Below are 230686 nucleotides of genomic sequence, written 5' to 3'. Positions count from 1 at the left end.
TCGGCCTGCCGGCGGGTCTCAGCCGGCCATTGCCGCCGCAAAAAAGCCTGCCGCGGCCGCTCAGCCCCTCCGGCGTCGGCACCGTCGTCGATGAGGAAGCCGACGATCTCTTGGTGACTTCGGCGCTTTTCGGCGGGAAAACCAAATCCGACCGCGCCCTGCAGAAAGGCCGCTTCATTCACCGCATGCTGCAGACCTTGCCCGAAATCGCGCCCGAGGAGCGCGCCGATGCCGCCCGACGCTACGCTGAACGGGCCGCGCGCTTCTGGCCGCAGGCCGAACGGGAGGCGCTGGTCGGCTCGGTCATGGCGCTGCTCTCCCATCCTGATCTGCAAGGCACCTACAGCACGCATGCTCAGGCGGAAGTCTCGATCATGGGCACGCTGAAGCTCGGCAGCCAGTCCTATGCCGTCTCCGGCCGCATCGACCGGCTGGCTGACCTGGACGATCGCGTTATCATTCTCGACTATAAGACGAATCGCGTGCCGCCTGGCGAGGAAAGCAGCATCCCCTTCGCACATAAGGCGCAGCTTGCCATCTATCGCGAGATCCTTTCGCCGCTCTATCCGGGAAAGCGCATCGACTGCATGCTGGTCTATACCGAAAATGCCTCGATCTATACCTTGTCGGACGGGGTGCTTGCATTGGCGCTTGCGGAGCTCGAGACAAAGTGAAATACCAGATATTGAAATATGGGCACCGCACCATCACATATTTAGCAACCCGCAAATCCTGGTAAGGAGCAGCCTATGGCTACCGTTAAAGTCGATACCTCCAACTTCGCCACCGAAGTGCTGCAGTCTGCAGAGCCTGTCGTCGTTGATTTCTGGGCCGAATGGTGCGGTCCGTGCAAGATGATCGCCCCGGCTCTGGAAGAACTCGCCGTGCAGTTCGAAGGCAAGGTCAAGGTCGCTAAGCTCAACATCGACGAAAACCCGGAACTGGCCGCCCAGTTCGGCGTTCGCTCGATCCCGACGCTCGCCATGTTCAAGGCCGGCGAAGTCGCTGACATCAAGGTCGGCGCCGCTCCCAAGACGGCCCTGCAGAGCTGGATTTCCAGCGCAGCTTGATCGGTATCCATCGTATGAACAAGAGCCCCGCTTCGGCGGGGTTTTTTGTTGGTCGGAGTGGGGCCATCCTCGCCCTTCGAGGCTTCGCACCTCAGCAACCGTGTTGTGTTTGTGTGATCCACGGTGTTTTTCGTCGAATGATAGTGTTGATCATGGTGATGAACTTTCGCATGGCGGCGACGATTGCGACCTTTGGCGGCTTGCCGGCGTTGCGCAGGCGGGCGTGGAAGGCCTTGATTGGCGGGCAGCAGCGGATGGCGGAGATTGTAGCCATGTAGAGTGCGCAGCGCACGGTCGCGCGGCCACCGCCGATATGACGCTGGCCTCGCATCATGCCGCTGTCATGGGCTATTGGAGCGACGCCGACGAGGGCTGCGAGCTTTTTGTCATCGATGCTGCCGAGTTCAGGCAGTTCGGCGATAAGGACGGCGGCACACACCCCGCCGATGCCGGGCACGGACAGCAGCAGGTCGCGGCGTTCGGCCGTGTCGGGATCGTCGGTGATGGCAAGGGCGATTGCGGCATCGATGCGGGCAAGCTGCGCCTTGAGAGCAAGAAGCATCTCGTTGATCAGTGGAGCGATGGCAGCCGTGGCATGTTCAAGTCGGTTCTTCTCGGCGATGGCCATGTCGATGAGTTGCCGGCGCCGCGCCACCAGCGCGGCCAGGGCGACGCGGCCGTCGTCGATATGGGGGATCTGTGCCGGCCTCATCGCCTTGGCGAAGTGTAAGATGACGCGGGCATCAACCCGATCGGTCTTGGCCAATCGGCCGCTGGCTCTGGCAAAATCGCGCACCTGGCGAGGATTGACGACGGCCACGGCGATGCCGGCCGCCATTAATGTGCGTACAAGGCGCGTCTCGTAGCCGCCGGTTGCTTCGACGACGACCAACTCGGCTCCCGCCACAGCGGCGGCGAGCTCAGCGCAACCCGGCGCATCATTGTTCCATCGCGGCGCCACCGCTAGGCCGTCGACCGCTACGTCGAGATAAGCCTTGGAGACGTCAATACCGACCATCAAGTCCTGCGAGGCATCCATGGGTGCTCCTCCTTGCAACGCGGGCTCGAAGCCCAGCCAACCGTTCGAGCGAAAGGATGCGACAGAGGCGCTCGCTGAGGCACGGGTTCAAAACCCAAGGGTGACACGCGCCTCCGTCACGCTGCACAATCTACACCATCGGCGACGTACAAGGGTGAGGATGGAGCAGGCTTGTTGCCGTGGCAACGCACAGGCAACAAAGAAATGAGCCCCGAGCGGGTGGGCGCGAAGGTCAGCCCTCATGCTGAGGAGGCCCCAGGCCGTCTCGAAGCACAAGGACAGGTGGCTAACCACCCGACCAAAATCACCGCGGCGGAGTGCCGTTGTCCGCAAGGACATCGCCGACCAGATAGAGGGAGCCGCCGATCAGGATGCGCGGGGCAGGCGAATTTGGCACAGCCAGAGCCTTGATGGCATCCAGTGCCTCGACGACGCTGGACATGGGCTCGGCTATGAGGCCGGCATCGTAGGCGGCATTCGCCAGGATGACGGGATCGACCATGGCTTCGCTGCCGCGAATCGGCACGCAATAGACTTTCTCGGCCAAGCCGGCAAAGGCCTTGAAATAGCCGATCGGATCCTTGGTGTTAATCATTCCGATGATCAGGAACAGCGGTCTGGGCTGACGCTCTTCGAAATTGGCCATGGCTTCGGCGATGACTTCGCCGGCGCCAGGATTGTGGCCGCCATCGACCCAGATCTCGGCTCGTTCCGGCGCATGCGCAACCAGTTCGCCTTCCGTCAGCCGCTGCAGGCGGCCCGGCCATTCGACCGATGTCATCGCCTTTTCCATCATCGCCTCGGTGATGACGAAACCGGCGGCCTTGGCGGCGCGGATGGCGGCAGCGGCATTGCCATATTGGTGACGGCCCGGCAGGCGCGGCAGCGGCAGATCGGCCAAGCCGAACTCGTCCTGATAGACCAGCTTGCCATATTCCTCATGGGCGGAAAAATCCTGGCCGAAGACGGCGGTCGGGCAACGAAGCCGCTCGGCCGTCGAGATCAGCACGTCGAGCGCGGCATCATAGTCCTGATGGCCGATGACGACGGGATGGCCCGGCTTCATGATGCCTGCCTTTTCCGCTGCGATCAGTTCGACGCGGTCGCCGAGATAGGGCTGGTGATCGAGCGAGATCGGCATGATGACGGAAACGGCCGGATCGGAGAGGACATTGGTGGCATCGAAACGGCCACCAAGTCCGACCTCGATGATCGCGACATCGGCCGGATGCTCGGCAAAGAGGAGAAAGGTCGCGGCCGTCAGGATTTCGAAAACGGTGATCTTCTGTCCGTCATTCGCCTTGGCGATGCGCCTGAGCACATCGGCGAATACGGTATCGTCGACGAGCCTGCCGCGGCCACCCTTGACGCCGATACGGTAGCGCTCATGCCAGTTGACGAGATGCGGCGAGGTATGGACATGGACGCTATAGCCACCCGCTTCGAGCAGCGCACGGCAAAAGGCCGTCACCGAGCCCTTGCCATTGGTGCCGGCGACATGGATCACCGGCGGCAATTTCTGATGAGGATTGCCGAGGACGTCGAGCAGCCGGGTTATTCTCTCCAGAGAAAGATCAAAGCCCTTGGGATGCAATCCCATGAGCTTCTCTATCTCGCGTGCTGCCTCGCTCATTGCGGACTGATCCATAGACGTCATCCCGCACCTCCGCCCGTCGGCAATCGATGATGTCAGGCGCTCGCTGCTATCGCCAGTGCCGCGCCATTCTTGTTCTTGACCGATACGTCGTTTGCCGGCGCCTTGGTCAGGATCTTCAGAAGCGTCGCCAAAGTGTCCGGAATGTCATGACGCTTGACGACCATGTCTACCATGCCGTGCTCCAGCAGGTATTCCGAGGTCTGGAAGCCCTCAGGAAGCTTTTCGCGCAGCGTCTGCTCGATCACGCGCTTACCGGCAAAGCCGATTTCGGCGCCGGGTTCGGCGAGATGAATGTCACCCAGCATGGCGTAGGAGGCCGTGACGCCGCCGGTCGTCGGATTGGTCAGAACCACGACGTAGGGTTGGCCAGCTTCCTTCAGCATGTCGACGGCAACCGTCGTGCGCGGCAGCTGCATAAGCGACAAGATGCCTTCCTGCATGCGGGCGCCGCCCGAAGCCGGGAACATGACCAGCGGGCACTTTTCGGCGATAGCGCGCTCGAAAGCCTTCACGATGGCTTCGCCGGCAGCCATGCCGAGCGAACCGCCGATGAAGTTGAATTCATGCACGACAGCCACGAGCTTCAGACCACGGACCTTGCCGAGGCCGGCAAGGATCGTATCCTCCTGCTCGGTCTTGAGGCGGCTGTCCTTCAGGCGGTCGGTATATTTCTTCGAATCGCGGAACTTCAACGGGTCCTGCGCGACCTTCGGCTGCGGCAGGGCTTCGTATTCACCGTTGTCGAAGAGATCGGCGAGACGGGCCTTGGCCGGCATCTTCATATGGAAGCCGGATGCGGGGATGACCCACTTGTTCTCTTCCAGGTCCTTATGGAAGACCATTTCGCCCGTTTCCGGGCACTTGATCCAGAGATTTTCCGGAACCTCGCGACGGCCCAGCATGGAATTGATCCGCGGGCGGACGTAGTTCGTGATCCAGTTCAATTCGAAACTCCTAATCGACCGAATTAATCGATATCCTAGTCGTCACCAAATGCCCATAGGGCTTTTCCCTCAATCCGCAGGGGATTGATGAGAGGCCTATATGGGAAAACTATTCGGCGGCAACAAGGCGGGCGGAACGCGTTCCCGTCGACAGGCCGCGCACCAGGGTGGCGACAGCCTGGATGGTATCGGCCGTTGCCTTGCCATCCTTCGTGAGGCTGGTGGCAATCTGATTGACGATCGCGGTACCGACGACGACGCCATCGGCGGCAGCACCGATCAGCTTGGCATGCTCGGCGGTCTTGACGCCGAAGCCGACGCAGACCGGCAACTCGGTGTGCTGCTTGATGCGCTTGACGGCGCCCGACACCAGCGACGGATCCGGCAGCGCAGAACCGGTGATGCCGTTCATAGAGACGTAATAGACGAAGCCGGTCGTATTCTTCAGAACCGTCGGCAGGCGCTTGTCGTCGGTGGTCGGCGTTGCCAGGCGGATGAAGTTGATGCCCTTGCGGATCGCCGGAATGCAAAGCTCGTCATCCATTTCCGGCGGCAGGTCGACGACGATCAGGCCGTCGATGCCGGCAGCCAGCGCATCATCGAGGAATTTTTCGACACCGTAGATGTAGATCGGATTGTAATAGCCCATCATCACGATCGGCGTATCGGCATCGACTTTACGGAAATCGGCGGCGAGCTGCAGAGTCTTCTTCAGCGTCTGGCCGGCCTTCAGGGCGCGCTGGCCGGCAAGCTGGATCGCGGGACCGTCGGCCATGGGATCGGAAAAGGGCATGCCGAGTTCGATGACGTCGGCGCCGGCTTCGGGCAGCGCCTTCATGATGCCGAGCGAGGTCTCGTAATCGGGATCGCCACCCATGAAATAGGTGACGAGTGCCGGGCGGCCTTCAGCCTTCAAAGCGGCGAAGCGTTTGTCCATACGTGCGGTCATGGCGTCTAACTCACATTCCCAGAATCTTGCCGACGGTGAAGATGTCCTTGTCACCACGGCCGGAGAGGTTCATCAGGATGATCTCATCCTTACCCATCTTGGGGGCGCGCTTGATCACTTCGGCGAGCGCGTGGCTCGGCTCGAGCGCCGGGATGATGCCCTCGAGGCGCGTCAGCGTCTGGAAGGCTTCGAGTGCCTCATGGTCCATGATCGGCACATATTCGGCGCGGCCGATATCATTCAGCCAGGAATGTTCCGGGCCGATGCCGGGATAATCAAGGCCGGCCGAAATCGAATGACCTTCCTTGATCTGGCCGTCGCCGTCCTGCAGCAGGTAGGTGCGGTTGCCATGCAGCACGCCGGGCGAACCGGCGGTGATCGAGGCGCAATGCTCATCACCCTGCAGGCCCTTGCCGCCCGCTTCGACGCCGACGATCTTGACGCCCTCGTCATCGAGGAACGGATGGAAGATGCCGATGGCATTCGAGCCGCCGCCGACAGCCGCGATGACCAGATCCGGCAGGCGGCCTTCGGCCTCCAGGATCTGCGCACGGGCCTCGGTGCCGATCACAGCCTGGAAATCGCGGACCATTTCCGGATAGGGATGCGGGCCGGCGGCCGTACCGATCAGATAATAGGTGTCGTCGACATTGGTGACCCAGTCGCGAAGGGCTTCGTTCATGGCGTCCTTCAGCGTGCCGCTGCCGGCCGTTACCGGAACGACCTCGGCGCCCAAGAGCTTCATGCGGAAGACGTTCGGCGCCTGGCGCTCGACATCGGTCGCGCCCATATAGACGACGCAGGGCAGGCCGAAGCGGGCAGCAACCGTCGCCGAGGCCACGCCATGCTGGCCGGCACCGGTTTCGGCGATGATGCGGGTCTTGCCCATGCGCTTGGCGAGCAGGATCTGGCCGATGCAATTGTTGATCTTGTGCGAGCCGGTGTGGTTCAGCTCTTCACGCTTGAAATAGATCTTGGCGCCGCCAAGCTCTGCCGTCAGGCGCTCGGCGAAATAAAGCGGGCTGGGACGGCCGATGTAATGCGTGCCGAGAGCCTTCAGCTCCGCCTGGAAAGCCGGATCGTCCTTCGCCTTCGCCCATTCCTCCTGCAGATCCAGGATCAGCGGCATGAGCGTTTCGGCTACGAAACGTCCGCCGTAAATGCCGAAACGGCCGTCCTCATCAGGGCCGGAGCGGAAGGAATTGGGTTTAAGCGTCTGGTTCACTTTCTACTCCCTGCTGCCGGTTCCGGCAGACATGCTTCTGCAAAAGCGTCGAAAAACTGGTCGATCTTGCCGAGATCCTTCACACCAGGCGCACTTTCCAGCGCGGAGGAAAGATCAATGCCGCTGGCCTTGGTGGAGGCCAGTGCCTCGGCGACATTATCCTTGTTGACACCGCCGGACAGCATATAGTCCACCCGATCGTCGACCCAGCTCATCAGGCTCCAATCGAAGGATATGCCATTTCCGCCCGGCAGCTCCGAACCAACGGGCGGCTTGGCGTCGAACAGGAAGCGGTCGGCAATGCCGATATAGGATTCCACCCGCTTCAGATCGTCGGCGTCTCGCACCGACATGGCCTTCATCACGGGGACATTATAGACCGCTTTGATGGTCAAGACACGCTCGGGGCTCTCATTGCCGTGAAGCTGCAGCATATCCGGCTTCACCAGCGACATGATCTCATCGAGATCGTCATTGGTCGGATTGACCGTGACGGCGACGACCTTCGCCTTGCCGCGCGCGCGCTCGGCAAGCTCGCCGGCGAGATCCGGTTCTATATAGCGCGGACTTTTTTCAAAGAAGATAAAGCCAATATGGGTAGCACCGCGCTCAAGAGCACGATCCACCGCCTCCGGCGTCTTCAGACCACAAATTTTGATATCGGGGTTCATGGCAGCGGAGTGACACGAAAATTCGCAAGAGTCGAGCCTAAAGGCGACGTTGGCGGGATTTTTGCGAGGCTTCAGGGTCATCGTATATGAAATAGAAAGTGCCCCTCATCCAAGCCCTCTCCCCGTTTTGACGGGAAGAGGGCAATCTGGCCAAACTCCTTCGCCCCGCGTGCGGGGAGAAGGTGGACTCGAACAGTTGAGCGAAGCGAACTGTGAGAGGACGGATGAGGGGCCAACCTGCCTATATGCGATTGCCTTGCGCACCTCTATGCAGCTCAATCAAAATCAATCGCGTGCAGCTGGCTGCCGTGGCGCTTCAGCCAGGCTTTGGCCTCGTCCATATCGGGGCAGAGTTTGCGGCAGAGGGCCCAGAAGCGCGGGCCGTGGTTCATCTCGCGCAAATGCGCGACTTCGTGGGCGGCGAGGTAATCGATGACCAAGGGCGGCGCCATGACGATGCGCCAGGAGAAGCTCAGGTTCCCTTGCGAAGAGCAGGAGCCCCAGCGGCTGCGGGTATCCTTCATGGTGATGGACGTGACGCTGGCGCGGATGGCTTTGGCGTGGACAGCCACAAGCTTTTCCAGATCGGCGCGGGCCTCCTTCTTCAGGAAAGTGGCGATGCGGCGGCCGGCATGTTCCGGCATGCCGCTGACGCGCAGCACCGGAACGCCCTCGACGACGATGGCTTCGGTAAGACCGCGCAGGGTTCCGGTGTGCTCGATCCGGTGGCGCACGCCGCGCAGGAGGATTTCGCCGCCGCCGCGCAGGCTGTTGTCGACGGAGAATTTCGCGAGCTTGGTCAGCAACCAACCCTGATGCCTATCGAGGAAGGCATTGACTTCGCGGGCCGCGAGGCCACACGGGATGGTCATCTTCAGCGATCGCCCGCCGGGCTCGATCCGGAGCGTGATGCGGGTGGCGCGCTCGTGCTGGCGGATCGTCAGGGGCATCAACCGGCCGGCGACATCGAGCGTGCGCGTTTCCGGCGCGGGCGGCTTGGCCGGCGGTTTGCGGGATCTGGAGAGCAGCGGAAACATGAGGCAGTTTTATATGATTCGCGGGGATTTCTGGCAAAGAAAAACCGGCATCGAGCGATGCCGGTTTTGACTTCGTGACGGAACTCCCGTCACGGCGTCTGGAATTCGGTCGGCGAGCCACCATTGTCATTGCGCTTGACGTTATTGCGTTCGCGCATGAAGCGGTCGAATTCCTCCTGATCCTTGGCACGGCGCAGTTCGCGAGCGTAAGCATCGAATTCGGCGCGCATTTCGTCCAACTTACGGCGCTCCTGTTCGAGGCGCTCCAGCTCTGCCCGGCGCCAGTCGTCGAAGGCGACGTTGCCGGTGGAGGAATAGGAATGGCGATGACGATTGCGATAGCGTCCGCAGCCAGCAAACATGCCGTCGGTCCTTTCGTTCACATCCCGTTTGAATTCCCGCAAACGTTCCCCGAAGAGAATATAGGCGAGCATGGCGAAGCCAAGCGGCCAGAAGACCACAAAGCCGAGCACCATCAGGGCAATAGTAGCCGGAGTCCAATCCGGGCGAAGCAATGCAGATTGGTTCATTGTCAGGTATCCTCGCACGGCGCATTAGCCCCCGACCGACAGCGATCGATGGAAAGGCTTTAGCGCGGTTTTTAAAGCTCTACCCGCATCTCAGCGCGTTCCAAGGACGCGCGGCGCGGTAAACGGCCCGATCATCTCTGCGGTACCGCTGGAATCGAGATGGTAACCTGTTCGTGAGGCTTCAATGGGATCGCCTGAGGGAATCGGACAAGTGCTTGAATCGGCGCGGGTAATTCAACAAAAGCTAATAGTTTGCACAGCAGGGCAGTTCGGCTCATCAACACGTTCCGAGCTGCCCTATCTATTTGATCTTACTTCTTTCAGGCAGATTTTCCGCCCTTGATGACGCGCTTGACCACTGACCGGCCGGCGCGGGCATGTTCGCGGGTGAAGGCCAGGATGCGCGGCGCGATTTCGCGGCGGAAGCGCGAGCCGTTGAAGACGCCGTAGTGGCCGACATCCGGCTGCAGGTAGTGCATGCGCATATGGTCGGGGACGTTGGTGCAGATGGTCTGCGCCGCATGGGTCTGCCCGACGCCGGAGATATCGTCGTTTTCGCCTTCGACGGTTAGAAGCGCGACATTGCGGATGGCGGAGGGATCGACACGCTCGCCGCGATGCATCAGTTCGCCCTTTGGCAGCGCATGCTTGATGAAAACCTGATCGACCGTCTGCAGATAGAATTCCGCCGTCAGATCCATGACGGCCAGATATTCGTCGTAGAAATCGCGGTGCTTCTCGGCCGGCTCGCCGTCATTCTTGACGAGGTGCACGAAGAAGTCCTTGTGGGCGATCATGTGTCGGTCGAGGTTCATCGACATGAAGCCGGAAAGCTGAAGGAAGCCGGGATAGACAGGCCGCATGAAGCCCGGCTGCGGCCAGGGCACGTTCATGACCACATTATCGGCAAACCATTCCAGCGGCTTTTCCTTGGCAAGCTGGTTGACCGCCGTCGGATTGATGCGGGTATCGATCGGGCCACCCATCAGCGTCATGGATGAGGGTGCCAGGCGATCACCCGCCGCTTCCATCACAGCAGCGGCGGCCAGGACAGGCACTGACGGCTGACAGACGGCGACGACATGCGTATCCGGCCCAAGGTGGTGCAGCATCTCGATGACGTAATCAATATAGTCGTCGAGATCAAAGGTGCCTTCGGTCATCGGCACCATGCGGGCATCGATCCAATCGGTGATGTAGACGTCGGCGCTCGGCAGCAGTGCTTCCACGGTGCCGCGCAGCAGCGTCGCATAATGGCCGGACATCGGCGCGACGATGAGGATGCGGGGATCGGCGCCGTGGCCGGCGGGCAGGCTGCGCTCGAAATGGATGAGATTGCAGAAGGGCTTCTTCCAGACGATCTTTTCGTGCACCGAGACCGGTTTGCCGTCGATCGTCGTCTCCGGGAGGCCGAATTCCGGCTTGCCGTAGCGCCGGGTGGTGCGCTCGAAAACTTCGAGACTGGCCGTCAAAGTGCGGCCGAATACCGTATGCGAAAGGGGATTAAGGGGATTGGCATAGGCCAGGCGCATCATGTCCGCCGCGGCGCGAAAAGGTGCGAGAGCGGCGTGATTGAGTTCATAAAACTGATAAAACATGGGGCTTTACCTTTCGTGATGCGGGGCATTCAACCGCGCAAATCACCTAAATCATTGAAGCGCACGCGCCCTGCGTGTCGCTGCCTTCACTGCGGCGCTCCTCCGGTCGCGCTGTGCAGCAGGATAATGACGGCTCCTCGGGCGCGATCCTCATCCTTCCTATAATCCAACCTAGCAGTTTCTGCTGCAGAGCAACATAACTACAATTGGTTCTTATCGATAAAAAACGCCGGAGAATCGCTTCCCCGGCATCAAGAATGATCTCAAAAGGTTAAAGTTCCTGAGCTTCGCACGCCTTACGCGTCGGCCAGGAAGGTCTGGCGCTGCGTGCCCAAGCCTTCTATGCCCAGCTCAACGACATCGCCCGGCTTCAGGAACTGCGGCGGCTTCATGCCCATGCCGACGCCCGGAGGCGTGCCGGTGGAAATAATATCGCCGGGATGTAGCGACATGAACTGGCTGAGATAGGAGACGAGGTGGGCAACGCCGTAGACCATGGTCCTGGTCGAGCCGTTCTGCATCATCTTGCCGTTGACCTTCAGCCACATGCCGAGGTTCTGCGGATCGGCGATCTCGTCCTTGGTGACGAGCCACGGGCCGATCGGCCCGAAGGTGTCGCAGGACTTGCCCTTGGTCCACTGTCCGGAGCGCTCGGTCTGGAAGGCACGCTCGGAGACGTCGTGGGAAACGCAGTAACCGGCGACATAATCAAGGGCGTCGGCTTCGCTGACATATTTCGCAGTCTTGCCGATAACGACGCCAAGCTCGACTTCCCAGTCGGTCTTTTCGGAGCCGCGCGGGATCAGCACATTGTCGTTCGGGCCGACGATGGCCGAGCTTGCCTTCATGAAAATGATCGGCTCCGGCGGCACGGTGGCGCCGGTTTCAGCGGCATGGTCGGAGAAATTCAGGCCTATGCAGATGAACTTGCCGGTGCCGGCAACGCAGGCACCGAGACGGCCTTCCAGCAATTCAGGCAGGCTTTTCGGATCGAGGGCTGCGATCTTCGCAAGACCTGCCGGCGAAATGGCCTCGCCGCCGATGTCGGCGACATGGGCGGAGAGATCGCGGATCTTGCCGTCGCTATCCAGAAGCGCCGGCTTTTCCTTGCCGACTTCGCCAACACGCAACAGTTTCATGGATTTTCCTTCCCTGCATCTTCAAAGACGAAATTAATAACATCATATATGAACGAGTTATTCACCAGTGTCACCAGTCCATTTTGGAGAGCCTAACACGGCTCGGCTCTTCGCGCCGGAAAAACAGCTTTTCTAGTTCGGGAATAATGACCTGGCGATTTCGATGATGACGTCGAAAGCCGTGTCGATATCATCGGCCGTCGACTCGAACTGGCCAGCCTGGAAGCGAATCACCAGCTGGCCGCCGACACGTGTCTGCGTCAGGTAAATACGGCCATCATTGTTGATGGCATTGAGCAGCCTTTGGGTGTGGCTTTCCTGATCGATACCCTCGGGCGCCTTGTGTTCGAAGGAAAACAGCGACAAGAACGGCTCGGTGACGATTTCGAAATCGGGCTCGGCCGCGAGACGTTTAGCCAGATTCTGCGACCAGCACACATGGTTGCGGATCATCGTCCGCAATCCTTCCAGGCCGTGATAGCGCAACAGGAACCAAAGTTTGAGCGCGCGGAAGCGACGCCCAAGCGGCACGGACCATTCCGAGTAATTGATGATACCGTCATGGCCATGCGTGCGCAGATATTCAGGCTGGATCGCCAGCGTGCGGACCAGCGTCTCCGGCTCGCGCACGAACTGAACGGAGCAATCGAACTGCGCGCCGAGCCATTTATGCGGGTTGAAGACGACGGAATCGGCATGCTCGACGCCGTGCCAGAGCGTGCGGAACTCCGGGCAGATCATTGCCGAACCCGCCCAGGCTGCATCGACATGGACGTAGAGCCCATGCGCATGGGCCACCTTAACGACAGCGGCGATATCGTCGCAGGCACCGACGCTGGTGCCACCGACACAGGCGATGACGCCGGCCGGCAGCAAGCCGGCAGCGCGATCACGCTCGATCGCATCGGCGAGTGCTTTCGGATCCATGGCTTTGTTTGGTCCGCCTGTGGGAATCCGCACCAGATTTTCCTGCCCGACCCCGGCAATCCAGATGGCGCGGTCGATGGACGTGTGCACCTGGTCGGTCGAATAGATGCGAACTGCCTTGTTGGCCGCAAGGCCGCTTTTGTTGCCCTGCCAGTCCAGCGCTCTCTCACGCATCACGAGGACGGCGGCAAGCGTGGCCGTCGAGGCGGAATCCTGAATGACGCCGGTGAAGGCTTCCGGCAGACCGAGGGCCTGCCGCAGCCAATCGACGACCTTCGTTTCAAGCTCGGTGGCGGAAGGTGACGTCTGCCAGAGCATGCATTGAGCGGCGATGGCGCTGACCAGATATTCGGCAACCACCGAGACGGGAGCGGCGTTGGCTGGGAAATAGGCAAAGAAGCGCGGGTGCTGCCAGTGCGTCATGCCGGGCACCAGGATATCCTCGAAATCTTTGAAGATATCCTCCATGGCTTCGCCTGATTCCGGTGGAGAATCAGCTATATGCGCCGATATTTCGCCCGGCGCCATCTTCGCCCGGACCGGTCTGTCGCGCAGCGACGCACGGTAATCCGCGCCCCAATGTGCCGCTTTCTCCGACCACTGCCGGAACTCTTCCCAGTTCATGACGATCCTCCTGTTCTACCGAACGAGGCGGACCTTAGACCGGTTTTGATATGCGGTCGAGTATCAGAACAGCTCGTCCAGCGCCGGTCCAAGCGGCACGATGCCGGTGGGATTGAGCGTCGAAATCGAGTAGTAGCCACGCTTGATATGGTCGAAATTCACCGTTTCGGCAACACCCGGCCAATCGAGCATGCGGCGACAGAAGGACTGGAGATTGGCATAGTCCGACAGCCGGCGGAGATTGCATTTGAACAGGCCGTGATAGGCGACGTCGAAACGGACAAGGGTGACGAACAACCGGATGTCGCTTTCCGTCGGATATTCGGCAAAGAGGAAGTCCCTGCCCTCCAGCTCCGTCTCGACCTGGTCGAGGCAATCGAAGACCTCATTGAAGGCCTCTTCATAAGCAGTCTGCGTCGTTGCGAAGCCAGCGCGGTAGACGCCGTTGTTGAGCGCGGGATAGATCCGGGCATTGAAGCTGTCGATTTCGTCCCGCTTGTCGGCCGGATAGAGATCGATGTCATTGCGGGCAAGATCGCCGAAACCGTCATTCAGCATGCGCAGGATATCGGAGGACTCGTTGTTGACGATCGTGTCTTTCTGCTTGTCCCATAGGACCGGCACCGTGGCGCGGCCGGTGAAGTGAGGATCGGCCTTCGTGTAGATCTCATGCATATAGGTAGCGCCGTTTATGAGGTCGTTCGTCGCGCCGGGATAATCGCCGAACCGCCAGCCCTGCTTGGAGAGCGCCGGCTCGACCACGGAAACCGAAATAGCCTCTTCCAGCCCCTTCAGCTTGCGGCCGATCAGGGTGCGCGACGCCCAGGGGCAGATCAGCGCGACGTAGAGGTGATAGCGGCCAGCTTCCGCCTTGAAACCGCCCTCGCCCGTCGGCCCCGGCCGGCCATCCGGCGTCACCCAGTTGCGGAAGCTCGAAATCTGGCGAACGAAACCGCCCTTCTCATCCTTGGCCTGGACGGGCTGCCAATCCTCAGTCCATTTTCCATTTACCAGCAAGGCTCTGTCTCCGCTCGCACACGTTCCTATCGACGCTCAGCATAGCGAAACAGAATTTCACTGGAATAACGCAAACTTGAAACAGACTGTCTACCTGGCGAATGCAGATGCCTCTATGTATCAAACGACGCGTTTGCGAACAGGTTTATCGGAGAAATCCCATGGCTACATCCGTTTCCCACGTCAGGACCGATCATGCCAGCCGCTATCTCCAGCAGCTCTGCAAGCATTGGAGCCATCGCTTCAGCGTCGAATTCGATGCGGCTGCAGGCAGGGTGCCGTTCAGCGCGGAAAACTTCCTCGATCTGGCAGCCGAGCCCGGCAACCTCGTCATGATGCTGACGGTCGAGAAGCCCGAAGACCTCGAGCGCATGCAGAACGTCGTCGCAGAGCACCTCAAGCGCTTCGCCTTTCGCGAGGAGCTTGACGTGAGCTGGGCTGCCCAAGTTTAAGTTCACATCTCTATTCATAACCAGCCAACGGCCGATCATATCCAAGGAAAGAAGCCCTTATGACATCAAGCAACAGCCGCGAATCCCAATATCCGATAGACAAGCTCTTTCTCGACCGCTGGTCGCCCCGCGCCTATTCCAACGAGGCGATGTCGGAAGCAGACCTGCTGACCATTCTGGAAGCAGCGCATTGGGCACCTTCCGCCTCGAACCTGCAGCCCTGGCGCTTCCTCTATGCCCTGCGCGGCTCGGAACATTGGGACCGGTTTTTGAGCGTTCTGATCGACTTCAATCAAAGCTGGGTGAAATCCGCCGGTGCGCTGCTTTTCGTCATTTCCCGCACTCACAGCGGCGAGCTTGGCTCGGCCGAACAGAAGCCGAGCTACAGCCATTCCTTCGATGCGGGCGCGGCCTGGGGCTTCCTGGCAATCCAGGCGCATTTAGCCGGCTATGAAGCTCATGGCATGACGGGCTTTCACGTCGAAAAGGCGTATGAGGTTCTCGGCATTCCCGATGGCTTCCGGGTCGAGGCTGCCGTGGCGATCGGCAAGATCGGCGACAAGAACCAGCTTCCGGAAAAGCTGCGCGAGCGCGAAGTGCCGAGCCAGCGCAAGCCACTTTCGGAACTCGCCTTCAACGGCACCTTCATCGCCAAGTAACCGATGAAAAGAAAAGGGCCCGCCGAAACATTCGGCGGGCCCTTTTGCATACGATGGCGAACGATCAGATATCGAGATTGGCAACGCTCAGCGCGTTATCCTGAATGAACTCGCGCCGCGGTTCGACCTCATCGCCCATGAGCCGGGCAAACAGGCCATCGGCATCGGTCGCATCCGTGACCTTTACCTGCAGCAGAGAGCGGACGTTTGGATCAAGCGTCGTTTCCCAGAGCTGCTCGGCATTCATCTCGCCAAGACCTTTATAGCGCTGCAGCGTCAGCCCCTTGCGGCCGCCGGCAAAGATCGTGTCCAGCAGCTGGCGGGGACCGGAAATCTCCGTCTCGCCATCGCGGCGAACAAGCTTCGGCGGTGTGACATAGACTTCCTTCAGCCGCGAGCCGAGCTGGTCGATCAGGCGGGCATCCTGTGAACCGATGAGCGCCATGTCGAGGAACACGACTTCCTTGACGCCACGCACGGTGCGCTCGAAGCGCAGGCCGCCCTCGCCCGTTACGGCACCGCTCCAGCCGCGCTCGGTTTCCTCGGCGATGACGTCGAGCCGCTTGGCGACATCATTGGCGAGCTCCTCCGCCCGCGTCGGATTGCTGACCATTTCGGCGTTGAGAGCACCTGCGATTGCCGCCTGTTCGACCACGGCGCGATTGTAGCGGGAATGCAGATTATCGATCAGGGTGCGCAGGCGCAGCGCATCATAGATCGCTTCGCGCAGATCCTGGCCGATGCGGACCTCACCGTTGCCGAGGCGCAGGCTGGCATCTTCGGTGCCCTGGCCGATGAGATACTCTTCCAGCGCCTTCTCATCCTTGACATATTGCACCGACTTGCCGCGCGTCACCTTATAAAGGGGCGGCTGAGCGATGTAGAGATGGCCGCGCTCGATGAGATCGGGCATCTGCCGGAAGAAGAAGGTTAGAAGCAGGGTGCGGATATGCGCGCCGTCGACGTCTGCGTCCGTCATGATGATGATCTTGTGATAGCGCAGCTTTTCGGCGTTGAATTCGTCCTTGCCGATGCCGGTGCCGAGCGCCGTGATCAGCGTGCCGATTTCCTGGCTCGACAGCATCTTGTCGAAGCGAGCGCGTTCGACGTTCAGGATCTTGCCGCGCAGCGGCAGGATGGCCTGATTTTCGCGCGAACGGCCCTGCTTGGCCGAACCGCCGGCCGAATCACCCTCGACGAGGAAGACCTCGGATTTGGCGGGATCGCGCTCGGAGCAGTCGGCAAGCTTGCCGGGCAAAGAGGCGATATCCAGTGCACCCTTGCGGCGCGTCAGTTCGCGCGCCTTGCGGGCGGCTTCGCGAGCCGCAGCAGCTTCGACGACTTTGCCGACCAGAACCTTGGCTTCGGACGGATGTTCTTCGAGCCATGTACTGAGGGCTTCGTTGACCAGGCTTTCGACGACCGGACGAACTTCAGAGGAAACCAGCTTGTCCTTGGTCTGCGACGAGAATTTCGGATCGGGAACCTTGACCGACAGCACGGCGGTCAGGCCTTCGCGGCAGTCGTCGCCCGTCAGCGTCACCTTTTCCTTCTTGGTGATGCCAGACGAATCGGCATAGGAGGTGATCTGGCGCGTCAGAGCCGCGCGGAAGCCGGCCATATGGGTGCCGCCGTCGCGCTGCGGGATGTTGTTGGTGAAGCAGAGCACGTTTTCGTGGTAGCTGTCGTTCCACCACATCGCCACTTCGACGGTGATGCCGTCCTTCTCACTGCGGATCGACACCGGCTTCTGGACGAGCGGCTTCTTGGCGCGGTCGAGATAGGAGACGAAGGCTTCCAGACCGCCGTCATAGAGCATTTCTTCCTGCTTGACGTCGGAATGCCGCTTGTCGGTCAAGAGAATGCGGACGCCGGAATTCAGGAAAGCGAGTTCGCGCAGGCGATGCTCCAGCGTTCCGTAATCGAATTCCGTCATGGTGAAGGTTTCGGCACTCGGCATGAAGCTGACTTCGGTGCCGGTGGCTTCGCCGGCATCGCCTGTTACCTTCAGCGGCGCGTCGGCAACACCGTGGGTAAAGCTCATCTCATGGATCTTGCCCTGGCGGCGGATCTTCAGGCGCAGCCAGACGGAAAGCGCGTTGACGACCGAAACACCGACGCCGTGCAGGCCGCCGGAGACCTTGTAGGAATTCTGGTCGAACTTACCGCCGGCATGAAGCTGGGTCATGATAACCTCAGCCGCCGAAACACCTTCGCCGCTGTGAATATCCGTCGGGATGCCGCGGCCGTTGTCCGTCACGGTGACGGATCCGTCGGGATTGAGCGTCACCGTCACGATATCGGCATGGCCGGCCAGGGCTTCGTCAATTGCGTTGTCGACGACCTCATAGACCATATGATGCAGGCCCGAGCCGTCATCCGTGTCACCGATATACATGCCCGGACGCTTGCGCACGGCATCAAGGCCTTTCAAAACCTTGATGCTATCTGCGCCATATTCGGCATTGCCGCCATTATCGGTAATATCGGTCATTTTATTGAAGTCTTTCCAGCGTTTAGAGAATATCGCCGATCTCTTGCGAATCAGCGGTTTTTCCTAGCCTGAATATAGGATGTTTCACCCTGAAGTTCCAAACGGAAGGCCCCGAAATCAGGTATAAAACAGGGGATTAAGGCGGTTTTCAGCCGGTTTTTCCGGCATTTTCCAGAACCTTGGAAAGTTCGCGGATCGTTGCCGCGTCAAGGCTTCGGATCTTGCCGGCTAAGTGATTGACAAAGGCCGTATATTCCGGCGAAAGCCCGGAGGTATCGACGACCACGCGCGGGTCGGAAAACCGCGCCAGCAGGAACAGTTCCTCGGCCTCGTCCCAGATGATGTTGAAGTATCCGGCGATGCGCTGCAGGAGATCGAAGGTCGGCAGACCGCGCTTTCCGTGTTCTAAGGCGGATAAATAAGCCGGAGTTACGTTCAGCGCGGCCGCCATCTGCTTCTGCGAGACGCCCTTTCGCAATCTCAGTTTTCGCACCGCTTCGCCGAATGGGGTCAAGGCTTCTCCCCTTTCAGGCGCGACAGGCGAATATAGAGCGCACCTTCGCCGCCATGATGCTGTGCTGCCGTTTCGTAAGAAGAAATCAGGAACCGGAATTCGGGCTTGGAGAACCAGAGCGGCACGGCGCGCTTCAGGGCGCCCTCGCTGCCCATGGAGCTGCCCTTGCCTGTTATGACGAGCACATGGCGCAGGCCGCGGCTATGGGCGCGCATCAGAAAATCCAGAAGCATGCCATGGGCCTCGCTCTGGAAGAGGCCGTGAAGGTCGATCCTGGCCTCCAGCGCCAGATGACCCCTCGCGATCTTGCGCTTGACCGGACGTTCGAGCGGATGATGACGACCGGCGGGCTGCTTGGCCGGCGCCGGGGCTTCATGCGTTTCGGCCGAGGGAGGCACTGGCTTCGCCTTTGCGGCGCGGGCGCTTTCTTCGCGTTCGGCTTCCGCCTGCAGTGCGGCTTCGAAAGCCTCGATATCGGCCATGCGGCCAGGCATGGGGCGCGTGCTCTTAGCCACTTTGCCCCAGAGGATGCGGTCCTCCGCGCTGAGCTTTCGTTCCTTGTCCTTCCGTTCCGGGGCCATCAGCCGAACCTCTGCGCCGCCGCCTTCGGAATGAGTATATAAAAATCGGCATCGTTGCGCACGGTGCCGGCCAGCTCGCCTGCATCGTAGCCGGAACCGGTAAAGATATCCCCGCGCGCCGGCCCGACGATGGCGGAACCCGTATCGAGCGCCAGCATCAGCCGGGCGAAGGGCTTGCCGGCATCGAGATGGGTTAGGCTTTCAGACCGGATGAAGAAGGGAAAACCGAAAGTGTGGATCAGCCGGTCGACCGCAAGAGAACGGCCAGCCAGCAGCGGCACCTTCGCCGCTGCGATCGGCCCGAGAGCGGGATCGCTGACTTCGGCCTCACGGAAGAAGATATAGGACCGATTGTGCCAGAGGACTTCATCGACCTGCTCCGGATGTGCGTAGAGCCAGTCGCGGATCGTCTGCATGGAGATCGTCGTGCGATCCAGCAGCCCACGGTCGATCAGCAAACGCCCGACGGCCGAGAAGGGATGGCCGGCCTTGGCAGCATAGGTGATGCGGCCGAGGCGCCCATCCGGATAGCGCAGACGCGCCGCGCCCTGCACATGCACGAAGAAGACATCGACCTTGGATTTGGCCCAGGCGATTTCCAGCCCCTTGCCTTCGAGATAGCCGCGATCGATCTCGCCGCGGTCTGGATAGGTGGAAATTGCGCCACCCTGAAGCCTGCCGAACATATAGGACGGATCAATTTCGGCGGGCCGATTGCCGTCATCCAGATCGATCAGATCGGCCGGCCGGCGATAGAAGGGGTAGCGATAGGCTCCGTCCGGCACAGCCGAAACGTCTATTTCCGGCTCGAAGAAGGCGGTTACGAAACCACTGGCACCACCATCACGGCGAATGAAGAAAGGCTGGCAGTGTTCCTCGAAAAAAGCACGGGCTTCTGCCGCGTTGCGCGGTTCCTTCCCTTCCGCGGCATCGAGAAGTATCAGGAGATCATCGGCCGTCAGTCCGGCAGCGCCGGTGCGGTAGGGCTTCACATCGCGGATGTGAGTGCGACAGTCCTTCATCGCGCGAAAAAGGCTGGAAGGATCGTCCTCCTCCCAGCCCTTCAGATCGGCGAAGGTTACCGGCTCCAGCCTGAATTCCTGCGATGGGCTCGTCATTGTTCCGATTCGGTCGCCACGAGTTTCCAGTTCGGATCGCGCGAACGCGTGTCGCGGGCGAAGGTCCATAGATCGCTGATTTCGGCAACAGCTTCAGCATCGCCATCAATCAAGGTGCCGGCCTTGTCGTAGGTAGCCGAGATCATCTGGCTGACGATGCGCATGGTGATGAGGGCATCCGTTCCCCTCACCTCGGCGATGACGATATCTGCCTTATCGATGCCGACGAAGGTCGATTTGACCTTTTCACCCTTCGCCTCACGATCGGCGATGGCAGCATCGAATCCTTCATAGACCTCACGCGACAGCAGCCCCTTCAGAGACTTGCGGTCGCCTTCTGCAAAGGCCATGACGATCATCTCATAGGCCATGCGGGCACCGTTGACGAATTCCTTCGGATTAAAGGAAGGATCGGCTTTGCTCACTTCGCGCAGCGAATCATTAAGCGGCGTGCCGGCCGGGGTGAAGGCATCGATGGCGGCGAAACGGTCTTCTTCTTCGGTGCCATCGCGCCGCGGCAAGGTCACCACCTTGCCGGCATCCGGCGGCGTCGGACCATTGACCGGATCTGCGGAACCATAGAGATCGCGCGGCGGCTTCTCATTTCCTGTGCGGCGGCCGAGAACGCTGCGCAACTGAAAGAAAATCAGCACCGCCGCCACCAGGAAAAAGATCGTCACAAAGTCGTTTGCACCCATCTCGTATCGGAACCACCGTTAAAATTAAAAGATCAGTCCCCATATAGTCCGCATCGATCTATCATTCAAATAGCGGACCGGTTTCTTTATTATATGCGAGAAACCAACGCTTACGCGAAGAAACCCGCTCTCAGGACCACCGTAACATGCGCCTATCACTTCTTCCTATCTTCGTTTTTCTGATGCCTCTGGCTGAAATCGCCGGATTCATCGTCGTCGGGAAGATGATCGGCGTCTGGGCGACACTAGGGCTCGTCATCCTCAGCGTGCTGCTCGGTGCCGCTCTCTTGAGGATCCAAGGCATCGGTATTCTTCAGCGCATCTCGGCCGAAAGCCGCAACGGCGGCGATCCCGGCCGCGAGATGGTGCATGGCGCCATGATCGTCGTTGCCGCCTTCTTCCTGATGCTGCCCGGCTTCATCTCCGATATCATCGGCTTGCTGCTTTTCATCCCGGCCGTACGCGATCTCGCCTGGCAGGTTTTGCGCAAGCGTATCGTCGTCGTCGGCAATTCCCGGGCCTTCCGCCGCGGGCAAGGCCCGGGCGCCGGACCGCAAGGCCGGCCGAACAAACCCGGAAACGTCGTCGATCTCGACGAAGGCGATTTCCACCGGGAGCCGAACCGCAACTCGCCCTGGTCGGATCAAAAGCGGCTGGAAGACTAGGGAACGGCCTCCGGAGCGCCGGAGCCATAAGGGTTGTAAGCCCCTTTTCTAAATGCTAGATGGCGACACCCATCGAGACGTGAGAGGACACCCCCATGGCCAACGAGACCAACGGCAACGGTGCAGCCAGCCCGAGCCTCAGCATCCTTGCTCAGTACACCAAGGATCTTTCCTTCGAAAATCCGGGTGCTCCGCGCTCGCTCCAGGCCCGGGAAAATGCTCCCGACATCAATATCAATGTGAACGTCAACGCCAACCCGCTGTCGGATTCCGATTTCGACGTCGTGCTGACGCTGAGTGCCGAAGCCAAGGATGGCGAGCGCGTTCTCTTCCACACCGAGCTGGTCTATGGCGGCGTCTTCCGCGTCACCGGCTTCCCGCAGGAACACATGCTGCCGCTGCTCTTCATCGAATGCCCGCGCCTGCTGTTCCCTTTCGCACGCCAGATCATCGCCGACGTCACGCGCAATGGCGGCTTCCCGCCGCTGATGATCGACCCGATCGATTTTGCGCAGATGTTCACGCAGCGCATGGCCGAAGAACAGGCCCGCGCTCAGGTTTCGGCCGTTCCGAACTAAGATTTCCATCTCTTGGAAACAGAAATGCCCGGACACCAATCCGGGCATTTTCTTTTCGTACGCGAGAAAAGCAATTTATTCGGACGTGCGATATTTGGACCAGATGCCCTTCGCGCCGAGCTTGCTGACCAGCGCAGCATGAGCCGAAAGCTCTTCCTCACTCAGCCGAATGGGTAGTGGATTGGGTCGAGTAAAGATATCGACGACCACCTCCCCAGCATCCTCACTCTGGCGCGAGCGCGCCGATGAACCGACAGCACTGCCGAGCCCGAGCGCCGTCTGCCGGCCGCCGATCATCTCGATATAGACTTCGGCCAGCAGTTCGGAGTCGAGCAACGCTCCGTGTTTCGTGCGGTGCGAATTGTCGATGCCGTATCGACGGCAAAGCGCGTCCAGCGAATTCGGCCCCATCGGATGCTTGCGGCGCGCCATGGCGAGTGTATCGATCACCATATCGGGCAAGATCGGAGGGCGGCCAAGCCTTGCGAACTCCGCATTGACGAAGCCCATGTCGAAGGTGGCGTTGTGCGCAATCCATTTGGCGTCGCCGAAAAATTCAAGAATTTCGTCCGCGACGGTTTCGAAGAGCGGTTTGCCCGTCAGGAACTCATCGGTAATGCCGTGCACGGCCAGAGCATCGGGATGCACTTTGCGGTCACCCGGATTGATATAGATGTGCAGCGTCTTGCCGGTCGGAAAATGGTTGAAGAGCTCGATGCCGCCGATTTCGATGATGCGGTCGGCCCTGTTGTCGAGGCCGGTGGTTTCCGTATCGAAAATGATTTCGCGCATATCGAAACTCCGCTTTCCTATTTCTTGCTCTGCTGTTTGCGCCGCAGATCCGCGATGATCTCTTTGACCTGTTCGCCGGCCGCCTCGATGCTTCCACCGGTATCGATGACGTAATCGGCGCGTGCCCGCTTTTCCGCATCCGGCGTCTGGCGGGAGAGAATCATATTGAATTTTTCCTCCGTCATGCCCGGTCGAGCAAGCACCCTCTGCCGCTGAATCTGTGGATCACAGCTGACGACGACGATCTTATCCACTCGCTTGTCGGCGCCGGTTTCGAACAGCAGCGGGATATCCAGCACCACCATATCGGCGCGGGCCTTGCGCTGACGTTCCACAAACTGACGCTCGCGATCGCGCACCAGCGGATGGACGATGGCTTCGAGACGCTTGAAGCCAGAGGGATCGCCAGCAAGCTTTCGGCTAAGTTTCTGCCGATCGACCCTGCCGTCAGCCGTTGTCCCGGGGAAAGCAGCTTCGACCAAGGGAACGGCTTCGCCATTATAGAGATCATGCACGACCGCATCGGAATCGTTCACCGGGATTCCGGCTTCAGCGAAGAGTTTCGCCGAGGTCGACTTTCCCATACCGATCGATCCCGTCAGTCCGATCCTGATCATGCTAGTGCTTTTCCATGTCGGCGATGATCAATGCCCTCAAGGTTTCATCGACCGCAGGACGCTTTCCGAACCACTTTTCAAAGCCTGGCACGGCCTGATGCAGCAGCATGCCAAGACCATTGACGATGGCGAAGCCCTGTTCCTCGGCCTGAGCGAGAAGCGGCGTCTTCAGCGGTACATAGACAATGTCGGTGACGACGGCGCCTTCCACAAGAGGAGAGAAATCGATCCGGGGTGCCACTTCGCCATCCATGCCGAGCGAGGTCGTATTGATAAAGAGGCCGGCACCCTGCATGACCTCGCCGAGTGCGGCCATCGGATGGGCATGGACCCTCGCGCCAAACCGATCCGCCAATTCCTGCGCTCGCGGAACCGTGCGGTTGACAACATGGATTTCCTTGAAGCCGCGGTCGCGCACCGCCTGGATGACAGCGCGGCTGGCACCCCCTGCCCCGAGGATGACCGCACGATCACTGCGATCCCAACCGGGATGACGCTCGTCGAGATTCGCTGTGAAGCCGCGGCCATCGGTATTCGTTGCATGCAGCTTGCCATTTTCAAGCCACAGGGTGTTGGACGCGCCCAATTCTTCCGAAAGTTCGTCGGGCCTATCGGCGAGCTTGAAGGCTGCTTCCTTATAAGGGATGGTGACGTTGCCACCGACGAAGCCGCTGGAACCATCCTTCAAGGATGAGACGAACGCTTCGAAAGCCTCTACGGGAACTTCGTGTGCCCGGTAGCTACCGGCAAGCCCGAGCTGCCTCAGCCAATAACCGTGGATCAACGGCGAGCGCGAATGCCGGACCGGATAACCCGTTACGAAAGCGTTTACACTTTGTGTTTCACGTGAATCATCCATCGATCGTCCCCAACTCTCGCAGTTTTTCCAGAAGCGGCAGCATCGGCAAACCGACGATGGTGAAATAATCGCCGTCGACTTTCGAGAAAAGCTGGATGCCCTCACCCTCGAGCTGATAGGCGCCGACGCTTGACAATGCCTTCTCGCCAACGCGGCTCAGATGTCGATGGATGAAATCGGCCGGCAATTCCCGCATGGTGAGGTCGGCGTGAGACACGTGTTCCCATATGATGTCGCCGTTGCGCGCCAAAGCGATGGCGCTGTTCAGCCGATGGGTTCTACCCGATAGCGTCCGCAGATGATTTTCCGCCTCCGCCATCGACTTCGGCTTGTGAAAGACCTGGGCACCCAGCGACATAGTCTGATCCGAACCGATCACGAGCGATTCTGGGAAGCGATCGCTCACCTCTTTTGCCTTCGCCTTTGCCAGCACGAGCGCGACAGCATCCGGGCTGGCACCATCCACTTCCAGCGGTGCTTCGATCGCGCGCTCGTCGATATCGGCAGCAATAGCCTGAAAATGCAGCCCAGCATTTTCCATCAGCATCCGGCGGAACGGACTGGACGATGCGAGGATAAGGGGCGAGGTCATGACGGCTGCCTCCGAGATAATCATGTGCAGCGCTTAGCGCAGCTTGGGTCGCAGGGCAACAATAGCGGCGGCGGTCTCTTCGATCGAACGGCGGGTCACATCGATGATCGGCCAGTTATGTCTGGCGCAGAGCGAGCGGGCATATTTCAGCTCTTCGGAGATGGCGGCCCGATCGGTGTAGTCGCCGCGGTCGAAGCCAGGAGTCGTACCGAGGATGCGATTCTCACGGACCTGCGAGATCCGGTCTGTCGTCGCCACCAATCCGACGATCAACGGCTTTGTCGCCTTGATCAGGCTTTCCGGCAACGGCACGCCATGAACGATCGGAATATTGGCCGTCTTGATGCCGCGGTTCGCCAGATAGATGCTCGTCGGCGTTTTCGAGGTGCGGCTGATACCGATGATAACGACGTCCGCATCATCATAATCATCGGGCATCTGGCCGTCGTCATGATCCATGGTGAAGTTCAGCGCTTCGATGCGGGCGAAATAATCCGCATTCATCACATGCTGCGCGCCGACGCGACGACGCGACGCCGTGCCGAGATAGGTCTGGAAAACGTTCATGACCGGTTCGAGAACATTGACGGATGGTACGCCCATCTCCCTGCAGCGCTCGGCGATGAAATCGGCAAGCTCGCGATCGACGATCGTGTAGAGGACAATGCCCGGGCTGTGATCGATCGCTTCCAATACAGACAGAAGCTGCTTGCGATTTCTGATCAGCGGATAGACGTGCTCGATCGGCTGGCTGGCATGGAATTGCACGGAAGCAGCACGGCCGGCGGAAATGAGAGTCTCGCCCGTTGAGTCAGAAATCAGATGCAGATGAAAGAAGCTCGTTCGGTTTTCCACGCTACTTTCCATCGCCTGTTGATATCTCGGGAGAAAAGAGAGGTACGAGAAGGGGGCCATCTTGGGCAAGTGGAAAACGGCCGAGTTTTCCACATTTGGAATTTTCGAGAGATGGCTTTCGCGGTGGCTGTGAGCAATGTGGATAAGATCGACAACATCTCGCTTGTCCCCGACTTGTCCCCAGACGGCGAAAAGCCGACTTTCTCCTCAACCTCCTAAAAAGATTGAAAAATCACCTTTCTTATCCACATATTCGCTTGCGATCTCGAAATCTCTCCAAATCTATGCGCGAGGCGCGACAAATTGGACAGGCAAGGGATGAACTTTAATCCTTGCTACTCACCGACTCTAAGAAATAGAAACCTTTCAATATATGTTTGGTTTTATATAGGACGATGTCTGTGACTGATGAACGCCGGAAGATCATGCGGGTCTTGAGCGGAGAAACGCTCACCCCTCCCCCGCTCTGGCTGATGAGACAGGCAGGCCGTTATCTACCCGAATATCGCGAAACGCGTGCGAAGGCGGGAAGCTTCCTCGATCTCTGTTATTCGCCGGATCACGCCGTCGAAGTGACGCTGCAGCCGATCCGCCGTTATGGCTTTGATGCGGCCATTCTCTTCTCCGATATTCTCGTCATCCCCGATGCGCTGAAGCGGAATGTTCGTTTCACCGAAGGACATGGGCCGGAAATGGACCCGATCGACGAGACGGGCATCATGGCTTTGAAACCTGAGGGCATCACGGCGTATCTGGAGCCTGTCATGGAGACGGTGCGCCGGCTGCGGCAGGACTTGCCTCAGGAAACCACGCTGCTCGGCTTCTGCGGCGCTCCCTGGACCGTTGCGACCTATATGATCGCCGGACACGGCACGCCGGATCAGGCCCCTGCGCGGCTATTTGCCTATCGCTATCCCAAGGCCTTCGAACATCTGCTGATGCTGCTTGCCGACATATCAGCCGATTATCTCGTGGCGCAAATCGATGCCGGTGCGGATGCCGTCCAGATCTTCGATTCCTGGGCCGGTGTGCTTGGTGAGAAGGAATTCGAGGCTTTTGCCGTTAAGCCGGTTGCGAAGATGATCGCATCGATCAAGGCGCGGCGGCCACAGGCTCGGGTGATCGCCTTCGCCAAGGGTGCGGGCTATCTCTTGAAAACCTATCGGCAGAAGACGGGTGCCGATGCGATCGGCCTCGACTGGTCGGTGCCTTTGGCCTTTGCTCGGGAACTGCAGAAGGACGGGCCGGTGCAGGGCAATCTCGATCCGATGCGCGTGGTTGCCGGCGGCAAGGCTTTGGACGACGGTATCGACGATATCCTGCAGCAACTCGGAAATGGCCCGCTGATTTTCAATCTCGGGCATGGGATCACGCCGCAGGCCGATCCGGCCAATGTGGCGGCGCTGGTCGAACGCGTGCGGGGATGGAGGAGCTGATGACGGTAGAAAAGCAGACGGATTCCGCGCCGGGCCAGAAGGCCGGACGGCGGGCCTATTTCATGATCCTGATCTTTGCGGTGCTGGCGATCGGTCTGTTCGCCTGGCATCCGGTCGATCTCTATCTCTGGATCAAGGCTTTGCATATCATCGCCGTCATCTCATGGATGGCCGGCATGTTCTATCTGCCTCGACTGTTTGTCTATCACACCGATGCCGCGCCGGGATCGCAGCAATCCGAGACCTTCAAGGTGATGGAGCAGCGTCTGCTGCGCTATATCATCAACCCGGCAATGATCCTGACCTGGATATTCGGGCTTTATCTTGCCTGGTCTGTCTATGATTTCCAGGGCGGCTGGCTGCACGCCAAGATCGGACTTGTTGTGCTGCTATCGGCCGTTCACGGCCATTTCAGCGCTGCAGTGCGCGCCTTCGCCAGGGATGAAAACAAGCGCTCGGCGCGTTATTGGCGAATGATGAACGAGGCGCCGACGCTGTTGATGATCGCAATCGTCATTCTTGTGGTCGTCAAGCCGTTTGCGTGAGGCGCAACTGTATTATGGGCGACGTAAAATTTTTTTCATTTTGCGTGCCCCCCTTGCGGTTCAGAAAGTGAGTCGCTATTTTCCCGCCATCTTCTCTTCGTGGCATGTATCCATTCTGTCGCCCGCGAGCGCCCCTATCGCGGTTCTGAATACGAGCAACATTGCCTTTCCCTCCTAAAAAAACGAGTAATTCCCTTCATGGCTGAAATGAAGCTTCAGGAACTGAAAAATAAATCCCCGACCGATCTTCTGGCCTTTGCCGAATCGCTCGAGGTGGAAAACGCCAGCACGATGCGCAAACAGGAATTGATGTTTGCGATCCTGAAGGTGCTGGCGAGCCAGGACGTGGAAATCATCGGCGAGGGCGTCGTCGAGGTTCTGCAGGATGGCTTCGGTTTCTTGCGTTCCGCGAATGCAAACTATCTTCCCGGTCCGGACGACATCTATATTTCCCCCTCCCAGATCCGCCGCTTCTCCTTGAAGACGGGCGATACGGTCGAGGGACCGATCCGCGGACCGAAGGAAGGCGAGCGCTATTTCGCGCTGCTGAAAGTCAACACCATCAATTTCGACGATCCCGAAAAGATCCGTCACAAGGTTCACTTCGACAATCTGACACCGCTCTATCCGAACGAGCGGTTCCGTATGGAACTCGACGTTCCCACGTCGAAGGATCTTTCGCCCCGTGTGATCGACCTGGTGGCGCCGCTCGGCAAGGGCCAGCGCGGTCTGATCGTCGCACCGCCGCGTACGGGTAAGACTGTTCTCCTTCAGAATATCGCCCATTCCATTACCGCCAATCATCCGGACTGCTATCTGATCGTTCTGCTGATTGACGAGCGTCCGGAAGAAGTGACTGACATGCAGCGCTCCGTGCGCGGCGAAGTCATCTCGTCGACCTTCGACGAGCCGGCCGTGCGCCACGTCCAGGTTGCCGAAATGGTCATCGAGAAGGCCAAGCGTCTGGTCGAGCACGGCCGTGACGTCGTCATCCTGCTCGACTCGATCACCCGCCTTGGCCGCGCCTATAACACTGTTGTCCCCTCTTCCGGTAAGGTTCTGACCGGTGGTGTGGACGCCAACGCCCTGCAGCGTCCGAAGCGCTTCTTCGGCGCTGCGCGTAATATCGAAGAAGGCGGTTCGCTGACGATTATCGCGACGGCGCTGATCGATACCGGCAGCCGTATGGACGAAGTGATCTTCGAAGAATTCAAGGGTACCGGTAACTCGGAAATCGTGCTTGACCGCAAGGTTGCCGATAAGCGCATCTTCCCGGCGATGGATATCCTCAAGTCCGGTACGCGTAAGGAAGACCTGCTGGTGCCGCGCCAGGATCTGCAGAAGATCTTCGTTCTTCGCCGTATCCTCGCACCGATGGGCACGACCGACGCGATCGAGTTCCTGATCGACAAGCTCAAGCAGACAAAGAACAACCCGGATTTCTTCGATTCGATGAATACGTAATCCTTAGCCGGATTCGTCATATTGCCGCTTTAGCGGTGCTTCCATGGTGTTATGATCGGGCTGCGACTTGCAGCCCGATTTTGTTTTGTGGGATCGGAAGCCGGGATCAAGGGTCGCTCGGCAATCGATTCGGATGCGGATCAATCTTATGTTGGCGATGAACGAGACGATCTATGCTTTGTCCAGCGGCGGTTTACCGGCCGGCGTTGCTGTGATCCGTATCAGCGGAGATCAGGCGCTGCGTGTTGCCGAATCTCTTGCCGGTACGCTGCCGCAGCCGAGGCAGGCCGCGCTGAGAACGATTCGGACTCGTAACGGCGGTCTGGTGATAGACCGCGGCTTTGTCCTGGTTTTTCCCGGTCCAGCCTCTTTTACGGGCGAAGATTGCGTCGAGATTCATGTCCACGGCGGTAAAGCTGTGGTGAACGCGCTTCTGGAAGAGCTCTCGACCTTCGAGCATTGCCGAATGGCGGAACATGGTGAGTTTTCGCGACGCGCACTCGAGAATGGAAAAATGGATCTGGTGGAGGTGGAAGGTCTTGCCGATCTCATTGGCGCGGAAACGGAGATGCAGCGTCGGCTTGCGTTGGAGCATGCGGCCGGTGGGCTCTCGGATCTCTATAACGGTTGGGCGGACAGGCTGACGCGGGCGCGCGCCTTGATCGAGGCAGAACTCGATTTCGCCGATGAAGACGATGTGCCTGGTTCAGTCTCCGATATGGTATGGACCGATATGAAGCGGCTGCGTCTTGAAATTTCCGACCATCTCGCAGGCGCCGATCTCGGCGAGATCATCCGGGATGGCTTGAAGGTGGTCATTGCAGGCGCGCCAAATGCTGGCAAGTCCAGTCTCATGAATGCGTTGGCAAAGCGCGAGGTGGCGATCGTCACCGATATCGCCGGCACGACCCGTGACGTATTACACGTCGATCTGAATATAGAAGGGTATGCCGTCAAGCTTTATGATACGGCTGGGTTGCGGGATACGGATGAGGTGGTGGAGCGTGAGGGCATTCGTCGGGCACTGCGGACGGTTGCGGATGCGGACCTTGTTCTGTCTCTGGCCGAGATTGGCGGTGAGGCACAGCGGAGTTTTCCGGGTTTTGCCGGCAAGGTCCTGACTGTCGGTACGAAAGCCGATATTCACGCCGAGAAAACCAATCAATATGATTTGCTGATCTCCTCGACCACCGGCTCAGGCCTGGCGGAATTGCACGAGCTTCTGCGGCAGGATCTGCAGGCCCGTTCCGGGGCGCTATCGCTCGCTTTGCCGAGTCGGCTGCGTCATCGCACCCTGCTTGCAGCCAGTCTTGATGCGGTCGAGGCTGCACTAGGTTCGGAAGATCGCGGCCTGGATATCAGGGCCGAATACCTAAGACAGGCGGCAACAAGCCTCGGACGCATAACCGGCCGCGTCGATGTGGAAGATTTGCTGGACGTGATCTTCTCAGAATTCTGCATAGGAAAATGATTCACGTGAAACAGAGAGTCATATACTCTTACTCTCACCAGACGTTTCACGTGAAACCTTCTTGACTCCTGAAATTGGTGTGCCAAACAAGCGGCACGACCGAAGGACCTGATGATGTTCGATAAAGCGTATGATGTGATCGTTGTGGGTGGCGGCCATGCGGGCAGCGAGGCTGCAGCTGCGGCCGCACGCCTCGGTGCGCGCACGGCATTGATAACACATAAGCCCGACACGATCGGTGTGATGTCCTGCAATCCCGCCATTGGCGGTCTCGGCAAAGGCCACCTGGTCCGGGAAATTGACGCTCTCGACGGCTTAATGGGCCGTACTGCGGATGCTGCCGGCATCCAGTTCCGTATGCTCAACCGTAAGAAGGGTCCCGCCGTACGCGGTCCGCGCACTCAGGCGGACCGCAAGCTCTATCGACTAGCCATGCAGGCGGAAATCGGCGCAATTGATAATCTAGATGTTATCGAGGGCGATGCTTTCGATCTTACCTTCGAGCACGGCAGGGTGTCGGCGGTGATCCTGAAGGACGGGCGCGCCATTCGCTGCGGCGCTGTTGTTCTGACCACAGGCACTTTTCTCCGCGGTCTCATTCATATCGGCGACAAGAAGATCCCGGCCGGCCGTGTTGGCGAAGAGCCGTCGCTTGGGCTTTCTGCCACATTGCTGCGACACGGCCTTGCTCTAGGGCGATTGAAAACTGGAACGCCTGCTCGCCTTGAAGGAACGACCATCGATTGGAATTCCGTCGGACGTCAGGGGGCGGACGAAGATCCAACACCCTTCTCATTTATGACCCATTCCATCGTGAATCCGCAGATTGAATGTGGGGTAACCAGAACCACGCCCGAAACCCACAGGATCATTGCCCAAAACCTGAAGCGCTCCGCAATGTATTCTGGTCAGATTGAAGGTGTCGGACCGCGCTATTGCCCGTCGATCGAAGACAAGATCGTCAAATTCGGTGAACGCGACGGTCATCAAATCTTCCTTGAGCCGGAGGGATTGGATGACAGCACGGTCTATCCAAACGGCATATCGACCTCCCTGCCCGAGGATGTTCAAGATGAATTCATTAGGACCATTCCGGGTCTGGAACGAGTTCGCATTCTCCAGCACGCCTATGCCATTGAGTATGACCACGTCGATCCGCGCGAGTTGAAGCTGTCCCTCGAAGTGGAAAAGATTCCGGGACTTTTTCTGGCGGGCCAGATCAACGGCACGACGGGCTATGAGGAAGCTGGGGCTCAGGGTCTCGTCGCCGGGCTGAATGCTGCGCGTCTCGCTAGTGGTGGCAAAGCCATCGAATTTAGCCGAACGGAATCCTATATCGGTGTGATGATCGACGATTTGACCTCTCGGGGTGTGTCCGAGCCATATCGTATGTTCACGTCCCGTGCGGAATATCGCTTGTCGCTCCGCGCTGACAATGCTGACGTTCGCCTTACGCCCGTCGGGCTGGCCTTGGGCTGCGTCGGTTTCAGCCGTGCAGCGCGTTTCAGCCAATATGTAAAGAGGCTTGAACAGACGCGTGACCAGCTGAGAAGCCTGACGGTAACACCGAACGAAGCCGAAAAGGCAGGTATGCATCTTAACAAGGACGGTCAGCGGCGTTCAGCCTATGAGCTTCTTTCTCATCCTGGTCAGTCGGTGGAGAACCTGTCGCGGCTATGGCCGGAATTGCGGTGCATCGAGCGTAACGTAGCCGAGGCCATCGAGATCGAGGCGGCTTATGCCGTCTATATGGATCGCCAGACAGCCGATATCGTGCAGGCCCGCAAGGAAGAAGAGCGCGTCATTCCGCCGGAATTTGATTTTTCGGTTCTTTCAGGATTGTCCAATGAGCTGAAACAGAAGCTGGAAGTAGCGCGGCCGAAGAATATCGCCCAGGCCTCGCGCATCGACGGGATGACGCCGGCGGCTATCTCTTTGCTATTGGCTTATTTGAGGAAAATGAGCGTGCCGGAAGACCAGAAGCTCGTTTCCTGACAATACTACAAGGTTAGAGAGTCCATAGCATGGAATTGAACGGTGTGCGTGTTTCACGTGAAACACAGGAACGGCTAAAGCATTTTGCGCAACTTTTCCAGAAATGGGCGAAGACCATCAATCTTGTTGCGCCATCCACGATTGACGATCTCTGGCGCCGTCACATCGCGGATAGCGCGCAGATTTTCCAGCTGCATCCGGCAACGGATCATTGGGTGGATTTGGGGAGTGGTGGTGGATTTCCGGGTGTAATAACTGCAATCCTGTTGGCGGAAAAAGGTGCGGGACACGTCGACCTGGTTGAAAGCAATCAGAAAAAAGCTGCTTTTCTGCGTGTCTGTCTGCGGGAATGCTCGGCACGAGGCGCTGTTCATGCCATTCGCATCGAAGAGGCACCGGCAGCGATCCAGAGCTGCGACGCTATCTCAGCGCGGGCTCTTGCGGAGCTTGAAATGTTGCTGGATTACACAGCCCCCTGGCTCGAGCGCAACGAAAATCTGCGCCTCTTCCTGCACAAAGGCCGGGATTACGAACGCGAGCTGCAGAAAGCCCGTGGTCGTTGGCAATTCGATCTGGTAAAACATCAGAGTGTCGTTGAGCGAGATTCCGTCATTCTGGAGCTCAGTCGCCTTCGACGCCTGATTTAACCATAATTGGATGTGCGGCAGATGATCGGCGAGCGAAACCGGATTATTACCATCGCAAATCAAAAGGGCGGCGTTGGCAAGACCACGACCGCGATCAATCTGGCGACGGCTCTTGCCGCCATTGGTGAGCGCGTCCTGATTGTCGATCTCGATCCCCAAGGCAATGCCAGCACGGGGTTGGGTATTGAGCGGCGTGACCGCAAGCTGTCTTCCTACGATCTGTTGGTGGGTAGCCACGGGGTCATGGATACGGTCCAGGAAACGGCTGTTCCGAATCTCTTCATCGTGCCATCGACCATGGATCTGCTTGGTGTTGAGATGGAGATCGCGCAGCAACCGGACCGCGTTTTCAAGCTGCGGCGCGCGCTGAATGCTTCGGATGCCCTCGCCTTTTCCTATATTCTGGTGGACTGCCCGCCTTCCTTTAACCTTCTGACGATGAATGCAATGGCCGCGGCTCATTCTGTTTTGGTGCCGTTACAGTGCGAATTTTTCGCCCTGGAAGGCCTCAGCCAGCTGCTGGAGACGGTCGATCAGGTAAGGCGCACGGTCAACCCGTCCCTCGACATCCAGGGAATCGTCTTGACCATGTTCGATTCCCGCAACAATCTGGCGCAGCAGGTTGTCACCGATGTACGGACTCATCTTGGCGAGAAGGTCTACCATACGTTGATTCCACGCAACGTTCGCGTGTCGGAGGCGCCGTCCTACGGCAAGCCCGCCATTCTTTACGACCTGAAGTGCGCGGGCAGCCAGGCCTATCTGCAGCTCGCTTCGGAAGTAATCCAAAGAGAGCGGCAGCGAAAAGCTGCCGCCTGATATGACGTAGTATTTGTTCCAGAGTGAGTATCGGCGATGAATGATGATCTTTCGAAGCGGCGTCTCGGGCGCGGACTGGCGGCTCTCATCGGGGAGATGGATCAGCCGACGCCCGTGGATGCCGGCAGACCGGCCGTCAATCCCGATCGCCTGGTGCCGATCGAATTCATCAGCCGCAATCCACGTAATCCTCGCCGCTATTTCGACGAGACCGAGCTGCATGATCTCGCCAGTTCCATTCGCCAGCACGGGATCGTGCAGCCGGTCGTGGTCCGCACCATTTCTTCCGATCGCTATGAGATCATCGCCGGTGAACGGCGCTGGCGAGCGGCACAGCTTGCGGGTCTGATCGAAATTCCAGTGATCGTTCGCGATGTCGATGACAAGACCGCGCTGGAGATCGCCATTGTCGAGAATGTGCAACGCGCGGACCTCAATCCATTGGAAGAGGCGCTGGGTTACGAGCAACTGATCGCTGAGCACGGCTATACACAAAACGATCTTGGCGAAATCATCGGCAAGAGCCGGAGCCATGTCGCCAACTCTCTGCGTCTGTTGAAGCTTCCCGACCCGGTGCGTGATATGCTTGCCGCAGGCTCGCTTTCCGCCGGCCATGCCCGCGCTCTCGTTTCGACCTCCGATCCGACCGCGCTGGCGCGAACTGTTGTTTCCAAGGGCATGTCGGTTCGCGATGCCGAACGTCTCGCGCAGAATGACATCAAGGCTCAGAACGACCCCCGCCCCGTCGGCGCGCGCAGGGATGAGAAGGATTCCGATACGCTGGCTCTTGAGCGTACGCTGTCTGACACGCTAGGGCTCGATGTTTCCATCAATCATCGCGGCAATGGCGGCCAGGTGAAGATCAGCTATAAGACGCTGGAACAACTCGAGGAAATCTGCCGGCTTCTGGAGCGCCGCTAAGACGGTTCTGCTCTGCATGGAACGTCAAATCGTTCCAGCCGTTTGCTTCTCGCGATTGCGCGGAAAGGTTACTATAGTCCTGTAGAAACAATGGGATAGGCTTTGCGGCATCCGCATGGTGGATACCTGTCCAAGTCTGTTTCCCGTGAAACATCAACCCCTGCGCGCCGACTGCAATGTGGTCGCAAGCAGGGTTTGTGTTGCGATCGTGTCTTCGAGGCTCGCACGCTGGCGTGTCTGGAGAATGGCGGATTGAAGCCTGTTCATCTCGCGTGCGATAGCAGGGCCCGACCAGGTCTTGAGGGCCTGTTCAATGATCGGCTTACGCCTGAAATGCAGATGGCGCCCATGTGTTTGCATGACCTGTGCCGGGGCGACGCGCTTTTCATCCATTTCGGCTCGCATCGTATCGAGCATCTGAAATTGCCGCAGGCAGCTCTGCAGCACGAGAAACATCGGAGTTTTGGAGGAGGCGATCTTCTGCATGGCATGCAGAAAGGCCTCGGAATCCCCTTTCAGGATGGCATCGACGGCATCGTCAGTGGAAATCGCGCTGGCATCGCCGATGATCTCCATGACATGGTTCTCGTCGATCGTGCCCTGCCCGCGGCAGTAAAGCGCCAGTTTGCGCACCTCGTTTCGGGAGGCGATCCGGTCGCCGCCTAGAAGCTCGAGTAATGCCTGACGGGCTGCCGGGGCGATGCGCAACCCTTCATTTGCCAGTTCTGTATCGATCAGACTATTCAGCGCTCTGGCATCGTCGGCATAGCAGGGAATGGTTGCGACCGAGCGCGTCGGTTCCGCCACCTTGCGCAGACCTGCGCCCTTCTTCAGATCGCCGGCTTCAATGATGACGAAGCTTGCCTCCGGCGGGCTTTCGGCAATGATCTGCAGCGAATCGACCAACGCTTTTTCATTGGCGGCGCCGCGAATCCAGACGAGCTTTTCGCCGCCGAACAAACCGATAGCGTTGACTTCGTCGAGCAGGCGACCGGCATCGTTCTGCAGGTCACCGACATCGAGTTTGATGAGGGAAAAGGCATCATTGAGATCGACGCCGGTCCTGGCGGCGATCTGTGCGGCACGTTCGGAAACGAGGCCGCGATCCGGGCCGTAGATTACGAAGACCCGATAATTTCGCGCGGCATTTTGCAGGAATCCATCAAATTCGTGAGACTTGATTTCTACCATGCCGCGCTCTTTATCAGCGGCTGAGCGCAGCGCCGATGTCGGCTGCGACCATCTCGGAGACTTCGCGGGCGGCACGGTCTTCCGAATCGCGGATTGCGCGCTGCTTGGCGAATTCCTGCGTGGGGAAATCGACCAGCGACGTCACCGAACGGCTACCGGACTTGATGACCTTACCCGTGCCGATCTCCCTCAATGTGAACGAGACGGTCACAGTCGTCCGGCCCGCGGCCGACGTGCTCGAAGACGGAAGATAAAGCACGCCGCCCGTACCGGAGCTGACGCTCAGATCGACATTGTATTTCGGCGTCTTGGTCTCGCCCGCGCCGCGCCCAGCGATGAAGATCAGCTGGTTGCGCACCTGGAGACCGACGCGCGAGCCTACGTCGGAGAAGGAAACTTCCGACAGCTTCTGGGTGACGCCAGTGCTGACGGCGTAGAGCGGCCGAACCTGGCAGGCCGACAGGAGGCCGGCAACGGCCACAAGAGACGCAACGCCGGCGATGCGGGCGAATTTGAAAAGACTATCAGACGACAATGTTTACGATCCTCTGTGGAACGACGATGATCTTCTTTGGCGCCTGACCATTCAATGCGCTCGTAACGGCATCCAGGGCGAGCACGGCTTGCTGCACGGCATTCTGATCTGCATCGCGCGCGATTGTCAATTCGGCGCGCTTCTTGCCGTTGATCTGAACGGGATAGATGATCTCGTTCTCGATGACGAGGGCTTCGTCATAGACCGGCCATGGGCTGGTCGCGACCATATGCGTGTTGCCGAGGACGGCCGAACATTCCTCGGCCAGGTGTGGCGTGATCGGTGCAACCAAAGCAATCAGGATCTCGACGGCTTCGCGGACGGCAGAACGATAGGCGCCATCCGCTTGACCGGTGGCCACTTTCGTCAGCGGTGCCGCGAGCGCATTGACGAATTCATAGATGCGCGCCACGGCCTTGTTGAAGGCGAGCTTGTCGTAATCACCCTGAACGGCCTTCAGCGTGCGATGGGCTATCTGCGAAATCGCCAGTGCCTCGCCTTCCTTAGCCGGAGTCGATTCGGCCGCCTTCAGGACATCGGCAGCTTCGGAAACCAGGCGCCACATGCGTTGCGTGAAACGATGCGCGCCCTCGACACCGGCTTCCGACCAGATGACGTCGCGGTCGGGCGGCGAATCGGACAGCACGAAGAAACGTGCCGTATCGGCACCATAGGAAGCGATGATGTCATCTGGGTCGACGACGTTCTTCTTTGACTTCGACATCTTCTCGATCGAACCGATGGCGATATCCTCGCCGGTCGTCAGCAGCGTGGCGCGGCGCTGGCCGTCCACTTCCTCGATGCGGATATCGGCCGGCGACACCCATTCGCGCGTCAGGCCACTGCCACGGCTATAGGTCTCGTGCACCACCATCCCCTGCGTGAACAGACCCTTGAAGGGTTCCTTCACGTCAAGATGGCCGGTTTCGCGCATGGCGCGGGTAAAGAAGCGCGAATAGAGCAGGTGCAGAATCGCGTGCTCAATGCCGCCGATATACTGGTCGACAGGCAGCCAGTGATTGGCGGCCTTGGGATCCGTCGGCTGGCTTTCCCAGGGGGCAGTGAAGCGCGCGAAATACCAGCTCGAATCGACGAAGGTGTCCATCGTGTCGGTTTCACGGCGGGCATCCTTGCCGCATTGCGGGCAGGCGACATGGCGCCAGCTGGCGTGCCGGTCGAGCGGATTACCCGGCTGGTCGAAAGTCACGTCGTCGGGCAGCTTGACCGGCAGATCCTTCTTCGGCACCGGCAGCACGCCGCAATCATCGCAATGGATGACCGGGATCGGGCAGCCCCAATAGCGCTGACGGGAAATGCCCCAGTCACGGAGGCGGAAATTCACCTTGCGCTCGGCCTGCGGTATGTTGCCGAGGTACGTTTCGGAGAGCTTCGTCGCCACCGTCTGAAAGGCTTCCTCTGTGCTCATGCCGTCGAGGAAGCGCGAGTTGATCATGACGCCGTCGCCGTCATAGGCGGTGTCGCCGACGGTGAAGCTCGCGGCATCGCCATCAGCGGGCATGACGACTGGAACGACCGGCAGGCCGTATTTGCGGGCGAAATCCAGGTCGCGCTGGTCGCCGGACGGGCAGCCGAAAATGGCTCCCGTGCCATAGTCCATCAGCACGAAATTGGCGACGTAGACAGGCAGCTCCCAGGATGGGTCGAAGGGGTGGCGGACGCGAATGCCGGTGTCCATACCCTTCTTCTCGGCCGTCTCCAGGGCTGCCAGCGAGGTGCCGGCGCGTCGGCATTCCTCGCAGAAGGCCTCGATGGCCGGATCCTTGGCAGCCGCTTCCTTGGCGAGCGGATGGTCAGCCGAGATCGCCAGGAAGGAGGCGCCGAACAGCGTATCCGGACGGGTCGTGTAAACAGTGATCTCGCGATCGCTATTGGGGGCGGTTTCGGCCACGATTTCCCAGCGAACGGTCAAGCCCTCGGAGCGGCCGATCCAATTCTTCTGCATCAGCCGCACTTTTTCCGGCCAATGATCCAACGTATCCAGGGCATCCAGCAGTTCCTGGCTGAACTCGGTGATCTTGAAGAACCACTGCGTCAGCTCGCGCTGCTCGACGAGCGCGCCGGAACGCCAGCCGCGGCCGTCGATGACCTGCTCGTTGGCGAGAACGGTGTTATCGACCGGGTCCCAGTTGACCTTGGACTTCTTGCGATAGACCAGGCCCTTTTCCATCATGTCGATAAAGAGCATCTGCTGGCGATGGTAGTAGTCGACATCGCAGGTCGCGAACTCGCGGCTCCAGTCCAGCGACAGGCCCATGGCCTTCAGCTGGGTGCGCATCGAGGCGATGTTCTGGTAGGTCCATTCCTTCGGATGCACCTTGTTGTCGCGCGCTGCGTTTTCCGCCGGCATGCCGAAGGCGTCCCAGCCCATCGGATGCAATACATTATAGCCGCGGGCACGCTTGTAGCGGGCAACGACATCGCCCATGGCGTAGTTGCGCACATGACCCATGTGGATGCGGCCCGACGGATAGGGAAACATCTCTAGAACGTAGTACTTCTCACGCGGATCGGCATTGTCTGTCACGAAGACCTTTTCTTCGTTCCATTTTTCCTGCCAGCGGGGCTCGGCGTCGCGCGGATTATAACGTTCGCTAGTCATCTGTTCTTGCATTCCGGAAAATCATGGGGATTAAGGCGTGACCTTCACCACGAAACCACCCAAGCGTCAAGTTTAGCAGGTGCAGCAAGTGCCTTATCTTGCAAAGCAAAGCCGGATTCGGGCGCAATCGCCCTTGGCAAGGCCCGCAAGCCGCATTACTGCAAAGTTTGAGAAGCAAGCCAAATATCGAGGCGAAAAGATGGAACTTCAAGAGCGCCTGAACGAAGTCCGTTCCCATATCGCAGCCGCCGAGCGTCATGCCGGCCGAGCTACCGGCTCCGTGCAGCTCGTTGCCGTTTCCAAGACCTTCGATGCCGATCAGATCCGCCCAGCCATTTCGGCCGGCCAGCGCGTGTTCGGCGAAAACCGCGTGCAGGAAAGTCAGGGCAAGTGGCCGGAGCTGAAAGCTGAAACGCCTGGGATCGAGCTGCATCTGATCGGGCCACTGCAATCGAACAAAGCCGCAGATGCGGTGGCGCTGTTCGACGTTATTGAGACGATCGACCGAGAAAAGATCGCGCGGGCCGTCGCCGATGAAATGAAGCGGCAGGGCAAGAGTTTGCGGCTCTATGTGCAGGTCAATACCGGACTGGAACCGCAAAAGGCCGGGATTGCGCCCGACGATACCGTCGCTTTCGTCGAGCTGTGCCGCAAGGAGCTTGGGCTTTCGATCGAGGGCCTGATGTGCATTCCGCCGGCGGAGGAAAATCCGGGACCGCATTTTGCCCTGCTGGCCAAGCTCGCCAAGCAGGCCGGCGTGGAAAAGCTCTCCATGGGCATGTCCAGCGACTACGAAATTGCGGTTGCCTTCGGCGCGACGAGCGTCCGGGTCGGTTCGGCGATTTTTGGGGCGCGGTAGTTCTGCGGAAGTAAAACGTGTGGAAGGCCTTGGTGCGTGGAACACACGAGTGGCGCGGATTGGAGATTTGAGGGGCTCTTTAGCCCCTCACCCCAGCCCTCTCCCCGCAGGCGGGGAGAGGGAGCCTACTGTGCCCGCACAACGAAAAGCCCCGGTCGCATTGCGCCTGGGGCTTCGTAAATCTTCGATAATGCCAGAGCTTAGAACTGGTCGTCGTCCTCGTCGTCGCGGCTGGTCGATTTCAGCGACTTCAGCTTGGCGAAAACGGCGTCGGCGTCGATTTCCTTTTCCTTCTCTTCTTCACGCTCATAGCTGAAGCCGAGCTTTTCGGTTTCCTGAGCCGGCTGCAGGGTTGCGCCGAGTTCGGCGGCGGTCGGCAGCGGACGGCCCTTCGATGCCTTTTCAACTTCCATGTCGAGGTCGATCTGGCTGCAGAGGCCGAGCGTGACCGGATCCATCGGCGTCAGGTTGGCCGAGTTCCAGTGCGTGCGGTCGCGAATCTGCTCGATGGTCGACTTGGTGGTGCCGACGAGGCGCGAAATCTGCGCATCCTTCAGTTCAGGATGATTGCGCACCAGCCAGAGGATAGCGTTCGGGCGGTCCTGACGCTTGGAGACCGGCGTGTAACGCGGGCCGCGGCGCTTGGATTCCGGCACGCGAACCTTCGGCTCGGAAAGCTTCAGCTTATGGTTCGGGTTGGCTTCGGCACGGGCGATTTCATCGCGGGTCAGCTGGCCGGTCGAGATCGGGTCGAGGCCCTTGATGCCCTGCGCTGCTTCGCCATCGGCAATGGCCTTCACTTCGAGCGGATGCAGCTTGCAGAACTGCGCGATCTGGTCGAATGACAAGGCCGTATTGTCGACAAGCCAGATGGCGGTTGCCTTCGGCATGAGCAATTGTTGAGCCATGGATATAGTCCTTCTGTCAGTCCGCGCCGGTGTCGCGGTCCGGGGTGTAACACCACATTGTCCGGGAAATACGGCCCTATATAACGATAGTGTCGCGGAATTGCAATTCTTTGCGCATGAAATGCACTTTGTCCAATTGCTGTCGTAGTTTGACCTGCTATTTATTGCGCGGAAAGAGCACTCGCGGTTACAAATTGGCGTGCGAGGATTTGAGGAGGAAACAATGTCGGAGAAGATCCATCCCGTGACGAAACCGGTCAAGGCGCGCGCCCTGATCGACAAGGCGAAGTACCAGAAATGGTATGAGCAGAGCGTCGAGGATCCCGACAAGTTCTGGGGCAAGCACGGCAAGCGCATCGACTGGTTCAAGCCCTATACCAAGGTCAAGAATACGTCCTTTACCGGCAAGGTCTCGATCAAGTGGTTCGAGGATGGCGTCACCAACGTTTCCTATAATTGCATCGACCGGCATCTGAAGAAGCATGGCGATCGCGTCGCCTTCATCTGGGAAGGCGACAACCCCTATATCGACAAGAAGATCACTTATAACGAGCTCTACGAGCAGGTTTGCCGGCTGGCGAATGTGCTGAAGAAGCACGGCGTCAAGAAGGGTGACCGCGTCACTATCTACATGCCGATGATCCCGGAAGCGGCCTATGCGATGCTCGCTTGCGCCCGCATCGGCGCAGTGCATTCCGTCGTCTTCGGCGGCTTCTCGCCGGAAGCGCTTGCCGGCCGTATCGTCGATTGCGCCTCGACCGTTGTCATCACCTGCGATGAAGGTGTCCGCGGCGGCAAGTCGATCCCGCTGAAAGAAAACACCGATAAGGCCATTCAGATCGCCGCCAAGCAGCACGTTGCGGTCAAGACCGTGATCGCCGTGCGCCGCACCGGCGGCAAGGTTGCCTGGGAGCCCGGCCGCGATGTCTGGTATCACGAGGAAACCGCCAAAGTGAAGGCGGATTGCCCGCCGGCGAAGATGAAGGCGGAAGATCCGCTCTTCATTCTCTACACCTCCGGTTCCACGGGCAAGCCGAAGGGCGTGCTGCACACGACGGCCGGCTATCTCGTCTATGCGGCGATGACGCACGAATATACGTTCGACTATCACCCCGGCGATATCTATTGGTGTACGGCCGATGTCGGTTGGGTCACCGGGCATTCCTATATCGTCTACGGACCGCTCGCCAATGCGGCGACCTCGCTGATGTTCGAAGGCGTGCCGAACTACCCGGATCAGGGCCGTTTCTGGGACGTCATCGACAAGCACAAGGTCAATATCTTCTATACCGCGCCGACGGCGATCCGCTCGCTGATGGGCGCCGGCGACCATTTCGTCAAGCGCGCCTCGCGCTCCAGCCTGCGCATCCTCGGCACCGTCGGCGAACCTATCAATCCCGAAGCCTGGGAATGGTATTACAAGGTGGTCGGCGACAGCCGCTGCCCGATCGTCGATACCTGGTGGCAGACGGAAACGGGCGGCCACATGATCACGCCGCTGCCGGGCGCGACCGATCTGAAGGCCGGTTCGGCGACGCTGCCCTTCTTCGGCGTGCAGCCGCAGTTGGTCGACAATGAGGGCAACGTGCTGGAAGGGGCGGCCGACGGCAATCTCGTCATCGCCGATAGCTGGCCCGGCCAGATGCGCACCGTCTATGGCGACCATGAGCGCTTCATCCAGACCTATTTCTCCACCTACAAGGGCAAGTACTTCACCGGCGACGGCTGCCGTCGCGACGAGGACGGCTATTACTGGATCACCGGCCGCGTCGACGACGTGCTCAACGTCTCCGGCCACCGTCTCGGCACGGCAGAGGTGGAATCGGCGCTGGTGTCGCACAAGCATGTCTCGGAGGCGGCCGTCGTCGGCTATCCGCACTCCATCAAGGGCCAGGGCATCTACTGCTATGTGACGCTGATGGTCGGGATGGAAGGCTCGGATGCGCTGCGGCAGGAGCTGGTGAAGCACGTCCGCGCCGAAATCGGCCCCATCGCCTCGCCGGACAAGATCCAGTTTACCCCCGGCCTGCCGAAGACCCGCTCCGGCAAGATCATGCGCCGCATCCTGCGCAAGATCGCCGAGGACGATTTCGGCGCGCTTGGCGATACCTCGACGCTTGCCGATCCAGCCGTCGTCGACGATCTGATTGCCAACAGGCAGAACAAGGCGGATGCGGCGTAGCTCGAGCAAAGGGCGCCGAGTCATTTGACATTAGGCGAGAGCTTGGCTCTCGCCTAAATTTCTCATCTTGCAGTGCTGAAAAAAGCAATTGCCATTTGAGCAACATGGTTGTGCACGTTTTCTCGCACCAAGCCAGCAACATCGGTAAAGACAGCTGGTGCGGCCTTCAGGCCTTGTGGCGTGGGTTCAGGCAAAAACGTATAATGGCCCACCCCGCCGCCCATGATTTCAAGGGAGCTCGAGCGCACATTCTCGTGGAGCCATGTGCAGCATTCGTGGGCCGGCGCTATGACATCCGCATCGCCGCCAAGGACCCGAACTGGTGCTGTTATTTCTTCGAGACTTTCCTTGGAAAAGCCGAGGACCGATCGACCTGGCGCGATCGCCAAAGCGGCTTTTAATCGATCATCCCTAAAACTATTCCGTCGTCGATTCCATGATTCCAGGAATGTTTCATCTTGGAGAAGCGAGGAAATGTGATCCGCCAAATCAGGGAATTCTCTCGGTCCTCGTATGGGGCTCTTATGAGGGTTATCCGGTTCGAACTGAGAGTAGGCAACGCGCGCGCCGACGAGCAGCATCGCGGTATAGGCGCCGGCGGAGAAACCTGCGATGTAGGCATGGTTTTCGATAGCCCCGCCCAAAACCTCTCTCCAGTCATTGGCATTGAGCAAGGCGGTCAGATCGGCCGCCCGCTCCCAGAGACAGAGAAATCCCTCGGCTCTATAAGGTTCTGAACCTGTGTGGCCGTGATGATCAATGCCCAGGGCCACAAAGCCGGCCTGCGCCAGGCGATGTCCGAGCCATTCCAGGCCAATGGCGAGGCCGCCCGATCCGTGAGACAGCAACACCAGGGAGCGCGGATCGGCGGATTTCTTCATCGGCGCGTTGGGCGCGACCGGCTTTTGCTTGAACCAGGACGGCGAGGGTGCGATTTCGACTGCATCATCATTGGCCGGATACCACGCGCACCAAGCCAAAGGGCGGTGGCCCGTCCGGCTCCAGTTTGCGCGTTTCCTATCAAAGGACAGACCTTGAGAGAAACCTACAGGCATTATTCTCTCGTCGAATTACGGCTAACCTAAACTCATTTCAAAAATCAATTGCGCGGCCGTTGATTTCCCAGTCGCCGAAGCGTGCGGGGTCGGCGCCGCCGCGGCCGCCGATTTCGGGCGGAAGTTCGGCCTGTGCTTGAGCTTCCTGCGCCTTGCGGCGCTCTTCTGCTTCGGCCAGCGCGCGCTTGGCCGCGGGTGAGAGCGGCTTGCGGGTGATTTCACCGGCTTCGGTGTCGAGTCTATTGTCGTTATCTGCGGTTTGCATGGTCTCGCGCGACCTCCGAAATATTGAAATGGAGGGAGGAATAGCCAAATCATAGTGCGTCCGGCCGCAAAGAAAAAGGTTCGGACTGCCGATCGTGTTGGAGACCCCCTCGATGAATCTCATGCGTACTGCCATGCTGCTTGCCTTCATGACCGCGCTCTTCATGGGCGTCGGCTATCTGATCGGCGGCCAATCGGGCATGCTGATCGCATTGGTCGCCGCCGCCGGCATGAATTTCTTTTCCTACTGGAATTCCGACCGCATGGTGCTGTCCACCTATGGTGCGCAGGAGGTCGATGAGCGAAGCGCGCCGGAATTCTACCGCATTGTTCGCGATCTCGCCCGCAATGCCGGCCTGCCTATGCCGAAGGTTTATCTCTATGACAGCCCGCAGCCGAATGCTTTCGCGACGGGCCGTAATCCGGAAAATGCCGCTGTGGCTGCCTCCACCGGCCTGCTGCACGCGCTGACGCCGGAGGAGGTGGCCGGCGTGATGGCGCACGAGCTTGCCCACGTGCAGAACCGCGACACGCTGACGATGACGATCACGGCGACGCTTGCCGGTGCCATTTCCATGCTCGGCAATTTCGCATTCTTCTTCGGCGGCCGCCGCGACAACAACAATCCGCTCGGCATGGTCGGTGTCCTTGTCGCGATGATCGTTGCCCCCCTGGCCGCTATGCTGGTGCAGATGGCGATCAGCCGTACGCGCGAATATTCTGCCGACCGCCGCGGCGCGGAAATCTGCGGCAATCCGCTTTGGCTTGCCTCCGCGCTCGGCAAGATCGCCCGCGGCGCGGCACATATCCCGAACGAAGAGGCTGAAGGCCATCCGGCGACGGCGCATATGTTCATCATCAATCCGCTCTCCGGCGAGCGCATGGACAATCTGTTTTCCACCCATCCGAATACGGAAAACCGCATCGCCGCGCTGCATGACATGGCCCGTTACGGTGGCGGCGGTGGCTCGCCGATGACGCCGTCTTCCGGCCCATCTTCGGACTTTGGCTCGACTGGACCGTCCTTCACTGCTAATCCGGGGCGCAAATCGCGCTCCGTGCCGAATACGGGTCGCGGTGGTTCGCAACCGCCGAAAGGTCCCTGGTCTTGAGTTCTGACACGAAAAACAAAGCTTCCCATAGAGACGGAAAACGATCGGGCAAGCGGCCTCAGCAATCGCGGCCACTTGATTCGTCTCCACTCAAGCCCGGCCTTGCGGCCCGCGCGGCGGCGTCCAAGATCCTGGGGGCCGTGCTGGACCGCAAGACGCCGCTCGACGGTATGCTCGATGCCGAAGGCGGCAGCGCCTCCTATACGACCCTCGGCGATAGCGACCGTGCGCTGGTGCGCGCTATCTTGAACAGCGCGCTGCGCCACCTGCCGCGCATCGAGGCGGCGATCTCGTCGCTGCTCGATTCGCCGCTGCCGGAGGGCGCCCGTGCCCTGCATCATGTCCTCGTCATTGGTGCGACCCAGATCCTCTATCTCGACGTGCCAGATCATTCCGCCGTCGATCTTGCTGTCGAACAGGCCAACCGCGATCCGCGCAACCGCCGCTTCGCCAAGCTGGTAAACGCCATTCTCCGCCGCATCGGCCGCGAGAAGCAGGAAATCCTTGAGCGGGTTGCGAACGTGCCGGCCATGCCGGCCTGGTTCCTTTCTCGCCTGGAAGCGGCCTACGGCGCTCCCACTGCGCTAAAGATTTCCGACACGCAACTCGAGCCGGCGGCGATCGACCTCACCGTGAAATCCGATGCCGAGGGCTGGGCGAAGCGGTTGAACGGCGTGGTGCTGCCGACCGGAGGCGTGCGGCTTGCCGCCTTCGAAGGTTCCATTCCCTCTCTCGAAGGTTTCGACGAAGGGGAGTGGTGGGTTCAGGATGCTGCCGCAAGCATTCCCGCAAAACTTTTCGGCTCGCTGGCCGGCAAGCGGGTGGTGGATCTCTGCGCAGCACCTGGCGGCAAGACGGCACAGCTCATTCTCGCCGGCGGCAAGGTCACGGCCCTCGATCAATCCGCCAATCGGCTGAAGAGGCTGTCCGGTAATCTGGCGCGTCTAGGCTTCGAAGCAGAAACCGTCGTTGCCGATATGAGCAAATATCAACCCGGCGAACTTTTCGATGCGGCTCTTCTCGATGCCCCCTGCTCCTCCACGGGAACGACGCGCCGCCATCCGGACGTGCTGTGGACCAAGGGGCCGGAGGATATCGCCAAACTGGCCGCCCTGCAGGAACGCCTGCTTCGCCATGCCCTGACCATGGTCAAGCCGGGCGGAGTGGTGGTCTTCTCCAATTGCTCGCTCGATCCCGAAGAGGGCGAAGATCTGGTTGCACGCCTGCTTGCCGACACCGGCAATGTTGAGCGTGTACCGATCCCATCAGGCGATTGGCCGGGTCTGGAAACGGCGATTTCGCCGCTTGGAGCCTTCCGCACCACGCCGGACATGCTGTCGCTTACCGATGGCTTCGCCTCCGGCCTCGACGGCTTCTTTGCCGTCGTGCTTCGCCGCACGCATTAGTTCCACCTCGAATCGTTTTTACCGGCCGGTTAAAAAACCGGCAAACATGTCTCTAATTGGTATATCTGTAACCTCTTTTTAACCACGGGTAATGAGAGTAAGCAGAAGCAAATATGCAGATCTGCGGCAGGGTTTAGTGAGTTCATACATGCGGGAAGCATGGCGGCGGATGTCGCGCCGCGCGGCGTTGACGCGATTGCGTCTTACCCGCCACACGATGCGTGTGCCGGAGCGCCTGATCGTGGCACCGACCGATCTGCGCAGCGTCGATCCCTTTTTCGTCGAAGAGCTTTTGAACGGCCGTATTCTGCTCGCCGGGCGCGTTCTGGAAACACAAGGTGCATCGCCCTTCTCATTGGAGCTGCCGTCGCTGGCCTTTGCCGCCAGGCTGCATAATTTTCGCTGGCTGCGGCATTTGCGGGCGGAAAAGAGCGATCAAGCCTCGGCCATGGCGCGATCGATCCTCACCGACTGGATTGCCGTTCACGGCCGCCGGCTGCATGGCCTTGCCTGGTCGCCCGATATAGCGGCGCAACGGCTGATCGCGCTTCTGTCGCATTCGCCCGTACTTTTGCTGGGTACCGATAGCGGTTTCTACCGCCGCTTCATGCGCATGCTCGTCTTCCATGTGCGCTTTCTGCGGCGGATCGTAGCCTCGTCGCCTGACGGCATCACCCGGTTTCGGGTGCGCATCGCGCTAGCCATGGCCTCGGTCGCCATGCCGAGCAGTTCGCTGACGCTGAAACGGGCGGGGCAGGCACTCGACCGCGAGATCGACCGGCAAATCCTGCCGGATGGCGGCCATATCTCCCGCAATCCGCGGGCGTCGCTGGAACTGCTGCTCGATCTGCTGCCGCTGCGCCAGACCTATGTCAATCTCGGCCATGATGTGCCGATCCGGCTCATTCCTGGCATCGACCGCATGTATCCGGCACTGCGTTTCTTCCGCCATCAGGATGGCGATCTGGCGCTGTTCAACGGTGCGACCTCGACGCTCGCCAACGAGCTGATGTCGGTGCTGCGCTATGACGAGACGGCCGGTCAGGCCTTCAAGGCACTGCCGCACACGAAATATCATCGTTTGGCCGCCGGTTCGGCCGTCGTCATCGTTGATGCCGGCTCTGCTGGCTCGGTCGATCTCAGCCGTACGGCGCATGCCGGCTGTCTTTCCTTCGAGATGTCGTCGGGCAAGTCGCGCTTCATCATCAATTCCGGGGCGCCTGAATTTGCGGGTGACCGCTTCATGCAGGCGGCGCGGGCGACTGCGGCGCATTCGACCGTCACGCTCAACGACACCTCGTCCTGTCAGTTCTCCAAATCGAAATCGCTTGGGCCGATCATGGTCAGCGGCGTCAAGAAGGTCATCGTCGAGCGCGCCGAGACGGAAGACGGGCGAGACTATGTCCGCGCCGCGCATGACGGCTATCTCTCCGCCTTCGGCTATGTTCATGAGCGCGAGATCAGTCTGAATGCCAGCGGCACGATCGTCGCCGGCCGCGACCGGTTCTTCGCGCCGGAGGGCAAGAAGCATCAGCCGAAGGGTGAGGGCATCGCTTCGGCCCGCTTTCACATTCACCCCTCCATCAGCCTGCTGCAGACCGAGACGGATGCCGCGCTGTTGATCGCGCCGGATGGAGAGACCTGGGTCTTCTCCTCGCCCGGCAATGAAGTGCTTGTCGCGGAGGATATCTTCTTTGCCGATCCCTCGGGTGTGCGCTCCTCCGATCAGCTCGAGATCGTCTTCCGGATCACGGAAAAGCCCGAAATCCGCTGGTTTTTATCGCATCGGCCATAGGCTAAGCGCGTGACCTATGCTAACGGGGCGGCATTATCCGTCCCGCGCCTTCCCGCAGGACGCGTCATCTCCCTATGCTAGACCGGAGAAAGCCAATGGCCGTCGTTTCCAAGAAAATTCCCGCTCCCGACAAGGTGAAGGTGAAAACCGCGCTTCTGTCCGTCTTCGACAAGACCGGGATCGTCGAGCTGGCGCGTGCGCTGAGCGAACAGGGCGTACGCCTGCTGTCGACCGGTGGCACGCACAAGGCGATTGCAGCAGCAGGGCTTGCGGTGACCGACGTTTCGGAAGTGACGAATTTTCCGGAGATCATGGACGGCCGCGTCAAGACGCTGCATCCGAAGGTGCATGGCGGCCTGCTCGCCATCCGTGATGATGCCGAGCATCAGGCAGCCATGAAGGAGCACGGCATCGAAGGCATCGATCTTGCCGTTATCAACCTCTATCCCTTCGAGGACGTGCGCAAGGCCGGCGGCGACTATCCGACGACGGTGGAGAATATCGACATCGGCGGCCCGGCGATGATCCGCGCTTCGGCCAAGAACCATGCCTATGTAACGACGCTGACCGATCCTGCCGATTACGCCGAACTGCTGGCGCAGCTTTCCGCCGACGCCGGCCAGACGACCTATGATTTCCGCAAGCGCATGGCCGCCAAGGCTTTTGCCCGCACCGCTGCTTACGACGCGATGATCTCCAACTGGTTTGCCGAAGCGCTCGATATCGCCACGCCGCGCCACCGTGTCATCGGCGGCGTTCTTCGCGAGGAGATGCGTTATGGCGAGAACCCGCACCAGAAGGCGGCTTTCTACCTGACCGGCGAAAACCGGCCCGGCGTCTCGACGGCGACGCTCATCCAGGGCAAGCAGCTGTCCTACAACAACATCAACGACACCGACGCGGCCTATGAGCTCGTTGCCGAATTCCTGCCGGAAAAGGGGCCAGCCTGCGCGATCATCAAGCACGCCAATCCCTGCGGCGTTGCTACCGGCCCAAGCCTGGTGGAAGCCTATAAGCGGGCGCTTGCCTGCGATTCCACCTCCGCCTTCGGCGGCATCATCGCGCTGAACAGCCTGCTTGACGCAGAAACGGCCGAAGAGATCGTCAAGCTCTTCACCGAGGTCATCATCGCGCCTGAAGTGAGCGAGGAAGCCAAGGCGATCATTGCCCGCAAGCCTAATCTCCGCCTGCTCGCGGTCGGCGCCCTGCCCGATCCGCGTGCAGCTGGCCTGACCGCAAAGACCGTCTCCGGCGGGCTGCTGGTTCAGAACCGCGACAATGCTTTGGTCGAGGATATGGAGCTCAAGGTCGTAACCAAGCGCGCGCCGACGGCGCAGGAGCTGGAAGACATGAAGTTCGCCTTCCGCGTCGCGAAGCATGTGAAGTCGAATGCCGTCGTTTACGCCAAGGATGGCCAGACGGCCGGCATCGGCGCCGGACAGATGAGCCGCGTCGATTCTGCCCGGATCGCCGCTATCAAGGCCGAGGAAGCCGCCAAGGCCATGGGGCTCGCCGAGCCGCTGACGCGCGGTTCCGCTGTTGCTTCCGAAGCCTTCCTGCCGTTCGCCGATGGGTTGCTCTCGGCGATTGCCGCAGGCGCCACGGCCGTCATCCAACCCGGCGGTTCGATGCGCGACCAGGAAGTGATCGACGCGGCCAATGAGCATAACGTCGCAATGGTCTTTACCGGCGTTCGCCATTTCCGCCATTGATCGGCGGATATACCGGATTTGTAAAGCGTATATCCCGGTTGGTTTGCCAGCCGGGATTTTTCTTTGCCTACTTCGCTCTATCGGCCGGATAAGGCGTCGACAACAGAAGCAGCAGGCCACCGGCGAGGAAGATGACAAGCGTCGCCATGCCGAGGCGGGCCGAGCCGCTCCAATAGGTCACCAGCGAGAAGAACAAAGTCGCCATGAAACTAGTGGCGCGGCCTGACAGGGCGTAGATGCCGAAATAGCGGCCGGCTTCCGAGAGGCTGACGCTGCGGGCGAGATAGGACCGCGAGGAGGCCTGCACAGGCCCGAAGGCGATGCCGATCAAAAGGCCGTAGCCGATATAGGCCTTCTCCGCCGCCGTACCGAACAGACCACCGGCGCTGACGGTGGAGAGCGGCACGAGGCCGAAGAGCGTGAAACCCGGTCCGGTCGATATGATGCCGAACGTCGCGACGAGCAGCAAAGTCAGGCTAATGACGACTGTCGTCTTCGAGCCCAGCCAGCGATCGACATAGCCGGCGGCAAAGCAGCCAAAAATGGCGATGATGTTGAGGATGATGCCGTAGATGCCAATCTCGATCGTCGCCCAGCCGAACATGCCGGCCGCGAAGGTGCCGCCGAGGATCAGGAGGCCATTGACGCCGTCCTGATAGATCATCCGGGCGACAAGAAAGAGGCTGATGCCGCGCCGGCGCCTCAGCTCGCCCAAGGTCGCCGATAGCTCGCGCAGGCCCGAGCGAACGGCGGCGCCCAAGGGCAAGCCGCGTGCGGCATCCGGCGTGAAGAGAAACATCGGCAGAATGAAGATGAAATACCAAACGGCCGAAATCGGCCCGGTGATACGAGCATCCTCGCCTCGCGTGGCGTCGAGGCCGAAGAGCGAGGTGAGGCCGAGAATGGTCTTGCCGGTCTGTGGATTGCCGGCGAGCAAGGCCACGACGGTGATCAGCACGATCATGCCGCCGAGATAGCCGAGCCCCCAGGCGGCGTTCGACAGCCTGCCGACATCATCCTTACCAACCAGCCGCGGCATCATGGAATCATTGAAGACGATCGAGAATTCGGCCGAGATCGAGGCGAGGATCATGAAGATCACCGGATAGATGACCGGCGAGCCGGGTGCCGCGCCCCAGAGGCAAAAAAGGCTGACGATCTTGATGACGGCGAAGAAGGCGATCCATGGCTTGCGGGCGCCGGATTGATCGGCGATCGAGCCGAGGACCGGTGAAAGGATGGCGATGATCACCGAGGAGATCGTCGCCATATTGCTCCATGTCGTCTGCGCGGAGACGGGATCGGCCGTCAGCCGCGCGACGAAATAGGGGCCGAAGATGAAGGTGGTAACGACCGTGAAGAACGGCTGAGCCGCCCAGTCGAAGAACATCCAGCCCCAGATACCGCATGCCGGCACTTTGGCCGGCACGTTATCGTCAACAATTTCGGTCGCCACCAGATCCAGCCCTCATTCCCTCATCCCGTGACGGGGACGAGGCGGACTGTCTCATCTTGCCCGGCCGTTCGCAAGATCGCTGAGCAGGCCGGCAGCGACGGTGATGCGGGCGAGGTTCGGATCGCCGCTTTCGCTGAGGCCGCCGAGCTCTTCGGCGATTCGATTGATGCGGATACGGTCTTCCGCATGCCATGCCTGAACCGGCTGCTTGTCCTTCGGATGGTTGGACAAAGCGGAGATGACAATGTCACGACGGGCGCCAGCGATCTGGTCGAGGCTACGCGCCAGCGCCAAGCTCTCGTAATGATCGCCGGTAACGATCCGGCTGCCGGCCAGCAGCAGGCGGCCGACGCGGAAGGTCTGCGATACGGTGAAGTAGCTTTCGGCCGCGCGGTTCAGCGTATCGCCGGTGCGTTCGGCGATCTGCATGATCTCAGGCACGAGGACAAGCGCATAGATCGTGGCGATCTCCGACGCGAGCTTCTCCGGCAGGCCGGCTGCCAGATATTCCGCTTCGCGGGCTGCGATCTCGGCCGCGAAATCCGCCGGAATATGCGTCAGGAAGACGGGCCGCAGCTTCTTCAAGGCCGCACGAAGCCGGCTAACGATTTCCTCGATTTCGCCCTTGGCGGCCCCAGTCTTCAATAGCAGGCGCGTCAGCACGGTATAGACTTCGGTGATCTCGCCATAGACGCGGTTCTGCATCTGGCCGCCGACCTTACCGTCAAGTGCATCGGTCTCGTTCCAAAGCCGGTCGAGATCGAAGCCGTCGCGGGCTATGACGGCGGCCTTGACCACTTCGGCCGCCGACGCAGCCGTTGCATCCATCATGCTGACGGCAAAGCCCGGACCGCCACGATTGATCGCTTCGTTGGCGAGCGCCGTGCCGATGATTTCGCGGCGCAGGCGATGGCTTTCGATATCCGTGGCGTTCGAACGCTGCATCTTAGCCGGGAAATAGCGGTGGAGCGTGGCCGCAAAATAGGGATCGTCGGGCAGGTCGCTGGCGACAAGCGCATCGAAGAGAACAATCTTGGCATAGGAGAGCAGCACGCCGATTTCGGCGCGCGTCAGCGGCCGCCCATTGGCGTAACGTTCGGCAAACGTTTGATCGTCGGGCAGGGTCTCGACCTTGCGGTTGAGCTGCTTTGCCGCTTCCAGCACGCTCATGAAGCGGCTGAGTTCCAGGCCATTGCCGGTCCCCTTGCGCTCGGTCAGCGAGATCGCCAGCGATTGCAGATAGTTGTTGCGCAGGACGAGCGCTGCCACTTCGTCGGTCATGGAGGCGAGCAGCGTATCGCGCTTGGGGCGTGTCAGGCGGCCGTCATGCATGGCGTTGGCAAGCGCTATCTTGATGTTGACCTCGACGTCGGAGGTGTTGACCCCGGCCGAATTGTCGATGGCGTCTGAGTTGCACCGGCCGCCCTTGAGGCCATAGGCGATGCGGCCTTTCTGGGTGACGCCGAGATTGGCGCCCTCGCCGATCACCTTGGCGCGGACTTCTTCAGCCGTGATGCGGATCGGATCGTTGGCGCGATCGCCGACTTCCGAATCGGTTTCGGACGGCGCCTTGACATAGGTGCCGATTCCGCCGAACCACAGCAGATCCACCGGCGCCTTGAGGATCGCCGTCATGATCTCGAAGGGCGTTGCGACCGATTTGTCGATGTCGATGGCGGCGACCGCTTCCGGCGTCAGCGTGACCGATTTTGCCGATCGGGAAATAATCATCGCGCCCTTCGACAAGACAGACTTGTCGAAATCCTGCCAGCTCGAACGCGGCAGGTTGAAGAGCCGCTGCCGTTCGGCGAGCGTCTTTGCCATGTCCGGATCGGGATCAATGAAGATGTCGCGGTGATCGAAGGCGGCGAGCAGGCGGATTTTCGGAGACAGGAGCATGCCGTTGCCGAAGACGTCGCCGGACATGTCGCCGACGCCGACGACGCTGAAGGGCGTCGTCTGAATGTCGATGTCCATCTCGCGAAAATGCCGCTTCACGGTTTCCCAGGCACCGCGGGCGGTGATGCCCATCTTCTTGTGGTCGTAGCCGGCCGAGCCGCCTGACGCAAAGGCATCGTCGAGCCAGAAGCCGGCTTCCTGCGCCAATGCATTGGCAGTGTCGGAGAAGGTCGCCGTGCCCTTGTCGGCGGCAACGACGAAATAGGGGTCGTCACCGTCAAGCCGCACGGTGTCGGCAGGCGGGATGATATCGGCGCCGGAAATGTTGTCGGTGATCGACAGCAGCGTGCGGATATAGGTCTTGTAGGCCTCACGACCGGCATTGAAGACCTCGTCGCGGCTGCCGCCGACCGGAAGCTTCTTCGGATAGAAGCCGCCTTTGGCGCCGACGGGGACGATAACGGCGTTCTTCACCTGCTGTGCCTTCACAAGGCCTAGAACTTCGGTGCGATAGTCTTCAGCGCGATCCGACCAGCGCAGGCCGCCGCGCGCCACCTTGCCGAAGCGCAAGTGTACGCCTTCCACTTCAACGCCGTAGACGAAGATTTCGCGGAAGGGGCGCGGTTCGGGCAGGCCATCGAGCAGCTTGGGATCGAGCTTGAAGGCGAGCATGGCCTTCGGCGTGCCGTCCGTATTCTTCTGGAAATAGTTGGTGCGCAGCGTCGAGTCGATGGCGTTGACGTAGCGGCGCAGGATGCGGTCGTCGTCGAGGCTCGGTACGTCGGCAAGTTCGGCTTCGATGCTCGCGTGCAGCTCGGAGAGCTTCTTCGTGCGGTTCTTGTCGCTGAGCTTCGGGTCGAGCGTATCGTGGAACAATCGGAAGAGCGATGCGGCAATCCTAGGATATTTATCCAGCGTCGCAGAGATATAATCCTGCGAATAGGCGATGCCGGCCTGTCTGAGATAGCGGGAATAGGCGCGCAGCACATTGGTTTCGCGAGCGGAGAGATCGGCAGAGACGATCAGCCGGTTGAAAGCGTCGTTGTCGATCGTGCCGCCGAAGGCAGCAAGGAAGGCTTCTTCCAGGGCGGCGCCGTGGCGGGCGAGATCGATCGTCAGGCCGCTGCGGGTTTCGAGTTCCATGTCGTGGAGCACGACATGGCCGGTCGAGCCGCCTTTCGCCGTGACATAGACATCGAAGGTGCGCTCGCTGATAACGTTGAAACCGAGATTTTCGAGCAGCGGCACGCGGCGCGATAGCGCCAGGTTGCCGTCGCCGTGGAAGATCTTCAGCGAGAGAATGTCGCCTGCCTCGTCTTTGCGGATATAGAAGCCGATGCGGATCGGCTCGGCACCGGCAGTTGCGATGATATCGGGCAGATCGGCAAAGGCGTCTTCCGGCGAGAAGGCTTCCTGGAAAGCCTGGCTGACGGAGATGCTCGGCGCCTTCGGGCCGGCCAGCATGGCGAAGCGTTCGTCCCAGCGGGCTGTGATGGCGCGGATCGCTTCTTCCAGCTTCGCCTGCGGAACATGTGGCGTCTTGCCGGCGCTGCGGCCGATGATGAAGTGCACGCGCGCAACCCCGCCTTCCGGGAAGGCGGGATAATAGGCTGAGACGCGGCCGTCATAGACTGACTTCAGGTAATTGCCGATCTTCTCGCGGACAACGGAATCATATTCCTCGCGCGGGACATAGACGATGACGGAGACGAAGCGGTCGAAATGATCGATACGCGGCAATACGCGCACGCGCGGCCGATCGGTCAGATCATTGATCTGCTCGGCGAAATTTGCCAGCAGCGAGGTATCGATCTGGAAGAGATCGTCGCGCGGATAGGATTCCAGCGTGTTTTCGAGCGTGCGACCCGAGTGGCTCGTGGGATCAAAGCCGAAGTGATCCTTGACCTTCTGCACCTTCGAGCGCAGCAGCGGCACGTCAGTGGCAGCGCTGGTATAAGCCGTCGATGTGAAGAGGCCGACGATGCGCAGCTCGCCAGTAACATTGCCATCCGTGTCGAAGCGCTTGACGCCGACATAATCCATATAGGCGCGGCGGTGGACGATCGATTTGACGTTGGCCTTGGTGACGATCAGGAAATCCGGCCCGTCGAGGAAAGCGAGGATTTCCGGGGTCGTCGTGACGGCGTCCTTGCCCTGCCGGAGAACGCGGACGTCCGGATTGGACAGGATGCCGAGGCCGGTGCCGCGGTCCCGCTCGACCTTGGCGTTGGCGCCCTTGCCGGAATAGACATATTCACGCATGCCGAGGAAGGTGAAATTGCCGTCCCGTAGCCAGGCAAGGAAGGCGAGTGCCTCGTCGCGATCGTTCTTGCGGCGGCCGGCCGCCTCATAGGTTGAAAGCTCCGATATGACGGTCTCGAGGCGTGCCAGCATCGGTTTCCAGTCGGAAACGGTGAGATGCGTCTGGTCGAGCACGGTCTGTACCCGCTTGGTCAGATCGGTTGCCTGCGCTGTCGTCAGCGGCGAGAGATGAAGCTGGATATGGCTGACGCGATGGGCCGGATCGCTCGGTTGATCGGCTGAATAAAGGCTCGGCTGCTTGCCCTTCTCGATGACCAGGATCGGATGCACCGCCATGTAGAGATCGCGATAGCTGCTCGTCACTTCACCCATGATCGATTCATAGAGGAAGGGCATGTTATGGTCGGTGATCGAAAGAATTGAAACGGCAATGCCATCGGGCTCGATACCGGCGACCTGCTCTATGTTGACGCGGGGAGACGTGCCGCTCCAGGCTGCCAGCTCCTTCGCGGCATGTGCCGCGGCAAGGGCCAGCATTTCCGGGCTGTAAAGCTCCATGTCGTCATTGCTTGCCCGGCCGAACAGGATTTCGGGATCGAGATGCGCTTTGCCTGTTGCCGCCGCAATTTTGCGTGCCGCTTCGATCTGTTTTTCCCGTTTCGGATTGGTCTTAGGCGCCATGAAATTCCTCCCGATTTTCGAATTTTGACGACAGTAGCAGAAGGTTTAGCGAAAAAACTGGCAAAAAGAATGCGAATTTGGTTGCTTTCGGACTGATTTTAGTCGGTTTCTTTAAAAATCTTGCTGAAACGCGCGGTCTCGGTGCAAAGCGGATATCATCGGTGTGATATTGGCGGAATCAACTCGTCAACAGAGGTTTTCATGACTCTGTGAAGTGCGGTTGACAGAGTGCCGCCAAAGGGATCATCAACGGCGCCATGGCAGTTTGAAGCCCGAACTTGAAAGCTAGCATCATGTCGCAAGTGTCCGCCGGCGCGGTTATCGTCATCTCCAGCCACGTCGTTCGAGGGTCGGTCGGCAATCGCGCCGCCGTTTTCGCGCTGGAGACACTTGGCCATCCGGTGTGGGCGCTGCCGACGATCGTTCTGCCGTGGCATCCTGGTCATGGACGTTCGACGCGGCTGACCTTCAACGAGGCGGATTTCGACCATGCGATTGACGATCTCATCGCCGCACCCTGGCTTTCCGAGGTCAAAGCGGTGCTATCGGGATATTTCGGCAATGCTGCGCAGGCGCGTTCCGTTGCAAGGCTCGTAACGGCTATGCGGGAGAAGAACCCCGATCTCCTCTATGCCTGCGATCCCGTTATCGGCGATGCCGGCGGGCTTTATGTGCCTGAGGCAACGGCGGAAGCGATCCGCGACCATCTGATCCCGCTGGCGTCGCTTGCAACGCCGAACCGCTATGAGCTTGCCTGGCTTGCGGGAGCGCCCCTCGAGGATAACAACGCCATCATGGAGGCGGCTCTCGCGCTTGGCCCGTCGCGCATGCTGGTGACGTCTGCCGTGCCGATGATGGCCGGCGGCATCGGCAATCTCTATCTGAGCGGCCGAAACGCCCTGCTTGCCGAGCATCGCAGCGTCGAAGGCGTGCCGAATGGACTGGGCGATCTCCTGTCTGCCGTCTTCCTGTCGCGTCTGCTTTCGGGGATGGATGAGGAGCGGGCATTACAGCTGACGACGGCCAGCGTCTTCGAAGTGCTGGCGCGGGCCGTCAAGCGCGGCAGCAACGAGCTGACGCTTGCCGTCGATTCCGCGAGCCTGTCGACGCCGATGGCGATGGTGCAGCTGAGGCATCTCGTCCACCCAGCGCAGCGGAAGAAAAAGTAACGACTGGAAGCGGCGGGAGCTTTTTGCAGCGCAACAGTTGCCATCGGCCGAAGTGCATTGTAATCCAATATCATGCAAAGCTTCCCCAACACCCTTCTGAACGGTTATCGCAACTTCATGAGCGGGCGTTATGCCGATGAGCGCGAACGCTACCGCACTCTCGCCGAGCTTGGCCAAAGCCCATCGACCCTCGTGATAGCCTGTAGTGACTCCCGTTCGGCGCCGGAGATCATCTTCGACGCCGGACCGGGCGAACTCTTCGTCATCCGTAACGTCGCCAACATGGTGCCGCCCTACGAGCCGGACAGCAATTTCCATGCGACTTCGGCCGCGCTGGAATTCGCCGTTCTGTCGCTCAAGGTTTCCGATATCGTCGTCATGGGCCATGGCCGCTGCGGCGGCATTCGCGCCGCACTTGATCCGAACGCGGAGCCGCTGTCGCCGGGCGATTTCATCGGCCGTTGGATGGCGCTGCTGAAGCCTGCGGCCGAACAGATCCAGAGCAATGACATCATGACGCAGACCGAGCGCCAGACCGCGCTGGAGCGCATTTCGATCCGCAATTCGCTCGACAATCTCCGCAGTTTTCCGGAGATCAGAGCGCGCGAGGAAGAAGGCAAGCTTAGCCTTCACGGCGCCTGGTTTGATATCTCGACCGGCGAACTCTGGGTCATGGACCCGGCGACGCGCGACTTCATCCGCCCTGAGGTTTAGAGGCCCAAGGTAAAGGGCCTAACGCTGGCAAGACGGAGCGTAGACCATTTAAAGGCGCTGCGGACCACTCGGTCGCAGCGCCTTTTTGATGTGATGAGATCACGCCTTACTTGCCGTCGATCTGCTGGCCGATATAGGCGATTGCCTGCTGATAGACCTTTGCGTCGTTCCAGCCGGCGATAGCTGAGAAATTTGGCTCGCCAGGCTGGTAGCCGGCGCCGGGCTGCCAACCATGGCCGCGCAGGAAGTTCGCCGTCGAGGCCAGCGCATCCGCGCGCGATCCCACAAGATCGACCCTGCCATCACCGTCCTCATCGACGCCGTAGAGGACCACGTTCTTCGGCATGAACTGCGTCTGGCCGATTTCGCCATGAGCTGCACCACGCGCCGCCGGGTTGAGATAACCTTCGCCGACGAGCTTCAGGGCCGCGTAGAGTTGCTCGGTAAAGAACGCGGAACGACGGCAATCATAAGCAAGCGTCGAGACGGCCGAAAGCGTATGCTGGTCACCCATGTAGCTGCCGAAGCCGGTTTCCATGCCCCAGATGGCGATGATCGGGCCTGGGGGAACGCCGAAGCGCTTCTGGATCTTGGCGAAGAGGGCCGCGTTGGCTTGCTTCATGCTCTTGCCGCGATTGATGATCGTTTGGCCGCCGCGCTTCTTCATGAATTCCTCGAAGGAAAGCTTGAAGCTCTTCTGGCCGCGGTCGGCGCGGATGGTGGGTTGGTTGTAATGGACGTTGGCGAAGGCCCTGTCGAGGGTGGAGGGGCTGACGCCCTGTCCCTGCGCTTCCCGTTTGAATTCCTGCACCCAGTTCTCGAATCCGGCGGAAGTGTTGCCGCAAGATGCGGCGTTTGCCGCAAGCGGCATTCCCAGCAGCAATCCGCCCGCCACGAGAGCTGCCATTCCAGATTTTGTGAAGCGCATTCAGTGTCCCCGAATTCTTACCGCGGTGCGATCGCGGTAACCGTTTTCAATGGCGCGCAAACCCTTGAAAGCCAGGGGATCACGCGCGTTTAGTCGCCACCGGACCATGCCAGCATCCGACCACCATGTCATCATGTTTTAGCGAGTGATGTTTTCGTTTCATGTGAAACATCGCCGCCAAAATCATTCAGAAAAGCCTCGCCTTTCATCCGAAATGGCGAGGCTTTCCTTTTATTCTGCTTAGCCAAGGAGGGTTGATAAACCGTAAATTGGTTTACAGATCCTTACGCAGCCTGCTTGCGCGGCTTGATGAGGCCGCGGTTGACGAGCAATTCGGCGATCTGAATGGCATTGAGCGCGGCACCCTTGCGCAGGTTGTCGGAGACTACCCAGAGGTTGAGGCCGTTCTCGACGGTCGCATCTTCACGGATGCGCGAAATATAGGTCGCATCTTCGCCGGCGGACTCGTAAGGCGTGATGTAACCGCCGTTTTCACGCTTGTCGATGACGAGGCAGCCAGGCGCTTCGCGCAGGATATCGCGAGCCTGATCGGCGGTGATCTCGTTTTCGAACTCGATGTTGACCGATTCGGAATGGCCGATGAAGACGGGGACGCGGACAGCCGTGCAGGTGACCTTGATCTTCGGGTCGAGCATCTTCTTGGTTTCGGCCAGCACCTTCCACTCTTCCTTGGTGTAGCCATCTTCCATGAAGACATCGATATGCGGGATGACGTTGAAGGCGATGCGCTTGGTGAACTTCTTTGCCTCAATCGGATCGGCGACGAAGACGGCGCGAGTCTGGTTGAACAGCTCGTCCATGCCGTCCTTGCCGGCGCCGGAGACCGACTGGTAGGTCGAAACCACGACGCGCTTGATCTTGGCGAAGTCATGAAGCGGCTTCAGGGCGACGACGAGCTGCGCGGTCGAGCAATTCGGGTTGGCGATGATGTTGCGCTTGGTGAACTGCGTGACGGCATCCGGGTTCACTTCCGGCACGATCAGCGGCACGTCGGCGTCATAACGCCAAGCGGAAGAGTTGTCGATAACGACGCAGCCCTGGGCGCCGATCTTCGGCGAGAACTTCTTCGAAACGTCGCCGCCGGCCGACATCAGGCAGATGTCGGTGTCGGAGAAATCGTAGTTCTCCAGGTTGGAAACCTTCAGCGTCCGGTCGCCAAAGGAAACTTCGGTTCCCTGCGAGCGGGCCGATGCGAGCGCCACGACCTCATCGGCCGGGAAGCCGCGTTCGGCCAGGATATTGAGCATTTCGCGGCCGACATTCCCGGTCGCGCCCGCTACTGCAACTTTGAAACCCATTTCTCAAGCTCTCTTTCTCTTCTCTCCTCTTTGGCGAGGGGGGAACCGCGGCCATAACGACCGGTTCCTGTCCCCGGCCGGGCCGGGGAGAGAGCGGCAGGCCAGAGACGTCAGACGGTTTTCGTCGTCGTTTTGGCCTTGGTTTTGGAAGAAACCGGAAAATAGACATCCCGCCCGGCGCATTGCGCCAGGTGACTGAAGCTATCGAGCTGTTCGAAGCGAACCATGGAAGTCTTCCTTTTCCGTCGCCGGTTCTAAGATGTTTTCCACAGGAGTCAAGGATTTCCTCGCTTGCATCGGTGCGGAAGCGAGGAAATCGGAGGCGTCGAAACCAGCCTTCAACTTATCATGTTGGAAGGCGCGCCGTTTTGGTGTCAGCGGTTGGACTTGCGTGTGGTTTCAAACAGGAACCAAGTGCGGCGCTCGGTCTCGTCGATCCAGTTTTCCAGAAGGCTGGCCGTGGCGACATCGCCATATTCATCGCAAACGTCGTGAACGGCGCGCATTTCGGCGGAGAGCTTGAGGTTATCGTCCGCCAGTTCGGCGAGCATGTCCTGCGGATCGACATATTCGGCGTCATTGTCGGGAATGCGCTGCAGCTTGGCGATTTGACTGATCGACCGCAGGGTCGTTCCGCCGATCTTCCTGGCGCGTTCGGCCATCGGGTCTGTCATCGCGAAAATCTGCTCGCCCTGTTCGTCGAGAAGTAAGTGATAGTCGCGGAAATGCGGCCCGCTCATGTGCCAGTGAAAATTCTTGGTTTTGAGATAGAGGGCAAAGACATCTGCCAGCAAAGCGCTCAAGGCTGCGGAAATATCGCGCGTCGCGTCCTCGCTGAGATTGGTGCGAGTGCCTAATTTCGATTTGGTATTGGCGGTATTCATAAAGGCGTCCTCCGTTGTTGTTCACGACAGCGATCGTCGGCGGATCTTGGGGGAGTTCGATGACATCAGCTGCTGCGTGGGATCGCATTGAAGACAGGATTGTTTTGAAATCACACAGCCAAAATGTTGCCTTGCGACATGGCTGACTGCGATGCTTAGGCGGAAAACCCGAACATATTCATTAAATAGGAAATTGGCGCGGTTTGGCAATTGTTTGCCAATGTATCGGCGCGGCGTGTAGTCATGCCGCGCCGCCGATGCCGCCTTTTTGTCGGAGGGCGGCATCGGCATGGGTGACTACTTCAGACCACCACCGACATAGATGGTTTCGCCGGTCACCCACGCGGCATCCTGCGAAGCGAGAAAGACGGCGACCGGAGCGATATCGGTCGGCTGGCCGAGACGGCCAAGAGGTGTCTGGGAGACGAGATGCTTTTCAAAATCGCTGCCGATGATACCTGCCGCAACAACGCCTTCGGTCTCGACGCCGCCCGGTGCCAAATTGTTGACGCGGATATTGCGTGAACCGAGTTCCTTGGCGAGGATCTTGGTAATGGAATCCACGGCGGCCTTGGTTGCCGTATAGACGGAGGCAGTCGGCAAGTTCATGCTGACGGCGTTGGAGCCGATGTTGATCACGCTGCCGCCCTCAGTGCCGAAATGCTTCACGGCTTCCTGCGTGGCCAGCAATGTGCCCAACACATTGATATTGAACTGGCGATGGAATTCCTGCTCAGCGAATTCCTCGATCGGGGCGAATTGATAGACGCCGGCATTATTGACGAGGATATCGACGCGGCCGAAGGCCTGCTTCGCTTCTGCAAAGAGCCGTTTGACATCCTCTGATTTGGAAACGTCGCCATGGACGGCGAGCGCCTTGCCGCCGTTGGCGGTAATTTCGGCCACTACCCTGTCGGCGCCTTCGCGGCTTGATGCGTAATTGACGACAACGGCCGCGCCCGCTTCGCCCATTGCCTTGGCGATGCCGGCGCCGATGCCCTTGGATGCTCCAGTCACGATCGCGACCTTGCCTGCCAGTTTGCTCATGTCATTTTCCTTCGAAAAACTTAGACAATTTTACAATCATCGAATCATTTGGCGCATGCGACCCGAAAACCGATCGCACCGTCACTTTGATATTTAGATAATCATCTAATTGATACAAGAGCCACGAGGAGAAATGCTGATGGCGTGTAAGGAATTGTCAGATCTTGGAAAGTTCCACCATATAGGCGTTCAGAGTGTCGCGACGTAACACGAGATTGGCGAATTTACCTTCGCGCTGGATCTCGATGAGGCCGGCATTCTCCAGTTCCTTGATATGATGCGACATCGTCGCGGCGCTGACGGCGTGGCACTCGTTCAGGAGGCTGCAGGGCATGGGCTCGCTCCGTGTGCCGATCTCCTTCAAGATCTGCACGCGTCGCGGTTCGGCAAGTGCCCGGGAGATCAATCCCATCTGCCTTTCGCTCAAACGTATCGGCCCGGCATCCATGGTTTTATCACAAGCGGAAACAAAATCGGGTTGACCGCCTTCGGCCACCCTACTCTACCAGATATATGAATGTGCGAGGGCCTTGGCAACCATGGCGCAGCAGCCGTGATCGGCTCAGGAATCGGCCTGTCGCAGCCTGCCGCTTTTGAAGAGCGGCAAGCGCGGCGTTGGCCAACCGGCGGCGTCGATGCGAAAGAGCAGGCCGTAGCGCGAATAGATGATGGCTATCATGAAGGAAAACCAGCCGCCGAGCGCCAGACCGGCCACCACGTCACTCGGATAATGGGCGCCAACCATAACGCGGGTGATCGCAAGCCATAAGGCGCAGGCAGCAAAGATGTAGCGATAGCGCGGAAACAGGAAGGCAAGCGCCACAAATAGAGCGCCGATGGTGGTAGCGTGGCCGGAGGGGAAGCTTTCGAAGCTGGCACGGCCATTGAAGGGCGAAAAGCCGAAGGGTCCCCAATCGGCAAAATGCGAGGGGCGGGCGCGTCCAATGGCGCGCTTCAGCAAATTGGCGAGGATACCGGAAAGCGCGACGGTCGTCAGGAGATAGCCGCCGATCTGGCAGATACGCAGTGCCTGGCAGCGACAGCGCTGCGAATACAGCACCCTGCTGCCAGCCCAGCCTTCGAAAAACAGGAAGGCACTGATCAGAAGGATCCATCCCGAATCGCCGAAATCCGTCAGCATTCCGCCGACGAAGCGAAGTAAGGGCGATAGGCTTTTAAGGGTGGCGCCGACAGGCCAATCGAACAGGAGAGCCGAGAGAAGGACGATATTGGCGGTCAGAAAAAGACAGATTTTCCAGTGTGATGGTGCAAATGCGGCATCGCTTCGCCGCCAACGCCGGTCGAGAGACGTCAAGATCGCCTGCATAATCAGTGCCTATGTCGATTTCCAATCGGTCCGACAGATAGCAGGTTGTTGTTACAGTTTTTTAGAAAATCGATACGTTGTCGTCGCGGCGATCTCGAGCTGAGACGCGTCTATCCCGTTCACAAGAAAAAACCCCGTTCCTCGCGGAACGGGGCTCGTGTTTCACGTGAAATATACCACGCGATCTACCTGGCTTACGCCGAAAGGGCCTTGAATTCGGCGAGGATGGCGTCACCCATTTCTGTCGTGCCGACCTGGCGGCTGCCAGGTGACATGATGTCGCCGGTGCGGATGCCGCTGTCGAGGACGTTGGCGATCGCCTTTTCCAGCGCGTCGGCTTCGGCGACCAGGCCGAAGGAGTAACGCAGGCACATGGCGAAGGAAGCGATCATGGCGATCGGGTTGGCGATGCCCTTGCCGGCGATATCGGGGGCGGAACCGTGCACGGGTTCATAGAGCGCCTTGCGCTTGCCGGTCTTGGCATCGGGGGCGCCGAGCGAAGCCGACGGCAGCATGCCGAGCGAGCCGGTCAGCATGGCGGCGACGTCGGAGAGCATGTCGCCGAACAGGTTGTCCGTCACAATGACGTCGAACTGCTTCGGCTGCCGGACGAGCTGCATGCCGCCGGCGTCCGCGAGCATGTGCTCGAGCTGCACGTCGGCATATTTTTCCTTATGCGTCGCGGTGACGACCTGGTTCCAGAGCACGCCCGACTTCATGACGTTGCGCTTTTCCATCGAGCAGACGCGGTTGTTGCGGGTACGCGCCAGTTCGAAGGCAACGCCGGCAATACGCTCGATCTCATAGGTGTCGTAGACCTGGGTGTCGATGCCGCGCTTCTGACCGTTGCCGAGGTCGATGATCTCCTTCGGCTCGCCGAAATAGACGCCGCCCGTGAGCTCGCGCACGATCAGGATGTCGAGACCCTCGACCAGTTCCGGCTTCAGCGACGAGGCCGACGCCAGCGCCGGGTAGCAGATGGCCGGGCGCAGGTTGGCGAAGAGCTGCAGATCCTTGCGCAGGCGCAGCAGGCCGGCTTCCGGACGCACTTCGTAGGGAACGCTATCCCACTTCGGGCCGCCGACGGCGCCGAAGAGCACGGCGTCGGCGGCAAGCGCTTTCTGCATGTCCTCTTCGGAGATGGCAGCGCCATGCGCATCATAGGCGCTGCCGCCGACAAGACCTTCATCCGTAACGAAGCCGGCATTCTTCGCCTCGTTCATATAGGCAATGATCTTGCGAACTTCGCCCATGGCCTCGGGGCCGATGCCGTCGCCCGGCAGGAGGAAAAGATTGCGAACTGTCATGGGAAAGCCTCCGCGAAAGAAAAAGTTGCGGGGTTTTTAGACCTGCAAATGCGGCTTTTCAAGCGAGGAAGGGGTCGAAACGGTACGGTTTTCGGGCTTTTGAGACCAGTCACCCGCCCTTGGACCACGAGGGCGGGTGGCTTGCGTTGCTTATCCTTACTCAGCCAGCCCGAGCGAGGCGAGGTAGGCGGCCGATGCCGGGATCTTCGACTTGTCCTTGATTTCGATGATCAGGCGCGGATTGCTGTTAAGCTTGGCAATAGCGGCAAAGACGGCGCGCCAGTGGATGTTGCCTTCGCCGAGGCTCCAGTGGCGATCGGCATAGCCATCCGCATCCTGCAGGTGGACATGTTGCAGGCGATTGCCGGCGGCGTGGACGTAGTAGTCGACCGGCGGAGCGCCGGTATAGCCGTGGGCGTAATGGGCATGACCGGTGTCGATGGAAACGGCGACGGCGGGCGAATTGAAGCTGTCGGCGAGGCCGACGCGGATATGGGGATCCTTGTCCTCGATGTTCTCGATGACCATGGTGAGCCCGATGTCTTCGGCGCGCTTGACGGCCTCTTTCAGCGTCAGATGCGTATATTCGATGATCTTCTCGCGCTCGCCCTTGTTGTTGTCGAGGTTGTTGTAGGACCACGACGTATAGGGGCTATGGATGACCATTTGGGTGGCGCCGATATTGGCACAGACGTCGAGTGCCTGCAGCAGGCGCTTTGTGACGACGCCGCGGACGTCCGGGTCCTGCGAGGCGATGACAAAGCCCCAGAACGGGCCGTGGATGCCGAGGCGGCCCTGATGGCCGTCAAGCAGCTTGCGGGCGCGTTCGGCCAGCGGAGCCCAGTCGCCGTTGAGGATTTCGGCTTCAACGAAGCTCTGCAGCTCCAGGTCACGCGGCTTTTCGAGCAACCAGTTACGATGGATTTCGACGTCGTCGAGCGTCATGGCTGCGCCGACAATGGGAAGGGAGGTCATGGAGGCTCCATTGCGTGGAGGAAATTTAAGGGCGGGAGAGAGGCCGCAAGGGTCTCGGCGGCCTGTATGGACCTGCTTCTTGTCGATCATATTACAGCGGGTGGAAAAGATGATGTCCCGTTTCCGGGATTTGCGTTTTGCGCTCTTGGGATGCCGCAACTGCGGATAGTTCCCTCTCCTCGCACACGGGGAGAGGGAACTATCCGCCAATTAGGCCCGCGATACCTAAGAAACTAAGGTTTCTCGTAAGCCACTGCTCCCTTTTGGGAAATTACGATACCGTCAGGTGTACTACACGCGATACCCGGATCTCAAGGACCTCATTTTTCGACATCGTGCGGAGCGCGAAACTTCCCGATCGGGATGATCTTGCGATCTGCCTCGCCCTTGCTTCCCGATCGGGAAGAAAAGTGTGATCTGAGACAAATCTTCCTGTACGGTAAGCCGCGTTAGGAGATGCTCTATGTTCAGGTCTGCACGCGATTTCGGCGCCGCTGTCCGGGAGAAACGCAAGCTCCTCGGTTGGACCCAGACCGAGCTTGCCGCCCGGTCCGGCACGGGCGAGCGCTTTATCGTTGAGCTCGAATCCGGCAAGCCAAGCTGCCAGCTTGAAAAGTCTCTCATCGTCGCGCGCACTGTCGGCATCGAGATCGGTGATCTTAGGACAGCCCAAGCCGCCCCGGCCTCGCCTGACGATGGCCTGGACTTCCTGCCGACCTTCGGTGACAGTCGATGACGACGATCTTCTACGAAGCCCTTCCCCGTTGCCCTAGCTGGCAGAGAGTGAACACAGCCATGGCGGAGACGGGTCCCTTTTCGGCATGAAAAAAGCCGGGCACAAGGCCCGGCTTCGAAACGCGAAATAGTGATGAAATCGATCAGGCGGCCCAGGGGCGCGATGCGGCGTTCGACTTTTCGAAATTGTCGATCGCGGAGGATTTTTCCAGCGTCAGGCCGATATCGTCTAGGCCGTTCAGCAGGCAGTGACGCTTGAACTCGTCAAGTTCGAACTTCAGTGAGCCGCCGTCCGGGCCGGTGATTTCGAGGTTTTCCAGATCGACCGTCAGAATGGCGTTGGAGCCGCGCGATGCGTCGTCCATCAGCTTATCGAGGTCTTCCTGGCTAACCTTGATCGGCAGGATGCCGTTCTTGAAGCAGTTGTTGTAGAAGATGTCGGCGAAGCTCGTCGAGATGACGCAGCGGATGCCGAAATCGAGCAGTGCCCAGGGCGCATGCTCGCGCGAGGAGCCGCAGCCGAAATTGTCGCCGGCAACGAGGATCTTGGCGTTCTGATAGGCCGGCTTGTTCAGCACGAAATCCGGGTTCGGAGAACCGTCTTCATTGTAGCGAGCTTCAGCGAAAAGGCCCTTGCCAAGACCCGTGCGCTTGATGGTCTTCAGATAATCCTTCGGGATGATCATGTCGGTATCGACATTGACGACCGGGAGGGGTGCTGCGACACCGGTCAACTTCACGAACTTGTCCATGGGGTCCTGCCTTCATTTTCGTCTAAGCACGAATTATCCTGCCAATAGAGCAAATCCGGCCCGAAATGAAGGAGAATCTTGGAAATGCTCTCAAACGCGGCCGTTTGCACGCTTTGCCCTTCAGCACGTGGCCTGAATTGGACACATGATCAAGGGATCCGGCAATAGGTCGCCCTGCCCTGTTTCAATCTCAGAGATCGATGATCGTGCCGCGACCGTCGTTCCAGATGCGCATCTCGCGCTGGCCGTTCGTCTTCGCCTTGGCGCGCACCGGTGCCGGCTTCATGCGCAGCGAAATCGCCCGGGCCGCCATCAGCACGGTCAGTATAGCACCGACAGCAAGCGTGACCGAAACGGTCAGCAGCGCCATGGCTGCAAACACGGTGATACCGGCAAGCGCGATGAACAGGGAACGGATATTCTGCATGGTCGAGACCTCTCTACACCAAGCAATGTGGTCTTCATCTCTGTCATCTGCAAGAGGAGCATGGCTTTTTGTTGACTTGCCTGCCGATTAAAAGCGCGGCAAAACGGCACAATGATCCAATCTGCGAGCCAAAACCCCCCTTCCCGTCCCGCCCGTCTGCGCCGCTCGGTCTTGAGCGTTCCCGCCATCAATCGACGCGCGCTGGACAAGCTTTCGAGTCTCGATTGCGACGCCGTCATTTTCGATCTCGAGGATTCCGTTTCGCCGGAGAAAAAGGCCGAGGCGCGGGAGAATCTGCGGGCCTTCTTTGTCGCCTCCCCGCTTCCCGGCAAGGAGCGGATCATCCGCATCAATGCGCTTTCCTCGAACTTCGGTGCCGAGGACATGGCGCTGGTCGTGGAGCTGGAGCCGGATGCGGTGCTGCTGCCGAAGGTGGATGAGCCGCAGGATGTGACTGGTGTCAGTGACCGGCTTGCGGAAGCCGATGCGCCGGAAGACTTGCGCATCTGGGCGATGATCGAGACGCCGCGCGGCATCCTGAATGCGGCCGCGATCGCCGAGGCTGGCCGCACGGCCGGCAGCCGGCTCGATTGTTTCGTCGTCGGCCTCAACGATCTCAGGAAGGAAACGGGCGTCCTGCCGCAGCCCGGCCGTCCCTATCTCGTGCCCTGGCTGATGCAGGTGATATTGGCCGTCAGCGCTTACGGCCTCGAGGCCATCGACAGCGTCTTCAACAATTTCAAGGATACCGAAGAATTCGCGGCAGAATGCGGCCAGGGGGTTGCCATGGGCTTTGCCGGCAAGATGCTGATCCATCCGAGCCAGATCGAAGCCGCCAACCGGCATTTTGGCCCTGACAAGGCCGCTGTTGCCGAGGCGGAATCCATCATCGCCGCCTTCGCCGCACCGGATGCCGCCACTCTCAATGTCGTGACCCTCAACGGACGGATGGTGGAGCGGCTGCATCTTGTCCAAGCGGAAAGACTCGTCCATAAAGCTCACCTAATCGCGCAGCGCTCTTCGGGCGTTGCCGCAGCGCCCCGTAGCGATGTCTGATTGCCAAATACAAGAAAGATGCCTTGATGAAACTCTACCGCTTTCTCACCGGCCCCGATGACGCATCCTTCTGTCACAAGGTGAGCGCGGCGTTGAACAAGGGCTGGGAGTTGTACGGTTCACCGACCTATGGTTTCAATTCTGCGAGCGGTCGGATGGAATGCGGCCAGGCCGTCGTCAAGGACGTAGCCGGCAAGGATTACGATCCGGATATGAAGCTTTCCGAGCAGTAAGCGCCGGCTGAAATTCTCATTCTTCCCGACCGTCTTGCGGCCGGGACCGATATCAGCGATCCGTCGCTTCCTCGGCACTTGCCTCGATGCGCTCCATATCCTCGTCGCTCAGGCCGAAATGGTGGCCGATTTCGTGGATCAGGACATGGGTGATGATGTCGCCGAGGGTTTCTTCGTTCTCAGCCCAGTAATCGATGATCGGCCGGCGATAGAGGCGGATCTTGTTGGGCATGTCTCCCGTCTGGGCGGTGAAGCGCTCCGAGATGCCGCGGCCTTCGAAGAGGCCGAGCAGGTCGAAGGGCGTTTCCAGCGCCATGTCCTCGAATACCTCGTCATCCGGGAAATCTTCGATGAGGATGACGAGATCACCGGTGAGCGAACGGAATTCGTCTGGCAGGTGACTGTAAGCCTCCATTGCCAGGGATTCGAATGTACTGATGGAGGGCGAGTGGCGATCCCGCCAATCTTCGCTCTGGTCGACGCGAGCCATGAATATTCCTTCCTTGGCTGGTCATATAGAGACTTTACGCCGCTTTTACGAGTGTAGATTGCGGCAGAGGAATATTTTCTCATGAAATGGTGTTGACTCTTTCTCCGAGCTCTGGAATCCATAAGAACATAACAGGAACATTATCGATCTGGAGTGAACGTCATGGCCGAGGCTGCCGTGGCGCGGGAAACGCTTTTCGCCCTGCGTGAAACCATTGCCCGACTGGAAGGCAGGCCGATTCCGGCACTGGCGGCTGCGGCGCATGAAACGCTGGCAGACAAGCCGGCGAGGCAGATGGCGGGTATTGCGAAATCCCTGCCTATCCAGCCTACGCGTGAACAATCGTTCCTTCCGATCGGTGTCGACGAGCTCGATGCGGCGCTGCAAGGGGGTTTGCCGCTCGATGCGCTGACGGAAATCCGTTCGCTCGGCCTCCGCGATGCCGGTGTGGCGAGCGGTTTTGCCCTGGCGCTTGCCGCGCGGCTGCATGCGCAAGCTTTGGACACGGTCGCGGCCAAGTCTCCGGTTCTGTGGATCGGCGATACGGTCGCGACGATGGAGGTTGGCCTGCCCTATGCCATCGGCATCAGCGATTTCGGGCTGGAGCCTCAGGCTTTTCTGCAGGCGTCGCCCCGCAAGCTGGAGGATGCGCTCTGGGTCGCGGAGGCGGCGCTTGGCAGTGCTGCCTTTGCCGTCGTCATTTTGGAAGTACGCGGCAATCCCGCCCGTTTCGGCCTGACCGAAAGCCGGCGGCTGGCGTTGAGGGCCAAGGCGGCGGGGCGGCCCTTGTTTCTGTTGCGACAGGGAGGCGAGGAGGAAGCAAGCAGCGCCCTCTTCCGCTTTTCCGTCGAACCCGCGCCGGCGCAGGCGCGGCCCCTGCCGGACGGATCGGTGCTTGGCGGCAGCATCGGTCATCCGGCCTTTCGTCTGACCTTGGAAAAGAGCCGAAACCCGGCGCCTCTTTCCATAACCTTGGAGTGGAATGCCCATGACCGCCGCTTTGCCCCTGTCTCCGATGTTCAGCACCCTGCCTTTCCCGGCGAACACGCAGCGCATTCTGGCGCTGACCTTTCCGCATCTGCCGACCGACCGCATCGCGCGCAAGCGCTGGGGTCTGTCTTGGCGTTCGACAGGCAGGCTTGAAACGCCGCCGCTCGCCTGTGCCGGCAAGCTCAACAATGCCATGCGGCTGACCGCGCTCAACGAACGGGCTGAAATGATCGGCTTGAAACGGGGGCAGGGCGTGGCCGAGGCGAAGGCGATCTGTCCCGATCTCGATGTCGCCGAGGAGGATCCGGCGGCGGATCGCAAGCTTCTGGAAGCGATCGCCGACTGGTGCGACCGTTATACGCCGCTGGTGGCGATCGACGGCAAGGACGGGCTGTTTCTCGACATTACCGGCTGCGCCCATCTCTTTGGCGGTGAAGAGGCGCTGCTCGAGGATATCCTGATCCGGATTTCCCGGCTGGGCTTCGATGTGCGCGGCGCCATTTCCTCGGCGCCAGGCCTCTCCTGGGCCGTTGCCCGCTTTGACGAGAGCCGCATCGTTCCTCCGGAGGCCATGGAAGAGGCATTGGCATCGCTGCCGGTCGCATGTCTTCGGCTTGGCGAGGAGACTATTGCAGCCTTGCAGAAGATGGGCCTGAAGCAGGTGGGCGATCTTCTGGCCGCACCACGCGCGCCGCTTGCCCGCCGGTTCGGCGCACAGCTGCTGCTGCGGCTCGATCAGGCCATCGGCCTCGTCGAGGAGCCGATTTCGCCGCGCCGCCCGGTCGCGCAATTGTCGGCCGAGCGACGGCTGGCCGAGCCGGTGCAGGCGGAAGAGGATATTCTCCAGCTTGCCCGCCAGCTTGCCGAAAGCCTGAAGCCGGGGCTGGAAGCCCGCGGTGTCGGCGGCCGCTCCTTCGAACTCCTGTTGTTCAGGGTGGATGGTGCGGTCTTCCGCATCGCAGCCGGCGCGTCGCAGCCGCTGCGGGAGCCGAGCCGGATCGCCAGCCTATTCGCGGAGCGTTTTGGCGCCATTCATGACGATCTCGATGTGGGCTACGGTTTCGAAATCATCCGTCTCAATGTGCTTCAGCATGCGCCCTTCAATGCCATGCAAGGCGATTTTGTCGGAGGAGATCGTCAGGAAGGCTCGCTTGCGGCCTTTGTGGATCGTGTAGCCGCCCGGCTGGGGCCGGACTGCCTGCAAGGGTTCGAGCTGAGGCAGAGCCATATCCCCGAACGAGCTGTGCGGCCGCTGCCGGCGATGACCATCCTTACCTCGAAGCAGCGCACAGGTCAGGAGGATGCTGGCCATGGCTTCTTCCGCGGCGAGCGGCCGCTGCGGCTGTTTCGCATGCCGGAACTGGTCGAAACCATTGCTGCCGAAGTGCCCGATGGTCCTCCCCGGCAGTTCCGCTGGCGGCGGGTCATGCATCGGGTCAGCCGGGCCGAAGGGCCGGAGCGGCTTTCGGCGGAATGGTGGCTCGAAGAAAGGCAAGAACCTGACCGCGATTACTTCCAGGTCGAAGATGATGAGGGCCATCGTTTCTGGCTGTTCCGCAAGGGGCTCTATGGCCGAGGCGGCACGACGCCGGACTGGTACATGCATGGGGTCTTCGCATGAACGCGCGCCCGAGCTTCCACGAACCCGTGCCCTTCTTTGAGATCGGGGTGAGAACGAATTTCTCCTTTCTCGAAGGCGCCTCGCATCCAGAGGAAATCGTGGCGCAGGCCGCCATCCTGAAACTGTCGGGATTTGGAATTGCCGACCGCAATTCGGTTGCCGGCGTCGTCAAGGCGCACGCGCACACCAAGCTTCTCCGGGAGAAATACAAGGAGGGCATTGAGAAAAATCTGGAGCTGCGCGCCAAGGGGGAGCCGGAGGAACTTCTTTTGGAGCCGGTTCCTTTCCAGCCGGGCGCGCGCCTCGTATTTTCGGACGGCACCCCCGACATTCTTGCCTATCCGGAAAACCGCAAGGGCTGGGCGCATCTCTGCCGGCTGTTGAGCGCCGGTAATCTGCGCGGCGAAAAAGGCGTCTGCATCCTCTATGAAAGTGACCTCGTGGAATGGGGTGACGAAATGATGCTGGCGCTTGTTCCCGATGCCGACAGCGTCGAGACGCCTGAGGGGCAAAACAAGCTGGAGCAATGTCTGAAGCGGCTATGGATGCGTTTCGGCCGGAAGTTCCACTTGGTCCTGTCGCCGGCCTATGACGGGCGGGACCGCATGGTCTTCGCCACGCTTTCCATCGTGGCGCAGCGCAATGGCGTGCGGTTGATCGCCAGCAATCAGCCGCTCTATCATTCGACCGAGCGCAAGCCGCTTGCCGATATCGTCGTTTCGATCCGTGAGCATGTGCCGATCGCGGAAGCCGGCTTCAGGCTGGCGGCGAATGCCGAGCGCTACATGAAGGACGCTACCGAGATGGCGCGCCTCTTCAGGGATTATCCGAAGGCCATCGCCAATACGCAGAAGTTTTTTAGCCGGCTTTCTTTTTCGCTGGACGAGCTGAAACATAATTATCCCGACGAAAGCGTTCCTGGAGAGACCGTTGCGGAAACGCTGAGGAGACTGACCTGGGAGGGGGCCAGATGGCGCTTTCCTGAAGGGATCCCGCCAAAGGTCTCGATGCAGATCGAGCACGAGCTCAAGCTCATACGGGAGCGGAAATATGAGCCATATTTCCTGACGGTGCACCGCATCATGGAGTTTGCCCGCAGTGCGAATATCCTATGCCAGGGACGCGGATCGGCAGCCAATTCGACCGTCTGTTATTGCCTCAGGATTACTGAGGTCAATCCTGAAATAACAAGCTTGCTTTTCGAGCGTTTCATCTCGACAGAACGCGAGGAACCACCCGATATCGATGTCGATTTCGAGCACGAGAAGCGTGAAGAGGTTATCCAGTTCATCTACAGGCATTACAAAAAGGAGCATGCCGGGCTGACGGCGGCGGTAACCAGCTATCGGGCGCGCTCGGCCGGCCGCGAAGTGGCGAAAGCCTTCGGCCTGTCGGAAGATGTGCAGTCCGCTCTTGCAAGCGGTGTCTGGGGCTGGTCGACGGAGGAGCTGTCCGAGCGCGAGGCGAAGATTGCCGACCTCGATCTCAAGGACAAGACGACACGCAACGTCCTTTCCTATGCCTCGACGCTGATGGGATTTCCGCGGCATCTGACCCAGCATGTCGGCGGCTTCGTCATCACTCGGGATCGGCTGGATGAGGTCGTGCCGATCATGCATACGGCGATGGACGATCGCTATATGATCGAGTGGAATAAGGATGATCTCGACAATCTCAATATATTGAAGATCGACGTGCTGGCGCTCGGTATGCTGACCTGTCTTGCCAAGGCCTTTGACCTGTTGCTGCTGCATTACGACGTGAAGAAGCAGCTCTCCGACCTTGGCAGCGGTGAATACCCCGACCGATTCCCGGTCTATGATATGATTTGTCGCGCCGATACGATCGGCGTCTTTCAGATCGAAAGCCGGGCGCAGATGAGCATGCTGCCGCGTCTTCGGCCCCGCAAGTTCTATGATCTGGTCATCGAGGTAGCGATCGTCCGTCCCGGACCCATTCAAGGAGACATGGTGCATCCTTACCTCAAACGGCGGGATGACGATCTTCACAAGCGGCCGATCGAATATCATCGTCCGGAGTTGAAGGCTGTTCTGGAACGAACTTTGGGAGTTCCGCTGTTTCAGGAACAAGCGATGCAGATAGCCATCACCGCAGCCGGATTTTCGCCCGCCAAGGCCGATCGGCTGCGCCGATCCATGGCGACGTTCAAGCGAACGGGGAGGGTCGATGAATTCAAGACGGATCTGGTTTCCGGCATGGTCGCGAAAGGCTATCCTCAGGACTTTGCCGAACGTTGTTTCAGCCAGATCGAAGGTTTCGGCGAGTATGGTTTTCCCGAAAGCCATGCGGCCTCCTTCGCCCTGCTCGTCTATGCCTCTTCCTGGCTCAAGGCCTATTATCCCGATGTCTTCTGTGCGGCGATCCTCAATGCCCAGCCGATGGGTTTCTATGCCCCGGCGCAGCTGGTGCGTGACGCGCGCGAGCATGGCGTCGAGGTGCGGCCGGTGGATATCAATCGTTCCAGCTGGGATTGCCTGCTCGAGCGGGGACGCTTCGATAAGGATGCGGTCGAGCCGCGCCATGCGTCGATGCGCGGGATTATCAAGACGCAATGTGCCGTCCGTCTCGGCTTCCGGCAGGTCAAGGGTCTATCCGAAGGCGAGATGAAGCAGCTCGTCGAGCGTCGTGGCGATGGCTATCGATCGGTGCGCGATCTCTGGCTGCGCTCGGGGCTTGCCAAGGCGCAGATCGAGCGCCTGGCGGATGCGGATGCGTTCGGCTCCATCGGCTTGAGCCGACGGGAAGCGCTATGGGCCGTGCGGGCGCTCGATGCCGGAAGTGCCGCTGAAACGCTTCCTCTCTTCCATCTCGGCAATCATGCCGAGCTGCAGGTCGAGCCGGTGGTTGCGCTGCCGGAAATGCTGCCCGGCGAGCAGGTCATCGAAGATTATCGCTATCTGTCGCTATCGCTGAAAGCACATCCGGTTTCCTTCCTACGCGCCGATTTCGCGCGGCAAGACATCGTGCAAAGCCGGGATCTGCCAAAGGTGGCGAATGGGCGGATGGTGACGATCGCCGGCCTGGTGCTGGTGCGCCAGCGGCCGGGCTCGGCCAAGGGGGTGATCTTCATGACGCTGGAGGATGAGACCGGCGTTGCCAATGCGATCGTCTGGCCGAAGAAGTTTGAGAAATACCGCGCCATCGTCATGGGGGCGCGGCTGGTGAAGATCCGTGGCCGGCTGCAGAGCGAGAGCGGCGTCATCCACGTGGTGGTCGATCATATCGAGGATATGACGGCGGCGCTTGGTATTCTTCAGCGCGAGGCGCGGCGTTTCGGCGTCAGCGACCGGGCGGATGAAGTATTACGGCCGACCATGGATCACAGGGAGAAGCGGAAGTCCGTCTTTCTGGCGCCTTCTTCCGATGCAGGGGCAGCGGCGGAAGGCCGCAGCCATGGTGCCGAAACCGCAAAAGTCATGCCACGGGGCCGCAATTTCCACTGAATTGCGGGCTTCGCACCGGGCGAAAACGTAGGAGCTCAGCCCGGGGATAAGATTCGAATCGTTTCTTTCTTGACAAAGAGCGTCTTCTTTAGCAGATAACAGGACAGCAGATGTCATGTTTGACGGGCTGAGCGAAGAATGCTGGTTTGCAGTTGTAATTACATCACCGACAAGGAAATCCGGGACGTTATCAACGAACTCCTTGATCAGGACTGTTGGCAGCTCATCGTTCCCGCGAAGGTTTATCACGCCATGGAAAAGCGCGGCCGTTGCTGCGGCTGCTTCCCGAACGTCGTTGATATTATTATACAGACAACCCAGGATTATCATGCCCGCCGCCACTCGACGGAAGCGGAAATATTTGATTTCATGTCCCGCCTGAAAAAATTCCATGAAGACAACAGGAGAGCGGACATTGAAAGGCGACAAAAAAGTCATCGAGCGGCTTAACGAGGCACTGTTCCTAGAACTTGGCGCAGTCAACCAATATTGGGTTCACTACAGACTCCTCGAGGACTGGGGCTACACCAAGCTTGCCAAGAAGGAGCGCGCAGAATCCATCGAGGAAATGCAGCACGCCGATCGCCTCGTCGCCCGCATCATCTTCCTCGAAGGTCATCCCAACCTGCAGACGCTGGCGCCGCTGCGCATCGGCCAGAATGTCAAGGAAGTGCTGGAAGCCGATCTCGCCGGCGAATACGATGCCCGCACGGCCTACAAGAAATCCCGCGATATCTGTCACGATGCCGGCGACTATGTTTCGATGAAGCTGTTCGAAGAGCTCTTGGCGGACGAGGAAGGCCATATCGACTTCCTCGAAACCCAGCTCGAACTGCTCGAAAAAATCGGCGAAGCCAAATACGGCCAGCTCAACGCTGATTCCGCCGATTCCGCAGAATAATCGGTGCCAGAGCGGTTCAGCTTTTCACAGAAACTCTGAACCGCTCTATCTTTTTGTTTTCCGGCAATTCCGGACGGAAAACCGCTACGCACTTTTCCTGGAATTGCTCTAGAAAACCGGCCGTTTTGCGGCCGGTTTTTCGTTCAGTCTTCGGCCTTCAGGCCGGCCAGATGGCTGAACTCCGAAACCACCTGCTCGTAGACCGATCGCTTGAAGGCAACGATCAGGCCGGGAAGCTCGGCCATCGGCTTCCACTCCCAAGCATTGAACTCCGGTTCATGGCCGCCCGGCGGCGGATTGATGGCGATCTCGCTCTCGTCGCCGTCGAAGCGGAAGGCGAACCAGCGCTGCGTCTGGCCGCGGTATTTTCCCCTGAGGCCGATGCCGATCAGCTGTGGCGGCAGGTCGTAATTGATCCAATCCTTCGCTTCCGCGAGCAGGGTCACGGTTTTCATGCCCGTTTCCTCATAAAGCTCGCGATAGGCGGCCTTCAGCGGATCTTCGCCCTCATCTATGCCGCCCTGCGGCATCTGCCAAAGCTGCGGTGAGCCGTCATATTCGGAATTGCCGTCTGGAATGCGGCGGCCGGCCCAGACCAAGCCCTCCCTATTCAGGATCATGATGCCGACGCAGGGACGGTAGGGCAGGTCTTCGGCTCTTGCGGGCGCGTGGGGCGTGCTCATTTCTCTCTCCAGGGATCAGCCCGGGGAGCCGGGCCAGGGGGTCAGGGATGTTTCGGGTCGTCGGCAAGCGCCGAGACGGCGACGATTTCAATGCCGCGCATGGCTGCCTCCTCGCTCCATTTGCTGATGGCATCGACGCTTTCGTCGAAGGCTGAGGCCACGCCGATCGCGGAGCCATTGCGGCGGGCAATGCGCTCTAGCTCGTCGAGTTTCTTGAGGATTGCGTCCCGCTGCAGTTCTCCGTCGAGCTGAATATCGGCGAAAGCATGCGGCACTTCCAGTGTCTTGGCGAGCATTCCGGATTTGGATTGCGCCGAAGAGCCATCATCCAGGAATAGCAGGCCGCGCTTTCCAATATCGCGCAGCACCGGTTCCATGGCACCGGGATTGGCGAGGAAGCGGCCGCCAAGATAGTTCATGACACCGGTATAATTGGTGATCTTGCCCATCGCCTTGTGCAGGTTATCGATGTTCCTTGCAGCCGAAAGCGAGGTCAGCAGCGTATCCGGGCCGGGATTGTTGCTGGGATAGTCGAAGGGCTCGAACGGCACCTGGATGAGGATCTCATGGCCGCCGCGCCGCGCCTCCTGCATCCAGCGCTGTAGGCTGTTGCCGCTGACGGCAAAAGCAAGGGTGATTTCTTCCGGCAGCTTCTCGATGGCGCGCTGGGTGCCAGTCTGGCTCAATCCAAGGCCGCTGACGACGATAGCGATCCGGGTACCGCGCGCGCCGGACCAGGGCCGCGCATATTGATCCATCGGTCGCAGGCCGCTCGGCGAGGTGATCGGCAGCCTGCCGAAAGGAGAGTCTTCCAGCAGGCTGTCATTCGGCGTTGCCGCCATGCGCGGGTCCTGGCCCACCTGATTGGCGTTGATCAGGACCGGGCCGCTGCCATCACGGTTGTTCGGGCTGAACATGGTGACGACCGAACCATCGCCGGTAACGATGCGTGTGGTATTGGCGCCGGATTGCGGATCAACCTGGGTTAGCCCGGTCTGTCCGGATTGCCCGGCTGTAGCCGGCTTGGTTTCGGCTGGAGGAGCCGGATCTTCCTTCTTTACCGTCTCGACCGGCTGGGTCTTTTGCAGGTGATCGCGCAAAAGCGCAGAATAGAGCGAAAAGCCGGCGATCGCGATCAGGCAGAAGCCGCCGAGAATGCGTCCAAAGGGGATGGAGCGCCGCTGGCGGCCGGGCCCGCGGTTCTGTCCCAACGGTGCATGCAAATCCGTTCCCAAGTTCCAATCCATCCCAAGCGGAAAACTCTATCGGTCTCGAGCATATCGCTCACGGCGAAGTGGAAAAATGCCCGCGGCACTCAAAGCGCTAAAACATGAACAAAATTGTTTCTGAGAGACGCCGGATTCATACGGAATTGAGGCCGGCGGAGACGACCGGAACGATACACTTTGTCCCGCTCCCTCATCATGAAAGCGCCGGGTCTGTTTCCAGCCCGGCGCCAATCCTTACTTGGAGGAAACCGCCTTTTCGGGGTTCGGCGGGAAGGCCGGATCGGTCTTCGCGCCACGCAGCAGGTCGAGCGCGTAGTTGAGCTGGATATCGTCCTTCGGATCCGGCGGCACGTAGGCCGAAGAGCCGGAGCCCTTGTCGGTCTCGCTCTGGCCCTTGATGTGGCCCGGCAGGCTGGATTCGCCTTCCGTCGTCAGCTTGCCCTTCAAATCGTCGGGCAGCGGCTGGTCGACCTTGACATCGGGCGTGATGCCCGTGCCCTGGATCGAACGGCCCGACGGCGTGTAATAGAGCGCCGTCGTCAGACGTAGGGCGCCATTGCCATCACCGAGCGGAATGATCGTCTGGACGGAGCCCTTGCCGAAGGACTGGGTGCCGAGCACCGTGGCGCGACGCAGATCCTGCAGGGCACCGGCGACGATTTCTGAAGCCGAGGCCGAGCCGCCATTGATGAGCACGATGATCGGCTTGCCGTCGGTCAGATCGCCTGGGGTGGCGTTGAAGCGGCGGGTCTCGTCCGGATTGCGGCCTCGGGTCGAAACGATCTCGCCGCGCTCCAGCACGTCGTCGGCAACGTTGATCGCCTGGTCGAGCAGGCCGCCCGGGTTGAGGCGCAGGTCGAGGACGTAGCCCTTCAGCTTGTCGGCCGGGATATCCTTCTTGATCTTAGCGATCGCGGCTTCGAGATCTGGCGTGGTCTTTTCTGTGAAGGAGATGATGCGGATATAGCCGACATCGCCACCTTCCTCGCGCGACTTGACGGCGGCAACGGCGATGACATCACGGATGACCGTAAGCTCGATCGGCTTGTCGACGCCCTTGCGTATCAGGGTGAGCTTGATTGGTGTCTTGACCGGGCCGCGCATCTTTTCGACGGCGTCTTCCAGCTTCAGCCCGCGGACCGACTGGCCGTCGATGGCGGTGATATAGTCGCCGGCAAGGACACCGGCCTTGGCAGCCGGCGTATCGTCGATCGGGGTAATGACCTTGACGAGATCGTTGTCCATCGTCACTTCGATGCCGAGACCGCCGAACTCACCCTTGGTCTGGGTGCGCATGTCTTCCGCATCCTTGGCGTTCATGTAGCTCGAATGCGGGTCCAGCGACGATAACATGCCGTTGATGGCGGCTTCGACGAGCTTGTCTTCCTGGGGAGGGGTCACATACTGCGCGCGGACGCGCTCAAAGACATCGCCGAAAATCGACAACTCCTTATAGGTGGAAGTGCCAGCGGCTTCCGCCGGCGCTACCGCCGAGTAGATAACGCCCATCGCGGTCGCACCCATCAATGCGCCGACGAGAACAAGAGAAGCCCTACGTATCATTGCGTGCCTTTCCAGTGTCTTTGGAGGTCCACCAGGGCCGAGAATCGACTGGTTTTCCATCTTTTCGGAATTCAATGTAAAGCGTTGGCCGATCCGTTTCCAGCGCCAATGCGGTCGCGCTCGCGACTCTTTTCTGGCCCATCGTGGCAAGCGGTTCGCCAGCGAAGACGAATCTGCCAGGGCGCGTCTTGATCGCGTCCATGCCCGACAGCACCATGTGATAGCCGTCGCCCGTATCCAGGATGATCATCTGTCCGTAGCTGCGAAACGCGCCGGCGTAGACGACCGTACCGTCGGCGGGAGCCGTGACCAGTGCTTCCGGGCCGGTCGCGACGGTCAGTCCCATCGCGGTGTGGCCTGTGCCATCGTCGTCGCCGAACTGGCGGAGAATATCGCCCGCCACGGGCAGCTCCAACTTTTTCTTCAGGTCTGAAAATGGATATGCGGGCGTAATGCGGTTTTTATCGGGCACGCCGTTCTCGGCAAGGGCTTTCGCCTGCTCGCGCTGCTGTTCGGTCATCTGCGCGCGGCGCGCTTCTTCCGCGCGGGCAGCAGCGGCAGCGTCCCGCACTGAGCCGATCTGACTTTCCAGCGAGGCGACGAGCCCTTCCAGGCTGGTTGCCTGACCGGCCAGCTCCTCCGCGCGCTTGCGCTCCGCCTCAAGCTGAGTGGCGTTTTCCTTGCTGTGCTTGTCATTTTCCGCAATCAGCAGATCCATGCGCCGCTCCTCCTCCAGACTGTTGGTCATGGTGGTGGTGAAGCTCGCCTTTTCGGCGGCGGTATCGGCTTGCAACTTGCTGAGATCGGTCAGATCGGCGATGAGCTTGTCCGTCTCCTTGCGCATTCCGGGCACGACGGCGCCAAGAAGAATGGCGCTGCGCACCGAGGCGAGCGCATCGTCCGGCGTGACCAGCAAAGCGGGTGGCGGATTGCGTCCCATGCGCTCCAGGGCGCCGAGAACCTCGGCTAGCAGCGCGCGGCGTTGGTGCAGCGAGGCACGGATCTTGTCTTGCCTGACGGCTAGGTTCGTCAGCGTCTTCTCGCTTTGCTGGATCTTGCGGTCCAAATCCTTGCGGCGGGCGGCACTGTCGATCAGCGCCTGGCGTAGGCTTTCGGTGCTCTTGTCGAGAGAGGCGATGCTGTCTTCCAGTTCCTTCGTCTTGCCGGACGAAAGGCTGATCGTCTTTGAAAGCGCATCGAGCTGCGCGCGGGTCTCATCGCGCTTGCGCGCAAGGTCTGCCGCCGGGTCAGGGGTTTCCTGTCCAGGTGCCGATGCCATCGCGGAAGGGCGATCGTCAGGCGCTTGCGGCGCGATGGCATCCGCTTCCTGCGCGACGGCGACGTCCTCCCGAGAGAAAGGGCCTGCCATATAGGCGCCCACACCGAGCATTGCCGCCAAAGCTGGCAGCACGATACGCGAGAGCATGGGCGGGGCTTTTCTCATCCAGTCGGTTCAGCCTGGTCCCTTCGGATCGCGCGAAAATAAGCTGATTTGCCGCAATCATCCAGGAAGCATCGTCATTTTCAGGGCGGGAATCAAAACACGCCTGTGTGAGCGTTTCGTTAACGCAAAAACGGGGAAAGCCAAACTGTTTTCAAAACGGATGGAGCAATCACACCCGGTGGTAGGGGTGTCCGGAGAGGATGGTCACGGCTCGGTAGAGCTGTTCGGCAATCAGGATGCGCACGAGCTGGTGCGGCCAGGTCAGCTTTCCCAGGCAAATGGTCATGTCGGCCTTGTCGTAGAGGGCGGGGTCGAGGCCATCGGCGCCGCCGATGGCAATCGTCAGGTCGCGCTTGCCCTGATCGCGGTATGTTCCGAGCATGGCGGCGAAGGCTTCACTGTCGAGCGCCTTACCGCGTTCATCGAGAAGAATGAGGACACCGCCTTCAGGGTGCGCCTTTTGCAAGAGGCCCGCTTCTTCACGCTTGCGGGTCTCGCTGTTGGAGGCGCGGCTTTCGGCAACCTCGGTCATGCGCGCCATTTCCAGGCCGATGGCTGGTCCGGCCTTGGCGAAACGGTCGAGATAGCGAGCCGCAAGATCCTTTTCCGGGCCGGCTTTCAGCCGTCCCACCGCAAAAAGACCTATCCGCATTCCCGCTCCCACGCATATCCGCCGTCATGGCGGCACAAAACGAAACTCTTGCCGGAGGTTCATCTCCGGCGATCTAAACCTGCACAGGAGGGGCCGGGAAGGCGCCCTTGGATCCTTCCGCATCCCGGGCGGAAAACCGCTACCCAGTTTTCCCGGAAATGCGGTCGCTCCGCTAGTGCAGCGTGCCTTCATCGAGATCGGGTGCTGCCCACATCTTTTCGATGTTGTAGAACTCGCGGATCTCGGGTCGGAAGACATGAACGATGATGTCGCCGGTGTCGATTAACACCCAGTCGCCGCCATCGAGACCCTCGACGCGGGCATTGCCGAAGCCCTCGTCCTTGAGATCGGTCATGAGATGGTCGGCAATCGCCAGGACATGGCGGTTCGATCGGCCGGAGACGACGACCATGTAGTCTCCAAGCGCAGACTTGCCAGCAATGTCGATGGTGACGATATTTTCGGCCTTGGAATCCTCGAGGCTTGCGAGGACGGCTTGCAGGGCGCGGGCAGCGGCATCGGCGCCACGTTCCGAGCTCTTCGGGATAACGACAGGCGTTCTTCCCTTGGCGTGTACTGTTGTCAGTGCTCTTCCTTCCTTGAGTAACAGAACATGCACGTGAGTGATCTGAGTCGATCACGTTATAAAGATAGGCATCAAAGCATTAAGGTTTCAAGACGCAGGTGGCCATCTTGAGGCGTTCAGGACAAGGATTTGTGTCTGAACAGGGCTCATTTGCACCAGATATGGGTAAATATTCGTGCCGCGGACCAAAAATCAGGCTTCCGGGTTCACTCCGTCGACAAGAAGAAGGTCGCGGCTGAGGGCCTCATCGCGGACTTCAAGAGCATGGGCATATTCCGGTGAGCGATACCAGGCTCTCGCCCGCTCGATGTCGGGAAACTCGACGATCACGATTGCCTGCGGCGACCAGTCGCCTTCCAGCTTTTCGATTGGACCGCCGCGGACAAGATAATGCCCTCCATAGTGGGCGATAGAGGCGGCTGCGCGGGTCCGGTAGATCTGGAAGGTCTCGGCATCACTTACCGTGACATCGGAGATGATATAAGCCGGCATTGTTTTTCCCATCCGTGCGACGATAAAGAACTCGCGCCACTCCTGTTTGGAAGTGCGCCGTTGTATTGGAAATCAGATAGGCCGCTACCGTCTTCCGTCCATTCTCCCGGCATGTACAGGCGCGCGAAAGCTGCCTATAAACCATTGAGACCAAACCGTTACAGGTGCCATGACCGACGCTCCGCAGTCATCGTTGAAGCCCATTCTCCGCATCAGCTTTTCGGGGCAGGATCGGCTTGGGCGCGGCAAGATGGAGCTTCTCGAGCATATTCAGGAGACCGGCTCGATCTCGGCCGCCGGCCGCGCCATGGACATGTCCTATCGCCGGGCCTGGCTGCTTATCAGCGAACTTAATCATATGTTCCGCGAACCGGTCGTCGAATCGCAACGCGGCGGCCAGAAGGGTGGCGGCGCCGCCCTGACGCCGTTTGGCGAGGAGTTGCTGCGGCGGTTCCGCGGCATGGAAACGGCGCTGCGCGCGGCAATAGCCGATGATCTGAACTGGCTCGAAGCCAATCGCAGCTCGGCGGACGCTTCTTCGAAAAAATCCTGACTAATGTTCGAGCGCCACGGTCTTGATGACCGCATGGACTGGCAGCCCGATGCGCAGCCCCAGCCGTTCGGCTGAGAATTGCGTGATGCGGGCAGTGACGATGTCGCCGCCGCAATCGACCTTGATCTCAGCCGTCCCGTCAGCCGCCGTGCCGATTCCCAGCACTTCGCCGCCGAGGATATTGAGGGCGCTGAGACCCTCCGGCCGTGTGGTCGCCAGCATGACGTCACGGGCGGGAATATGGACACGCACGGTCTTGCCGACCGCGGCTACCTGTCCCGGTACAATCAGTCTTGCCGCCTTCAGGGCGACGACGGTGAGGTGATTGCTATCGTCGATCGCTTCCACGCGGCCTTCCAGCAGCACACCGGCTTCGCGTCGGTCTTCCGCCAGCGGGCCGGAGAGCTGGCTGAAGATGTCGATGGCGGCACCGATCGCCTCGACCTTGCCATCGCGCATGACGACGACACGGTTGGCGAGGCGCGCCACTTCGGCGATCGAGTGGCTGACATAGATGATCGGTATATTGGTCTCGTCGCGAAGCCGCTCGAGATAGGGAAGGATTTCCGCCTTGCGGGCCTCGTCGAGTGCTGCCAGCGGTTCGTCCATTAACAGGAGCCGCGGCGAAGAGAGCAGGGCGCGGCCGATCGCGACGCGCTGCTTTTCGCCGCCCGAGAGTTTTGCCGGTCGCCGGTCGAGCAGTGCGCCGATGCCGAGGAGATCGACGACGCCATCGAAGCTTTCGCTGCGCTCGTTCCTCGGAGCGAACCAGCGGCCGTAATTGAGGTTCTGCCGCACCGAAAGATGCGGAAACAGGCGCGCTTCCTGGAAGACATAGCCGAAGCGGCGGCGGTGACGCGGCACGAAGATTTGTCCGTCGGTGTCCGCGAGCACCGTATCGTCCAGGCTGACGCGGCCGTAATCAGGGCGTGTCAGGCCGGCAATGATACGGACGATCGACGTCTTGCCGGAGCCGGAGCGGCCGAAAAGGGCCGTCACGCCGCCATCGGACGTGAATGCGGCTTCAAGGGAAAAGGCGCCGAGGCGATGGCGGATATCGACTGAAAGCGTCATTCGAAATCCATCCTGCGGCCTGCGAGATAGGCGAGGAGTTCCGAGGCGAGCAGCGCCGCCATGGAAATGACGATGGCGACGATGGTCAGCCGCATGGCGCCGGCATCGCCGCCTGGAACCTGCGTGAAGGTGTAGATCGCCGAAGACAGCGTCTGGGTCTCGCCGGGAATGTTGGAGACGAAGGTGATGGTGGCGCCGAATTCACCCATGGCCTTGGCGAAGGAGAGGATCATGCCGGCGATGATCCCGGGCAGGATCAAGGGTAGCGTGACCGTCAGAAAGGTCCAGATGGGGCTGGCGCCCAGCGTGCCGGCGGCTTCCTCCAGCTTGCGGTCGACCGCTTCGAGCGACAGGCGGATGCTTCTGACCATCAACGGAAAGCCCATGACGCCGCAGGCAAGTGCGGCACCCGTCCAGCGGAAGGAGAAGACGAGGCCGAGATATTGATCAAGTAAAGATCCGATCGGCCCCTTTCGGCCGAAGAGGATGAGGAGGATGAAGCCGGTGACGACGGGCGGCAGGATCAGCGGCAGATGGATGACGCCATTGAGGACCGATTTACCCCAGAAGCGCCCGCGCGCAAGCAGATATGCAGCTCCGATGCCGAAGGGCAGGCTGACCAGCATGGCGACGATGGAAACGCGCAGGCTCAGCTCTATTGCAGTCCATTCGTCGCTGCTCAGACCCAACGCTTCCAAATACCCGCCCCTTAAAACATCTCAGGCTCGCCACGAGTCAGCGAGCCTGAGGGCCTGAACTTTTCATACCGGACCTGCGGTGATGACGCTCACTGCTTCAGAACCGTGAAGCCCTCATGCTCGAAGAACGGAACAGCCTTAGCCGATTTCAGAAAGTCGAAATAGGCTTGTACGTCCGGGTTCTTGCTGCTGCTGGTGATGGCGATCGGGTAGACGATCGGCGGGTGGCTGTCTGCCGGGAAGGTGCCGACGACGGCAACGCCAGGATCGGCCGAGACATCGGTCTGATAGACGATGCCGTAAGGCGCTTCGCCCCGCGAAACGAGCGCGAGGGCGGCGCGCACGCTTTCAGCGCCCGCGACCTTTTTTTCAACCGACGACCAGACGCCGAGCTTTTCCAGCGCTGTCTTGCCGTATTTGCCTGCTGGTACCGATTCCGGCTGGCCGATCGCCAGCCGGCCGTCGCCAACCAGGTTAGCAAGATCGAAGCCCTGCTTGATCTCGACCGGCTTCGCCTTGTCCTTGGCGGCGACAAGAACGAGCTTATTACCCAGCAGGTTGACGCGGCTATCGTCCTTGATCAGCTTCTTGCCGGCGACATAATCCATCCAGTTCGTGTCAGCGGAGATGAAAACATCGGCCGGCGCCCCGTTTTCAAGCTGCTTTGCAAGCGGTCCGCTCGCCGCGTAGGAGACAGTGACCTCCTTGCCGGTTTCCTTGGTGAAGGCGGCATCGGCGTTGTCGAGCGCGTTCTTCATGCTGGCGGCGGCAAAGACGACGATCTTGTCGGCGGCGAGGGCCGGTGCCGGAATGACCGAAAGGCCGAGCCATGCTGCTGATACCGCGGCGGTTGCGAGCTTGATCCATTGGCGTCGGCTGGTGGTCATCCTTATTCTCTCCAAAAATGTCGACATATTTTGAGAAATATAACGACGCGCGAGGCTTGACTAGGGATGTATTTGCAAAAATACATCGCGATATGATCGCGTAAACCTACGAATTTTATGGATTTTCCGCGGCGCAGCGCATATGAGCGGTTTTGGGCATTACAAAAATGCATGACTGAATTTGCCCAGCGGATTAGCGAACGCTCACGAAGTACGACGTAACGTTACGGATCGTGGAATCTTGCGCCATTCTTTCGCCGAATTAAGTCCGATACTGAAAGCCAGACGACGAGAAATTCGCAAAAGAAGCGTTTTTTGGGCAGAAAATTTTCATAGCCATGCGTCATATGCATTGCTGCATTGCGCAATCGCCCATTTATCAATCGGTAAAATCTGGTAAAACATAATCATCGAAACGGCGATCTCCTCCTCCCAATGCCGTTCGATATGGATCAGCAACTCTCCTCCTCCCAGTTGCTGATCAGGTTCAAAAGCCCGACGCACCTCCTCCCGCGTCGGGCTTTTTATTTTTCAGGCTTCCCGAAAAATTGGCGGAATTATTGAGCGGCGCGCAAGGCGGTCGAGCTCAGTGCCGAACGCGGTCCATGGATAAAGGTCCAGGCCGGCGCACGCTTCTTCCAGAGCACGCGAGCGTCATCTTCATCCACGCGGGCATAATGGAAGGTCTTTGCCATCTTGGCCGAGAGATAGGAGAGCGTCGATCCCGGCCGGTCGATGACGGCGATCGGGAAGGTTTGCGCGATTTCCTGCCATTTCTGCCAGCGATGGAACGTATTCAGACTGTCGGCGCCCATGATCCAGATGAAATGGACCTGGCGGTTGCGTGCCTTCACGTAGGCCAGAGTATTGGCGGTATAGCTCATGCCCAGCGTCTGCTCGAACGCCGTCACCTTGATACGCGGATTGTGGAGGATCTGCTCGCTCAGCGCGATGCGCTCGGCAAGCGGCGCCAGATGATTGCGGCTCTTTAGCGGATTGCCCGGTGTTACCATCCACCAGAGCTGATCGAGGCCAAGCCGGCGAATGGCGATCTCGGCGACCAGCGCATGACCGCGATGCGGCGGGTTGAACGAGCCGCCAAAAAGACCGACCACCATGCCGCGCTCGGCATGGGGCATGCGCAGATAGCGTTGATCAACCTCTTCTTTCAGCACGTCAGGGCCGTATCTGTCCGGTGCCGCGAACGCGATATTTGAAGGAGGTGAGCTGCTCGACGCCGACCGGCCCGCGCGCATGCATCTTGCCGGTGGCGATGCCGATTTCCGCGCCCATGCCGAATTCGCCGCCATCGGCAAATTGCGTTGAGGCATTGTGCAGCAGGATCGCCGAATCGATCTCGGTGAAGAAGCGCTCGACAACATCAGGGTCTTCGGCAATCACGGCTTCGGTATGGTTCGAAGAATATTTGCCGATATGGCCGATTGCCCCGGAAATGCCGTCGACCAGTGCGACCGAGATGATGGCGGCGAGATATTCGGTCGTCCAATCCTCTTCCGTTGCCGCCTCGAGGCCGGGAACGAGCTGCAGGACATCGGCGGAGCCACGGATTTCGCAGCCCGCCGCGGCAAGTCCGTCAAGCAGCGGCTTCAGATGGGTGGAAGCGACCTTTTTGTCGACCAGCAGCGTTTCGGCGGCGCCGCAGATGCCCGTGCGGCGCATCTTGGCGTTGACGACGATGGATTTCGCCATGTCGAGATCGGCCGAGGCATCGATATAGATGTGGCAGAGGCCTTCGAGGTGGGCAAAGACCGGCACGCGCGCCTCGGTCTGGACGCGGGCGACGAGGCTCTTGCCGCCGCGCGGCACGATAACATCGATATTGCCTTGGAGGCCGCGCAGCATGGCGCCGACGGCGGCACGATCGCTGACGGGCACGAGCTGGATGGCATGTTCCGGCAGGCCGGCGGCCTTCAATCCGTCGACCAAGCACTCATGGATCGCTTGCGAGGAGCGGCGCGAATCGCTGCCGCAGCGCAGGATCACGGCATTGCCGGCCTTCAGGCATAGCGCGCCGGCGTCGGCAGTGACATTCGGACGGCTTTCGAAGATGACGCCGATGACGCCAAGCGGCGTGCGGACGCGCTCGATCTTCAGGCCGTTGGGACGATCCCAGGCGGCGATGACTTCGCCGACGGGATCGGGCAGAGCGGCGATGGCGCGGATGCCTTCGGCCATCTCGGCGACACGCTTGTCGTTCAGCGTCAGGCGATCGACGAAGGAGGCGAGCATATCGGTGCCTTCGACGTCTTTCAGATCCTTGGCGTTTTCAGCGAGGATATGATCCTTACGGGCCAGGATGGTGTCCGCCATGGCATTCAGCGCCTTGTTCTTGCTGTCAGTCGACGCGAAGGCCAGAGGTCGCGACGCAGCCCGGGCCTTGCGGCCGATATCGTTCATCAGCGCGTCGATGTCGGGGCTTTGTGCGACAGTATCAAGCATGAGCTTCATCCTTCTTCGATTTCTCGGCCTTCGTCTTGACGGATGCCGTCATGACGAGATCGTCGCGATGCACCATGGCGGCGCGGCCGGCATAGCCGAGGATCGCCTCGATCTCCGCCGATTTGCGGCCGGTGATCTGGCGGGCCTCTTCGGCATCATAGCCGACAAGGCCGCGGGCGATCTCACGGCCGGAGGGGCCGACGACGGCAACAGTGTCGCCGCGGCCGAAATGGCCGACGACGCGGCGCACGCCGGCGGGCAGCAGGCTCTTGCCGGCGCCAAGCGCGGTGACGGCGCCCTCATCGACATGCAATTCGCCGGCCGGCTGCAGCTGTCCGGCAATCCAGGTCTTGCGGGCGGTGACGGGCGTGCCTGACGGCGCGAACCAGGAGGAGCGCGCGCCGCTCTCGATCGCGTTCAGCGGTCGGTCGGTCTTGCCGGAAGCAATAATCATGGCGCAGCCGGCTCCGGTCGCGATCTTGCCGGCATCGATTTTCGTGCGCATGCCGCCGCGCGACAGCTCCGAGGCGGCACCGCCGGCCATGGCTTCGATCTCAGGCGTGATCTCCGCGATCGTATCGAGGAATTTCGCCCGCGGATCGAGATGCGGCGGGGCGGTATAGAGCCCGTCGATGTCAGACAGCAGCACGAGAAGGTCGGCGCCGGTCATGGTGGCGACGCGGGCGGCGAGGCGATCATTGTCGCCATAGCGGATTTCGCTGGTCGCGACCGTATCGTTTTCGTTGATGATCGGCACGGCGCCGATCTTCAGGAGCTGGTTGATGGTGGCGCGCGCATTGAGGTAGCGCCGGCGCTCTTCCGTGTCGCCGAGCGTCAGCAGGATCTGGCCGGCAACGATATCGTCATGCGACAGGCTTTCCGACCAGGCACGGGCCAGCGAGATCTGGCCGACGGCCGCTGCCGCCTGGCTTTCCTCCAGCTTCAGCGCGCCGGAGGGCAGGTCGAGCACGGAGCGGCCGAGCGCGATCGCGCCCGAGGAGACGACCAGAACATCGATGCCCTTGGCCTTCAGTGCGGCAATATCAGCGCACATGCCGTCGAGCCAGGATTTCTTCAAGCCGGTCTTGCGATCGACGAGAAGGGCTGAGCCGATTTTGATGACGATGCGGCGGTAGCGATCGAGCGGCTTGCGGGCAGTCATCCCTGATCGTCCTCGTCGTCAGCGCCGACATCATCGGCGGACTGCATGTCGCGATGCCGCAGTTTCGGCGTTTTTGCCGGCTTGTCCGCTTCGCCGGCATTGGCTTCGACGATGACGTCGCGCAGCGCGCGCAGCACTTCCGTCATGCCGCGGCCGGTGGCGGCGGAAATCTGGAAGGGCGTCTTGCCGCAGGCCCGCGCCAGCTCGCGCGTCTTCTTCTTCAGCGTTTCCTCGTCCAGCACGTCGATCTGCGAGAGGGCAACGATCTCGGGCTTGTCCGTGATGTCGTTGCCGTAGGCCTCCAGCTCGTGCTTCACGGTCTTGTAGGCCTTGCCGACCTTTTCTTCCTGGGCGGAGACCAGATGCAGCAGCACGCGGGTGCGCTCGACATGGCCGAGGAAGCGGTCGCCGATGCCCACACCTTCGTGGGCGCCCTCGATCAGGCCAGGAATATCGGCCAGAATGAATTCCTGGCCGTCGATGGTGGCAACGCCGAGATTGGGGTGCAGCGTCGTGAAAGGATAATTGGCGATCTTAGGCCGCGCGCGGCTGACGGCTGCGAGAAAGGTCGATTTTCCGGCATTCGGCAGGCCGACAAGACCGGCATCGGCGATCAGCTTCAGCCGCAGCCAAAGAGTCTTTTCTTCGCCTGGGAGGCCCGGATTGGCCCAGTCAGGCGCCTGGTTGACCGAGGATTTGAAATAGGCGTTGCCGAAGCCACCATTGCCACCGGCGGCCAGCCGGAAACGCTGGCCTTCTTCCGTCAGATCGCAGATCAGCGTTTCCTGGTCTTCTTCGAAGATCTGCGTTCCCACGGGCACTTTCAGCGTCACGTCGTCGCCTTTGGCGCCGGCGCGATTCTTGCCCATGCCGTGCATACCGACCTTTGCCTTGAAGTGCTGTTGGTAGCGGAAATCGATCAGCGTATTCAGGCCGTTAACGGCCTCGACCCAGACATCGCCGCCGCGGCCGCCATCGCCGCCATCCGGGCCGCCGAACTCGATGAACTTCTCGCGGCGGAAGGAGACGCTGCCCGCGCCGCCGTCGCCTGAGCGAATATAGACTTTTGCTTCATCGAGAAATTTCATCTTACGTCCGTCACCCGGTGTCGGCGCATATCCCTTCGGATCGAATGGGATTCACAAAAGCCTATGCGCTCTTTTCAATGTCTGCCGCTCCTTTTGCATCCCAAAGACACATCGGGCGGCCGTTTGCCCGTCATGTCGCCTTCGATATAGGCGCTTCGGGCTGAGGTCAAAGAATATCGTGCGGTTCCAGCGTCATAAAGGGGCGGAACTGCATGATTGATATGACGGCCATCGCCGGACGGGCCGGCGATGGCCTATTCTCATGGCTCAGGCCGCCTGCGAGAGCCGCAGCGCGCCCGGCTTCAGCACGGTTTCGATATGCGGAACCATGGTGTTGCGGGCAAAGCTGTAGATCTCCGAGCAGCCGATGATCTCGAAGCCGAGCTTCTGCTGCAGCTTGAGCGACGCCGGATTGTCGGCGAAGACGCCGGAATGAACGGCGACTTCGGGCATGCGGCGGGCAAAACGTTCGAGCGCAGCCTTGACCGCTTCGGTCATGATGCCTTGCCGCCAGTAGAAGCGGTTCAGCCAATAACCGAGGTGCCAGCGGCCGTGGCGAAGCTCGATGCCGACGCAGCCGATATGGGCATCATCCCGCTCGGTGATGGCGAGCGCCCAATCGACACCGAGGCCGGAGGTGTGCTCGACCAGCCAGTCGAGCGCATCCTGCCGGTCATAGGGCGCGGGAACGCGGGCCAGCATGCGGGTGACGGCGAAATCCGAAAGCGATTCCGCAATCATATCGGCGTCGCTGAGCCGGTGCGGGCGCAGCGTCAGTCGGCCGGTCTGGATGACCGGCGTCGGCCCGGGCGTCAGGATCCGGGTATCGCGGCGGGTGAGGGCGAGAGCGTTCATCTCATGCCTCCCCAGCTGCGCAGCGAGATCCAGGTCTTGCGGTCGAGCCGATACCATTCGACCGGCACGGTGCTGCCGAGCGCCAGCGACGCAGCAAGGCCGGATCCTTGGAACTGGAAGCCGCACTTCTGGACGACGCGCCTCGATGCGACGTTCGTTACCCGGCAGCGGGCATCGATTTGCGCCACATTCTCACGCGTGCGGAAGACCATGTCGATGAGGGCATGGGCCGCTTCCGTCGTGTAGCCCTGGTTCCAGTAGGGCTCGCCCAGCCAGTAACCGATCTCGACCGTGTTCGGATCGCCCGTGGGTTCGACCCCGCAGCAACCGAGAAAGGCGCCGTTGTCGGCTTTGGTAATGGCATAGACGCACTTGCCAATCTCGCCAAGCTTCGTGCGTCGCACGAAATCGGCGGCATCGGCGGTCGTATACGGGTGCGGCATACGCGATACCATTGTGGCGACATTGGCGTTGTTGGCGAGATGGGCAAGGGCGTCGATGTCTTCTTCGTGGGGCGCGCGCAGAACGAGCCTTTCCGACAGTAAGACAGGGCAATCGGTCCTTAACCGTTCCGGCCTCAGCCGCTCTTCGGGAGACCTCGATTGGCCTTCCCTTAACAATTCGCCTTGCATGGTTCAGTCCTCCTTGGTTGAGGGTAAAGAAAAAGGGGAGATGGCGCCCCATCTCCCCTGTTTTCTGGACTGAACCTGATGCGGTCAGCCGGGTCGATGAGACGCCGGCTGTTTTAGAGCGCTACCGGCTTATTCCGCTGCTTCCGCTTTCGGCATTACAGACACGTACACGCGGCCATTGGCCTTCGTACGGTAGTTCACGTTGCCCGCCGTAAGCGCAAAAATCGTGTGATCCTTGCCGAGGCCAACGTTGGAACCCGGGTGCCACTGCGTGCCGCGCTGACGCACGATAATGTTGCCTGCGATGACGGCTTCGCCGCCGAACTTCTTCACGCCAAGGCGCTTGGATTCGGAATCGCGACCGTTGCGCGAGGAACCGCCAGCTTTTTTGTGTGCCATTGGAGTTCTCCTTTAAACCTTGATCCCGTTACTTACTTGGCAGCCACGATGTCCGTGATGCGGACAACCGTGTGATGCTGGCGATGGCCGCGCGAACGCTTCGAGTTCTGACGACGGCGCTTCTTGAAGGCGATGACCTTCTTGCCGCGGTTGTGCTCGACCACTTCGGCCTTGACGGAAGCACCCTTGACGAAGGGAGCACCAATCGCAGCGTCGGCGCCTTCGCCGATAACGAGGACTTCGGTGAATTCTACGGTGTCGCCGGCGGTGACTTCGAGCTTCTCGATGGTCAGCACGTCGTTGGCTGCCACACGGTACTGCTTACCGCCGGTCTTGATGACTGCGAACATTTTTTATCCTTTCATGTTCGTTCCGGCTCTCTCGCCTTGAGGACGAGCGGCCGTCTTTTTATCAGTCGAAACTTAGCAGGGATTCCAAAGGCTTGAGCCTTCAAAAAGTTCTGCCGGTGAAACCCTGCTCGAAGCAGGGCGGGCAAGGCACGGAGTTATCCACACCTATTGCGTCGCACGGGATATATAAGCGTCCCTGATCTGTCAAGGCAAAAGGATCGTAAAGCTTTCATATTCGCCCTTGCCATCCCCCTCTTCTGTCGCTATGTAGCCCCCGCGCTGAAAAACGCGCCGACCAGCATAACCGGAGAGGTGGCAGAGTGGTCGAATGCACCGCACTCGAAATGCGGCATACCTGCAAGGGTATCGTGGGTTCAAATCCCACCCTCTCCGCCATTTTGGCTTTCGCTATCGGTCACTTTCAAGCGAACTGAACAAGCAGCCGCAATAGCCCAAAACGCCTCAACTCCCCGGAAACCGATAGGCCACCTCCGCAAACGATCCCGTCGGAAACACATAGAAGAATTTCAAATTGGCTGACGATTCGTTGCGGATGCCGTGTTCGGCGCTCGCGGGGATGAAAACGGTTGTGCCTGATTTGACCGTTGTTTCCTGACCGTCGATCCGGACGATGCCGGTTCCTTCGAAGATGAAGTAGATTTCCGCTGGGTCGTGGCGATGCGGCTTGAGTTCGCCGCCGGGGGCTAGTTCGGCTATGCCGGCGCTCATGCTGTCGGTGGGGGTGATGTCGCTGCTGAGCAGTGTGTGCCAGGAGATGGAGCCGTGGACGGGATCGTTCCATCCGTCGCGCGGGCGTTCGTCGGCTGTGGTGATAACGGCTTGCGATCGCTTTGTCATTTTGCCTCGGTACGGTGGGTCGGCAATCACGCGGAACGGTGTCACAACGATACCGAATGTCAATCGGCCGCTGCCAAGTTCCGATCGGCCGGCTTGTAGTTGGGCGAGATCCGCCATGATGAAAGAGGCTGTGCCGATACGGCATTGCCGGCTGCCGGAGCGGATGGCCCTCCGCTCTTTAGTTTCGGCTTTTGAGATCGTGCCGCCCAACTCCGCCGCAGGAAGTCCGCAATCAGGCTCGAGGTGGTTTCTGGGGCATCTTCGAAGCAATAATGGCCGACGCCTAGGAGGCGCTCGATGGGCGCCGGCGGGAAGAGGGCGGAAAAGAGCGGCAGGAAATGCTCCGCACGCAGCGTCCTGTCCGCCTCGCCTCAAATGGGGAGCGCCAACGTGCTATTGACGATGCGCTCGGCGGTCGGATCGGATATTTCGAATTGATGGGCGCCGATCGCAAAGCCTTTGACCCAGTCGAGCGTGCGAAGGCACTCGGAAGCAACGCTATCGCGACCCGTCAAAATCTCTTTATCCAAATGAGCCTATCAGACGGAGAGACAAGGGGTAACGCCGTATTAATATGCAAGCTATATTTCTGCCTCACGAGCCGTAATGTAAGGGATACGAGCGCGTCATGGCACATGAGCTAAGCCGCAAGTCCTAAACCGCGCCTCGTAGACGCAAAAAATGCATTCGCCGGACGCTCACGAAAAAACTGCGGGTACTGACGGTGGTCGACACCTTCTCGCGTAAGCCTGCGGTCAGGGCCGCGGATCAGGCCGCTTTGTGTGCTGCAGCGGTCGAAGGGCTCCAATTCCATGGGAGCAAGTCTTCGAGCCGCGTGACGGGCATATCCGCAATGCGAGATAGAACATCAGCCAGCCAGGCCTGAGGATCAATGTCGTTGAGTTTTGCCGTCATAATTAGCGTTGCCATGAAGGCAGCACGATCAGCACCGCGATCGGAACCGGCAAAGAGCCACGATTTCCTGCCGAGGGCAAAGCCGCGCAATGCGCGTTCGGCCGCATTGTTGGTCAGGCAGATCCGACCATCGTTGAGGAACGATGTGAAGCCATCCCAGCGCTTCAGCATATAGTCGATCGGCTCGGTGACCGGTGAACTGCGTGACAGTTTTGCCCGCTCGGAGTGCAGCCACGCCTCAAGTTCGTCGGCGAGAGGACGGCTGTCCTGCTGGCGTCGTTCCAAACGTTCGTCGATGGAAAGTCCGTTGATGTCGCGCTCGATATCGAACAGCGCGTCGATCCGCTTCACGGCCTCAAGCGCAACCGGCGAGATCGGCGTAGCGTTCCTGCCGCGTTTGACGTTCGCCGCAAGATCAGCGAGCACGAAGAACTTGCGGCGTGAATGCGCCCAGCAGAGCGCCTGGGTCAGCGGACCGGAAGCGCGATCCACCTTGAACAGCGGATTATAGCCGCCATAGGCGTCGGCCTGCAGGATGCCGGTGAAGCTCTTCAGATGGCGCTCGGGATGTTCCTGCCGCCGGTCGCGCGAGGCGTAATAGAGAGCCGCCGGCGGCGACGTGCCGCCGAACGGCCGGTCATCCCGGACATAGGTCCAGATCCGGCCGGTATCGGTCTTGCCCTTCGCCAGGATCGGCACGGTGGTGTCGTCACCATGCAGCCGCTCCGCGGCCAGCACATGCGCCTCGATCATTCCATGCACTGGCTTCAAGACCGCAGCGCAAGCGCCAACCTGGTCAGCAAGCGTCGACAGGCTGAGGTCGATGCCTTCACGGGCATAACGCTCGCTTTGCCGGTTCAGCGGCTGATGCTGGCCGAACTTCTCGAACAGGATCATCGCCAAAAGGTTCGGCCCGGCAAAGCCGCGCGGCGTCACATGGAACGGTGCCGGAGCTTGCGCGATCTTCTCGCATTCACGGCAGGAGAACTTCTCGCGCACCGTCTGAATGACTTTCCACTGGCGCGGGATCACCTCCAGCGTCTCGGTGATGTCCTCGCCCAGCTTCGCCAGCTTGGCCGAGCCGCAGCACGGGCAGTTGCTGGGCGGGGAAATGACGACACGCTCGCGCGGCAGGTGTTCGGGGAACGGTTTCTTCGATGGACGCTTGCGCTCGAAGGCTTTGACCGTCGAGGACCGTGCTGCCATCTCCGCCGCCAATTCGTCCTGGCTGGCGTCGGCTTCCAGCTCCTCGAGCTGCAATTCCATCTGTTCGAGAAGCCGAGCTTTGCGCTCCGAGCGGCTGCCATGGATGTCGCGCTTCAGCTTCTCGATCTCCAGCCGTAGCCGGGCAATCAGGGCATCGGAATGCGAGTTCACCGCCTGGGCGCGGGCGGCGACGGCCTCGGCTTCACGGCGTGCGGCACGCTCGGCGAGGATCATCGCATGCGCACTGGCAAGGTCGTCGGGAAGCTGATCGGCCGCATCGGTCATGACGGGATGGAATCATATTCGCCCCCGTCTTTCCAGCCATTTCCGCTACCCCGCCGAGCTCGGACGCCAGGTTTTTTGCGGCATCCGCCAGTCTATGCCTTCGAGCAGATAACCGAGCTGCGCCGCTGTAATCACCACCGTCCCGTCGGCGGCCGATGGCCACAAGAACCGGCCGCGCTCCAGCTTCTTCGTGAACAGGCAGGCACCCTGGCCGTCATGCCAGATCACCTTAATCAGCCCGCCTTGGCGACCGCGGAAACAGAATAAATGACCGCTGTGCGGATCTCGCTTCAACGTCTCCTGCACCATCAATGCCAGACCTGGAAAGCCCTTGCGCATATCCGTGTAGCCGCTGGCAAGCCACACCTTCACGCCGCTTGGAACCGGGATCATCGCCGCTCCAGAACATCAAGGATGCGGCCCAAGGCTTCGGTGTCGATATCGCTCTCAACGCGAAGACGTCGACCGCGGCCGAGCTCGATCGTTACTACGCTCGTCTTCTTGCGCGGCCGTGACGGCGGTGTCGTTTCCACCGGATCAGGCCCTGGTAAACCCGCGACGACGTCAACCGGAATGAATTGCGGCGTGGGCGGCGCTGATATTTGGCAGAGCTGTCTGCGCCATCGGAATAATTGCCCGGAATGGATGTCAGCCGATCGCGCGATCTCCGATACGCTGGCCCCAGGCTCTAACGTATCCGTCCGAGCGGGGCCGCCTTTGAATATTGGATAAAACTGTTCAGACCCTGTCCTTATTCCCAGGCACAAGGACAGTTGGACAGATGGAGATTTTTGAAGGGGACAGCGGGTCTCGGGTGAGCCGTCTTGAGGTGATCAACACCGGACGGCGGCGTCGATTTACTGAGGATGAGAAGCTGCGGATTGTCGCAGAAAGCTTTGCTGGGAGAGGCCGTGCGTCGGCCACGGCCCGTCAGTACGGCATCAGCCGCTCCCTGTTGAACCGTTGGCGCAAATCGGTTCGCCAGGGTTTGCACGACCAGAAACAAAGCGATGGTTTTGTGCCGGCGTTCGTCATGCCGGAAGCTTTTGTGCCGGTGAAGCAGGTCACTCCCCCTGCTGCGATGGAGCATCCGGTAGCGCCTCCTTCCGGCCGCATGGAGATTGTCGCGGCGAACGGTCGTCGTGTGGTCGTGGACGGCAGCGTCGACGTTGAGGCGCTGCTGCGGATCGTGCGTGGTCTGGAGACGTTGCGGTGATCACGCTTCCTTCCGGTCAAAATGTGCGGGTGTGGATATCAACGGGCCATACCGACATGCGGTGTGGGTTTCCATCGCTTGCGTTGCGGGTGCAGGAGGTGCTGAAACTGAACCCTCTGGACGGCAATCTTTTTGTATTCCGCGGTCGCAGCGGATCGCTGATAAAAGTGATCTGGAGTGACGGCCAGGGGAGCTGCCTTTTTACAAAAAAGTTGGACCGCGGCCGGTTCGTCTGGCCGTCTGCGGAAGGCGGTGCGATAGCGATATCACCCGCACAGCTCAGTTATCTTCTGTCCGGGATCGACTGGAGGCATCCTCAGGAAACCTGGCGGCCGACGAAGGTCGGCTAGCATTATTCAATTGAAAATACTGAGGAAATCTGATCGAGTGGCTTCATGATCTCAAAGCCTGTCGATCTTCCTGCGGATATTGTCGGCGCTTACTTGGCGCTGCGTGGCGAGCATGAAGCCTTGCAGGCTAAACACGCTATCGCCGTAGCGGAAGCCGCCAATGCGCAGGCGATGCTCTCTGACAACGAGGCGCTGATCGTTGCTCTGGAATTGAAGATCGAGAAGCTCAGGCGCGAGTTGCGAGGTCAGCGCTCTGAGCGCACGGCGCGCCTGCTCGACCAGTTGGAACTGCAGCTCGAGGAACTCGTGACGGCGGCAACGGAAGATGAGGTCGCGGCACAAGCAGCAAGCGCCAGAACCTCGAGCGTACGTTCGTTCACGCGCAAACGGCCGGTGCGCAAACCATGGCCGGACGATATCGAGCGCGAACGTATCGTCATCGAGCCGCCGACGACTTGTACCTGCTGTGGTGGTTCACGCCTGTCGAAGCTGGGCGAGGACGTCACCGAGACGCTGGAAGAGATTCCGCGCCGGTTCAAGGTGATCGAGACGGTGCGGGAAAAGTTCACGTGCCGTGACTGTGAAGGCATCAGCCAGGCACCAGCACCGTTCCATGCCACGCCGCGCGGCTTCATCGGTCCTCATCTGCTGGCGACGATCCTGTTCGACAAATTCGGCATGCACAGCCCGCTCAACCGGCAAAGTGCGCGGTTTAAATGCGAGGGGATCGATCTTTCGACCTCGACGCTGGCCGACCAGGTCGGGTACGCAACAGCCGCTCTCATGCCTGTCTTCGATCTGATCGAGGCGCATGTCTTTGCGGCCGAGCGTCTTCACGGCGATGACACCACCATTCCCATTCAGGCCAGGGACAAATGCATGACCGGACGTATATGGACTTACGTATGCGATGACCGGCCATTCGGGGGAACAGCGCCGCCAGCCGCAATCTATTATGCGTCGAGTGACCGGCGCGGCGAACATCCGCAGAAGCACCTGGCCAGATACGGCGGCATTCTCCAGAGCGATTGCTACAATGGCTTCGAGCCGATCGTTGTTGCCGCAACGAAAGAGGTGCCGATCACCTTCGCCTTTTGCCATGCGCATGCGCGGCGTAAATTCTTTGAGCTGGCCGATATCCAGAAAAGTGCGCGAGATCGCAAACGCAAGGGCAAGCCGATCTCGCCGATCGCGCTTGAGGCTGTCAAACGGTTCGACGCGTTGTTCGAGATTGAGCGGCAGATCAACGGCTTGAGCGCTGAAGAACGACTGGCTGTGCGGCAGGAGAAGAGCAAACCGCTGTTCGATGAGATGCACGGGTGGTTGACGAAGGAACGCGCCACGCTCAGCAGATCGTCCGAGGTCATCGAGCCGATCGATTACATGCTCAAGCGCTGGAAGGGCTTCGCCCTCTTCCTCGAAGACGGAAGGGTCTGTCTTACGAACAATGCAGCGGAAAGAGCGTTGCGCGGTGTGGCGTTAGGAAGGAAAAACTGGACCTTCGCCGGTTCCCAGCGTGGGGCCGATCGTGCCGCTGTCATGCTGACTGCCATCACCACCTGCCGCCTCAACGATGTCGATCCAAAGGCGTGGCTTGCCAATATCCTGGCTCGCATCGCCGACCATCCTGTCACGCGCCTGCACGAACTGCTGCCCTGGGAGTGGAAACGTGCATTGCCGGCAACCGTCATGCTGGCGGCCTGACGATTGTGGCTTCTGTCGTCCGCCTGAAGGTCACCCTCGATCATGTCGAACCGATAGTGATGCGGCGCGTTGTTGTGCCGTTCACCATCAGGCTCAGTCGGCTGCACGAGGTATTGCAGGCGGCGATGGGCTGGACCAACAGCCACCTTTACGAATTCCGCATGCGTGACGTCGGCTTTGGTTTGCCCGACAAGGAATGGGGGGATGGTCCGATCGATGCCCGCAGGGTCTCGCTGCTGTCGGCAGTCCAGGACACCGGTGCGAAATCGTTCAAATACCTTTACGACTTTGGCGACGGTTGGGAACACAGCATCAAGATCGAGCGCACCTTTCCTGCAGTCGGCACGGAAGGACCGATGCTCCTCGAAGCAACGGGACACTGCCCGCCCGAAGACGTTGGTGGTCCATGGGGTTATCAGGAGTTCTGCGAGGCGCTTGTAGACCCGGCGCACGAGCGACATGCCGAAATCCTCGAATGGTGGGGCAGCAGCGATTACAATCCCAACAGCGCCAACTTCTCGCAGCTCAACAAAGCCGTCGATGACCTGGCCGCAAAATGGGCCCGAAAAGCGCGACGCAAAACCTGAACACTGGGCTGTGGGTGAAAGCCGAAACTGGATTTTACCGTGTAAACAACCGGCGGAATAGTTCTTCCGAACGCCGTAGACCTTCGTCCGTCAGGACCAGCGACTTCGACTTGTTCGCCGGATCACAGATCAGTCCCTTCTCATGCAACCGATCCGTCGTCGCCCAGTCAAATCCCTTCCAGGCGCAACGTTCGTTGTGGAGCGTCAGCCATAACAGTGCCAGGACCGCGTCGTCGATTTTGTCCTCGTCGATCTCCATTCTGCCAGCCTACCACGCGCGAGACTTCAAGTCCCGCGGCCCACCTCGGATGGATACGCTCTAACGTCGCCGCGACCAGCCGCTCCTTATCCTCCCGTGACCAGCGCCGTCGCCGCTCGACCGATGTGATAACCTCAACCTGATGCTTCGCCATATGACTATCCCTAGTGCTTGCACTAGGACTTGCAGTCTTCAGCCTACCTCAGCAAGGCGGCCCTCACCGGGGGGATACCTTCTCGCGCTACGCGCCGGTACTTGATCCGCATCACAGTTATCGAGGTGAAGATGTCGTGCAAACAACGGAACCGCCGACCATCCACGCTCAAGCGGCGTGACCCGCGGCCTTCACCGTATGCTTGCTTGGCCGCCCGATAACGCGCTCATTGAGGCGTTCAACGGCCGCTTGCGGGCAGAGTGCCTGAACCAGCATTGGTTCCTGACCCATGCGATACCAGAATACTGGTGCTAGCGAAGCTCATCGATACGATTCTGATGATTTTCAAGCTCACCAGATATCTGAAGGGTAGGGGTACTTCACGCCACGCCCATTGGATAGCTTCAATGCGATACCCTTTGATGATATGGCACCATAGCCATCATATACTAATGATCGAACGCCGAAGCGCTCTACGGCTCTTGAAACCGCATCGTTATTCTCTAGTGACGAAACTTGAACGAAGCCCGCATACGAAAACTTCAATGTTGGGGACCCAGAACTGGTCGCAACCTCGATTTTCACCGGTGGCAACTTAATATCGGAGGAGGGGCGAACCCACTCCGGAACAATCGCGTATCCGAAACGTCTAGCAGCTTCATCCAGTAGATACTCTATCGCATTAGATTTTAGCAATTCCATTTCGCCACTGGACTGAAAGTCAGAAACTTGACGCCGGAATTCCGGATACCGCATGTCAATTATAATTTCATTTTCTGGAACAGTTGAATGCGCACCACTCACTAACCCTGCGGCAAGATTGCTACCGCGCCCCATGTGATACACAAAGGTTCCTGGCGCGAGGCAAACCCGATAGCCCATCTTCAGGCTGCGTAAGCTCCAATCCGTCTCTTCGCAATAACCGCGACCGAATATTGGATCCATCACGCCGACGTCCTTGACAACGCTAACCGGCATCATAATGCAAAAAGATATGCCCGCCGGGATATCCATCACTGTCGAGGAAAACTTCTTCGCCAAACTATCCGATAGAAAATCAACTGTCTCTTGCGACGAAACAAAGAGATCGGGGTCGGAATTCGGAATGCTGTAAATCGAAACGTTGTTCGACCAAGCTGTTACCGAACCAACGTTTTTTTGTTTGCAACATTCGACCAGAGTAGCGATCAGATTCTTTGGAAAGATCACATCTGAGTTGTTAATCGTTACATAGTCATAATTTTTCTCGATTGCCGTCAGAAGGCCGAGTGAGACGTTTCTGGGAATTCCGAGGTTTCTAGGGGTAAGATAATAGTTTGCGCCCAAAGCTTTGCACAACGTCTCAAGCTCTTCGCTCCAACCCGGCTCCGGGCTCGCGTCGTCCAAAACCAATACGTCAATTGTCGCAGTAGATTGGTCCATTTCCACTGCGCTCTTAATGGCGCGCGGGACAAACGCTCGGCCATTGTAAACAGTTATGACATGCAACACACGCGGTTTCATTATGCCGTGCTTCTCTCGTTTTAATAGTCTGAAATCTTTGCGGGCAAGCTAAGTGTTTCGAAGTAGCTGTCCACGGTCTTCTCAGCAGTACGCTTCCACGTAAGCTTACCGAGCGTTTTCATCACATTTTGAACAGATCGGTTACTGGCCATAGGATCTGATAGCAGCAACTCAGCACGACTATAGAGTTCATCGAGGTCATAGCTTGATGGAAGCTCAGAATCGTCAATCAATTCTCGCAGGGGCCCAAACGATACATGGAGAGTCGGCACGCCAAGACAGGCAGCCTCGAAAGGAACGAGGCCAAAGCCCTCAGCTGCGGTGAGGTATAAGACTAAGCTGGCATTTTGAAGTAGCCAATTTCTTTCCTCTGCTCCCACTTCAGGCAATGAAAGCACGTCGCTTTGAAGGTGAGCGGGGCAAGCGATCGCTTCTTCATTCCGGCTCGATCCATATGGCACTGAGGCGCCAACAAGCACCATGGCATGATCGAAGCCCCGTGCGCGCAAGCGAGCCCATACTCGTAGCGCAAGATCTCGGTTCTTGTGAGCGTAGGTCGCTCCGAGCACTACAACAAATGAGCGCGCGCTCCAGACGCGATTTAATATTGCATCTGGAATACGCTTTGGTTGATCGTTAGATCTGGCGTCAGAGCCGTTCTCAACAACAAAAAGGTTCTGCTCATTGACAGGAAGCCTCTCTTCTTTGACGGCCTTTACAACATCTCGGCTGATGCAAAACACAGAGTCTGTATTGGCGATCTGAAGCTTAAAGTTTTTACGATATGCATCCCACTCATCCCAGTTTTTGAAATAGGCTCCATTCCTGTATGCGATGACGTCCTGGATAGTGATAACCGTTCGCTTGCTAAGGCTTCTCCACCGGCCCCAAGGAATCTCGCCCGTAGGCTGAAACGGCCGATGAACAATATCCACTTGCGGCGCCCCCTCAAAATTGAGATTAGAAACGGGCAAAAGCTGGACTTTATTCGTATGCCGAAGCTCTTCGGCATACTTAGGCAGATTTAGGGGGTCTGGCACACCCAGAGCAACCAGTTGAATATCTGGATGTTTCGACAGGGATGTCGCCAGCTGAAGAATCAACTGTTGAGTCCCCATTTCTTTTGGACCCAGCGCAGAGCCGTCGATCAAAACTCGCAAGCCTGTAGCTTTTGCTCGCGCTCCGTCTAACGCCTGCGCTAAAACGGAATTCGCGCTGTTCCGTTCATCATCGTGCCGCCCTGGGAAAGAGGGATGTAATAGATGAAGTGCGTGCCTTGCTTCCGGGTTCTCAAGCACACTTGAGAACATTTCTCCAAATTCCAGCGGTTTGGTTATGAATGTACTGGGGTCTAGGAAACTATTGAAGCCTCTCCGGTTAGCCCGCAAAGAAAATTCCGCCAAGGCAAACGAAAGATTGCCTGTTTCCTTATCATCGATTTCGCCGGCCACTTCCCAAGCACTTCGGCTCACTAAAACTCCGGGCCCATCAGCGATAGGCAACGGTACAAGGCCATGGTGTTTGGATTTACGCTCGCGAAGTAACTTTGTTAGTGTTTCTTCATTGTGGCCGTCGACCCCGAATGGGGTGCCGGTATTGCGGTGCGGAAAGCTAAGATATCCTGCCGAATTCGATAAAAATGAAATCGTCGCGATTCTCGGATCTTGGGCCATCCGGGGGCCGGAGAATTGAAACGTGCTCGTCGGCGCTACCATTGGAGAGCTGACAAAAAAGCACTGATCAGCTTTGTGGGAAAATCCGAGCCTCGCGATCTCTACGAGCGAAAGCTCCGAGAAAAGTTCGATCTGCGGCGCTTTTATTTTGATTTCCCTCAAAAAGCTCTGGTGGGCCGTACCGACATACACGGCGCTTATGCCCTCAACTTTAAGAAGAGAACTGATTGTCTCGTTCCAGGCGGCAGGATTTCGATCAATCCAAACGACTGCAACAATTTTTTGTGCATTGTCCATTGACATAGCAGATTGATTGTTTTGTGAAACTTGCTCAGTCTTACTCATCGCGCCACTTAAATGATTTTCTCAGCCTTGAGCCACTCGCCCACTCGACGAGCACCAAGTGCGAAGTCCGTCGTGCAGCGAACTCCGAGCGCAGCTTGCAGATCATCAGTGTCAGCAATCGCCCAACGAATGTCGCCGTCGCGAAATTTTCCGGTAATGCGAGGTGATGGCGCAGAATATAATTCAGATATAATTTGCGACGCTTGAGCGATGGTTGTCGCAACGCCGGTTCCCACATCCAGACAACGCGTCGCATTGGGCTTTCGCCGCACAGCAGCCAAACAAGCTTCGACAACATCATCAATATATACAAAGTCTCGACCAACCTGCCCGTCTTCGTAAACCTCGATCGTTCCGCCAGCACTCGCGATTCGATGAAATAGGGTGATTATCCCGGTGTAGGGATTGAAGGGTGATTGGCCAGGACCGTAGACATTCTGAAAGCGGAAGATCGTCGCAGGGATACCCATCGCTGAGGCCCAACAGGATATAATTTGCTCCTGTGCTAATTTGGTGGCCCCATAGATACTTGCTGGTTTAGGGAAAATGTCTAGAGCGCGATGCGCAACTGGCTTCGCCGGAACACCGTTGGCGTCACAGATATCCCATTCGCCGGCTTCGAGTACCGCGTGATCGCGTAACCCCGGATAAAACACTTCACCGGAAGCTGACTTCCAGGCGCCCTCACCATATACGGCTCTGCTAGAGGTCAAGATGATATGTTCGGGTATCCGATCGTTACGACCAAACGCATCAAGCATTTGAGTAGTGCCGACGACATTGACCATTGCGTGACGGTTAGATTCTGTCAGCGACTGCCCAGTGCCGGTTTCCGCTGCGAGATGAACCACAGTCGAGAGAGTACGGTCTACAAGAAGGCGATCCCAAACGTCTGCATCCGTAACATCGGCAACTATAAGTTCAACATTATTAGGGAGGTGCTCGGGACGATCCGCGGTTTTGTGGATCTGCGGATGCATGTTGTCGATGACGACAATTTGGTCGCCGCTGTTTGCAAGTCCAGCAGCAACCCGGCTGCCTATAAATCCAGCCCCTCCGGTAAGTATCGTGGTCTTCTTCATAAATTAGCTTTCAATTGATTTCTCCCTAATATGACCGGCCGACGCAGGATGGCTAACGCACTTCAACTTCCCCTACGACGACGCTTTCGGATGGGCTCCCGGATCTTCCGCCCTCAATTTCCAGGACATACAGGCCCGTCTGCAATTCAGATATGGAGAATGATGCTCGAAAACCCGAATTGGCCAAAGTTGGATTACTGAAGTGGGTTGCGACATCGGGTCTTTCGATGAGCTCCACCTTCTTCTTGATGCTGGAACTTTTGCCCGAGATTTTGACTTCGATAAAATCAAATGGCGCCCGCTTGCCCGTCGGTATAGCCCATCCGGAAATCGAGAGGTTTCGATATTGACCCATCGTAATGGTGTTTCTACCGGTCGGACTTGGAGGTGAGCCGGCAATTTCGTCAATGTGCGTGATCATCTTCGGCTTGGAGCTCTTTGTCCTGAACAAGCCTGGCAAGACTAATGGTGCTTTTGCTGCCGACTGATTGCCAGTGGTCACTAGGCGAGGGGCCTCAGTGTGACTCTTATTGGGTTCTGGAGTATTACTGGCAGCTTTCGCTAGTTGCGCATGGAGTTTGGCGAGCTCGGCAGAAGCATCGTTAATCTTCCGAGAGAGCTCCACCACTCGATTGTTCGCAATTGTGAGATCTACTAGCGCTTGTTCGTAGGAAATATCGGTCAAGTCCATCTGCAAATATCCAGAAAAAATTGATGTTCAGCTACTATACAATTTTTAGTCAGGCAGACTTACTATCGCGTCTCTTAGCTGGAATTTGCAAGTTCGCAAGCATTTGGTTTGCATTGCGAATTTCAATCTCTAGTTCCGCTAGGCGTTGTGTTAGCGCCATTGCTCTTTTGTTTGCTACTTCAACTTCAAGCAGCTTTTCTGCAAGTCTTCTTCTATTCATTTTCTCGTATTCCGTTCAATTGCAGCTTTTGCGGGCGTACACCCGGCAATTGAGCTCGCACCGATCAGGCATCACAAATGTCGTGTTTTCAGGGCTAAAGTGCCGCGTTTACCTTATGCTTGAAGCCTACTTTTTATTTCTCGTCAATCTGTCTCGGACGCAGTTTTTACGATTTCTTCTCAATCGCAGGATGTTCAAGCATGACCGAATGATCGAAGAGGAGAGTTCAGTGGTCGGCCGCCGCAAGGCGCAATCGTAGCATCTCAGGGTAGTGCCCACTTAACCGAGAGCAGATGCAGACATTGACTCGCTGAAGATGGCTCACCTATACCTTTGAGGCTAAGCGGCGAACTCCTTTTACGAGCTAGAACTCTAATGTTATCGATTGATGAATACCTTTTCCCGAGAGATTTAGACGTCACTGATGTAGATATTAGAAGGACGCTTTTTATAGGATCGTGCGCCTCTGAAGATTACGTCAAAGATTTACGAAGAAAGTATCCGGAAAAGCGCTTCGACCATTTGCTTTACAATTATGTTTCCGAGTTACCCAATCACGACGTGTCGGACGTGGACGTGCAGGTGATCCAATTACCTCTTAGACACGTTGTCGGCGATAAAGTAATAGATTTTAAGTATTTTACAGAGAATTTCGAGACGATAGCTAGTGATGCCGCTGAGCTACTACGATTGATGCTCGAGGGCGCGATGAAATATAATCGCGAGCATGGGCTACTCACTATCGTCACTAACTTTATCGTACCTCAAGGTGACTTTGTTGCTGGGTTAGATGGTGTCGGGACACACCGAGACCTGCGCGGCTTGGTGCGGTATTTGAACGAACAGCTGGTGATGCTTGTTCGTGAAACAAAAAATGCGTATCTGCTTGATGTCGAAAATATCGCCGCCACAATGGGTAAGCGTTATTTCTTGAATGATTTCATATTCTTTTCGACCCACAACGCATTTTGGTTCCCAGATTGGAACTCAAATGAGATCGGTCGACTAGAAGAAGTCCCGCATATCGAAACGATATCACCCTCACATTTAGATCAATTTTTCGGTGCTATCTGGCGTGGGATAGAAGCGTATTATCGCATTGCGCGCCAAATTGATCAGGTCAAGTTGGTCATTTTTGACCTGGATGACACTATGTGGCGGGGCATCATTGGCGAGCACTATACCTTCGAACAGCAGCCAATGACCGTGGGTTGGCCGTTCGGCATGCACGAGGTCGTTCACCATCTGCGAGCAAGGGGAATCCTGACGGCAATATGCTCTAAAAACAGCCTCGATCTCGTCAAAGAGAGATGGGACTTGGCGGTTCCATTGGGATTCATGAAACTAGAGCATTTTACGTTTGTGGAGATCGGTTGGACGCCAAAAACTGAAGCCATCGGACGAATTATTAGCTCTGCCAGCCTAACGGCAAAGAGCGTTGTCTTTGTGGATGACAATCCCGTCGAGCGCGATGCTGTAAAGAGTATGTACCCGGATATTCGCGTCTTGGCAGCCCAGCCATTCAACACGCGGCGGATTTTGCAGAATTCTCCCCCCACACAGATCGCCAGGCTAACTGCAGAGACGATCAATCGCGATGCAATGATGAGAAGCCAACAGGAGCGTGAAAAATCGCGAAAGGCGCTTACTCGTGAGGAGTTTCTGCAATCGCTAAATTGCGTCGTAGATCTTGCGTCGATTCGATCGACTGATGATCAACGATTTGGCCGTGCGTTTGAATTATTGAACAAGACAAACCAATTCAACACAACAGGGCGCCGCTGGTCTTTCGGGGAAATCTCAGTTCACCTTCAGGAGGGCGGAGAAATCGTGAGCTTTGCGGTATCAGATAAATTTACTAGCTATGGCTTGGTCGGTGTTGCCTTGATCAAGCAAAATGAGATAGTCCAGTTCGCGATGAGTTGCCGCATACTTGGGCTCGACATTGAAGCTTCAGTGCTGCGGATCCTTATGTCTAGGATGAGTGGACCAATTTATGTCGCACTTTTCAATGAAACCAAGGAAAATGTACCGGCTCGCACGCTATTACCGGCGCTCGGCTTTGAAGATCAAGGTAACGGCGTCTGGCAAGTGTCGCGTATAGAAGGCGACATAGCATCGCATTTGAAATTGACTGGCGATCTGCTCAACTCATAGCTAGCTGCGCTTACCGCGACTCATTATTATCAGGAGTTTCTCGTTTCTGCTCTACTCGGTGAATCGTCCCATGTAGCCGTAGAAGATGAACTTGATGGAAGAAAATCACACATCATTATACTAAAAAGAACGATGCTCATCGTTTTCGTGATTTTCCTCCCTTCGCGGATTCCGTAACGCAGAAAATGTGACTCTGGGTTCATTGCTGCGGCGTGAACATCAGGGTTGGCCTCAAGATACTCTTGGCTGCTAAATCCCATTTTGCGAAGTTGCTTGGCGTCGAAGTAGAGGGCAATGCCGCGCATCAGCTTATCAAAGATGCTTAATTTTTGATTTGAATATCGCCCGGCGACGAACCCGAGGGCTGCGCTAAGCCTGGTATTTTCGGTGTTAAGATTTGAAAGGTCCGCACGGAATTGTTCATGCAAATCTTCCATTGACTTAATTGCATCGAGCTTCTCGGCAAGCTCCTCTTTAAGATGTTGCCGTTCTTGAGCCCAAGAATCTGTTTTCTGCTCGAAACTCGCTTGCTCTTCCTTGAGGGCGCGTGTCTCAACTTCTAGGTTTGCGAGCCTGTTTTCTAACAAAGCGTATGAAGATCGCGAGCCGTTGCGAATTTTGTCTGCTTCCGCGATCCAGTTGCAAAGGTATCGCTCTCCTTTTGCTTGACCTGGAAATATTGCATTTAGAAGCTTCGAGCGCAGATCAGCATAATAACCCGCCTCCGGATGGAATTCCCAAGGTCCACCCCATGGCGCGTGTTCAGAAGTGTATAGAAGGTCTGGCGACGGCTTGATTAGAATGATGCCCTTATATTGAGCAACAAATTTCTCAACATCATCCAGGATGCGATTCCGTCTCTCGACGTCACGAATGTGTTTGAGAGGGACGAATTGGCCGTCCTTCAATTCGCTCAAGCACAAGCGCCTAGAAAGAAAGAAAACCTGGATGCCGCGCTCAAGCCGATCCTCTAGGAGCTCTTTAAATAGCTTATGAAAGTAATATTTCCATAAGTCCCAATAGTAATCTGTGTCTGGAGAAATAACCTTCGCGGATGAGAGAATTGAGTTTTCTCCATAGGATATTTTCCCCCAGCCCTCTCCGAATACATCGTCTCTTATATCCGGAAGTATGGTATCCTGAATCTGTAGGAAATTATGGGAGAAATCAGCCGCCGCCTCCATCACAATTATGCTGTCTGCAGCTTCTTTCGCGCGATTGAAGACGACTTTCTTGGACTCACGATCGAGAAACCTCGACATCTTTTCGTCCTCGAATACGTCGTCGATTGCGATGGCAGTTGATGCAATTACCGGTATTGTTGCACGCCAAAAGTGAGTGCTGTCTACAAAATCCCCCAGAGGGCTCAATACTTCCAAAAGATTGCAGCCGCCCATGGTAATTACTGAAGGCTTTGAAGGAGCGGTATGTTTCACCGAACTGTCTTGCTCTCTCAATGAAGATACGAGGGTCATTGCATTCACGAAAAGTTGTCCTTTGAGCAAAAGCAGTTGGGATGGATATTTTAAGTAGTTGAGCTTTCTATTTTATATACTGTAAGCTGCTTGCCAAAGAGTCAACACAGTGCCGCTCATAGGCTGCACCATTGTGATTGGAATGAAGCACTCCGCCCGGGACTTTCAGTATCCAGTCCCGTAGTTCCTTGATCGTTGCATGATCCTCATCCGCTGAAAGCTTATCATGCAGTGCGATATTCGGTGCATAGCGACCGCTCTTGTTGCGTCGGACGACGACTTTGACGACGTGTTCAGATCTCGTCCATCAAAATTCGGCGTGACAATCGTTCGGCCAGTAGGCCGACGAATAGTGAGAGAAGTCCAAAGGCGAGGAGATATCCTTTATCAAGCAACCGATCGCTATAATTTTCAAAATAGGCGGTTCGCATCCATTCGACGCACTGCGCAACTGGGTTGTATGACAAGGGAATAGCTATCTGATCCGGGAGGTTTGGTGTAACGAAAAGGCTCCCTGAGGCTAAGTAGAGTACAATACCCGAGAGAGCATAGGCCGTCGCGAACATTGGAGCGAATGAGGTGACAACGCCAGCGATTGTCCCGACACCTAGGGCTAATAGGATTGTCGCCAAATAAGCGAGAACTGCTTGTGCAGGATCGACGGGATATGGCGTCAGCCCCAGTGAGATAAAAATAATCCACATCAAAAATATGGTAAAAATTCCCGCAATTATCTCAAGGAAAGCTCTTCCGAAAAGAATATCCGTCACCTTTACAATTGGAAAGGACAGCATATTCTTATTGAGGACTACAGAAATACTCATAAATCTCGAAATATATATGAATGTTAATGTCGGAATGATTCCAGCGCCAAAAAAGATGAGTGGGCTTTCGCCATATGGGGCAGAGCGCCCAGAAATAGTGTTAAGAAGAATAATGATCAGCATGTGTACAAGCGGCCATAGCGACTGAACTAGAAAGCCAATGCCGTGGTTGAAGAACCTTGTCCGCATATCGCGGAGGATCACAGCGCCCATGACGTTTTTCTTCTGCTTTAATGCGTCCAGTAACGACAAACGCTTGTTATCTTTTGGATTTTCTCTCATCGAAGTTCTTGAAGCGGAAATTGATATCTGGGTTTACTCAGCAAAATGTAGTTTATTCCGCCCAATGCTATGGTCCTAGCTAGCAATAGACGAGCAAGGATTTCGCGTATGTATCGCTGAAATTCCTTCGTGCTGCGGATGAGCTTTTTCACCAATCGGATCTCGTCTGGATGTTTCATTGCTGCGCTTAGAAACTTGAGTTTGGTCTATCACTCGTTCTATGCGTTGGGAATATCATGCTATTCGTCGGTTTCGGATATTTCGCTCAGTGGATCAAGCGTCTCGGCGTCTGCGTCGTCGGACTGTGTTTTACTTAGGATCTCCCTCAGATCGCGAGTTGCTTGGGCAGCGGACGCGGCCTCAGCGATCGATAGGCATTCGCTGAGGCTTTAATATGTTGGTGATAAGTCGCTCAATCCTGCGTCCGGCACAACTCCCGGAGTACCCAACCGGTTGTCCTTGGAAATGACGCCGTGAGCAGCTTTATTGTCGGTAATGCTAATGGCATGTCATGTTCCGTAGGGACGGATAACTTTTCAACGATGGTGGCAACGAGCAGATTATCGCGATTTACTAAAGTGATGAAAGGTACAATTCGTGCTTGCAAAATGTGAATCCCTCATCAACATGACTGACGGGGCATTCATTTTTTTGTTGGGAAACATGTCGAAAGAACTATTAGGAAAAGCTACGCCTAGGCATCGTCATTTTATTAATGAAACTTTGACAAAGATCGTAGCGGATAACGTTGTAAAATCGGGAGATTCTGTCTTCGATGTTGGGGCGAACGCCGGTTGGCATACACGAAACCTATCTCGCCTCGTTGGCGCGGATGGAATTGTTCATGCTTTTGAGCCGAACCCTTTGCATTGGAGCGCATTGTTGGAAGTAAGCAGTGTGCGGCTTTGGTCCTGCGCCGTCGGCGATAGGATTTCCGCCGAGACGTTCTATTTTGCTATCGGACATGACGAAGCTGCGTCACTCCATGATCCGCGAGACTGGATTGGCTCAAACGTTGATATGCGCTATCTAACCGTTCTCCAAGCAGATATTGATAGCTTGGAAGAGGCGTGTCGCAAACCCGTTTCTTTTATCAAAATGGATGTTGAACGAAATGAATTTAAGGCGTTGCTGGGTGCCAGGAACCTAATTGAACGGGATCATCCCGTGGTTATCCTCGAAGGGGATTCGAGCAAAATAACAGGCTTGATGAACCCGATGGGATATCAACGGTATCCTTTGGGAGGCCAAATGGGCGAAATGCCAAATGCGCTGTACATCCCATTGTCGTTTGATCCCGAGAGCATTTCCCCATCTGAAGAAGCCATAGATACGACGATACGCCAGGCATTTGAGCGCTTTCCACTCTAAGTGGGCTGTAGCATCCAAAGCCGATTTGTGGCGCTCTTCAGGGCGCCTTTTTCATTTGAGTCCGCCATGAAGTATAATGCGCAAGCCGAAAGGCGTTGGCGGGACGGATGGCGGCGGGAAGTCCGCGTTCGGCAAACAGCCGTCGGAAGGCCTCGAAGATGCCCTGTTCACGTGTTGATTCGAAGGCTTCACAGGCAAGCAGGAACGGCGGCGTTCAAGTTTGCTGCAGGAAATCCGCGATCAAGCTTGAGATGGTCTCAGGGGCGTCCTCGAAGCAGTAGTGGCCGACGCCTGGGAGGCGCTCTATGGGCGCCGACGGGAAGAGAGCGGAAAAGAGCGGCAGGAAATGTTCCGCATGCAGCGTCCTGTCCGCCTCGCCCCATATGGCAAGAGCCGGTTTGCCACGGATAATGCGCTCGGCCGCCGAATCCGGTATCTCGAATTGGTGGGCGCCGGTCGCAAAGCCCCTGGCCCAGCCGAGCGCGCCCAGGCACTCGGCCACAGTGGTAAAAGGCATGCCATAGGCATGGAGCCAGGTGTCGTCGATGATGGCGTTGTTTTCGAAGCCGTTGAGCTTGAGTGTGCTGAGAATATTGTAGCCGAGATTGTTGAGCACCGGCTCCAGCGTTCCGTTCGCTTCGGCCTTGAGGATCCATTGAAACCAAGGGGATACGGCGGCGTTCGCTACAGCCCGTTCGATAACATCGGCCTGGCCAAAGGAAGTTGGTCCGTTTGCTGAGATGATGCGGCGAATCCTGTGGGGATGACGGGCGGCAAAGCCCATGCCGACTGGTCCGCCGAAATCATGCATGACGAGGGTGACGTCGGTGAGGCCGAGCACGAGCACGAAGGTCTCGAGATTGGCGATATGGTCCTGCAGCCAATAGCTAAGGCCGGCCGGCGTTTCGCTTTTGCCAAACCCCATGTGGTCGGGGACGACGACACGGTGCGTTCGGCTCAGTGTCGAGATGAGATGGCGAAACAGATAGCCCCAGGTCGGCTCGCCATGCAGGCAGAGGATGATCTCGCCGTTGCGAGGTCCTTCGTCGACGTAATGCATCCGGAAGCCGGGTGCCTCGGTGAAATGCGGTGCGAAGGGGAATGTACCGGCGAATGTTTCATTGGCAGGAATCACAGTCGTTCTCCTAGAGTGGTTTTAATTTGAAACCATAATCCCATTATCTCTTGTGGTTTTAGTTTGCAACCGATATGTTAAGGTGATGATGCAGGCGTTTGATAACGGTCCTGCAAGCGAGGGCGGGACGAATGGCCAAGAGAATCAGCCACAGGGATTCCATGTGCGGGGTGGCGCGGCCGCTGGATGCGATCGGCGACTGGTGGTCGCTGCTGATCGTCCGCGATGCCTTCGATGGGCTGCGGCGGTTCGGCGAATTTCAGAAAAGCCTCGGGCTTGCCAAGAACATCCTCTCGGCCCGGCTGCGCAATCTCGTCGCGTACGGCATCATGGATACCGTGCCGGCCTCCGACGGCAGCCCCTATCAGGAATATGTGCTCACGCAGAAGGGGCAGGGCCTGTTTCCGCTGCTGGTCGCGCTTCGCCAATGGGGCGAGGATTTCTTTTTCGAGCCCAATGAACCGCATGTGACGCTGGTCGACAGAGCGACAAAGCTGCCGGTGCGGCGGCTGGAACTGCGGGCGCAGGATGGGCGGATGCTTATGGCTGAAGATACGGTGATCGTAGCGCCGTCGCTTGAGGAATGAGGCTGGCGCGCCCGTCGCCGGGCGACAGTTCGGTCGCGGCCGAACTATTTCACGCTCCATGGCGGTTACACTGAAACTCTCAAAGGAGAGTTGCAATGTTGACGAACACAGCTGAATTCAACGCAGTCGATAGCGATCGCGAGCATATCGAAATCAAGCCCAGCGTGCTTTATGTCGGCACTCCCGTCGTGCTGATTACGAGTCTCAACCCGGATGGCACGACGAATATCTCGCCGATGTCCTCGGTTTGGGCTCTATATGACCGTGTCGTCCTTGGGCTGACGTCCACCAGCAAGGGGCGGGAAAATCTCCTGCGCGAGCGTCAGCTGGTGCTGAATTTTCCATCGCCGGAGCTGTGGCCGAAGGTCGAAGCGATTGCGCCGACGACGGGCCGCGATCCCGTTCCCCCGCATAAGGAAAAGATCGGCTATCGTTTCGAGGCCGATAAATTCGATGTGGCCGGCCTCACGCCGGAGCCCGCCGAGCTCGTGCGCCCTTTGCGCATCGCCGAATGTCCGATCCAGTTCGAGGCGGAGGTGGCGGCGGCGCATCCTCCCGGCGGGGATTGGCCCTCGGAGCGTGCCGAAGGCTTCTCCATCATCGAGGCGAAGGTTCTTCGTGTCCACGCGCACAAGGATATCGTCGTCGCCGGCACCCATCATATCGATACTAGCAGATGGAGCCCGCTGTTTTACGTGTTTCGGCATTATTTCGGAACCGGGCCGGATCTTGGCCGCACCTTCAAGGCCGAGAGATGATGCGTTTCCCGGCCGGCGCCAGCCTCGCAACTATATCTATTTGCCGGTCTCGGCCCCGCCGATCAGCAGCTCAAGGCCGGCTTCGAACAGGGCTTCATGGTCTTTGGCGCGATAGACCGACAAGGCTTTGGCAAGGTTCGGATGGCTTTTGGCGGCGGCATCAATTGCCGGCCGGTCCTCGGAATCGGCTTCCTCCGCCTGCTCCTCAAGCACGCACCCCACCACATAGCGACTGATCGCGATCTGCAGCCCCAGAGCCTTTTCGGGATCAAAACCGGCGGCATGCAGACATTCGAGCTGCGCTTCGATTGCATCGAGGTGCGGAGCATCGACCTCGGTTCCCGCATGAACGCGAGCGCCGTCGCGCCAAGCCAGCAGGGCCGAGCGAAAGCTGCGGGCATTGGCGCGCAGGAATTCCTGCCAGGTCTCTCCGGCAAGGGGTATGTTTCGGGTGTGATTTCGCTTCAGCATCTCGGCATTCATAGCCGCAAGAAGGGCCTTCTTGCTCTTGAAATGCCAATAGAGCGCCGGCTGCTGCACGCCGAGGCGCTGGGCGATCAGCCGCGTCGAAAGGCCGTCGATGCCGACTTCGTTCAGAATGGTCAGCGCCGCATCGACGATCTGGCTTCGATCGATTTTCATCCTCTCTCCAATTGACAGTCCCTCTCGTATAATTTATCGGCGATAAAGTTCCTTATCAATGATAAATTTTTGTTATGAACAAGATGCTTTTGACTATCTTGGCGGTCGTCGTTCTCGATGCCGCCGGCGCCGGCCTTGTTATGCCAATCCTGCCGGAGCTTCTGCGGAGCGTGGCGCATTCGCCCGAACTCGGTTGGCGTTATGGCGCCTTCCTGTCGCTCTATGCGGCGCTGCAGTTCCTGGCCTCTCCTATTCTCGGGACGTTGAGCGATCGTTACGGCCGCCGGCCCGTGCTGCTCGCTTCGTTGGCGGGTGGCATGATCGACTATGTCTTCATGGCATGGGCGCCAGGCTTCTGGTGGCTGTTCCTTGGCCGTGCTATCGCCGGCCTGACCGCGGCCAATGCCGCAGTTGCGAGTGCCTGCCTTGCCGACATCACGCCGGAGGAGCGCCGGACGCGCGTTTTCGGGCTTCTCAGTGCCTGTTTCGGCATCGGCTTCATCCTCGGACCGGTCATCGGAGGAGTACTCGGCACGATTTCGCTACGTGCGCCTTTCGTCGCGGCCGCGGTTCTGGTGATGGTGAATTTCGTCGTTGCGCTTGTCGTGCTGCCCGAGACAACAACGGTGAAGCCGGAGCGGATCGATCCGGCGGCCTTTCATCCGCTGGCGCCGCTGCGGTGGATCGGTGCGTTTCCGGCGCTGGTGCCGCTGCTCTTCACGTCCATCCTCCTTGCCATTGTCGGGGAGGTCGGCGGCACCGTCTGGGTGCTCTATGGTCAGGACAAGTTCGGCTGGGATACGGCGACCGTCGGCCTGTCTCTCGCTGGCTTCGGCCTGTTCCACGCGCTGGCCCAGGCTTTTGTCGCCGGTTCCTTGAGTGAGCGCTGGGGCGAACGCTGCGCGCTCATGGTCGCGATCGTCTGCGACGGCGCGGCTTATGTCGCCATCGCCTTCGTCACGCGGGGTTTTCTCGTCTTTTTTCTGTTTCCGCTCTTCTGCCTCGGCGGGATAGGCCAGCCGGCGCTGCTGTCCTTGATGACCAAGCGCGTGGGTGCGGACGAACAGGGGCGCTTGCAAGGCGTGCTGACCAGCCTGACGAGCCTCGCCTCGATGATCGCGCCGCTGGCGATCAGCGAGATCTATTTCGCATCAAGGCATGTCTTTCCGGGACTTGTCTGGGTTCTCGGCGCTTCGCTCTATCTCCTGTGCATGCCGGTTCTCTTCGCAAACCGGCAACGGACAGATCGACAGAGGGAAGGAGCGCCGCATCGGCAAGCGGAGCCGCCGTGAGCGGCACCCTAGCGGGCTAAGTGAAGGGGCAAGCGAACGATCCTGTCTATGCGGGCGTGTCTATGCGGGCGCGCCGGTAATGGCAGCCGCTTGCCCATGTCAGTTGGCGGAATCGTCCGGATCGGGGTCCTTGACCTTGGTAAAGAGGCTCTTCAGCGCACTGGTTTTTGCCTTCGCTGCCTTATTGGCTTTGATCGCCCGGGTGGCGGCCTTTGCCTGTTCCAGCATCATCTCGATCTGGATCTGCTGGATTTCGGTCAGGCGCTCCCACTGGCGATTGAGGAGATGGTCGACCTTTTCATGCAGGTGGCGGATTTCCAGTTCGGCCTTCAGATTGACCTTGTAGTCGTTGAGGGCACGCAGGCGGTCCTTTTCTTCCTGGCGACGCTGGCTCATCATGATGATCGGCGCCTGCAGTGCTGCGATGGTCGACAGAACGAGGTTCAGCAGGATGAACGGATAGGCGTCGAAGGCCTGCTTCTCGCCCATGGCAAGATTGATGCCCATCCAGACGGCCAGAAACAGACAGAAGGAGATGATGAAGGTCCAGCTGCCGCCGAAGGACGCGACGCCATCGGCCATGCGGTCGCCGATCGAGCGGTGGTCCTCATAATCCTCTTCGATGTTTTCCGCCAGCGTATCATGCGTTTTCAGGCTTTCCACGACCTCGTCCTCGAGGTTGGAAAGCTCGCCGCGCTCGACCGTCAGCAACTCGGCGATATATTGGGCGCGATAATCGTCCATGACCTTGCGGCTGATATAATCGTCCGCGCGAAGCTCCGGATGCTTCAGCCGCATGAAATCCGCGAGCGAGGGGCGGAGGTCATCGACATGGACGGCATCTTTTTTCTTGAGCACCTGGCCGGTGATGGCGTCGATCAACTTGACGGACTTGGCCTTCGCTTGGGCAAGGCTCTTGGTATAATCGTCCATCTCCACAACGGTTGGGCTCTCGCCCTCGCCCGCGTCGAAATCGACGATGCCTTCCGCCGGCTCAAAGGTCTTCGTTTCTGTCATCTAAGGGGGCCCTCTTTGACGCTTTTTCGCTCATGTAGCCAATAATGCGAACAGGAATATGACTGTTAGAAGACAGGAAATTTAGCGACGGGTACACGCCGCCATTTTTTCATCTGCAACTTTACTCTTCCATTCGTTCCAATCAGATTTCTAGCGCCATTATCCTAAGCAACGGCAAACGCGATGCGCTTCCTTGCGATTCACCGCGCCGAATTTGACTGGGCCTCCAGAGACAACCGTTCCGGGCGATTTCCTAAACGTTTTCAAAAGCCTTACGTGTTTCTGCGAGAATTTCCGCCGCTTCATTCAGGTTTTGGCTTCCCGGCCTCTTGACCATGATCGTCCCACCTCTATTTGCGGCGGTGCAGCAGATATTCGCGATCGCGAATAAATATCGAAGTTTCAAAAGATTACATCAACGGGAGTTGGGCCTGTTGCCATGGATTTTGCACATGTGCGGAAAGGATAGCTATGCACAATTCCCCGGCAAATGACTTGGAGTCCATCGCCCGGCAGGGCGGTCGCTTCAAGCGAATGGCTGTCAGGATACCGACCTACCTGACCGATCTAAAAGAGAATCCAGCCTGGTTGCCAATGTTCCTGCTGGCCAGAACGCTGCCGTTTCGGCGCATCCATTGGCTGGCCACCAAGCAGCCCGTCAGACTTCCGGTTTCCGGCGTCTCGATGTTTGCCGGCACCGATCGCAGCGCCGTTGTCAGCGCTCTGAGGACCGATGGCATTTATCCGAGCCTGATGCTACCGGATCATATTCATCGAGAAATCGCCGAATTCGCTTCCAACACCGCCTGCTTCGGCAATTTCGACAGGAAGCTCGAATTTGTTGCAGGCGAACATAAGGGAGCGGAGGCTCGCTTCGGGCGGCCGATTCTGAGCGGGCACTTCTTCGAGCGCTCGCTTGATTGCGAAGCGGTCATGGCGGTCCAGCGCGATCCGCTGCTGATCGACGTCGCCCGCCAATATCTCGGCGGTCAGGCCAAGGTGATCACCACCCGCATCTGGTGGAGCTTCCCGACCCAGGCTTCCGAAGCCGACCGAAGCCTCGCCTCGCTCGACAAATATCACTTCGATCTCGACGACTGGCGGATGCTGAAATTCTTCTTCAATCTTGTCGATGTGGATGTGGGCACCGGGCCGCACGTCTTCGTCAAGGGAAGCCATAGGCGCCGGCGGGTCCGGCATCAGCTGACATTGCTTGTGGGACACCCGGCAAACGAAGTGCTCGACTATTACGGGCAGGGGAATGCGCTGACGCTGACGGGCAAAGCCGGCTCCGGCTTTGTCGAGGATCCCTTCGGTTTCCATATGGGCACCGTGCCGACACAGAAGCCGCGGTTGATGATGGAGGTGGGTTTCGGGGTCTCGAAGCCGTCGCGTCGCCGTTTCCACGGAGAACCCGTCCTGCGTTAAGCCATCTCGCGGAAGTACGCCGTGGTTTTGCGACAACGACATGCGCAGAAAATGCACATTCAGCCGCATCACGGAGCGCCACTCGCGATTGGCGCTCCCGTCTGACCGATCTCAGGCCGAGCGGCCGAAACGCCTGGCAATCAGGTGGTCGAGCGCGATGCGCCCAGGCCCGCCCGCGATGATCACCAGAAAGCAGGTTGCCCATGTACCATGCGTCGGCCAGGCATCGGGATAGACGAAGATCTCGATGACCAGAGTCATGCCGAGCAGCGCCAGCGCCGAGAGGCGGCTCGCCAATCCGATGACCAGCAGAAAAGGAAAGAAGTGCTCGCTGAAGGCGGCGATATGGGCGGCGATCCAGGGATCGACCAGCGGTAGCTTGTATTCCGTCTGGAAGAGATAGACGGCATTGTCGGTCACATGCCAGCCATCCACCTTAGTCTGGCCGGATTGCCAGAAGACCGCAGCGATCGACAGCCGCGCTATCAGAGCAATCAGGTCATGCGGTATGCGGTCGAGAAGCTTCAGGCCGCTATAGAGCCTTTGGGGCAAGGTTTCGCGTTCAGCCGGAGCGGCCGTCATCATCTGGTTCTGCATCTTCGTTCCTCTTGGCGTTCAGCGAATGGCCATGAAAGCGCCTGCCGTGAACGCACCGGCGAGGTTGGCGGAAAGATCAAAATTGGCGGCTTCAGCGAGAGCCGTCCCATAGGCCTGGCCAAGGGCGGCGCCCGAAAACAACTCTTCCAGAAAAGCTGCGCCACCCGGCGGCAGACGATGCACCTCGACGATCATTTGCGGGCGGATGACGAGAGCATCCTCGCCCGTCCAATCGCTGATATCTGCAAGCTCGATTTCACCGGTGTTCATCGCCCAGATGGTGACGGCCGGATAGGCGGAACGTGTGATCGAGGCGGAAGGATGCGGCACGAATGCCAGTTCCGCCAGACCGGCCGGCTCAATGGTCGCCACGAGTGCCGCATCGAGCGGTACAGCGTCGGCCGCATGATAGGCTCGACCCCGAAGTGCCTCCAGCCGCATGACATCGGCGAGATAGGGGATTTCCTGCGCCGGTTCGAAACTCCCGGCGAAATCGGGGAAGTCATCGCCATAGGCAAGCAACAGCGGCGAGCGCGGCGGATGCAGGCGGATGAACTCATGCGCCATGGCGGCGAAGAATTCCTCGCCGACGATCCTTTCCGCAGCCGGAAAGCGCGAGGCGAGTGCGCCGATCAGGCCGATGGCGACATTATTGCGATAGACACCGAAACGCCGTGCCGGCTGTGGGCCATTCCAGGCCGTCAATCCATCGGGCACCGCGAGAGCTGGATCGACGAGCGCTGCGGCGAATTCGCTTTGCGTGGCGAGAGACATCGATCCCTCCTCAGGCTGCTCTGCGTGCTGCGGCACGCTTCAGGATGACATCGGCCGCTTTGGCCTCAGCCCTCAGAACCGGCCATTCCGGCACGTCGTTATCCCATTCGACCAGGCTGGCTACTGGACCAATCCGGCCGATGAGCTCTTCATAGAGCGCCCATACGGGATCTTTCACCGGCGTATCGTGGCTGTCGATCAAAAGCGGCGCGCCGGCATCGTCGATAGTCTCCGAATGGCCGCTCAGATGGATCTCGCGCACCCATTGCACCGGAAAGCGCTTGAGATAGGCTCGTGCGTCCATCTGGTGATTGGTGGCGGCGACGAAGACATTGTTGACATCGAGTAGCAGGCCGCAGCCCGTGCGTTTGGCGACCTCGGCCAGAAATTCCGTTTCCTCGATCGTGCTCTCTTCGAAGAGCAGGTAGGTAGCCGGATTCTCGAGCAGCATCTGGCGGCCGAGTGTCGTCTGCACCTGATCGATGTGGGTGCAGACCTGGGAGAGCGTCGCCTCGGTATAGGGCAGGGGCAGAAGATCGTTGAGAAAGGTCGTGTCGTGGCTCGACCAGGCGAGGTGTTCTGAAAAACTCTCCGGCTCGTAGCGATAGCAGACGGTCTTCAGGCGGGCAAGATGTTCGCTGTCCAAAGGCTGCATCGAGCCGATGGAGAGGCCGACGCCGTGGATGGACAAGGCATAATCCTGGCGCAGTCTGCCAAGCTGGGCATGCGGCGGACCACCAGCGCCCATATAGTTTTCTGCATGGACTTCGAAGAAGCCGATCGGCTGCGTGGCGCCATTGATTGCGACAAAATGCTCCGGCTTGAAGCCGACGCCGGCGCGACGGGGGAGTTCTGACGGTTTCATTGCGGGCCTCCGGGTTGGGGCAATTCCAGCAAAGTTACGAAGCGGTTTATGTTCGGAAGGCGGGCGACGCCTGTAAAAGGCTGCGTCGCCCACGCGTTTGCGCTGCCCAGTCAGTTCAGGGTCAGACCGGGGCCGGACCCTGCATCAGGGTGCCGTGGCCGTTCGGCGTCTTGATCGTCTCGCAGGTCCCGGCGGGAACCAACTTCCACGAGTTGCGCTGATAATCGACTTTCGACGTGCCGGCGCAGGTCGTGCCGGGGCCGGCGGCGCAATCGTTCTGACCCTTGAGGGCGACGCCGTAGCATTTTTCCTTGGCATCGGCGGCAGATGCTGTCGTTGCGCCGGTAACCAGCGTCACCGCCGTTGCGACCGATGCGGCCAGGGCGAGTGCGGACATCTTGGTCATGACAAACTCCTTACGAGAGATGATTGACGATCAATCTGGTTTCGGATCAGGCCGGCGTCAGCGAACCGTGGCCCTTCGGGGTCTTCATCGAGGTGCAGGTGCCCGTGGGAACAAGCTTGAAGGACATCTTGTCATAGCTCATGGTCGACTTGCCGGCGCAGTCATGCTTGCCGGCGGCGCAATCGTTCTGACCCTTGAGGGCGACACCATAGCATTTTTCCTTGGAATCGGCCGCCGAAGCCGGAACGGCGACGGATGCAAGTGCCGATGCGATCGAGCCGGCAATGGCCAGGGTGAGGATGCTGTTCTTCATGGATCTGTCTCCTAGATGGATGCGAGCCGTCATTGGCTTGCATCGAGGTCTACGGAGCGTCTCGAGCGGATGTTACAGCCGCGTCGGAATTTTTTTCAAGATGGCGTCACTTATAGTGTGCCGGCTATCTGCCGCGGTGGGAAACAGCCGGGCAGATGTGGGGGCAAGGCCGACATGTGCATGGGTGGAAGTGCATCTGGTGGAGAACCCACCACGAAGACGAAAGGGCTTGAAAAATAGTTGCCGTTGCCGGTAACGAAAGCCTGCGGTCCCGCGTAGAGGAGATGTCGGATGAATCATTCGGCGCGCGAAGAGGAATGGGCAGTTTGGATGCGCGCGGCGATCGGCGGCGATGCGCAGGCCTATCACCGTTTCCTCACCGCGGTCGCGCCGCATCTGCGCGCCATGGCGCGCCGGCGCTGCGATCAGCTGAGTGCGCCGGTAAGCGAGGCCGAGGATGTGGTACAGGAAGTGCTGCTCGCCATCCATCTGAAGCGCGGCACATGGGATTCATCCCGCCCGATCGGACCCTGGCTGTCGACGATCGTGCGCAACAAGTTGATCGACAGCCTGAGACGGCGCGGGCGGCATATGAGCGTACCGATCGATGATGTGATCGATTTCCTGGAGGCGGAAGAGCATACCGATGCCTCGGACCGGTTTGATGTCGATCGTATGTTGGAGCGGCTGAAAGATCCGCAGAAGACGATCGTGCGCTCGATTTCTGTCGAGGGAAGCAGCGTCCGGGAAACGGCGGACCGGCTGAAGATGACGGAAGGGGCGGTGCGCGTCGCGCTGCACCGCGCGTTGAAGATGCTTGCGGCTTTGTATCGGAGTGAGACCAGTGAAAACCGATGACCTCATCAATCTTCTGGCGCAGGACGCGCCGGTCCGGATGCGGATTGGTAAGGTTCTGACCCTGGCGGTCGTCGCGGGCATCCTGATCAGCGGTGGCATCTTCTTCGCCATGATCGGTTTTCGGGCCGATATCGATACAGCGATGGAGACCGTTCGTTTTCTGTTCAAGTTCGTCGTGACCATCGCGCTTGCCGCAACAGCCTGCGCCGTCGTCTTCCGCATCGGGCGGCCGGGCGCTTCGCTGCGCCTGTGGGGCTGGACGCTGCTCTTGGCGCCTGTCCTGCTCCTTGCCGCCGCGGCCGTCGAAATGGCCGTCATGCCGGCCGACAGCTGGAGTGCGCGGATGATTGGCCACAATGCCCGCTTCTGCCTGACCCTCATCCCGCTGCTGTCGATCGGCCCGCTTGCCTGCTTCCTGTTCGCCCTGCGCCAAGGGGCGCCGGAAAAGCCGGGCGGGGCCGGCGCCGTCGCCGGCCTTGCCGCCAGCGGCATCGCCGCGACTTTCTATGCTTCCAACTGCACGGATGACAGCCCACTTTTCGTCCTGCTCTGGTACCCGATCGCGATCGCGATGGTGACCGCTGTTGGATATCTTCTCGGCAAGCGCCTGTTGCGCTGGTGACGCGATCGAACGCCTGATTTCGAAACCGGCGAAATCGCTTCTGGGGCATGCGTTTCGGCCAATGATGCAGTATCGCGCGGAAAACCTTGTGGCAGCGGGCGGGTTCCTGACCTATTATGTCTAAGCGAAAGCGACTTTCAAAAAATCGCATTTCCTTGCGTTAAAGTGTTTGCATCCGCGGCAAATTCGATTATAGAGGCCCTGCTTTCCCCGCAGGGGCACTTTTCGGCCCGGCGGCTGTTGGGAAATAGTTCAATGGTAGAACAGCGGACTCTGACTCCGTTAATCTTGGTTCGAATCCAGGTTTCCCAGCCAATCTAAAGTTTCCTGATTTGAATAAGCATTTTTGGTTTGCCTCCGGTGCTCGAGGCGGCTATCCCTCTTCCTGTGATTGAAATCTTTTCGAAGGAGAAACTACTCCTTGTCATCAGATTTGATTTGTCTTGGATTTGTGTCAACAATTTAGCTGTTTGCCTAAAATGGAATAGGCTTTAGATGACGATATTGGTTTCGGGTGGCGCCGGCTTTATTGGCGGAAACTTTGTTCTCGATTGGCTTGAGGGTCACAATGAGACGGTTGTTAACCTCGACAAGCTGACCTATGCCGGCAATCTGGATACGCTTAAGGGATTAAAAGGTGATGATCGGCATGTGTTCGTGCATGGCGACATTGGCGATTGCGAGCTGGTGAGCGATTTGCTGTCGATGCACAAGCCGCGGGCGGTGATCAATTTTGCCGCCGAGAGCCATGTCGATCGCTCCATTCACGGCCCAGGCGATTTCATTCAGACGAATATCGTCGGCACTTTCAACCTGCTGGAAGCGGTACGAGCCTATTGGGATGGCTTGCCGGAAGATGAGAAGCAAGGCTTCCGCTTCCTTCATGTCTCGACGGACGAGGTCTACGGCACGCTAGCGAAGGATGCTGCGCCGTTCAACGAACTCAACCGCTATGAGCCGAACAGCCCCTATTCCGCCAGCAAGGCGGCCTCGGACCATCTGGTGCGTGCTTGGCACCATACCTATGGTCTGCCTGTGTTGACGACGAACTGCAGCAACAATTACGGGCCTTACCATTTTCCGGAAAAACTGATCCCACTGGTGATCCTGAACGCACTTTCGGGAAAGAGCCTGCCGATCTATGGCGATGGCCAGCAAGTCCGCGACTGGCTCTATGTCCGCGATCATTGTAGCGCCGTTCGCCGTGTGCTGGAAGCCGGCACGGTCGGCGAAACCTATAATGTCGGTGGTTGGAACGAAAAGCCCAATCTCGATGTCGTGCAAGCGATCTGCTTCATCCTTGACGAGCTCAGACCAAAGGCCGATGGCGGCCGCTACAGCGATCAGATCACCTTTGTTAGGGATCGGCCCGGTCACGATCGTCGCTATGCGATCGATGCCCGCAAGCTCGAGCGCGAACTCGGCTGGAAGCCTGAAGAGACATTCGAGACCGGCATTCGCAAGACGATCGAATGGTATTTGCAAAACCAGGACTGGGTTCGCAACGTTACCAGCGGCGCCTATCGAGAATGGGTTGGCAAGCAGTACGAGGTTGATCTGTGAGTGCCATTCTAGTCACTGGCGCCAATGGACAAGTCGGTTTCGAACTGCAGCGTTCACTTGGGTCGCTAAGTGGCGTAACGGCACTAAACCGTGCCGAGATGGATCTCGCCGACGAAGCAAGCGTCCTGGCGGCTCTTCGTGAGCACAAGCCACATATCATCGTCAATCCCGGCGCCTATACAGCAGTGGACCGGGCTGAGAGCGATAGAGAGCTGGCGATGGCGGTCAATGCCACTGCTCCGGGGGTATTGGCGCGCTGGGCGGCGGACAATGGCGCCTTGTTGATCCATTATTCGACGGACTATGTCTTCGACGGCACGAAGACTGATCCCTATGTCGAAGGCGATGCCGTCAATCCGCAGTCCGTCTATGGCGAAAGCAAATGGCTGGGCGAGGAGGCGGTGCGCGCCTCCGGCGTACGGCATGCCATTTTGCGCACCAGCTGGGTCTATGGTCACCATGGAAGCAATTTCCTGAAGACCATTCTTCGGCTGGCCGGCGAAAGAAGCGCATTGAACATTGTTGCCGACCAGGTGGGCGCACCGACGTCGGCGTCCCTGATCGCGGATGTCACACGCACGGTGATCGAGCGCATAACGGCTTCGCAGACCGCCAGCGATCTCTCGGGAACCTATCATCTCGCCGCACAAGGCAGTACGTCATGGCATGGCTATGCCGCGCATATCGTCCGTGAAGCGGCGGCGCGCGGCTTCAATCTCACGCTCACGTTGGACGCGCTGACCCCCATTCCAACAACCGACTATCCGGCGCCGGCAAAACGGCCGCAGAACTCCAGATTGAGCTGCGCCAAGCTGACGGATTGCTTCGGTGTCGTGTTACCGCAATGGCAAGAAGGCGTTGATGATGTTTTAGCCCGATTGCGCGTTGCGGAAAGTTGAAGGCCGCCGCTTCGAGGACGGTCCAAACCATTTTCGGCGACCGGTAAGACATAGACAGATGGACTGAAGACGAGACGCTGGATCATGATGAAAGCACGCAAAGGGATCATACTCGCCGGCGGATCGGGCACGCGCCTATATCCATTGACGCTCGCAGTCAGCAAGCAGCTTCTGCCGATCTACGATAAGCCGATGATCTACTATCCGCTGACGACGCTGATGCTGGCGGGTATGCGCGAGATCCTGATCATCTCGACGCCGCAGGATACGCCCCGCTTCGAGCAGCTGCTTGGCGATGGCAGCCAATGGGGCATCAAGCTTAGCTATGCGGTTCAGCCCAGTCCGGACGGTCTGGCCCAGGCCTTCCTGATCGGCAAGACGTTCCTGGATGGCGCGCCCTCTGCCCTGATTCTTGGAGACAATATTTTCTACGGGCATGATTTTACCCGATTGCTGCACGAGGCGAGCACCAAGGACGTGGGTGCGACCGTCTTTGCCTATCACGTGCAGGATCCGCACCGCTATGGCGTGGTCGAGTTTGACGCAAGCGGCCGCGCCATCAGCCTGGAGGAGAAGCCGAAGGCGCCGAAGAGCAATTATGCGGTTACCGGCCTTTATTTCTATGACGAGAGCGTCGTCGAGGTCGCGAAGTCCATCCGTCCGTCGCCACGCGGCGAGTTGGAGATCACTGACGTCAACACGCATTATTTGCAGGCCGGACAACTGGACGTGCAGACGATGGGCCGGGGCTATGCCTGGCTCGACACAGGCACGCACGAGTCCATGCTGGAGGCCAGTCATTACATTGCGACCATTGAAAATCGGCAGGGCCTGAAGGTTGCATGCCCTGAGGAGATCGCTTATCGCAGCGGCTGGATCAGTGCCTCCGAGGTCGAGGCATTGGCGCATCCGCTGAAGAAGAATGCTTATGGGCAATATCTTCTTGGGATCTTGCGCGAGCAGATATTCTAAGTTGCTGCGGAGTGCCCGCAGCCCATCCCTAAAAACGCGTTGAGCAAGAACACCAATGAAAGCCATCGATACCGCTATTCCGGACGTCAAGATCATCGAGCCGACGGTATTTGCCGACGACCGCGGCTTCTTCTTCGAGAGCTTCAGTAAGGTGAAATTCGAAGCGGCGATCGGGCGTAGCGCCGATTTCGTGCAAGACAATCACAGCCGATCGGGGATAGGCGTTCTGCGCGGGCTACACTACCAGTTGCCGCCGCATGCCCAGGCGAAGCTGGTGCGGGTGGTAGTTGGCGAAGTCTATGACGTTGCCGTCGACATCCGGAAATCCTCACCCACATTCGGACAATGGGTCGGCGTTCTTCTGACTGCGGAAAACAAGCGCCAGCTCTGGATCCCGGAAGGCTTTGCTCATGGTTTTCTGACGCTAAGCGATCATGTCGAGTTTCTATACAAGACCACCAACTATTACGCGCCGGGGAGCGATCGCGGCATCCGCTGGGACGATCCGCAGATCGCCATCGACTGGCAGGTGACGGAGGCGCTCACGCTCTCCCCCAAGGATCAGCGGCAACCCTTGTTGGCGGATGCCGAGCTATTCGATTGATGTCGGCTTCGATATCAGACCCGATTGTAGTCGTCACTCAGCCTAATGATATCGTTCTCGTCGAGCAGCTCGCCGTATTGAATTTCGATAAAAACCAAAGGCTTATCTCCGGTGCACGAAACACGGTGTGTCGCCTTGAGCGGAATATCGACTGTATGCCCGAGCTGTAGAGCGTGTTCCGTTCCGTCAATTTCAGCGATACCGTGCCCCGAAACGGCGGTCCAACGCTCGGAACGGTGATTGTGATACTGCAGCGATAGTCGCTCTCCCGGATTCACAACAATGCGTTTGACGACGTGGCTATCACCGATATCGAGCACATGCCATGTGCCCCAAGGGCGTTGATCGTTGTCGCCTACCTTATAAAGACTTCCGGACTTCAATGAATTTTCCTCTTCAACAGCCGGTCGGCAACCACGCGACCGAAAATAATGCGGGCGATTAATTCATTGGTGCCGGCAGAGCAAGGGGTTTCTGCTAATGGTTACAAGGGCGTGGACTGCACCCCTTCGGTGAGACAACAATCAGTAACAGTTCTGCCTGCTTCGAATTGCGTTTGGTGTCTTGTGCCGTCGTTGCCTGAGACTGGTTTCGTATGCCTCCGGCGAGAGATAGTCGACGGCAGAGTGCAGGCGCTGCCTGTTGTAGACTGCCTCGATGAATTCGCCGATCCTTGTCCTTGCATCGTCTATGTCGCGATAGGCTTGGCCATCCACCTCTCCCGCCAATTACCGTTAATTTTATTGCATAATTTCAGATTTAATTCGGTAGTTCCATGCTTGTACCCATGTCATTAATTCAGCCAGTTACAACATCAACTCTTTTTTCGTCCGCTTCTTTTTGGTGACTTTCTTTCTAGGAAGAGCCTTCATCCTGGCTACCTTCTTCTCAGCTTCGCGACGTTTTCTCAGATCGTCGACGGCTCGAATCATTGTCTCGAACGCGTCCTCCATTTCATTTTTGCCGCTCCTTTCCTGAAGACCTTGGCCGACAAGCCTACAAGAAGCGACCTGAAGCGCTCCTCTAATCATCTGACGATGGGCAATCTGGCGAAAGGCCCAATATTCATCGTCATAATCAATGGGGTCTGAGGAAGTATCCAGGGCGCCACTAATCGAGTGGTCAGACGGAAAGCGCCCGGCAACATCATCGAAATCCACAGCAAGGTTCACAATGTCGGCACACTGCTTGATAAATTCATGAGGTTTGCCAGCCCCACGGACGATCCTTATGACATTGGCGGCCATTTCAATGACCGCTCGATCGAAGCGATCCTGTGCATGCTCGGTATCAATCTGCTTCTGCGACCGCTGGGAAACAACGGAGAGTTTAGGCTTGTCCGGATCGTCGGTCATGAAAAATCCTGCCGTTCGAGGAAGCGGCAGGATTCATAAATTTCGGACTGGCGACTAGCGAAATGAAATTATGGCAGCGTATCACTGCGATGCTGCGGCCCTCAGCTTCGACTTCGGCGTTATGTTTCATATAAGATCCGAGAAAAAAGGGCCGCAAACACGGCTCTGGAAGATTGCAGTTGAACTATTGCCGATCGGCACTACGACAGCTACGAAAGACGGAAAGCCGATGTAGCTTTGCTAGAGCAACCAGCCGAGAAGAACGACATGCCACAGAGACTATACGGACTTGATGCTCTTCGCGGTGTGGCGGCGATCATTGTCATATTTTGGCATTGGCAGCATTTTTTCTTTGTTGGCAATGATGCCTCCCACGTTCCGTGGGACGCCCAACCGTTCTATCCGTATGTGTTCTTTCTCTACAAAAATGGCTGGCTCGCGGTAGATTTCTTCTTTGCCATGTCAGGATTTTTGTTCGCTTGGCTCTTTGCTGAAAAGATAGCCAGTCGGCAAATCTCGTTATCAACGTTTGCTCTGGATAGGTTCAGCCGCCTCTACCCGCTGCATATAGTCACATTCGTCATGGTGGCTCTTCTGCAGCTTCTCTACACAAGATCGCATGCGACCTATTTCGTCTTTCAGATCAACGACTTTTACCATGCCGTTTTGAACGTTTTCCTCCTTCCCGCCTGGGGCTTTGAAAAGGGTTGGTCTTTCAACGCGCCGATATGGTCAGTTTCCGTCGAGGTTTTCCTTTACATCGCTTTTGCTTTGGGCTGCCTCTTGCGCAGGTGGCGCTTGGTCGTTTTCGCGGCATTGATTGCCATTGGCTTCGCTCTGCCAGACCAGTTCAGTAAAATCTCGATCGGGTTGCGCCAATTCTTTATTGGTGGGTTCGTTTACCTCAGCATTTCCTACGCGTTGCCTCGCATCGGCGCCGGGATCATCGCCGCAGCTTGGACCGTAGTGGGGATCGTGGCATGGGCGTACGTCGTGAAATATGGAATCACGGATTACTCAAGATATGCCATTTTCCCCATAACGGTCGGTATGTTCGGCGCCATCGGGATCGCAAAACCCAACTTCCTGAAAGCTGGGGCATTCCTTGGAGACATAAGCTACTCCGTCTATCTTTTGCATTTTCCCCTTCAACTCGTCTTTGCGATGGTATGCGACTGGCTTGGGTATGAGAGGACAATATTCCTCTCACCACTTATAATGGTGGCGTTCTTTGCCATCTTGATTCCGTCTGCATATTTTATTCACAGGGGCTTTGAGGCCCCTGTGAAACTCTGGCTTCGATCAAATCTCTCACGTCAGCGGCAAGCCTCACCGTCAGATAAGGCTACCCATGTTAGAGACGCCGCTCAGAATGATTACCGACGTGTTGGTGAAGTTGACGTCCGATAGCGCGGCGGTGCCTGTCGTTATCGAGAAGGAAAGATTAAGGGTGGTCGAGCCACTGGAACCGGAGCCGAAGGCTGGGACGTAGCTGGGCGTATTCGATGCGGTTGCAATATTGATTGCCTGGGCATCGGTAGCGAACGTGAAGGGTAGCCCGTGATGGTGGCGCTCCCCGTCGCGGTTCCTTTCGATGTCAAGATCAATCGGATCTGCACAAAGACAAGCGGGCCGACACGGACATAGGTCCCTGTCTGGGTGTTATAAGTGATGCCTGTGCTTGCGCCGCCGAAGTTGAGAGCAGACGTAAAGGTGCCGCTGGTCGTGACCGTCATCGTAGCAGCGGAAGTCAGACCGAGACTTGTTCTTGCCGCAGACGCAGTTGCGGCCCCCGTACCACCCTGTGCAACAGAAAGAGCCGTGGTGAGCCCAGAGAGCGATGTGATGTCCGAGTTTGCGCCGGATGCGGCCGTACCTATGCTGCAGGACACCAGCGATGTGCATGAATGCCCGCCCAGCCTGTGTCGTCGAGGCAGCAAGCACGGGAAGCACCCCGCGGACGCCCGGCGTCTTGCAGCGCCGACGCTCCGCCGTGCGGAACTGCTTTTGCCACTGATAAAGCCCTTTGCGGAAAATCCCCAACTCGCGTGAAAGCTTGCTGACATTGGTGCCGGCAGCCATTCGCTGAACCCCCGCCAACTTAATTTCGCGACTGAACCGTCGTCCAAGATCGTCCGTCCTCATCAGTCCTCCTAATGGAGAACTGTTGCCGCTTTTCTGTCTCAAAAACGGGGTGCACTACAGGCGCCCGTTTTTGCATATTGCTATCCGAGTTCCTTAAGCACATCAGTTCGGAATTGGTCGGCGGCCGCGCCGCCGACGTGGGTGTAGATGGGATATGCGGGCAATTGCTCTGGAGATTTTGAGGCTTCTGATATTTTCTCCGAAAGAACGATGCTCAAGGTGACGTATCAATCTCTTTTAGATACAGGAGTGGAATGCGCGTTTTACATTTTTTCAAAACATATTGGCCCGACACATTCGGTGGGGTTGAACGGACCATTTACGCGATCGCCAAGGGTACCGCCAAATACGGCGTAGAATCAGATGTCCTCTCGCTCAGCAAAACGCCGTTGGAACACAGCGTCGAATTCGATGGGCATATGGCGCTGAAGGCTAAGCTCGATTTCGAATTCGCATCCACCGGGTTTTCACGTGAGGTATTCGGCCGATTTCGGGAATTGAGTAGGCAGGCGGACATTGTCCACTATCACTTTCCATGGCCACTGATGGATATCATCCATTTTATCGCTCCTCCCAGCAAGCCGACCGTCGTGACCTATCATTCCGACATCGTGAAGCAAAAGTTTCTGCTGCAATTCTATAAGCCTTTGATGTTTCGCTTTCTGAAAGACGTCGACCGGATTGTTGCGACGTCTCCGAATTACGCGATGTCGAGCGATGTCCTGGAAAGGTTCAAATCTAAAACGAGGGTGATCTCGTTAGGTCTGGATGAAGCGGACTATCCAAAGGCAGACGAAGCGTCGCTAGCCCGCTGGCGCGGCAGGCTTCCCGATCGCTTCCTCTTATTCGTCGGTGTCCTGCGATATTACAAGGGAGTTCATATCTTGCTGGAGGCTGCAAAATACAATGGCCTCGATATCGTGATCGTCGGCAGTGGGCCGATGGAGGTTGAACTGAAGCAGGCAGCCGGGCAAAACCTACACAATATCCATTTTCTCGGGTCCTTGTCTGACAACGATAAGATCGCTTTGCTCGAGCTTTGTGCGGGGTTCGTGTTTCCCTCGCATCTTCGCTCTGAGGCCTTTGGACTTTCCCTTGTGGAGGCGGCAATGTTTGGCAAGCCGATGATTTCGTGTGAAATCGGCACGGGGACAAGTTATGTCAACTTGGACAGAGTAACCGGATTCGTAGTGCCGCCCAACGATGTCGACGCTCTGTCGGGCGCTATGAAGGCTATCTGGGACAACGAGCAGCAGACTGCCGTACTGGGCGCCGCGGCGCGTGATCGCTATCTTGCATGTTTTACGGCAGAGAAGATGTGTTCACAATATTATCGCCTCTATCGCGAGTTGGCAGGCTGAGGTCGGTATACATGTCCGATATTGGTTAGCAGCCGGATGTACGGTCGTGCCAAAATCGATCGACTTTTACACGTCGCGTAAGGCTGCGAGGGATCGAGCCCATCGACACGTGCGATTGTCGACACATTGGCCTCAGGCAACAACGTTTCGGCGATCAATCACTCCTTCTACTCGTCCGGCCACTGCGCGGCTTGCGTCGCGTCCGCACCGGCGCCTTCGTCAAAAACCTCGAATTTTCGTGGCTGAATTGTAAGCGCGTAGGCCACCCCACGTATCTTTCGGACTGCTGATCGGCGATTTTCTGCATGAGTCATGCGGAGAATTCCATGAGCGACAGTGTGAATCACCCTCGAACCTTTGAGGTTTTGACGGCAGAGCCCGTCCGAAGACGACGCAAGCCGCGTGACTGGTCGGATGATGAGAAGGCGCGGATCGTGGCCGCGACGTTGCAGCCTGGAGCCAATGTCTCGGCGATTGCCCGGTCTGAAGGCTTGGATCCCTCGCAGCTTTATGGGTGGCGTCGCAAGGCACTGGCATCGGGAGTTGTTGCGCCCCTGACGGAGGGAATGGGCAAGGAGATCAAGTTCGCGCGCGTTGATACGATGAGAAGCGGCTCGGTAGATATTGTCATTGCGGATATGGTGGTGCGCGTTGGCGGCGAGTTCGACCCTGATCATCTGGTGAGGGTTTTACGGGCGGCTCGCAAGGCATGATCGCCTCCGGTGTGGTGGTTTATGTGTCGTGCCAGCCGGTCGACTTCCGCAAGGGGGCCGTCTCTTTGATGGCGCTGGTGCGGGATGGCGGCCTCGATCCCTTCAATGGCGCGCTTTACGTCTTCCGGTCGAAACGGGCCGATCGTATTCGTATTGTCTGGTGGGATGGCAGTGGTGTCTGCCTCTATTCGAAAACCCTGGAAGATCAAGGCTTCTGCTGGCCGGGCATATCGGCGGCACGGATACGTCTGGACCATTCTCAGCTGATGGCGTTGCTAGCCGGAATGGATTGGAAAAAGATCCGCCCGGCCAAGGTCCGGCGGCCCTTGTTGACGGGCTGACAGGGCCTGCGGCAAGATGAATCATGCCGCTGTAATGGTTGGGAAAACGGCGGTTTTTGTGCTCTACTCATTCCCATGGATTTGCCCCCTCACGACTTGCCGGACGACATTGACGCGCTGAAAGCGATGGTCCTCGCGATGGCGCGCGAGCAGGCTGCGAAAGAAGCCCGACTGAAGGCCGCTGAAGCTGAGATCGCCCGGCTGGAGGCGATGGAGAAGAGCGCCAACGAGCGGATTGCCAACCTCACATCGATCTTGAAGGTTCTGCAGCGCACCCAACATGGCACCCGTTCCGAGCGGCTGCGCCTTGGCATCAACGACGAGCAGGTCTCCTTTGCTTTCGAGGAAGTTGAGACCGGCCTTTCGGCGATCCAGAGCGAGCTCGATCGCGCGGCCAAGGAAAAGCCGAAACGAGCACCACGTCCGCGCAAGAGTTTTGCCGCTCATCTCGAACGCATAGAGGAAGTGATCGAGCCGGAGATCCCTGCCGGCTGCGAGGGGCTGGAAAAGGTCCTGATCGGTGAGGATCGCTCCGAACGACTGGATGTCGTGCCACCGAAGTTCAGGGTCATCGTGACGCGTCGCCCCAAATATGCCTTCCGGGGCAACGATGGCGTGCTCCAGGCGTTGGCACCGGCACACATCATCGAAAGCGGCCTGCCGACGGAGCGGCTGCTCGCCTATATCGCCGTCTCCAAATACGCCGACGGCCTTCCGCTTTACCGGCAGGAGGCAATCTATCTACGCGACGGTGTCGAGATCAGCCGATCGTTGATGGCCCAGTGGATGGGGCATCTGGGCTTCGAGCTGCAGATATGCGCCGATTACATCCTCGAGCGCGTCAAGGAGGGCGAAAGGATCTTCGCCGACGAAACCACCTTACCCACTCTTGCGCCCGGTTCGGGGAAAACGACGAAGGCCTGGCTTTGGGCTTATGCTCGCGATGATCGCCCCTATGGCGGAACCAGTCCGCCAATGGTGGCCTATCGTTTTGAGGACAGCAGGGGCGCTGATTGCGTGGCACGTCATCTCGCCGGATACAGCGGTATTCTGCAGGTCGACGGCTACTCGGCCTATACCAATCTCGCCAAGACGCGTGCCAAAGCCGGCAGCAATGAAACGATCCAACTCGCAGGGTGCTGGGCGCACCTACGCCGCAAGTTTTACGACCTTCACATCAGCGGAGTCTCGAAGGCTGCAACGCACACGATCATCGCGATGACCGAGCTGTGGCGCATCGAGGATGATGTCCGCGGTCGAGATGCCGACAGCCGTTCCGTGCTGCGTCGGGAAAAATCTGCAACCATCGTCTCCGGCCTCTTTGATCTTTGGGAGAAGGAACTGGGCAAGGTCTCTGGCAAGTCCAAGACCGCCGAAGCAATCCGCTACGCGCTCACCCGGCGCGAAGCACTGGAGCGCTTCCTGACGGACGGCCGGATCGAAATCGACTCCAATGTCGTCGAGCGCGCGATCAGGCCCCAAACAATTACGAGAAAGAACAGTCTATTCGCCGGCAGCGAGGGTGGTGGACGCACCTGGGCGACGGTCGCCACCCTCTTGCAGACAGCCAAAATAAATGGCGTCGATCCGCTCGACTGGCTCTCCCAGACATTGACCCGCATCGCTCAAGGCTGGCCAGTATCCGAGCTCGAGGCGCTTATGCCATGGAACTTCAGGCCTGACGCCATCAGCTAACCGCTTACGCTGAATTACACTTTCGCTCATAGGATTCCTTGCATGATTATGCACAAGATTCCCGATCAGCTCGCGAAATGGTACTTGGGGTTGCCTACGTGCTTACCACCAAACTCGCAATCTGAGACGTCCACGTCTCGTGGCGATATGATTCCGATTCAGAAGGATCCATCGCTTTTCACCTTTTAAATTGCGCTTGATGCGACATTCTTCACAGAGGTGAGGCCGGAAAAGTGGCCGCATTGCGGTATTTTCTTATTCCATTCAGTAATTCGCTAAGCTACAGCAACATTCAGAAACACTATGTTGGGGCATGTGTCTGAATGCAGTATCTTCGCTTTCTGGATGGCCTGCGTGCGTATTCCGATGAAGCCGGCCATCGATTCCGATTTGAAGCCGGCCAGTCATTCCGATTTCATTCCGGCCGGGGTTCCGATTTGAAGGCGGCCATTTGTCGGACTGATCCTGGGTCTGTTGGATGTTTGGATCGGGTTTTGTTTCAGGTCAAGCGTGCGGTTTTTCAGGCGCTATCGACGAGCGCTGTTTTCGCATGCTTTCACCGGTGAGATCGATGCGATAGGCATTGTGAACGAGGCGATCCAGGATGGCATCGGCGAGCGTGGGGTTTGCTATTATTTCCCACCAGCGATCCAGGGGCACCTGACTGGTGACGATCGTCGATCGGCGCTCGTAGCGGTCTTCGATGATCTCGAGGAGATCGCGCCGCTGATCATCGTTGAGCTTTTCCGGTCCCCAATCATCAAGGATAAGCAGATCGGTCTTGGCCAGCGATTTGAGGATCCGGCCATATCGCCCATCGCCTCGTGCAAGGGCAAGTGTTGCGAATAGCCGAGGAACCCGGTGGTAGGCGACGGAGAAATCTTCGCGGCATGCTTTATGGCCGAGTGCACAGGCAAGCCAGCTCTTGCCGACGCCGGCCGGCCCTGTGACGAGAAGGCTGTGGTGCCTGCGGATCCAATCGCAGCCAGCAAGCGTCATGAACAGATTGCGGTCGAGACCGCGTGCGGCACGAAAGTCGGCATTCTCGATCTGCGCATCGTGGCGAAGTTTGGCAGCCCTGGCGCGGGCTTCGAAGCGCTTCTGGCGGCGCATGGTGGCCTCTCGTTCGAGTAGGATGGCAAGCCATTCTCCATGCTCGAGGCCGCGCGCTTCGGATTGTGCGTCGAGCTCCTGGAAGGCTGTGGCCATGCCATTGAGGCCGAGTTCACGCAGCATGTTGATGGTGGGATTGGTCAGCATTGGTATGTCTCCTCAATGAAAGTAATCAGGGCCACGCAGATTGGCATGGTCGACAATGGCGGTTGGTTCGGTGGAATGGCGCGCCGCCTTGTGGTTGGCCAGCAGCGAGGCGATGCTCTTGCAGTTCAGGCCACCGATCTCGACGGCGCGTGCTGATACGGCTTCGGCCCGATTGCGTTCGATGTCGCGAAACAGGCGAAGCACACCCAGGCATGTTCGAAAGCCCTGTTCGGGGTGCGGACGGCTAGCAAGAATTGCGATCACCAGGCCCTCTGTCTGTGGCCCGATGGATGCGGCCCAGCGCCGAAAGCGATCTGGTGTCCACTCAGCGTATCGCCGGTGGGAACTGGGCATGTGATCTGGGTCGGTTCCATGGCGAGGACCACCATACCGACGCTGATGCACGGCGATGCGCTTGCCGCGGTGGAAGATCTCGATGGTGCGTGCCGTTGCCCTCAGGTCGACCTGCTGGCGAATGAGGGCATGGGGGACGGAATAAAAGAAGCTTTTGAACTCGACGTGATAATCGGTCGAGACACGGACCAGACGCCATTCGGCGAATTCGTAGTCTTCACCCGGAAGACTGGCGAGCGCAGCACGTTCGACACTTTCAAATACTTGCCGCCGGGTAACACCCAATCGACGCATGAGGTGATCGTTGATGCGATCGAGTGCCTGGCCAATAGCGGCATTGGCCTCAGCCAGCGAGAAGAAAGTCAGCTTGCGCAACCGCCCCAGGATGCAGGTCTGAGCAAAACGGACTCCGTTCTCAACTTTCGATTTGTCCCGCGGTTTCTTCGGCCGTGCCGGGAGAACTCCGACGCCATAGTGGGAGGCCATCATGCCGTAACTGCGGTTGATCTCGGGATCGTAGAAGCTGGCGTGGTTGACGCCCGACTTCAGATTGTCGGGAACGATCAGCCGGGGAACGCCTCCAAAAAAATGAAACATCCGGACATGCGAGCCGATCCAGTCAGGGAGCGTTTGCGTCCAGGTCGCCTCAGCATAGGTGAAGCTCGATGCACCGAGCACCGCCACAAAGATCTCTGCCTCGCGGATCTCTCCGGTCTTGCGATCAACGATCGGGATCTTCTTGCCGGAATAGTCGACGAACACCTTGTCGCCAGCAGCATGCTCCTGGCGCATCGTCGGTGAAAGCCGCTGTTGAAACCCACGCAGGAGTTCACAAAAGCGGCTATAGCCGTAACCGTCGGGGTGCGACCCACGATACTCCTCCCACAGGATGAGCATGGTAACGCCCGGCTTCTTGAGCTCGATGGCAAGATCGGCCCAATTGGGCTCGACCCGTCGTCTCGTGCCGTGTTTGATGCCATTACGAGTGAACAGTTTGCTCTCGAGCGCATCGTCGGTGAGATCCAAAGGCAAGGGCCAGTTTAACCCAACCGCTGCCGCGCGCTGCAGATTATCCTGCACCGTGCTACGCGCAATTCCCAATACGACGGCAATCTCACGCGAGCTGGTTCCGCTTGCCGCAAGCCGCAGCATTTGTCGCAAATGTCTCATGGTCAGCCTTCTCTTTGCCGGCATCAAAATCCCCTCGTTCATCACGAGGTATCGATGCCAAAAGTTGCTGACCCAGGAGGTAATCTTCAGTGCCGAAAACTGGCCGGTCTTTGATTGGAACGGTGGCCGGCTTCAAATCGGAATGGTGGCCGGTCTTTGATCGGAATGCCGGCCGGCTTCACGTCGGAATCCGCAGCCTGCGGGCTATTGCGGTTTTGTCTGTCGTTTTTTATCATTTGCGACAAACTATCGTTCCGAACGGATTTCTCGGAGTCGATATCTTTTTTGTCATATCTGGATTTATCGTCAGCTACTCGGTCGCGCAGCGAAGAACGTCAAGCTTTTTAGTTTTCGTTTTTGATTTCTATGCGCGACGATTTTTGCGAATTGTCCCAGCATTGATGGTATGTCTTATCATCACCGGATATGTTTCTTTTCTTTTAATTCCAGAGGCTTGGCTAAGTAGCTCCATAGACACTACTGGCCTTTACGCTTTCCTCGGAGCAAGCAATATATTTCTCGCAAAGGGGACGGATTATTTTTCGCCCGTTACAGAATTTAATCCATTTACACATACTTGGTCGCTCGGTGTGGAGGAGCAATTTTATGTCCTCTTTCCGGTTCTATTTTTTCCTTGGCTGGCAGGGGGCAAATATCGCATCGGCTCCATTGCGGCATATCTTTTCCTTGCGTCTGCTTCCCTAGCAGGATGGATTTATCTTTATCATGCTCACCCGCTGCAGGCATTCTATATGATATATTCGCGCTTTTGGGCGCTCGGTGTCGGTGTTGGCACGTTTCAGCTAACGCATTTCATGAAAACGCACCACTCTTTCGCAAAAGGGAAAGCTGCCCATATCGTAAACGTCACAGGCTCGATCGCGCTTTTTATATTGACCGGGGCATTATTCTATCGCTTTTCACCTGATTTGCAGTGGCTCAGCAATGTGTTGGTGGTTTTTGCGACCGCCGTCTTAATCGGTACCCTACAGTTTGCAAATCTTTCCAGGGTGCCCCATTTGGCAATTCTGGAGGCACGCCCAATCAGATCTATAGGTTGGATTTCCTATTCATTGTATCTATGGCATTGGCCAGTTTTTGTGATTGCGCGGTGGACCGTCGGCCTCGAAACGAGCGGGCAAATGATAGCTGCGACGGCGCTAGCATTTGCCCTTGCGGTGGTCTCATATTTGTTTGTCGAGAAGCCGATCAGACAGGCAAAGGTAGTGCACGTCATTCCTCGTTTTGTCGTGGTCTGCCTTGGTATGATGGTCATTGCGGGCAGTTGGAGCGCATATCGATGGATGCAGGCTGACAAGCAGATTATCTCGCAAAGCGTCGTTGCCAAAAATCGCCGGGACTGGATTCCGGATCCCGATGTCGACCGATACCCAGATATCTCCGGCTGTACAATTGACGCGTCTGCTACCGGCTCTGGCATTAGTTACAAACGTACTTCGTGTCCAACGCCGACGGTGGAGGAACGGGTATTTGCGCTCGGAGACAGCCACACAGGGGCTTATATTCCATTGTTGAAGCGTTTCACCCTGACAACTGGTGTGGAATCCGTGATCCTAAGCACGGCTGGTTGCCCATTCATTTCGCTGCAATGGAATCGCGATGACGATCCCGGATGCCAAAGCGCACTTCAATCCAGCCTAGATACTTTGATGGCCAGCGCGAAGGCGGGAGACGTCGTATTCCTAGCCTCCCTCAGATTGCCGCGTCTCGCCGAACAATTTGCAAAGTTTACCGATGCAGCGGCATTGACCTATGTCGAAGGTGAGGGAAGCGAAAAAAAGCGCGAACATGCCATCGAGGCGGCCATTCAAAAGCTCAAGCCATTAGCAGACAAAGGGGTCAAGATAGTTTTTGAAGCCCCAAAGCCATTGTTCAGAACGCCCCCATTCCGATGCGGAGATTGGTTCAATCGCGCTAATCCTTCCTGTGTGGATGGCTTCGAAATTGAACGAAGCTTGTTAGAGCGGCTAAGAAAACCTACCTTAGATGGCTTTCGGAAAATTTTATCAACAATTCCAGGCGTTTCCGTATGGGATCCATTTCCGATTCTTTGCCCAGACGAAAAATGTTCCGCGTTTAGAGATGGAAAACCTCTATTTTTCGATGCTGATCACATCAGCGAATATGGAGATGTTCTCCTCACGCCAGCATTTGTTGAGAAAATGGAGTTTGAGTTAAATCTACCAGGATCTGAACGAACGAAGATTACGGCCGGTCATCCGCCCCTTCCCTCCAAGGGCTGATTTTGAACAGCTTTGCTGGTTCAAAGTTGTTAAGTTTTCGAACACCGATCTGAATGTCTTTGGCGCCCGCTTGAGCAGCGTCCAGACGCATTGGCCCGTACCTTCGCCCGCTGGCGAAAGGTCTTTGCGCTCTCATGATACGCGCGATCGGGCACCTCCCTGTGGAGCCGCGTCGCGTTGTGGCAGCCTTCAAGCCACCGCTTACGGAGGTAACCTGCATGGGCATCGGCCGGATTCTCCGTGAAGACCGTGCGCTCCCATGTCCCTGGCTGATTGTCTTTCAGCCATTTCCTTATGGTTTTAAGATCGATACCAGCTCACGCTTGATCGCCAACTGGCTCCAGCTCATGCCGTTCGGTCGGATAACCTCATCAAAAAGAGCACGCCGATCTTCATGCCGTTTTGCTGTTGCCGTGCTGCGGGTTAATGGAGCGGCTCTCCTTCATTCACTCGCCGGGTATTCGAGCATTTGTATCAATCTGCGCCATAAGCGACTTCCCGACATCATGGACAAGGCGGTATCGCCGCTCCACGACATTCTGCAAGGCATCGGAACAGTTGCGCAGGAGATGTCAACGATCGGCAACTTGCTGTGCTTTCGGCGCTCCCTCCCAGGCTCCACGCGCATAAGCGCCAGCCCTTGTCAGTACCGGAGCAATACTCCCCAATAGTGGGCTCTCCCGCTATTTCGATGCAACTCAGGTCCCAATGATGCGCGAGCGCAGGAGATCCATCCCGGCCCTTCCATACATGGATCGTTTAATGAGTTTCAGTTTGTTGATCTTGCCTTCAACTGGTCCGGTACTCCATGGTAACGTCAATGCAGCCTGAACCGCCTCGACATCGCGACGGATCCCGTGCGCGAACGACGACATCGGTCCGGTAGTTGCGTCATGTAGCCACGGCTTCAGCGCACCGATTTCCCGATTGCAGATCATGGACTGGAAGCGCCGTGCCAAGTCTGCGGCGGTGGCGACGTCAGGTGAGGCCGAGGAAATGGCATTCACAAAGGCTCGCTCGTTCGGCGGAAGTGTATCGACTTCGGCCGTCAGGAGGCGAACCGTTTGCCGAGAGGAAGGCGCCCGCCATGAAGATTTGCGCGAGGCACGAGACAATGTTGGTGCGGGGATGCCGTCGCGCAGCCTTACCTTCACCCAGTGGCGAAAGGTCTTTACGCTCTCGCTGTAACCTCGATCGCACACCTCCCTGTAGAGACGGGTCGCGTTGCGGCAACCCTCAAGCCATCGCCTACGGACGTAATCAGCATGGGCATCGGCTGGATTTTCCGTGAAGACCATGCGTTCCCATGTTCCAGGTCGATTGTCTTTCAGCCATTTCCGTATGGTTTTGAGGTCGACACCGAGCTCACGCTTGATAGCCAACTGGCTCCAGCCCATGCCGTTCAGTCGGATGACCTCATCAAAAAGAGCATGCCGATCTTGATGCCGGTTTTGCTGTTGCCGTGCCATGGGTTTACGGAGCGGATCTTCTTTCATCCGCTCGCCGCGTATTCGATCATCCGTATCGATCTGCGCCATAAGCGACTTCCCGACATCGCGGATAAGGCGGTATCGCCGCTCCACGACATTCTGCAAGGCATCGGAACAATTACGCAGAAGATGCCAACGATCGGCGACCTGCTGTGCTTTCGGCGCTCCCTCACGGGCTCCACGCGCATACGCGCCAGCTCTATCCCGGGCGATGACTTCAACACCCGGATGGTCCACAAGCCATCCAGAGAGCGTGTCCTTCTCACGATCGGGCAGCAGATCGACAACGTTGTTCGTTTCCAGATCGACCAGGATCGTTCCGTAACGTTGTCCGCGCCGCCAGGCCCAATCGTCGACGCCGAGAATTCGCGGCCCCTCGCAATTGCCAGTGGGATATGCTCGCCGCGCAATCCGCAAAATAGTGTCGGCGCTCACCGGCATGCCGAGGCGGGCGACAAGCCTCGTGCCTGCTTCTCCCCCCAATGCCATGCCGATGCTGCGATGGACATCCTCCAGGCGCCTGGTGCGCCGACAATACCGCCAGGTCACGTCGCCTACGTTCTCGGCAAATATACGCCTTCGGCATCTCTCGTTGCTGCAACGCAAGCGCCGGACATTCAGGGTTATCGTGACCGTCCGCCCTTGCCATGGTAGGTCGGCAAGCCGCCGGTCGTAACGACTGTGAATCCGGCGTGAGGCCCTGCGGCACTCAGGACATTTAGCCCCTGTCGATCGGAAGCGACAATCGATCGATATTGCCTCTTTCGATTGTTGAACGTGATCGACGACCAAAGACGGCGGGATCAACGGTAGGATGCGCTTCGCCATTCCATGCTCCTGCTGATTCGTATGTCGAATCAACAGGATTCAGAAAGTTGCACCGAAATTGCGGAAGAGCCCAATAGTGCCGTTTCAATCTTCCCCAGATGCTGCGTCCGCCGGTCTTCCGGGGCGCGCCCCGGAAGCCCGGCGGCGCGTCATCACCGATACTCCTTCCAAGATTGAGAGATGGTGCTGCCAGAAAACTCGTAATGTGACGCTACCTTCGCTTGTTATTTAGTGCTATTCCCACATAGGGAGTGAGATTGTTTTTAACCGGGGAATTTTGATGTCGACCGACGAATTTTTTACCGATCAACAGATCCACGACTTTCTTACAAAAGGCCTATCCTGGGGAGTTCGCGTTCTACGCGGCGTTGCCTATTTCGGGGTGGCTCTAATGCTCTTAAGAAGCAACTCCTACGGCTTGCTCAATCAGACCTCCGTGGCAATAGCCATAGGCATTCTTGGGGCCGGATCTGCCAGCGCGCGCTTGGCGCAGACAGCTATCGCCGTTTTACTGTTTATGGCGATCCTACCTATCGGCGTTTTTGGAAGCCTGAGAGCCTTATTTGGCTGAAGAGCGAGGCTGGCCAATCGACACCCATGATCAATAACTTGAAAACCTTAGCTAGGGCTGGACGCAGCTTGTGCAGCGTTCCGGTCCGCAACTGAGATGATCCAAAGTGGATTGGGGATCTAGACCGTGCGACGTTCGGCAGGCGCATGGTATTCTTTTGTCCGGCAACAATGGCGATATGATCGACCATTTCATGCTCGGTGAGTTCGTAGTGGCGAGGTATCATCGAATTCCTTGTTCGGAAACCCTGAGACCCGACAGCCGATAATCGCCAAGCAAATTTGTGCGTTACGCCGTAGGCGATCTCTATAGTGGATCTCTCCGTGGCCAAGGGTTCAAGACTGCAGTAACAGGCTGGACACATGATTGCACGTCCAACGCCGTCTTACAAGCCGCAGTCGCAAATATGAGTCTGAGCCAACTCTCTGCGGAAATCAGGTGTCGGTGGAACAAGCGGCGCTGAGTCTTAAAGGCTTGAAAGCCCGCCCTCCTGCGTTTAAAGGCGGCTCAATCGCAGCGGCGGCAATTCTCACCCGGATTGACCGTGGACATGAATTTCATTGCAGAGGTAACGCGATATGGAATATCAACGTCAGCCGTGCGATGGCGACCAAGGCTGGATTCAATTCAATATAACTGAGGCATGATGGCTGATATGTTAGGACTTGCGAATGGGATTTGGAGCTACCGGTATTTTATTGCGAATTCGATTTGGAACGACTTCTACACTCGTTTTGTGCGCAGTAAACTTGGCGGGGCATGGATCGTCCTGCAACCGCTGTCCCAGGTTATGATTTATGCGTTGATCCTTTCCAATCTTTTATCATCCAAAATCCCTGACATTAATAATACCTACGGTTACGCAATCTATCTTATGTCCGGTACGCTTGCTTGGAATTTGTTTTCCGAGATCATCGATCGTTGTCTGAAAGTATTCGTCGGCAACGCTAATATCATTAAAAAGATGAATTTCCCGAAGGTCACCTTGCCAGCGATTGCTGTTGGGTCGGCTATCGTCAATAACCTCATCCTTCTCGTAGTAATGGTGGTCATCTTTCTGTTTCTTGGTCATGTACCCAGCTGGAATCTGATGTTTATCTTCCTGCTGATGCCAGTGATCGTGGTTTTTGCTGTTGGGATCGGGCTTTTTCTCGGAATTGTTAATGTCTTTATTCGAGATGTTGAGCAAGTCGTGCCAATTGTCTTGCAAGTTCTTTTCTGGTTCACGCCAATCGTCTATCCGATTACTGTGATTCCGGAGAAATATGTGCGTATCCTTAAGCTTAACCCTATGTTCGATATCGTTGACGCCTACCACAAAGCGATTGCATACGACGTCGCACCTCGATTGACGGCAGTGCCTGTCACTCTCGTTCTCGGTCTCATCTTGTGTGGAATCTCGCTTGTCGTCTTTCGTCGCGCTAATACAGAGATGGCGGACGTTCTATGACTGTTCTCAAAATTGAAGGTATTGGCAAGGCTTTCCGCACTTATCGATCGGAATGGCAGCGCGTGTTGAGTTGGCTTGGCCTTTCGGTGGTGCCACGAGAGGAGAAGTGGATCCTGCGCGACATAACGTTCAGCTTAGAGGCTGGTGAAGCGGTCGGTATTGTCGGGCAGAACGGGGCAGGTAAGAGCACGCTTCTTAAAATGCTGTGCAATACGCTAGCTCCAAGTGCCGGCACGATCGAAGTTAATGGCCGTATTGCAGCGCTTCTCGAGCTCGGAATGGGTTTTAATCCTGATTTGACGGGGCGAGCAAATGTCATGAATACAGCAGGGCTAATGGGATTTACCCATGACCAGATTCTTGGCGTTATGTCAGAAATTGAGGCTTTTGCTGAAATCGGCACCTATTTCGATGAGCCGCTACGAACATATTCCAGTGGAATGCAAGTGCGTCTCGCCTTCTCCGTCGCGACAGCCTTCAGGCCTGAGATTTTGATTGTGGACGAGGCGCTCTCGGTCGGGGACGCGTATTTTCAGCACAAAAGTTTTAATCGTATTAAACAATTCCAGAAGGAAGGCACAACGCTTCTATTGGTCTCTCACGATAGATCCGCGGTAATCTCTCTTTGCGATCGTGCCATCCTAATTGAAAAGGGCGAAATTCGAAAAGACGGCCCTCCTGAGGATGTCCTTGATCTTTACAACGCCCTGATCGCCGAGAAAGAGGGGGGCATCGTTAGCCAAACAAAAAATAAGGATGGGAGAATTCAGACGGTTTCAGGAACTGGCGAAGCTGTTATCGCCGATGTGGTGCTGCTGGATTCAGCTGGTCGCGCAACTGATGCGGTGAGTGTGGGCGAAGCCGTCATTCTCGAAGTAAAGGCAGCAATCGTCAGAGATATTCCGGAACTGGTTGCTGGCTACATGATCAAGGATCGGCTCGGACAGCCGATCTTCGGGACTAATACCTTTCATCTGGATCGGGTTCTTTACAATCTAAAAGCCGGCGAAGAGGTGATGTTCCGTTTCAAGTTCAATGCGAACTTCGGCAACGGCAATTATTCGGTGGCAGTATCACTGCACCAAAGCGAGGCACATGTGGCCTACAACTATGAATGGCAAGACCTCGCTTACACCTTTGCTGTGGTTAATACCGACAAGCAGAAGTTTGTGGGTGTAGCATGGGTACCACCGGGACTGGAGCTTATACGATGAGTTCGGGCTCGTTCTATCGCGCTTTCGAAGAAAAATTCCGTGGCGATCGAGCGGAAATTACCAAGCGCCTGGAGGTCTATCTTCCCTTCGTGAAACCGTTACTCGATGACGGGGGCACGCGAAGTATCATCGACCTAGGCTGCGGCAGAGGAGAGTGGTTGGAGTTGATGCAGTCCATAGGTATGGTTCCACATGGAGTCGACCTTGACGACGGTATGCTGGAAGATTGCTTCGCTCGCAATCTTTCCGCAGAAAAGCTCGATGCCATCGCGTGTCTGAAAAGTCTACCAGATGAAAGCCAAGCTATTGTCTCCGGATTTCACATTGCCGAGCATCTTCACTTTGAAGTGCTCCAGACGCTAATCTCGGAAGCACTTCGTGTCCTTCGTCCTGGCGGATTGTTGATCCTTGAGACGCCGAATGCGGAGAATGTAAGCGTTGGCACGCTGACTTTTCATATGGATCCGACCCATAACCGGCCACTTCCACCCGGATTGCTTTCTTTCTTGCCGCGGTTTTATGGTTATGCGCGCGCGGTGGTGATAAGACTTCAGGAAAATGGCGCTCTGCGGCATTCTGGTGATGTCCGTCTCATTGATGTATTCCAAGGGGTTAGTCCGGACTATGCAGTCGTGGCGCAGAAGGCGGCGCCGAACAAGTTTCTGCAAAAATTCGACGGGCCTTTCAATGCCGACTACGGCCTCACCCTAGATACGCTGTCACAACGTTTCGAAGCGCGTCTGATCTCCACAGCCGAATTCGAAGTTAGATCGCGGGCAACCAACGAAGCGATTGCGGAAGCATCGGCTTTTTTGAGCGGATTGAAGTCCGAATTCGATCGAGTTCGGCTGGATCTTGCTCAAACTCAACAGGAATTCGACTTGCTCCGTCAGGAATTCGACTTGCTCCGTCAGGAAAGAGACGTGCTGCGAGAGGTGATTGACAACTATCAGCAGCGCCTGATGGCTGTTTATAAGAGTTCGTCTTGGAGAATTACGGCGCCGTTTCGCAAGACGATGGGGGCCATACGTCGACTTCGGCACGGACACAACACCGTCATTTTGGATACGAAGATATTTATTGCCAATGTCCTGCGTCGGCTTATCCGCTTTGCCGTCGCGCGCCCCACACTACGGCGTGTTGCGGTGCGGTTTCTCTCTTGGTCTCCAAGAACGACAGACTGGCTGAAACGGCTTATTGTACCTGGTCCCGTAGAACAGTCTGGTCATTTCCATCATCGTATCGATCATGCCGACCTCTCTCCTCACGCTAAGCGCATTTTTGAAAAATTCAAAAGTGCCACAGAACGGTAATCTCAAATGGCTCGTATCCTAATCGATCTGCAGGGAGCGCAAACCGAAAGCAGGCTGCGCGGCATTGGTCGCTATACTATCGCATTAACCTTGGCGATGATCCGTGAAAGCGGAGACCACGATATTCACATCTTGCTGAGCAAAGCCTTTCCTGAGACCATTATCGAGCTTCGTCGTAGGCTAGAAGAATATCTACCGGATGAAAAGATTCATTTTTTCAACACTGTAACGCCGACAACTGGGCTAAACCGACAAAATGCTTGGCGATTTGCTGCTTCTGCGCTCCTCCGTGAGGCGTTTATTGAGGGGCTGCATCCTGATGTGGTTTTCTGCCCTAGCCTTTTTGAGGGGTTTATCGACGATGCGGTTCTAAGTGTCCGTCGATTCTCCTCCATTCCCGTTGTCGTTACGCTGCACGACCTCATTCCTCTGATCTACAAAGAAAACTACCTTTCCAGTGGGAATGGCTATGAGGCTTTCTACTACAACAAGGTTGAAGAGATAAAGAAGGCGGATGGTTTGTTGACCATCTCAGAATCCTCCTCATCGGAAGCTGTCAGTCTCCTCGGATTTTCGCCAGATAAAGTGCTCAATGCTTCAGAAGCTGCTGACGCGAAATTTTGCAAAAAGGAGATTAGCAACACCCGGGCGAAACTCCTCCTGAAGAATTTCGGTATAGACAAGCCATTCCTTTTTTATACAGGGGGTGCCGATCATAGAAAAAATCTGGATAGGCTCTTGAGTGCTTTTGCCGCTCTGCCTGCTGCTCTGCGCGATGGATATCAGTTGGTCATGGCTGGGCGCATGCCTGATGGCGAAATTTGGGCGTTGAAGGAACAGGCAAAACGCTTGGAGCTCGGTGAACGGCAGTTGCTCTTTACTGGTTACGTATCAGATGACGATCTGATCGAGCTTTATAACCTTGCCCGTGCCTTCGTTTTTCCCTCCTTGCATGAGGGCTTCGGCCTTCCCGTCCTAGAGGCAATGCAGTGCGGCACGCCGGTTATCGGCGCTAATATTTCCAGCGTTCCTGAAGTGTTGGGCAATTCCGAGGCTTTGTTCGATCCGACCTCTGTCAAGGATATAGCGTCTAAAATCGAGCATGTGTTGAACGATGACGCTTTCCGGCAGCGGCTGATTAAACACGGGCGGGAGCAAGCTAAACGGTTCTCCTGGCAAACAAGCGCTAAGCGTGCCCTGGAAGGTATTTCACGATTCGCGAACGAGCCACAGACGAGAGAACTTTCGTGGGCAGATGTCCGGGATCGCCTTGAGAATTGTGAGTCGCGACTAATTGCTGCGATATTGGCCATTGATTCTTCGATCGGCCGGCCAGACGAGCGAGATCTATTGCGATTGTCACAAGCTATTGCAGATAATCGTCGAGCAGTTGAAGAACGCGTGCGTTTGCGAGCCCTCTCGAAATCAATCCATTGGCGGTTGGAAGGTCCATTCGACTCCAGTTATAGCCTTGCATTGGTTAATCGTGAGATGGCTCGATCGCTTTCCGCTCACGGTGAGTTCGTCGATCTTTGGTCATCGGAGGGTCCAGGTGATTTTCCTCCAGGCGAACAGTTTCTTATTGAAAACGCTGATCTTCGTTCGATGTATGATCGGGCAAGCACGGTAGCTTTGGACCAAGTCGACATTGTCAGCCGCAATATGTATCCCCCGCGTGTCTCGGATATGATTGGCAAATTCAATGCTCTTCATAATTATGCCTGGGAGGAGACCGGCTTCCCTGAAGAGTTTGTTAGGAGCTTCAACGAAAGTCTGCAGTTCGCTACCGTCACATCTCAGCATGTGCGAAAGCTGCTCATTGATAATGGTGTTTCTATACCGCTAGCGGTGGTGGGTAACGGCGTTGACCACTGGATAGCTGTCAATCCCGATCAAAACTATAGTGTCGTCAAACGTGGTTTCACATTCCTACATGTTTCTTCTTGCTTTCCTCGCAAGGGAGCAGACGTCCTTCTTGAAAGTTATGGTCGTGCCTTTACATCCAAAGACGATGTAATTCTGATCGTTAAAACTTTCCGCAATCCGCATAACGAGATCGAGCACTGGTTGGAAGAGGCTCGTGCGCGCCATCCGGATTATCCCGACGTCACAATCATTTTCGATGATCTAACCGACGCACAGATGAAGGCTGTTTACAATCAATCCGATGTTCTGGTCGCACCGAGCCGAGCAGAGGGATATGGTCTTCCGCTCGCGGAGGCTGCGCTGAGTGGTACGGCCGTGATTACAACCGGTTGGAGCGGCCAGCTGGATTTTTGCGATTCTACCGAAGTCGATTTGATCGACTTCCATTTTGCTCCGGCCGCCACTCATTCCGGTGTTCAGAATAGCGTCTGGGCGGAGCCGGATCCCGACCATCTAGCGCGGTTGATGCGTAAGGTATTCGCTGAGCCGGCAGAGCAACGGCAGGCAAGGACGTCGGCTTTGCGAAAGCGATTGCTGGAGTCGCATAAATGGAGCGATGTGGCCGCGCGGCAGGTCGAAGCGGCGCGGCGGTTTGTATTGAATCCATGTTTTTCGGAACCGAAGATCGGCTGGGTTACTACCTATAATCAGCGCTGTGGCATTGCGACCTACTCAAACCACCTCTTGCAAGTTCTGGGCATGCCCGTTGTAGTACTCGCGCCGAAAATCCATACAGCGCTGGGGGTGGATTCGGAAAATGTAATTCGTTGCTGGAAAGAAGGCAATGACGACGATCTCACAGAACTCGCGCAGCAGATCGAGCTGCATAAGTTCGATATTGTCGTCCTTCAGTTCAACTATGGCTTCTATAATATTCATCATCTCTGCAGCTTTTTAAATCGGATCATGGATTTAGGCACCCAAGTCGTGATAACGTTGCACGCCACCGTGGACCCCGAACATGATAAGGAGAAGCGGTTGGCTGATCTCAAGCCGGCTTTGCTTCGCTGCCAGCGAATTCTCGTGCATTCAATTAATGACCTCAATCGGCTTAAGAATATAGATGTTCTCGACAACGTTGCATTGCTACCACACGGAGTTCTTTCGAGTTCTGATCCCGTAAGCATGCCTGTGCCTTATTCGGCAGCATCAAGTTCGCAATCGAGTTTCATGATCGCAGCTTACGGTTTCTTCCTGCCTAATAAGGGAATTCCCGAATTGATTGAGGCGCTGCACATCCTGCGTCGCAACGGAATTGATTATCGCCTCCGACTGGTCAACGCAGAGTATCCAGCGCCAGTTTCAGCGGAGCTCATTGCGGAGGCGAAGGCATTGGCACGCCGGCTGGGGTTGCTTTCGGCAATTGAGTTTTACACCGACTTTTTGCCGGATGACGAGAGTCTCCGCCTCCTTTCTTCGGCAGATCTCATTGCTTATACCTATCAGAACACAGCTGAATCAGCGAGTGGTGCTGTTCGATACGGCATTGCTACGGGGAAACCAGTTGCCGTCACGCCACTTTCAATTTTCGACGATGTATCGAATGCAGTCTTCCAGCTTCCCGGCGTTTCTCCTTTAGAAATCGCCGCAGGGCTTAGCGCGATACGTGCGAGCATTGGCGCCGGCGACGAAAGATTCCGCCATACCATGAACGAGGCACGTCGCTGGCGATACGCTCATTCCTATCCGGCGATCGGCCGCCGGTTGGCGGGGATACTAAAGGCGCTGCATCAAGAGAAATTTCACGGCACTCACCACTAAGTGTTCTTTGGGGAGCCGACAATTGAAGATCGGAGTTGACGCTCGCCTGCTTTCAATCCCGTTGACGGGAATTGGGCGATATACCCACGAAATGTGCAATGCATTATTGCGCGCAGGCGCAGATCTCCGTCTTTATAGCCCCTCTCCGATATTGTTCGCCTTGGAAAGTGAACGAGGACACTATGAAGCAAAAACCCTGAGCTTAGGTGCTAGCCGAGTAGGTAGAATGCTCTGGGCAGAAACGGCTTTGCCATATTGGGCAGCGACAGATAATATTGATGTTTTTTGGGGACCTACCCATCGGCTGCCCTATGGTTTGCCGCCGCGAGTATTCAAGGTGGTAACAGTGCATGATCTTGTTTGGTATTTTGCTGGCCATACAATGCGTCGCCTCAGTCACTTAACAGAATCGACGCTTATGCCCCTCGCGTTGAAACGGGCTGACGCCGTGGTCTGCGTCTCTGACAGCACGCAGCGCGATGTTCTCTCTATCTTTCCCACCATGAATGCTTCCATATCAACGATCTATCCAGGTATTTCTAAATTACCTCCGAGCCTATCGGTTTCTTTTCTAAAAAAATGGCAAATTACCAAACCTTATATCTTATTTGTTGGTACTTTGGAGCCGCGCAAAAATCTCCACCGGCTTCTGGAGGCCTTTTCGCTACTTTCAGAAGATCTGAAAGAACAGCATCAACTGGTGTTGGTCGGTGGTAAAGGATGGGGTGACTTGGATCTCGCAGGATTAATCGACAGGCTGCGTCTTAAAGAGAGTGTGAAAGCGACGGGTTATGTAACGGAGCAAGAGTTATCAACGTTATACTCCTTTGCGACATGCCTTGCGATGCCGTCTCTCTACGAAGGCTTTGGCCTCCCGTTGGTGGAGGCAATGAGCCGATCCGTGCCGGTATTAACCTCCAATGTTTCATCTATGCCCGAGATTGCGGGCTGTGCGGGAGAATTTGTGGACCCTCGCAGTGTTAACTCAATTACCACCGGGCTTACGAGTCTCCTGAAAGACTCGGGAAAACTCAAACGATTGGGAGAGCTTGGCCGAAAGCAGTCCGAGAAATACGACTGGGACAGGGCGGCATATGCGATGCTGGACTTAATGTCCTATGGCACCAAGCGTTAACGGTTGGCGGATTTTAATGACGGCTCATGATACCCATGTTTTCGGAAGGGCGGGTGACCTTTCCCCGTTGCAATAATCAATTTTGAAGTAAGCTCTGGCCCATTGGCAGCCGGCCCTTCGAGGTCATACCGTCACTGGCGATATCATCGCGCCCATCCGCAAGCTCGGCGAGACAAAACGGAAAGCGACCCGCTAGGATGCTGCTGCCGTCGCCGAAGCGCTCGCCACTATTCGAACCTACTTTATGCCGAAGCGGGCAAAGCAGAAGTTCTTACCCAGAGTCAGAAACCCATTTAGTCAATCGAAAGTCGTGGGCCATTCGTTGCGCTCACCTTCAATGCATGCGCTCCACATAGGCATTGAGGATTCCAACGCCCAACACGCGGTCATCGGGCGAACCTGACAGCGCTTGTGGGGACGTTGCGTTAGGAGCTTTGATCATTATTTCCTGGTAAGGTTTCCTCCCGTCCAAGGGCACCGCAATTTTATTGTTATCTTGGCTTGTTGAGATAATTCTCTCATTCCAGTTACCGTCCCCAGTTTGACTTTCGAACTCAGCCTCTGTAGGTCGTTGCTTACTGGCGCCAAACACACTGAAATGAAGAATCGCAAAACATTGTCCGATGCCGCAGTCGCTCGGCACTGGAAGGACCAACTTTGAGAATGTCTGCGACCAAACGTGGTGTTCTTCCAAAGCGTGCCACCCCTCTTCCAAGATAAATGAACTGTTCTCTAGGCCTAAGCCAAACTCAATTGGATAGCGGATATCTCCGAAGGCAGCATCTATTAGCGTTTGCCGGCTCGCCTCAGCTGAGAACTGCGGCCGCAACCTAACTGTTGCAAACAGGTCATTGTCCGCCACGTCGACATATGGCAGTCGCTCAAGCTCTCGAATAAATGGCTGAAGTTCAATTTTCCGCTGATCGGGACATTCGAATCCAGTGTCAATCGGCATCGTAACGGGACCCCTTATCGGCTCCCAAAAGGGACCCCTGCCTCTGGTTGCATCGGGTCAGCGCGCGTAGGCCCGGAGCTCTCCATTTAGCGCAGGGGCCTGCGGGCGCGGGTTGTTTGTCTTTTCGGCTTTAGCTTTGAGAGCGGTTTTTGAAGCGCCAGGATTCATTCCCGGTCTCAACGATTTCGCAATGGTGGGTTAGCCTGTCGAGGAGGGCGGCGGTCATCTTGGCGTCGCCGAAGACGGCCGGCCACTCGCCGAACGCCAGGTTCGTCGTGACGATGATCGAGGTCCGCTCGTAGAGCCTGCTGATCAGATGGAAGAGGAGCTGGCCGCCGGCCTGAGCGAATGGGAGGTAGCCGAGTTCGTCCATGATGACGAAGTCGAGCCTGGTGATGAAGTCGGCCAGCCGCCCCTGCTTTCCGCTACGTGCCTCCGTCTCGAGCCGATTGACGAGGTCGACGACGTTGAAGAAGCGGCCGCGTGCGCCGTTGCGGATTAGGGCGCGTGCGAGCGCGATGGACAAATGGGACTTCCCCGTGCCGGTTCCGCCGACCAGAACGATATTGTGCTGCTCGGCGAGGAAGGCTCCTGTCGCAAGCTGGCGCACGAGCCCTTCGTTGACCGGCGTGTCGGTGAAGTCGAAGTCGTCGATGTCCTTGGCCAGCGGCAGCTTGGCGACGGTGATCTGGTATTTGATGGAGCGCGCCTGCTTCTCGGCGATCTCCGACTGAAGTAGGTCGCCGACGATGCGTGGCGGTTCGTGCTGCCGCTTGATGCCGGAGGCCATGATCTCGTCATAGGCGCTGCGCATGCCGAACAGCTTCAGCGTGCCCATCATGTCAAGGATTTGGGATCGTTCCATATCAGCTTGCCCTCCTAAGGCTGTCGTAACGGGCGCAATCGGCCAGAGGCTCGTGGGTCAGGCGAAGCACGTCGGGAATGGAAAGGATGGCGGCCGGCTGCGGATCACGCTTGCGGGCCAGGATGTTGATGATGACGGCAGCCGAGAATACGCCCTGATCGAGCGCCTCCTGGCAGGCCGCTTCGACGGCGGGGAGTCCGTCCAGGCCCACACATTCGAGGATCGACACCATCTGCCGGTCGCCGTCATGCATGGCCTTCAGCCGGCGGCGCACCTTCTCCATGGCGGCGGGCAAAACCCAGTCGTGGAATGGCGCACCGTTGCGCAGCGCTCCCGGTTTGCGGGTCAGGACCGGCACGTAATGCCACGGATTATAGATCGTCTCGCCACGGCCGAAGCAGCGATCGTGTTGGCCGATCTCCACGCCATCCTGCCGGATGACGATGCGATCGGCATAGGCATGTATCTCGGCCGGGCGGCCGACTGCCGTGGACAGCACCGAGTATTTGTTGTTGTCGAAACGCACGAGGCAGGTCTTGCCGATCGAGGCCTGCACTGCGTGGAAGCCGTCGAACTTGCCGGGATAGCCGACCAGGTGCGGCCGTTCCCCATCGAACACCTCCCAGATCGTGCGCTCCGTTTGATCGACATGCTTGTGGGCGCGGGCATAGCTGATGCACTTGTCCAGTAACCAGCCATTCAGCTCATCGTAGGATTTGAAGCGTAGCCGCGGCGTGAAGAAGCGTTCCCGCACCAGATTGACCTGGTTCTCGACCTGGCCCTTCTCCCACCCCGACGCAGGCGTGCAGGCCACCGGCTCGATCAGGTAATGGCTGCACATCTGCAGGAAGCGGCGATTGTACTGCCGTTCCTTGCCGACGAAGACCGTCTCCACCGCGGTCTTCATGTTATCGTAGATGCCGCGCGTGCAGGCCCCGCCGAAGAACGCGAACGCCCGGTCATGGGCATCGAAGACCATCTCCTGCGTCTCGCGCGGATAGGCTCTCACATACATCATCCGGCTGTGGCAGAGCCGGACATGCGCCACCTTCACCGTCGTCGTCACGCCGTTCAGCACGACGATCTCGTGGCTCCAGTCAAACTGGTAAGCCTCGCCCGGCGCATAATAGAGCGGCACGTAGGCTTCCGCCGTTACGGAGCCGCGTTCCTTCGCCCAGGTTCGGGCGTAGCGCCGGACTGTGTCGTAACCGCCCTCGTAGCCGAGGTCGCGCAAGTCCTCGAATATCCGGATCAGTGTCAGCCGTTCGCGAGAGGATTTGGCCTCATTGGCGAGCAGCATTCCATCGAGCTGATCGCGCCAGGGCCCGAGCTTCGGCTGAGGTTGACGGGTCCGCTCATATTTGAACTCCGTCTCATCGCTGCGCAGAACCTTCCGCACCACTTTCCGCGATATGCCAAGCTCCCGGCAGATCGCCTTGATCGACTTGCCCTGCACACGGGAAAGTCGACGTATCTTTAGAATTGTCTCCACAACAAGCATCCAAATAAAAAGCCTCCGATGAAACCGGAGGCTGTTGTAACCCCATCGCAGATGGGGGTCCCGTTTGGACGCCGATCACCCCAAATGCGGGGTCCTTATTCCATGCCTAATCACACCATCGCGAGGAATGTCTGCCTGTTTCGGGCGGGGCATCGGCTGGCTGAAAAGGATCTCGTGACGCCGGAGGATATCATAGGTGAGGCGCTGATCGACATTGAGCCGCAGTTCTCAGCGCACCAGATGAACATCAATGCCTTGCGTTACATGGGGGTGGAGCCCGATCTGGCAGTTGAATATGACGCAAACGGGCACGATGCCGGCTTTGTCGCAGCCGGCGTTGGAATATCAATCACGAACAACGTCATCGCGAGAGAGTACGAGCTGTTCGGTTTGGATTCTCGTCCGTTCGAACCGGGCGCAATCTACCACTACGTTGCCTTTTGGCAGAAGGGGCGCCAGCTCAGTAAAGCCATGCAGCTGACCGTCGCCGAATTAGCCGCTGCGTTCGGTTCATAAGCATAAAGGGAAGAATGTAGGCACGGTATGTTCTGTATCAGCATTGTTAGCCTGCCTCACCTTCTGCTGTAGACCAATCTTCCATGTTAGCGTTTGTCGGTGTTGATATTCCCCAGGTTCTGGATGATTGCATCACCCCAGATGGATACCCTTTGAGCTCCCGCCAGTGTCGTAATGTGCGCAGGAAGAGTGCGTCCAAGCTTTTCCTACCGCTCGGACAAAGAGAAAGTTCGATCGTAGACGGCGAGGTACTCATCGGCTAAGACCGGTCAAGAATCAAACTGACGCCTTTGATATTATTTAATTCGCTGTGAATGCGCTTTCTCAACCCAACTATTTTCCCTGAAAGCTCCGCAGCTTCTCGAAAATCTCCGGCGCGATCTCAAATTGACGGGCCTTGCCGCGCCCCATGGAATTCTTCACGAATGTCTCCGTCAGGATCCCGCGCTTCACCAGTGGCTCGATTGTCTCCGTCACGCCCATGCGCGTGAGCTTTGTAATTTCGACTATATTCGAGATAGTTAGTGCCTGGTGAGCTTGGTTCATGATGTAGAGAACACTCATCATACCGACCTGTTTCAGCCGGGATTGCGGTGTCTCGTCCTCCTGCGGATGATCCATGATCTCATGCAGGATGAAGGCTGCGAACGAAAGACTGTGCCACTGCGTGGTTAGGGTACTTGTCATTTTTTTAACTGCATTATATAAGTCACTATAAATTATGACCGACGTCAGATTCGTCGCCGGACGGATCGTTGAATATCGCCACATTGAAGGATCATGCTGATGAAACGCCTTCTGGTTGGAACAGTCTTCGCCCTTGCTGGCTGCATCCCTTTATACCTCATTTCCGAGCGGCATGCGCGCGCCGATGATTGGGGATGTCAGGTTATCCTGTGCCTTTCCAATCCAGGTGGGCCTACACAATATGCCGCCTGCCGTCCCCCGATCAACAAGCTCTGGCAGGAGCTTGCCAAGGGGCATTCCTTTCCCACCTGCAACGGCGTTGGCTTCCGGGCATCGCGTCCTGGTTACGAGCCCTATTTCTGCGATGACAGCTATCGCCTGACAACACGCTATGGTGAGCGCGGCCAACAGGAGACCTGCGTTTCGCGAACCCTTTCCAAGGTTGACGGCGGTTATTGCGCTTCCGGCCGTGATGGTAGCGCTAGAGACGACGGGCTGGTGATATCGGCACGCTGGCAGCGGGATGGCCGGAACGTACAGTGCATGGGCTATCCGACGGCGCGGCCGAATGCGCGATCCGAGCCCCATTATGTCGATGTGACCATCGACGGCGTTGGAAACCAGCGGGTGTGGTACTGATCATGGCCGTCTCCTTCACCGATCTTGCCCAGACCTGTGCGCCGGCGATCGCGATCGAAACGCTTGCAGCGGTTGTCAGTCTCGAAAGCCAGTTCCAGCCTTTTGATATTCGGGTGCGAGGAAGTTCATCTCTCCATGAACAGCCAAAGAACAAAGCCGAAGCGGTCGAAACCGCAACGGTGCTGATGGCGGAGCATAAAGATGTCCAGCTAGGGCTTGGCGGCATTGGCATCGCCGAATTGCCCAAATTTGATCTCAGTATCGCGGATGCCTTCGATCCGTGCCTCAACCTCAAGGCAACGGCGACACTGCTCGATGGTTATTATCGTTTGGCCGTGCGCGCCGGCGCGACATTGCAACAGGCTGAGCGCGTGATGCTGCAATCCTACTACGGGCGCTCCGATCCTTCGGTCGGAAAGATGGCTCAGTATGACGATCAGGTCCAAAGCGAGGCCAAGCGGCTCTCGAAGACCCTGTCCACCATAGCGATAGGGCAGAGTGCGCGGCGGCCGACGGTTTCCCAACTCCAGACCAATGATCTGTCCTTGAACGGTGAGGAAAAGCCTTCGCTCGAACGGTCGGCGAAACCACCGTCTTGGGATGTCTTCCATGTAGCGCGGCAATCATCCGCGCTGGTCTTCCAAAATGATCAACCGGAGCAGTCTGAATGATATCGAGGATCAATATTCGTGCATTTGGTGCCACCGTTGCGATGGCAACTGTCCTTTCGATCGCCATGATCGAGCCAGCCTTCGCGCAGAGCGCCGGCGGGATCGAGACGGTTCTGCAGAATATCGTCACCTTGCTCACCGGCAACGTTGCCAAGCTCCTGGCAACGATCGCCGTCATCATCGTCGGTATCGCCTGGATGTTCGGCTATCTCGATCTTCGCAAGGCCGCCTATGTTGTGCTTGGTATCGGCATTCTCTTTGGCGCCTCGCAGATCGTCAGCACGATTTCCGGGGGCTGAGATCATGGTGGAGAGGGTTTTGCTTGAGGAAGATACCCTGTTCCTGGCCTGCACTCGGCCGGCGATGATCGCCGGGGTGACGATGGAGGCCATGGGCGTCAACATTATGCTGACGACTATCCTCTACATTGTAGCTGGCTCGATTGCCTATGGGCTTGTCGGTGTGGTCTTTCATTTCATTTTTCGCTCACTCGTCAAGCATGACCACAACATGTTCCGCATTCTGCTGGCCTGGATCGAAACCCGCGGTCGTTCGCGCAACGGCGCCTATTGGAGGGGTGCTTCGCTGACGCCGTTGAGGCTGGTGCGACACTATGACGAAAGGGACCTTGGCCATGCCTAATGTGTCCCGTCTCAAATCCCGTGAACTCGAGCCGGAAACCTTCATTCCCTATGTCCGGCACGTGGACGAGACCGTGATCGCGCTCGATTCCAGGGCTTTGCTAGCGATGATCGCTGTGGAGGGCGTATCGTTCGAGACAATCGATCCTATCGATTTGAATAGCCTGCAGGGCGATCTCAACACGCTCTACCGCAACATTGCGGACGAGCGTCTAGCAATCTGGACCCACCTCATCCGCCGCCGCGATAACACTTATCCCGACGGTGGATTCACCAATCCCTTCTCGGCAGCTCTGAATGACAAATATCGCGAGCGAATGGTGAGAGAAGACCTATTCCGCAACGATCTCTATCTCTCCCTGCTTTGGCATCCCGGACGCGATCCAGCCGAACGGCTTGCAAATCTGTTGCCACGTCTTCGCAAGGCCCAACGAGCTACTGTCGAGCTCGATGAGGGCAGCTTGAAGCATTTGCGGGACAAGGTAACCGATGTCACTGCCGGACTGAGACGCTTCGGCCCCCGCGTGCTGTCGCTCTACGATCAGAACGGCATCCTGTTTTCCGAACTGAGCGAGGTGCTGCATCAGTTGATCGGCGGCCGCCGAGAACCGATCCCATTGACGGAAGGCAGGGTCTCGTCGGCGATCTATTCCGATCGTGTGATCTTCGGGCGGGAGACCGTCGAGATCCGTGATGAAGGGACAAGCCGTTATGCGGGCATGTTCGGTTTCAAGGAATATCCGGCGAGAACCCGCGGCGGTATGCTGGACGGCATTCTGGCGGCACCTTTCGAGCTGATCCTCACCCAGTCCTTCGCGTTCAGATCCAAAACCGATGCACGCACTATCATGGGCCGCAAGCAGAACCAAATGGTGAGTGCGCTCGACAAGGCAGCCTCCCAAATTGAAGAGCTTGATGCGGCAATGGACGAGCTGGAATCGAACCGTTTCGTGCTCGGCGAACACCATCTGACCCTCGGGGTCTTCGCTTCATCTGTCAAAGACCTTGCTGACAATCTTGCGAAGGTGCGCTCGCATCTGACCAATGGTGGCGCCGTCGTGGCGCGTGAGGATCTAGGGCTGGAAGCTGCATGGTGGGCACAATTGCCCGGTAATTTTCGGTATCGGGCCCGTTCCGGTGCAATCACCTCGCGGAATTTTGCAGCACTTTCTCCGTTTCATTCCTATCCCATGGGCAGGAAGGACGGTAACGAATGGGGACCAGCCGTCGCCATGCTGAAGACGGCGTCGGGCTCGCCGTTCTATTTCAATTTCCACTATGGTGATCTCGGCAACACCTTCGTCTGCGGTCCGTCGGGTGCTGGCAAGACGGTACTTCTCAATTTCATGCTATCGCAACTCGAAAAGCATGACCCGCACATGGTCTTCTTCGACAAGGATCGTGGCGCCGACCTCTTCGTCCGGGCTGCCGGCGGTACTTATTTGCCGCTGAAGAACGGGCTTCCCACCGGATGTGCACCGCTGAAAGCCTTAGAGCTGACACCGGAGAACAAGATATTCCTGGCACGATTTATCGCCAAGCTAGCCGGAGCGGCGGCGCGTGATTTTGCGGTCAGCGATGTCAGCGATATCGCGCTGGCGATCGATGGTCTTGCTGATCTGCCGAAAGAGCAGCGCACGATCGGCGCTTTGCGCACCTTTCTCAACAATACCGATCCGGAAGGGATCGCGGCGCGCCTGCGTCGGTGGGAGAGAGGCGGGCCGCTTGGTTGGGTCTTCGACAACGAGGCCGATGAGATCGGTATGGGCGCCAAATTTCTCGGCTACGACATGACCGATTTCCTCGACAATGAGGAAATCCGCAATCCCTTGATGGCTTATCTTTTCCATCGGGTCGAACAGTTGATCGATGGCCGACGGATCATCATCGTTATCGACGAGTTCTGGAAGGCGCTGCAGGACGAGAGCTTTCTTGATCTTGCCCAGAATAAGCTCAAGACCATTCGCAAGCAGAACGGCTTGATGCTCTTTGCCACGCAAAGCCCGCGAGACGCCATCAACTCACCGATCGCGCATACGATCATCGAGCAGTGCCCAACCCAGGTTTTCCTACCGAATTCCCGCGGTGATCGAGACGATTATGTCAGTGGCTTCAAGCTCACCGAACGCGAATTCGAGTTGGTTGCCCGCGAGCTCTCCGCCGAAAGCCGGCGCTTTATCGTTAAACAGGGTCACAACAGCGTTGTCGCCGAGCTCAATCTCAACGGTTTTGGCGACGAGCTCGCAATCCTCTCCGGGCGAACGGCAAACGTGGAACTTGCCGAGGCGATCCGGGCAGAGCTTGGCGATGACCGGGACGAATGGCTGCGGATATTCCAACAGACAAGGAGTGCAAGCTGATGGCGCAGAGCAGAATGATTCCCATGACAGCGATAGTACTGTTCCTTTCTTCGTATGCCGCCGACGCACAGGGTATCCCTGTTATCGACCAGAGCGCGATTGCCAAGCAGATCGAAAGCATAACCCAACTGAAATCGCAGCTCGATGCGCTGAACCAGCAACTCCAGCAGGCCCAGCAGCTCTACGGTTCGCTAAACAAGCTGACCAACATGGCCGACGTCGCCAGCCTGTTGAACGATCCGGCGATCCGAAAGGCGCTGCCAGGGGACTTTTCTGCCGTCGAAAGCCTGCTCAGGGGCGCAGGTTCAGGCACGCTTGGCGATGCCGCCTCAAAGTTCTTGACCGACAATTCGACCTACAAAACGAGCGCTAACGACTTTTATGCTCAAGAACTGTCGCGTCTTCAGAACAAGAATGCAGGGCAGATGGGCCTCGGGCAGCAAATTTACGATACCGCGACCAAGCGGATCGACGGGATTGATCAATTACGCCGGCAAATCTCTTCGGCGAGCGACGCCAAGGACATCGCCGACCTGCAGGCGCGGCTGCAGGCCGAAACGGCCTTTCTCCAGACCGATATGCTCAGAATGCAGGCGTTGCAGATGGTGCAGCAGGCCGAGGTTCAGGTCGATGAACAGCGCAAGGCCGAGGATTGGCGCAAGCGCATGGATACGATGGGAGCGGCCCTTCAATGAAGTTTCTTGTTCTCCTCAAACTCGGTGTCTCTTTGTTCGGCTTCACGAAGCCCGAACGTATCTATTCGGTCGACGAGCTGATGGCTAACCAGACGCTGCTGTCGGATCTCATCGCCAAATGCAAAAGCAATCCCGGCGAGTTGCGAGCCGCGCCGAACTGCGTAAATGCCGAGGCGGCGGATTGGAAATCCCGCCTGGAGCGCATGGGCAAAACGCTTGGAGGCTGAGGTATGTATCAAATCTTTGCCTTCGTCGATGGGCAGTTCAAGGCGCCGTTGGAGAACTTCATATCGTCAGGTACGTCGAATATCGCGAGCTGGGTCACCGGGCCATTGACGGCGGCATTGACACTTTATGTCATCCTCTACGGCTTCCTGATCCTGCGCGGATCAGTCCACGAACCGATCATGGATTTCGCCTTTCGGGCAATGAAGCTTGCCATCATCCTGATGCTGGTCACGAATGCTGGCGAGTATCAGACTTATGTCGGCGGTATCTTCTTCGACACCTTGCCCAAGGAGATTTCACACGCGTTGAACTCCGGCACGATACCAAGCGCCTCGACCTTCGACAGCCTATTGGATAAAGGTCAGAAATGCGCACACGAGATCTGGGCGCGGGCCTCATGGGGAGTCGACATCGTCACCGGCTTCGGTGGCATGCTAGTCATCTTGGCAAGTTTCGTGGTTGCCGCGATCGGTTACATCGTCTCGCTCTATGCCCGTCTCGCACTGGCGATCGTGCTCGCTATCGGCCCCATTTTTGTGGCGCTCGCTATGTTCCGCTCGACACGCCGCTTTACCGAGGCCTGGATCGGGCAACTCGCCAACTTCGTGATCCTGCAGGTACTGGTCGTGGCGGTTGGCTCGCTACTCATTAGTTGTATCGATTCCACCTTCACGATGATCGAGAGCTACAGCGACGTACTCATGCGACCCGTTGCGCTCGGCGCCATTTGCCTGGCCTCCCTCTACGTTTTTTATCAGCTTCCAGGCATCGCCTCGGCACTTGCCGCGGGCGGAGCGTCGCTCACCTACGGCTATGGCGCGGCACGCGACGCGCATGAAGGCACGCTTGCTCGAGGTGCTACCTACATGGCGCGAGCGACCGGTCGGGGTGCACGTGCCGTTGGCCGTAGCTTTCGTTCCCAAAGGACCCGCTGATGTGGAACTTCAAGCAAACAACAAGATGGTTCACGATGATCCGAATATTCGTGCTTTTTTGTGTGGCATCAACGCTCGGCGGTTGCGCGTCATATTCCTATCCCCTGCCCAAATGCGACGGCTATTCGCGCCGGCCGCTCAATCGCGCCATGTGGCAATGGGGCGGCGATAGTCGGTCCACACCGCAACCGCCTCGCTCTTCATCGGCACAGTCCGGTGGCAAGCCACCTGCCTACGTCGAGGAAAAGCCGGATATCGTTCCCGCCGCCTTCGCGCATTTTGATGTCGGCCACTCCTATCGCCCATGCGGAGGGCAGCGGTGATGGTGACGACGGACAGTCTCAAGGATTATTTCGATAAGGCCCGGCGCTTCGACCAGGATCGCATGATCCAGATGGAACGTTCGGCTCGGATTGCTTGGTTCGTAGCCACCGGGGCCGGCATTCTTGCGGCGACTTCGATCGTTGCAATCGCAGGTTTGACACCGCTGAAGACGGTCGAGCCTTTTGTCGTGAGAGTCGACAATTCCACCGGTATTGTCGATGTCGTTTCGGCTCTCACGTCGACTGCGGGCACCTACGACGAAGCTGTGACCAAATATTTTGCCGCTCGCTATGTTCGTGCCCGCGAGGGTTATGTCTGGAGTGAGGCGGAGGAGAATTTTCGCACGGTTTCGCTGCTTTCAACGGCGCCGGAACAGACCCGCTTTGCCGCGATTTATCGCGGTGGCAATCCGGATTCCCCGCAAAATATCTACGGTCGCGGCGCCAGATCGCGGATCAACATCGTTTCCATCTCGCTGATCAACGCCCACGTCCTGTCTGTTCGCTATATGCGTACCATCACCCGCGGTGACGAGACCCATACGACCCATTGGGTGGCAACGCTTACCTTCTCCTATGTGAATGCTCCAATGTCCTCGACCGATCGGCTGATAAATCCGCTCGGCTTCGCCGTCAGCGACTATCGATCCGATCCGGAGGCCATCAATTGAAACATCTGAAACATCATTGTTTGATCGCACTGCTCCTGACTGCTGGCTGGCCATCGGCAGCCCTTGCGCTGGAAACGCCGCGCGGGGCCTCCCAGGACAGTCGGATCCGCTTCGTCGACTATCAGCCTTACAATATTACCAGGATCGTGGGCTCGTTGCGCTCCTCCGTCCAGGTGGAGTTTGCCGCCGACGAGGAAATTGCCCATGTGGCGCTTGGCAACACGGTCGCATGGGAAGTGGCGCCGGCCGGCAATATCCTCTTCCTGAAGGCGCGAGAGAACCAGCCGGTCACCAACATCTCCGTGGTCACGACACGTCGTGACGGTTCGACGCGCAGTTACCAGATGGAGTTGACGGTCCGAGACGGTCCGGTTGCGGCCGGCCAGGATACTTACTTCTATGTCAAATATCGCTATCCAGCCGATGATGCCGAACGCCGTCGTCAGGAGGCGCTCGCGCGAACCCAGGCAGCACAAGCCGGACAAGCCGACACAGTGCTGGCTTTGCACGAGCAATATGGACCGCGCAATTGGCGTTATTCGGCGCAGGGATCAGGGGCCTTGGAACCGAACGCTGTTTATGACAACGGCAAGATCACGGCCATCGCCTTCTCCGGCAATCAGGAAATCCCGGCAATCTATATGGAAAACTCCGACGGCACCGAAAGCCTGGTACCCAAGTCGGTTTCCGGTGATCTCGTGCTCGTTCATGCGATCGGCCGCAAATTCATTCTGCGGCGGGGAGGAGACGTGCTCTGCATCTTTAACGAAGCCTACGATCCGACCGGCATCGATCCCAACACCAATACGACCTCGCCTTCGGTCGAGCGCGTCGTGAAAGCGCGGGCGGCTGGTGCCGCAACAGGAGGAGCCCATGGCGGATGAGGCGGAAGACCGTATCCCAGGTGAGCGCGCCGAGACGGATGTCAATGCGCGAACTGAGGGCCGTCCATTCCTGAAGCGCGGTGGCGTGGTTCTAGCGATGGTCGCCTTTGTTGCGTTTTCGCTGTGGTCGATGCGTGACCGGCAAAAGGCTGAGACGAAAGAGCCCGACCATGTCGTCATTCGCCAGACGGCTGACTTTGAGCCGGCGAAGGAAGAGGTAAAGCCGGCCACACCCCTTCCTGAGGTGTTGCTACCGACGCCTGCATCAAAGGAGCAGGTCACACCCGCTGAGGACACCTTGTTGGACTCCGCCCGCCGTGCGCCCGTCATGGCCTATAATGGACAGCAGTCATCATCGCAACGCCGCGACACAGCAGCCGCGATGTCGCAAGACCTCGGTTCCAATTACCTGCCCATTCCTGGCAGCCTTGGGGGCGCCCAACCTGAAACCGAGGACCAGCGTTTCAACAGGATGTTGACGCCGACTCATCTGGAAGGATCACGCGCCGGCACGCTCGGCAACCGCGACTTCATTGTCGCTATGGGAACTTCCATTCCGTGCGTGCTCGAGACGGCGCTCGCTTCCGATCAGCCGGGCTTCGCCAGCTGCGTCATCAATCGCGATGTTCTTTCCGACAACGGCCGCGTGGTCCTGATGGAGAAAGGAACTCAGATCGTCGGAGAATATCGAGGCGGCTTGAACCGGGGCCAGAAGCGCCTGTTCGTGCTTTGGAATCGCGCAAAGACGCCAAAAGGTGTGATTATTACACTCGCCTCGCCTGCGACCGACGCACTCGGGCGCGCGGGCATGGATGGCTATGTTGACACGCATTGGTGGGAGCGCTTCGGCAGTGCCATACTGCTCTCCATCGTCGGGGACGCGACGACCTATGCCGGCAGCCGGCTGCAGGATAGTGACGTTCAAGCGCAGAATACGGCGACGGCTGGCCAGCTGGCGGCAGCGATCGCCGTCGAGCAATCCATCAATATTGTGCCGACATTGACAAAGCATCAAGGCGAACTCGTCTCGATTTTTGTCGCCCGCGATCTCGATTTTTCCGACGTCTATAGCCTGCGTGTCACCGAACCCCGCAACAGGATCCTCGATCGCGCGGTATCGGGGGATTTCGGGCCTCGATCAACGCTCGTGACCAAGTAGGGCGGAAGATGGCGGAAGCTTCAGATGCTCGTGTGGTGCGTGAATTGCTTTTGCCATTGTCTCGCTTCCTGAAGGACACGTCGCTGTATGAGATCGTCGTTAACCGCCCAGGTGAAGTCCTGACCGAGGGAACGGAGGGATGGCGACGCCATGCGCTGCCGGATCTTAGCTTCGAGAAGCTCATGCGTCTGGCCCGGGCCATTGCAAGCTATTCGAACCAGGCAATCGACGAGGCCCGGCCAATCCTGTCGGCCACCTTGCCAGATGAAGAGCGGATTCAGATTGTTGTTCCGCCGGCAACGAGCAAGGGCACGGTTAGCGTCACGATCAGAAAGCCCTCGTCGGTGACGCTGACGTTGGATGATCTCGAAAGGGGTGAATTATTTTCCAATGTCTCCTCGTCGAACCGTCATAGCGAATCCTCAGATGCGAGATTGGACAAGATCCTCAAGGCAGGCGATTACGCGACGTTTCTGCGTGCGGCGGTTCTTGCGCGCAAGAACATTATCATCTCGGGGGCGACCGGATCGGGCAAGACCACCCTGTCGAAGGCATTGATCCGGCATATCCCGGAGCATGAGCGGATAATCTCGATCGAGGATACGCCGGAGCTGGTCATCTCGCAGCCCAATCACGTCAAGCTTTTCTATTCGAAAGGAGGGCAGGGGCTGGCGAAAATCAGCGCGAAAGATCTGCTCGAATCGTGCCTCAGGATGCGACCCGATCGCATTCTTCTACAGGAGCTGCGCGACGGCTCGGCCTTCTACTACATCCGCAATGTCAATTCAGGGCATCCTGGATCGATCACAACGGTGCATGCCGATTCTGCGGCGCTGGCACTTGAGCAACTGACGTTGCTCGTAAAAGAGTCGGAAGGAGGTCGTGACCTTGAGCGCGGCGATATTCGTAGTTTGCTGAAGGTCGCGGTCGATATCATTGTCCAGTGCAGGCGGATCGACGGGCGGTTTCGGGTGAGCGAGATTTATTTTGAGCCGTGATCGAGCGGAGAAATGATTAGTTCCTGTATTTGCTTTTTTCGCTTCAGCCGAGGTTCCTTGTAAACGGAAAACAGGCCTAACCGATTTTCTAGAGCTTTCCTTTTCTTCGGGTTCAAGCGAACCGCCTCGCTCATCGGAAAACTGAGCTGAAAAATGGCCGATGTGAATGCGAATTCGGGTACGTGAGCGCTCTCCAGGGCCACACGCCGTCTTTCGTCGCGCAGCCTCGTAGTTGCCCGCAGGTTATCCGAAAAATATCGAGAGCATTGGCGTGCAAATACTTTAATTTCGCGGTGGCGAGCCGGTCGGTCGCAGCATCATCGACTTGGCAATGACGCTTTTAGTGTGTTGTTGAGCGAAAAGGCGATTTCGTCAGTCGCTTTGGGATTCTAATTGATTTTCTATAACGGCCTCCGTTATTAATCGATTTTCGATAAAAACTTACGGTTTCGATGAGGCTTATGCCCATGTTAATCAATTTTCGATATGATTAATCGTATATAAGCGTTTTTCGATGCGAATAACTGATTTCCGATGTAAGCGATTTTCGATATTATGCCTCGAAAATAATCATCTTTCGATGGTGTAACTTGTTTTTCGATGAGGAAGGAAGTCGGCATGACAGCCAATCCCGCAAATCCAACGGTCTTCCAAGAACGTATTGTGCCAATGGATACGGTCCCCGTTGGGTATCCAGCTCTCGTTCAGAAATACGGAATTGCAGCCCCTGTTCGTCACCCCTCATGCGTCGCGAAGGGCTTCGTCTATGGCTCGAGGAGAGCACATGAGGATTGGACGATCTTCGACAAGCGCTTCGCTCCAGAGGACAGCTTGCTTGGACATCTGTCTTTCGCATTGAGGCACGAGACGATCGATCTGTTGATCCTAAAAAAGCTATTTTACATCGTCCCGGCAAGTGAGATCGCAGCGCTGATCGAAGCCGAACCGACGAGCAGTGCGACGCGCAGGATCTGGTTTTTCTATGAATGGCTGACAGGTACGCGCCTTGACATTCCGGACGCGGAACGGGGGAACTATGTTGAAGCGCTTGACACCGCGAGCTACTTCACATCGTCCCCCGTGAATTCGCCCCGTCACCGCGTGCGAGACAATCTCCTTGGCACACCAGCATTCTGCCCCGTATTAAGGCGTACCGAATATCTCGTCGACACGGTCGCCCACCGCTGGGACGCTGAAGCCAAAGAGCTCATCGGAAAGATCGGAAAGGGGATCGTTACGCGCGCGGCAAGCTTTCTGCTTCTGTCGGATAGCCAGGCATCCTACCAGATCGAAGGCGAACGCCCGCCGCGAAGCCGCCTCGAGCGTTGGATGAGGGCTGTTGCTCAAGCGGGAAAGCGGCCGATCACAGCGGACGAACTCGTGCGCCTCCAGCACATTGTGATCGAGGAGAGCCGGTTCATCAAGCGCGGGCTGCGAGACGCCGGCGGCTTTATTGGCGATCGCGACTGGAACGACGATCCTCTCCCCGAATTCATTTCAGCCCGGCACGAAGACATTAGCGATCTGCTCGGAGGGATCATAGCCGCAGGAAGCAGGATGGCGGAGAGTGGGGTCGATGCCGTACTTCAAGCCTCGGTCATGGCCTTCGCCTTCGTCTTCGTCCATCCCTTCGAAGACGGAAACGGTCGCCTGCATCGGTACCTCATACACCATGTTCTGTCTGAGCGCGGATATACGCCCGCTGGCATGATTTTTCCCATTTCTTCCGTACTTCTTGAACGCCAGGAGGAGTATGGCGAGCGCCTGCGCGGTTACACCGGACCGCTGTTGCCCTTTATCGAATGGGTGCCGACACCGGAGAAAAACGTGAGTGTCCTCAACGACACTGCCGATCTCTACAGGTTCGGGGATTATACGAAGTTGACGGAATTTCTCTATGCTTGCGTCGTACAGACGATCAGGCATGACCTGCCAAATGAGATCGATCACCTCGCGCGCTTCGATGAAGCGAAGGGACGCATTCAGGATTTCCTTGAGATGCCGGACGGGATGATCTCCAGTCTCATCAATTTCATCCGTCAGAACGAGGGTACGCTTTCCAAGAAGCGGCGCAGTCGTGAATTCGAAAAGATGACGGACGAGGAGGTAACGTCAGCGGAAGCGGTGGTTCGCGACGCCTTCGACATCAGCCTATCGAATGAGGATGGCGCGCCCAAAGGCCCGCTCGGCTAGGCTCAGCCTTTCCAATAGGGCCAGCACGTCGATCGACGGTTCAAGCGGTAATGGGGGGCGGCACGAAGGCGCGCACGATTCGCCCGCTATAGGGGTCTCGACGAAGCGGCCTAGCCGAAGGTTAGAAGCTGAAACGGACATGTCCAATTACGAGAGTGCAGTGTTATTTAAGCAATTGGCTCCTGGCTTAAATAGGGGCTGAGCTAAGTTAAGCGCCCTTAAATGGCGGAGCGATACCATTTTGGGCGGGTAGCTGTGTCAGCGAATGGCTTCTTCGGGCTCAGCGGACGATGCTCAACCACCGATATGGAGGAAGGTATTCGATCGGCGTTTACAAGGTCTGCTAGACATCACCGCTTTGGCAGAGGGTGCATTTTCGGAACCGAATACTTCCTGCATGCGCAGGACGCGGATTTGTCGGGAACGATCCTGGCCCGATACGACATAGATCGAACGTTTTGTCGCCAATCGCGAAGAAGGGTGATCTCAAGGCGCTGAGTTTGCTTGTGATGAAATGTTGCCTAGATCATCCAACGATGAACTTGAATTCCGCCTCGCGTCAAAAACGACTTCTCGCCGGCAGCGTTCGAACTTTTCCACCACCAAACGCGCTAGTTTCTACGCTTTTCACGCGGGGGCCATCAGTCGCTCTTCGTGCGTCGTAGCTCGGCGGGTATGGACGGCTTTGGAGGCCTCGGTGCCCGACCTGAGAGATAGGTGACGAATTGTACTGGAGATATGGGTGGTAACACTTTCGGCTTTTTGGCGGGAGGTGTTGATGCCGTGGAGAGAGCCTTCGGTGATCGAGGAACCTCTACGCTCTGTCGCCCGGCTGCTGGAGGCGAAGGCATGAGCGATGTGTGCCGGGAGTTCGGGATCTCGCCCAAGACCGGCTACAAGGTTTTCAACCGCTACAAGGACGATGGCCTGGAGGCGCTGACGGATCGGTCACGGCGGCCTGTGCGCTATGCCAACCAGCTACCCGAAGCAGTCGTGCAACTATCATGCTCACGCTCTCACGGCCGCTTCTTGCCGTTCCCCTTTAGAGATCGTCAAATACTCCCCCTTCAGCCGCATGTGACACCAGCAGGCGAAGGCGGAGCTTGCGAAGGCCAGGCTTTCGCCGATCGCCAGGCGGTTGTTGGAGTTGCTGAGGAGCGTCAATGAGAAAAAGAAAAGGCAGGCGATATAGGCGTGCCATGCGGCGCGCGGAATAATGCCGGCCGTGCGGGCGCGCCAGACGGCGCGGATGAAGGTGGCGAGCATAAAGCCCATGATTGCCGCACCGAACAGGCCGTAACGTACTAGGATTTCCAGATAGCCGTTGTGCAGCAGCGTGTACTGAACATGCGAGTAGCGCGTCTCGGCCCAGCGTTCGAGCCACCGATTGCCCCAGCCGAAGATCGGCGCCGATGAAAAGACTTCCCAGCTGTTCGACCAGAGCTGCAGGCGTTCGTCCATCGACACCGGTGTATTGCTGGAGCTGATGGCGTTTGAAACCACGCCGCCCATCTCATGGCCATTGGCCACATTTTCGACCATGGAAAGGGCTGCCGATACAGTTGGGCCGGCCGTTTTGTCCAGATTGTGCCTGACGCCATAGATCCCTGCGATCAACAGGGCCGCGACGGCGATAATAATGATGGCACCGCTCCTCAGGCGCAGGTAGGTCAGCGTAATGAGCGCAAGGACAGGCAGTGTGATGCCGAGTGCCAGCCAGACGCCTTTCGACTTGGCACCGTAAATGGCGATGAAACAGAGCGCGAAGATGAAGGGCGACGCGATATAGGCGAAGCGGGCGATCCGGCGGTCGCTCGATTTGTTCGTTAGGTAATGCAACAGCCAGAATAGGGTGAAGATCACGATCATGCCGCAGGCGACGGCGCCGTGGATCTGGTTGTTCATAATCAGCGGGCGGATGGTTTCGCCGGCAAAGACCTCGCGCAGATGCTGAGTGGCGACCAGCATGACGAGCACCACGGCGAAATAGGCCGCGACGATCTTTTCCATCAGCTCTTCGTAGAGCAGGAAGGCGACGCCCATGATGGGGAAGAAGAAGGGGAAGGCATAGAGCCAATCCGAAGCGCCGATATCGTGCTGCGGCGTCAGCCAGAAGGTGATGAAGAAACGCGCCATGACATAGAAGGCCCAGCCCATGCAGAGCCAGCCGATCCAATCGGTGCGCGGCCGTATCGGCGCCTTCATATAGTAGTAGAGGGCGATCAGAGAGAGGAGCGCGGTGGCATACCGGTAGGCGTCGCTCTCGACGACGGTCGGCGAAGCGACAAGCAGCCAGAGAATGCCGCCGATGATGGCGAGCGGCTTCGTCATGTTGCTTCCTGCCTTCGTGACGCCGATCGGTTCGGCTGCAAGATCAGCATGCGGTTTGTTGATGCGCGAGTCGTCCAATGTCGTCATCCGCCTTTGTCCAGAATCGGTTCACCATCCGGCATTCCTCGCCCCGTCACGGGCCGTATGGTCGCAAAGGGGCAGGAATACGGCAATTTTCCCGCGCCGTTGTGTCACTGATGCCGATTTCGCTGATTGTTTGTCAATGAGCAACTCCGTCGCGCCGGACCACTTTCAATACCGTCAGGAAAATGATCTTCAGATCGAAAAGAAAGGAGCGTCGGTGCAGATAGTCCTCGTCCAGCGCCACCTTCTCGGGGATCGGCAGCTCGTCGCGGCCGTTGACCTGCGCCCAACCGGTCAAGCCCGGTAGCAAAGCGTCGACGCCACGTTCCGTGCGCAGTGCGACGAGATCGTGCTGGTTGAATAGCGCCGGGCGCGGGCCGACGATGCTCATCTCGCCTCTCAGGATGCACCAAAGCTGCGGCAACTCGTCGAGGCTCGACTTGCGCAGGAAGGAGCCGATCGGCGTCAGATAGATCTTGGGGTCCTTCAACAGATGGGTCGCAACCGCCGGCGTATCCGTACGCATGCTTCGAAATTTCGGCATGCGGAAGATCTTATTTTTCCGGCCGACCCGATCCGACCAATAGAGGATCGGACCAGGTGAGGTCAGACGCACTGCAAGTGCGACGATCAGGATCGGGATGAAAAAAACGATGGTCGCGGCTAGAGCGGCGAGAAAATCGAAAAGGCGCTTGGCGATCGTATAAAACATCGTCTCTTGTCGTTGCATCACCCTCTGTTCTGAGGGTGATCAAGGTCGTCAGTGTTCCGTCCATCTCATATCGCGATTTCAAGCACAACCAGTCCCGGCAAGATTCCCCGCCCTTGTTCTAAGCAGACATCCCGTGCAAAGCATGTCCCAATTAATCATGGTGCGGAAAAAGTGGAGGCAGCTGGCGGATGATCCTGGTGACGGGTGCGACGGGTTTTGTCGGACAAGCTCTGTGCACGGAGCTTTCCCGCCGGCGAATGGAGTATCGGCCGGTCAGCCGCAACTCCCGCCCAAGCTTCGTCGCCATCGGGACGATGGATCGCGATACGGATTGGACCGATGCGCTTGCCGGCGTCGATGTCGTCATGCATCTGGCGGCCCGCGTCCATGTCATGAACGAGAGCGCCGCCGATCCCTTGGCTGCGTTCCGAGCCGTCAATGTCGATGCGACCGTCAACCTGGCGCGACAAGCCGCGGCCGCGAGCGTAAAACGCTTCGTCTTCCTGAGCTCGATCAAGGTCAATGGCGAGGAGACGGCGGAGGGGGAGCCTTTCAAGGCTTCCGATATACCGAATCCGGAAGATGCCTACGGCCGCTCGAAACTGGAGGCGGAGGAGGCCTTGCTCGCGATATCAGCGGAAACGGGCATGGAGGTCGTCATCATTCGGCCGCCGCTCGTCTATGGTCCCGGCGTTAAGGCGAATTTCGCAAGCTTGATGAGGTGGGCTGCGCGGCCGTTTCCCTGGCCGTTTGGGGCGGTTCGAAACCGCAGGTCGCTCGTTTATATCGGCAATCTCGTCGATTTCATGCTGCTCTGCGCCAGCCACTCTGCCGTCAGTAATCGTGTATTCCTGGTCAGCGATGGCGAAGATCTTTCGATTGGCCAGCTGATCTCCAAACTATCTCTGGCTGCAGGGCGCAAGGCTTGGATACTACCGCTGCCGCCTGCGCTGCTTGAGGGACTTGCCGCAATTCTGGGACGTCGAGCCGCCGCGCGGCGATTGCTTAGCTCGCTTCAGGTCGATATTGGCGAGACGCGGGCGCTCACCGGCTGGTCGCCGCCTTACTCCGTCGAAGAAGGGTTGGCGGCAACGGTCGCCGGCGGGGATAAAGGCGCGCTGAGCTAGCGTTTCAGCCTTACAGACTCCAGACTGAGTGACCTTCCAGCAGAGGATTACTCCGATCGAGAGCTGCCTTCACGTCGACGACGACGCCGTTCTCGCTCAAGAGATCGAGGATAGTGGCTGCACCTTCCGCCAGATAGGATTTATGGGGAACGGCAAGCACGACGGCATCAAGCTTGCCGAAATCCTTCAGCTCCATCAGGCGAATGCCGTATTCCTCCTCGGCTTCCGCATGGCTCGCCATCGGATCGTGCACCAGCGGCTCCAGGCCGAACTGATGCAGTTCGCTTATAATGTCGGGAACGCGGCTGTTGCGCAGGTCAGGCACATTTTCCTTGAAGGTCAGACCGAATATGCCGATGCGCGCGCCATTGATCGGCTTTTTCGCCGCAACCAGCATCTTGATGAGCTTCTGGGCAATGAAGGCGCCCATTCCGTCATTGATGCGGCGGCCGGAGAGGATGACTTCGGGATGATAGCCGAGCTCTTCTGCCTTGGCAGTCAGATAATAGGGGTCGACGCCGATGCAGTGGCCGCCGACCAGGCCGGGAGTAAAGGGCAGGAAGTTCCATTTCGTCCGTGCCGCCTTTAAAACATCGGCGGTGCGGATATCCATTTTCTCGAAAATGATCGAAAGCTCGTTCATCAGTGCGATGTTGACGTCGCGCTGGGTGTTTTCGATCACCTTGGCGGCCTCGGCCACCTTAATACTCGGGGCGCGATGAATGCCCGCCTCGACCACGGCACCATAGATGGCGGCGATCTTTTCCAAGGTTTCCGCATCATCGCCGGCGACGACCTTCACGATGCGCTCAAAGGTGTGTTCCTTGTCGCCAGGGTTGATTCGTTCCGGCGAATAGCCGACATGGAAATCCTCGCCCTGGCGCAGCCCGGAAACTTCCGCCAGCACCGGGCCGCAGACCTCTTCGGTAACGCCGGGATAGACGGTCGATTCATAGACAACGATCGAACCCTTGCGCAGGACTTTGCCGACGGTGCGCGAGGCGGAAATCATGGGCCGCAGGTCGGGCTGGCGGTTCCGATCGATCGGCGTCGGCACGGCAACGATGAAGATATCGCGATCCTTGAGATCCTCGATCTCGCTGCTGATGTGCAGTCCGCTCGACCGCAGCCGTTCAGAAGAAATCTCCCGGGTATCGTCCTTGCCCGCCTGCAGCGCAGTGACGCGAGAGGCTTTGATGTCGAAGCCGACCACATCATGGAATTTTTCGGCAAGCGCAATCGCGACAGGTAGGCCAACATAACCGAGGCCAATGACGGCAATTTTTTCGTTCAACACAACATACCTCGAACACTCCGCCTGAATTAGCCCGAATTTGAAGCTGATGTCAGCGCCTAATATTTGCCCTCGGGATCATTTCAGCCGCAGTCGCATGAATGTGATGAGCGGTCGGTCACTTTGAAACAAGTGTGAAACGGCGGCATTGCGGCATTTCGTGACAAGAGTTTCAGGTGGGTGATGGGACGTCTATCGAAACTTTCTGATTTCGAACCTATTTATTGGGAGTGACTTCATTTCTTTGAAAGCGTATTCGCAATGCGAAACAGCTATCTCAAACATCTGCGCACACAGCGCGAGCAGCTTGAAGCCAAGCTTGAGCTGCACATTGCCCGCTATTGTTTTGGCGAAGGCGAGGTGGACGACGGTACCGAGGCGGAGCTCCGTCAACGCATCGCGGAAATCTCCGACGAGATTGCCGCTCTCGAGGCCGAGCGCGCGGAGTAAGATTTGCGCGCGCCACCTCACTTTATCGTCATGTTAGGTCCTTGCTTTCCGAATTCGTCATGCGTGCATCGGCGCGGAACGCTTCCATACCAATCTTGTGTAGATGGCGGTATTGCGCGGTATCAGGCGGGATCCGGCTCGCCTCGATCAAGGCGCCGAGCAGGAACGCACGATCGGCCTTTCGCAAGCCAGCCTTGATGATCAATCCGCCGAAGATCATCTTTTCGCGCGTTTCGCGCTTGCGATCTTTTATCATGTCACGCTGCTGCCTGCGTTCGAGAAGCATAATCCGCTGATCTAGCCTCTTAAGTGGATGCGCCCGTTTTCCTTTTTTCACCGTCGCGAAATCGCGCTGTGATTTCGGCGAGAACCTCATTGAGCTCGGCGTCGGAAATGTCCAGTTCCGCGAGACCTGCCCTCCGTGCCGCGCTAGCGAAACGTTCATTGTCCTTGGCGACCATCCTCTTGCGCTTCTCCCTGAGCAGCTCGATCTGCGTGTCCATCTCGGAAGCCGTGCTTCTTGCACGCATGCCCTGTCCTTTCTTTCATCGGGATCAAATCTAATGGAATCTTTTATACTGCATTAAATGCAGTAGTCAAATGGACTGAAATAATATAGGAAAGTGGAATTCATCCCAGAAAACCGGCCTATTATGGGCCTTTTCGCCAGGTCTCTCGATATCTATGCGGTACCGATGTGCTGGGAAAGGAAGAGTCAAATTTGGCTATTATGTTTTTGAGAGCGAAAATGATCAGCCGCGGAGCGGGACAGAGCGTTGTCTCGGCTGCTGCCTATCGGCATCGTACCAAGATGACGGATGAGCAGGTAGGGACTAAGTTCCGCTACTCCGCGAGGGCGGACGAACTCATCCATGAGGAACTCGCTCTGCCTGACGATACACCGGCATGGTTGCGAACTTTAATCGACGGACGATCGGTTGCCGGCGCCAGTGAGGCGCTCTGGAATGCTGTCGATTGCTTCGAGACCCGGTGTGATGCACGGTTAGCCCGCGAGATTATCCTTGCGCTTCCAAACGAGCTCGGCAGGACTGAGAATATCGCGCTGGTGCGCGATTTCGTTCGCGAGAACCTCCTGTCGTGCGGAATGGTTGCAGACTGGGTCTATCACGATAAGAAGGGAAATCCGCACGTCCACGTTATGACCACACTGCGTCCGCTGACCGCGGAAGGGTTTGGGCCGAAGCAGATCGCTATCGTCGACGACACCGGCGAGCCTCTGCGCCTCAAAAGCCCAGATAGGCCGAAAGGAGCAATCATTTACCGTCCGTGGGCAGGCAACAAGGAAACGATGGAGGAGTGGAAGCTTGCCTGGGCTCAAACGGTAACGCGCCATCTGGCACTTGCCGGTCACGATATTCGCATAGACGGCCGCTCCTATGAGGAGCAGGGATTGCGGGGAATGGGGCAGCGTCATCTCGGTCCTGCCCGCACGGCGCTTCTACGCAAGGGTGCCAATGTCTATTTCGCCCCGGCGGCGTTGGCGCGGCGTTACGAGACGGCGGATCGCCTTGCTGCCGACCCCGGTCTACTGCTTAGGCAACTCAGCAATGAGCGCTCGACTTTTGGTGAAGCCGAGATCGCCCGTGCCCTGCACCGCCACGTTGATGATCCAATCGTCTTTGCCAATATCCGCGCGAAACTGATGGCGTCGGACGATTTGGTAATGCTGCGGCCGCAGCAGGTGAGTGCGGAAACTGGTGGGGTAGAGCTGCCGGCGGTCTTCACGACGCGCGCGACGATCAGAACCGAATTCCATATGGCGCGGTCGGCATTCAATCTCTCGAACATGGGTGGTTTCGCGGTATCGTCATCCCAAGTTGATGCCGCCATAGGTGAGATTGAGGCGGCTCCCGACAGGGTCATCCGCCTTGACGCTGAGCAGCTCGATGCGGTTCGGCATATCACGGCCGATAGCGGCATTGCCGCGGTCGTCGGGATTGCGGGCGCTGGCAAATCGACATTGCTGAGTGTGGCACGTCTCGCCTGGGAACGAGACGGCAGGCGCGTCCTCGGAGCAGCGCTCGCCGGCAAGGCGGCGGAGGCATTGACTGGCAGTTCCGGGATCCGTTCGCGTACGATTGCCGCTTGGGAGCTTGCCTGGAAAAACGATCATGACCTACTTCAGAAGGGCGATGTCTTGGTCCTAGACGAAGCTGGCATGGTATCGTCGCAACAGATGGCACGTCTCCTCAAACGCGTCGAGGATGCCGGGGCGAAAGCGGTTCTTGTCGGCGACGCGATGCAACTTCAGCCGATCCAGGCGGGGGCTGCCTTCCGTGCCGTCGTCGAGCGCATCGGCTTTGCCGAATTGGTCGGCGTTCGCCGCCAGAGACACGAATGGGCGCGAGAGGCGTCTCGTCTATTTGCTCGTGGAAATGTCGAGGAAGCCTTGAGTGCCTATAGCGCCCATGGCCATCTCCTTGAAAGTGACACGCGCAATGATGCGGTTCAACGCATCGTCTCCGACTGGGTCAGCGCCCGCCTTGATGCCATTGCCAAGGTGGAGGCCGAAGGTCGTAAATTGCGTGGCGACGAGTTGATGGTTCTCGCCCACTCTAACAGCGATGTGAGACGCCTCAACGACGCGATCCGTGCGGTCATGTTGCAACAGGATGCGCTTGGGGAAAGCAGGTCGTTTCGTACAGAGCGCGGCATACGTGAGTTTAGTAAGGGAGACCGGATCATCTTCCTCGAAAATGCACGTTTCGTCGAACCGAAAGCCCCTCACTTAACTGTTCAGCACGTCAAGAACGGCATGTTTGGAACGGTCATATCGACAGCGGGTCGAGGCGGGGTACCATTCCTTTTCGTTCGGTTGGACAGTGGTCGCGATGTCATGTTCTCCGAAGACACTTATCGCAATGTCGACCATGGCTATGCCGCAACGATTCACAAGACCCAAGGATCGACCTTCGACCGCACTTTCGTGCTGGCAACCGGAATGATGGACCGGCACCTGACATATGTTGCCATGACGCGTCATCGCGAGCGTGTCGATCTTTATGCGGCAGGGGAAGATTTTCAGCCAAGGTTCGAACGGGCCAAGACGGCGCGCGTCGAGCATGCGGCTGGCATTACCGGCGAGCTTGTTGAAATCGGACTTGCGAAGTTTCACAAGCAGGACGACTCCGGTCCTTCTCCTTATGTTGACGTCAGAACGAACGATGGAACCACGCATCGCCTTTGGGGCGTCAATCTGCCCAAGGCGCTTGAGGAGGCCGGCGTCGGGGTCGGGGATACTGTGACCATGCGCAAGGAGGGGACTGAAAAAGTTACCGTTAAAGCGCCTGTTGTTGATGAGGAAATGGGTGCGAGGCACTTTGAGGATCGTGTTGTCGAACGCAATATTTGGACGGCCTATCCCATTGGCAAGGCCGAGGCTCGGACGGAGCAACCTGCCGCAGACAATCACCGACCAACGTTCTTTGCGCAACTGATTGAACGGCTGTCGCGCCCCGGCGAAAAGACCACAACGCTCGATTTCCAAAATGAGCCGTCTTATCAATCCGTGGCTTTCGATTTCGCAAAGCGGCGCGGCATCGACACCATCGCGGACCATAGTCACGCAGTCACCGCACGCGTTGAGCGTCTATCCAATTGGCTCATTGCCCAGGGTGATCATGTGGCGCGGCTCTGGCAACGGCCGAACGTGCCCTTCGGGGTCGCAGTCGAAACTTCAGGGCGAAATGCTGCTATTCACGCAACACACGACAAAGACGCCTTGCCCGTTCCAACGGCGGATGCTTCCGATCTATTACCCGCGGTGAACTCCCTAACCCGATCGTTTGCAGAAGAGGCGCGTCTCGCCCAACTCGCATCGCCTGCGATGTTGCCGGCGGTCACGAAATTCAATGTAAGCCTCGACGAGGAGGCTCGAACACGCGTGAGCGAGACTGAGCATTACAAACAGGCGAGAGCAGCACTCACCGCGACGGGGTCCGTGATCTGGCGCGATCCCGCAGCCGCCGTGGCGATGATCGAAGATCTGGTGCACAAGCAGATCGACCCTGAGCGTATTGCGCGTGCCGTCACCACAGAGCCAACTGCCTATGGCCCTTTGCGCGGTAGCGGCAGAATGATGGATAGGCTGCTCGCTGGTGGCCGAGAGCGTAGGGAAGCTCTGCGGGCGGTTGAAGCAGTTGGTGCTAATGTACGCTCTCTGGGGCGATTTTACTTGAGCGCTTTTGAGAACGAAAAAGCGGCGGTCATGATAGAGCGGGAACGGATGGCAATACCTATTCCGGCGTTGACGAGAACCGCTCAGACAGCGCTGCGACACATTTCGTCCGAGACGGAGAAGAAGCCGCGCGAACTGGCACGATTGGTCCGGTCGTTGTCGGCAGATGTCCGTCAGGAATTTTCTCTCGTTAGCAAGGCACTTGATGCTCGCTTCGGACCCGGTGTCATTTTGCGCAATGAAGCTGATGCTGCCAAGATGGTCTCAAAGTCTCAGCAGACGGACTTCAAGGCCATCCTGGGCCAATTGCGCATGGTCCAACGTGTCGTCGCTACAGATAGGGCAGAGGAGATTATCGCCGAGCGCCAACTTCGAACGATCAACCATGCCCGTGGCGTTGATCGCTGAGAGCATCCGGAGATTTTAGAGGGAACGATAGGCTTATATCCGGACCGACCGGCGCCGCACGGCGATGTTTCGCTTCTCCAGCGCGCAAACGTCTCGACATCGGAGGTCATTCGGCGCGATAAGGTCGGAGACGATCGAAGCGAGCGAGAAAGCAATGAAGCCGAGCCTGCCCACCCTTCTGAGCATCAATGGCGGCTATGTCGATACCGCGGGGTTTCTTGCCCTGCATGGCCTGTTCACGGCGCATGTCACGGGCAATTTCGTCACGCTCGGCGCTTCCTTGGCGCTTGGAACGTCGGGCGCTCTCGCCAAGCTTCTGGCGTTGCCGGTTTTCTGCGTCGTCGTCATTCTCGCCCGTCTCCTTGGCGGCGATCTCTCGCGGCGCAATCTGCCGACGCTGCAGATCATCCTCTCGCTGAAATTGCTGCTATTAGCGTTCGCGGCGATCCTCGCTTTGCGCTTCGGTCCGTTTGGTGACGGGGATGGCTGGCAGCCGCTTCTGACTGGCATGACCCTTGTCGCGGCCATGGCCATCCAGACGACGGCGCATCGCATTCACCTCGGCTCGACACCACCGACGACCATGATGACGGGCACGACGACGCAGATCATGATCGACATCGCCGATCTGCTCCATGGTGCCAAGCCGGAAGAAAAGGCGGCGATGAGGGCGCGGCTTCGCCGCATGGGAGCGGCCGTCGGCGGCTTTGCCTTCGGCTGCGCGCTGGCGGCGGCGCTTTTCCTGATCGTCGGCATGGCTTGTTTCCTGCTGCCGCCGGTTCTGGCGCTTGCGGGAATTCTCATGCATAGCGGCAAGGCGGAGGTGAAGCCGGCTTAGCTTTTTCGCCTGCGTCCATTCTTGAGACTACCAATCTTGCTCCTTTCTCCCGCCTTGCAAGTCGGCTACAGCTCTCTAAGTGTACGCGTCGGATCGAACCGGTCCGCCGCATTCGAGGCGGCAAATCCTTGTGAGTTAAGAAGGGATGGTCATGGCAGGAGAAACGGTGCTTGTGGTCGGCGGAGCCGGATATATCGGTTCGCACACTTGTCTGGATCTGGCGAATAAGGGGTTCAAACCCGTCGTCTACGACAATTTCTCCAATGGGCATCGCGAATTCGTCAAATGGGGTCCGGCCGAGGAAGGCGATATCCGCGATCGGGCGCGCCTCGACGAGGTGTTGGCCAAGCACAAGCCTGCCGCCATCCTGCATTTCGCCGCACTGATCGAGGTCGGCGAGTCGGTCAAGGATCCCGTCGCCTTCTACGAAAACAATGTCATCGGCACGCTGACGCTGCTGTCCGCAGCGCAGGCGGCCGGTGTGAAGGCTTTCGTCTTCTCCTCGACCTGCGCAACATACGGTCTGCCGCAGAGCGTGCCGCTGGACGAGAGCCACCAGCAGGTGCCGATCAATCCCTACGGCCGCACGAAATATATCGTCGAGCAGGCGCTGGCGGATTATGACCAATACAAGGGGCTGCGCTCCGTGGTTCTGCGCTATTTCAATGCTGCCGGCGCCGATTTCGAGGGGCGCATCGGCGAATGGCATACGCCGGAAACCCATGCGATCCCGCTGGCCATCGATGCCGCCCTTGGCCGCCGTCAGGGCTTCAAGGTCTTCGGCAGCGATTATGACACGCGCGACGGCACCTGCGTGCGCGATTACATCCATGTGCTCGATCTTGCCGACGCTCATGTGCGCGCCGTGCAATATTTGCTTGATGGCGGCGATTCCGTCGCGCTCAACCTCGGTACCGGCACCGGTACGACGGTGAAGGAATTGCTCGGAACGATCGAGACCGTGTCGAACCGGCCGTTTCCGGTCGAGTATGTCGGCCGCCGCGAGGGCGATTCGACGACGCTTGTCGCGAATAACGACAAGGCTCGCGATATTCTCGGCTGGTCGCCGCAATATGACCTGACCGAGATCATCCAATCCGCCTGGAATTGGCATGCCAAATCCAACCAGCACTAAACGGCGTTCTGTCGCTGGTGTTGAGGGCAAACGCCCGAACGTCCTGCTGATTTCAGCCGACCAGTGGCGGGGAGATTGCCTCTCCGCCGTCGGGCATCAATGCGTGAAGACGCCGAATGTCGATGCGCTCGCGCGGGAAGGCGTGCTCTTCCGGCGGCACTATGCCGGAACGGCCCCCTGTTCGCCGGCGCGCGCGACGCTCTATACCGGTCTTTACCAGATGAACCATCGTGTTTGCCGCAATGGTTCGCCGCTGGATGGCCGTTTCGACAATGTCGCGCTCGCGGCGCGGCGGGCCGGCTATGACCCGACGCTGTTCGGCTATACCGACACGGCGCCCGATCCGCGCAGCCGCGATCCCCACGATCCGCATCTGACGACCTATGAGGGCGTACTGCCCGGCTTCACGCCGCGGCAGCTTTTGCCCGAGCACGAGAAACAATGGCTTTCCTGGCTGCGGTCGCGCGGCCATGCCGATGCCGTCAGCCGGGATATCCATATTCCCGTCCGCGCCGAATCCGGCGAGATTTCCAGCAACGCACCCGCCTATTCCAAGGAGGAGACGCAGACGGCCTTTCTGGCGGGCGAATTCATCCGCTGGCTCGGCGAACAGGATCAGCCCTGGTTCGCGCATGTTTCCTTCCTAAGGCCGCATCCGCCTTTCTCGGTGCCGGAGCCTTATAACCGTATGTTTTCGCCCGCCGACGGCCCGGCCTTTGCGCGCGCCGCCGATCGCGAGACGGAAATGGCAGCGCATCCGCTGCTCGCCTTTGGCCTACCGCTGATCGGCAAGAGCGGCTTCATCTATGGCGGCAAAGGCTCCATCAGCGACTGGACGTCACAAGACTTTGCGGCGATCCGCGCGATCTATTACGGCATGATTGCCGAGGTCGACGCGCAGCTCGGCCGGATCTGGCAGGCATTGAAGGATGCAGGCGCCTGGGACGATACCATCATCGTCTTCACATCAGATCATGCCGAGATGATGGGCGACCACTGGATGCTCGGCAAGGGCGGTTTCTTCGACGGCAGCTATCATGTGCCGCTCGTTATTCGCGATCCCGGCCAGCTTGCCACGCACGGCCGGCAGGTGGAGCATTTCACCAGTGCCGCGGATATTTTCCCAAGCCTGTGCGACCGGCTTGGCATCGCCCCGGCAAATCATGTCGATGGCGAAAGCCTGCTGCCGTTCCTTTCCGGTTCCGAGCCGGAAAACTGGCGCGACGCGGCTTTTTGGGAGTTCGATTTCCGCGATATCGCCGAGGGTGTCCCAGAGCAGCATTTCGGCTTGCGGTCCAATGCCTGCAATCTGGCGGTCGTTCGCGACGAGCGCTTCAAATATGTCCATTGCGCCGGGCTGCCGCCGCTGCTCTTCGATCTGGCGAAGGATCCCGCCGAGCTGTCCAATGTCGCCGAAGACGGCGCCTATATGGCGATCAGGCTTGCCTATGCCGAAAAGCTGCTTTCCCTTCGCGCGGAGCATCTCGACCAGACGCTCGCCTATACGGAACTGACGGAAAAAGGGCCGGTCTCACTCCGGCCCTGAATCAGTTTAGCCAAGTGCACCGAGATAATTCATCTTGCCCACAGGCAGGCCGCGACTGCGCAGGATGCCGTGCGCCGTCGTCACGTGGAAGAAGAAGTTCGGCAGCGCGAATTTCGCCAGATAATCCTCACCTTTAAAAACGATCTTGTTGCCTCCCGGCGTGATCGTCACGTCTCTTGTCTCGCTTCCTTCCATCGTCGCCGGGGTGATCGTTGCCAGGAAATCCAGCGTTTTCTTCAGGCGTTCGCGCAGGTCCGCCACGGTGACTTCATTGTCCTCAAAGCGCGGCGCATCGATGCCGGCAAGGCGGGCAATGGTGAGCTTCGCCGTATCCGAGGCGCGCTGGTACTGGCCGGAGAGCGGCAGCATGTCGTCGATCAGGCGCGCGGAAACGAGTTCCTCCGCCGCGATACCTTTTTCAGCAGCATAGGCTTCGATCTTGTCGAGATAGATCGAGAGGTTTTGCAGGCCGCGTTGAAAGATGGGGACCGAGAAACTGTACATCGAGGGCATCTGTCTTCTCCATTGCGGGCCGCGGCGCGGCCGGTGAGTTTGCCGACATTCTATTCCGTTTCCATGTCGATGGAATAATCGTTCCATAGTATCGGCGCTCGTATGTAGGGTTGGACCGCCTGTTCTTGCACCAGCGGACACGAGAAAATTCATCGTCGTAAGTTCCCGTTTCGGGTACCAGAATTTGCTGTTGACCTTTCCCTTGAAAAATGGAATGAATATTCCGGATAGAGAATTTTACGGTTTGTTTGTTCCGTTTTCGATATGGCTGCCATGGGAGTGACGGCCGATTGAATAATGGCCCCGCAGTCGAGACTGGGGGCTCCGGCATTTAGGAGGGGTGTGGCCGGGCACCTTATCTGGGAGGAAAACATGAAGAAACTTATCCTTGGCTCTGCGATGGCGCTTATGCTGTCGACTGCTGCCCATGCTGAAACCATCGGCGTTTCCATGGCGCTCTTCGACGACAACTTTCTGACCGTTCTGCGCAACGGAATGCAGGACTACGCCAAGGACAAGGGCGTGACCCTGCAGGTCGAAGACGCGCAGAACGATATCGCCAAGCAGCAGAGTCAGATCCAAAACTTCATCGCCAGTAAGGTCGACGCCATCATCGTGAACCCGGTCGATACCGACGCGACGGCTGCGATTTCCAAGCTTGCCGCCGATGCCAAGATCCCGCTCGTCTACGTCAACCGCGAGCCGGCAAACGTCGATAGCCTTCCGGATAAGCAGGCTTTCGTCGCTTCGAACGAACAGGAATCCGGCACGCTGGAAGCCAAGGAAGTCTGCCGCTTGCTGGGCGGCAAGGGCAAGGCCGTCATCATGATGGGCGAGCTTTCCAACCAGGCTGCCCGCATGCGCACCAAGGACGTTCATGATGTCGTGGCGACCGACGAATGCAAGGGCATCAAGATCGTTCAGGAGCAGACCGCCAACTGGCAGCGCACCCAGGGTGCCGACCTGATGACCAACTGGCTCTCCAGCGGCATCGAATTCGATGCGGTTATCTCCAACAATGATGAGATGGCGATCGGCGCTATCCAGGCACTGAAAGCTTCCGGCAAGTCGCTGGACAAGATCGTCGTTGCGGGCGTCGACGCCACGCAGGACGCGCTTGCCGCCATGCAGGCTGGCGACCTGAAGGTTACCGTGTTCCAGGATGCCGCCGGTCAGGGCAAGGGTGCAGTCGATGCCGCACTCAAGCTTGCCAAGGGCGATAAGGTCGAGAAGAAGGTCTACATTCCCTTCCAGCTCGTCACGCCAGCTAACGTCAAGGACTTCGTCAAGAAGAACTGAAGACGAGAGTGATAGACGGATGCGGGTCTTATTGCCCGCATCCCTTGAAATCCGATCTGCCCGGGAGGGAAAAATGGTTGTGAGCCCATCCACCATGGCGGCGGTGCGCGCCAGCGGTGTTGTTCCCAACGCCACCTACCTGTTGAGCGCCGAAGGCATTCGCAAGGAGTTTCCCGGCGTGCTTGCCCTCGATGACGTTTCCTTCCGCCTGAAGCGCGGGACGGTGCACGCGCTGATGGGCGAAAACGGCGCGGGCAAGTCGACGCTGATGAAGATCCTTGCCGGCATCTATATCCCCGATCAGGGCGAGGTACGCCTCAAGGGCGTCGAAATCCGGCTGAAATCGCCGCTCGACGCGCTGGAAAACGGCATTGCCATGATCCATCAGGAACTGAACCTGATGCCTTTCATGACCGTTGCCGAGAATATCTGGATCCGGCGCGAGCCGAAGAACCGGTTCGGTCTCGTCGACCATGCGGAGATGAGCCGCAAGACCGAGGAGCTCTTCCAGCGCCTCAACATTTCGATCGACCCTGAAATCCAGGTGCGCGAGCTTTCCGTCGCCAGCCGGCAGATGGTCGAGATTGCCAAGGCGGTTTCCTATAACTCCGACGTGCTGATCATGGATGAGCCGACCTCGGCGTTGACCGAGCGCGAGGTGGCACATCTCTTCCAGATCATTCGCGACTTGCGCGCCCAGGGCATCGGCATCGTCTATATTACCCACAAGATGAATGAGCTGTTCGAGATCGCCGACGAGTTTTCGGTCTTCCGCGATGGCAAATATATCGGCACGCATGCCTCTACCGATGTGACGCGCGACGACATCATCCGCATGATGGTCGGCCGCGAGATCACGCAGATGTTCCCGAAGGAGGAGGTGCCGATCGGCGAGACCGTGCTGTCGGTCAAGGATTTGAGCCTCGACGGCGTCTTCTCCAATGTCTCCTTCGATGTCAGGGCCGGCGAAATTCTCGGGGTGGCCGGGCTTGTCGGATCGGGCCGGTCGAATGTGGCCGAGACCATCTTCGGCGTGACGCCTGCTACTTCCGGCACGATCGAGCTTTTTGGCAAGAAGGCCGAGATTTCCTCGCCGGCGGCGGCAATCCGCCACGGCATGGCCTTCCTGACGGAGGACCGAAAGGATACGGGCTGTCTTCTCATCTTGAGCGTACTGGAGAACATGCAGGTGGCCGTGCTGCACGACAAGTTCGTGCGCGGCGGCTTCGTGCAGGAGGGCGCGATCGAAGAGGCCTGCGAGGAAATGGCCAGGAAGTTGCGCGTCAAGACGCCGAACCTCGACGAACGCATCGAGAATTTGTCTGGCGGCAATCAGCAGAAGGCCCTGATCGGCCGGTGGATGCTCACCAATCCTCGCATTCTGATCCTGGACGAGCCGACGCGCGGCATCGATGTCGGCGCTAAGGCCGAGATCCATCGTCTCGTTACTGAGATGGCGCGCAACGGCGTCGCCGTCATCATGATCTCGTCGGAAATGCCCGAGGTGCTTGGCATGAGCGACCGTATCATGGTCATGCATGAAGGAAGGGTCACGGGATTCCTGGATCGTGCGGACGCAACTCAAGTGAAGGTGATGGAGCTGGCCGCGCAGTGACGCCGCCAATCATCGCAAGGGAGGATTGAACCATGGTTAGCAAAGTTGCAGAGGCGACCGCCCCGGCGGTCACACGGCCAAGACGTCGCCGCGTGCCGCCCGAACTCGGCATCTTCCTGGTGCTGATCGGCATCGCGCTCCTGTGCGAGATCCTCGGCTGGATCTTCGTCGGCCAGAGCTTCCTGATGAACCTGCAGCGCCTGAAGATCATGATCCTGCAGGTCTCGGTCATCGGCATCATCTCGGTCGGCGTGACGCAGGTCATCATCACCGGCGGTATCGACCTCTCGTCCGGCTCCGTCGTCGGCCTGACGGCCATGGTCGCCGCGAGCTTTGCCCAGTCGTCGACATGGGCCAGGGCCGTCTATCCCGCACTGACCGACATGCCCTTCTTCGTGCCGATCGGCATCGGCCTGCTGATAGGCCTGCTTGCCGGCTACATCAACGGGCAGCTGATCACGAAAACGAAGATCCCGCCCTTCATCGCGACGCTCGGCATGATGGTCTCGGCACGTGGCCTGTCGAAGCTTTATACCAAGGGGCAGCCGATCTCAGGCCTGACCGACCAGTTCAATTTCATCGGGTCGGGAATCTGGCCGGTCGTCGTCTTCCTTATCATCGCGGTCCTCTTCCATGTCGTGCTGCGCTACACACGGTACGGCAAGTTCACCTATGCGATCGGCGCCAATGTGCAGGCCGCGCGCGTATCGGGCATCAATGTCGAGGGGCATCTGGTCAAGGTCTATGCGATTGCCGGGCTTCTGGCCGGCCTTGCCGGCATCATCACAGCCGCCCGCGTGCAGACGGCGCAGGCCGGCATGGGTGTGAACTACGAACTGGATGCGATCGCGGCAGCGGTCATTGGCGGCACGTCGCTGACCGGCGGCGTCGGTCGCATCGCCGGCACGGTGATCGGCACCGTCATCCTCGGCGTCATGATCTCCGGCTTCACCTTCCTCAATGTCGATGCCTATTACCAGGAAATCGCCAAGGGATTCATCATCGTCGCGGCTGTTGCCATCGACGTCTACCGCCAGAAGAAGCGGGCCAAGCGCTGAAATGCCCGACACATCGTCAGCGTTCTAACATGCTCTCAAGGCGGGGTTTTTACCCCGCCTTTTCCATTTGACGATGCCATTCCATGCAAATGCAAATTTTTTTCATTTGGGTATGGCGAATCCTGTCAGCTTTTCTATTCTGACCGCTTTCCATTCGCTCACTCGAGCGCTTCATCCGGGATAGACAATGCAAGCCGTATTCGATGGTCATAACGACGTTCTCCTGAGGCTCTGGCATCACGCGCGCGACGGCGCCGACCCGATCGCCGAATTCCGGGATGGGACGTCGAGCGGTCACATCGATGCTCCGCGGGCTAAGGCCGGCGGTTTGGCCGGGGGGCTGTGCGCCATCTATATTCCGTCGGGCGATCTCGTTTTCGCCGATCCTGATAGCAACGGCCATTATGCCACGCCTTTGGCGGCTCCGCTTGAGCGCGCGCCCTCTCTCGACATCGCGCTGGACATGGCCGCGATCGCGCTGAGACTCGACCGCGCCGGCGCCTGGAAGCTCTGCCGGTCCACGGCCGACATCCGCGACTGCATGGAGAAAGGCATTTTCGCTGCTGTTATGCACATGGAAGGCTGCGAGGCGATCGATGCCGATCTCGTCGCGCTCGAAACCTTCTATGCCGCCGGTCTGCGTTCGCTCGGCCCCGTCTGGAGCCGCAACAATGTCTTTGCCCATGGCGTGCCTTTCGCCTATCCGAGTTCGCCGGATACTGGACCTGGCCTCACCGAGGCCGGTTTCGCGCTGGTGCGCGCCTGCAACCAGCTCGGCATTCTCGTCGATCTCGCCCATATCACCGAAAAGGGCTTCTGGGATGTGGCGAAGACCTCGGATCAGCCGCTGGTCGCAAGCCATTCCAACGCGCATGCGCTGACGCCCGTCGCACGTAATCTCACCGACAAGCAGCTCGACGCCATCAAGGAAAGCCGCGGCATCGTCGGCCTCAACTATGCGACCGCGATGCTGCGCGACGACGCGCGCTCGGATGCCGACACGCCGATCGAGGCGATGGTTCGGCATGTCGATCATCTCGTCGGGCGTCTCGGCATCGATTGCGTTGGCCTCGGATCGGACTTCGACGGTGCGACGATTCCGGCTGAAATTGCCGATGCGGCAGGCAACCAGAAGCTGATTGAAGCCCTTCGCAACGCTGGTTATGGTGAGGCCGATCTTGTAAAGCTGTGCAGGGAGAACTGGCTTCGGGTCCTGGCGTCCGCCTGGAAGGAAGGTAGCCGGTGAAGTGCGTGCCGATATTGCGTAAAGTTTGTTAAGAGGGGAATGAAAACAATGATGATGACCAAGATGAACCGCGATTTGCGCGCACTGTCTGCCGGCGCGGCTCTCTCGCTTCTGCTGATGGCGGCGCCGAATGCATATGCCGCGACGCCCAAGGACACGCTGGTCGAGGGTTTTGCCTTCGACGATATTCTCAGCATGGATCCGGCCGAAGCCTATGAGCTGTCGGCTGCCGAAATCACCGGCAATACCTATAGCCTGCTCGTCCGTCTCGACATCAACGACACCTCCAAGATCAAGGGTGACCTCGCCGAGAGCTGGTCGGTTTCCGACGATCACCTGACCTATACGTTCAAGCTGAAGCCCGGCCTGAAGTTCGCGTCAGGCAACCCGATCACGGCCGAAGACGTTGCATGGTCCTTCGAACGCGTCGTCAAGCTCAACAAGAGCCCGGCCTTCATTCTCACCCAATTCGGTCTGACCGGCGACAACGTGACGGAGAAGGCTAAAGCAACCGATGCGAACACCTTCACCTTCACAGTCGACAAACCCTATGCGCCGAGCTTCGTGCTGAACTGCCTGACGGCGACCGTCGCCGAAGTGGTCGACAAGAAACTGGTTCTGCAGCATGTGAAGCCGGCGACGCCGACCGCCGACTATAAATATGACAACGACTTCGGGAATAGCTGGCTGAAGACCGGCTTTGCCGGTTCCGGCCCGTTCAAGCTGCGTGAATGGCGCGCCAACGAGGCTGTCGTGCTGGAGCGTAACGACAACTATTATGGCGAAAAGACGAAGCTGAACCGCGTCATCTATCGCTTCATGAAGGAAAGCTCGGCACAGCGCCTGGCGCTGGAGAACGGCGATATCGACATCGCCCGCAACCTGTCGCCGACCGATCTCCAGGCCGTCGAGAAGAACCCGCAGCTTGCTTCGACCAGCGCGCCGAAGGGCACCATCTACTACATGAGCCTCAATCAGAAGAACGCCAATCTGGCCAAGCCGGAAGTGCAGCAGGCGTTCAAATATCTGGTTGATTACGATGCCATCGGCAAGACGCTGATCAAGGGCATCGGCGAGATCCACCAGACGTTCGAACCGAAGGGCATGCTCGGCTCGCTGGATGAGAATCCGTTCAAGCTCGACGTCGCCAAGGCCAAGGAATTGCTGGCCAAGGCAGGCCTGCCCAATGGCTTCTCGATCACCATGGACGTGCGCAGCATCGAGCCGGATACGGGTATCGCGACCGCCATCCAGCAGACGCTCGGCCAGGCCGGCATCAAGGTGGAAATCATCCCCGGCGACGGCAAGCAGAAGCTGACGAAATATCGTGCCCGTAATCACGATATCTACTTCGGCAACTGGGGCCCGGACTATTGGGATCCCCATTCCAACGCCGATACTTTCACCACCAACGACGACAATTCCGATACCAGCAGCAACAAGACGCTCGTGTGGCGCAACACCTGGACCGCTCCGGAACTGGAGAAGCTGGCGAAGGCCGCTCTCTTCGAAGGCGATGCTGACAAGCGCGGCGCAATGTATCAGGACATCCAGAAGAAATTCCTGGAAGCAAGCCCCTTCATCATCCTCTATCAGCAGACGGAAGTCGCCGGCTATCGCAAGGACGTGAAGGACTTCAAGCTTGGTCCGAGCTTCGACAACAACTTCGTCTGGCCGATCTCAAAGTGATGATCCGGCAGGACTAGGTCTTTGAGCACTGTCGAACGAAAAATGCAGGTGCGGCCCAAAAAGGGCCGTGCCGCTCCCTTTTTCATGGGGCTGCTGCGATTCCTCGTCGTGGCCGTCACCACCTATCTCGGCCTTCTGGCCGTCACCTTCTTCATCGGGCGCGTCATACCGATCGATCCGGCGCTGGCGATCGCCGGCGATCACGCGCCGCAGCAGATATTGGAACGTCTGCGGCGCGAGATGCATCTCGACGAGCCGCTTTATCTGCAGTTCTATTATTATCTCGTGAGCGCTCTGAGCGGCGATTTCGGCACGTCGGTTCTGACGACCAATCCGGTCATGGATGACATCCGGCGCGTCTTCCCAGCGACTATGGAGCTCGCGACGGTCGGCACGATCATTGGCGCCATCTTTGGGGTTCCATTCGGTGTGCTTGCCGCGGTGCGCCGCAACAGCATCATCGACCAGATCGTCCGCGTGATCGGCCTCGTCGGTTATTCGGTGCCGGTCTTCTGGCTGGCCATGGTTTCGCTCGTCATCTTCTATGCGAAGCTGAACTGGGTCGCCTATCCCGGCCGCATTGACATCGCCTATGAATATACTTTCACGCCGGTCACCGGGTTCTTCCTGTTAGACAGCGCTATGCAGGGACAATGGGACGTCTTCTGGGACGTGTTCCGCCACATCATCCTTCCGGCGTCGCTGCTCGGCTATTTCTCGCTTGCCTATATCAGCCGCATGACCCGCAGCTTCATGCTGAACGAACTAGGCCAGGAATATATCGTTGCGGCCCGCGCCAAGGGCCTTTCCGAGACGCGGGTGATCTGGGGTCATGCCCTGCGCAGTGCCGCCGTGCCGCTGATCACGGTGATCGCGCTTTCCTATGCCGGGCTGCTCGAGGGATCCGTGCTGACCGAGATCGTCTTCTCCTGGCCGGGCATCGGCTTCTACATCACCAGTTCGCTGCGCAATGCCGACATGAATGCCGTTCTCGGCGGCACCATCATCGTCGGCACGGTGTTCATCGGCATTAATCTGATTTCCGATCTTCTGTATCGGACGCTCGACCCAAGGACCCGACGTAAATGACTGTCGAGACCACCCAACCCAGCTTGAGGGACTGGCTGCTCTCCGACCGGCCGCAGTCGCGCCGGCAGGCGAGGCTAGGGCGCGCCTACGTCACCTGGCGGCAGTTTTCCGCCAATCGCCTGGCCGTGATCGGGCTCGCAATCATCATCGCGCTCGTGCTCGTGGCGGCGCTTGCCGATGTCATCGCCCCGCATTCGCCAGTCATTGGCGACCTGACGAACGCCTATCTGAAACCACCGGGCACGCCGGGCTATCTTCTCGGCACCGACGATCTCGGCCGCGATATCCTTTCGCGCCTCATCTACGGTTCGCGCTGGACACTCTACATCGTCATTCTGGTCGCGATCATCTCGGCGCCGATCGGGCTGATCATCGGCATGGTGTCGGGCTATCTGGGCGGCTGGGTCGATGTGATCCTGATGCGCATCACCGATATCTTCCTTGCCTTTCCGAAGCTTGTGCTGGCCCTTGCCTTCGCCGGCGCCCTCGGCGCAGGCATCGAAAATGCCGTCATCGCGATTGCCATCACCTCCTGGCCGCCCTATGCCCGGCTGGCGCGCGCTGAAACAATGACGGTGCGACGTTCGGACTATATCGCCGCCGTGCAGCTCATGGGCGCCTCGCCGCTGCGCATCATCTTCCGCCATGTCATGCCGCTCTGCATCTCCTCGGTGATCGTCCGTGTGACGCTCGACATGGCCGGCGTGATCCTGACGGCCGCCGGTCTTGGCTTCCTGGGGCTCGGCGCGCAGCCGCCGCTGCCGGAATGGGGCGTCATGATCGCGAGCGGCTTCAAATACTATCTCGATCAATGGTGGGTGGCGGCCATGCCCGGCATCGCGATCCTCATCGTCAGCCTCGGCTTCAACCTGCTCGGCGACGGCCTGCGCGACGCGCTCGATCCGAAGGAGAGCGGGCAATGACGGCACTTCTGACCGTGGAAAACCTGAAGGTTCGCTATCCGACCCGTACCGGCGTCATCGACGCCGTGCGCGGCGTCTCTTTCACGCTGGGTCGCGAGCGGCTTGGCATCGTCGGCGAGAGCGGTTCCGGCAAATCGCAGACCGGCCGCGCCATCATGGGACTGACGCCGCCGCACGGCATCGTCACAGCCGACAAGCTCGATTTCAGCGGTATCGACTTGCTATCGATCTCGGCCAAAGAGCGGCGCTCATTGCGCGGCAAGCGCATCGCCATGGTGCTGCAGGATCCGAAATATTCGCTCGATCCCGTCATGACCATCGGCAAGCAGATCACCGAGACGCTGCGCACCCATGAGAAGGTGAGCAAGGCCGAGGCTCGTGATCGCGCCCTTGCCATGCTGGAAGCGGTGCAGATTCGCGATCCCGCGCGTGTCTACGACCTGCACCCGCACGAGGTCTCGGGCGGCATGGGCCAACGCGTCATGATCGCCATGATGCTCATCGCCGGACCGGAGCTGCTGATTGCCGACGAGCCGACTTCGGCGCTCGACGTCACCGTCCAGCTCGATGTCCTCAAGATCATGGACAAGCTCGTCTCCGAGCGTGGCATGGGGCTGATTTTCGTTTCGCACGACCTGCGGCTGGTGTCGTCCTTCTGCGACCGCGTAATCGTCATGTATGCGGGTAAGGTGGTGGAAGAACTCAAGGCTTCCGAATTGAACAATGCCCAGCATCCCTATACGCGCGGCCTGCTGAACTGCATGCCGGTCATTGGCGAAAACAGGCATCCGCTGCCGGTGCTCGACCGCAAGCCGGAGTGGGCGGCATGACGACAGCACTCGCAGTTGATGGCCTCAGTGTTGTCTATGATGGCTATTATGCGCTCGACGCCGTCGGCATCGACGTGAACAAGGGCGAATCCTTCGGTCTCGTTGGCGAGTCTGGCTCCGGCAAATCGACGCTGCTGCGCGCCGTTGCGGGCCTTGCGCCCGTCACCGACGGCACGATCCAGGTCGGCGGCGAACAGCTGAAGGGCGCCAGGCGCAGCAAGACCTTCTATCGCCAGGTGCAGATGGTGTTTCAGGATCCCTACGGTTCCCTGCATCCGCGCCAGACGATCGACCGGTTGCTGCTTGAGCCTTTGTCGATTCATGGGATCGGCGACACGGAGACCCGGATCGCCAGGGCGCTGGATGAAGTCGGCCTCGGAAAGGGCTTCCGCTTCCGCTATCCGCACCAGCTCTCCGGCGGCCAGCGTCAGCGCGTCGCCATTGCGCGCGCGCTGATCGTGGAGCCGTCGATCCTGTTGCTCGACGAGCCGACTTCGGCGCTCGATGCCTCGGTGCAGGCCGAAGTGCTCAACCTGCTTGAGCAGGTTCGCAGGGATCGCCATCTGACCTTCGTTATGGTCAGCCACGATCTCGGCGTCATCACCCATATGTGCGAGCGTCTGGCTGTCATGCGCAACGGCGCGGTCGTCGAGAGGCTGACCGCGAACGAACTGGCTATCGGCGATGTGAAGGAAGATTACACGCGCAATCTGATGGTCGCCAGCAAGGGGTTCGTCCGCGCCTGAGCGGGCGGCTTGTGCCTCAGCGGCGCGTTAACGAACTGGGCGCTTAAACACGACCAATCGTATAGACTATTGACACCTGCCGCAATTCTGTCATGATCTCGTTAATGGCAGTTAACTTTCGTGATCCCGACAAGGGGTCAGACGTTAAGTGGAGGCAGGCATGTTTTTCATGGGTGGCATGACCATGGGCTATCTTCATCCGCCGGTTCCGGCGAAACGGGAAGGTGCACGGTCTGCTACTCTTTCTGACGAAAACAGCCGCCGCCAGGCCGGACCTGCCGAAGAGCAGACGGCCGATACCAGCGCCATCGAGCGCAGCTTGATTTGGGCCCGCCGCATTCTTTGCTGAATTGGCATTGCCGATCTTTCGGGTCCTCGACTTCAGATGGTTTAATTTTTCTCGGCCCGCGTTCTGGACGGAAATTCATCTCTACCTAATTGATAGGAAATGTATGAATATCCGCCCCGGGCTTGGCCTGAGAGACATATAAGAAACGAACGGAGGCAACACATGGCAAATTTGGGTATTTCGAATGCGCATGTGAATCAGTTCGATGGTTCCAAGCGCGCCGCCAAGACGCGGCAGAAGATTCAAACAGCGATTCATGTCGTCCTGTTTTCGGCTGCATTTCTGTTCGTCGCGGCCATTGTTTGTGGGCTTGTCGTCTAAGGCGACGTTTGGTCGGGTGGTGGCTTTGTTCCGCCGCTGATGTGGGGCCGATGCGGCCCATCTCTGAAAATCGGGAAGTTTGCGGGTCCGGTCGATCACGACTGGTTGTTTTTCTCCTCGCGCAGCTTCCGATCTCGTTTCATCGGCAGAGTTTCGCCTGGCAAGGAAAATTTGCTCGGCCAATGGAATGTGCCGTGCGAAAACAGTAAACTTCATCTCAAAATATAGGGAGTTTGACGGAGGGCGCTGGCTTCAAGCCAAGCTACGGCCTGCCGCGAAAACGATGCGCTCCGACAGGAATTTGCGCATCTTTTGAGGGGATTCAGTTTAAGTTCATCTCCTGCCGGATATTGAGGATTCAATATGCCGGGCCAGGGCGCGCGGCGAGAAGGCGATGAATGCCGTGCTCGACAAGCTAGTGGATGACGAAAGCCGCATCATCCGGCTGTTCACGCCGCCCTTTGCCAAGTCGGCGCGTGATCCGGGCTACATCAAGTCCTATCCGCCTGGTGTGCGCGAGAATGGCGACCAGTATGCCCATGCGGCCACCTGGGTCGTCATGGCGCTGGCCGAGATGGATCGCGGCGACGATGCCTGGCATTGCTTCGATATGCTGAACCCGATCAACCATGCACGCGATCGTGATCAGGCCGATACCTATCGTGTAGAGCCCTATGTGGTTGCCGCTGATATTTACGGCGAAGGACAATTGACGGGCCGTGGCGGCTGGACCTGGTATACGGGCTCCGCCGGCTGGCTGTATCGCGTCGCTGTCGAAGGCATTCTCGGTATCCGCGTGAAAAACGGACGACTTTTCGTCACGCCGGCTCTGCCTTCGAACTGGGATGGCTTTGCGGCGGACATTGAACTGCCGAGCGGAAATTACCGTATTTCCGTCTCAAAAGCGCCCGATGCGGCGGGATACTCGGTCACCATCAATGACAGGGCGGTCGCCCATCCCGAAGAGGGCTATCCGGTCGGACAGTAGCGTTTCTGCACTGTTTCACTTCGACGATCGGGGCCAAGGGGAACTCTTTGGCCCCGATTGCATTTGAGTGTCGGAACAGGAGAGTTTTATGAATTCGAGGGCGGATATGAGCTCGGTGCCGGCACAACGAGTGAGTTTGCCGAAGCCGGTCTCCCAGAGGGATACCCGACTGGATGTTCTCAGAGCCCTGGCTCTGATCATGATCTTCATTAACCATGTGCCGGGGCAGATCTTCGAGGATTTCACTTCGAAGAATTTCGGATTTTCCGATGGTGCCGAAGCCTTTGTGCTGATCTCCGGCATTTCGGTCGGCCTTGCCTATGGAACGAGATTTCTTCCGGGCAATCGGCTGAACATGGCATGGAAGGCGATCAAGCGTGCCTTCACGCTTTATACCGCGCATATGATCACGACCTTCGTGACGCTGGTGCTCTTCATTTCCGGCGCGTGGATTTTCCACCAGAAGGGTCTGCTCTGCGAGGTGAATATCCTTGCCCTGCTGATGGACCCGGCGCGCGGCATTCCCGCGCTGCTGACGCTTGGGCACCAGATCGGCTACAACAACATTCTGCCCATGTACGGTGCCCTGTTCTTGATGCTGCCGCTGATCATGCTGCTGGAGGCGAGGAATCCCCTGCTTCTGCTCGCAATTTCGGTTGGCGTCTGGCTGGTGTCCGGCATCTATTACATCGCGCCGCATACGACATTGCTTGAGGGCTTCTGGTTCCTCAATCCGCTATCCTGGCAGCTGCTTTTCGTCATCGGCTTCGTCGCCAGCATGCATGTCAAGCGCGGCGGGCACATCCCTGCTCATCCGGTTCTGATCGCGCTGGCCTGCGCCTATCTGCTCGTCTCCTTTATCTGGGTGACCGACAAGCTGTGGATACTCGGCGACTACCTCGCCATGCTCGGCCTGCCGACCGTCGTCACCGGCTTCGACAAGACTTTCCTGTCGCTGCCGCGGCTGCTGCATGTTCTGGCGCTCGCCTATCTGATCGTCAGCATCCCCGCCATTTCGGCGTTCCTGCGCCGCTCGGCCAATCACCCGCTGACGATCCTCGGGCGGCATTCGCTGAACATTTTCGTTGCCGGCACCATCCTTGCCATGGCCGGTCAGGTCCTTCTCTACGTGACCAACAAGAGCCCCGTTGTCGGCGCCATCTATGTCGTCTTCGGCATCGCCGCGCAATTCCTCTATGCCTATCATCTCGAGCACAAGCGGCTTGAGCTTGCCGGCCAGCGCGCGGCGAAGAAGCCTGCCGCACCGACCGCAATGCCCGCGCATTTCGGAAAGCGTCACTGAAGGCTTCTGCGAGGCCCTTCACCTTCACCCCGTCTGCGGCAGAGCTATCGCATATGTGGGACGAGCACCGAAAACTCCTGGAATAGGCTGCGGTTCAACTGCTTTTAGGAACAAAGCCAATTCCGAACCCAAACAATCGACCAATCTTTTCTAAGGTTTCAAGTGTGGGGTTTGCCATACCTGATTCAATCTCAGCAACTTGGCGCCTTGTAAGTGACAGGGTCTTGGCGAATTCCTCTTGGGTCATTCCGAACCCTTTTCGTATCTCCATCACAGCAGCCGGCAGCCTAAGGTCCCCTTGTCGAGCACGCTCCGCCAGCTTTCGTCTGTTTTCAAGAATTTCTTCCTTCGTGGGCTTCTTCCATCGGGCCATTAACATTCCCCGGGCATCACTGGCATGCCGCCACAACGTTATCCGCGATTTCCTTACAGCGTCCCATGGCACGCTCTAACACCTCTGGAGATGCCCCCATGCGCTTCGCCAGCTCTGGCGCGTGCTGTAGATGTTGTGCAAATGCACAGATCGAAGCCGTTAGGAGTTCCTGCTCGGCAGGAACGGGCATCAGTTCAGTACAAATGCGTTTCCAATCCGGAAGATGGTCGCGACCACCGTCGCGCATCATGGCCCATCGGGTGGAACGGACAATTCCCTCCTTGGCGAGCCGCATGGGAGCGAAGTCAAAGAGCGGAGACAGGCGGATCGTGCCGTCCTGATGCTTGCTGAGTGCTGAATTCCGGCCGTGATTGTCGGGATTGCCGAGCGCCAGGTTAGCGATGTCGCGCTTCAGGTATTCGACTATGTCCGCGAAGGGATCGGCTGAAAATTGACGCAGAACTTCGATATAGGCCTCATGCGTGCCGACATGGCCGAAGTCGGCCACTCCAACCGCTGACACCAGGCTTTCCTGGCCCAGTCGGACTGTTCCCCCGCGTTCCATCTTCCTCCGATCGAAACGGGGAATGATCAAGACGCCTTCGGCGTAAGTCGAGGGTTCGCTGACGTTCAGACCGATCTCTTGGGCGATCCGCGAATAGAGGGCTTCGCCTTCAAGAATTAGGCGGTCTACGGGCTCATTGCTGCGTACCAGCTTGACGATGACATGGCGCACGGCCTCGTCATCGGTGACGAAACTGTCAGGATAGTAGAGCCCGTCTTTCGCCTTGGTCATTGAGACCTTCGGCCATTCGCCTTGCAGTCCGCTTGAGCCAGAGGCGAGCATTCCAAAGCGATCAGCGACTTCCATGAAGCGATCTGAGCGCTCAAGAATCTCCGCTTCCGTAACGCCTTGACGCTCAACACCTCGCAATCTTTCCGTTTCGGCTTCAGCTGCTTCCATGATGCGGATGTTGCCAATGCCACCCGTAGCTGATCGCAGAAGCAGCGGGAGATCGGAAGCACGAGAGCCTTCCGCGAGCCCGAGGTGTTCGGCAAGCTTTCGCCTTGCATGTCCCTGGGGCATAAGATCCAAGAGGAAGGGTGGCCAGCTACGGCTATATCGATTTTCGAGATCTATGGGATAACGGACCGACAAGGCGCGATGGTCATGAACTGTCTTTCCGGCCGCAAATTCTGCCGATGCCATCGTAACGAAGTAGTCCAGATCGTAATCGACGATGGATGCGCCCCGAAAGCCGTGGTCGTCGTCCTTTAGCTCTAGAGTCGCAGCGTAATGCCACTTACGACTAAAATGAGTTTGGAGCGTCAGGCGCATTTAATGACCCTTTCAGTGGATCAATTAAGGCATCTTTCTTATTTATTCAACCCATTAAGGTGGGTTGAATAATTTTCGTCAGAATTGCCCATTACCAAAGGCTGCCGACGTTTATCGCGCGCCAGTGTTCCTATAGACAACATTCGAGGTTGCCGTGAGCCGGGCGGAAGCTCCGGCCATGCCTTGCGTTTCACCAAAAACGCTTGATGACTGGGTTCCTCGTGGTCTGACGCCGAAGGGTATCGAGATCGGCTCCCCCGCGACGCTGGATGTGAAAATGCAACAGATCCGATTGGGACGGCCCGCAGTCGAAACAACCCGGCTTCCGCAAGGGCCTTGGTGATGTCTCCAGCGAATGGGTCTGGGCGCCGGCGTAACGACTGCATCAATTATAATTTCTTCGCGAAAACATTATAACCAGAGCAGAACTCCGGTTGGCGCTTGTTTCACAAATATCGTTCGCCCACAGCCTCAACAAAAAAAGCCGGGAGAGCATCGCTCTCCCGGCTTTGATCTTGGGCCCCTTGCGAAGATCAGGCGGCTTCGTTTTCCGTTGTGTGTGCCTTGCGGACTTCCTCGTCCGTCAGGATACCGCTGGCGCGCAGCAGGGCGGCGAAGCGGCCGTTGCTCTGGCTGAGCTCGTTGAAGCTGCCATTCTCGATGATGCGGCCGTTATCCAGGAAGAGGACCATGTCGGCCTCGCGGACCGTCGAGAGGCGGTGCGCAATGATGAAGGTCGTGCGGTTCTGGCGCAGGTTGTCGATCGCCGTCTTGACCCGGTTTTCGGTTTCGACGTCAAGCGCGCTTGTGGCTTCGTCGAGTACGAGGATCGGCGCATCCTTGAGGATGGCGCGGGCGATCGCGATACGCTGGCGTTCACCACCCGAGAGCTTGTTGCCTCGCTCGCCGACGCGGGTATCGTAGCCGCCTTCGCGGGTTTCGATGAAGTCGTTGGCGGCGGCGGCCTGGGCTGCGCGGATCATTTCCTCCTGTGTCGCACCTTCGCGGCCAAGGCGGATGTTGTCGCTGATCGAGCGGTTCAGCAGGCCAGCATCCTGGAAGACGGTGGCGATGAAGCGGCGCAGCGATTTGCGGGTCACCTTGGTGATGTCGTGACCGTCGACGAGGATCTGGCCCTTCTGCGGATCGAAGACGCGCTGCAGCAGGTTGACGAGCGTCGTCTTGCCGGCGCCGGTCGGACCGACGATGGCGACGGTCTGGCCAGCCTTCACCTTGAAGGAGATGTCGTGCAGGCCCTGCGACGAGTTGGCGAAGCCGAAGGAGACCTCGCGGAACTCCACTTCGCCCTTGACGTCCTTGATTTCGGCAAGGCCGGCCGGCTCTTCGCGGTCACGAACCGAATCTTCCAGCGTATAGAAGTCTTCGAGCTTGGCGCGTGCTTCGAAAATCTGGTTGGCGAAGTTGCGCAGCTGTTCAAGGCGGCCGATCAGCACGTTGGCGAAGGCGATGAAGGTGATGAGCGCGCCGAGGCTTAGGCTGCCGTCCTGGACGAGAACGGTGCCGATCATCAGGATCGCCATCATGGCAACGGTCGAAGCCGTGCGGTTCAGCGCGCCGGCAAGCGCCCACCAGTCGAGGACCGGATACTGGGCCTGCAGCAGGCGCTCGGTGAAGGACTTCAGCGCCTTGGTTTCAGCTTCGATGCGGTTGTAGCTGTGCAGCACCGAAACGTTGCTGATCGAGTCGCTCACATGCGAGAAGACGGTGTTGTAATGACTCTCGACCGAGCTCTGGCCATCCTTCGTGCGGTTCATGACCAGACGGCCAATGATCCAGTAGAAGATGCCGAGCAGGACGAGAACCGCGGACAGCCGCAGGTCCATGGCCATGGCGGTCGGGATCATGATGACGAGCGCGACGGCGGTCGTGAGGTGGTTGCGCATGAATTCCAGCCACAGGCCGAACAGCGCTTCGCAGGCGCGAAGCAGCGTGTTCAGCGCGCTCGCCGTGCCACGCTGGCTATGCCAGGAGAGCGGCATCGAGATGATGCGGCCGAATGCTTCGGTGAGCAGGGAGGCGCGGCGGCCATGCGCAAGGCGGTCGGCCTCGCGGGACACCACGATGAAGGCGACAGCACTGAAGACGGCGAAGCCCGCCCACAGCATCATGGTCGGCGTGACGGCTTCTTTCTTGGCAATGGCGTCGAAGATGCGGCCGAACAGAACCGGTTCATAGATGGTGGTCATCGCAAGCGCGATGTTTGCGATCACGACCATCCAAACGCGGTATCGATACGCGCCAAGATACTTCAGGGCTCTTGCATAGACTTTGAACAGTGACACGTCAGGCACCCTCTGTGCATCAGCAAAACTCGGAATGCTGCGACACTACAGATCGGTACCTGAACCGGCGATTAACGGAATCTGAAGCTGTTTTTTCAAGGGAATTTCCCGCGCGGCGGGTGCCGTCGCAGCGAGGTGCTATCGGTCGCCGCAGAAATGTGACAATTTGGGAACGACCCTGCCGCGACATCTCCGTTACTATTAAGTCACGCCGAGCGTGGCCATTCACGGTTGAATGGTAAAAAAATCGCCAAAGGCGTTCAATTTCGCGCCGGCCTGAGTATGTTGCCGGCGATTAAGCGCGCTATGGACCTGGCGAGCAGGGTGGCAATGCTCGTCCGCCATAATTCAGGCTGCGAGGCCGAGGGGTAAATGTGAATATCCATTCGCTGATACAATTGCTTGTGGTTATCGAAGAATGCGAGCGTACAAAGGATGTCGTGGCCGAGCTTGAGCTTGTGCTCCGTTCCTACAAATTCGATTTCTATGGTCTGCTGCGGCAGACCAGGCCGAATGTCGATATTGCCAACTTCATGCTGGCAGGCCGCTGGCCCGATCAATGGCCGCTGACCTATGTCCGCAAGAGATACATGCTCGTCGATCCGGTGGCGCGCTATGCCACCAGGGCACAGCGCCCCTTCCGCTGGAGCGATGCCGTGGCTGCGCACAGATCGGACCCGCTCAGGCGCCGGATGGAGCAGATGATGGCGGATGCTCGTGCCAACGGGCTTATCGACGGCTATATTTTTCCGATTCACGGACGAAGCGGTCTGCTCGGCAGCATGACGATCGGCGGTGAGGCGGTCGATCTTTCCCCGACCGAGCTTTCGCTCTTCGATGCCGTGGCCAGAAAGGCCTTCTGGCGGCTGCTGGAGCTGCGCGACGAAGCGCAATTGCTCGAGGAGCAGGGGAAGGCCGATCTGAAACTGACCAAACGCGAGATGGAGGTGCTCAACCATCTGGCCGACGGCATGACGTCGATCGAGATCAGCCGGCTGCTGACGATCTCCAATCATACCGTCGACTGGTACATGAACAGTATCCAGGACAAGCTGAAGGCCAGAAATCGGCAGCACATTGTTGCCATCGCTTTCAGAAACGGACTTATTCCGTAACGGCAACTATTTTGATGCCGGATGTCGCAGGAGAAATTGAACTTCCTGTGACAAGAAGTTAAGAATTCTCTTCGCGGGTGCAGCATTGCCCGTTTCGATGCCGTGAGGAGACAGCATTGCCCATATCCAAGATCCTGGTTGCCAACCGTTCCGAAATCGCCATCCGCGTATTCCGCGCCGCCAACGAGCTTGGCATAAAAACGGTGGCCATCTGGGCCGAGGAAGACAAACTCGCGCTGCATCGCTTCAAGGCCGACGAGAGCTATCAGGTCGGCCGCGGTCCGCATCTTGCCCGCGATCTCGGGCCGATCGAGAGCTATCTGTCGATCGACGAGATCATCCGCGTCGCCAAGCTTTCCGGCGCCGATGCCATCCATCCAGGTTACGGCCTGCTGTCGGAAAGCCCGGAATTCGTCGATGCCTGTGATGCCGCCGGCATCATCTTCATCGGCCCGCGCGCCGATACGATGCGCCAGCTCGGCAACAAGGTGGCCGCCCGCAATCTTGCGATCTCTGTCGGCGTGCCTGTCGTGCCGGCAACCGATCCCTTGCCTGACGATATGAAGGAAGTCGCCAAGATGGCGGCCGAGATCGGCTATCCGGTCATGCTTAAGGCCTCGTGGGGCGGCGGCGGCCGCGGCATGCGCGTCATTCGCTCCGAGGCCGACCTTGCCAAGGAAGTGACGGAAGCCAAGCGTGAGGCGAAGGCCGCCTTCGGCAAGGATGAGGTCTATCTTGAAAAGCTCGTCGAGCGTGCCCGCCATGTCGAAAGCCAGATTCTCGGTGACACGCATGGCAATGTCGTGCATCTGTTCGAACGTGACTGTTCGGTTCAGCGGCGCAACCAAAAGGTCGTCGAGCGTGCGCCGGCCCCCTATCTTACCGATGCGCAGCGTCAGGAACTGGCCGCCTATTCGCTGAAGATTGCCAAGGCGACGAATTATGTCGGTGCCGGCACCGTCGAATATCTAATGGATGCCGATACCGGCAAATTCTACTTCATCGAAGTCAATCCGCGCATTCAGGTCGAGCATACGGTGACCGAAGTCGTCACCGGCATCGATATCGTCAAGGCGCAGATCCATATTCTCGACGGCTTTGCCATCGGCACCCCGGAATCGGGCGTTCCGAAGCAGGAAGACATTCGACTCAACGGCCATGCGCTGCAGTGCCGCGTGACGACGGAAGATCCGGAGCACAATTTCATTCCGGATTATGGCCGCATCACCGCCTATCGTTCTGCGTCCGGCTTCGGCATCCGTCTCGACGGCGGCACCTCCTATACCGGCGCGATCATCACCCGTTATTATGACCCGCTGCTGGTGAAGGTGACGGCCTGGGCGCCGAACCCGCAAGAGGCGATCGCCCGCATGTACCGTGCGCTGCGCGAATTCCGCATCCGCGGTGTCGCGACGAACCTGACATTCCTCGAAGCGATCATCACGCATGAGAAATTCCGCGACAACAGCTATACGACCCGTTTCATCGATTCGACGCCGGAACTGTTCCAGCAGGTCAAGCGCCAGGACCGCGCCACGAAGCTTCTGACCTATCTCGCCGACGTCACGGTCAACGGCCATCCGGAAACGCGCGGTCGTCCAGTACCTTCGCCCAAGGTGGCGCAGCCAGTGTTGCCCTATATAGACAGCGATATCCCCGACGGCACCAAGCAGCTCCTCGACAAGCTCGGCCCGCAGAAATTTGCCGAGTGGATGCGCAATGAAAAGCGCGTGCTGATGACCGACACGACGATGCGCGACGGTCATCAATCGCTGCTTGCGACCCGCATGCGCACCTATGACATCGCCAGCATCGCCGGCAGCTATGCGCGCGCCCTGCCGCAGCTTCTGTCATTGGAATGCTGGGGCGGCGCCACCTTCGACGTCTCCATGCGCTTCCTGACGGAAGATCCATGGGAACGTCTGGCGCTGATCCGCGAGGGCGCGCCGAACCTGCTGCTGCAAATGCTGCTGCGCGGCGCCAACGGCGTCGGCTATACCAATTATCCCGACAATGTCGTCAAATACTTCGTCCGCCAGGCGGCCAAGGGCGGCGTCGATCTCTTCCGCGTCTTCGACTGCTTGAACTGGGTCGAGAACATGCGCGTGTCGATGGATGCGGTTGCGGAGGAGAACAAGCTCTGCGAAGCGGCGATCTGCTACACGGGCGACATCCTCAATTCGGCGCGGCCGAAGTACGACCTGAAATATTATACCGATCTCGCCGTCGAGCTGGAAAAGGCCGGTGCCCATATCATCGCGCTGAAAGATATGGCGGGCTTGCTGAAGCCGGCCGCAGCCAAGGTGCTGTTCAAAGCGCTGCGCGAGGCGACCGGTCTGCCGATCCACTTCCATACGCATGATACCTCGGGCATTGCGGCCGCAACCGTGCTTGCCGCCGTCGATGCCGGCGTCGATGCCGTGGATGCCGCAATGGATGCGCTGTCGGGCAATACCTCGCAGCCCTGCCTCGGCTCGATCGTCGAAGCCCTTAAAGGCTCCGAGCGTGATCCGGGCCTCGACCCCGAATGGATCCGCCGCATCTCCTTCTACTGGGAAGCCGTGCGCCATCAGTACGCCGCCTTCGAAAGCGATCTCAAGGGACCGGCCTCGGAAGTCTATCTGCACGAGATGCCCGGCGGCCAATTCACCAACCTCAAGGAACAGGCGCGTTCGCTCGGGCTTGAGACCCGCTGGCACCAGGTGGCGCAGGCCTATGCCGATGCGAACCAGATGTTCGGCGATATCGTCAAGGTAACGCCGTCGTCCAAGGTCGTCGGCGACATGGCGCTGATGATGGTCAGCCAGGACCTGACGGTCGCCGATGTCGAAAACCCGGCGAAGGATATCGCCTTCCCGGATTCGGTCGTCTCGATGCTGAAGGGCGATCTCGGCCAGCCGCCGTCCGGATGGCCGCAAGCTCTGCAGAAGAAGGCGTTGAAGGGCGACAAGCCCTATACGGTGCGCCCCGGTTCCCTTCTTGCCGAGGCCGATCTCGATGCGGAGCGCAAGGTCATCGAGACCAAGCTGGAGCGCAAGGTCGACGATTTCGAATTCGCCTCCTACCTGATGTATCCGAAGGTCTTCACCGACTATGCACTGGCCGCCGACACCTACGGCCCGGTCTCAGTGCTGCCGACGCCGGCCTACTTCTACGGTCTCAAGGAAGGTGACGAGCTCTTTGCCGAGATCGAGAAGGGCAAGACGCTCGTCATCGTCAACCAGGCGATGACGGCGACGGACGAGAAGGGCATGGTGACGGTATTCTTCGAGCTCAATGGTCAGCCGCGCCGCATCAAGGTGCCGGATCGCGCCCATGGGGCTTCCGGCAGTGCCGTGCGCCGCAAGGCGGAGACCGGCAATGCCGCCCATGTCGGCGCGCCGATGCCGGGCGTCATTTCCACCGTCTTCGTCTCGCCCGGCCAGGCGATCAAGGCCGGCGACGTGCTTGTTTCCATCGAGGCCATGAAGATGGAGACGGCATTGCACGCGGAAAAGGATGGCACGATCTCCGAGGTGCTCGTGCGCGCCGGCGACCAGATCGACGCCAAGGATCTGCTCGTCGTCTACGGCGCATAATCCAAGCTTCGCTGAGATACGAAAGGCGGCCGAATCTGGCCGCCTGTTGCGAATGGCAGCTTTCGTCGCGTGTATCCGAGATCGGCTCTCCATGTGCGAACGCGACGAAGGAATTCCATAGCTTTCGGGTCGGATCATGGTAGCCAGGTCGAGGAGGCGGAGGCATGACGAGAGCGTTTTTCTTGCGGGCGGCGACAGATGCCGATGTCGACGCAATTCGGGCGCTGACACGCGAGGCCTATGGTAAGTGGGTGCCTCTCATCGGCCGAGAACCACTGCCGATGACGGCAGATTATGCCGAGGCCGTGCGCAAGCATCGTATCGATCTCTTGGAGGCCAATGGTGAGCTTTTGGCGTTGATCGAGATGGTGCCGAGAGAGGATCACCTGTTGATCGAGAACGTCGCCGTCTCGCCGCGACATCAGGGACAGGGCATTGGAAAAAAGCTGCTTGCCTATGCCGAGCAGGTCGCGGCCGAGCTCGGCGTGAGCGACATGCGGCTTTACACCAACAAGCGTTTTGTCGAGAATGTGCAGCGCTACCTCAGATATGGTTATGCGATCGACCGCGAGGAGCCGCTGAAAGATGGTTTCCTTGTCCATATGAGCAAGCGCATCTGATAGGCCCCAGCTACCTCTGTTTTTCGATCAAGGCAGCCCAGACTGCAGCCACTAGCGCGAGTACCGCGGATGCCAGCATCAGGGCGAAGAGCGCATGGATCGTTGGCGATCGTGCAATGAACAGACCGCCGATCGAGCCGATGAGCGCGCCGCCAGCAATCCGCATGGCAGCGGCGAGGCCTGCTGCCGTTCCCACAATATCCGACCTGACCGACATGGCGCCGCTATTGGCGGCCGGCATGGTGAGGCCGTTGCCGATGCCGATGAAGATGCAGGGGCCGAAGAGTGCCAGAACCTCAATCATGCCCGATAGCGACAAGGCAAGCCCAATTGACAGACCAAAGCAGGTCAGCAATCGCGCGATGACGAGGATCGTGCCGAGCGGGATTCTTGCGCCATGGCGGCCAGCCAGATAGCTGCCGAGAATGAAGCCGGCCGGAACGAGGCCCATGTAGAAGCCAAGCTTGGCGCTCGAACCGCCGAGCGCATCGCCTATCGTCAGCGGCGCTCCGCCGAGAAAGATGTAGAGCACGCCCATTGAGCACGCCATGCAGAGCGTATAGGCCCAGAAGCGCGCCGAACGCAAAAGCAGGGCATAGGAGGCAAGATAATTTCTGCGCGCGGCTGACGCCGGCGCTTTCGATCCCTTCAGCTCATGCAGGGACAGAAAGAAGGCGGCAATGCCGAAGATCGCAAGGACGATGAAGCTTGCCCGCCAGCCGAAAAGCTCGTCCAGCGAACCGCCGAACAGAGGGCCGACCATGGGCGCCAATGCCCATCCCATGGCGAGATAGCCGAACTTGCTGGCAGCCTGGCGCTCGTCTGATGTTTCCTTGATGATGACGAGGGCGACCGAATAGCACGGTCCGATACAGGCCTGCATCATGCGGCATAGCAGGAAGATGCCGATATTCGGCGCGAGAACGCAGCCAATCGAAGCGACGATGAAGATCGAGAGCGCCGTCAGGACGACGGGCCGACGGCCGAACCGGTCGGATATCGCGCCACCGACCGCCTCAAGGGCCGCGGTGACAATCGAAAAGCCGGCAACCGATAGGTTGACGAGGGCGAAATCGGCATGGAATGCCACTGCGATCTTCGGCAGCGACGGCAGGATCATGTTAACAGGCAGCACGGCGAGCGCCGAGAGCAGGATAAGCGTTATCAGCCGCGGCGGTGCGGCGGCTCTTCCGGTGGTCGTGTCGTGGGTTGCTTGCTTGGGTGAATGGTCGATGCGGCTTTCGGTGCGCGTCATGGCTTTGTCCGTCGTGTGAGTGGGAAGTCGAGGAAGATCTGACGGGGTGCGGCCCGGATTTCAGGCAATAAAAAAGGCCCCGTCAGGAGCCTGCTTACCGCGCATGGGTGCTTTCGCCGGATGGTTACACCATCCTGCCCATGCGCCTTCCTACCACTACGAGAACGAGTGCCGTGTTCATGGCATTAGAGCTAACCTTAAAGCGGCCCAGCGTCAATGCGCGGCCCGCTCCAAGGCAGGATCGCTTTTCGATGCGGGCGGGCGGCTCAAATATCGTAGCTAAGCCCGGAATTCAGCGTCGAAATGAATTGCTTGGTCCGCTCCTGTGCCGGATTGGAGAAGATATTGCGCGAGGAGCCGGTCTCGACGATGTTGCCTGCTTCCAGGAACACGACGTTGTTGGCGATCCTCGACGCGAGCCGCAGGTCGTGCGTTGCCATGACCATGGTCGTGCCTTCGTTGGCGAGTTTTCCCAGCACGTCGACCACTTCGGCCGCCAGTTCCGGATCGAGCGCCGAGGTCGGTTCGTCGCAGAGCAGCACGCGCGGCGAGGGGGCGAGCGCCCGGGCGATGGCGACACGCTGCTGCTGGCCGCCCGAGAGCGTCGAGGGCCAGGCATCGATCTTGTGTGCCATGCCGACCTTGGTCAGAAGCTCGACGGCGCGGGCGCGGGCCTTGTCCTGAGGCCAGCGCAGCACGGTCGTCAGGCCCTCCATGACGTTCTGGATTGCGGTCTGATGCGGAAAGAGCTGGAAATTCTGGAAGACCATGCCCGTCTGGCGGCGGATCTTCTGGATGTCCTGCCAGGACGGCTTCTTGCCCGGCTGGAAGGTAGCCGTCTCCTCGCCGATGCGGATCGTTCCGGCGGTCGGGATTTCCAAAAGGTTGATGCAGCGAAGCAGCGTGCTCTTGCCGCCGCCCGAAGGTCCCACAAGCGCCGTCACCGTTCCCTCGGGGATCATCAGGCTGATATCCTTGAGGATGACAATGTCGCCGAAGCGTTTTTCGATATGCGAAAGCTCGATCATGCCTGTGCCTCCAGCGTGCCGCCCGAGCGGGCGAAGCGGCGTTCGAGGTAGCCCTGCAGCGTCGAAAGAAAGGTGCTGAGCACGAGATAGATGATGGCGGCCTCGATATAGAGGATCAGCGGCTCATAGGTCGTTGCCACGATGCGCTGCGCGGCCTGGAACAGCTCCGGCACGGTGATGGCGGCGGCGAGCGACGTATCCTTGACCAGCGAAATGAAGGTGTTCGACAGCGGCGGTACGGCGACGCGCGCCGCTTGCGGCAGGATGGTGCGGCTCATGGCCTGACGCCAGTTCATGCCGATGGAATAGGCGGCTTCCCACTGACCTTTTGGCACGGAGGAGATGACGGCGCGGATGATTTCGGATGTATAGGCGCCGACGCTCAGTGTAAAACCGATGATGGCGGCGGGAAAAGCGTCGAGCAGGATGCCGAGGCTCGGCAGGCCATAGAAGATGACGAAGAGCTGCACCAGAAGCGGCGTGCCGCGGATCACCCAGACATAGAAGCGGGCGATGGCCACGAACGGCGCCGGGGCAAACAGCCTGACGACGGCGGTGAGCAAGCCGAGCAGAAGGCCAAGCACGAAGGTGATCAAGGTGAGCGGGATGGTGAAGACGAGCCCCGCCCAAAGCAGCGTGCCCAGTGACTCCCACATCAGTTGCAGCCAATGCTCCAAGGAGAAGCCTTTCGATAACAGAATGCGTCCGGAGGTGACCCCGGACGCATCTTTTTCACAGTTTTATGTCTCTGCCTATGCCTTCTTACTTCGAAACGTCCTGTCCGAAGTATTTCTTGGAGATCTTGTCATAGGTGCCGTCAGCCTTGATATCGGCCAGCGCCTTGTTGATCGCAGCAAGCAGCTCCGGCTCGCCCTTGCGAATGATGACGGCCGAGAAATCGGCATTGGCTTGCTGGGCGACGATTTTCACCGGAGCGTCGGGCTTGTGCTTCTTGAAATCGAGGAAGGAGAGGCTGTCGTTGATCGTGGCGTCGGCGCGGCCGGTCAGCACGAGCTGGATCGACTGGTCGAAACCGTCGGTGCCGACGAGTTCGGCGCCGGCTTCGGTTGCGAGCTTGCCGAAGTTGCTGGTCAGCGACTGTGCGGCCTTCTTGCCCTTGAGATCGCCGAAATCCTTGATATCGGTATTGCTGTCCTTGACGATCAGCACGGCCTTGGAGGCGATATAGGGCTCGGAGAAGTCATACTTCTTCTTGCGGGCTTCGGTGACGCCGACTTCGTTGATGACGGCATCATAGCGGTTGGCATCGAGGCCGGCGATCAGGCCGTCCCACTTGCCTTCCAGGAACTGCGCCTTGACGCCGAGCTTGGCGGCGATGGCTTCCGCGATCTCGACATCGAAGCCGGTCAGCTTGCCGCTCTCGTCATGAAAGGTGAAGGGCGCATAGGTGCCCTCCGTGCCGACCTTGAAGACGCCGGCCGACTGGATCGTCTTAAGGTTTTCGCCGGCATGGGCGGGGAGCAGGAATGCAGCCTGCACGAGGGCGGCGGCGGCAACGGTCTTCAACCAGTTCATCGTTTTCTTCCGTTTCTGGAGCGGTTTCATTCAATGTCGCATACATCGCAGAAAATTTGCACCGCGAAAGCGTAGAAAACTGCAAGATAAAGCGGCAATTGCGAATATTTTTCTCAAAGAGGGTGGGCGGCGATTTTCAATTCAAAGTCTCTCTCCCACCGAGTGCGTTTTGCTGTACCCGATCTGCCTAGATCGGGTACAGCGTTTGGACTCAGCCTTAGACCTGCCGCAAGCCGCCGTCGACGCAAAGTTCAGCACCGGCAATATAGCTCGCGTCATCGCTCAACAAGAACAGGGCGGCGGCAGCCACTTCCGAAGGATGCGCCATCCGCCCCATCGGGATCGGTGCGACAAGCGCTGCACGCATGTCTTCCGGAACCGCAGCCATCATTTCCGTATCCGTTGGACCGGGCGCAACTACGTTGACGCGTATTCCTTTGGGCGCGAGTTCTGCCGTCCAGGTTCGGGCATAGGAACGGACGGCTGCTTTGGTCGCGGCATAGGTGCCGTACGAAGCGTAGCCCGCGCTATCGGCGATGGATCCGACGAGGACCACCGATCCGCCTTCGGTCATCGCGGGTAGAGCCGCCTTCAGGCCAAAAACCATCCCGCGGACGTTGACGTCGAAGTGGCGGTCGAAGTGTTCAGGCGTTATGTCGGTAATCTGCGCAGGTTCGGAGAGGCCCGCATTCAAGACGAGCGCGTCAATACGGCCGCGTGCTTTGCGCACTTTTTCGACAGCCTCCAGCATATCTTCAGGGACACTGGCATCGGCGGCAATGCCGACCGCCTCATTGCCGATACTCTTGGCCGCCTTCTCGGCATCCTCACTTCTACGACTGGTAATGAAGACCTTCGCCCCTTCGGCAGAAAGCCGCTCTGCAATTGCCAGGCCTATGCCCTTGGCGCCGCCCACGACCAGGGCAACCTTGTTACTCATTCGAGCCATCGTAAAATCCTTTCAATTGATGGTCTCGTCATGATATACGTCATATATCTGATATCAATTACGCACCTGAAGTAGCCTAGATATGGACGAGTATACTGATCTGGAAGCACTTTCTTATCGCGCCTGTGGCGACATGGCGCAGCTTCGCCCCGTGCTCGACAAGATTGCTGACAAATGGACGATCCTGATATTGACAGTGATCTGTCCCAAACCCTCGCGCTTCAATGAGATAAAGCGGCGTCTCGATGGGATCACGCACAAGGCTCTGGCCGACGCCTTGAAGAGGCTTGAGCGGAACGGCCTTGTGACGAGAACCGTACTCCCAACGCAGCCGATCGGCGTGGAATATGCAATTACTCCATTAGGCCATTCACTGCGGGAACCGTTTGAAGCACTGTGTGCATGGGCAGCCGCCAATGGCGAGAAGGTCGAGGCGGCCACGCGACACTATGACAACACGGGAAATCGTCGCTGATGATGCCATGATCACTTCTGGGCGCAAAGCCGCCGTTCCGCCGGAACGAAATTGCTACCGAACCGCGAGAATGGCTAACCGAAACGACAGCAGGCAACGTGACGGACAGTCATTGCCCGGTTCTCCACCTCAAGCCGCCGCCGTTCGCCGCTTCATTCGTTCGCTGATAATGATGATGAAGCCGGCGCTCAGGATCAGGATAGCCCCGATGAAGGTGTTGGCGCCGGGGATGTCACCCCAGATGAGGTAGCCGAGCAGGAAGGCCCAGACGAGCGAGGTGTATTCGAACGGTGCCAGCACCGAGACGGGTGCCTGGCGCATGCCTTCGAAGAGGGCGAGCTGACCGGCGCCGGCGATGATGCCGGTTAGCGCCAGCAGCACGATCTGGAAGGGCGTCGGCGTGTGCCAGTGGGCGATTGCCATGCCGGCGGTCAGGATGATGAACAGGATGTTGGAGACGGCCATCTGGATATGGCTCTTCTCGTGTAGCGCCGTCTTGCGCAGCAGCACCATGCCGCATGCCCAGAGGACGGCCGCCTGCAGCGCCAGATAGACCGGCCAGGAGATCGAAAGTCCTACAGGATTGGAGGCGATCACCACGCCGCAAAAGCCGACGCCGACCGCCATCCAGCGGGCGAAGGTGACCTTTTCGCGCAGCACGATGGTTGCCAGAATCGTGCCGACGATCGGAGCGGCATAGTAGAGCGTCGTCACCTCGGCGAGCTGCAGATAGGACGCCGCCGAATAATAGGAAATCCAGGCGATCAGGATGATGATGCTGCGCACGATCATCGGTTTGATGATCGGCGAGCGCGCCACCTTATGGACGAGCGAAGGCCCTTCGAAGACGAAGCAGCCGGCAAGAATGGTGCAGCTTCGAATGAACAGGACCTGCCAGACGGGGATGGAGGCGACGAGCAGCTTCACCGCCGAATCATGGGCAGTGAACAGCATGTAGGCAAACACCGTAAGCAGGATGCCATAGCCGATGGAGTTTTTCACGGGGATGCACCAGAGGATGACCCGGCTTGGGCCGACCGAAGAATCTTTCAGGCCTCAACCGACGGGAGCCTACTTTTTCCGCGTCAATAGGACATTTTGCCGATGGCGTGCACATATGAATGATTTATTCGTGGTTGTGGTGTCTTTGCCTCCGCTTTAACAGACGGAGATGAAATGTGACCGTTTCGACTTTTTCGATCGTTGAGATTTCAATCGATTTAAATAGACTGCGACGCAAATCTGGAGGAATTTTCATGGACAACGGGACGAGAATGGAGGGCTTGAAGGAGCACAGGAGCCCGTTTTTCACCAAATCGCGTGCTGCGGTGTCGCTGATGTTTCTCATGAACGGCTTCATGGTCGGCTGCTGGGCACCGAAAATTCCCGAATTCGCCGAGCGGCTGCAACTGACGAAATTCGAACTCGGCCTGATGATCCTTATCTTCGGCGTCGGCTCCCTTATCATGATGCCGCTCGCCGGCGCGCAGATCGCCGCGCGCGGCTCGCGCGTCGTGGTGCAGGCCTTTGCTGTGCTGCTGCTGCCGATGATCCTGGCGCTGACGCTGGCGCCGAATGTCTGGACGGCGGCGATCGCGCTTTTTCTCTTCGGCGGTTTCATCGGCGCCATGGATGTGGCCATGAATGCCAATGCCGTCTCGGTCGAAAAATCCATGCGCCGGGCGATCATGTCCTCCTGCCATGCCTTCTGGAGCCTGGGCGGCCTTTTGGGCGCGGCGATCGGCGGGCTGCTGATTTCGCGCTGGGGCATTCTCGGCCATGCCGAAGCCTCGACTGCGATCGCCGCGCTTTTCCTCGCCATTGCCTGGCCTATGGTGCTTGGCGATCAACCGCATCATGATGAGGCCAAGCCGAAGGCAAAGCTGCCGATGATCCCGCTGCCCTGGCTGCTCGGCATCGTCGCGCTCTTCTGCATGGTGCCGGAAGGCGCGGTTCTGGATTGGAGCGCGCTCTATCTCAGCCAGGAAAAGGGCGCCTCGGTGGCGCTCTCCGGCTTCGGCTACGCCGCTTTCTCCGCCACCATGGCGACCATGCGTTTTGCCGGCGATTTCGTCCGCGATTGGCTAGGGGCCGTCAGGACGCTGCGGGTCTGCACGGTCTTCGCCATCGTCGGCATGCTGACGGCAGCACTTGCACCGAACGCGGAAATTGCCATTCTCGGCTTTGCGCTCTGCGGCATCGGCATTTCCAACATGGTGCCGATCGCCTTTTCGGCGGCCGGCAATATTCCGGGCCTGCAGCCGGGCATCGCCATTTCGGTCGTCACGACGCTTGGTTATTCCGGTATGCTGGTTGCGCCGTCGGCGATCGGCTTTGCCGCCGAGCATGTCGGCTTCTCGCCTGTCCTGATGGCGCTGCCGGTGCTGCTGCTCGTCGTGCTGGCATTGTCATCGCTGGCGCGCTACGCCGACGGCATCGGGGACGCCAAGCATTAATTTCGTCGCTTTTGCCCGGTAACGGTTGAGGTCAGTCCGATCAAAAGAGATGTCGCGGCGGTTGACAACGACCGCTCCGTGATCCACCTGAAAGACACCCATTTTCGAGGCCTGCGAGAGCTTTCCATGTCGTCCGCCACCGATTTCGATCCGAAACCGCGCCGTTCCTCCGTTGCCGTCGATGTCGGCGGCGTGATCGTCGGCGGCGGTGCTCCCGTCGTCGTGCAATCCATGACCAATACCGATACGGCCGATGTCGATTCGACCGTCGCCCAGGTCGCCGCCCTCTACAAAGCCGGCTCGGAGCTCGTGCGCATCACCGTCGATCGCGATGAAAGCGCTGCCGCTGTGCCGAAGATCCGCGAGCGGCTGCTGCGCCTCGGCATGGACGTGCCGCTGATCGGCGATTTCCATTATATCGGCCACAAGCTGCTCGCCGATCATCCGGCCTGCGCCGAGGCGCTGGCGAAATATCGCATCAATCCCGGCAATGTCGGCTTCAAGGACAAGAAGGACAAGCAGTTCGCCGAAATCATCGAGATGGCGATCCGCTACGACAAGCCGGTGCGCATCGGCGTCAACTGGGGTTCGCTCGATCAGGATCTTTTGACCGCGCTGATGGACAAGAATGCGGCCGAAGGCTCGCCGCTCTCGGCCCGGCAGGTGACGCGCGAGACCATCGTGCAGTCCGCGCTGATCTCGGCCAGTCTCGCAGAAGATATCGGCCTGCCGCGCAACCGCATCATCCTGTCGGCCAAGGTCAGTCAGGTACAGGATCTCATCGCCGTCTACTCCATGCTGTCGGAGCGTTCCGACCATGCGCTGCATCTCGGGCTCACCGAGGCCGGCATGGGCTCGAAGGGCATCGTCGCCTCGTCCGCCGCCATGGGCTATGTGCTGCAGCATGGCATCGGCGACACGATCCGCGTTTCGTTGACGCCGGAACCGAATGGCGACCGTACCCGTGAAGTGCAGGTGGCGCAGGAACTGCTGCAGGTCATGGGCTTCCGTCAGTTCATCCCCGTGGTCGCGGCATGTCCCGGCTGCGGCCGAACGACGTCGACGGTCTTCCAGGAACTGGCGCAGAACATCCAGAACGACATCCGCAAGAACATGCCGGTCTGGCGCGAGAAATATCCGGGCGTGGAAGCTCTGAACGTTGCTGTCATGGGCTGCATCGTCAACGGTCCGGGCGAAAGCAAGCATGCCGACATCGGCATTTCGCTGCCCGGAACCGGCGAGACGCCGGCCGCGCCGGTGTTCATCGATGGCCAGAAGGCCATGACCCTGCGCGGCCCGAACATCGCTTCGGACTTCGAGGCACTGGTGACCGACTATATCGAAAAGCGATTCGGCCGGAAGAGCGTCGCGGCGGAGTGATCCGCCGCTTAAAGCCGAGGCTGATTAGATATTGCTCGTCAGCAGCTTGATGCCAGCGAAGCAATAGAAGCCGGCCATGGCGCCCTCGATCCAGCGGCGGGCATTGCGATATACTTTGAGCGCATGCGATGTCGAAAACAGGATCGCATAGCCCATGAACGCCAGAAAACCGGTCGTGCCGCAGACGACGATAATCAACACCGCTACGGAAGCGGGCGCGCCCTGCGGCATGCCGAGCGCGATGATGGCGAGCCACGCGAAGATTGCCTTGGGATTGGTCACGTGGATACCGTAGCCGCGCAGGATCAGCGATTTGAAGCTAGGCGTCTTCTGTTCCATCTTGGCTGTCTGCAGCTCGCCGCTGGTACGAACGGCGCGAAATGCCTTGTAGGCGAGGTAGAGCAGATAGATACCGCCGAAGATCTTCAGAACTTCCAGCGCCATCGCATAGGTCTGCAGTAACGTCGCAAGGCCTGCCGCTGCGGCAATCGCCCAGGTCATCGATCCCCCGAAAATCCCGAGCGAGATCGTCATGCCGGCTTTGCGGCCATGGGTCATCGAGGTGCCGATGATGGCCATGATGGCGGGGCCAGGGCTAACGACGGCAATGATGTAGGCGATGTAGGCCGGCAGGATCTGCGGCAGATAGGCAAGGGTCTCATGCATGGAAGATTTCCCGGTGGTGTCGGCCGGCGCGGAGAATTCAGCGTCTACAGGCCAATACGGAACGGGACTGTGTCATAGATCGCGGCGGAAATCACCCGGCGCAGTTATGGATTCTTGTGATGGTGACATTTCATGGCTGAATGGATAGCCATGGCTGAACGTGGCCATGGGCCGGCAGCCGCCAAGGGGATGGCTCACCCTCGGACAACACCACCAAGGTGCTTCGGAATCAGCTCTTGCGGTTCGCGATGAAGCGGGCGGTTTCCGTCAGGATGCCTGCCTTGTCGCCATAGCCAGACAGCAGGTCAGCCGCTTCCTTCACCAGCCTTGCGAGCGTCGTTTCGGCCCATTCCTGCCCGTGCAGAGCGACCAGCGTGCCCTTGCCGCGGGCGGCATCCTTGCCCGTTGCCTTGCCCATGGTGGCGGCATCGGCGGTGAGGTCGAGAAGATCGTCTGCGAGCTGGAAGGCAAGGCCGATCTTTTCACCGAAGATCCGGAGGCGCTTGCGGTCTTCGGCCGAAGCACCAGCGATGATGGCGCCGGCCTCGCAGGCAAAGCGGATCAGCGCGCCCGTCTTCATCGCCTGCAGCGTGGTGATACCCTTTTCGTCGGGCGCTTCCTTCTCGGCCGCGAGATCAAGCGCCTGGCCGCCGGCCATGCCGCCGATGCCGGCTGCGCGCGACAGCGCCAGCACGAGCGCCATTTTCCGGTCCGCCGGCAGCTCCGTCTCGGGGGCGGCGATGATGTCGAAGGCGTAGGTCAGCAGGCTGTCGCCGGCAAGAATCGCCGTGGCGTAATCGAAGGCGATATGCACCGTCGGCTGCCCACGACGCAGATCATCGTCGTCCATGGCGGGCAGATCGTCATGGACGAGGGAATAGCAATGCACGCATTCGAGTGCGGCGCCGACCCTCAGTGCCGTCTCGGCATCGCCGCCGAGAAGGGCCGCCGACTCCATGACCAGGAAGGGACGCAGCCGCTTGCCGCCGTTCAGGACGCCGTGGCGCATCGCGCTCAGGAGCCTGTCGGGGCGGGTGATCTCGTCATGGAGGCTGGTGTTGGCCAGCAGCCGGGTCAGCAGTGCTTCGGTCTTGCCGGCATTGACCTTGAGGCGTTGTTCGAATGAGGTATCGGTGCTGTCCATGGGCGCTGTTTGGCATGAGAGGCCGTTGCTGGCAACGAGAATTGTCAACAGCCAGGTGGGGAATTGCGTCGCACTCTGGTCATCGCTTTGCGTAGACGGTATGACGAATGCAGCATCAGAGCGTTTCCCGGATACATCAAGGCGTGCCGGGATGGAGCGATCGTGGACGTCAGGCATTTGGACATATCGACGGACAGTGAGGAGGAGGAAGCCGAGGTGCCGCAACGCTCCTCCCTGTTGGCGCGCTTCAGGGATCGTCCGTTCTGGCAGCGCATCGTCCTCGTCCTGATCGGCTTTTTGCTGCTCCCTTATGTCTTCATCGTCTTCTACCTGCTGCCGTTCATCCATCCCGTCTCCACCCTGATGATAGGCGACGCCGTCACCTTTCAGGGATATGACCGCCGCTGGGTCCCGCTGGAGAAAATCGCGCCGGTGCTGGTGAAATCCGTCATGGTCTCGGAGGACGGGCAGTTCTGCTTTCACGGCGGCGTCGATTGGGGGGAGATGCGGGTTCTCGTCGAGGAGACGCTGAGCGGCAAATCCACCCGCGGCGGCAGCACGATCCCGATGCAGACGGTGAAGAACCTGTTTCTATGGAACGGCCGCTCCTTCGTGCGCAAGGCGCTGGAATTGCCTTTGGCGGTCTCCGCCTCGGCCGTGTGGTCGAAACGCCGGATGATGGAAATCTATCTGAATGTTGCCGAATGGGGGCCGGGCATTTACGGCATCGAGGCGGCGGCACGCTATCATTTCAAGGTGCCGGCCTCCAAGCTCACGGCACGTCAGGCGGCGCTTCTTGCCGTCTCGCTTCCCAACCCGATCGATCGGGTTGCAAGCAAGCCGGGACGAGGCCTCAGCCAACTCGCCTCGCTCATCCAGCGCCGCGCGCGCAATGCCGACGCATATATCAAATGCCTTTATGACTGATATCAGAACTTGTCGTTCGATCGGCTTGTCGTCATCTGGCATCCTTGGCCGTGACGTAAGGGCGGGTTTGAATCATTTCAAAGAATTCTTTCCCTTCGGATTCCGGCGCTGAAAAGGAAACAATGATCGTGGACGAGCTCACTCTCTATATCGGCAACAAGAACTATTCGTCCTGGTCTTTTCGACCGTGGCTTGCTCTTGAAGGGTGCGGCATTCCTTTTGAAGAGGTGCTGATACCCTTCGATTTTCCAGGTGGAAATCCGCGCATTCGTGAGGTGTCGCCAACGGGCAAGGTGCCGATGCTGGTTCACGGTGGCTTCAAGGTATGGGAATCCTTCGCCATCATCGAATATGCGGCCGAGCTTTTCCCGGATGCCGGGCTTCTGCCGAGGGATCGCCAGGCACGTGCATTGGCGCGATCCTACAGCATGGAGATGATTTCGGGCTTCAGTGCCCTGCGCAACAGTTGCCCGATGAATATGCGCCGTCCGATTGCACGCCGCGAGCTGCCAGATGCGGTGATGACGGATGTAGCGCGCATCGAGACCATCTGGCGCGAGGCGCGAGCCTTTTCAGGCGGACCTTTCCTGTTCGGGAGCTTTTCTGGCGCGGATGCCATGTTTGCCCCCGTCGTCAGCCGCTTGGAGCGGTATGACATTGCGGTTGCGGCGGATACGCGGGACTATATGGCTGTTATGAAGGCGCTGCCTGCCTGGCAAAAATGGGAGGAAGCGGCATTGCAAGAAACATGGACCGTGCCGGAGGATGAGGACTGATTCGGCCTCGAATATCCGCGAATCTGGCGCGGCGGGCAAAAAATGCTATTAGGGACTGGTCAAAGCCCGGCAAGCCATGTATAAGCCCGCCCAATTTCCGAAATTGATGCATGTCTGTTTCGGCCGCCTTGCTGGCCGTGGACATGTTTCGTCCGTACATGGAGTAACGAGAATGGCTGTACCGAAGAGAAAAACGAGCCCGTCCAAGCGCGGTATGCGCCGCTCTGCTGACGCCCTGAAGGCTCCGACCTACGTCGAAGACAAGAACTCCGGCGAACTGCGTCGTCCGCACCACATCGACCTGAAGACCGGCATGTATCGCGGCCGTCAGGTTCTGACGCCGAAGGAAAGCGCATAATCCAGCGCTGCCTTGACGGCATGGATGAAAAGGCTGGCGGTTCGCCGGCCTTTTTCGTTTTGATCGGGGGTATGCGATAGCGGGACAAAGCGGCCGCTTGTGTGTCGAAGCTCTGATACCCGCCTCTGTCCCGTCGGGACATCTCCCCCACAAGGGGGGAGATCGTTGGGAGTATGTCGCTTCTTCCTGGAATAAACTTTATAGGTCAGCTTCAGCAGATGCGCCTGTGATTTGTGGCGAGAAGGTACTGCGAATTACCAATCTCCCCCTTGTGGGGGAGATGTCACCAAGTGACAGAGGGGGGTGAAAACTCTCCATGAACGCACAGGCGCTTTTCCAGCGCCGTCTTATCTCACAAACTATCCAGCTTGTTCTGCATGGCGCGGAGCTGTTCCTTCAATTCATCGATGTCCTTGGCTTCGGCCTTGCGGCTTTCTTTGGCCGGCGGCTTCATGAAGGGCGAGAACATCTGCATGGCCTGCTGGAACATCTCGGTGTTGCGGCGGACCTGTTCCTCGACCATCTGCATGGGCAGTTGCAGGTTCTTGCCAAGCGGCGTTTCGCCGAAAGCGCGGCTGATCTGTTCGCGCATTTGCGTCTGCTGCTCGGTAAAGGCGCGCATGGAGTGTTCGAGGAAGCTCGGGACCACCATCTGCATCTGATCGCCGTAATAGCCGATCAGCTGGCGGAGGAAGGAAATCGGCAGCAGCGTATTGCCGGTCTTCGATTCCTGTTCGAAAATAATCTGAGTCAGGACCGAATGCGTAATATCTTCACCACTCTTGGCGTCCTGGACGATGAATTCCTCGCCCTTCTTCACCATCTCCGCCAGGTCGTCCAGCGTTACATAGGTGCTGGTGCCGGTATTGTATAGGCGGCGATTGGCATATTTCTTGATTACGATCTGGCCCTCATTTTTTGCCATTATCAGTCTCCTGGCCCCGTCTGATTGTATGGAATATTCCTCCACTCCGGAGTGTAGACGCAAAAGAAGCTTGGTGACAATCGGTTTGTGCGATGCGGCAAGGCCTTTCCTTTGATTGGATTTTTTGAAGGCGGTGACAGCTTCGTGAAATCTGCACGATGAAAATTGTTGCTGTTTGACTCGGAAGCAAAGCTTTGACAGTTTCGCCTCATATACGTGTCTATTCTGTGAGGAGGCTTCCATGAGCAGTTCATCCATCGTCGTCGCCAGCGCTGCCCGCACCGCTGTCGGTTCGTTCAACGGTGCTTTCGCGACCGTTCCGGCGCATGAACTCGGCGCGGCCGCGATCAAGGGTGCGCTGGAGCGCGCCGGCGTCGATGCCAAGGAAGTCGACGAAGTGATCCTCGGCCAGGTACTTCAGGCTGGCGAAGGACAAAACCCGGCCCGCCAGGCCGCGATGAAAGCCGGCATTCCGCAGGAGGCGACCGCATGGGGCGTGAACCAGCTTTGCGGTTCCGGCCTGCGTGCCGTGGCGCTCGGCCTGCAGCAGATTGCAACGGGTGACGCGAAGATCATCGTCGCCGGCGGCCAGGAATCCATGTCGATGGCGCCGCATGCCGCGAACCTTCGCTCCGGCACCAAGATGGGCGACATGAAAATGATCGATACCATGATCAAGGATGGCCTGACGGACGCCTTCTACGGCTATCACATGGGCATCACGGCCGAAAATATCGCCCGCCAATGGCAGCTTTCGCGCGATGAGCAGGATCAGTTCGCCGTTGCCTCGCAAAACAAGGCCGAAGCTGCGCAGAAGGCCGGCCGCTTCAAGGACGAGATCGTTCCTTTCACGATCCAGACGCGCAAGGGCGACGTCACGGTCGATGCCGATGAGTATATCCGTCACGGTGCGACGATGGAGGCCATGGCGAAGCTGCGCCCGGCCTTCGACAAGGAGGGCTCCGTCACCGCCGGCAATGCTTCCGGTCTCAACGACGGCGCCGCAGCGGCCGTGCTGATGACCGAGGCGGAAGCCTCGCGCCGCGGTATCCAGCCGCTGGCCCGCATCGTCTCCTGGGCGACGGCCGGCGTCGACCCGCAAATCATGGGGACCGGACCGATCCCGGCCTCCCGCAAGGCACTGGAGAAGGCCGGTTGGTCCGTCACCGACCTTGATCTTGTCGAGGCCAACGAGGCGTTTGCCGCTCAGGCCTGCGCCGTCAACAAGGACCTCGGCTGGGATACGTCGATCGTCAACGTCAATGGCGGCGCGATCGCCATCGGCCATCCGATCGGCGCCTCGGGCGCACGCGTCCTCAATACGCTGCTGTTCGAAATGAAGCGCCGCGGCGCTCGCAAAGGGCTTGCCACGCTGTGCATCGGCGGCGGCATGGGCGTCGCCATGTGCTTCGAAGCGCTTTAAAATCAAAGAAGTAGAGCATGATGTCGTCCGAGAGCCGCATGACACTTTTCGGCATCATGCTCTAAGGCGGCTTGAAAGGAATTTTCTAGAAGAATTGGCGAAAGTGGAGCGGGCTACCCGAGCTCCGGGCGTCCCGCCTCCGCAGCAAAAAAGGGGAGTGGCACATGAGCAGAGTGGCATTGGTAACCGGCGGTACGCGTGGCATCGGAGCCGCCATTTCGATGGCGCTGCACAATGCGGGTTACAAGGTGGCGGCAACCTATGCCGGCAATGATGAGAAGGCCCGGGCTTTCCACGATGTGACGGGTATCTCGGTCCACAAATGGGATGTCACCGACTATGAGGCGTGTGGCAAGGGCATCGCCAAGGTCGAGCATGATCTCGGCCATGTCGACATCCTGGTCAACAATGCCGGCATCACCCGCGATGCCATGTTCCACAAGATGACGCCGCAGCAGTGGCATGAGGTCATCAACACCAATCTCACCGGCCTCTTCAACATGACGCATCAGGTCTGGCAGGGCATGCGCGACCGCAGCTTCGGCCGCGTCATCAATATCTCTTCGATCAACGGTCAGAAGGGGCAGATGGGACAGGCGAACTATTCCGCCGCCAAGGCCGGCGATCTCGGCTTCACCAAGGCGCTTGCCCAGGAAGGGGCCGCCAAGAACATCACGGTGAACGCGATTTGCCCTGGCTATATCGGTACGGAGATGGTGCTGGCGGTGCCGGAGAAAGTGCTGAACGAGCGCATCATCCCGCAAATCCCGGTTGGGCGCCTCGGCGAGCCTGAGGAAATCGCCCGTATCGCGGTCTTCCTCGCCAGCGACGATGCCGGTTTCATCACGGGATCGACCATATCTGCCAATGGCGGCCAGCTCTTCGTATAAGCAATTCCAGAAGAAGCGCAGGGCAGCTTTTCCCGAAGCTGTGTAAAGGCAATGAGATGAAGCGGTTCGGAACTCTTGCGGGAGGCTGAGCCGCTTCAGGCCGTTTTGGAGCGAGATGCCGAAAAGTATCAGAGGATTTTCGGACGACATCACGCCTACTTCAGATTCAAGAGTGGATTTAGATTTTAGGCCGACTCGACCTAAAATCATCCGGCTCTAAAGGCGGATTAAGAGTTCCCAGTCCCCGCGTGCAATCATCCCCGGTTTGAATTTGCTTGCTGTCGCTGCCGTGGCTTGAATTCCAGAACGACGGCTTCAAGTGCGACCTGCTGCTTTTCCTTGCCGCGTGCTCTTGCCGCGCTGGCGAGGGCGTAGAAAGTCGTGCCGATGAGCACGAGTGCTGCAATGCTTGCGATGATTGCGGCCATGATGCCGTTCCTTTCTCAAAACACTGCCCCCTTCCCGCGGTTGATGGCGCGGGAAGACGATTTCCCGAGGGAACGGTTGTTCCGTGAGTTTGTTCCAGAGCGGGTCCTGACCGGTCGTTAAGGACGATCGGTCAGGCGATGCCGGCTTTAGCGGCAGCGAGCTTCGTAACGGTGACCATACCGGTCGCGGTAGATGCAATATCCGCGACGATCTTCCGAGCGTCCGATGAGATTGCCGACTACACCGCCAGCGACTGCGCCGACAGCGGCGCCACCCCAGCTATGCGTGGCTACGCCGCCGATCAGCGCGCCGGTACCGGCGCCGATGGCCGTGCCTTTTTCCGTTGCCGTGCACGACGCCAATGCGCCGAGGAGGGCGATCGCGACGATGATCTTCTTCATGGTGTTAGCTCCCTAGTGTTGCGAGGTTTGAACAATAACCTGCGGATCAGATCCGTCCCATTAATAACAGAATGAGGACAATGACGAGAACAAGCCCGAGACCGCCCGATGGGCCATATCCCCAGGACCGGCTGTAACCCCAGCTGGGTAGTGCGCCGATCAGCAGCAGAATCAGTATCACAAGCAATACCGTACCAAGCATGATGTGTCTCCTCCATGTCCATCGCTTGAATATAACGCCAATATCGCTTTCCGATCCGGCGTTATCCTTCCAGCGCTCCAGCTCAAATCTGTTTCCAGGGAACAGGCTGAGTTCCTCAATTCTGTCCATGTAAACTTGCGTGCTCGATAATTGTTCCGGCTAAGAAATAAAAATGCGAGTAGGCAGGGGCCTGGGCTCTTAGGAAAACGTTCGTGCGGCAACCTCATATGGCCGTTGCGGGAGCGATGGGAGATCCGTTTGTATGGTTAAAATATGATTAAAATACAATGGCTTGTAGTGAACGAAACGGGAAAGGCCCGATGTCTGTGATTCGTCGGCGATTCGTTCTCTATATGGACTTGGGTTAACCGCGAGCCTCCTCCAGGTACGCCGTCAACGGTGCTGGAGGGCGAAGCGGAGCCCGGGTGAACCGCATAGATGGTGTTCTCGCCAGGCGATTGTTTAATTTGCGGCAGGTTTGTGGGAGGCTCGTCTATTCATGGCAGTGCTATTTCGCGATGCTGTTCCGACGAAATACAATATGTAGCCGTGAACAAATACGATACCTGCCCCTATCCGCGATTCGTCACCGATTCGTTCCGGCTTTGATCGATGTGTTAATGGCTGCAGCTTTTGCGTGTATTTGCTGATTCGTTATAGCTGAGCTCGTTAAAAGGTTAATCACAATCGCTGATTCGGCCGGAATTCGGGTCTCAACCATTCAGAGTCCGGTATGTCCGCGGCCGGGAAACACTAAATATTGTGGAGAACAGAAACGGAACCGCTAGGAATCTGCGATTCGTCTCCGATTCGTTCCGGCTTTGACCCGGATGTTAACGCCATCCCTTGATTCACGCGAAACTTCATTATTTACAGATCATTAACCATAGTGCGATGGGAAATTTCGCTGGCTGAGCTTTCTCCGCTTGACTCCTTTTGCGCTGGAAAAGTTGCGTAAACAAGATTCAGCATATGGTGTGAATCTTTTCATTGAAATCCATATGTAGTCGTGAACAAATAAGGAACGCAGTGGAGTCAGCGATTCGTCTCCGATTCGTTCTCAAGCTGTTCCGGAATCGCCGGGACTCGCATGGGATGCAGCCGAAATGTAGCTTACGGTTGAGGCGATCAAAGATGAAATCGATTGTTGTCGTATCTGTTTTTTCATTCGGGTCTTGCCTTTGTCACATATGGTCGTCATCTGTTCGTTTCCTCCAGGAGGAACATGCTGATCGGAAGACGGTAGTTTCTCGCCCATGCACGGACCTATGACTCAGACTTCGCAGCCCATGATCCTGAGCGGACGCGGCGTAACCGCGGTGCTCGGACCAACCAATACCGGCAAAACCCATTATGCTATCGAGCGCATGGTGGCACACGGCAGCGGCGTGATCGGCCTGCCGCTGCGGCTGCTTGCCCGCGAGGTCTATACGCGCGTTGTCGAAAAGGTCGGGGCACACAATGTCGCGCTCGTGACCGGCGAGGAAAAAATATCACCGCCCAATGCGCGCTATTCGGTCTGCACCGTCGAGGCTATGCCGCGCGAGACGCGCGCTTCCTTCGTCGCCATCGACGAGGTGCAGCTTGCCGGTGACCTGGAGCGCGGGCATATCTTCACCGACCGCATCCTGCATCTGCGCGGCCGCGACGAAACCCTGCTGCTTGGTGCCGGCACCATGCGGCCGATTCTCGAACAGCTTCTGCCAGGAATTACCGTTCTCGAACGACCCAGGCTGTCGCATCTCTTCTACGCCGGGCAGAAGAAGATCACGCGCCTGCCGCAGCGCACGGCGATCGTCGCCTTTTCCGCCGACGAGGTCTATGCGATCGCCGAGCTTATCCGCCGTCAGCGCGGTGGCGCGGCCGTCGTTCTCGGGGCGCTCAGCCCGCGCACCCGCAACGCGCAGGTGGCCCTCTATCAGGCCGGCGATGTCGAATATCTGGTTGCGACCGATGCGATCGGCATGGGGCTCAACCTCGATGTCGATCATGTCGCCTTCGCCCAGGACCGCAAGTTCGACGGCTATCAGTTCCGCAACCTTAATCCGGCCGAGCTCGGCCAGATCGCAGGTCGCGCCGGCCGCCATCTCAAGGATGGCACTTTTGGCGTGACGGGACAGGTCGATCCCTTCGACGACGAACTCGTGCGTCGGATTGAGGGACACGAATTCGATATGGTCAAGGTGCTGCAATGGCGCAGCAAGGATCTGGATTTCGCTTCGATCGCGGCGTTGCGCGCAAGTTTGGAAGACGCGCCTCGCGTGCAGGGCTTGACGCGGGCGCTGCCTGCGGTAGACCAGCAGGCGTTGGAATATCTGTCACGCGATCTGGAGATAGTCGATCTTGCCAGCAACCCGGCTCGGGTTGAGAAATTATGGGAGGCCTGTGCGCTTCCCGACTATCGGCGCATCACGCCTGCCCAGCACGCCGATCTCATTGCCGCCCTCTTTTCCGATCTCGTGCGCTATGGCACGGTGAAAGAGGATTTCCTGGCCGAACAGGTGCACCGCGCCGATCGGACTGACGGTGAGATCGACACGCTTTCGGCGCGAATCGCGCAGATAAGGACTTGGACCTATGTGTCGAACCGGCCCGGCTGGCTTGCCGATCCGACACACTGGCAAGAAAAGACGCGGGAAATCGAAGATCGATTGTCCGACGCGTTACATGAGAGGTTGACGAAACGCTTTGTTGATCGCAGGACATCTGTGCTCATGAAGCGCCTGAGAGAGAATGCGATGCTGGAAGCTGAAATCAGTGTGAATGGAGATGTCTTCGTTGAGGGACATCATGTGGGACAGTTGACCGGATTCCGGTTCACGCCTATCGCAGGGACCGAGGGGCCCGATGCCAAGGCTGTCCAGACGGCCTCGCAGAAGGCGCTGGCGCTGGAATTCGAGGCACGTGCCGCACGTCTGCATGCGGCCGGCAACGGCGATCTCGCGATCAGTGCCGATGGCCTCGTGCGCTGGCTCGGCGATCCTGTGGCACGTCTGTCGGGAAGCGATCATGTCATGCGTCCGCGCGTCATCCTGCTCGCCGACGAGCAGCTGACGGGCAATGCGCGCGATCATGTCGCCGCGCGTATCGAGCGCTTCGTGAACCACCACATCAGCACGATCCTGAAGCCGCTCGACGATTTGCAGCGTGCTGAGGATCTGCAGGGTCTTGCCAAGGGACTGGCCTTCCAGCTGGTGGAAAATCTCGGCGTTCTCTTCCGCCGGGATGTCACTGAGGAAGTGAAGTCGCTGGATCAGGATGGACGCGCCTCCATGCGCCGCTATGGCGTTCGTTTTGGCGCCTACCATATTTTCGTGCCCGCCTTGCTGAAGCCGGCTCCGGCCGAGCTCATCACGCTGCTTTGGGCGTTGAAGAATGATGGCTTGGATAAGCCCGGCTATGGCGATCTGATACCGGTTCTCGCTGCCGGCCGCACCTCGGTCGTCACCGATCCAGGCTATGAGCGCATGTTCTACAAGCTCGCCGGCTTCCGGTTCCTCGGCAAGCGCGCGGTGCGCATCGACATTCTGGAGCGCCTGGCGGACCTTATTCGTCCGCTACTGCAGTGGAAGCCCGGCCAGGCTTCGCGCCCTGACGGCGCCTATGACGGCCGTCGTTTCACCACGACGACCGCAATGCTCTCCATTCTCGGCGCAACGCTCGAGGATATGGAAGAAATCCTCAAGGGTCTCGGTTATCGCGCCGATTCGGTAAAGGCGGAGGAGGCTGTGGCTTTCCTCGCCCAGCAGGATGCGGCTGCGGCACCAGCGGCGCCGGCCGCGGACGCCGTTGCTGAAAAGGCCGACCATGACGATGCCGATGCTGCGAGTGACGAGCCGGCTAAGGAAACGGAAGCTGTCACCCAGGAAGCAGCTCCGGCTGCGGATGTCTCGGCTGAACCGGTTGCCGTAGCGACTGAGGCCGCCGAGGCTACCGAAGCTGGTGCTGTTGCCGCGGAAGCAGCCGAGCCTAAGCCGGTTCTGCTTTGGCGTCTGGGTGGTCGTAACGACAATCAGCAGCGTCAGGGTGGCCGTGGCCATGGCGATCGTCGCGGCCAGCAGGGCGAGGGCCGTGGTCACCAGGGCAATCGCCGTGGCGGCGAGCAAGCCGCCGGTGAAGGCGGTCGTGATCGTCGCGACGGACGCGACAATCGTGAAGCTCGTGGCGGCGATAAGGGGCCGCGCGGCAATCGCGAAGGCGGCCGTCCCCAGCATCAGGGCAACCGTGGCGAACGGGGCGATCGTCAGGAACGTGGCGACCGGAATGATCGCAACAATCGCGGCGCATCGCAGCCGCTACGCTTCGAAGCCAAGCCGCCGCGCAAGGAAAAGCCGATCGATCCGGATTCTCCTTTCGCCAAGCTCGCTGCCCTCAAGGAGCAGATGAAGAAATAGGCCATGACGGACGAGAAACAGCCATTTTCCGGTTCGCGCCAGCGCATCGATAAATGGCTGTTCTTTGCCCGCATGGTGAAATCCCGCTCATTGGCGCAGCTCTACGTGCAAAACGGCAGCGTCAGGGTGAATGGCGAGCGGATCGCCCAATCGAGCTTCGGCGTCAAGGCAGGCGACCGTATCGAACTCTCGCTCGAGCGGCGCGATATCGTATTGATGGTGCGGTCGGCCGGCCAACGCAGGGGGCCATTCGAGGAAGCCAGGCTGCTTTACGAAGATCTGACGCCGCCGCCGGATGAGACAAAACGTCTCACCCCGTTCGAGCAGGCGTTGCGAGCACCGGGTAGCGGCAGACCCACGAAACGAGATCGGCGCGCAATCGACCGCCTCACCGCCGACGACGATTAGAAAACTCTGCCTGTCGCAGACGGTTTTCAAGATTGTTTGTCCTTGAAATTGGCTGACAAAGTGGATACCTCACGATCAACCTGCCGGTAACCCGCCGGACGGCGCGCTTGTGCGTCACGTCCGTTCGGCTCCGTGGAAAGGTGCGACGTTCCAGGTTGCGCATCCGCGGGAACTAGAGACATTCCTGGAGTGCTTCATGACATATGTCGTGACCGACAATTGCATCCGCTGCAAATATACCGACTGCGTGGAAGTCTGCCCCGTCGACTGCTTCTACGAAGGCGAGAACTTCCTCGTCATCCATCCCGACGAATGCATCGATTGCGGTGTCTGCGAGCCGGAATGTCCTGCCGAGGCGATTAAGCCCGATACGGAGCCGGGTCTCGACAAGTGGCTGAAGGTCAATGCGGAATACGCCGCCATCTGGCCGAACATCACCGTCAAGCGCGACCCGATGCCGGAAGCCAAGGAAATGGACGGCGAGCAGGGTAAATTCGAGAAATATTTCTCGGCCAACCCCGGCGCGGGTGACTGATCGAAGGTCGTGACAGACCGTCGATAAAGGTGTAGTCGATATTGCGGAAAGCGAATCATTGCCGTTGGGCCGCTGGTCGGTCAACGTGGCCATTTTGGCGCGCGTGCAGCAAATTATTGATTTCCTCAGATTTTTGTGATAGGTTCCTCATACTGATCCACTGCGGCATTTCGCATGCCCAAAACCATCACGAAAGCAAATCAGCAATCCGTACGCGGTTTCCTTGACATATCAACGTATTGTGTTGTCGGGTCCCGGATCGCGATGGACGGGTTTCTGTTTGCATAAGTCTGGCTGGACCAGGATGAAGTGACCCGACGGTACGTCCGTCTCATCCGGGCCTGACTGACCCGGCACCCCGGCCCTCACGGGGCGCGTAACAGGGAGTTTTTGAAAAGAATGACGACCCAGCAGAAAAAACCTTCAGCAGCACGCCACGGCTTCAAGACTGGTGAAGCGATCGTTTATCCGGCCCATGGCGTCGGTACGATCACTGCGATCGAAGAACAAGAAGTCGCAGGCATGAAGCTCGAGCTGTTCGTAATCGACTTCGAGAAAGACAAGATGCGCCTGAAGGTGCCGGTGGCCAAGGCCATGAGCATCGGCATGCGCAAGCTTTCCGAGACGGATTTCGTCGAGCGTGCATTGAAGGTCGTGCAGGGCAAGGCCCG

Annotated in this window: 218 protein-coding genes, 2 tRNA genes and 6 pseudogenes (2 of these 226 cut by a window edge); 114 read left to right on the top strand and 112 right to left on the bottom strand. The window is 58.3% G+C overall.

Annotated elements, in window-relative coordinates:
• Positions 1–674 carry the end of a double-strand break repair helicase AddA gene (addA, locus tag I8E17_RS17110; RefSeq protein ID WP_113366450.1) on the top strand. 2893 nt of this gene lie to the left of the window's left edge, so only the last 674 of its 3567 coding nucleotides appear in the window; its start codon lies off the left edge, out of view; the stop codon is at positions 672–674.
• 75 nt (positions 675–749) lie between these two features.
• Complete coding sequence (gene trxA, locus I8E17_RS17105; protein WP_069613933.1) at positions 750–1070, top strand: thioredoxin; 321 nt, start codon at positions 750–752, stop codon at positions 1068–1070.
• 91 nt (positions 1071–1161) lie between these two features.
• On the opposite strand, the gene I8E17_RS17100 is transcribed toward trxA, so the two are convergent.
• The 12 genes from I8E17_RS17100 to I8E17_RS17045 all read right to left on the bottom strand — a co-directional run bounded on the left by I8E17_RS17100 (position 1162) and on the right by I8E17_RS17045 (position 14427).
• On the bottom strand, positions 1162–2109 hold the full coding sequence (locus I8E17_RS17100) for a transposase (protein WP_113366451.1): 948 nt from the start codon (positions 2107–2109) through the stop codon (positions 1162–1164).
• 304 nt (positions 2110–2413) lie between these two features.
• Positions 2414–3766 (bottom strand): folylpolyglutamate synthase/dihydrofolate synthase family protein, encoded by a 1353-nt coding sequence (locus I8E17_RS17095; RefSeq protein ID WP_229002042.1) that lies wholly within the window; start codon positions 3764–3766, stop codon positions 2414–2416.
• 32 nt (positions 3767–3798) lie between these two features.
• Entirely contained in the window at positions 3799–4710 is a 912-nt protein-coding gene (gene accD / locus I8E17_RS17090) for an acetyl-CoA carboxylase, carboxyltransferase subunit beta (RefSeq protein ID WP_069613931.1), read from the bottom strand.
• A 109-nt stretch (positions 4711–4819) separates the two neighbouring features.
• The gene (gene trpA / locus I8E17_RS17085; RefSeq protein ID WP_069613930.1) at positions 4820–5659 is read right to left on the bottom strand and encodes a tryptophan synthase subunit alpha; all 840 of its coding nucleotides are present in this window, start codon (positions 5657–5659) and stop codon (positions 4820–4822) included.
• A 10-nt stretch (positions 5660–5669) separates the two neighbouring features.
• Positions 5670–6884: a tryptophan synthase subunit beta gene (trpB, locus tag I8E17_RS17080; RefSeq protein WP_069613929.1), complete on the bottom strand. Its 1215-nt coding sequence runs from the start codon at positions 6882–6884 to the stop codon at positions 5670–5672.
• Entirely contained in the window at positions 6881–7555 is a 675-nt protein-coding gene (locus tag I8E17_RS17075) for a phosphoribosylanthranilate isomerase (RefSeq protein WP_113366452.1), read from the bottom strand. Before I8E17_RS17075 ends, trpB begins: the two co-directional genes overlap by 4 nt.
• Positions 7556–7830: 275 nt before the next feature.
• Positions 7831–8592 (bottom strand): SprT family zinc-dependent metalloprotease, encoded by a 762-nt coding sequence (locus I8E17_RS17070; protein WP_113366453.1) that lies wholly within the window; start codon positions 8590–8592, stop codon positions 7831–7833.
• An 89-nt stretch (positions 8593–8681) separates the two neighbouring features.
• A complete protein-coding gene (locus I8E17_RS17065) occupies positions 8682–9122 on the bottom strand; it encodes a DUF2852 domain-containing protein (RefSeq protein WP_112723000.1) in 441 nt (146 codons plus the stop codon).
• 320 nt (positions 9123–9442) lie between these two features.
• Positions 9443–10720, bottom strand: a complete 1278-nt coding sequence (gene phaZ, locus I8E17_RS17060; protein WP_219511278.1) for a polyhydroxyalkanoate depolymerase — start codon at positions 10718–10720, stop codon at positions 9443–9445.
• Between the two features lie 296 nt (positions 10721–11016).
• Positions 11017–11859, bottom strand: coding sequence for a fumarylacetoacetate hydrolase family protein (locus I8E17_RS17055; protein WP_113366455.1), 843 nt, complete (start codon positions 11857–11859; stop codon positions 11017–11019).
• 132 nt (positions 11860–11991) lie between these two features.
• A complete protein-coding gene (locus I8E17_RS17050) occupies positions 11992–13410 on the bottom strand; it encodes a pyridoxal-dependent decarboxylase (protein WP_113366456.1) in 1419 nt (472 codons plus the stop codon).
• A gap of 63 nt (positions 13411–13473) precedes the next feature.
• Complete coding sequence (locus I8E17_RS17045; protein ID WP_113366457.1) at positions 13474–14427, bottom strand: glutathione S-transferase family protein; 954 nt, start codon at positions 14425–14427, stop codon at positions 13474–13476.
• Between the two features lie 161 nt (positions 14428–14588).
• Between I8E17_RS17045 and I8E17_RS17040 the strand changes: the two genes are divergently transcribed.
• Together I8E17_RS17040 and I8E17_RS17035 are read left to right on the top strand one after the other, a co-directional pair.
• The gene (locus I8E17_RS17040) at positions 14589–14879 is read left to right on the top strand and encodes a DUF2218 domain-containing protein (protein WP_113366458.1); all 291 of its coding nucleotides are present in this window, start codon (positions 14589–14591) and stop codon (positions 14877–14879) included.
• 59 nt (positions 14880–14938) lie between these two features.
• Positions 14939–15538, top strand: coding sequence for a nitroreductase family protein (locus I8E17_RS17035; protein ID WP_113366459.1), 600 nt, complete (start codon positions 14939–14941; stop codon positions 15536–15538).
• 64 nt (positions 15539–15602) lie between these two features.
• Here the strand turns inward: I8E17_RS17035 and gyrB are convergent, their stop codons facing one another.
• The 5 genes from gyrB to I8E17_RS17010 form a co-directional block, all read right to left on the bottom strand.
• Positions 15603–18032 (bottom strand): DNA topoisomerase (ATP-hydrolyzing) subunit B, encoded by a 2430-nt coding sequence (gene gyrB / locus I8E17_RS17030; RefSeq protein WP_069613919.1) that lies wholly within the window; start codon positions 18030–18032, stop codon positions 15603–15605.
• A 148-nt stretch (positions 18033–18180) separates the two neighbouring features.
• Positions 18181–18546 carry a helix-turn-helix domain-containing protein gene (locus tag I8E17_RS17025; protein WP_069613918.1) on the bottom strand — a complete coding sequence of 122 codons (366 nt, stop codon included), beginning with the start codon at positions 18544–18546 and terminating at the stop codon, positions 18181–18183.
• Positions 18543–19127 carry a Smr/MutS family protein gene (locus tag I8E17_RS17020; RefSeq protein WP_113366460.1) on the bottom strand — a complete coding sequence of 195 codons (585 nt, stop codon included), beginning with the start codon at positions 19125–19127 and terminating at the stop codon, positions 18543–18545. Before I8E17_RS17020 ends, I8E17_RS17025 begins: the two co-directional genes overlap by 4 nt.
• Entirely contained in the window at positions 19127–20245 is a 1119-nt protein-coding gene (locus I8E17_RS17015) for a murein transglycosylase A (RefSeq protein WP_113366461.1), read from the bottom strand. Before I8E17_RS17015 ends, I8E17_RS17020 begins: the two co-directional genes overlap by 1 nt.
• Positions 20242–20943, bottom strand: a complete 702-nt coding sequence (locus I8E17_RS17010; protein WP_113366462.1) for a Tim44/TimA family putative adaptor protein — start codon at positions 20941–20943, stop codon at positions 20242–20244. The genes I8E17_RS17015 and I8E17_RS17010 overlap by 4 nt, the downstream gene beginning before the upstream one ends.
• A 146-nt stretch (positions 20944–21089) precedes the next feature.
• Here I8E17_RS17010 and I8E17_RS17005 point away from each other — a divergent pair, with 146 nt between their 5' ends.
• Together I8E17_RS17005 and secB are read left to right on the top strand one after the other, a co-directional pair.
• Positions 21090–21608: an FxsA family protein gene (locus tag I8E17_RS17005; RefSeq protein WP_113240375.1), complete on the top strand. Its 519-nt coding sequence runs from the start codon at positions 21090–21092 to the stop codon at positions 21606–21608.
• A 95-nt stretch (positions 21609–21703) separates the two neighbouring features.
• Positions 21704–22186 carry a protein-export chaperone SecB gene (gene secB / locus I8E17_RS17000; RefSeq protein ID WP_069613913.1) on the top strand — a complete coding sequence of 161 codons (483 nt, stop codon included), beginning with the start codon at positions 21704–21706 and terminating at the stop codon, positions 22184–22186.
• Positions 22187–22261: 75 nt separating this feature from the next.
• Here secB and dnaQ read toward each other — a convergent pair whose 3' ends face one another.
• The 5 genes from dnaQ to I8E17_RS16975 are packed head-to-tail and all read right to left on the bottom strand — an operon-like array spanning position 22262 to position 25901.
• Positions 22262–22978, bottom strand: coding sequence for a DNA polymerase III subunit epsilon (dnaQ, locus tag I8E17_RS16995; RefSeq protein ID WP_069613912.1), 717 nt, complete (start codon positions 22976–22978; stop codon positions 22262–22264).
• Between the two features lie 17 nt (positions 22979–22995).
• Positions 22996–23595 (bottom strand): dephospho-CoA kinase, encoded by a 600-nt coding sequence (gene coaE, locus I8E17_RS16990; protein WP_113366463.1) that lies wholly within the window; start codon positions 23593–23595, stop codon positions 22996–22998.
• Between the two features lies 1 nt (position 23596).
• Complete coding sequence (locus I8E17_RS16985; protein ID WP_113366464.1) at positions 23597–24454, bottom strand: shikimate dehydrogenase; 858 nt, start codon at positions 24452–24454, stop codon at positions 23597–23599.
• A complete protein-coding gene (locus tag I8E17_RS16980) occupies positions 24447–25046 on the bottom strand; it encodes a Maf-like protein (RefSeq protein ID WP_113366465.1) in 600 nt (199 codons plus the stop codon). The genes I8E17_RS16985 and I8E17_RS16980 overlap by 8 nt, the downstream gene beginning before the upstream one ends.
• Positions 25047–25079: 33 nt before the next feature.
• Entirely contained in the window at positions 25080–25901 is an 822-nt protein-coding gene (locus tag I8E17_RS16975) for a pyruvate, water dikinase regulatory protein (RefSeq protein WP_069613909.1), read from the bottom strand.
• Positions 25902–26302: 401 nt separating this feature from the next.
• On the opposite strand from I8E17_RS16975, the gene hemE reads away from it, so the two are divergent.
• The 8 genes from hemE (at position 26303) to I8E17_RS16935 (ending at position 35199) form a co-directional block, all read left to right on the top strand.
• Entirely contained in the window at positions 26303–27337 is a 1035-nt protein-coding gene (gene hemE / locus I8E17_RS16970) for a uroporphyrinogen decarboxylase (RefSeq protein ID WP_069613967.1), read from the top strand.
• Complete coding sequence (gene hemJ / locus I8E17_RS16965) at positions 27337–27882, top strand: protoporphyrinogen oxidase HemJ (protein ID WP_113366507.1); 546 nt, start codon at positions 27337–27339, stop codon at positions 27880–27882. The genes hemE and hemJ overlap by 1 nt, the downstream gene beginning before the upstream one ends.
• Positions 27883–28080: 198 nt before the next feature.
• Complete coding sequence (gene rho / locus I8E17_RS16960; RefSeq protein ID WP_004127423.1) at positions 28081–29346, top strand: transcription termination factor Rho; 1266 nt, start codon at positions 28081–28083, stop codon at positions 29344–29346.
• 148 nt (positions 29347–29494) lie between these two features.
• Positions 29495–30817, top strand: a complete 1323-nt coding sequence (mnmE, locus tag I8E17_RS16955; protein ID WP_229002041.1) for a tRNA uridine-5-carboxymethylaminomethyl(34) synthesis GTPase MnmE — start codon at positions 29495–29497, stop codon at positions 30815–30817.
• 114 nt (positions 30818–30931) lie between these two features.
• On the top strand, positions 30932–32812 hold the full coding sequence (gene mnmG / locus I8E17_RS16950; protein WP_113366508.1) for a tRNA uridine-5-carboxymethylaminomethyl(34) synthesis enzyme MnmG: 1881 nt from the start codon (positions 30932–30934) through the stop codon (positions 32810–32812).
• Between the two features lie 29 nt (positions 32813–32841).
• Entirely contained in the window at positions 32842–33459 is a 618-nt protein-coding gene (rsmG, locus tag I8E17_RS16945) for a 16S rRNA (guanine(527)-N(7))-methyltransferase RsmG (protein WP_113366467.1), read from the top strand.
• A 21-nt stretch (positions 33460–33480) separates the two neighbouring features.
• Positions 33481–34278 (top strand): ParA family protein, encoded by a 798-nt coding sequence (locus I8E17_RS16940; RefSeq protein ID WP_069613905.1) that lies wholly within the window; start codon positions 33481–33483, stop codon positions 34276–34278.
• A 36-nt stretch (positions 34279–34314) separates the two neighbouring features.
• Positions 34315–35199, top strand: coding sequence for a ParB/RepB/Spo0J family partition protein (locus tag I8E17_RS16935; protein ID WP_069613904.1), 885 nt, complete (start codon positions 34315–34317; stop codon positions 35197–35199).
• Between the two features lie 153 nt (positions 35200–35352).
• Here the strand turns inward: I8E17_RS16935 and holA are convergent, their stop codons facing one another.
• From holA to leuS, 3 genes are read right to left on the bottom strand one after another with little or no spacing between them, the layout of a single operon-like run.
• Positions 35353–36390, bottom strand: a complete 1038-nt coding sequence (gene holA / locus I8E17_RS16930) for a DNA polymerase III subunit delta (protein ID WP_113366468.1) — start codon at positions 36388–36390, stop codon at positions 35353–35355.
• A 13-nt stretch (positions 36391–36403) separates the two neighbouring features.
• Positions 36404–36925, bottom strand: coding sequence for an LPS assembly lipoprotein LptE (gene lptE / locus I8E17_RS16925; protein WP_113366469.1), 522 nt, complete (start codon positions 36923–36925; stop codon positions 36404–36406).
• Positions 36915–39545, bottom strand: coding sequence for a leucine--tRNA ligase (gene leuS, locus I8E17_RS16920; RefSeq protein ID WP_113366509.1), 2631 nt, complete (start codon positions 39543–39545; stop codon positions 36915–36917). The genes lptE and leuS overlap by 11 nt, the downstream gene beginning before the upstream one ends.
• A gap of 199 nt (positions 39546–39744) precedes the next feature.
• Here leuS and I8E17_RS16915 point away from each other — a divergent pair, with 199 nt between their 5' ends.
• The gene (locus I8E17_RS16915) at positions 39745–40404 is read left to right on the top strand and encodes a YggS family pyridoxal phosphate-dependent enzyme (protein WP_113366510.1); all 660 of its coding nucleotides are present in this window, start codon (positions 39745–39747) and stop codon (positions 40402–40404) included.
• A gap of 200 nt (positions 40405–40604) precedes the next feature.
• Here I8E17_RS16915 and I8E17_RS16910 read toward each other — a convergent pair whose 3' ends face one another.
• Positions 40605–41312: a DUF1013 domain-containing protein gene (locus tag I8E17_RS16910; RefSeq protein WP_069613900.1), complete on the bottom strand. Its 708-nt coding sequence runs from the start codon at positions 41310–41312 to the stop codon at positions 40605–40607.
• Positions 41313–41535: 223 nt separating this feature from the next.
• Between I8E17_RS16910 and acs the strand changes: the two genes are divergently transcribed.
• Positions 41536–43494 carry an acetate--CoA ligase gene (gene acs / locus I8E17_RS16905; protein WP_069613899.1) on the top strand — a complete coding sequence of 653 codons (1959 nt, stop codon included), beginning with the start codon at positions 41536–41538 and terminating at the stop codon, positions 43492–43494.
• A 62-nt stretch (positions 43495–43556) separates the two neighbouring features.
• Here the strand turns inward: acs and I8E17_RS16900 are convergent, their stop codons facing one another.
• Complete coding sequence (locus I8E17_RS16900) at positions 43557–44549, bottom strand: alpha/beta hydrolase (protein ID WP_113366470.1); 993 nt, start codon at positions 44547–44549, stop codon at positions 43557–43559.
• A gap of 37 nt (positions 44550–44586) precedes the next feature.
• The gene (locus I8E17_RS16895; protein WP_069613897.1) at positions 44587–44814 is read right to left on the bottom strand and encodes a DUF1674 domain-containing protein; all 228 of its coding nucleotides are present in this window, start codon (positions 44812–44814) and stop codon (positions 44587–44589) included.
• A 112-nt stretch (positions 44815–44926) separates the two neighbouring features.
• On the opposite strand from I8E17_RS16895, the gene htpX reads away from it, so the two are divergent.
• The 4 genes from htpX to purH all read left to right on the top strand — a co-directional run bounded on the left by htpX (position 44927) and on the right by purH (position 50838).
• Positions 44927–45925 (top strand): zinc metalloprotease HtpX, encoded by a 999-nt coding sequence (gene htpX / locus I8E17_RS16890; RefSeq protein WP_113366471.1) that lies wholly within the window; start codon positions 44927–44929, stop codon positions 45923–45925.
• Positions 45922–47331 (top strand): RsmB/NOP family class I SAM-dependent RNA methyltransferase, encoded by a 1410-nt coding sequence (locus I8E17_RS16885; RefSeq protein WP_113366472.1) that lies wholly within the window; start codon positions 45922–45924, stop codon positions 47329–47331. Before htpX ends, I8E17_RS16885 begins: the two co-directional genes overlap by 4 nt.
• 148 nt (positions 47332–47479) lie before the next feature.
• On the top strand, positions 47480–49126 hold the full coding sequence (locus I8E17_RS16880) for a heparinase II/III family protein (RefSeq protein WP_229002040.1): 1647 nt from the start codon (positions 47480–47482) through the stop codon (positions 49124–49126).
• 95 nt (positions 49127–49221) lie between these two features.
• Complete coding sequence (gene purH / locus I8E17_RS16875) at positions 49222–50838, top strand: bifunctional phosphoribosylaminoimidazolecarboxamide formyltransferase/IMP cyclohydrolase (RefSeq protein ID WP_069613893.1); 1617 nt, start codon at positions 49222–49224, stop codon at positions 50836–50838.
• 67 nt (positions 50839–50905) lie between these two features.
• Here purH and I8E17_RS16870 read toward each other — a convergent pair whose 3' ends face one another.
• On the bottom strand, positions 50906–52294 hold the full coding sequence (locus I8E17_RS16870; RefSeq protein WP_219511280.1) for an MFS transporter: 1389 nt from the start codon (positions 52292–52294) through the stop codon (positions 50906–50908).
• Between the two features lie 51 nt (positions 52295–52345).
• On the bottom strand, positions 52346–57136 hold the full coding sequence (locus I8E17_RS16865) for an NAD-glutamate dehydrogenase (RefSeq protein WP_113366475.1): 4791 nt from the start codon (positions 57134–57136) through the stop codon (positions 52346–52348).
• Positions 57137–57429: 293 nt separating this feature from the next.
• Here I8E17_RS16865 and pdxY point away from each other — a divergent pair, with 293 nt between their 5' ends.
• The gene (gene pdxY, locus I8E17_RS16860; RefSeq protein WP_113366476.1) at positions 57430–58305 is read left to right on the top strand and encodes a pyridoxal kinase PdxY; all 876 of its coding nucleotides are present in this window, start codon (positions 57430–57432) and stop codon (positions 58303–58305) included.
• 72 nt (positions 58306–58377) lie between these two features.
• The gene (locus I8E17_RS16855; RefSeq protein ID WP_069613889.1) at positions 58378–59019 is read left to right on the top strand and encodes a carbonic anhydrase; all 642 of its coding nucleotides are present in this window, start codon (positions 58378–58380) and stop codon (positions 59017–59019) included.
• Between the two features lie 106 nt (positions 59020–59125).
• Here I8E17_RS16855 and I8E17_RS16850 read toward each other — a convergent pair whose 3' ends face one another.
• From I8E17_RS16850 to I8E17_RS16815, 8 genes are all read right to left on the bottom strand, one after another.
• Positions 59126–59947, bottom strand: a complete 822-nt coding sequence (locus I8E17_RS16850) for a lytic murein transglycosylase (RefSeq protein ID WP_069613888.1) — start codon at positions 59945–59947, stop codon at positions 59126–59128.
• Between the two features lie 284 nt (positions 59948–60231).
• Complete coding sequence (locus I8E17_RS16845) at positions 60232–61266, bottom strand: aspartate-semialdehyde dehydrogenase (protein WP_069613887.1); 1035 nt, start codon at positions 61264–61266, stop codon at positions 60232–60234.
• Between the two features lie 374 nt (positions 61267–61640).
• Positions 61641–62150: a DNA starvation/stationary phase protection protein gene (locus I8E17_RS16840; RefSeq protein ID WP_113366477.1), complete on the bottom strand. Its 510-nt coding sequence runs from the start codon at positions 62148–62150 to the stop codon at positions 61641–61643.
• A 297-nt stretch (positions 62151–62447) separates the two neighbouring features.
• Entirely contained in the window at positions 62448–63197 is a 750-nt protein-coding gene (locus I8E17_RS16835; protein ID WP_069613885.1) for a glucose 1-dehydrogenase, read from the bottom strand.
• A gap of 157 nt (positions 63198–63354) precedes the next feature.
• Positions 63355–63609 carry a helix-turn-helix domain-containing protein gene (locus I8E17_RS16830; RefSeq protein ID WP_113366511.1) on the bottom strand — a complete coding sequence of 85 codons (255 nt, stop codon included), beginning with the start codon at positions 63607–63609 and terminating at the stop codon, positions 63355–63357.
• 150 nt (positions 63610–63759) lie between these two features.
• Positions 63760–64524 carry a lipid A 1-phosphatase LpxE gene (gene lpxE / locus I8E17_RS16825; protein ID WP_113366478.1) on the bottom strand — a complete coding sequence of 255 codons (765 nt, stop codon included), beginning with the start codon at positions 64522–64524 and terminating at the stop codon, positions 63760–63762.
• A gap of 194 nt (positions 64525–64718) precedes the next feature.
• Positions 64719–65831 (bottom strand): 3-isopropylmalate dehydrogenase, encoded by a 1113-nt coding sequence (leuB, locus tag I8E17_RS16820; protein ID WP_112722971.1) that lies wholly within the window; start codon positions 65829–65831, stop codon positions 64719–64721.
• 156 nt (positions 65832–65987) lie between these two features.
• Positions 65988–66806 (bottom strand): sugar phosphate isomerase/epimerase family protein, encoded by an 819-nt coding sequence (locus tag I8E17_RS16815; RefSeq protein ID WP_069613881.1) that lies wholly within the window; start codon positions 66804–66806, stop codon positions 65988–65990.
• Between the two features lie 463 nt (positions 66807–67269).
• Between I8E17_RS16815 and I8E17_RS16810 the strand changes: the two genes are divergently transcribed.
• Complete coding sequence (locus I8E17_RS16810) at positions 67270–67542, top strand: helix-turn-helix domain-containing protein (RefSeq protein ID WP_069613880.1); 273 nt, start codon at positions 67270–67272, stop codon at positions 67540–67542.
• Between the two features lie 142 nt (positions 67543–67684).
• Here the strand turns inward: I8E17_RS16810 and leuD are convergent, their stop codons facing one another.
• Both leuD and I8E17_RS16800 read right to left on the bottom strand, forming a co-directional pair.
• The gene (gene leuD, locus I8E17_RS16805) at positions 67685–68293 is read right to left on the bottom strand and encodes a 3-isopropylmalate dehydratase small subunit (protein ID WP_112722969.1); all 609 of its coding nucleotides are present in this window, start codon (positions 68291–68293) and stop codon (positions 67685–67687) included.
• A 190-nt stretch (positions 68294–68483) separates the two neighbouring features.
• Positions 68484–68720: a hypothetical protein gene (locus tag I8E17_RS16800; protein WP_069613878.1), complete on the bottom strand. Its 237-nt coding sequence runs from the start codon at positions 68718–68720 to the stop codon at positions 68484–68486.
• A 111-nt stretch (positions 68721–68831) separates the two neighbouring features.
• Between I8E17_RS16800 and I8E17_RS16795 the strand changes: the two genes are divergently transcribed.
• Positions 68832–69776, top strand: a complete 945-nt coding sequence (locus I8E17_RS16795) for a CoA ester lyase (RefSeq protein WP_219511285.1) — start codon at positions 68832–68834, stop codon at positions 69774–69776.
• A gap of 26 nt (positions 69777–69802) precedes the next feature.
• Positions 69803–70009, top strand: a complete 207-nt coding sequence (locus I8E17_RS16790) for a DUF1737 domain-containing protein (RefSeq protein ID WP_069611395.1) — start codon at positions 69803–69805, stop codon at positions 70007–70009.
• Positions 70010–70061: 52 nt separating this feature from the next.
• Here the strand turns inward: I8E17_RS16790 and I8E17_RS16785 are convergent, their stop codons facing one another.
• Positions 70062–70499, bottom strand: a complete 438-nt coding sequence (locus I8E17_RS16785) for a metallopeptidase family protein (protein ID WP_069611396.1) — start codon at positions 70497–70499, stop codon at positions 70062–70064.
• 162 nt (positions 70500–70661) lie between these two features.
• Between I8E17_RS16785 and I8E17_RS16780 the strand changes: the two genes are divergently transcribed.
• From I8E17_RS16780 to bfr, 5 genes are all read left to right on the top strand, one after another.
• Entirely contained in the window at positions 70662–71642 is a 981-nt protein-coding gene (locus I8E17_RS16780; protein WP_229002039.1) for a hypothetical protein, read from the top strand.
• 40 nt (positions 71643–71682) lie between these two features.
• A complete protein-coding gene (locus I8E17_RS16775) occupies positions 71683–73110 on the top strand; it encodes a DNA polymerase Y family protein (protein WP_229002125.1) in 1428 nt (475 codons plus the stop codon).
• Positions 73107–76574, top strand: a complete 3468-nt coding sequence (locus I8E17_RS16770; RefSeq protein ID WP_219511287.1) for an error-prone DNA polymerase — start codon at positions 73107–73109, stop codon at positions 76572–76574. The genes I8E17_RS16775 and I8E17_RS16770 overlap by 4 nt, the downstream gene beginning before the upstream one ends.
• Before the next feature lie 138 nt (positions 76575–76712).
• A complete protein-coding gene (locus I8E17_RS16765) occupies positions 76713–77024 on the top strand; it encodes a (2Fe-2S)-binding protein (RefSeq protein WP_083258114.1) in 312 nt (103 codons plus the stop codon).
• Positions 76990–77475, top strand: coding sequence for a bacterioferritin (gene bfr / locus I8E17_RS16760; protein WP_219511291.1), 486 nt, complete (start codon positions 76990–76992; stop codon positions 77473–77475). The genes I8E17_RS16765 and bfr overlap by 35 nt, the downstream gene beginning before the upstream one ends.
• Before the next feature lie 143 nt (positions 77476–77618).
• Here the strand turns inward: bfr and I8E17_RS16755 are convergent, their stop codons facing one another.
• The 7 genes from I8E17_RS16755 to I8E17_RS16725 all read right to left on the bottom strand — a co-directional run bounded on the left by I8E17_RS16755 (position 77619) and on the right by I8E17_RS16725 (position 84124).
• Positions 77619–78158: an RNA pyrophosphohydrolase gene (locus I8E17_RS16755; protein ID WP_219511293.1), complete on the bottom strand. Its 540-nt coding sequence runs from the start codon at positions 78156–78158 to the stop codon at positions 77619–77621.
• Between the two features lie 41 nt (positions 78159–78199).
• The gene (locus tag I8E17_RS16750; protein ID WP_219511295.1) at positions 78200–79393 is read right to left on the bottom strand and encodes a divergent polysaccharide deacetylase family protein; all 1194 of its coding nucleotides are present in this window, start codon (positions 79391–79393) and stop codon (positions 78200–78202) included.
• 228 nt (positions 79394–79621) lie between these two features.
• Positions 79622–80950 (bottom strand): S41 family peptidase, encoded by a 1329-nt coding sequence (locus I8E17_RS16745; protein WP_113408498.1) that lies wholly within the window; start codon positions 80948–80950, stop codon positions 79622–79624.
• On the bottom strand, positions 80940–82376 hold the full coding sequence (locus I8E17_RS16740; protein ID WP_229002038.1) for a murein hydrolase activator EnvC: 1437 nt from the start codon (positions 82374–82376) through the stop codon (positions 80940–80942). The genes I8E17_RS16745 and I8E17_RS16740 overlap by 11 nt, the downstream gene beginning before the upstream one ends.
• A gap of 187 nt (positions 82377–82563) precedes the next feature.
• Positions 82564–83046 carry a 23S rRNA (pseudouridine(1915)-N(3))-methyltransferase RlmH gene (gene rlmH / locus I8E17_RS16735; RefSeq protein ID WP_047634055.1) on the bottom strand — a complete coding sequence of 161 codons (483 nt, stop codon included), beginning with the start codon at positions 83044–83046 and terminating at the stop codon, positions 82564–82566.
• A gap of 172 nt (positions 83047–83218) precedes the next feature.
• A complete protein-coding gene (gene rsfS / locus I8E17_RS16730; protein ID WP_069611404.1) occupies positions 83219–83665 on the bottom strand; it encodes a ribosome silencing factor in 447 nt (148 codons plus the stop codon).
• A 159-nt stretch (positions 83666–83824) separates the two neighbouring features.
• Positions 83825–84124: a DUF1330 domain-containing protein gene (locus I8E17_RS16725; RefSeq protein ID WP_219511299.1), complete on the bottom strand. Its 300-nt coding sequence runs from the start codon at positions 84122–84124 to the stop codon at positions 83825–83827.
• Between the two features lie 169 nt (positions 84125–84293).
• Between I8E17_RS16725 and I8E17_RS16720 the strand changes: the two genes are divergently transcribed.
• Positions 84294–84677, top strand: a complete 384-nt coding sequence (locus I8E17_RS16720) for a winged helix-turn-helix domain-containing protein (protein WP_219511302.1) — start codon at positions 84294–84296, stop codon at positions 84675–84677.
• Here the strand turns inward: I8E17_RS16720 and modC are convergent, their stop codons facing one another.
• The 12 genes from modC to rplU all read right to left on the bottom strand — a co-directional run bounded on the left by modC (position 84678) and on the right by rplU (position 94282).
• Positions 84678–85751 (bottom strand): molybdenum ABC transporter ATP-binding protein, encoded by a 1074-nt coding sequence (gene modC / locus I8E17_RS16715; protein WP_113468747.1) that lies wholly within the window; start codon positions 85749–85751, stop codon positions 84678–84680.
• Positions 85748–86449: a molybdate ABC transporter permease subunit gene (gene modB, locus I8E17_RS16710; RefSeq protein WP_219511305.1), complete on the bottom strand. Its 702-nt coding sequence runs from the start codon at positions 86447–86449 to the stop codon at positions 85748–85750. Before modB ends, modC begins: the two co-directional genes overlap by 4 nt.
• Before the next feature lie 89 nt (positions 86450–86538).
• A complete protein-coding gene (modA, locus tag I8E17_RS16705) occupies positions 86539–87336 on the bottom strand; it encodes a molybdate ABC transporter substrate-binding protein (RefSeq protein ID WP_219511307.1) in 798 nt (265 codons plus the stop codon).
• A 330-nt stretch (positions 87337–87666) separates the two neighbouring features.
• A complete protein-coding gene (locus I8E17_RS16700) occupies positions 87667–87840 on the bottom strand; it encodes a hypothetical protein (protein ID WP_162750795.1) in 174 nt (57 codons plus the stop codon).
• Between the two features lie 53 nt (positions 87841–87893).
• The gene (locus tag I8E17_RS16695; protein ID WP_229002124.1) at positions 87894–88475 is read right to left on the bottom strand and encodes a nicotinate-nucleotide adenylyltransferase; all 582 of its coding nucleotides are present in this window, start codon (positions 88473–88475) and stop codon (positions 87894–87896) included.
• Between the two features lie 37 nt (positions 88476–88512).
• On the bottom strand, positions 88513–89796 hold the full coding sequence (locus I8E17_RS16690) for a glutamate-5-semialdehyde dehydrogenase (RefSeq protein WP_219511308.1): 1284 nt from the start codon (positions 89794–89796) through the stop codon (positions 88513–88515).
• The gene (gene proB, locus I8E17_RS16685) at positions 89789–90958 is read right to left on the bottom strand and encodes a glutamate 5-kinase (RefSeq protein ID WP_219511311.1); all 1170 of its coding nucleotides are present in this window, start codon (positions 90956–90958) and stop codon (positions 89789–89791) included. The genes I8E17_RS16690 and proB overlap by 8 nt, the downstream gene beginning before the upstream one ends.
• A complete protein-coding gene (gene obgE, locus I8E17_RS16680; RefSeq protein WP_219511313.1) occupies positions 90955–92046 on the bottom strand; it encodes a GTPase ObgE in 1092 nt (363 codons plus the stop codon). Before obgE ends, proB begins: the two co-directional genes overlap by 4 nt.
• A gap of 267 nt (positions 92047–92313) precedes the next feature.
• Positions 92314–92901 (bottom strand): GNAT family N-acetyltransferase, encoded by a 588-nt coding sequence (locus I8E17_RS16675; RefSeq protein ID WP_219511316.1) that lies wholly within the window; start codon positions 92899–92901, stop codon positions 92314–92316.
• On the bottom strand, positions 92898–93533 hold the full coding sequence (locus I8E17_RS16670) for a GNAT family protein (protein WP_069611424.1): 636 nt from the start codon (positions 93531–93533) through the stop codon (positions 92898–92900). The genes I8E17_RS16675 and I8E17_RS16670 overlap by 4 nt, the downstream gene beginning before the upstream one ends.
• A 129-nt stretch (positions 93534–93662) precedes the next feature.
• Entirely contained in the window at positions 93663–93932 is a 270-nt protein-coding gene (gene rpmA / locus I8E17_RS16665; protein ID WP_004127267.1) for a 50S ribosomal protein L27, read from the bottom strand.
• Positions 93933–93964: 32 nt separating this feature from the next.
• Positions 93965–94282, bottom strand: a complete 318-nt coding sequence (gene rplU / locus I8E17_RS16660) for a 50S ribosomal protein L21 (protein WP_028753733.1) — start codon at positions 94280–94282, stop codon at positions 93965–93967.
• A 306-nt stretch (positions 94283–94588) separates the two neighbouring features.
• On the opposite strand from rplU, the gene I8E17_RS16655 reads away from it, so the two are divergent.
• Positions 94589–94678, top strand: a tRNA-Ser gene (locus tag I8E17_RS16655).
• 66 nt (positions 94679–94744) lie between these two features.
• Here the strand turns inward: I8E17_RS16655 and I8E17_RS16650 are convergent.
• From I8E17_RS16650 to tnpB (I8E17_RS16635), 4 genes are all read right to left on the bottom strand, one after another.
• Positions 94745–95350 carry a cupin domain-containing protein gene (locus I8E17_RS16650; RefSeq protein ID WP_229002037.1) on the bottom strand — a complete coding sequence of 202 codons (606 nt, stop codon included), beginning with the start codon at positions 95348–95350 and terminating at the stop codon, positions 94745–94747.
• Between the two features lie 161 nt (positions 95351–95511).
• On the bottom strand, positions 95512–95655 hold the full coding sequence (locus I8E17_RS16645) for a hypothetical protein (protein ID WP_156090765.1): 144 nt from the start codon (positions 95653–95655) through the stop codon (positions 95512–95514).
• Between the two features lie 253 nt (positions 95656–95908).
• Complete coding sequence (locus tag I8E17_RS16640; protein WP_113367605.1) at positions 95909–97546, bottom strand: IS66 family transposase; 1638 nt, start codon at positions 97544–97546, stop codon at positions 95909–95911.
• A gap of 45 nt (positions 97547–97591) precedes the next feature.
• The gene (gene tnpB / locus I8E17_RS16635; RefSeq protein WP_113367606.1) at positions 97592–97939 is read right to left on the bottom strand and encodes an IS66 family insertion sequence element accessory protein TnpB; all 348 of its coding nucleotides are present in this window, start codon (positions 97937–97939) and stop codon (positions 97592–97594) included.
• Between the two features lie 388 nt (positions 97940–98327).
• Here tnpB (I8E17_RS16635) and I8E17_RS16630 point away from each other — a divergent pair, with 388 nt between their 5' ends.
• Genes I8E17_RS16630 through I8E17_RS16615 form a run of 4 tightly spaced genes read left to right on the top strand, consistent with a single transcriptional unit; the run spans position 98328 to position 101403 of the window.
• Positions 98328–98762, top strand: a complete 435-nt coding sequence (locus I8E17_RS16630) for a transposase (protein ID WP_113452448.1) — start codon at positions 98328–98330, stop codon at positions 98760–98762.
• Positions 98759–99112 (top strand): IS66 family insertion sequence element accessory protein TnpB, encoded by a 354-nt coding sequence (gene tnpB, locus I8E17_RS16625; RefSeq protein ID WP_219511321.1) that lies wholly within the window; start codon positions 98759–98761, stop codon positions 99110–99112. Before I8E17_RS16630 ends, tnpB (I8E17_RS16625) begins: the two co-directional genes overlap by 4 nt.
• Positions 99113–99157: 45 nt before the next feature.
• The gene (locus tag I8E17_RS16620) at positions 99158–100816 is read left to right on the top strand and encodes an IS66 family transposase (RefSeq protein ID WP_113452449.1); all 1659 of its coding nucleotides are present in this window, start codon (positions 99158–99160) and stop codon (positions 100814–100816) included.
• Between the two features lie 2 nt (positions 100817–100818).
• Positions 100819–101403: a plasmid pRiA4b ORF-3 family protein gene (locus I8E17_RS16615; RefSeq protein WP_113452451.1), complete on the top strand. Its 585-nt coding sequence runs from the start codon at positions 100819–100821 to the stop codon at positions 101401–101403.
• Positions 101404–101437: 34 nt separating this feature from the next.
• Here I8E17_RS16615 and I8E17_RS16610 read toward each other — a convergent pair whose 3' ends face one another.
• A complete protein-coding gene (locus tag I8E17_RS16610) occupies positions 101438–101662 on the bottom strand; it encodes a DUF6429 family protein (RefSeq protein WP_113367587.1) in 225 nt (74 codons plus the stop codon).
• Between the two features lie 227 nt (positions 101663–101889).
• On the opposite strand from I8E17_RS16610, the pseudogene I8E17_RS16605 reads away from it, so the two are divergent.
• A pseudogene (locus tag I8E17_RS16605) lies at positions 101890–102110 on the top strand (integrase core domain-containing protein); the annotation flags it as partial.
• A gap of 57 nt (positions 102111–102167) precedes the next feature.
• Here the strand turns inward: I8E17_RS16605 and I8E17_RS16600 are convergent.
• Genes I8E17_RS16600 through I8E17_RS16580 form a run of 5 tightly spaced genes read right to left on the bottom strand, consistent with a single transcriptional unit; the run spans position 102168 to position 107330 of the window.
• The gene (locus tag I8E17_RS16600; RefSeq protein ID WP_145321785.1) at positions 102168–103319 is read right to left on the bottom strand and encodes a glycosyltransferase; all 1152 of its coding nucleotides are present in this window, start codon (positions 103317–103319) and stop codon (positions 102168–102170) included.
• Positions 103320–103339: 20 nt separating this feature from the next.
• A complete protein-coding gene (locus tag I8E17_RS16595; RefSeq protein ID WP_219511324.1) occupies positions 103340–105337 on the bottom strand; it encodes a glycosyltransferase in 1998 nt (665 codons plus the stop codon).
• Positions 105338–105345: 8 nt separating this feature from the next.
• Positions 105346–106419, bottom strand: a complete 1074-nt coding sequence (locus I8E17_RS16590; protein WP_219511326.1) for an SDR family NAD(P)-dependent oxidoreductase — start codon at positions 106417–106419, stop codon at positions 105346–105348.
• Between the two features lie 52 nt (positions 106420–106471).
• Positions 106472–107110: a hypothetical protein gene (locus I8E17_RS16585; RefSeq protein ID WP_219511329.1), complete on the bottom strand. Its 639-nt coding sequence runs from the start codon at positions 107108–107110 to the stop codon at positions 106472–106474.
• Positions 107111–107159: 49 nt separating this feature from the next.
• Positions 107160–107330: a hypothetical protein gene (locus I8E17_RS16580; RefSeq protein WP_156090767.1), complete on the bottom strand. Its 171-nt coding sequence runs from the start codon at positions 107328–107330 to the stop codon at positions 107160–107162.
• A 375-nt stretch (positions 107331–107705) separates the two neighbouring features.
• Here I8E17_RS16580 and I8E17_RS16575 point away from each other — a divergent pair, with 375 nt between their 5' ends.
• Entirely contained in the window at positions 107706–109487 is a 1782-nt protein-coding gene (locus tag I8E17_RS16575) for an HAD-IIIC family phosphatase (RefSeq protein WP_219511330.1), read from the top strand.
• 29 nt (positions 109488–109516) lie between these two features.
• Here the strand turns inward: I8E17_RS16575 and I8E17_RS16570 are convergent, their stop codons facing one another.
• Both I8E17_RS16570 and I8E17_RS16565 read right to left on the bottom strand, forming a co-directional pair.
• A complete protein-coding gene (locus I8E17_RS16570) occupies positions 109517–110971 on the bottom strand; it encodes a hypothetical protein (RefSeq protein WP_219511332.1) in 1455 nt (484 codons plus the stop codon).
• 284 nt (positions 110972–111255) lie between these two features.
• The gene (locus I8E17_RS16565; protein WP_229002036.1) at positions 111256–112068 is read right to left on the bottom strand and encodes an ABC transporter permease; all 813 of its coding nucleotides are present in this window, start codon (positions 112066–112068) and stop codon (positions 111256–111258) included.
• A gap of 663 nt (positions 112069–112731) precedes the next feature.
• On the opposite strand from I8E17_RS16565, the gene I8E17_RS16560 reads away from it, so the two are divergent.
• Positions 112732–113439 carry an FkbM family methyltransferase gene (locus I8E17_RS16560; RefSeq protein ID WP_219511334.1) on the top strand — a complete coding sequence of 236 codons (708 nt, stop codon included), beginning with the start codon at positions 112732–112734 and terminating at the stop codon, positions 113437–113439.
• Positions 113440–113653: 214 nt separating this feature from the next.
• Here the strand turns inward: I8E17_RS16560 and I8E17_RS16555 are convergent, their stop codons facing one another.
• Positions 113654–114574 carry an alpha/beta fold hydrolase gene (locus tag I8E17_RS16555; RefSeq protein WP_219511336.1) on the bottom strand — a complete coding sequence of 307 codons (921 nt, stop codon included), beginning with the start codon at positions 114572–114574 and terminating at the stop codon, positions 113654–113656.
• A gap of 131 nt (positions 114575–114705) precedes the next feature.
• On the opposite strand from I8E17_RS16555, the gene I8E17_RS16550 reads away from it, so the two are divergent.
• The gene (locus I8E17_RS16550) at positions 114706–115161 is read left to right on the top strand and encodes a helix-turn-helix domain-containing protein (RefSeq protein ID WP_229002035.1); all 456 of its coding nucleotides are present in this window, start codon (positions 114706–114708) and stop codon (positions 115159–115161) included.
• Between the two features lie 95 nt (positions 115162–115256).
• Positions 115257–115919 (top strand): flavin reductase family protein, encoded by a 663-nt coding sequence (locus I8E17_RS16545; RefSeq protein WP_219511338.1) that lies wholly within the window; start codon positions 115257–115259, stop codon positions 115917–115919.
• Positions 115920–115955: 36 nt separating this feature from the next.
• On the opposite strand, the gene tetR is transcribed toward I8E17_RS16545, so the two are convergent.
• Positions 115956–116561, bottom strand: a complete 606-nt coding sequence (tetR, locus tag I8E17_RS16540) for a tetracycline resistance transcriptional repressor TetR (protein ID WP_219511339.1) — start codon at positions 116559–116561, stop codon at positions 115956–115958.
• 74 nt (positions 116562–116635) lie between these two features.
• Between tetR and I8E17_RS16535 the strand changes: the two genes are divergently transcribed.
• Positions 116636–117853 (top strand): TCR/Tet family MFS transporter, encoded by a 1218-nt coding sequence (locus tag I8E17_RS16535; RefSeq protein WP_219511343.1) that lies wholly within the window; start codon positions 116636–116638, stop codon positions 117851–117853.
• A gap of 99 nt (positions 117854–117952) precedes the next feature.
• On the opposite strand, the gene I8E17_RS16530 is transcribed toward I8E17_RS16535, so the two are convergent.
• Positions 117953–118870, bottom strand: a complete 918-nt coding sequence (locus I8E17_RS16530; RefSeq protein ID WP_112724099.1) for a DUF1003 domain-containing protein — start codon at positions 118868–118870, stop codon at positions 117953–117955.
• Between the two features lie 471 nt (positions 118871–119341).
• Here I8E17_RS16530 and I8E17_RS16525 point away from each other — a divergent pair, with 471 nt between their 5' ends.
• Positions 119342–120298, top strand: coding sequence for a hypothetical protein (locus I8E17_RS16525; protein WP_219511345.1), 957 nt, complete (start codon positions 119342–119344; stop codon positions 120296–120298).
• 111 nt (positions 120299–120409) lie between these two features.
• On the opposite strand, the gene I8E17_RS16520 is transcribed toward I8E17_RS16525, so the two are convergent.
• The 5 genes from I8E17_RS16520 to I8E17_RS16500 form a co-directional block, all read right to left on the bottom strand.
• On the bottom strand, positions 120410–120895 hold the full coding sequence (locus tag I8E17_RS16520) for a DoxX family protein (protein WP_112724101.1): 486 nt from the start codon (positions 120893–120895) through the stop codon (positions 120410–120412).
• Positions 120896–120913: 18 nt separating this feature from the next.
• Positions 120914–121669 carry a DNA-binding domain-containing protein gene (locus tag I8E17_RS16515; RefSeq protein ID WP_219511347.1) on the bottom strand — a complete coding sequence of 252 codons (756 nt, stop codon included), beginning with the start codon at positions 121667–121669 and terminating at the stop codon, positions 120914–120916.
• A 10-nt stretch (positions 121670–121679) separates the two neighbouring features.
• Complete coding sequence (locus I8E17_RS16510) at positions 121680–122534, bottom strand: DUF692 domain-containing protein (protein ID WP_219511349.1); 855 nt, start codon at positions 122532–122534, stop codon at positions 121680–121682.
• Between the two features lie 121 nt (positions 122535–122655).
• On the bottom strand, positions 122656–122940 hold the full coding sequence (locus I8E17_RS16505) for a DUF2282 domain-containing protein (protein WP_113352804.1): 285 nt from the start codon (positions 122938–122940) through the stop codon (positions 122656–122658).
• 46 nt (positions 122941–122986) lie between these two features.
• Positions 122987–123253, bottom strand: a complete 267-nt coding sequence (locus tag I8E17_RS16500) for a DUF2282 domain-containing protein (protein ID WP_113331357.1) — start codon at positions 123251–123253, stop codon at positions 122987–122989.
• Between the two features lie 291 nt (positions 123254–123544).
• On the opposite strand from I8E17_RS16500, the gene I8E17_RS16495 reads away from it, so the two are divergent.
• The 7 genes from I8E17_RS16495 (at position 123545) to rfbC (ending at position 128771) form a co-directional block, all read left to right on the top strand.
• Positions 123545–124111, top strand: a complete 567-nt coding sequence (locus I8E17_RS16495; RefSeq protein ID WP_219511351.1) for a sigma-70 family RNA polymerase sigma factor — start codon at positions 123545–123547, stop codon at positions 124109–124111.
• Positions 124098–124733, top strand: coding sequence for an NrsF family protein (locus I8E17_RS16490; protein WP_219511353.1), 636 nt, complete (start codon positions 124098–124100; stop codon positions 124731–124733). The genes I8E17_RS16495 and I8E17_RS16490 overlap by 14 nt, the downstream gene beginning before the upstream one ends.
• A gap of 241 nt (positions 124734–124974) precedes the next feature.
• Positions 124975–125048 (top strand) — tRNA-Gln (locus tag I8E17_RS16485).
• A 180-nt stretch (positions 125049–125228) separates the two neighbouring features.
• Positions 125229–126296: a dTDP-glucose 4,6-dehydratase gene (rfbB, locus tag I8E17_RS16480; RefSeq protein ID WP_219511355.1), complete on the top strand. Its 1068-nt coding sequence runs from the start codon at positions 125229–125231 to the stop codon at positions 126294–126296.
• Complete coding sequence (gene rfbD / locus I8E17_RS16475) at positions 126293–127195, top strand: dTDP-4-dehydrorhamnose reductase (protein WP_219511358.1); 903 nt, start codon at positions 126293–126295, stop codon at positions 127193–127195. The genes rfbB and rfbD overlap by 4 nt, the downstream gene beginning before the upstream one ends.
• A gap of 84 nt (positions 127196–127279) precedes the next feature.
• Complete coding sequence (gene rfbA / locus I8E17_RS16470; protein WP_219511362.1) at positions 127280–128167, top strand: glucose-1-phosphate thymidylyltransferase RfbA; 888 nt, start codon at positions 127280–127282, stop codon at positions 128165–128167.
• Between the two features lie 55 nt (positions 128168–128222).
• Entirely contained in the window at positions 128223–128771 is a 549-nt protein-coding gene (gene rfbC / locus I8E17_RS16465; RefSeq protein ID WP_219511363.1) for a dTDP-4-dehydrorhamnose 3,5-epimerase, read from the top strand.
• A gap of 14 nt (positions 128772–128785) precedes the next feature.
• On the opposite strand, the gene I8E17_RS16460 is transcribed toward rfbC, so the two are convergent.
• From I8E17_RS16460 to I8E17_RS16450, 3 genes and pseudogenes are all read right to left on the bottom strand, one after another.
• Positions 128786–129154 (bottom strand): phosphomannose isomerase type II C-terminal cupin domain, encoded by a 369-nt coding sequence (locus tag I8E17_RS16460; RefSeq protein ID WP_113389720.1) that lies wholly within the window; start codon positions 129152–129154, stop codon positions 128786–128788.
• A 141-nt stretch (positions 129155–129295) separates the two neighbouring features.
• Positions 129296–129454 (bottom strand): annotated as a pseudogene (locus I8E17_RS16455) (hypothetical protein); the annotation flags it as partial.
• A 123-nt stretch (positions 129455–129577) separates the two neighbouring features.
• Positions 129578–130126 (bottom strand): hypothetical protein, encoded by a 549-nt coding sequence (locus I8E17_RS16450; protein ID WP_219511367.1) that lies wholly within the window; start codon positions 130124–130126, stop codon positions 129578–129580.
• Between the two features lie 267 nt (positions 130127–130393).
• Between I8E17_RS16450 and I8E17_RS16445 the strand changes: the two genes are divergently transcribed.
• Positions 130394–131536, top strand: a complete 1143-nt coding sequence (locus I8E17_RS16445) for an acyltransferase (RefSeq protein WP_219511369.1) — start codon at positions 130394–130396, stop codon at positions 131534–131536.
• Between the two features lie 252 nt (positions 131537–131788).
• Here the strand turns inward: I8E17_RS16445 and I8E17_RS16440 are convergent, their stop codons facing one another.
• Entirely contained in the window at positions 131789–132271 is a 483-nt protein-coding gene (locus I8E17_RS16440) for a transposase (RefSeq protein ID WP_219511372.1), read from the bottom strand.
• Between the two features lie 254 nt (positions 132272–132525).
• On the opposite strand from I8E17_RS16440, the gene I8E17_RS16435 reads away from it, so the two are divergent.
• From I8E17_RS16435 to I8E17_RS16420, 4 genes are all read left to right on the top strand, one after another.
• On the top strand, positions 132526–133632 hold the full coding sequence (locus I8E17_RS16435) for a glycosyltransferase family 4 protein (protein WP_219511374.1): 1107 nt from the start codon (positions 132526–132528) through the stop codon (positions 133630–133632).
• Between the two features lie 326 nt (positions 133633–133958).
• On the top strand, positions 133959–134345 hold the full coding sequence (locus tag I8E17_RS16430; RefSeq protein WP_069611409.1) for a transposase: 387 nt from the start codon (positions 133959–133961) through the stop codon (positions 134343–134345).
• Positions 134342–134686 (top strand): IS66 family insertion sequence element accessory protein TnpB, encoded by a 345-nt coding sequence (tnpB, locus tag I8E17_RS16425; protein WP_069611408.1) that lies wholly within the window; start codon positions 134342–134344, stop codon positions 134684–134686. The genes I8E17_RS16430 and tnpB (I8E17_RS16425) overlap by 4 nt, the downstream gene beginning before the upstream one ends.
• A 75-nt stretch (positions 134687–134761) precedes the next feature.
• Positions 134762–136381 carry an IS66 family transposase gene (locus tag I8E17_RS16420; protein WP_113367024.1) on the top strand — a complete coding sequence of 540 codons (1620 nt, stop codon included), beginning with the start codon at positions 134762–134764 and terminating at the stop codon, positions 136379–136381.
• 504 nt (positions 136382–136885) lie between these two features.
• Here I8E17_RS16420 and istB (I8E17_RS16415) read toward each other — a convergent pair.
• On the bottom strand, positions 136886–137641 hold the full coding sequence (gene istB, locus I8E17_RS16415) for an IS21-like element helper ATPase IstB (protein WP_112722455.1): 756 nt from the start codon (positions 137639–137641) through the stop codon (positions 136886–136888).
• 12 nt (positions 137642–137653) lie between these two features.
• Entirely contained in the window at positions 137654–139189 is a 1536-nt protein-coding gene (istA, locus tag I8E17_RS16410) for an IS21 family transposase (protein WP_112722466.1), read from the bottom strand.
• Between the two features lie 65 nt (positions 139190–139254).
• Here istA (I8E17_RS16410) and I8E17_RS16405 point away from each other — a divergent pair, with 65 nt between their 5' ends.
• Together I8E17_RS16405 and I8E17_RS16400 are read left to right on the top strand one after the other, a co-directional pair.
• Complete coding sequence (locus tag I8E17_RS16405; protein ID WP_219511376.1) at positions 139255–141429, top strand: acyltransferase family protein; 2175 nt, start codon at positions 139255–139257, stop codon at positions 141427–141429.
• A gap of 218 nt (positions 141430–141647) precedes the next feature.
• Positions 141648–142100, top strand: a complete 453-nt coding sequence (locus tag I8E17_RS16400) for a hypothetical protein (protein WP_219511377.1) — start codon at positions 141648–141650, stop codon at positions 142098–142100.
• Positions 142101–142127: 27 nt separating this feature from the next.
• On the opposite strand, the gene I8E17_RS16395 is transcribed toward I8E17_RS16400, so the two are convergent.
• Positions 142128–143747 (bottom strand): ISL3 family transposase, encoded by a 1620-nt coding sequence (locus tag I8E17_RS16395; RefSeq protein ID WP_219511379.1) that lies wholly within the window; start codon positions 143745–143747, stop codon positions 142128–142130.
• A gap of 280 nt (positions 143748–144027) precedes the next feature.
• Between I8E17_RS16395 and I8E17_RS16390 the strand changes: the two genes are divergently transcribed.
• The 7 genes and pseudogenes from I8E17_RS16390 to I8E17_RS16360 all read left to right on the top strand — a co-directional run.
• Positions 144028–144318 (top strand): hypothetical protein, encoded by a 291-nt coding sequence (locus tag I8E17_RS16390; protein ID WP_219511380.1) that lies wholly within the window; start codon positions 144028–144030, stop codon positions 144316–144318.
• Positions 144319–144961: 643 nt separating this feature from the next.
• Positions 144962–145768, top strand: a complete 807-nt coding sequence (locus I8E17_RS16385) for an ABC transporter permease (protein WP_219511382.1) — start codon at positions 144962–144964, stop codon at positions 145766–145768.
• Entirely contained in the window at positions 145765–146982 is a 1218-nt protein-coding gene (locus I8E17_RS16380) for an ABC transporter ATP-binding protein (RefSeq protein WP_219511384.1), read from the top strand. Before I8E17_RS16385 ends, I8E17_RS16380 begins: the two co-directional genes overlap by 4 nt.
• On the top strand, positions 146979–148295 hold the full coding sequence (locus tag I8E17_RS16375) for a class I SAM-dependent methyltransferase (protein WP_219511386.1): 1317 nt from the start codon (positions 146979–146981) through the stop codon (positions 148293–148295). Before I8E17_RS16380 ends, I8E17_RS16375 begins: the two co-directional genes overlap by 4 nt.
• Before the next feature lie 6 nt (positions 148296–148301).
• Positions 148302–151982, top strand: a complete 3681-nt coding sequence (locus tag I8E17_RS16370; RefSeq protein ID WP_219511389.1) for a glycosyltransferase — start codon at positions 148302–148304, stop codon at positions 151980–151982.
• Positions 151983–152004: 22 nt separating this feature from the next.
• On the top strand, positions 152005–153117 hold the full coding sequence (locus tag I8E17_RS16365) for a glycosyltransferase family 1 protein (RefSeq protein WP_219511391.1): 1113 nt from the start codon (positions 152005–152007) through the stop codon (positions 153115–153117).
• Positions 153118–153220: 103 nt separating this feature from the next.
• Positions 153221–153388: pseudogene (locus I8E17_RS16360) on the top strand (YecA family protein); the annotation flags it as partial.
• 63 nt (positions 153389–153451) lie between these two features.
• On the opposite strand, the gene I8E17_RS16355 reads toward I8E17_RS16360, so the two are convergent.
• The 3 genes and pseudogenes from I8E17_RS16355 to istA (I8E17_RS16345) all read right to left on the bottom strand — a co-directional run bounded on the left by I8E17_RS16355 (position 153452) and on the right by istA (I8E17_RS16345) (position 156438).
• Entirely contained in the window at positions 153452–154072 is a 621-nt protein-coding gene (locus I8E17_RS16355) for a hypothetical protein (RefSeq protein ID WP_219511393.1), read from the bottom strand.
• A 130-nt stretch (positions 154073–154202) separates the two neighbouring features.
• Positions 154203–154937 carry an IS21-like element helper ATPase IstB gene (gene istB, locus I8E17_RS16350; protein WP_003501246.1) on the bottom strand — a complete coding sequence of 245 codons (735 nt, stop codon included), beginning with the start codon at positions 154935–154937 and terminating at the stop codon, positions 154203–154205.
• Positions 154915–156438, bottom strand: a pseudogene (istA, locus tag I8E17_RS16345) (IS21 family transposase). The gene istB (I8E17_RS16350) and the pseudogene istA (I8E17_RS16345) overlap by 23 nt, the downstream one beginning before the upstream one ends.
• A 102-nt stretch (positions 156439–156540) precedes the next feature.
• Between istA (I8E17_RS16345) and I8E17_RS16340 the strand changes: the two are divergent.
• Positions 156541–156954: a LysR substrate-binding domain-containing protein gene (locus I8E17_RS16340; RefSeq protein ID WP_229002034.1), complete on the top strand. Its 414-nt coding sequence runs from the start codon at positions 156541–156543 to the stop codon at positions 156952–156954.
• Between the two features lie 333 nt (positions 156955–157287).
• On the opposite strand, the gene I8E17_RS16335 is transcribed toward I8E17_RS16340, so the two are convergent.
• Positions 157288–157641, bottom strand: a complete 354-nt coding sequence (locus I8E17_RS16335; protein WP_113352901.1) for a MarR family transcriptional regulator — start codon at positions 157639–157641, stop codon at positions 157288–157290.
• 99 nt (positions 157642–157740) lie between these two features.
• Between I8E17_RS16335 and I8E17_RS16330 the strand changes: the two genes are divergently transcribed.
• The 15 genes and pseudogenes from I8E17_RS16330 to I8E17_RS16260 form a co-directional block, all read left to right on the top strand.
• Positions 157741–158280: a hypothetical protein gene (locus I8E17_RS16330; protein WP_219511395.1), complete on the top strand. Its 540-nt coding sequence runs from the start codon at positions 157741–157743 to the stop codon at positions 158278–158280.
• 2 nt (positions 158281–158282) lie between these two features.
• The gene (locus I8E17_RS16325; RefSeq protein WP_219511497.1) at positions 158283–158951 is read left to right on the top strand and encodes a lytic transglycosylase domain-containing protein; all 669 of its coding nucleotides are present in this window, start codon (positions 158283–158285) and stop codon (positions 158949–158951) included.
• Positions 158948–159250 (top strand): TrbC/VirB2 family protein, encoded by a 303-nt coding sequence (locus I8E17_RS16320; RefSeq protein ID WP_219511397.1) that lies wholly within the window; start codon positions 158948–158950, stop codon positions 159248–159250. The genes I8E17_RS16325 and I8E17_RS16320 overlap by 4 nt, the downstream gene beginning before the upstream one ends.
• 4 nt (positions 159251–159254) lie before the next feature.
• Positions 159255–159593, top strand: a complete 339-nt coding sequence (locus I8E17_RS16315; RefSeq protein WP_113367162.1) for a type IV secretion system protein VirB3 — start codon at positions 159255–159257, stop codon at positions 159591–159593.
• Positions 159586–161952: a VirB4 family type IV secretion system protein gene (locus tag I8E17_RS16310; RefSeq protein WP_219511399.1), complete on the top strand. Its 2367-nt coding sequence runs from the start codon at positions 159586–159588 to the stop codon at positions 161950–161952. The genes I8E17_RS16315 and I8E17_RS16310 overlap by 8 nt, the downstream gene beginning before the upstream one ends.
• A gap of 23 nt (positions 161953–161975) precedes the next feature.
• Positions 161976–162647 carry a P-type DNA transfer protein VirB5 gene (virB5, locus tag I8E17_RS16305; protein WP_229002123.1) on the top strand — a complete coding sequence of 224 codons (672 nt, stop codon included), beginning with the start codon at positions 161976–161978 and terminating at the stop codon, positions 162645–162647.
• Positions 162644–162874 (top strand): EexN family lipoprotein, encoded by a 231-nt coding sequence (locus I8E17_RS16300; RefSeq protein WP_219511403.1) that lies wholly within the window; start codon positions 162644–162646, stop codon positions 162872–162874. The genes virB5 and I8E17_RS16300 overlap by 4 nt, the downstream gene beginning before the upstream one ends.
• 3 nt (positions 162875–162877) lie before the next feature.
• On the top strand, positions 162878–163810 hold the full coding sequence (locus I8E17_RS16295) for a type IV secretion system protein (RefSeq protein ID WP_219511405.1): 933 nt from the start codon (positions 162878–162880) through the stop codon (positions 163808–163810).
• Positions 163811–163845: 35 nt separating this feature from the next.
• Positions 163846–164133, top strand: coding sequence for a hypothetical protein (locus I8E17_RS16290; protein WP_113421270.1), 288 nt, complete (start codon positions 163846–163848; stop codon positions 164131–164133).
• Positions 164133–164804: a virB8 family protein gene (locus tag I8E17_RS16285; RefSeq protein WP_113367167.1), complete on the top strand. Its 672-nt coding sequence runs from the start codon at positions 164133–164135 to the stop codon at positions 164802–164804. The genes I8E17_RS16290 and I8E17_RS16285 overlap by 1 nt, the downstream gene beginning before the upstream one ends.
• Positions 164805–164809: 5 nt before the next feature.
• Positions 164810–165688 carry a P-type conjugative transfer protein VirB9 gene (gene virB9 / locus I8E17_RS16280; RefSeq protein ID WP_219511500.1) on the top strand — a complete coding sequence of 293 codons (879 nt, stop codon included), beginning with the start codon at positions 164810–164812 and terminating at the stop codon, positions 165686–165688.
• Complete coding sequence (gene virB10, locus I8E17_RS16275) at positions 165678–166847, top strand: type IV secretion system protein VirB10 (RefSeq protein ID WP_219511407.1); 1170 nt, start codon at positions 165678–165680, stop codon at positions 166845–166847. The genes virB9 and virB10 overlap by 11 nt, the downstream gene beginning before the upstream one ends.
• 8 nt (positions 166848–166855) lie before the next feature.
• The gene (virB11, locus tag I8E17_RS16270; RefSeq protein ID WP_219511410.1) at positions 166856–167845 is read left to right on the top strand and encodes a P-type DNA transfer ATPase VirB11; all 990 of its coding nucleotides are present in this window, start codon (positions 166856–166858) and stop codon (positions 167843–167845) included.
• Positions 167846–168463: 618 nt separating this feature from the next.
• Entirely contained in the window at positions 168464–170038 is a 1575-nt protein-coding gene (locus tag I8E17_RS16265) for a Fic family protein (protein ID WP_219511412.1), read from the top strand.
• 783 nt (positions 170039–170821) lie between these two features.
• Positions 170822–170998 (top strand): annotated as a pseudogene (locus I8E17_RS16260) (helix-turn-helix domain-containing protein); the annotation flags it as partial.
• Positions 170999–171046: 48 nt separating this feature from the next.
• Here I8E17_RS16260 and I8E17_RS16255 read toward each other — a convergent pair.
• Together I8E17_RS16255 and I8E17_RS16250 are read right to left on the bottom strand one after the other, a co-directional pair.
• Entirely contained in the window at positions 171047–172456 is a 1410-nt protein-coding gene (locus I8E17_RS16255; RefSeq protein WP_113352756.1) for an O-antigen ligase family protein, read from the bottom strand.
• Positions 172457–172589: 133 nt separating this feature from the next.
• Positions 172590–173165: a sugar transferase gene (locus I8E17_RS16250; RefSeq protein WP_113352755.1), complete on the bottom strand. Its 576-nt coding sequence runs from the start codon at positions 173163–173165 to the stop codon at positions 172590–172592.
• A gap of 188 nt (positions 173166–173353) precedes the next feature.
• Between I8E17_RS16250 and I8E17_RS16245 the strand changes: the two genes are divergently transcribed.
• Positions 173354–174292 (top strand): SDR family oxidoreductase, encoded by a 939-nt coding sequence (locus I8E17_RS16245; protein ID WP_113352754.1) that lies wholly within the window; start codon positions 173354–173356, stop codon positions 174290–174292.
• 10 nt (positions 174293–174302) lie between these two features.
• Here the strand turns inward: I8E17_RS16245 and I8E17_RS16240 are convergent, their stop codons facing one another.
• A complete protein-coding gene (locus I8E17_RS16240) occupies positions 174303–175589 on the bottom strand; it encodes a nucleotide sugar dehydrogenase (protein WP_113352753.1) in 1287 nt (428 codons plus the stop codon).
• A gap of 258 nt (positions 175590–175847) precedes the next feature.
• Here I8E17_RS16240 and I8E17_RS16235 point away from each other — a divergent pair, with 258 nt between their 5' ends.
• Positions 175848–176036, top strand: a complete 189-nt coding sequence (locus I8E17_RS16235; RefSeq protein ID WP_113352752.1) for a hypothetical protein — start codon at positions 175848–175850, stop codon at positions 176034–176036.
• A gap of 28 nt (positions 176037–176064) precedes the next feature.
• Here the strand turns inward: I8E17_RS16235 and I8E17_RS16230 are convergent, their stop codons facing one another.
• Positions 176065–176373: a conjugal transfer protein TraD gene (locus I8E17_RS16230; protein WP_307777808.1), complete on the bottom strand. Its 309-nt coding sequence runs from the start codon at positions 176371–176373 to the stop codon at positions 176065–176067.
• Positions 176342–176566 (bottom strand): TraC family protein, encoded by a 225-nt coding sequence (locus tag I8E17_RS16225; protein ID WP_113367171.1) that lies wholly within the window; start codon positions 176564–176566, stop codon positions 176342–176344. The genes I8E17_RS16230 and I8E17_RS16225 overlap by 32 nt, the downstream gene beginning before the upstream one ends.
• A 191-nt stretch (positions 176567–176757) precedes the next feature.
• Between I8E17_RS16225 and traA the strand changes: the two genes are divergently transcribed.
• From traA to I8E17_RS16205, 4 genes are all read left to right on the top strand, one after another.
• Positions 176758–180642, top strand: a complete 3885-nt coding sequence (traA, locus tag I8E17_RS16220; protein ID WP_113367172.1) for a Ti-type conjugative transfer relaxase TraA — start codon at positions 176758–176760, stop codon at positions 180640–180642.
• Between the two features lie 154 nt (positions 180643–180796).
• Entirely contained in the window at positions 180797–181480 is a 684-nt protein-coding gene (locus I8E17_RS16215; protein ID WP_069611501.1) for a YoaK family protein, read from the top strand.
• Between the two features lie 151 nt (positions 181481–181631).
• Entirely contained in the window at positions 181632–182615 is a 984-nt protein-coding gene (gene galE, locus I8E17_RS16210; RefSeq protein ID WP_069611643.1) for a UDP-glucose 4-epimerase GalE, read from the top strand.
• Positions 182593–184161, top strand: coding sequence for an alkaline phosphatase family protein (locus tag I8E17_RS16205; RefSeq protein ID WP_113367173.1), 1569 nt, complete (start codon positions 182593–182595; stop codon positions 184159–184161). Before galE ends, I8E17_RS16205 begins: the two co-directional genes overlap by 23 nt.
• Before the next feature lie 6 nt (positions 184162–184167).
• On the opposite strand, the gene I8E17_RS16200 is transcribed toward I8E17_RS16205, so the two are convergent.
• Positions 184168–184674 (bottom strand): DUF1993 domain-containing protein, encoded by a 507-nt coding sequence (locus tag I8E17_RS16200; RefSeq protein WP_113397732.1) that lies wholly within the window; start codon positions 184672–184674, stop codon positions 184168–184170.
• A gap of 372 nt (positions 184675–185046) precedes the next feature.
• Between I8E17_RS16200 and I8E17_RS16195 the strand changes: the two genes are divergently transcribed.
• From I8E17_RS16195 to opgC, 13 genes and pseudogenes are all read left to right on the top strand, one after another.
• Positions 185047–185973, top strand: coding sequence for a sugar ABC transporter substrate-binding protein (locus I8E17_RS16195; RefSeq protein WP_069611504.1), 927 nt, complete (start codon positions 185047–185049; stop codon positions 185971–185973).
• 73 nt (positions 185974–186046) lie between these two features.
• Positions 186047–187588: a sugar ABC transporter ATP-binding protein gene (locus I8E17_RS16190; RefSeq protein WP_069611505.1), complete on the top strand. Its 1542-nt coding sequence runs from the start codon at positions 186047–186049 to the stop codon at positions 187586–187588.
• 32 nt (positions 187589–187620) lie between these two features.
• Positions 187621–188646 (top strand): ABC transporter permease, encoded by a 1026-nt coding sequence (locus I8E17_RS16185; protein ID WP_069611506.1) that lies wholly within the window; start codon positions 187621–187623, stop codon positions 188644–188646.
• Positions 188647–188833: 187 nt separating this feature from the next.
• Positions 188834–189892, top strand: coding sequence for a dipeptidase (locus I8E17_RS16180; RefSeq protein ID WP_069611507.1), 1059 nt, complete (start codon positions 188834–188836; stop codon positions 189890–189892).
• Positions 189893–189940: 48 nt separating this feature from the next.
• Positions 189941–191581 carry an ABC transporter substrate-binding protein gene (locus tag I8E17_RS16175; RefSeq protein WP_113367174.1) on the top strand — a complete coding sequence of 547 codons (1641 nt, stop codon included), beginning with the start codon at positions 189941–189943 and terminating at the stop codon, positions 191579–191581.
• Between the two features lie 21 nt (positions 191582–191602).
• Entirely contained in the window at positions 191603–192670 is a 1068-nt protein-coding gene (locus tag I8E17_RS16170; protein ID WP_113367175.1) for an ABC transporter permease, read from the top strand.
• Positions 192667–193593, top strand: a complete 927-nt coding sequence (locus tag I8E17_RS16165) for an ABC transporter permease (RefSeq protein WP_069611510.1) — start codon at positions 192667–192669, stop codon at positions 193591–193593. The genes I8E17_RS16170 and I8E17_RS16165 overlap by 4 nt, the downstream gene beginning before the upstream one ends.
• On the top strand, positions 193590–194423 hold the full coding sequence (locus I8E17_RS16160) for an ABC transporter ATP-binding protein (RefSeq protein ID WP_069611511.1): 834 nt from the start codon (positions 193590–193592) through the stop codon (positions 194421–194423). Before I8E17_RS16165 ends, I8E17_RS16160 begins: the two co-directional genes overlap by 4 nt.
• Positions 194420–195169: an ABC transporter ATP-binding protein gene (locus I8E17_RS16155; RefSeq protein ID WP_113367176.1), complete on the top strand. Its 750-nt coding sequence runs from the start codon at positions 194420–194422 to the stop codon at positions 195167–195169. The genes I8E17_RS16160 and I8E17_RS16155 overlap by 4 nt, the downstream gene beginning before the upstream one ends.
• 160 nt (positions 195170–195329) lie before the next feature.
• Complete coding sequence (locus I8E17_RS16150; RefSeq protein WP_069611513.1) at positions 195330–195518, top strand: hypothetical protein; 189 nt, start codon at positions 195330–195332, stop codon at positions 195516–195518.
• Positions 195519–195680: 162 nt separating this feature from the next.
• Positions 195681–195839 (top strand): hypothetical protein, encoded by a 159-nt coding sequence (locus I8E17_RS16145; protein WP_173002559.1) that lies wholly within the window; start codon positions 195681–195683, stop codon positions 195837–195839.
• A 391-nt stretch (positions 195840–196230) separates the two neighbouring features.
• Positions 196231–196827: pseudogene (locus tag I8E17_RS16140) on the top strand (hypothetical protein); the annotation flags it as partial.
• A gap of 106 nt (positions 196828–196933) precedes the next feature.
• Entirely contained in the window at positions 196934–198130 is a 1197-nt protein-coding gene (gene opgC, locus I8E17_RS16135; protein WP_219511502.1) for an OpgC domain-containing protein, read from the top strand.
• A 94-nt stretch (positions 198131–198224) separates the two neighbouring features.
• Here the strand turns inward: opgC and I8E17_RS16130 are convergent, their stop codons facing one another.
• The 3 genes from I8E17_RS16130 to I8E17_RS16120 form a co-directional block, all read right to left on the bottom strand.
• A complete protein-coding gene (locus tag I8E17_RS16130; protein ID WP_069611644.1) occupies positions 198225–198503 on the bottom strand; it encodes a helix-turn-helix transcriptional regulator in 279 nt (92 codons plus the stop codon).
• 16 nt (positions 198504–198519) lie between these two features.
• Positions 198520–199842: a HipA domain-containing protein gene (locus I8E17_RS16125; RefSeq protein ID WP_069611516.1), complete on the bottom strand. Its 1323-nt coding sequence runs from the start codon at positions 199840–199842 to the stop codon at positions 198520–198522.
• A 533-nt stretch (positions 199843–200375) separates the two neighbouring features.
• The gene (locus I8E17_RS16120) at positions 200376–202145 is read right to left on the bottom strand and encodes a glucan ABC transporter ATP-binding protein/ permease (protein WP_113367179.1); all 1770 of its coding nucleotides are present in this window, start codon (positions 202143–202145) and stop codon (positions 200376–200378) included.
• 374 nt (positions 202146–202519) lie between these two features.
• Here I8E17_RS16120 and I8E17_RS16115 point away from each other — a divergent pair, with 374 nt between their 5' ends.
• The 3 genes from I8E17_RS16115 to I8E17_RS16105 all read left to right on the top strand — a co-directional run bounded on the left by I8E17_RS16115 (position 202520) and on the right by I8E17_RS16105 (position 207458).
• Entirely contained in the window at positions 202520–203260 is a 741-nt protein-coding gene (locus tag I8E17_RS16115; RefSeq protein WP_113367180.1) for a LuxR family transcriptional regulator, read from the top strand.
• Positions 203261–203376: 116 nt separating this feature from the next.
• The gene (gene pyc, locus I8E17_RS16110; RefSeq protein WP_113367181.1) at positions 203377–206838 is read left to right on the top strand and encodes a pyruvate carboxylase; all 3462 of its coding nucleotides are present in this window, start codon (positions 203377–203379) and stop codon (positions 206836–206838) included.
• 164 nt (positions 206839–207002) lie between these two features.
• Positions 207003–207458, top strand: a complete 456-nt coding sequence (locus I8E17_RS16105; RefSeq protein ID WP_113367182.1) for a GNAT family N-acetyltransferase — start codon at positions 207003–207005, stop codon at positions 207456–207458.
• A 10-nt stretch (positions 207459–207468) separates the two neighbouring features.
• Here the strand turns inward: I8E17_RS16105 and I8E17_RS16100 are convergent, their stop codons facing one another.
• From I8E17_RS16100 to I8E17_RS16080, 5 genes are all read right to left on the bottom strand, one after another.
• Positions 207469–208713, bottom strand: coding sequence for an MFS transporter (locus tag I8E17_RS16100; protein ID WP_113367183.1), 1245 nt, complete (start codon positions 208711–208713; stop codon positions 207469–207471).
• A gap of 266 nt (positions 208714–208979) precedes the next feature.
• Complete coding sequence (locus I8E17_RS16095; protein WP_113367185.1) at positions 208980–209741, bottom strand: amino acid ABC transporter ATP-binding protein; 762 nt, start codon at positions 209739–209741, stop codon at positions 208980–208982.
• A complete protein-coding gene (locus I8E17_RS16090) occupies positions 209738–210418 on the bottom strand; it encodes an amino acid ABC transporter permease (RefSeq protein WP_015341657.1) in 681 nt (226 codons plus the stop codon). The genes I8E17_RS16095 and I8E17_RS16090 overlap by 4 nt, the downstream gene beginning before the upstream one ends.
• A gap of 85 nt (positions 210419–210503) precedes the next feature.
• Positions 210504–211277, bottom strand: coding sequence for an amino acid ABC transporter substrate-binding protein (locus tag I8E17_RS16085; protein WP_069611524.1), 774 nt, complete (start codon positions 211275–211277; stop codon positions 210504–210506).
• Positions 211278–211494: 217 nt separating this feature from the next.
• Positions 211495–212226: an SDR family oxidoreductase gene (locus I8E17_RS16080; protein WP_113367186.1), complete on the bottom strand. Its 732-nt coding sequence runs from the start codon at positions 212224–212226 to the stop codon at positions 211495–211497.
• 82 nt (positions 212227–212308) lie between these two features.
• Between I8E17_RS16080 and I8E17_RS16075 the strand changes: the two genes are divergently transcribed.
• Positions 212309–212701 carry a helix-turn-helix domain-containing protein gene (locus tag I8E17_RS16075; RefSeq protein WP_069611526.1) on the top strand — a complete coding sequence of 131 codons (393 nt, stop codon included), beginning with the start codon at positions 212309–212311 and terminating at the stop codon, positions 212699–212701.
• A gap of 129 nt (positions 212702–212830) precedes the next feature.
• Here the strand turns inward: I8E17_RS16075 and I8E17_RS16070 are convergent, their stop codons facing one another.
• On the bottom strand, positions 212831–213703 hold the full coding sequence (locus tag I8E17_RS16070; protein ID WP_113367187.1) for a DMT family transporter: 873 nt from the start codon (positions 213701–213703) through the stop codon (positions 212831–212833).
• 254 nt (positions 213704–213957) lie between these two features.
• Between I8E17_RS16070 and I8E17_RS16065 the strand changes: the two genes are divergently transcribed.
• Positions 213958–215157: an MFS transporter gene (locus I8E17_RS16065; protein WP_229002033.1), complete on the top strand. Its 1200-nt coding sequence runs from the start codon at positions 213958–213960 to the stop codon at positions 215155–215157.
• Positions 215158–215283: 126 nt separating this feature from the next.
• Positions 215284–216537 (top strand): flavodoxin-dependent (E)-4-hydroxy-3-methylbut-2-enyl-diphosphate synthase, encoded by a 1254-nt coding sequence (gene ispG / locus I8E17_RS16060; RefSeq protein WP_113367189.1) that lies wholly within the window; start codon positions 215284–215286, stop codon positions 216535–216537.
• Between the two features lie 24 nt (positions 216538–216561).
• Here the strand turns inward: ispG and I8E17_RS16055 are convergent, their stop codons facing one another.
• Both I8E17_RS16055 and I8E17_RS16050 read right to left on the bottom strand, forming a co-directional pair.
• Positions 216562–217203 (bottom strand): LysE family translocator, encoded by a 642-nt coding sequence (locus I8E17_RS16055; RefSeq protein ID WP_113367190.1) that lies wholly within the window; start codon positions 217201–217203, stop codon positions 216562–216564.
• A 229-nt stretch (positions 217204–217432) separates the two neighbouring features.
• The gene (locus I8E17_RS16050; protein ID WP_112724153.1) at positions 217433–218347 is read right to left on the bottom strand and encodes a polyprenyl synthetase family protein; all 915 of its coding nucleotides are present in this window, start codon (positions 218345–218347) and stop codon (positions 217433–217435) included.
• A gap of 216 nt (positions 218348–218563) precedes the next feature.
• Here I8E17_RS16050 and mtgA point away from each other — a divergent pair, with 216 nt between their 5' ends.
• The 3 genes from mtgA (at position 218564) to rpmF (ending at position 220408) form a co-directional block, all read left to right on the top strand.
• Positions 218564–219274, top strand: coding sequence for a monofunctional biosynthetic peptidoglycan transglycosylase (gene mtgA / locus I8E17_RS16045; RefSeq protein ID WP_229002122.1), 711 nt, complete (start codon positions 218564–218566; stop codon positions 219272–219274).
• A 128-nt stretch (positions 219275–219402) separates the two neighbouring features.
• Positions 219403–220050 (top strand): glutathione S-transferase family protein, encoded by a 648-nt coding sequence (locus I8E17_RS16040; protein WP_113367228.1) that lies wholly within the window; start codon positions 219403–219405, stop codon positions 220048–220050.
• A 172-nt stretch (positions 220051–220222) separates the two neighbouring features.
• Positions 220223–220408 carry a 50S ribosomal protein L32 gene (gene rpmF, locus I8E17_RS16035; RefSeq protein WP_003543812.1) on the top strand — a complete coding sequence of 62 codons (186 nt, stop codon included), beginning with the start codon at positions 220223–220225 and terminating at the stop codon, positions 220406–220408.
• Between the two features lie 352 nt (positions 220409–220760).
• On the opposite strand, the gene phaR is transcribed toward rpmF, so the two are convergent.
• Positions 220761–221333, bottom strand: a complete 573-nt coding sequence (gene phaR, locus I8E17_RS16030) for a polyhydroxyalkanoate synthesis repressor PhaR (protein ID WP_113367191.1) — start codon at positions 221331–221333, stop codon at positions 220761–220763.
• Between the two features lie 241 nt (positions 221334–221574).
• On the opposite strand from phaR, the gene I8E17_RS16025 reads away from it, so the two are divergent.
• Positions 221575–222756 carry an acetyl-CoA C-acetyltransferase gene (locus tag I8E17_RS16025; protein ID WP_113367192.1) on the top strand — a complete coding sequence of 394 codons (1182 nt, stop codon included), beginning with the start codon at positions 221575–221577 and terminating at the stop codon, positions 222754–222756.
• Positions 222757–222920: 164 nt separating this feature from the next.
• The gene (locus I8E17_RS16020; RefSeq protein WP_069611533.1) at positions 222921–223646 is read left to right on the top strand and encodes a beta-ketoacyl-ACP reductase; all 726 of its coding nucleotides are present in this window, start codon (positions 222921–222923) and stop codon (positions 223644–223646) included.
• 254 nt (positions 223647–223900) lie between these two features.
• Here the strand turns inward: I8E17_RS16020 and I8E17_RS16015 are convergent, their stop codons facing one another.
• From I8E17_RS16015 to I8E17_RS16005, 3 genes are all read right to left on the bottom strand, one after another.
• Positions 223901–224074 (bottom strand): hypothetical protein, encoded by a 174-nt coding sequence (locus I8E17_RS16015; protein WP_176727992.1) that lies wholly within the window; start codon positions 224072–224074, stop codon positions 223901–223903.
• A gap of 147 nt (positions 224075–224221) precedes the next feature.
• A complete protein-coding gene (locus I8E17_RS16010) occupies positions 224222–224476 on the bottom strand; it encodes a YMGG-like glycine zipper-containing protein (RefSeq protein WP_069611534.1) in 255 nt (84 codons plus the stop codon).
• A 46-nt stretch (positions 224477–224522) separates the two neighbouring features.
• Positions 224523–224678 carry a DUF3309 family protein gene (locus tag I8E17_RS16005; protein WP_069611648.1) on the bottom strand — a complete coding sequence of 52 codons (156 nt, stop codon included), beginning with the start codon at positions 224676–224678 and terminating at the stop codon, positions 224523–224525.
• A 1268-nt stretch (positions 224679–225946) separates the two neighbouring features.
• Between I8E17_RS16005 and I8E17_RS16000 the strand changes: the two genes are divergently transcribed.
• From I8E17_RS16000 to I8E17_RS15985, 4 genes are all read left to right on the top strand, one after another.
• On the top strand, positions 225947–229072 hold the full coding sequence (locus tag I8E17_RS16000) for a helicase-related protein (RefSeq protein WP_083258126.1): 3126 nt from the start codon (positions 225947–225949) through the stop codon (positions 229070–229072).
• 3 nt (positions 229073–229075) lie between these two features.
• Positions 229076–229480, top strand: coding sequence for an RNA-binding S4 domain-containing protein (locus I8E17_RS15995; protein ID WP_113367193.1), 405 nt, complete (start codon positions 229076–229078; stop codon positions 229478–229480).
• A 196-nt stretch (positions 229481–229676) separates the two neighbouring features.
• Entirely contained in the window at positions 229677–230015 is a 339-nt protein-coding gene (gene fdxA / locus I8E17_RS15990) for a ferredoxin FdxA (RefSeq protein ID WP_069611537.1), read from the top strand.
• A gap of 399 nt (positions 230016–230414) precedes the next feature.
• Positions 230415–230686: the start of a CarD family transcriptional regulator gene (locus I8E17_RS15985; RefSeq protein WP_069611538.1), read on the top strand. Its footprint extends 301 nt past the window's final position; 272 of the gene's 573 nt are visible here — the first part of the coding sequence; the start codon lies at positions 230415–230417; its stop codon lies off the right edge, out of view.

It is taken from the genome of Rhizobium sp. AB2/73 (assembly GCF_020871915.1).
Lineage (GTDB): Bacteria > Pseudomonadota > Alphaproteobacteria > Rhizobiales > Rhizobiaceae > Rhizobium > Rhizobium dioscoreae.
This window is presented reverse-complemented; position numbering and strand designations above follow the sequence as displayed.

Coding starts and splice junctions, on each gene's coding strand:
- I8E17_RS16310 (WP_219511399.1), top strand. CDS start 159,586: ATGCCTAATGTGTCCCGTCTCAAATCCCGTGAACTCGAGCCGGAAACC.
- I8E17_RS16585 (WP_219511329.1), bottom strand. CDS start 107,110: ATGGACTTGACCGATATTTCCTACGAACAAGCGCTAGTAGATCTCACA.
- I8E17_RS16565 (WP_229002036.1), bottom strand. CDS start 112,068: ATGAGAGAAAATCCAAAAGATAACAAGCGTTTGTCGTTACTGGACGCA.
- galE (WP_069611643.1), top strand. CDS start 181,632: ATGGCAGGAGAAACGGTGCTTGTGGTCGGCGGAGCCGGATATATCGGT.
- I8E17_RS16130 (WP_069611644.1), bottom strand. CDS start 198,503: ATGGCCCGATGGAAGAAGCCCACGAAGGAAGAAATTCTTGAAAACAGA.
- I8E17_RS16815 (WP_069613881.1), bottom strand. CDS start 66,806: ATGACCTCCCTTCCCATTGTCGGCGCAGCCATGACGCTCGACGACGTC.
- I8E17_RS16055 (WP_113367190.1), bottom strand. CDS start 217,203: ATGCATGAGACCCTTGCCTATCTGCCGCAGATCCTGCCGGCCTACATC.
- I8E17_RS16205 (WP_113367173.1), top strand. CDS start 182,593: ATGCCAAATCCAACCAGCACTAAACGGCGTTCTGTCGCTGGTGTTGAG.
- I8E17_RS16330 (WP_219511395.1), top strand. CDS start 157,741: ATGAAACGCCTTCTGGTTGGAACAGTCTTCGCCCTTGCTGGCTGCATC.
- I8E17_RS15995 (WP_113367193.1), top strand. CDS start 229,076: ATGACGGACGAGAAACAGCCATTTTCCGGTTCGCGCCAGCGCATCGAT.
- I8E17_RS16690 (WP_219511308.1), bottom strand. CDS start 89,796: ATGCTTGATACTGTCGCACAAAGCCCCGACATCGACGCGCTGATGAAC.
- I8E17_RS16500 (WP_113331357.1), bottom strand. CDS start 123,253: ATGAAGAACAGCATCCTCACCCTGGCCATTGCCGGCTCGATCGCATCG.
- I8E17_RS16695 (WP_229002124.1), bottom strand. CDS start 88,475: ATGCCCCATGCCGAGCGCGGCATGGTGGTCGGTCTTTTTGGCGGCTCG.
- I8E17_RS16250 (WP_113352755.1), bottom strand. CDS start 173,165: ATGTTTTATACGATCGCCAAGCGCCTTTTCGATTTTCTCGCCGCTCTA.
- I8E17_RS16445 (WP_219511369.1), top strand. CDS start 130,394: ATGCCACAGAGACTATACGGACTTGATGCTCTTCGCGGTGTGGCGGCG.
- rpmA (WP_004127267.1), bottom strand. CDS start 93,932: ATGGCACACAAAAAAGCTGGCGGTTCCTCGCGCAACGGTCGCGATTCC.
- I8E17_RS16840 (WP_113366477.1), bottom strand. CDS start 62,150: ATGAATACCGCCAATACCAAATCGAAATTAGGCACTCGCACCAATCTC.
- I8E17_RS16430 (WP_069611409.1), top strand. CDS start 133,959: ATGAGCGACAGTGTGAATCACCCTCGAACCTTTGAGGTTTTGACGGCA.
- I8E17_RS16590 (WP_219511326.1), bottom strand. CDS start 106,419: ATGAAGAAGACCACGATACTTACCGGAGGGGCTGGATTTATAGGCAGC.
- I8E17_RS16900 (WP_113366470.1), bottom strand. CDS start 44,549: ATGCCTGTAGGTTTCTCTCAAGGTCTGTCCTTTGATAGGAAACGCGCA.
- I8E17_RS16525 (WP_219511345.1), top strand. CDS start 119,342: ATGCACAATTCCCCGGCAAATGACTTGGAGTCCATCGCCCGGCAGGGC.
- I8E17_RS16545 (WP_219511338.1), top strand. CDS start 115,257: ATGTTGACGAACACAGCTGAATTCAACGCAGTCGATAGCGATCGCGAG.
- I8E17_RS16255 (WP_113352756.1), bottom strand. CDS start 172,456: ATGACGACATTGGACGACTCGCGCATCAACAAACCGCATGCTGATCTT.
- tnpB (WP_069611408.1), top strand. CDS start 134,342: ATGATCGCCTCCGGTGTGGTGGTTTATGTGTCGTGCCAGCCGGTCGAC.
- I8E17_RS16265 (WP_219511412.1), top strand. CDS start 168,464: ATGACAGCCAATCCCGCAAATCCAACGGTCTTCCAAGAACGTATTGTG.
- I8E17_RS16335 (WP_113352901.1), bottom strand. CDS start 157,641: ATGACAAGTACCCTAACCACGCAGTGGCACAGTCTTTCGTTCGCAGCC.
- I8E17_RS16980 (WP_113366465.1), bottom strand. CDS start 25,046: ATGACCTCGCCCCTTATCCTCGCATCGTCCAGTCCGTTCCGCCGGATG.
- pdxY (WP_113366476.1), top strand. CDS start 57,430: ATGTCGCAAGTGTCCGCCGGCGCGGTTATCGTCATCTCCAGCCACGTC.
- I8E17_RS17040 (WP_113366458.1), top strand. CDS start 14,589: ATGGCTACATCCGTTTCCCACGTCAGGACCGATCATGCCAGCCGCTAT.
- lpxE (WP_113366478.1), bottom strand. CDS start 64,524: ATGCAGGCGATCTTGACGTCTCTCGACCGGCGTTGGCGGCGAAGCGAT.
- modC (WP_113468747.1), bottom strand. CDS start 85,751: ATGACGCTTTCAGTCGATATCCGCCATCGCCTCGGCGCCTTTTCCCTT.
- dnaQ (WP_069613912.1), bottom strand. CDS start 22,978: ATGCGCGAAATCATTTTCGATACGGAAACCACCGGCCTCGACAACAGG.
- I8E17_RS16610 (WP_113367587.1), bottom strand. CDS start 101,662: ATGGAGATCGACGAGGACAAAATCGACGACGCGGTCCTGGCACTGTTA.
- I8E17_RS17055 (WP_113366455.1), bottom strand. CDS start 11,859: ATGAAACTGTTGCGTGTTGGCGAAGTCGGCAAGGAAAAGCCGGCGCTT.
- I8E17_RS16675 (WP_219511316.1), bottom strand. CDS start 92,901: ATGAACGCTCTCGCCCTCACCCGCCGCGATACCCGGATCCTGACGCCC.
- I8E17_RS17015 (WP_113366461.1), bottom strand. CDS start 20,245: ATGACGAGCCCATCGCAGGAATTCAGGCTGGAGCCGGTAACCTTCGCC.
- I8E17_RS16145 (WP_173002559.1), top strand. CDS start 195,681: ATGGCAAATTTGGGTATTTCGAATGCGCATGTGAATCAGTTCGATGGT.
- rfbC (WP_219511363.1), top strand. CDS start 128,223: ATGAAAGCCATCGATACCGCTATTCCGGACGTCAAGATCATCGAGCCG.
- I8E17_RS16185 (WP_069611506.1), top strand. CDS start 187,621: ATGGTTAGCAAAGTTGCAGAGGCGACCGCCCCGGCGGTCACACGGCCA.
- I8E17_RS16775 (WP_229002125.1), top strand. CDS start 71,683: ATGCGGCTGACCGCGCTCAACGAACGGGCTGAAATGATCGGCTTGAAA.
- phaZ (WP_219511278.1), bottom strand. CDS start 10,720: ATGTTTTATCAGTTTTATGAACTCAATCACGCCGCTCTCGCACCTTTT.
- I8E17_RS16560 (WP_219511334.1), top strand. CDS start 112,732: ATGTCGAAAGAACTATTAGGAAAAGCTACGCCTAGGCATCGTCATTTT.
- trpA (WP_069613930.1), bottom strand. CDS start 5,659: ATGACCGCACGTATGGACAAACGCTTCGCCGCTTTGAAGGCTGAAGGC.
- I8E17_RS16770 (WP_219511287.1), top strand. CDS start 73,107: ATGAACGCGCGCCCGAGCTTCCACGAACCCGTGCCCTTCTTTGAGATC.
- rlmH (WP_047634055.1), bottom strand. CDS start 83,046: ATGCGGATAGGTCTTTTTGCGGTGGGACGGCTGAAAGCCGGCCCGGAA.
- I8E17_RS16915 (WP_113366510.1), top strand. CDS start 39,745: ATGGAACTTCAAGAGCGCCTGAACGAAGTCCGTTCCCATATCGCAGCC.
- I8E17_RS16850 (WP_069613888.1), bottom strand. CDS start 59,947: ATGCGCTTCACAAAATCTGGAATGGCAGCTCTCGTGGCGGGCGGATTG.
- opgC (WP_219511502.1), top strand. CDS start 196,934: ATGAGCTCGGTGCCGGCACAACGAGTGAGTTTGCCGAAGCCGGTCTCC.
- I8E17_RS16020 (WP_069611533.1), top strand. CDS start 222,921: ATGAGCAGAGTGGCATTGGTAACCGGCGGTACGCGTGGCATCGGAGCC.
- I8E17_RS16575 (WP_219511330.1), top strand. CDS start 107,706: ATGTTATCGATTGATGAATACCTTTTCCCGAGAGATTTAGACGTCACT.
- I8E17_RS16630 (WP_113452448.1), top strand. CDS start 98,328: ATGGAGATTTTTGAAGGGGACAGCGGGTCTCGGGTGAGCCGTCTTGAG.
- I8E17_RS16670 (WP_069611424.1), bottom strand. CDS start 93,533: ATGCAAGGCGAATTGTTAAGGGAAGGCCAATCGAGGTCTCCCGAAGAG.
- I8E17_RS16725 (WP_219511299.1), bottom strand. CDS start 84,124: ATGCCGGCTTATATCATCTCCGATGTCACGGTAAGTGATGCCGAGACC.
- I8E17_RS17010 (WP_113366462.1), bottom strand. CDS start 20,943: ATGGGTGCAAACGACTTTGTGACGATCTTTTTCCTGGTGGCGGCGGTG.
- purH (WP_069613893.1), top strand. CDS start 49,222: ATGGCCGTCGTTTCCAAGAAAATTCCCGCTCCCGACAAGGTGAAGGTG.
- I8E17_RS16075 (WP_069611526.1), top strand. CDS start 212,309: ATGGACGAGTATACTGATCTGGAAGCACTTTCTTATCGCGCCTGTGGC.
- I8E17_RS16495 (WP_219511351.1), top strand. CDS start 123,545: ATGAATCATTCGGCGCGCGAAGAGGAATGGGCAGTTTGGATGCGCGCG.
- I8E17_RS16740 (WP_229002038.1), bottom strand. CDS start 82,376: ATGCTCTCGCGTATCGTGCTGCCAGCTTTGGCGGCAATGCTCGGTGTG.
- gyrB (WP_069613919.1), bottom strand. CDS start 18,032: ATGACCGATATTACCGATAATGGCGGCAATGCCGAATATGGCGCAGAT.
- I8E17_RS16810 (WP_069613880.1), top strand. CDS start 67,270: ATGTTCAGGTCTGCACGCGATTTCGGCGCCGCTGTCCGGGAGAAACGC.
- I8E17_RS16325 (WP_219511497.1), top strand. CDS start 158,283: ATGGCCGTCTCCTTCACCGATCTTGCCCAGACCTGTGCGCCGGCGATC.
- I8E17_RS16375 (WP_219511386.1), top strand. CDS start 146,979: ATGAGTTCGGGCTCGTTCTATCGCGCTTTCGAAGAAAAATTCCGTGGC.
- istB (WP_112722455.1), bottom strand. CDS start 137,641: ATGCTGACCAATCCCACCATCAACATGCTGCGTGAACTCGGCCTCAAT.
- I8E17_RS17005 (WP_113240375.1), top strand. CDS start 21,090: ATGCGCCTATCACTTCTTCCTATCTTCGTTTTTCTGATGCCTCTGGCT.
- rsmG (WP_113366467.1), top strand. CDS start 32,842: ATGGAATTGAACGGTGTGCGTGTTTCACGTGAAACACAGGAACGGCTA.
- I8E17_RS16745 (WP_113408498.1), bottom strand. CDS start 80,950: ATGATACGTAGGGCTTCTCTTGTTCTCGTCGGCGCATTGATGGGTGCG.
- I8E17_RS16285 (WP_113367167.1), top strand. CDS start 164,133: ATGGTGACGACGGACAGTCTCAAGGATTATTTCGATAAGGCCCGGCGC.
- tnpB (WP_113367606.1), bottom strand. CDS start 97,939: ATGATCCCGGTTCCAAGCGGCGTGAAGGTGTGGCTTGCCAGCGGCTAC.
- proB (WP_219511311.1), bottom strand. CDS start 90,958: ATGACTGCCCGCAAGCCGCTCGATCGCTACCGCCGCATCGTCATCAAA.
- phaR (WP_113367191.1), bottom strand. CDS start 221,333: ATGGCAAAAAATGAGGGCCAGATCGTAATCAAGAAATATGCCAATCGC.
- I8E17_RS17095 (WP_229002042.1), bottom strand. CDS start 3,766: ATGACGTCTATGGATCAGTCCGCAATGAGCGAGGCAGCACGCGAGATA.
- I8E17_RS16835 (WP_069613885.1), bottom strand. CDS start 63,197: ATGAGCAAACTGGCAGGCAAGGTCGCGATCGTGACTGGAGCATCCAAG.
- I8E17_RS16315 (WP_113367162.1), top strand. CDS start 159,255: ATGGTGGAGAGGGTTTTGCTTGAGGAAGATACCCTGTTCCTGGCCTGC.
- I8E17_RS16865 (WP_113366475.1), bottom strand. CDS start 57,136: ATGGCGCCTAAGACCAATCCGAAACGGGAAAAACAGATCGAAGCGGCA.
- I8E17_RS16190 (WP_069611505.1), top strand. CDS start 186,047: ATGGTTGTGAGCCCATCCACCATGGCGGCGGTGCGCGCCAGCGGTGTT.
- I8E17_RS16100 (WP_113367183.1), bottom strand. CDS start 208,713: ATGACGCGCACCGAAAGCCGCATCGACCATTCACCCAAGCAAGCAACC.
- acs (WP_069613899.1), top strand. CDS start 41,536: ATGTCGGAGAAGATCCATCCCGTGACGAAACCGGTCAAGGCGCGCGCC.
- I8E17_RS16390 (WP_219511380.1), top strand. CDS start 144,028: ATGTCGACCGACGAATTTTTTACCGATCAACAGATCCACGACTTTCTT.
- mnmE (WP_229002041.1), top strand. CDS start 29,495: ATGTTGGCGATGAACGAGACGATCTATGCTTTGTCCAGCGGCGGTTTA.
- I8E17_RS16935 (WP_069613904.1), top strand. CDS start 34,315: ATGAATGATGATCTTTCGAAGCGGCGTCTCGGGCGCGGACTGGCGGCT.
- I8E17_RS16065 (WP_229002033.1), top strand. CDS start 213,958: ATGGACAACGGGACGAGAATGGAGGGCTTGAAGGAGCACAGGAGCCCG.
- virB5 (WP_229002123.1), top strand. CDS start 161,976: ATGACAGCGATAGTACTGTTCCTTTCTTCGTATGCCGCCGACGCACAG.
- I8E17_RS16165 (WP_069611510.1), top strand. CDS start 192,667: ATGACTGTCGAGACCACCCAACCCAGCTTGAGGGACTGGCTGCTCTCC.
- I8E17_RS16505 (WP_113352804.1), bottom strand. CDS start 122,940: ATGACCAAGATGTCCGCACTCGCCCTGGCCGCATCGGTCGCAACGGCG.
- I8E17_RS16640 (WP_113367605.1), bottom strand. CDS start 97,546: ATGACCGATGCGGCCGATCAGCTTCCCGACGACCTTGCCAGTGCGCAT.
- rfbB (WP_219511355.1), top strand. CDS start 125,229: ATGACGATATTGGTTTCGGGTGGCGCCGGCTTTATTGGCGGAAACTTT.
- I8E17_RS17050 (WP_113366456.1), bottom strand. CDS start 13,410: ATGAACTGGGAAGAGTTCCGGCAGTGGTCGGAGAAAGCGGCACATTGG.
- I8E17_RS16295 (WP_219511405.1), top strand. CDS start 162,878: ATGTATCAAATCTTTGCCTTCGTCGATGGGCAGTTCAAGGCGCCGTTG.
- I8E17_RS16235 (WP_113352752.1), top strand. CDS start 175,848: ATGCGAAACAGCTATCTCAAACATCTGCGCACACAGCGCGAGCAGCTT.
- I8E17_RS16095 (WP_113367185.1), bottom strand. CDS start 209,741: ATGATCGAGCTTTCGCATATCGAAAAACGCTTCGGCGACATTGTCATC.
- leuS (WP_113366509.1), bottom strand. CDS start 39,545: ATGACTAGCGAACGTTATAATCCGCGCGACGCCGAGCCCCGCTGGCAG.
- mnmG (WP_113366508.1), top strand. CDS start 30,932: ATGTTCGATAAAGCGTATGATGTGATCGTTGTGGGTGGCGGCCATGCG.
- I8E17_RS16355 (WP_219511393.1), bottom strand. CDS start 154,072: ATGCCGATTGACACTGGATTCGAATGTCCCGATCAGCGGAAAATTGAA.
- I8E17_RS16985 (WP_113366464.1), bottom strand. CDS start 24,454: ATGGATGATTCACGTGAAACACAAAGTGTAAACGCTTTCGTAACGGGT.
- I8E17_RS17070 (WP_113366453.1), bottom strand. CDS start 8,592: ATGTTTCCGCTGCTCTCCAGATCCCGCAAACCGCCGGCCAAGCCGCCC.
- I8E17_RS16595 (WP_219511324.1), bottom strand. CDS start 105,337: ATGAGTAAGACTGAGCAAGTTTCACAAAACAATCAATCTGCTATGTCA.
- I8E17_RS16880 (WP_229002040.1), top strand. CDS start 47,480: ATGCGGGAAGCATGGCGGCGGATGTCGCGCCGCGCGGCGTTGACGCGA.
- I8E17_RS16755 (WP_219511293.1), bottom strand. CDS start 78,158: ATGAGCACGCCCCACGCGCCCGCAAGAGCCGAAGACCTGCCCTACCGT.
- I8E17_RS16845 (WP_069613887.1), bottom strand. CDS start 61,266: ATGGGTTTCAAAGTTGCAGTAGCGGGCGCGACCGGGAATGTCGGCCGC.
- I8E17_RS16510 (WP_219511349.1), bottom strand. CDS start 122,534: ATGAAACCGTCAGAACTCCCCCGTCGCGCCGGCGTCGGCTTCAAGCCG.
- I8E17_RS16400 (WP_219511377.1), top strand. CDS start 141,648: ATGGGCATCGGCCGGATTCTCCGTGAAGACCGTGCGCTCCCATGTCCC.
- I8E17_RS16150 (WP_069611513.1), top strand. CDS start 195,330: ATGTTTTTCATGGGTGGCATGACCATGGGCTATCTTCATCCGCCGGTT.
- htpX (WP_113366471.1), top strand. CDS start 44,927: ATGAATCTCATGCGTACTGCCATGCTGCTTGCCTTCATGACCGCGCTC.
- I8E17_RS16800 (WP_069613878.1), bottom strand. CDS start 68,720: ATGCAGAATATCCGTTCCCTGTTCATCGCGCTTGCCGGTATCACCGTG.
- modA (WP_219511307.1), bottom strand. CDS start 87,336: ATGACCACCAGCCGACGCCAATGGATCAAGCTCGCAACCGCCGCGGTA.
- I8E17_RS16435 (WP_219511374.1), top strand. CDS start 132,526: ATGCGCGTTTTACATTTTTTCAAAACATATTGGCCCGACACATTCGGT.
- I8E17_RS16940 (WP_069613905.1), top strand. CDS start 33,481: ATGATCGGCGAGCGAAACCGGATTATTACCATCGCAAATCAAAAGGGC.
- leuB (WP_112722971.1), bottom strand. CDS start 65,831: ATGACAGTTCGCAATCTTTTCCTCCTGCCGGGCGACGGCATCGGCCCC.
- I8E17_RS16200 (WP_113397732.1), bottom strand. CDS start 184,674: ATGCCCTCGATGTACAGTTTCTCGGTCCCCATCTTTCAACGCGGCCTG.
- I8E17_RS16340 (WP_229002034.1), top strand. CDS start 156,541: ATGCCTAATCACACCATCGCGAGGAATGTCTGCCTGTTTCGGGCGGGG.
- rfbA (WP_219511362.1), top strand. CDS start 127,280: ATGATGAAAGCACGCAAAGGGATCATACTCGCCGGCGGATCGGGCACG.
- rho (WP_004127423.1), top strand. CDS start 28,081: ATGGCTGAAATGAAGCTTCAGGAACTGAAAAATAAATCCCCGACCGAT.
- I8E17_RS16830 (WP_113366511.1), bottom strand. CDS start 63,609: ATGGGATTGATCTCCCGGGCACTTGCCGAACCGCGACGCGTGCAGATC.
- rpmF (WP_003543812.1), top strand. CDS start 220,223: ATGGCTGTACCGAAGAGAAAAACGAGCCCGTCCAAGCGCGGTATGCGC.
- I8E17_RS16245 (WP_113352754.1), top strand. CDS start 173,354: ATGATCCTGGTGACGGGTGCGACGGGTTTTGTCGGACAAGCTCTGTGC.
- rplU (WP_028753733.1), bottom strand. CDS start 94,282: ATGTTCGCAGTCATCAAGACCGGCGGTAAGCAGTACCGTGTGGCAGCC.
- virB10 (WP_219511407.1), top strand. CDS start 165,678: ATGGCGGATGAGGCGGAAGACCGTATCCCAGGTGAGCGCGCCGAGACG.
- I8E17_RS16225 (WP_113367171.1), bottom strand. CDS start 176,566: ATGCGTGCAAGAAGCACGGCTTCCGAGATGGACACGCAGATCGAGCTG.
- I8E17_RS16785 (WP_069611396.1), bottom strand. CDS start 70,499: ATGGCTCGCGTCGACCAGAGCGAAGATTGGCGGGATCGCCACTCGCCC.
- I8E17_RS17020 (WP_113366460.1), bottom strand. CDS start 19,127: ATGGCCCCGGAACGGAAGGACAAGGAACGAAAGCTCAGCGCGGAGGAC.
- I8E17_RS16795 (WP_219511285.1), top strand. CDS start 68,832: ATGATCCAATCTGCGAGCCAAAACCCCCCTTCCCGTCCCGCCCGTCTG.
- I8E17_RS16440 (WP_219511372.1), bottom strand. CDS start 132,271: ATGAGGACGGACGATCTTGGACGACGGTTCAGTCGCGAAATTAAGTTG.
- virB11 (WP_219511410.1), top strand. CDS start 166,856: ATGGCGGAAGCTTCAGATGCTCGTGTGGTGCGTGAATTGCTTTTGCCA.
- I8E17_RS16790 (WP_069611395.1), top strand. CDS start 69,803: ATGAAACTCTACCGCTTTCTCACCGGCCCCGATGACGCATCCTTCTGT.
- I8E17_RS16530 (WP_112724099.1), bottom strand. CDS start 118,870: ATGACAGAAACGAAGACCTTTGAGCCGGCGGAAGGCATCGTCGATTTC.
- I8E17_RS17065 (WP_112723000.1), bottom strand. CDS start 9,122: ATGAACCAATCTGCATTGCTTCGCCCGGATTGGACTCCGGCTACTATT.
- I8E17_RS16380 (WP_219511384.1), top strand. CDS start 145,765: ATGACTGTTCTCAAAATTGAAGGTATTGGCAAGGCTTTCCGCACTTAT.
- coaE (WP_113366463.1), bottom strand. CDS start 23,595: ATGATCAGGATCGGACTGACGGGATCGATCGGTATGGGAAAGTCGACC.
- I8E17_RS16080 (WP_113367186.1), bottom strand. CDS start 212,226: ATGGCTCGAATGAGTAACAAGGTTGCCCTGGTCGTGGGCGGCGCCAAG.
- I8E17_RS16320 (WP_219511397.1), top strand. CDS start 158,948: ATGATATCGAGGATCAATATTCGTGCATTTGGTGCCACCGTTGCGATG.
- I8E17_RS16580 (WP_156090767.1), bottom strand. CDS start 107,330: ATGAATAGAAGAAGACTTGCAGAAAAGCTGCTTGAAGTTGAAGTAGCA.
- I8E17_RS16125 (WP_069611516.1), bottom strand. CDS start 199,842: ATGCGCCTGACGCTCCAAACTCATTTTAGTCGTAAGTGGCATTACGCT.
- I8E17_RS16450 (WP_219511367.1), bottom strand. CDS start 130,126: ATGACCGACGATCCGGACAAGCCTAAACTCTCCGTTGTTTCCCAGCGG.
- I8E17_RS16895 (WP_069613897.1), bottom strand. CDS start 44,814: ATGCAAACCGCAGATAACGACAATAGACTCGACACCGAAGCCGGTGAA.
- I8E17_RS16550 (WP_229002035.1), top strand. CDS start 114,706: ATGGCCAAGAGAATCAGCCACAGGGATTCCATGTGCGGGGTGGCGCGG.
- I8E17_RS16385 (WP_219511382.1), top strand. CDS start 144,962: ATGATGGCTGATATGTTAGGACTTGCGAATGGGATTTGGAGCTACCGG.
- I8E17_RS16195 (WP_069611504.1), top strand. CDS start 185,047: ATGAAGAAACTTATCCTTGGCTCTGCGATGGCGCTTATGCTGTCGACT.
- holA (WP_113366468.1), bottom strand. CDS start 36,390: ATGGTAGAAATCAAGTCTCACGAATTTGATGGATTCCTGCAAAATGCC.
- ispG (WP_113367189.1), top strand. CDS start 215,284: ATGTCGTCCGCCACCGATTTCGATCCGAAACCGCGCCGTTCCTCCGTT.
- secB (WP_069613913.1), top strand. CDS start 21,704: ATGGCCAACGAGACCAACGGCAACGGTGCAGCCAGCCCGAGCCTCAGC.
- I8E17_RS16005 (WP_069611648.1), bottom strand. CDS start 224,678: ATGCTTGGTACGGTATTGCTTGTGATACTGATTCTGCTGCTGATCGGC.
- I8E17_RS16085 (WP_069611524.1), bottom strand. CDS start 211,277: ATGAACTGGTTGAAGACCGTTGCCGCCGCCGCCCTCGTGCAGGCTGCA.
- I8E17_RS16155 (WP_113367176.1), top strand. CDS start 194,420: ATGACGACAGCACTCGCAGTTGATGGCCTCAGTGTTGTCTATGATGGC.
- hemJ (WP_113366507.1), top strand. CDS start 27,337: ATGACGGTAGAAAAGCAGACGGATTCCGCGCCGGGCCAGAAGGCCGGA.
- I8E17_RS16000 (WP_083258126.1), top strand. CDS start 225,947: ATGACTCAGACTTCGCAGCCCATGATCCTGAGCGGACGCGGCGTAACC.
- I8E17_RS16910 (WP_069613900.1), bottom strand. CDS start 41,312: ATGGCTCAACAATTGCTCATGCCGAAGGCAACCGCCATCTGGCTTGTC.
- I8E17_RS16175 (WP_113367174.1), top strand. CDS start 189,941: ATGATGATGACCAAGATGAACCGCGATTTGCGCGCACTGTCTGCCGGC.
- tetR (WP_219511339.1), bottom strand. CDS start 116,561: ATGAAAATCGATCGAAGCCAGATCGTCGATGCGGCGCTGACCATTCTG.
- I8E17_RS16010 (WP_069611534.1), bottom strand. CDS start 224,476: ATGAAGAAGATCATCGTCGCGATCGCCCTCCTCGGCGCATTGGCGTCG.
- I8E17_RS16290 (WP_113421270.1), top strand. CDS start 163,846: ATGATCCGAATATTCGTGCTTTTTTGTGTGGCATCAACGCTCGGCGGT.
- I8E17_RS16105 (WP_113367182.1), top strand. CDS start 207,003: ATGACGAGAGCGTTTTTCTTGCGGGCGGCGACAGATGCCGATGTCGAC.
- I8E17_RS16780 (WP_229002039.1), top strand. CDS start 70,662: ATGGCCGAGGCTGCCGTGGCGCGGGAAACGCTTTTCGCCCTGCGTGAA.
- I8E17_RS16765 (WP_083258114.1), top strand. CDS start 76,713: ATGCTGGTTTGCAGTTGTAATTACATCACCGACAAGGAAATCCGGGAC.
- I8E17_RS16300 (WP_219511403.1), top strand. CDS start 162,644: ATGAAGTTTCTTGTTCTCCTCAAACTCGGTGTCTCTTTGTTCGGCTTC.
- I8E17_RS16600 (WP_145321785.1), bottom strand. CDS start 103,319: ATGAAACCGCGTGTGTTGCATGTCATAACTGTTTACAATGGCCGAGCG.
- I8E17_RS16515 (WP_219511347.1), bottom strand. CDS start 121,669: ATGTCTCTCGCCACGCAAAGCGAATTCGCCGCAGCGCTCGTCGATCCA.
- I8E17_RS16620 (WP_113452449.1), top strand. CDS start 99,158: ATGATCTCAAAGCCTGTCGATCTTCCTGCGGATATTGTCGGCGCTTAC.
- I8E17_RS16855 (WP_069613889.1), top strand. CDS start 58,378: ATGCAAAGCTTCCCCAACACCCTTCTGAACGGTTATCGCAACTTCATG.
- I8E17_RS16025 (WP_113367192.1), top strand. CDS start 221,575: ATGAGCAGTTCATCCATCGTCGTCGCCAGCGCTGCCCGCACCGCTGTC.
- I8E17_RS16520 (WP_112724101.1), bottom strand. CDS start 120,895: ATGCAGAACCAGATGATGACGGCCGCTCCGGCTGAACGCGAAACCTTG.
- I8E17_RS16420 (WP_113367024.1), top strand. CDS start 134,762: ATGGATTTGCCCCCTCACGACTTGCCGGACGACATTGACGCGCTGAAA.
- I8E17_RS17035 (WP_113366459.1), top strand. CDS start 14,939: ATGACATCAAGCAACAGCCGCGAATCCCAATATCCGATAGACAAGCTC.
- I8E17_RS16015 (WP_176727992.1), bottom strand. CDS start 224,074: ATGGCCGCAATCATCGCAAGCATTGCAGCACTCGTGCTCATCGGCACG.
- I8E17_RS16370 (WP_219511389.1), top strand. CDS start 148,302: ATGGCTCGTATCCTAATCGATCTGCAGGGAGCGCAAACCGAAAGCAGG.
- I8E17_RS16180 (WP_069611507.1), top strand. CDS start 188,834: ATGCAAGCCGTATTCGATGGTCATAACGACGTTCTCCTGAGGCTCTGG.
- istA (WP_112722466.1), bottom strand. CDS start 139,189: ATGCCGGCAAAGAGAAGGCTGACCATGAGACATTTGCGACAAATGCTG.
- obgE (WP_219511313.1), bottom strand. CDS start 92,046: ATGAAATTTCTCGATGAAGCAAAAGTCTATATTCGCTCAGGCGACGGC.
- I8E17_RS17100 (WP_113366451.1), bottom strand. CDS start 2,109: ATGGATGCCTCGCAGGACTTGATGGTCGGTATTGACGTCTCCAAGGCT.
- I8E17_RS16160 (WP_069611511.1), top strand. CDS start 193,590: ATGACGGCACTTCTGACCGTGGAAAACCTGAAGGTTCGCTATCCGACC.
- I8E17_RS16535 (WP_219511343.1), top strand. CDS start 116,636: ATGAACAAGATGCTTTTGACTATCTTGGCGGTCGTCGTTCTCGATGCC.
- leuD (WP_112722969.1), bottom strand. CDS start 68,293: ATGGACAAGTTCGTGAAGTTGACCGGTGTCGCAGCACCCCTCCCGGTC.
- trxA (WP_069613933.1), top strand. CDS start 750: ATGGCTACCGTTAAAGTCGATACCTCCAACTTCGCCACCGAAGTGCTG.
- I8E17_RS16215 (WP_069611501.1), top strand. CDS start 180,797: ATGAAGCCGAGCCTGCCCACCCTTCTGAGCATCAATGGCGGCTATGTC.
- I8E17_RS16050 (WP_112724153.1), bottom strand. CDS start 218,347: ATGGACAGCACCGATACCTCATTCGAACAACGCCTCAAGGTCAATGCC.
- I8E17_RS16395 (WP_219511379.1), bottom strand. CDS start 143,747: ATGGCGAAGCGCATCCTACCGTTGATCCCGCCGTCTTTGGTCGTCGAT.
- istB (WP_003501246.1), bottom strand. CDS start 154,937: ATGGAACGATCCCAAATCCTTGACATGATGGGCACGCTGAAGCTGTTC.
- I8E17_RS16720 (WP_219511302.1), top strand. CDS start 84,294: ATGACCGACGCTCCGCAGTCATCGTTGAAGCCCATTCTCCGCATCAGC.
- fdxA (WP_069611537.1), top strand. CDS start 229,677: ATGACATATGTCGTGACCGACAATTGCATCCGCTGCAAATATACCGAC.
- I8E17_RS17075 (WP_113366452.1), bottom strand. CDS start 7,555: ATGAACCCCGATATCAAAATTTGTGGTCTGAAGACGCCGGAGGCGGTG.